This is a genomic window from Pseudomonas sp. GV085 (genome assembly GCF_003050925.1).
Classification (GTDB): domain Bacteria; phylum Pseudomonadota; class Gammaproteobacteria; order Pseudomonadales; family Pseudomonadaceae; genus Aquipseudomonas.
Genome location: NZ_QAOV01000003.1, coordinates 1 through 230,686, shown reverse-complemented (window position 1 = coordinate 230,686; position 230,686 = coordinate 1). Strand labels below are relative to the sequence as shown.

Genomic DNA, 230,686 nt, shown 5'->3' with positions numbered 1-230,686 from the left:
CCGTGTATCAAAGAATGACCGAGTGTAGTGGTCCACCGCGTTGCTTCGCTACCTTGTCGGCACAGGGACTACACAGTCAGTTGCCTTCTCTTGCTTGAAAAGCCCTGAACGGCTCAGTGATTGGACGCCAGAACCGACAGACGGAGCAAAAACCTTGTGAATAATTACCAATCGTTCAATTTTTTCGAGTCAGCCGCTTCATCTTATTGAGCAAAATGTAACCAGCATTTGCTACACGTTCCCGGCACCGGGATAATGCGCGCCACTCGGCGCCAAACGCCACGCAGGGTGAGTCTCGGCTCTCGGCAACTCCCCCGCGTCAAGTAAGCCCGTGAGGGTGGGATGAATGTCTGTGATCAACTTCAACATCGCCCAATGGCGCGCCTGGGCCCCGGGGCTTGAAAGCGTGAGCGATTGGCAGGCCTGGAGCCGACAACCGGTCGTGCTGCCGGACAGCGATGCCGCTCCCGACGTTTCTTTTCTGCCGGCCATGCAGCGCCGCCGGCTCAGTCGCCTGGCGCGGATGGCCTTCAGTGTTGGCTGGCCATTGGCCGAAGGTCGGCAGGATCTGCCATTGGTCTTTGTTTCCCGTCACGGCGAAACGCCCCGCACCGTCGACATTCTCAGTGATCTGGCCGCCGATCAGCCGCTGTCACCGACCCGGTTCAGCTTGTCGGTGCATAACGCGATCATTGGCTTGTGGTCGATCATGCGCGGTGAAACCAGCGAAATGACCGCCCTGGCTGCCACAGGCGATGGCCTGGAACATGGCATGCTCGAAGCTGCCGCGCTGCTGGCGGAAGGCGCTGGCGCGGTACTGCTGGTGGTCACCGAAGAGCGGCCGCCCGAGGCTTACTCGACCTGGATCGACGACGTGCCGTTCCCTTATGCCGTCGGCCTGCTGATCACACCCGGTACCGACTGGCGGTTGTCCCTGAACAGCCCCTCGGATGCGTTGTCCAACCCCTGCTGGCCACACGCGCTGAATCTGTTGCGTATGCTGCTCGGCCAGCAAACCACCTGCCAACATGCCTGGAAAAATCGTGTATGGACCTGGCAACGCAACCCGTGACCGAGAAAAACCGCGACGCCTATTACTGGCGCTTGCTGGCCACCGCCGCGAGCTTTGCCCTGTTCGGGCTGGGCGGGCTGTGCCTGCGCCTGGTGATTTTCCCTGTGCTGAACTGCCTGCCGGGCGACGCCCGGACCCATCGGCTGCGGGCCCGGCAAACGGTCAGCCGCTGTTTCTGGATTTTCGTGCGTTTCATGGCCCGCACCGGCGTACTGACCTACAACATTGAAGGCGCGGAAAAACTCGGTCGTCCCGGGCAAATGATCATCGCCAATCACCCATCGCTGATCGACGTGGTGTTTTTGATCGGCCTGGTGCGTCACGCCAACTGCGTGGTCAAGCAAAGCCTCTGGGAAAACCCTTTCACCCGCGGACCGCTGCGCTGCACCGAATACATCAGCAACGACGGCAGCATGGACATGCTCGACGCGGCCGCCGACGCATTGAAAGACGGCCAGACCCTGATCATTTTCCCCGAAGGGACGCGCACCCGGCCCGGCCAGGCGCCGGCCTTTCATCGGGGAGGCGCGGCAATCGCCCTGCGGGGTGCGAAAATCCTCACCCCGGTCATTATCAAGGTCAACCCGACCACATTGACCAAGGCCGAGCCCTGGTATCGCATCCCCAAGCGGCGCGTGCACTTCAGTTTCCGGGTCGGGGCCGATATAGACCCACAGACTTTCGCCACGCAGGGGCCGGCTCCGCAAGCCTCGCGCAAGCTCAACGATTATCTACATTCTTACTTTATTAAGGAGCTCGCCGAAGATGAGCGATCTGCACCGTGATATCAAAATGCTTATCATCGACGCCCTTGGCCTGGAAGACATCAGTGCCGACGACATCGGTAATGAGCAAACCTTGTTCGGCGAAGGCCTGGGCCTGGACTCGGTGGACGCCCTGGAACTGGGCCTGGCCATCCAGAAAAAGTACGGCATCAAGATCGACGCCGATGCCAAGGACACACGTAATCACTTCAGTAACGTGGCGAGCCTTGCGGCGTTCGTCACCGCAAAACAGGCAGCTTGAGACCGGACCATGCAAACTCGTGACGACATTTTCAACACCCTGCGCGATGCCTTGGTTGAGCTTTTCGAGCTGGACCCTGAGCGTGTGAGCCTGGACTCCAACCTGTATCAGGACCTGGAAATCGACAGCATCGACGCGGTCGACCTGATTGATCACATCAAACGTCAGACCGGCAAGAAAATCGCCGCCGAAGAATTCAAATCGGTGCGAACCGTCAGTGACGTGGTCGAGGCGGTCTACCGTCTGGTTCAACCGGCCGCATGAATCGACTGATTGGCCTCGGCCTGCTGCTGGCAGGCCTTTTGTATCCCTTTGCGGTGTATTTCGGCATGGAACATTTCGCCCCGTGGCAGTTCGGCCTGCTGCTGGGCGGACTGTGGCTGGCCCGGGCGCTGACCGGCACACGACGGCCTGGCAGCCTGTGGATGGCCACGGTGGCCATTGTGTTCTGTCTGTTGCTGGCACTGTTCGACAGCCCGGCGCTGTTGCGCTGGTATCCGGTGTTGATCAGCAGCTTCATGCTGGTGCTGTTCGGATCGAGCCTGACATTCGGCCCACCGATCGTTGAACGCCTGGCCCGGGTACGCGAACCGCAATTGCCGGCCGAGGGCATTCGCTATACCCGTCAGGTAACCATCGCCTGGAGCGTTTTTTTTCTTTGCAACGGTGTGTGCGCCGCCGCCCTGACCCTCTGGGCGCCGCTGAGCTGGTGGACGCTGTACACCGGCCTGATTTCCTACGGATTGATAGGCCTGATGTTTGCCATTGAATGGCTCATACGACAAAGGGTACGAGGCCGCCCATGAATTGGATAAAACTTGAGCACCTGCTGCTCAAGGCTCAGCCGGAGCGCGCCATCACGACCGCTCCGGCACTGGACCACGCCCGGCTGAGCGAACAGGCGCTGCACCTGGCCGCCGGCCTGCAAGCCCGGGGTGTCCGGCAGATGGCCGTGCACCTGGAGGATGCCGCCGATCTGGCGATCGCGTTGCTTGGCGCCTGGCGTGCCGGGGTCAGTGTGTTGCTGCCGTCCGACCTGCAACCCCAGACCCGCCATCGCTGGTCAGGTGAAGTCGATCTGTGGTTGAGCGACCAGCCCGACGATGCGCACCTGAGCGAGTTCAGTCATCCGCCACTGGGTGCGGCGCCGCTGGACCTGGATAACTGTTGGCTGAGCCTGTGCACATCCGGCTCCAGTGGCGAACCCAAACGCATCGAAAAAAACCTGCGCCAACTGGCCAATGAAGTCGAAGCCCTGGAACAGCTGTGGGGCGCCGACCTGGGCCCGGCGTGCATCATTGGCAGCGTCGCCACCCAGCACATCTACGGTCTGCTGTTTCGGGTGCTGTGGCCGCTGTGCGCCGGGCGCCCGTTCGTACGTCGGCAGTTGGCCTTTCCAGAAGACCTGCAACGCGCCAGCCGCGAGTACCCGGCCTTCGCCTGGGTGGCCAGCCCGGCGTTGCTCAAGCGCATGGGCGACAACCTCGACTGGCCTGCCTTGAGTTCAGTGCGCCGGTTTTTTTCCTCCGGCGGTGCCTTGCCGGTCGAGGCCGCACAGAGCTTGCATGAGCGTCTGGGGCAATGGCCAACGGAGATCTTCGGCAGTTCGGAAACCGGCGGCATCGCCTGGCGTCAGGGCGCGCAACTCTGGCAGCCCTTTGCCGATGTCACGCTGACCCAGGACAGTGAGGGTGCGCTGCTGATCGCTTCGCCGTATTTGCCCAATGGCCATGTCGAACACACTGCCGATGCCGCGCGTATCTCTGTCGACGGTCGCTTCGAGTTGCTTGGGCGGCTGGACCGGATCGTCAAGCTGGAAGAAAAACGCATCTCGCTGCCGATGCTGGAACAGGCGCTGATGGCCCATGAATGGGTCGTCGAAGCGCGGCTCGGCGTCGTTCAGGAAAACCGCGCCTCCCTGGGGGCGTTGCTGGTGCTGAGCGAGGCCGGCTTGCATGTGCTGCGCAATCAGGGTCGACGCAGCCTCACCGAGCAATTGCGCGAACACCTGAGCCAACACTGCGAAGCCCTGGCCCTGCCAAGACGCTGGCGCCTGCTGCGACAACTGCCGCTGAACACTCAAGGCAAACTGCCCCAGGCCGACGTCGACGCCCTGCTGCTGACACCGCGCCCCAAAACCCCGGAGCTCCTGGAGCAAGTCGAAAGCAATGGCGAATGGAGCCTGCAACTGGCCGTGCCACCGGACCTGGCCTATTTCAGCGGTCATTTCCCCACGGCGCCGGTGTTGCCTGGCGTGGTGCAGGTGGACTGGGCGCTGAGTCTGGGCCAGCAACTGATGAACCTGCCGAAAAAATTCGCCGGCATGGAAGTCTTGAAGTTCCAGCAACTGGTGCGCCCGGGCGATGAAATCCAGCTGCACCTGCGCTTCGACCCGGTGCGCGGCAAATTGTATTTCGCCTATCGCAACGAAACCGCCACTTGCTCCAGCGGGCGGATCTTGCTGGAGGCTGCACATGCATAAGCTGGGTGAGTGCTGCGCACTCAATCGCGAGCAGGTCGAATCGTCGCACCGTCGCTCCCACACTGGATTTGTGAACGCCGCGAACCCCATGTGGGAGCGAGCCTGCTCGCGATGCAGACACCTCGGTCCCACAGAGGTGAACCAACATGCATAGCCCCTGCGCCATCGTCCCGGTGTACAACCACGAAGACGCAATCACCACGGTGGTCGATGCCCTGATCGCCAGCCAACTGCCGTGCATTCTGGTGGACGATGCCAGCAGTCCGCGCTGCGCCCGGGTGCTGGACCGCCTGGCCCAGCGCGAAATGGTTTACCTGATTCGCCTCGCCGAAAACCAGGGTAAGGGTGGCGCGGTCATGACCGGTTTGCGCGAAGCTTCGCGCCTGGGTTTCAGCCATGCCTTGCAGGTGGATGCCGATGGCCAGCACGATTTGCAGGACGTCCAACGCTTCATTGAACAATCCCGCCGTCACCCACAGGCGGTGATTTGCGGCTATCCGCAATATGACGCCAGCGTGCCGAAAGGCCGTTTGTATGCGCGCTACCTGACTCACGTCATGGTCTGGATCAACACCTTGTCGTTGCAGATTCGCGACTCCATGTGCGGTTTCCGGGTTTACCCGTTGCCACCGGTCCTGGCGTTGATCGAGTCAGCGAAAATCGGCAAGCGCATGGACTTCGACTCGGACATTCTGGTGCGCCTGGCCTGGCGCAATCAGCCGATGCAATGGCTGCAAACCAAAGTCCATTACCCGCTGGACGGCGTTTCGCATTTTCGGATGTTCCACGACAACGTGCTGATTTCCAGCATGCACACACGGCTGTTCTTCGGCATGTTGCTGCGCTCGCCCATGATCCTCTGGCAACGGTGGCGGGCATGAGCGCAGACAAACAACACTGGGCCGACCGCGAGGAGCGCGGCAGTTTCTGGCTGATGAAGCTCACCGCGTTCGGCGCCAAAGTGCTGGGGCGTCGAATACTGAGCCCGGTGTTGTACGGCATCGTCCTGTACTTTTTCCTGTTCGGTCGCAGCGCCCGACACAGTGCCTGGCAATACCAGCAACGCCTGACCGACTGGAGCGGTCGCAGCGAGCTGCGCCCGAGCCACTGGCGGGTATTCGGCCAATTCATGGCCTTCGCCGACTCCATGCTCGACAAACTCGACGTATGGAACGGCAAGCTGAGCATCGAACAAATCGAAATCATCGACCCGGCGCTGCTGCGTGACCAGCTGCGCGGTGCCCGCGGGCAAATGCTGGTGGGCGCACACCTGGGCAATCTGGAAGTCTGCCGCGCACTGGCGGAAATCGGCGAGAAGGTCACGATGAACGTGCTGGTGCACACCAAGCACGCCGAACAGTTCAACCGTTTGCTGGGCGAAGCCGGGGCGACCAATTTGCGCCTGATCCAGGTCAGCGAACTGGACCCCGGGATCATGCTGCAACTGAGCGAGCGCCTGGAGCGTGGCGAGTGGCTGGCGATTGCCGGCGACCGTGTGCCGTTGCATGGTGGGCGCAGCGTGACCGTGGACTTCCTCGGTCATCAGGCCAGGTTCCCCCAAGGCCCGTGGCTGCTGGCCGGTCTGCTGAAATGCCCGATCAACCTGCTGCTGTGCCTGAAAAAGCCCGACGGCGATTATCGACTGACCATTGAGCCCTTCGCTGACGCAATCACCTGGAAGCGCAGCGACCGCGAGCAGGTCATTCATCAGTGGGCCTCCCGCTACGCCGAACGCCTGGGTCACTATTGCCTCGAAGCCCCCCAACAATGGTTCAACTTTTACCCTTTCTGGAAGACCGATGACGACGCCAACGCTTGAGCCGGTAACCTTCGGCGAACGCCCTTTGCGCATTGAAGACGTGCTGGCCCTGGCCAACCGCAAGGTGCCAACGCAGTTGCAAAGTGATCCCGCCTACCGCGAGCGCATCGCCAAGGGCGCGCGTTTTCTCGACTCTCTGCTGGACAAGGAAGGCGTGATCTACGGCGTGACCACCGGTTATGGCGACTCCTGCGTGGTCGCGGTGCCGCTGCATCACGTCGAGGCGCTGCCCCGTCATCTGTTCACTTTCCACGGCTGCGGGCTGGGCAAACTGCTCGACGCCCAGGCCACCCGCGCGGTACTGGCGGCGCGTTTGCAGTCGTTGTGCCATGGTGTTTCCGGGGTGCGCGTGGAGCTGCTGGAGCGCCTGCAGGCGTTCCTTGAGCACGACATCCTGCCGCTGATTCCGGAAGAAGGTTCGGTGGGCGCCAGTGGTGACCTGACGCCGCTTTCGTACGTTGCCGCCACACTGTCCGGCGAACGCGAGGTGATGTTCCGCGGCGAGCGCCGGGAGGCTGCCGATGTGCACCGCGAACTCGGCTGGCAGCCACTGGTGTTGCGCCCGAAAGAAGCCCTGGCATTGATGAACGGCACTGCGGTGATGACTGGTCTGGCCTGCCTGGCTTACGCCCGGGCCGATTACCTGCTGCATCTGGCCACACGCATCACCGCGCTGAACGTGGTCGCCCTGCAAGGCAACCCGGAGCACTTCGACGAGCGCCTGTTCGCCGCCAAGCCACACCCGGGGCAGATGCAAGTCGCTGCGTGGTTGCGCAAGGATCTGGCCATTGATGCGCCGACCGCACCGCTGCATCGCCTGCAAGACCGCTATTCCCTGCGCTGTTCGCCTCATGTGCTGGGCGTGCTGGCCGACAGCCTGAACTGGCTGCGCTCGTTCATCGAGATCGAGCTCAATAGCGCCAACGACAACCCGATCATCGACGCCGAGGCCGAGCGCGTGCTGCACGGCGGGCACTTCTACGGCGGCCACATCGCGTTCGCCATGGACAGCCTGAAGAACCTCGTGGCCAACGTCGCCGACCTTCTGGATCGGCAGCTCGCGCTGCTGGTGGACGAGCGCTACAACCATGGTTTGCCGAGCAACCTGTCCGGCGCCACGGCTGACCGCGCCATGCTCAACCACGGTTTCAAGGCGGTGCAGATCGGCACCAGTGCCTGGACCGCCGAAGCGCTGAAGAACACCATGCCGGCCAGCGTCTTCTCGCGCTCCACCGAGTGCCACAACCAGGACAAGGTGAGCATGGGCACCATCGCCGCCCGCGATGCCATCCGCGTGCTGGAGCTCACCGAACAGGTGGCCGCCGCCACCTTGCTGGCGGCCAATCAGGGCGTCTGGCTGCGCGGTCAGGCCGAAGATGCACGCCCCCTGCCACCCGCTTTGGCCGTCATGCATGAAGCCTTGGCCAAGGATTTCCCGCCGGTCATCGAAGACCGCGCGCTGGAAGGCGAACTGCGCCTGTGCCTGCAACGCATTGCCGAACAACACTGGAGGCTGCATGCGTAGCAAGGGATTTCTCTACACCGACACGGAAATCGTCGTACCGTTCTTTGACGTCGACAGCATGCACGTGGTCTGGCACGGCCATTACGTCAAATACCTGGAAGTCGCCCGCTGTGCGCTGCTGGACAGGATCGGCCACAACTACACGGCGATGAACGAATCAGGCTATGCGTGGCCGGTGATCGACCTGCAATTGCGCTACGTGCGCGGTGCGGTGTTCGGCCAGACACTCAACGTGCGCGCCAACCTGGTGGAGTGGGAGAACCGCTTGAAGATCAACTACCTGATCAGCGACCTGCAAACCGGCGAACGCTTGACCCGGGCCCTGTCGATACAGGTCGCCGTCGACCTCGCCAGCCGCGAGATGCAACTGGCCTCGCCGAAGGTGCTCACCGACGCCGTAGAGAGAGCCCTGCGATGACTTTCTGCCATCCACGTTCCCCTGTGGGAGCGGGCTTGCTCGCGATGGTTGTTAACGATGACACTGGGCACCTGACACCCCGCGGCGCCCTCAGGATTTTCGCGAGCAAGCTCGCTCCTACAGTGTTCTGCGTGCTACTGGGTATTCCTGGACTGGCCCATGCCTTCGATCTGCAACAGCTCAGCGATCAGCTGGCCAGGCCCGAGGTGATCCACGGCAGTTTCACCCAGGAAAAACACCTGCGCGCCCTGTCCCAGCCGCTGGTCAGCAAGGGCACGTTCGTCCTGGCAAAAAACCACGGCTTGTTGTGGTTGTTGAAAACGCCACTGCAACAGGACTATCGCATCACCGCCAAAGGCATTGCCCGGCGTGACGGCATTGTCTGGCAAATGCTGCCGGGCAAAAGCGCCGGTGCCGAGCAGAACCGATTATTCCTGGCCGTGCTGCAAGGTGACAGCAGCGGCCTGCAACGGGATTTCGAATTGTCCCTGAGCGGCGATGCGCAGAACTGGAAGCTCACGCTGCTGCCACGTTCAATGCTGCTCAAGCAGGTGTTCAATCAGATCAACATAACCGGCGCAGAACTGGTGCACAGCATCGAACTGCTCGAAACCCAGGGCGACAGCACGTTGTTGCGCATGCAGGACAGCACCGGCACCCAACCCTTGAGCGATGCGGAGCAACATGACTTTGCCGAGTGAACGGTGGTTGCCACGGCTGTTTGTGATCCTGCTGCTGGCCGTACTGGCGCTCGCCGGTTGGCAATGGCGTGACGCCGCGCCGCTGTCGGCCAACCTGATGGAACTGGTACCCGGCACGGCGCCCGATGCTCTGGAACTGCGCGCAGAACAACGCATGCAGGAACCGCTGAACCGCGAAATGCTGGTGCTGGTCGGCCACACAGATCGCCAGCAGGCCGTCGCCATGGCGCAGACCCTCGGCGAGCAATGGCAGGCCAGCGGACTGTTCGAAAAGGTCCAATGGACCCTGCAAGCCGACTTGCCGGCGCTGCGCACGCAGTTACTGCAAGGTCGCCTGGCGATGCTCCAGGCGGCGGACCGACAACTGCTGATCGAGCACCCCGGCACCTTTATCCAGCAACGGGTGCAGGCCTTGTTCGACCCGTTCAACGGTTACAGCCTGGTGCCGAGCCAGGACGACTGGCTGGGCCTGACCGGGCGCATCCAGAACAGCCAGCCGCAACGCGGTTCGGTGCAACTGGACATCGGCAGCGGTGCACTGGTCGCCGATGCCGATGGCAAGAGCTGGGTGCTGCTGCGCGCGCGCACCACCGGCAACGCCTTCGACATGAACCTGCCGCTGCAAGTGGCCGACCTGCTCGAGCACAGTCGCGAAGTAGCCGCCCGGCACGACGTGCAACTGCTCGCCGCCAGCGGCTTGTTGTACGCAGCCAACGGGCAACAGCAGGCTGCCCGGGAGATGACCTGGGTCGGCGGCGGTGCCACCGTCGGGATTTTGCTGTTGCTGTTGTTGGCCTTCCGGCGCTGGCGCGTCTTGCTGGCGTTCGTGCCGGTGGTGGTCGGCATGCTCTTCGGTGCGGTGGCCTGCGTGGCGTTGTTCGGCCATATGCACGTGATGACCCTGGTGCTGGGTTCGAGCCTGATCGGCGTTGCCATCGATTACCCGCTGCATTACCTGTCCAAGAGCTGGAGCCTGAAGCCCTGGCACAGCTGGCCTGCCCTGCGCATGACCTTGCCCGGATTGACCCTGAGCCTGATCACCAGCGGTATCGGTTATCTGGCCCTGGCCTGGACCCCCTTCCCGGCGCTGACCCAGATTGCCGCCTTCTCTGCCGCCGGTTTGCTCGGCGCCTATTTGTCCGCCGTGTGCCTGCTGCCGGCATTGCTCAAGGGCGTAGACCTGCGCCCGGCGCAGTGGCCATTGCGCATGTGCGAGCTTTTGCTGGACTGTCGTGAAGCGCTGCTCAAACAGGCGAAAACGCCGGTCCTGCTGGCGCTGCTGATTGCCTTTTGCGTGGGCGGCCTGTTACAGCTCGGCAGCAAAAACGACATCCGCCAATGGATCAGCGCGCCGCAACAATTGACCGACGAAGCCCGGACCATTGCCCGGATTACCGGCTATCAACCCACCAGCCAGTTCTTCCTGATACGCGCCGCCAACCAGCAGCAACTGCTCGAACGCCAGACCGCCCTGAGAGAGCGACTGGATCAATTGATTGGCCTGGAAAAGCTCCAGGGTTATCTGTCGCTCAATCAACTGGTCAGCCCGCCGAACGAACAGCAACAGGTGCGCGCAGCATTGAGCAAACTGCCGTCGTTCTGGCAACCGTTGCTCGACATCGGCATACCGGTCGAGGCGCTGCAAGCGGAGCTGACGAAGCTACAGGCGTTGCCGATCATGGACATCGACGCAGCGCTCAGCGGCCCGTTGGCAGAGCCCTACCGTCCCCTGTGGCTGGGGCCGACCGATGACGGCGTGGCGGCGATAGTCAGCCTGCAAGGCATCAACAACCCGGCCCTGCTGCGGCTCCAGGGTGAGGACTTACCCGGCGTGACACTGGTGGATCGACTGGGTGAATTGAACAACGTCTTCGCGGCCACCCAAATCAGTGCCGCGGAACTGAAACTCGCCTCCTGCGTGCTGATCGTGCTGGTGCTGATCCTGCCCTTCGGCCTCGGCGGCGCGTTGCGTATCGTGTCCCTACCCCTGCTGGCGGCGTTGTGCAGCCTGGCCAGCCTCGGCTGGCTGGGGCAGCCGTTGACCCTGTTCAGTCTGTTCGGCCTGCTGCTGGTGACGGCGATCAGCGTCGATTACGCGATCCTGATGCGAGAACAGGTCGGCGGTGCGGCCGTGAGCCTGCTAGGCACCCTGCTGGCGGCATTGACCACCTGGCTGTCGTTCGGTTTGCTGGCGGTATCGAGCACCCCGGCGGTAAGCAACTTCGGGCTGTCGGTGAGCCTGGGCCTGATCTTCAGCTTCCTGCTCGCGCCGTGGGCCGGTCGACAGGCGCATGGGGCTGCGGCCGTGGAGCGGGCAACGTGATGGTCGTGCTGTTCTGGGCGATGGCGCTGGCATTGTTCGCGGTGGCGACCGGTGTCGGCCGGCATTTCGGCCTGATTCCCATCGTCAGCCAGTTGTTGCTGGCGACTCTCGGCTTGCCGTTGTTGATGTATTTCTGGATCGAGCCCCAATGGCAGTTAAGCGGCGCGCTGCTGGTGTCACCGGGCTGGCTGAAGAACCTCTACAGCCTGAGCTTTGCCCTGTTGCTGGGCTACATCCTCAGCGATGTGATCGACCTGCAACTGGATCGCCAGAGCCTGAAAATCGCCCTGCCCAGCTTTTGCATTCCGTTTGCCTGCGGCCTGGCCACGGCGGTCTGGTTATTGCCACCGCAGCCGTGGATCAGCTCGCTGGCCGTCGGCCTGTTGTTCGCCATCACCGCGATTCCGGTGTTGTACCTGTACCTGCGGCACATCGATTACCCACCCGCCGCCACCCGGCGACTGGTGCAAACCGCAATCCTCATCGACCTCGCCTGCTGGACCCTGTTCGGCATCGCCCAGGGTAGCCTGCACCTGAGCAGCCTGTTGCTGCCCCTGGCTGGCGCCTGCCTGCCGGTGCTGCTGCGGTTGCTCGGTTTGCGCCAGGCATGGCTTTACAGCCTGAGCTTTTTCGCCCTGCTGGTCGTCGCCGAGCACTACAAGCTCAATGCGCTGATTTTCGGCATCGGCTATGTGCTGATCATGGCCGCGCTGAAAGCACCGCTGGTGCTGCCGTTGCCGGCCGTGTGGATGAGCCGCTTGCAGACGTACATCGCCATCCCGCTGATCCTCACGTTCGGCATTGTGCAGATCAACGTGCACAGCGCGATCGACAGCCTCGGCTGGACGCAGTTGGCGGCCCTGCTGCTGTTGCCGATGCTGAGCAAGCTGCTGGGTAACTGGCTCGGCCTCGGCTGGGCCGGGGCATCGTTCCAGGGCGCCAGCCGCTGGCGGGAAAGTGTGCTGCTGAACATCCGCGGCTTGAGCGAGATCGTTTTTCTCAACCTGCTGCTGCAACAGCAACTCATCAGCCCGCCGCTGTACTTTGCCCTGATGCTGATGGGCCTGATCGCTACACTGCTGCCAGCCCTGACTGGCATGCACCGAATCCCCCTGAAAACCGCTGTCCCGGCAAGGAGCCCTCATGCCAACCGTTGAAATGGAATGCCGCCAGGTCGTGATCATCGGCGCCGGCCCTTCCGGTGCAATCGCCGCCGCGTTGCTCAAGCGCAAGGGACACGATGTGCTGGTGATCGAGCGTCAGAATTTTCCGCGGTTTTCCATCGGTGAGAGCCTGCTGGCCCATTGCCTGGACTTCGTCGAGGAAGCGGGCATGCTCGACGCCGTCAACGCGGCCGGATTTCAGGTGAAAACCGGTGCCGCGTTTGCCTGGGGCGAGCGCTACAGCGCGTTCGACTTCGGCGAGACGTTCAGCCACGGCAAATCGACGACTTTTCAGGTCCTGCGCGCCGATTTCGATAAGCTGCTGGCCGATCAGGCCGCGCTGCAAGGCGTGGAGATTCGCTATGGCGAAACCATCGTCAGCGTCGACATTGAGCCCGGAAAACCGCAGCTCGGCGTGCGCCGCGAGGACGGTAGCGAGTACCGCATCGAAGCCGGTTTCCTGCTCGATGCCAGTGGCTACGGCCGCGTGCTGCCGCGCTTGCTCGACCTTGAGGCACCGTCGAATTTTCCGGTGCGTCAGGCCGTGTTCACTCACGTCGAAGACCATATCGACCTTGCGTCTTTCGATCGCAGCAAGATCCTCGTGACCACTCATCCGACCCTGCGCGACGTGTGGTTCTGGACCATCCCGTTCAGCAACGGGCGCTGCTCGGTCGGCGTGGTCGCCGCCGAGGAACGTTTCGCCGGCCGCAGCGACAATCTGGACGAGTGTCTGCGCAGCTTTATCGCCGAGACGCCAAGCCTGGCCAGCGTGTTGCAAAATGCGCAGTGGGACACCGAGGCGCGGACCATCGGCGGTTACTCGGCCAACGTCAAAACCCTGCACGGCCCGGGCTTCGCGCTACTGGGCAATGCCGCGGAATTCCTCGACCCGGTGTTTTCCTCCGGCGTGACCATCGCCATGCGTTCGGCGAGCATGGCCGCCGGGGTGTTGCACCGTCAGCTGCTAGGCGAAGTCGTCGACTGGCAAACCGAGTTCGCCGAACCGCTCAAGCGCGGCGTCGACACGTTCCGTTGCTACGTCGAAGGCTGGTACGCCGGGACCTTCCAGGACGTGATTTTCCACGAGGGCAGCTCGCCGGAAATCCGCAGGATGATCAGCTCCATTCTTGCCGGGTACGCCTGGGACCGACGCAACCCGTTCGTCAGCGAAGCCAGGCGCCGGTTGAAGGTGATATCGGAGTTCTGTGCAAGGGATGCGTCATGAACTACTTGAGCGACAAATACGTCGAAGAAACCCGTTTCGGGTTGTGGTTCCTGCGCAGCCAGATCTGGCAACACTATGTGCTGCGCGAGGCGATCAACGATTTGCGCGGCTTGTTCAGCGACACCCCTCCTGCCGATCCGGTATTGCTGGATGCCGGTTGTGGCCAGGGTAAGTCATTCCCGCTGCTGCGCCAGGCCTTCGCGCCCGCTCGTCTGATTGGCGTCGATGCTGATCCCCACAGCCTGGACCAGAGCCGCGAAGAAGCGGCCCGCCAGGGCATGGCAGTGGAGTTGATCGGTGGCGACTGCGCCAGCCTCGACCTGCCGGACGCCAGTATCGACCTGCTGTTCTGTCACCAGACCTTCCATCATCTGGTGGAGCAGGAACAGGCGCTGGCCGAGTTCTATCGCGTGCTCAAACCCGGCGGTTATCTGCTGTTCGCAGAATCCACCGAGGCTTACATTGATACCTGGGTGATCCGCTGGTTGTTCCGCCACCCGATGCACGTGCAGAAAAGCGCGGCGCAGTACCTGCAAATGATTCGCCAGCAGGGCTTCGAATTTACCGAGAAAAACGTGTCTTATCCGTACCTGTGGTGGAGTCGCGCCAAGGATTTCGGCCTGCTCGAACTATTGGGTGTGTGCAAGCCAAAACCCTTTGGCCAACGGGAAGAAACCCTGGTCAATGTGGTGGCGCGCAAACCTTTTGAAGGAACTGTGTGATGTTGATTGCCAGTCGCTCGAAGCACCAAACCTGTGGGATGACCGATGCTCTGCGATTTCTGCTACTTGCTGCAACCCTGCTGCTGAGCGCCTGCGCCGGCCGGGCGCCGCTGCCCGTGCACAATCCGGATCTGCCGTTGCCGCTGCAATTGCACATCCAGCGTGGGCAGGCCGACGAACGCCAGGACTGGGTGCTGGTGATCCAGCGCGAAGAATCAGGTATTCGCTGGTCGATGATGGACTTGCTGGGCATTCCCCAGGCCCGCCAGAAACTGATCGACAAAACCTGGGAGTCCGATGGTTTTTTGCCGCCCAATCCGCAAGCCCGGGAACTGTTCGCGGCGCTGCTGTTTGCGCTGACGCCGCAAGATGAACTGGCGGCCAACTATCCCGGCGCCTGGCAGTACGGCAGACAACGGTCCCTGCCCGACCGCTGGGACATCCGCTACGCACAACCGCAGAATTTTCAATTGAAGCTTGCGCATGGTCCGGCCTATCAAGTCACGCCCCTGAGCGGTGAAACGCCATGACGGCTTACCTCAATGCCCTCGGATTGGTCTGCGCGCTGGGCCGTGACAAGCAGGAAGTTGCCCGCAACCTGTTTGCCGGCGACTGCGGCGGCATGCGCGAACAAACCGGGTGGGTGCCGCAACGCACGCTGCCGGTCGGTGCGGTCCAGGGCAAACTGGCAACCCTTCCAGCCGGGATGTCGCGCCATCACAGTCGCAACAATCAGTTGTTGCTGGAGGCCACGCTGCAAATCCGCCCGGACATCGACAGCGCAATCCAGACCTACGGCCGCGACCGCATCGGTGTCGTGCTGGGCACCAGCACCTCGGGTATCGACGAGGCGAGCCAGAGCCTGGCGCATTACCTGCGTGAAAAGCAGTTCCCTGCCGAGTACGACTATCAGCAACAGGAGCTCGGGGCGCCGGCGAACTTCCTCGCCGAATGGCTGCAATTGAGCGGGCCGGCCTATGTCATTTCCACGGCTTGCACCTCCAGCGCCCGAGCCTTGATGAGCGCCCAGCGCCTGTTGGACCTGGGCATTTGCGACGCGGTGCTGTGTGGCGGTGTCGACACCTTGTGCAAGCTGACCCTCAACGGTTTCTCGGCGCTGGAAGCGGTCTCGGAACAACGCTGCAATCCGTTTTCGGTGAACCGCAATGGCATCAACATTGGCGAAGCGGCGGTGCTGTTCCTGATGACCAGACGTGCAGGTGACGGCCAACCAATTGCCTTGCTCGGCAGCGGCGCCAGTTCCGATGCGCATCACATATCCGCCCCGGAGCCGACCGGTCGTGGCGCCCTGCAAGCGATGCGCAAAGCCTTGGGCCGCGCCAACCTGCAACCGGAGCAGATCGCGTATCTGAACCTGCACGGCACCGCCACCCAGCACAACGACGCCATGGAGAGCCAGGCCGTGGCGACGCTGTTCCCGGCCGGCGTGCCCAGTTCGTCGAGCAAACCCATGACCGGCCACACCCTCGGTGCCGCCGGGGCGCTGGAAGCGGCGTTCTGCTGGTTGAGCCTGAGCCCGGACAATCGCGAGCATGCCTTGCCACCGCACGTCTGGGACGGGCAGCCCGATCCCGAATTGCCACCGCTGCACTGGGTGACCCCGGCCACTCGCCTGACGTCCATTGCACCTCGCTACCTGATGAGCAATTCCTTTGCCTTCGGTGGCAACAACGTCAGCCTGATTATCGGAGACGCCCCATGATTGACTGGCCGCTCGCCGAATTGCTGCCCCACGCTGGCGACATGATCCTTATCGACCGGATCCTGGCGTTCGATGAAGAGCAGATTCACACGTGCCTGACCGTCAAGCCCGATGGCCTGTTCAATCTCCCCGACGGCAGCCTGCCGGCCTGGGTCGGCATCGAACTGATGGCCCAGAGCGTGGCCGCCTTCGCCGGTTGCCATGCGCGCCAGCGCGGTGATGCGGTGGAGTTGGGTTTCCTGCTCGGCAGCCGCAAATTCGAATGCAACGTCGAAAGTTTTCCGGCCGGTACCGAGTTGACCATCCACGGTATTCGCTCCCTGGAAGACGATAACGGCATGGGCGTGTTCGAATGTCACATCAACGCCCCCGGCATTCACGTCAGCGCCCGTCTGAATGTGTATCGCCCACCCCAGGCCGCTCAATATCTCCATGAACCCGAAGGAGTCCAGTCATGACTGAATCCGTACTGGTCACCGGTTCCAGCCGTGGCATCGGCCGTGCCATCGCCTTGCGTCTGGCCCAGGCCGGGCACGACATCGTGTTGCATTGCCGCAGCGGCCTGGCCGACGCTGAAGCCGTCAAGGGTGAAGTCGAGGCCTTGGGCCGTCGTGCGCGCATCCTGCAGTTCGACGTGGCCGACCGCGCCCGTTGCAAGGAAATTCTCGAAGCCGACGTGGAAACCCACGGCGCCTATTATGGCGTGGTGCTCAATGCCGGCCTGACCCGTGACGGTGCCTTTCCGGCCCTGAGCGAGGAGGATTGGGATGTGGTGATGCGCACCAATCTCGACGGTTTCTACAACGTGCTGCACCCGGTGATGATGCCGATGATTCGTCGTCGCGCCGCCGGGCGGATTGTCTGCATCACCTCGGTATCCGGCCTGATCGGCAACCGTGGCCAGGTCAACTACAGCGCCTCCAAGGCCGGGTTGATCGGCGCGGCCAAGGCATTGGCGATCGAACTGGGCAAGCGCAAAATCACCGTCAACTGTGTCGCCCCCGGCCTGATCGACACAGCCATGCTCGACGAAAACGTGCCGGTGGAAGAACTGATGAAAATGATCCCCGCACAACGCATGGGCACCCCTGAAGAGGTGGCCGGCGCAGTGAACTTCCTGATGTCGGCGGAAGCCTCGTACATTACCCGGCAGGTTCTGGCCGTCAACGGAGGCCTGTGCTGATGAAGCGCGTCGTCGTCACCGGCATGGCCGGCATTACCTCATTGGGCAGCGACTGGGGCACCATCTCCGGTAACTTCGCGGCCAACCGCAGCGGCATCCGCCGGATGGACGAGTGGGATCGTTTTACCGAACTCAACACGCGCCTGGCTGGCCCCATCGATGACTTCAAAGTGCCGAGCCACTGGACCCGCAAGCAACTGCGCAGCATGGGCCGGGTATCACGGCTGGCCGTCGGCGCGTCGGAACTGGCACTGGCCGACGCCGGATTATTGGGTGACGAATCGATCAAGGACGGGCGCATGGGCGTCGCCTGCGGCTCCTCGACCGGCAGCACCGACGAGATCAAGGCGTTCGGCAACATGCTGCTCAACTCGGTGGCCGAAGGCCTGAACGCCAATTCCTACGTGCGCATGATGCCGCACACCACCGCGGCGAACATCAGCATCTTCTTCGGCCTCACTGGCCGCCTGATCCCGACATCCAGCGCCTGCACCAGCGGCAGCCAGGGCATCGGCTATGCCTACGAGGCCATCAAGTTCGGGCGCCTGCCGCTGATGCTCGCCGGCGGCGCCGAAGAGCTGTGCCCGACCGAAGCAATGGTCTTCGACGCGCTTTACGCCACCAGCCTGAAAAACGACACCCCACAACGCAGCCCGCGCCCTTACGACTCCGCACGCGACGGCCTGGTGATCGGCGAAGGGGGCGGCATGCTGGTGCTCGAAGAACTGGAACACGCCCTGGCCCGTGGCGCCCACATCCATGCCGAGATCGTCGGTTTCGGCAGCAACGCCGACGGCCAGCACACCACCCGCCCGGAACAGATCACCATGCGCCGGGCCATGGAACTGGCCCTGGAAGACGCCGGGCTGAAACCGTCGGACATCGGCTACGTCAATGGCCACGGCACCGCCACCGAACAGGGCGACATCGCCGAAACCCTGGCCACCAGCAGCCTGTTCGGCGAACACATGCCGATCAGCTCGCAGAAGAGCTTCCTCGGCCACACCCTCGGTGCCTGCGGTGCGCTGGAATCATGGTTCAGCATTGAAATGATGAACCGCGACCTCTACGTGCACACCTTCAACCTCGACGAAGTCGACCCGCATTGCGGCAAGCTCGACTACCTGCGCGGCGAGTTTCGGCAGATGAACAACCAGTATGTGATGAACAATAATTTTGCGTTTGGCGGGGTGAATACTTCGCTGATTTTCAAGCGCTGGTCGTAAGGCCAAAAACGACAAAGGGCGCCTTTCGGCGCCCCTTCACAGACAGGTCGGCTTGTCATCGCCCTTCACCTGCCTGGCTCTGCGATGGCTGGTTGCCCAGGATCCTCAGAGTCTCACAAGCCCCTTTCGGGAACGCCGTCAGTATTGTCCAAAATCATTCTGCGAACAACAGCTGGCAACTGGCCTGCCTCAATCAAACTTGCTGCGATTACAGGCCCAAGGCCTTGCGCACCGCGACTTTGATCGCAAAAAACTCGTCTGTTTCAAGTTGTGAAATGACGTAAGTGCGCTTCCCTCGACGATCTCGGCTCTTGATCCGGTCGAGCCTGGAAAGACTGACGGTGGCAACCATATCGCATTTAGCCCAACACGTCGGACTTGCTACCTGCAGATGATTCGGCAGCTCCAGATGATGTTCAAGCATATGATCTGGAGCGGTTGTACTAAGCGGCACAACCGTCACCAACAAGTTGTTGGTTCTGTGTTTGCGAATCACGACAACAGGTCTGACCTTGATCATTTCGGGAACTTCGTAACCCCTGAAATCACAAATCAGTACGCTGCCTTCCTTGGGTTGATATAGAAGTGGCATCCATGGCACTCATCTAAAGAAATCGATTCTGCTCAATATCGGGTGAATCACGAAACCGGATCCGTTACGTGAAGTGTCCCAACGCTCCCTGGGTGATTCAGGGTGGATCGAGGTTATCCAACACCCGATTCACCGCCAGCTCCCCCAACATGATCGATTGCTGAATCCCCAGCAGTGTGTGGCTCTGCGCTCCGTTCAGATTCCTCGCGAAATCGCTCGCCATGACATTGGCTGATGCCAGTGACACGCAGGCGTATTCCAACAGGGTGTGGTTGTCGATTTCGGGGGCGATGAAGAAGATATTGCTGGCTTGGTGTGGAGTGTCCGGATCGGTATCCGGTGGGTTTGGTGTATGCGTCATGATTCAGCGTCCTGACAGTGGGGGCCACACCGAATCGCTACTGATCAAAGGGGTGGCAGCTGTACGCAGGTTAGTAGACCGGACGAAGCGAAACCGGTGCGCCCGAAGACGCCCTGCGCACAGCTACCGTCAAGGGCAGGTATGGACATACCTGCCTATCAGGAGCGCAAATGCGCTTTACTTCGATACGGGCTACTAAACCCGATCACTGACAATCAGTGACCCGATCAAGCTACCGGCGGCCCTCAAAGCGCACAAGCCGGCGGATTCTGGGGTAGTTGCAGGCAACGTCGCAAGGCGCTGTAGCCTGTTCTGGATAGTTCAGAAATGTCCCACGGGCAGCGGCGAAAACTCTGACCTGTAGGAGCGAGCCTGCTCGCGATGGTCGCCAACGATGGCGCGTGCTTCCTGGGTGAACGTGGCGTTTTTTAGTCCATCGCGAGCAGGCTCGCTCCTACAGGGAATATTGTGTTCATACCGTCACTGCTTCAGCGGTTCAACTCTGCGCGTCAGCAGTTCAACAAACGCCTTGGCCATCGCCGACTTCTGGTCCTTACGCTGCACCAACCACACCGCCGATACCGCCGCCGGATCGAGCAGCGGGCGGTAGACCACACCATCAATACGCATCCGCTGATAAGACGCCGGCAGCACCGACACACCGAGCCCTGCCGCTACCAGCCCGATGATGGTCATCGCCTCTCCGGCCTCCTGGGCGAAGTGTGGGCTGAAGCCGGAGTCCCGGGCCAGGCTGAGCAACTGCGCATACAGGCCACTGCCGTAGCTACGCGGAAAAAACACAAAGGGCTCAAGCGCCATGGCTGACAGAAACAAGCCCTCCTCGCTGCCCTCTACCAGCGGATGCTTGGAACTGAGCACCGCGACCAGCGGCTCGCGCATCAATTCGACCACGCTGAGGCAGTCCGGCAGCCCGAGCGGGCGCATGATGCCGACTTCAATCGACTCGTCCACCAGCGCATCAGCCACCTGGGTGCTGCTCATCTCCCGCAGGTTCAGATGCACCGCCGGGAAGCGCTGGCGGAAAGAGAAAATTGCCTGGGGAATGGTCGAGTTGAAGGGGGCCGACGAGGTGAAGCCGATTTTCAGCTCGCCCAACTCGCCCAGTTGCGCCCGTCGCGCGACATCCGCCGCTTTGTCGACCTGCGCCAGCACCAACCGTGCCTCTTGCAGAAACAGCCGACCGGCCTCGCTCAGCTCGACCCGACGATTGGTACGCTCGAACAGTCGTGCGCCGACTTCCTGTTCCAGCGCCTGAATTTGCTGGCTCAGCGGTGGCTGGGAAATACCCAGCACCTGTGCGGCGCGGCCGAAGTGCAGTTCTTCGGCGACGGCGATGAAGTAGCGCAGGTGACGCAATTCCATGGAAAACTCCATTAGGTCGTAAAAGCTATCAAACAGGTCGAACAATATATTGGATTGAATCATTAGCCAGCTATATGCTTTTTTCATTGCCTGACCGGCCGCGTCCTCCGAGGTCCAACGTGAAAACTGCTGTCGCCCCACTCGCCCATGAAGTTCCTCCCGCAGCAGCGGACGCTATCGCCGCTGAGCGGGCGGAAATCTACATCGAAAAAGGCACGCCAGCGTTCATGCGCACGGTGCTGGCATTGTTCTGCGGCGGCTTCGCGACGTTCGCCCTGCTCTACTGCGTGCAGCCGATGATGCCACTGCTGTCCGACGAATATTCCATCAACGCGGCGCAGAGCAGCCTGATCCTGTCGATCGCCACCGGCATGCTCGCCATCGGCCTGCTGATTACCGGCCCGATCTCCGACCGGGTCGGCCGCAAACAGGTAATGGTGGCGGCACTGTTCGCCGCCGCGCTGTGCACCATGGCCAGTGCGATGATGCCGAGCTGGCACGGTGTGCTGCTGATGCGTGCGCTGATTGGATTGTCGTTGAGCGGTCTGGCTGCTGTTGCGATGACTTACTTGAGCGAAGAGATCCACCCACAGCACATCGGCCTCGCCATGGGCTTGTACATCGCTGGCAACGCGATTGGCGGGATGAGCGGACGCTTGATCACCGGGGTATTGATCGACTTCGTCAGCTGGCACACGGCGATGCTGGTGATCGGTGGCCTGGCGCTGATTGCCGCGGCGGTGTTCTGGAAAATCCTCCCGGAATCGCGCAACTTCCGCGCCCGCTCGCTGCATCCGCGCAGCTTGCTCGACGGTTTCACCATGCACTTTCGCGACGCCGGCCTGCCGCTGCTGTTTCTTGAAGCCTTTGTGTTGATGGGCGCGTTCGTCACGCTGTTCAACTACATCGGCTATCGCCTGCTGGCCGCGCCGTACCACATGGAACAGACCTTTGTCGGGTTGTTGTCGGTGGTGTACCTGTCGGGCATCTACAGCTCAGCGAAAATCGGCTCGCTGGCCGACAAACTCGGCCGCCGCAAAATGCTCTGGAGCACCATCGCGCTGATGATCGCTGGTCTCGCCCTGACGATGTTCACGCCCTTGCCGCTGGTGATCATTGGCATGCTGATCTTTACCTTCGGCTTCTTTGGCGCCCACTCGGTGGCCAGCAGCTGGATCGGCCGCCGCGCCACCAGGGCCAAGGGGCAGGCATCGTCGCTGTACCTGTTCAGCTATTACGCCGGTGGGAGCATCGCCGGAACGGCAGGCGGCGTGTTCTGGCACCTAGGCGGCTGGAGCGGGATCGGGTTGTTCATCGGCACGCTGCTGGTGATTGCGCTGTTTGTGGCGTTGAAACTGGCGAAGTTGCCGCCATTGGACGACCACCCCCTGTAGGAGCGAGCTTGCTCGCGATGGACGCAAGAGTGCCGTGTTTAGCCAGTAAATACGCGTTATCGTTAACGACCATCGCGAGCAAGCTCGCTCCTACAGAAGATTACCGAGATACAAAAACGCCCGGCATATGCCGGGCGTTTTTTATTGGGTGCCGATCACACGTGATATTGCGCCGACAATTCATGCACAGCACGCAGGAATGCACCGGCGTGCTCCGGGTCGACTTCCGGCGTGATGCCATGGCCGAGGTTGAACACGTGGCCGCTGCCCTTGCCGTAGCTGGCCAGAATACGCCCGACTTCTGCGCGGATGGCTTCCGGTTTGGCGTAGAGCACGGTCGGGTCCATGTTGCCTTGCAGGGCAACCTTGTCGCCGACACGGGCGCGGGCGTTGCCAATATCGCAGGTCCAGTCCAGGCCCAGCGCATCTGCGCCAGCCTCGGCAATGCTTTCCAGCCACAGGCCACCGTTCTTGGTGAACAGGATGACCGGCACCTTGCGGCCTTCGTGCTCACGGATCAGGCCGCTGACGATTTTGCGCATGTAGGCCAGGGAGAATTCCTGGTACGCCGCCGCCGACAGGTTGCCGCCCCAGGTGTCGAAGATCTGCACGGCCTGTGCGCCGGCCATGATCTGGCCATTGAGGTAGCTGGTGACCGACTGCGCGAGTTTATCGAGCAGCAGGTGCATGGCTTGCGGGTTGTCGTAGAGCATGGCCTTGGTCTTGCGGAAGTCTTTCGACGAGCCGCCTTCGACCATGTAGGTCGCCAGGGTCCACGGGCTGCCGGAGAAACCGATCAACGGCACACGGCCGTTCAGTTCGCGGCGGATGGTGCTGACCGCGTCCATCACGTAGCCCAGGTCTTTCTGCGGGTCAGGAATCGGCAGGGCTTCGATGTCGGCCAGGGTGCTGATGACTTTCTTGAAGCGCGGACCTTCACCGGTTTCGAAGTACAAGCCCTGCCCCATGGCATCGGGGATGGTCAGGATGTCGGAGAAGAGGATCGCCGCATCCAGCTGTGGATAACGGTCGAGCGGCTGCATCGTGACTTCGCAAGCGAACGCCGGGTTCATGCACAGGCTCATGAAGTCGCCGGCTTTGCCACGGCTGGCGCGGTATTCAGGCAGGTAGCGACCGGCCTGACGCATCATCCACACAGGGGTGACGTCTACGGGTTGCTTGAGCAGGGCGCGCAGGAAACGGTCGTTCTTCAGGGCAGTCATGTCGGCATCCGGAAAAAAAGTGAGGGCATTTTCTCAGAGCCGGGCGCAAAAGGCACGGCAAGAGCGGAGGCTTTTGTCTTTCGGGTCAATTTGTCGCAATGAAATACAGAGTTTAGCAACACCGCGAAACAACTGTGGGAGCGGGCTTGCTCGCGAAGAGGCCGGCACAACCAACATTGAAGTTGGCTGACAGACCGCTTTCGCGAGCAGGCTCGCTCCCACAGGGTTACTGCATTTCAAGTCTGGATCGAGGCTCAGACGCCCAGGTAATCCAGGATCCCTTCCGCGGCATTACGGCCTTCGAAGATCGCCGTCACCACCAGGTCGGAACCGCGCACCATGTCGCCACCAGCAAAGATTTTCGGATTGCTGGTCTGATGCTTGTACTGACCTTGCTCAGGCGCCACTACACGGCCCTGGCTGTCGGTCTGGATCTCGAACTGCTCGAACCACGGCGCCGGGCTTGGACGGAAACCGAAGGCGATGACCACGGCGTCGGCCGGGATGATCTCTTCGGAGCCCGGGATCGGCTCGGGGCTGCGACGGCCACGGGCGTCCGGTTCGCCGAGACGGGTCTCGACCACCTTCACACCTTCGACCTTGTCTTCACCAACGATGGCGATCGGCTGGCGGTTGTAGAGGAATTTCACGCCTTCTTCCTTGGCGTTCTTCACCTCTTTGCGCGAGCCCGGCATGTTCGCTTCGTCACGACGATAGGCGCAGGTCACCGACTTGGCGCCCTGGCGGATCGACGTACGGTTGCAGTCCATCGCCGTGTCGCCACCACCGAGTACCACGACCTTCTTGCCTTTCATGTCGACGAAATCTTCCGGCGACTTTTCAAAGCCCAGGTTGCGGTTGACGTTGGCGATCAGGAAGTCGAGCGCGTCGTACACGCCTGGCAGGTCTTCCCCGGCAAAGCCGCCCTTCATGTAGGTGTAGGTGCCCATGCCCATGAAGACCGCATCGTATTCTTCGAGCAGTTGCTCCATGGTCACGTCCGTGCCTACCTCGGTGTTGAGGCGGAACTCGATACCCATGCCGGTGAAGACTTCGCGACGATTGCTCAACACGGTCTTTTCCAGCTTGAACTCGGGGATGCCGAAGGTCAGCAGACCGCCGATTTCCGGGTTCTTGTCGAACACCACCGGGGTCACGCCGCCGCGCACCAGTACGTCGGCACAGCCCAGGCCTGCAGGCCCGGCACCGATGATCGCAACACGCTTGCCGGTCGGCTTGACCTTGGACATGTCCGGGCGCCAACCCATGGCGAATGCGGTGTCGGTGATGTACTTCTCCACCGAACCGATGGTCACCGCGCCGAAGCCGTCGTTGAGGGTGCAGGCACCCTCGCACAGACGATCCTGCGGGCACACCCGGCCGCAGACTTCCGGCAGGGTGTTGGTCTGGTGCGACAGTTCGGCGGCCTGGAGGATGTTGCCCTCGGCCACCAGTTTCAGCCAGTTGGGAATGAAGTTGTGCACCGGGCACTTCCATTCGCAATACGGGTTACCGCAACCCAGGCAGCGGTGGGCCTGGTCGGCCGACTGCTGGGGTTTGAAGGGTTCGTAGATTTCCACGAACTCTTTCTTGCGTTGACGCAACAGTTTCTTCTTCGGATCCTTGCGCCCGACCTCGATGAACTGGAAGTCATTATTCAGACGTTCAGCCATTTTAAAACCTCATCAAACTCTTCAGGCGCATATCACTGCGGGTTGGCACGGGTGCTGGAAAGCAACGATTTCAGGTTGGCAGCCTTGGGCTTGACCAGCCAGAAACGGCGCAAGTAGTCATCGAGGTTTTCGGCGAGTTCACGCCCCCACTCGCTGTCGGTTTCCTCGACGTACTCGTTCAGCACGTTTTGCAGGTGGCTGCGATAGGCTTCCATCGCCTCGCCGCTGATCCGCTGAATTTCCACCAGTTCGTGGTTGACCCGGTCAACGAAGCTGTTGTCCTGGTCGAGCACGTAGGCGAAACCGCCGGTCATGCCAGAGCCGAAGTTGTAACCGGTCTTGCCCAATACGCAGACGAAACCACCAGTCATGTACTCGCAGCAGTGATCGCCAGTGCCTTCCACCACAGTGTGGGCACCAGAGTTACGCACGGCAAAACGCTCGCCCGCGGTGCCGGCGGCGAACAGCTTGCCGCCAGTGGCGCCATACAGGCAGGTGTTGCCGATGATGGCACTGTCCTGAGTGCGGTAGACGCTGCCTTTGGGCGGTACGATCACCAGCTTGCCGCCGGTCATGCCCTTGCCGACGTAGTCGTTGGCGTCGCCTTCCAGGTACATGTTCAGGCCGCCAGCGTTCCACACGCCGAAACTCTGCCCGGCCGTGCCTTTGAAGCGGAACGTGATAGGCGAATTGGCCATGCCCTGGTTGCCATGCTTGCGCGCGATTTCACCGGAGATCCGTGCACCGATGGAACGGTCGCAGTTGCAGATGTCCAGGGCGAACTCGGCGCCGCTCAGGTCGTTGATGGCCGAGGTGGCCATAGTGACCATTTTCTCAGCCAGCAAGCCCTTGTCGAACGGCGGGTTGCGCTCCACGCCACAGAACTGCGGCTTGTCTGCCGGCACGTGGTCGCTGCCCAGCAACGGGGTGAGGTCCAGGTGGTGCTGCTTGGCGGTCTGACCTTCGAGGACTTCCAGCAGATCGGTACGGCCGATCAGCTCTTCGAGGGAGCGCACGCCCAGCTTGGCCAGCCACTCACGGGTTTCTTCGGCGACATAGGTGAAGAAATTCACCACCATGTCGACGGTACCGATGTAGTGATCCTTGCGCAGCTTCTCGTTCTGAGTCGCGACGCCGGTGGCGCAGTTGTTCAGGTGGCAGATGCGCAGGTATTTGCAGCCCAGGGCGATCATTGGCGCGGTGCCGAAGCCGAAGCTTTCAGCGCCGAGGATCGCCGCCTTGATCACGTCGAGGCCGGTTTTCAGGCCGCCGTCGGTCTGTACCCGGACTTTGCCGCGCAGGTCGTTGCCACGCAGGGTCTGGTGGGTTTCGGCCAAGCCGAGTTCCCACGGAGCGCCCGCGTATTTGATCGAGGTCAGCGGCGATGCACCGGTACCGCCGTCGTAGCCGGAGATGGTGATCAAGTCCGCGTAGGCCTTGGCCACACCGGCGGCGATGGTGCCGACGCCAGCTTCTGCCACCAGCTTCACCGAGACCAGTGCCTTCGGGTTGACTTGTTTCAGGTCGAAAATCAGCTGCGACAAGTCTTCGATCGAATAGATGTCGTGGTGCGGCGGTGGCGAAATCAGGGTTACGCCCGGCACTGCGTAACGCAGCTTGGCGATCAGACCGTTGACCTTGCCGCCTGGCAACTGACCACCTTCGCCTGGCTTGGCGCCTTGGGCGACCTTGATCTGCAGCACTTCGGCGTTGACCAGGTATTCCGGGGTCACACCGAAACGGCCAGTGGCAACCTGCTTGATTTTCGAGCTCTTGATGGTGCCGTAGCGCGCAGGGTCTTCGCCGCCTTCGCCAGAGTTGGAACGCGCACCGAGGCGGTTCATGGCTTCGGCCAGGGCTTCGTGAGCTTCCGGCGACAGGGCGCCCAGCGAGATGCCGGCGGAGTCGAAGCGCTTGAGCACCGATTCCAGCGGCTCGATTTCACTCATATCCAATGGAGTGTCGAGGGTTTTGACTTTCAGCAGGTCGCGGATCATCGACACCGGGCGGTTGTCCACCAGCGACGTGTATTCCTTGAACTTGCTGTAGTCGCCCTGCTGCACAGCGGCCTGCAGGGTGTTGACCACGTCCGGGTTGTAGGCGTGATATTCGCCACCGTGGACGAACTTCAGCAAACCGCCTTGCTGGATCGGCTTGCGCGGGCTCCAGGCTTCGGTGGCCAGGGCTTTCTGCTCGGCTTCGATGTCGACGAAACGCGCGCCCTTGATGCGGCTCGGCACGCCACGGAAGCTCAGGTTGCAGACTTCCTCGGACAGGCCGATGGCCTCGAACAACTGCGCACCGCGGTACGAAGTGATGGTCGAGATGCCCATCTTCGACAGGATCTTGAGCAGGCCTTTGGTGATGCCTTTACGGTAGTTCTTGAACACCTCATAGAGGTCACCCAGCACTTCGCCGGTACGGATCAGGTCGCCGAGCACTTCGTAGGCCAGGAACGGATAAACGGCAGAGGCGCCGAAACCGATCAACACGGCGAAGTGATGCGGATCGCGGGCGGTGGCGGTTTCCACCAGGATGTTGGAGTCGCAACGCAGGCCCTTTTCGGTCAGGCGGTGGTGCACCGCGCCGGTAGCCAGGGACGCGTGGATCGGCAACTTGCCCGGGGCAATGTGACGGTCACTCAGAACGACCTGGGTACGACCGGAGCGCACGGCTTCTTCAGCCTGATCGGCAACATTGCGGATCGCAGCTTCCAGGCCGACGCTTTCGTCGTAGTTGAGGTCGATGATCGCGCGCTCGAAGCCCGGACGATCGAGGTTCATCAGCGAGCGCCACTTGGCCGGGGAAATGACCGGCGAGCTGAGGATCACGCGCGAAGCGTGTTCCGGCGACTCCTGGAAAATGTTGCGCTCGGCACCGAGGCAGATTTCCAGCGACATGACGATGGCCTCACGCAGCGGGTCGATCGGCGGGTTGGTGACCTGCGCGAACTGCTGGCGGAAATAGTCGTACGGCGTGCGCACGCGCTGGGACAGCACGGCCATCGGCGTATCGTCGCCCATCGAGCCCACGGCTTCGTAGCCCTGTTCGCCGAGCGGACGCAGCACCTGGTCGCGCTCTTCGAACGTGACCTGGTACATCTTCATGTATTGCTTGAGCTGATCGACGTCGTAGAACGCCGAACCGTGGTCGTTGTCTTCCATGGTCGCCTGGATGCGCAGGGCATTCTTGCGCAGCCATTGCTTGTACGGATGACGGGACTTCAAACGGTTGTCGATCGCATCGGTGTCGAGGATCTGACCGGTTTCGGTGTCCACGGCAAAGATCTGGCCCGGACCCACACGGCCCTTGGCGATCACGTCTTCAGGCTGGTAGTTCCAGACACCGATTTCCGAGGCCAGGGTGATGAAGCCGTTCTTGGTGGTGACCCAACGCGCCGGACGCAGACCGTTACGGTCGAGCAGGCACACCGCGTAACGACCGTCGGTCATTACCACGCCGGCCGGGCCGTCCCACGGTTCCATGTGCATCGAGTTGTATTCGTAGAACGCACGCAGATCCGGGTCCATGGTCTCGACGTTCTGCCACGCAGGCGGAATGATCATCCGCACGCCACGGAACAGGTCGATGCCACCGGTGACCATCAGCTCGAGCATGTTGTCCATGCTCGAGGAGTCGGAACCGACGCGGTTGACCAGCGGGCCGAGTTCTTCCAGGTCCATCAGATCGTTGGTGAACTTGGTGCGACGGGCCACGGCCCAGTTGCGGTTGCCGGTGATGGTGTTGATCTCGCCGTTGTGCGCCAGGAAGCGGAACGGTTGGGCCAGCGGCCATTTCGGCAGGGTGTTGGTGGAGAAGCGCTGGTGGAACACGCAGATCGAGGTTTGCAGGCGCTTGTCGCTGAGGTCTGGATAGAAGGCGGTCAAGTCCGCCGGCATCATCAGGCCTTTGTAAATGATGGTCTTGTGCGAAAAGCTGCAGACGTAGTGGTCGGTGTCAGCGGCGTTGGCCACGGACGAGCGACGACGGGAGGTGAACAGCTTGACGGCCATGTCCTGATCGCTCAAGCCTTCACCGCCGATGAACACTTGCTCGATCTGCGGCAGGCGCTCAAGCGCCAGGCGGCCGAGGACGCTGGTGTCGATCGGCACTTTGCGCCAGCCGACCAACTGCAAGCCGGCGGCCAGGATCTCACGGTTCATGTTCTCGCGAGCGGCTTGGGCTTTGACCGGGTCCTGGTTGAAGAAAACCATGCCCACGGCGTATTGCTTGGGCATTTCGACGCCGAAGGTTTCCTGGGCGATGGCTCGCAGGAACACGTCCGGCTTTTGAATCAGCAGACCGCAACCGTCACCGGTCTTGCCGTCGGCATTAATCCCACCGCGGTGGGTCATGCAGGTCAGGGCCTCGATGGCCGTTTGCAAAAGGGTATGACTGGGCTCGCCCTGCATATGAGCAATCAGGCCGAAACCGCAGTTATCCTTGAATTCATCTGGTTGGTACAGACCTGCTTTCATAGACACTTTCTCACCAGGCTGCCTCTGATCGAGGCAAATTTCTTTTCAATTCAACCACTTGCCATCCGCGCCGAACGCACGCCAGCTTTGCGGGGCAAAAGGGAGGTCATTGTACACACCGACACTTGGCCTCACAAATTTGACGACGAAATGTCGCAAATCTATGTCGCATTTGTGAAAGGTTTAAAGCGATCTGCTGTGCTAGTCAAAACTTTTTTTAATTTTGACCGCTACGACTCAAAAGCTACTATGACGCAGACACCACAAGGCACGCAGCCCGGAAGGCGGCGCGCACTTGTAGAAATTTTGAGGTGCTTGGAGAGGCGGCCTGGGTAAGGCCGCCGAATCTTCAGCGAGTTGTTGCCAGTTCCTGTTGGACGCTGGCGACAGTGCGAGGCCAAGGTTTACCAGCCTGAACCTTCGCTGGCAAGGCCTTGATGGCGGAAACAGCTGCATCACGATTGGCAAAGTTGCCGTAGGTGATCACGTAGAGCGGCTTGCCGTTGAGGACTTTCTTGAAGTAACGGTACTCGCCGCCCTGCTCCTTGACGAAGCTTTGCGCGCTCGCTTCGGAGCTGGTGCCGAGGATCTGTACCACGTAGTTGCCCGGTGCTTGCCCTGCGTACCAGGTGCCGCCAGCCGCCTTGGCCGCCGGAGCCGGAGCCGGTTTCTCGGCAGGCTTGGCTGCAGCAGCAACGACTGGCTTGGCCGGTGCTGGAGCAGGTTTGGCCACTGGAGCAGGCGCTGGCTTGGCACTGGCGACCTGAGTCGGCGCAGGCGTCGGCTTGGCGGCTGGCGTCGGCGCAGGGCCGGCAGGAACGCCCACAGGCGGTGCGGTTGTGGTCACCGTCGGCGGTGTGGCGCTGGAACCTTCGACCGGCACGCCGTCGTCGCCCTCGGTAATGCCACCCGCGGCTTCAGCCAGCGGACCGCGCATGACCGGCTGCGAGTTGCCGACCAACGGCAATGGCATCGGCTGCGTGTTGCCAGCGAATTCGACGGCCGGAGCACCACCATTCGCTGTTGGCTGACCCTGGCCAAGCGGCAGTTGCGCCTGTTCGTTGGCCGGTGCACCCGTGGTCGGTGCCTTGTTGCGACCCGGCATCAACCAGGCGGCAGCTACCGCGACCACGACCACGGCGGAAATCGCCAATACGTGTTTCTTCGGCATATTGAACCCCATTTTTGGACGCTTGACCGCTGAGCGGCTGGCGATCATGGCTTCGATCATTGCATCGCGGGCGACCTGATTGATGCTGCCAGGCCAGCCTTCGGAGCTTTCGTGAATATCAGAGATCTGATCTGCGGTGAAAAGTTCGATACCGCGACCAGCGCCTTCAAGCCGCTGCTCCAGATATTCGCGGGTTTCTTCCTCGGTGTAGGGTTGCAGCTCGATGACATGGAAACGTTCTTCCTCGAGATGCAAAGCCTCAAGCTGAGCAATCAGCGAGGTTTCACCGAACAGGAACACATGCGGGCGGCCCTCAGGCGCGCCGGCAGCGAGGATCATTAGCGCTTCAAGGGCGGACTCGTCCAGTTGTTCGGCGTCATCGACCAGCAGATAGACTTCCTGCCCGGTCAGTGCAAGCTGCACCACCTGGGCCAGAATAGCGTCCGCATCAGCCCGGGCAACGTTCAGCGCCTGGGCCACCTGACGCAACACTCCGGCCGCATCGCCGGCGCCACGGGCGGACACCACCAGACTTTGTACCGATTGCTTGTTGGTGCTGGCGACCAGGGCCTGACGCAACAGGGTCTTGCCACTGCCCTCGGGGCCGGTGACCACCAGCAGCAACTGGCTATAACGCGCCAGGTGATGCAGTTGTCCCAGCACGGGTTTGCGCTGGGCCGGGAAAAATTTGAAGCCAGGCACCCGAGGAGCAAAAGGGTCATGACTCAACTGGTAATGGCCGAGGAAAGCCTCGTCGGCATGCAAACTAGTCATTGTGTTCTTATTAACCTTTAAGCTGGGCCAGGGCGCGGTAGTCTGCCCCCAGCGTGGCCTGTAGAACCTCTTTCGGATAATCGTCGGTCACCACCGCTTCACCCATGTGGCGCAGCAGCACCAGGCGCAAACGACCGTCGATCACTTTTTTATCAATGGACATGTGTTCGAGGAAATCGGCTTCTGTCATCTCTTCCGGCGGTACGACCGGCAGCCCCGCACGCTGGAACAGGCGAATGCCGCGATCGCGCTCTTGCTCGCTGATCCAGCCCAGTCGCGCAGACATTTCCAGCGCCATTACGGTGCCAGCAGCCACTGCTTCACCATGAAGCCATACACCATAGCCCATGTGGGTTTCGATGGCGTGGCCAAAAGTGTGGCCCAGGTTCAACGTGGCACGAACACCGGTCTCTTTCTCATCGGCACCGACCACCGCTGCCTTGGCCGCGCAGGAGCGTTCGATGGCATAAGTCAGGGCTTGTTGATCCAGATTGCGCAGACGGTCGACGTTGTCTTCGAGCCAGGTCAGGAACGGCTCATCACAGATCAGCCCGTACTTGATGACTTCGGCCAATCCGGCGGACAGCTCGCGCGCCGGCAGGGTATTGAGGCTGGCGGTATCGATCAGCACCACGTTCGGCTGATAGAAGGCGCCGACCATGTTCTTGCCCAGCGGATGGTTGATCCCGGTCTTGCCACCCACCGAGGAGTCGACCTGAGACAGCAGCGTGGTCGGAACCTGGATGAAATCGACGCCGCGCTGGTAGCAGGCGGCGGCAAAGCCGGCCATGTCACCGATCACACCGCCACCGAGGGCGATCACTGTCGTGCGGCGGTCATGCCGGGCAGTCAGCAGGCCGTCGAAAATAAGTTGCAGGGTTTCCCAGGTCTTGAAGGCTTCGCCGTCGGGCAGCACCACGGAAATCACCGAGAACTGCGCCAGGCTGCGGGTCAGACGCTCGAGATAGAGCGGCGCAACAGTCTCGTTGGTAATGATCGCTACTTGCCGTCCGCGAATGTGCGGGGCCAGCAGCTCAGGCTGATCCAACAAACCTTCGCCAATATGAATCGGGTAGCTGCGCTCGCCTAGATCGACCTTGAGTGTCTGCATGTGTCCCCACAGTGAAGATGAATCAGGCATCCTGCCCTGAGTTTACGAATATCCACGGCCTCTGCTGGTGTGACGCCGTTCGGTGGCCATCCGCCACAACCTTGAGCGGTCATGGCGCGACGTCGAGGATAGCGCATTTCGCGCGGCGCTTTAACGGGGTGGCAACTGCTGCAAGCGCTCTAGAATGTCGAGTACGACCATTCGTGGCGGGCGCTCATCGGTTTCGACCACCAGGTCGGCAATTTCCCGATAAAGCGGATCGCGGATCGCCAGCAGATCCCGAAGGGTCTTGGCCGGATCGGCAGTACGCAATAATGGCCGATTGCGGTCGCGGGCCGTACGGCCGACCTGCTGCTCGACCGACGCATGCAGATAAACCACCCGCCCACCGGCATGCAGTGCCCGGCGATTGGCTTCGCGCATGACCGCGCCCCCGCCTGTCGCCAGCACCACACCGTCGTAATCGCACAGCTCGGCAATCATTGCCTGCTCGCGATCACGAAAGCCCGGTTCGCCTTCTTTATCGAAGATCCAAGGGATATTGGCGCCCGTGCGCAATTCAATTTCCTTATCGGAATCTTTGAATGGCAGGCGCAGCTCTTTGGCCAGCAACCGGCCGATGGTGCTTTTTCCAGCACCCATCGGTCCAACAAGAATCAAATTTCGCACAGAATCAATGACTCACAGCAATCGCCTGGTTATTCATGATACGCGGAGTGAGGAATACCAACAGCTCGGATTTTTTCTCCGAAACCACATCACGCCGGAAAAGGCGGCCAAGATACGGCACATCGCCAAGAAATGGCACCTTATCTACGACCTTGCTCTGAGTATTTGAGAAAACACCGCCAATGACGATGGTCTCGCCATCGTTGACCAGGACCTTGGCGTTGACTTCGTTTTTCTTGATGGGCGGCACATCCTGGACCTTGTTCAGGAAGTCCGGTTCGTCCTTGGTCACCTTGACCTCCATGATGATCCGGTTGTCGGGCGTGATCTGCGGCGTCACCTCCAGCGACAGCGACGCCTCCTTGAACGACACCGAAGTCGCGCCACTGGAACTGGCTTCCTGATAGGGAATCTCGGTGCCTTTGAGGATTTTTGCGGTTTCCTTGTCGGACGTGACCACCTTGGGTTGCGAGACGATTTCCCCGTTGCCGGTTTTCTCCATGGCTGTCAGTTCCAGGTCCAGCAAGACGTTATCGGTGATGAACGCTATGCCGATGCCCGAGGTGTTATTGACCGTGCCCATGTCGACGAACGGTGAATTGGTGCCGGTACTGCCGGGCGTGCCAATGGTCGACGACCCGTTGAGTCCGTTGCTGACACCGGAGGTGTTCCAGTTGCCCTTGTTCTGTATCGAACCGCCCCAGCGCACCCCGAGGCTTTTGTCATAGTCGACGTTGGCTTCGACAATGCGCGCCTCGATCATGACCTGACGCACAGGGATATCCAGCTGCGTAACAATCCTGCGCAGCTCATCAAGCCGGTCCTGGGTCTGGTAGGCAATGATATTGTTGGTGCGCTCATCGACGGTGATCGACCCCCGTTCGGCGGGTTTCGCTTCAGCACTGGTCACCGACTGGAAGAGCTTGGCGATGTCCGCCGCCTTGGCGTAGTTGACCTGCAACAGCTCCCGACGCAATGGCGCCAGATCGGCAATCTGCTTCTGTGATTCCAGCTCCTGGCGCTCACGAGCAGCAATTTCATCGGCCGGCGCAACAAGCAGAACATTGCCGACCTTGCGCTTATCCAGCCCCTTGGTTTTCAGCACCAGATCCAGCGCCTGATCCCACGGCACGTTCTGCAAGCGCAAAGTGATGCCACCCTGCACCGTGTCGCTGGCCACCAGATTGAGGTTGGTGAAATCGGCGATCAGTTGCAGTACCGAACGTACATCGATGTCCTGGAAATTCAGCGAAAGCTTCTCGCCGCTGTAGGCCTGTTGCCCGGCATTGCGCTTTTGCAGGTCGTCGACCGTCGCCGGGCGAACGCTGACCGTGAGCTTGCTGTCAGTCTGATAGGTCGAGTAATCGAACCTGCCACCGGGCTCAATGCTGATGGTCGCTCGATCGCCGCTGGCGCTGGCATTGACGAACTGCACTGGCGTGGCGAAATCCTTCACATCCAGACGCACGCGCAACGGCTCAGGCAATCGGGTTTTGGCGAAGCCTACGATGATCTTGCCCTCGCGCTCTTGTATGTCGGGCGCCATCGATGGATCCGACAAGTCGATCACCACGTTGCCTTCACCCTGGGTTCCCCGCTGGAAATCCACACCGCGGATGGCCTTGCCTGCCGGCGCAGCGGCTCGTGCCGGAGCCGGCATTGCTGCTGTAGCCGCCGGCCTGGATGTCGACGGTTTGACACCCTGCCCGACTACTACCAGCAAATTGTTGCCTTCAATTCGCGATTCGTACGGCGCTGGCTGAGTCAGATTGATGATCAATCGCGTACGGTCCCGGGCTTCCACCACCGTAGCACTACGGGCATTTCCACTGCCGAGATCGCGAGTCTTGCTGGCCAGCTGACTGGCGACACCCGGCAAATCCAGGGCAATCCGGGCCGGCGACTCCGTCGTATAGCCGTGGGGCACCGGGGGTGGCGCATCGAACGACAACTTCAACTCGACACGGTCTCCCGGCAGCGCAGCGACATCCAGCGCCTTGAGATTGGCCGCTTGTACCATCGGCGACAACAACGCTATCCATAGCGAAAGGCCGAAGGTGGAGAAAATCCTGTTCATTATTGGAGTTCCACTATGAGTGCTCTTTCAAAGGAATGGTCCGGGGACGCTCCAGCCACGCGCCCTGACCATCAGGGACAATTTCAACCACTTCGACTTGCGAGCCACTGATCGCAACGATCCGTCCGTCGTTGCGCCCCAGGTAATCGCCGACTTTCAACCGATGGACCCCACCCGCCCCGCGCAGCAAGGCATAGGAGCCCTTTGCATTGGAAAGGGTGCCGACCATTTCAAACTGCTCGATGTTGAAACCTTCGAGGTATTGCTTGACCCGACCAGGGTCGGGCTTGACGTTAGGTGAACCCCGCCGCCGGGCCGCCAGATCAGTGCTGATCTGCGGTGAAAACGGGCTACGCAGATTCGCCGCGTTGTAAGTGAATGTCGGGTAAGACCGGAATACCGGCGTTGGTTCAATCCTGCCCGGCCCACGCAGGCGCATTTCGTTCATGTATGCATCCAGATCGTCGTAGTCATCGCCGGCACCACAACCGGACAGAGCAGACAGCACCACCACTACCGAAAAACACTGCGCCGGTCTCATTGATGCCGTCCCTTGTCGTTGTAGCGGTAGGTCTTGGCGAGGATGCTCAAGCGCAGTTTCGGACCACCCTGGGGGCTGACGGGGGCAAGGTCGAAATCGTGCAAGGTGACGATTCGCGGCAACCCGGCCACACCACTGACGAAGGTGGCCAGGTCGTGGTAATCCCCAGTGACCGTGATCTGGATCGGCAGTTCGATGTAGAACGGCCGGGCGACCTCCGGCAGCAGCTTGATCTCTTCGAACTCCAGGCCACTGCCCAGACCAGTACGAGTGATGTCTTCCAGCAAGCCGGGCACTTCGGTGTCGCCGGGCAATTGTCGCAGCAGTACGACGAAGGCGTTCTCCATCTCCTTCAGTTGCCGGGTGTAGAGATCCAGATTCGCCGCCTTGCGGGTTTTGTCGGCGAACTGCTCCTTGAGTGTCGACTCCTCCTCACGCTTGAGATCGAGCTGGCTCTCAAGGTCGCGAGTGGAAAAGTTGTAGCCCAGGGCCAGCACCAGAAGCATGAGCAACCCGGCCACCAGAATCTTGATCGGCGGCGGCCAGGAACCCATGTTGCTGGTATCCAGCTCATTGATGTCGATCTTGCGCAGCCCTTCGAACCATTCGGATGGACTCATTTGCCCTCCTCCGGCGTTGCGGGCTGAGTCTGACGAACGGTCAACTGGAAGACGTTGGCCTGCTCCACCTGGCCGGCAGCTGTGGCCTTGACTTCGGTCAGGTTCGGCGCATCGAACCAGTCTGATGCCTCGAGGTTGCGCATCAAGTCTGAAACACGATTGTTCGATTGCGCAGCGCCGGTGATGGACAAGGTCTTTGCGGTCATTTTCACTTCGGTGAAATACACGCCGTCGGGCAGTGCTCGCGCCAACTGGTCAAATATTCGCCCGCTGATTTGGCGATTGCCTTGCAGGTCCTGGATGATGCGCATGCGCTCGACCAGTTGCTGACGGCGCGCCTTGAGATCATCGATCTGTTTGATCCGTTCATCGACCACGGCGACTTGCTTGCCGATGTAGTCGTTACGGGCGACTTGCCGGTCGATGGCACCGCTGATGGCCTGGTTCGCGACCAGCACCGCGCCCATCGTGCCCACCATCACGGCCACCAGGATCAGCAGCAAGCGCTTGCGACGGGCTTCACGCCGCTCCTCGCGCCAGGGTAAAAGATTGATCCGTGCCATCAGTCGAAGCTCCTGAGGGCCAGACCACAGGCGATCATCAACGCCGGGGCATCACTCGCCAGAGCAGCACCATTGACCTTGCTGCCCAGCGTCATTTCGAAAAAAGGATTCGCAACCTGGGTCGGCGTGCCCAATTGCCGCTCGATCAATCGGTCCAGCCCCGGGATCGACGCGGTACCGCCGGCCAACAGGACATGGTCGACGGCGCTGTACTGGCCTGAGGCGAAGAAGAACTGCAACGAGCGCGACACCTGCTGCACCAGCGCCTCTCGAAATGGCTGCAAGACCTCACTGGCATAGTCATCCGGCAGGCCGCCCTTCTTTTGCGCCAGCCCCGCCTGCTCCAGCGTCAGGCCATAGCGACGCTGGATTGCCTCGGTCAATTGCCGACCGCCGAACAATTGTTCTCGGGTGTAGATAATCCGCCCGCTGTGCAGCACGCTCAGTGTGGTCATGGTGGCACCGATATCCACCACTGCGACCGTCAAACGCTCCCCGGAAACCGCAAGCCGACTGGCCAGCAACGCAAATGAGCGCTCCAGCGCGTAGGCCTCGACATCGACCACGCGGGCGGTCAGCCCCGCCAGGGCCAGGGCTGCCTCGCGAACTTCGACGTTTTCCTTGCGGCAAGCGGCGAGCAGCACGTTGACGCGCTCGGAGTTGCGCTCAGAGGCGCCCTGAACTTCAAAGTCGATCGCGACTTCATCCAGGGGATATGGAATGTATTGATCAGCCTCAATCTTCAGCTGGCTTTCCATCTCGTCCTCGGAAAGACCGGCCTCCATCTCGATGGTCTTGGTGATCACCGCAGAACCCGCCATGGCCACGGCCACGTTCTTGAGGCCGGTTCTGGCCTTGGTCAGCGCGCGAGCGAGGGCCAACCCCACGCCTTCGAGCTCGGCGATATTCTTTTCGATCACCGCGCCGACCGGCAACGGCTCGACCGCATAGGCCTCGACCCGGAAGCGCTCGCCCTGACGGCTCAACTCCAGAAGCTTCACCGAGGTGGAGCTGATATCGATTCCCAGCAGCGTATTGGATTTTTTGTTGAAGAGTCCTGGCACTACCAATTCCCTATGACTTTCCGTGAGTTACGGACTCTGCAATGTCAATTGCGTTCAATCCACCCGTCTTGACAGCAGCGCCAAGCACGCTCCCGAGCAGAAAAATGCTTATAATGCCCAGCGCTTTTTTTCCGCATTTGCTCAATGCGCGGGTCGTTCTCATTTAGCCTGAACCCTGTTGCCCAATTCATTTTTTGCCCTGGATATCCAAAAGCCTTGATTCGTCTGCTGAAGTTTTTCGGTTGGTCCATCGTCGCGGTTTTCTGCGGACTCCTTCTGGGTCTGAGCGGGGCGTACCTCTACCTTAGTCCCGGGCTGCCGTCCGTGGAGGCACTGAGAAGCATCCAGTTGCAGATCCCTTTGCGGGTCTACAGCAGCGATAACAAGTTGATCGCAGAATTCGGCGAAATGCGCCGTACACCGATCCGTTTCGCCGACATTCCCCCCAATTTCATCAATGCGTTACTAAGTGCTGAAGACGACAATTTCGCCAACCACTACGGCGTCGATCCGAGCAGCCTGATGCGTGCCGCGACCCAGTTGGTCAAAAGCGGACACATCCAGTCCGGCGGCAGCACGATCACCATGCAGGTGGCGAAGAACTTCTTCCTGAGCAGCGAACGCAGCTTCTCGCGCAAGACCACCGAGATCCTGCTGGCCCTGCAGATCGAACGACAGTTGACCAAGGACGAGATCCTCGAGCTGTACGTCAACAAAATCTATCTGGGTAACCGTGCGTACGGCATCGAAGCGGCAGCGCAGGTCTATTACGGCAAATCGATCCGTGATGTCAGCCTGGCGCAGATGGCGATGATTGCCGGTCTGCCCAAGGCACCGTCGCGCTTCAACCCGCTGGCCAACCCGGCGCGCAGCAAAGAGCGTCGCGACTGGATCCTGGGGCGTATGTACAAGCTCGGGAAAATCAGCGAGGCCGACTACACCGCTGCGATCAACGAGCCGCTGAACGCCAGCTATCACGTGCCGACCCCGGAAGTGAACGCCCCGTACATCGCCGAAATGGCCCGTGCCGAAATGGTTGGGCGTTATGGCAGCGACGCGTATACCGAAGGCTTCCGCGTCACCACCACGGTGCCGAGCAACCTCCAGGAACTGGCCAACACCGCGGTCCACGAAGGTCTGATGACCTACGATCAGCGCCATGGCTATCGCGGACCCGAGTCGCGGCTGCCGGGCAAGACTCGCGAAGCCTGGGCCACCGAGCTGACCAAACAACGCACCATCAGCGGCCTGGAACCGGCCATCGTGACCCTGGTCGACAAGAACGGCCTGCAAGTGCTGACCCGCACCGGCCAGGAACACGTGAGCTGGGACACCATGAAATGGGCCCGCCCGTTCCTCAATACCAACAGCATGGGCGCCAATCCGAAGCAGCCTTCGGACGTGGCTCAAGTGGGCGATCTGATTCGCGTGCAGCGTCAGCCGGACAATTCGCTGAAATTCAGCCAGATCCCGCAGGCCCAGGGCGCGCTGGTGTCCCTGGACCCGCAGAACGGCGCCATTCGTTCGCTGGTCGGCGGTTTCGCCTTCGAACAGAGCAACTACAATCGCGCACTGCAAGCCAAGCGCCAGCCGGGTTCGAGCTTCAAACCGTTCGTCTACGCCGCCGCACTGGATAGCGGCTACACCGCCTCCAGCCTGGTGAACGACGCACCGATCGTGTTCGTCGACGAGTACCTGGACAAGGTCTGGCGTCCGAAGAACGACACCAATACCTTCCTCGGCCCGATTCGCCTGCGTGAAGCGCTGTACAAGTCGCGCAACCTGGTATCGATCCGCTTGCTGCAGGCGATGGGAGTAGGCAAGACCATCGACTACATCACTCGCTTCGGCTTCAACAAACAGGACCTGCCACCCAACCTGTCCCTGGCGCTGGGCACCGCGACCCTGACGCCTATGGAAATCGCCACCGGCTGGAGCGCCTTCGCCAACGGCGGCTACAAGATCACCCCTTACATCATCGACAAGATCGAAAGCCGCAACGGCGACACACTGTTCGTCGCCAACCCACCAAGCGTGCCTCTGGGCGGCGCAGCCAGCGATGGCATTGCCGCGCCAACCGCCCCTCAAGCCTTCACAGTCAACGCAACGGTGGGCGAAACCCCAGGTACTACGTCGACGCCACAAGCACCCGCCGTGGCTGAACGCATCATTGACGGGCGCACCACGTACATCCTCAACAGCATGCTTGAGGACGTGATCAAGCTCGGCACCGGTCGCCGCGCACTGGCCCTGGGCCGCCCGGACATTGCCGGCAAGACCGGTACGACCAACGAATCCAAGGACGCCTGGTTCTCCGGTTACAACGCCGATTACGTGACGACCGTGTGGACCGGTTTCGATCAACCGGAAAGCCTGGGCCGCAAGGAATTCGGCGGCACCGTCGCGCTGCCGATCTGGATGAACTACATGGGCCCCGCGCTCAAAGGCAAACCGCCGCATACGCAGCCGGAACCGGAAGGCATCCTCAGCCTGCGAGTCGATCCGGTCAGTGGCCGCGCAGCCACCCCGGGCACGCCAGGGGCCTATTTCGAGCTGTTCAAGGCCGAAGATACGCCGCCGTCGATCAACGAGATCAGCAATGGCATGGCACCGGGCAGCCCGCTGCCGGCGGATGAAGCGGCGCCGATCGATTTGTTCTGATCGCCGCAATACTGAAAAGCCCCGTCTTCGAAAGAAGTGCGGGGCTTTTTATTGCGCATCGATTTTTATGTTGCCTGACACGGCCTCTTCGCTGGCAAGCCAGCTCCTACAGGTACACGCAGTTCTTGTAGGAGCTGGCTTGCCAGCGAAGAGGCACCCACAGGCGACGCAAAACTGTCAGGCACAAAAAAACCCCGACTCTCACAAGCCGGGGCTTTTCGTTGAAGCGCTACAACGGCTTAGCCGTTGAACACATCATCCACGCTTTTCAGCGGGTAGTTCTTCGGATACGGCAGGGTTGCCACACCGGTCTCGATGGCGGCTTTGGCCACAGCATCGGAGATCAGGGTGATCAGGCGGGCATCCATTGGCTTCGGAATGATGTACTCACGACCGAATTCCAGCTTGATGCCGCCGTAGGCGTCGCACACTTCCTGAGGCACCGGCAGCTTGGCCAGTTCGCGCAGGGCGTTGGCCGCAGCCACTTTCATTTCTTCGTTGATGCGCTTGGCGCGAACGTCCAGGGCACCACGGAAGATGAACGGGAAGCCCAGTACGTTGTTAACCTGGTTCGGGTAGTCGGAACGACCGGTGGCCATGATCACGTCGTTACGGGTGGCGTGTGCCAGTTCCGGGGCGATTTCCGGATCAGGGTTGGAGCAGGCGAACACGATCGGGTTAGGCGCCATCGACAGCAGGCCTTCAGCGCTCAGCAGGTTCGGACCGGACAGGCCTACGAACACGTCAGCGCCTTGCAGGGCGTCAGCCAGGGTGCGCTTGTCGGTCGCGTGAGCGAACACAGCCTTGTACTGGTTCAGGTCGTCACGGCCGGAGTGGATCACGCCGGTACGGTCGACCATGTAGATGTTTTCGATGTTGGCGCCCATGCTCACCAGCAACTTCATGCAGGAGATGGCGGCAGCGCCGGCACCCAGGCAGACGATCTTGGCTTCCGGCAGGGTTTTGCCAGCGATTTCCAGGGCGTTGATCATGCCGGCGGCGGTCACGATAGCGGTGCCGTGCTGGTCATCGTGGAATACCGGGATATCGCACTGCTCGATCAGAGCACGTTCGATTTCAAAGCACTCTGGTGCCTTGATGTCTTCCAGATTGATGCCACCGAAGGTAATGGAGATACGCTTGACGGTGTCGATGAAGGCTTGCGGGCTTTCGGAGTCGACTTCGATGTCGAAAACGTCGATGCCGGCGAAGCGCTTGAACAGTACGCCTTTACCTTCCATCACTGGCTTGGAAGCCAATGGACCGAGGTTACCCAGGCCGAGAATCGCGGTGCCATCGGAAATAACTGCAACCAGGTTGCCTTTGCCGGTGTACTTGTAGGCGAGCTCAGGATCGCGGGCGATCTCGCGTACTGGTTCGGCTACGCCCGGGCTGTAGGCCAGCGACAGGTCGCGAGCGGTAGCAGTGGCCTTGGTGAGCTCGACACTCAGCTTCCCTGGACGAGGATTGGCGTGATATTCGAGAGCGGCAGTTTTCAGATCAGACATTTTGGCATTCCGCTTTTTACTGTTGGACAGACTGGTCAGCGAGGATACGCCCCTCGCAAAGTCCCCACAAGACTGACCGGTCACCCCTGTCAAGCGCCCGGCCCTACGACTTTGGGCCAAGAGCCACGGCACACAAGGGCCGGACTGTTCACAATTGACAGAAAAAATGTCTACAATTTTTTATCACTGCGCCGCTTGCAGCATCGCGGGATCGGTCAAGGGCAACATCCAGCGCGCCTGACCATCCTTGATACCGCCTTTGCGCGAGCGATCCAGCACCCAGCCGCGCGCCTCGACCTGCTTGCCCTTGAGGCTTTCCAGCGAGTTCACATCGAAACGCGTCAGCAGATTGGGCGCAACGCGTAATACAACCGAATCCTGCAACTCGATCCAAACGCCGCCGCGATTACGCTGCACTTTGCTCACACGACCGCTGAGCACAGCAAAGCCGGAAGCGCTGATCTGCTCCGCTTTCAGTACAGGTGACTGGCGCCACAACCCGAGCCCGGCCTGACGCGCACTGCGCTCGGCCGCTTGCTGACAGGCGACCAGATCGACATTCGGCGCCACGGCCACCAGAAAACCCAGGCCTTCGGCGAGCATCTGCGCTTCGAGGTTGGCGCCATTGGCACCGTAGACATGGGCCAGGGTGCGGCCGTAATGGTCCTCGCTTTCTTCGCCAGGCACCAACCCAACCCGCCCGTCACTCGCCGCCACCAGGGCTTCGAGGCGTTTGCGCGCGGCCACGGCGAATGGTTCATCGGAACGACCCTTCTTGCCCAGCTCCGGCGTGTTCAAGCCGATCATGCGCACGCTGCGGCCATCGCTCAGGCGCAGGGTGTCGCCGTCCACTACCCGCTGCACCGCGACGGACGTCAAGCCGCTGGGTGCCGGGCAAAACGCCTGGGCGCCAGACAGCCAAATCGCGGACACAAAAAAGGCGCCCGCAAGGGACGCCTTTTTTAACAGCAAGGAAAAGCCCATAAGGCTCTTTAACCTTACTCTGCAGCAGCTGGAGCTTTCTTGCCGAAAGCACCGAAACGGTCGGCGAAGCGCTGAACGCGGCCGCCAGTGTCCAGAGTCTTCTGCTTACCGGTGTAGAACGGGTGGCATTCGTTGCAAACGTCGATCGCCAGGGCTTTGCCGAAGGTCGAACGGGTTTCGAACTTGTTGCCGCAGCTGCAGGTAACAGCAACTGCCGGGTATTCTGGATGGATATCAGCTTTCATGGTGTCTTCCTCAGGCTAGCGTGCCGCCACCCAACACTATTGTTGAATACCGCACGTAATTAGGCCGCGGATTCTACCAGACAATCCTGATCACGCAAGCTGTCCCTGAAACCAGTCGTCTGCTAGGCTCCCGGCCCAATACGCGATCCCCTGTAGGAGTGAGCCTGCTCGCGATAGCGGTCTGCCAGTCGCCGCAATGTTGAATGCAAGACCGCTATCGCGAGCAGGCTCACTCCTACAGGTTATATGTCATGCCCACTATTGTTTGTTGATCGAGATCCCCCCGCGTGCCCAACGCCATTCTGCGCCTCGCCCTGCCTTCGCCGCTGCGCCGCCTGTTCGACTACCGCGCTCCGGCCGGCGTCCTGCGCGCCCAGTTGCACCCTGGCATGCGCCTGCGGGTACCGTTCGGCCGGCGCGAGATGATCGGGATTCTGGTGGAGGTCACCGATACCAGCGAAGTGCCGGCCGAGAAACTCAAGCCGGCCCTGGCCCTGCTCGACGCTACGCCACCACTGCCGCCTGCGCTGTTCAAGCTGTGCCTGTGGACCTCCCAGTATTATCAGCACAGCCTTGGCGACACACTGAGCTGGGCGCTGCCGGTTTTGCTGCGCCAGGGTGAACTGGCCGAAGCGCGCCAGGAGCGCTTCTGGTCCGCCGCGCCTGGCGCCAGCTTTGATGATCCGCGCATCGCCCGCGCCCCGCGCCAGCGCGAAGCCCTGGCCACGCTGGCCCAGCACCCCCACGGCGTCGCCCATCAGTTGCTGAGCAAACTGATGCTGAGCAAGGACAGTCTGGATTTGCTGCTGGCCAAGGAGCTGGTGCAGGTCGAGATCCGCCGCCACGCCCCGGGCGTACGCCACGAACACTGGCTGGCGCAACCGGAACTGCCGCTGAACCCCGAGCAACGCGCCGCCTATGAGGCGATTCGCGCCGGCTTCGACAGTTATCACGCGTTCCTGCTGGCCGGCGTCACCGGCAGCGGCAAGACCGAAGTCTATTTACAGTTGATCCGCGAAACTCTGGAGGCTGGCAAGCAAGCACTGGTGCTAATCCCGGAAATCAACCTCGGCCCACAGACCCTGGCGCGCTTTGAACAGCGGTTCAATGCCCGCATCGCGTTGATCCATTCGGCGGTCAATGACCGCGAACGCCTCGAGGCCTGGCTGGCCGCCCGGGACGGTGAGGCCGACATTATTATTGGCACCCGTTCGGCCCTGTTCACACCGATGAAGAACCCCGGCCTGATCATCATCGACGAAGAACACGACGGTTCCTATAAACAGCAGGAAGGCTTGCGCTATCACGCCCGCGATCTGGCGCTGGTGCGGGCGCGACAGGAAAACATCCCGATCGTCCTCGGCTCCGCCACCCCGTCGCTGGAAAGCCTGCACAACGCCTACACCGGCCGCTACGGGCTGCTGCGCTTGAACGAGCGCGCCGGCGGTGCCAAACAGCCGCGCTTCCTGCGCCTGGACGTCAAAAGCCGTCCGCTGGACAGCGGCATTTCCGGGCCGATGCAACAGGCCATTGGACAGACCCTGGCTGCCGGGCAGCAGGTACTGGTGTTCCTCAACCGCCGCGGCTTCGCCCCGACCCTGTTGTGCCATGACTGTGGTTGGATGTCCGAGTGCCAGCGTTGCGATGCGCGGATGACCGTGCACCAGCGTCACGGTGAATTGCGCTGCCACCATTGCGGCTACGCCGAGCGCGTGCCGCGCCAGTGCCCCAAGTGCAACAAGGTCGATCTGCGCCCCGTGGGCGCCGGCACCGAACGGGCCGAGGAGCGCCTGGCGATTCTGTTCCCGGACTATCCGGTGCTGCGGGTCGACCGCGACAGCACATCGCGCAAGGATGCGATGAACCAATTGTTCGCAACCATTCAAAAAGGTCAGCCGTGCATTTTGATCGGCACGCAGATGCTTGCCAAAGGTCACCACTTTCCACGGGTGACGCTGGTGTCGATCCTCGACGCCGACGGCGGCCTGTTCTCCGGCGACTTCCGCGCCAGCGAGCGCATGGCTCAGCTGATCGTGCAGGTCGCGGGCCGCGCAGGCCGCGCCGAAGAGCCGGGGAAAGTGATTATCCAGACGCACCTGGCCGACCATCCGTTGCTGGTGCAATTGACCGAGCAAGGCTATTTCGCCTTTGCCGAACAGGCCTTGAGCGAACGCCGTGCGGCCGGTTTGCCGCCGTTTGCGCACCTGGCGCTACTGCGGGCCGAGGCGCACAAACCGGGTCAGGCCGAAGGCTTCCTGGATGAGGCGTGCAGCGAGGCAGAACGCTTGCTGGCCGAGCAGAATCTGACGGGAATCGAGCTATTGGGACCGGTCCCGGCACCGATGGAGCGCCGGGCCGGGCGCTATCGTGCGCAGTTGTTGTTGCAGGCTACGGCGCGGGCACCGCTGCATCGGTTGCTGGCCAATTGGTTGCTGGTGCTGGAGCAGATGCCGAGCGGACGGGCGGTGCGCTGGTCTTTGGATGTAGATCCCGTAGATTTGTATTGACTGGAAGATTGCCTTCGCTGGCAAGCCAGCTCCTACAGTAGTCACGTCGGGTCTTTGTAGGAGTTGGCTTGCCAGCGAAGACCGCCAAATTGTCACCACACATCCACATCCTGCCTGCTAAGGTTGGCAAGCCCGTCTTCGCAACGGATAATGCCCAGTTTTTCCACCAGCGCATGATGCGCCGCCGCGCCTGCGGTCGAAAGAGAAGACCATGAAAGACACCATTCGCCAGCTGATCCAACAAGCCATCACCCAACTCGTCAACGAAGGTGTGTTGCCTGAAGGCCTGTCGCCGGCGATCCAGGTGGAAAACTCCCGCGACAAGAAGAACGGCGACTTCGCCAGCAACATCGCCATGATGCTGGCCAAGCCGGCCGGCATGAAGCCCCGCGATCTGGCGGAAAAAATCATCGCTGCGCTGCCGGCCGACGAAAACGTCGCCAAGACCGAAATCGCAGGTCCCGGCTTCCTGAACTTCTTCCAGAACACCGACGCCCTGGCGACCCGCCTGGACGCCGCCCTGGCCGACGCCCACATCGGCGTGCGCAAGGCTGGCCCGGTACAGCGCACCGTGGTCGATCTGTCGGCACCGAACCTGGCCAAAGAGATGCACGTCGGCCACTTGCGTTCGACCATCATCGGCGACGGCGTGGCCCGGGTACTCGAATTCCTCGGCGACACCGTGATCCGTCAGAACCACGTCGGCGACTGGGGCACCCAGTTCGGCATGCTGATGGCTTATCTGCAGGAAAACCCGTACACCCGCGACGAACTGTCGGACCTGGAAAACTTCTACCGCGCCGCCAAGCAACGCTTCGACGAATCCGCAGAGTTCGCCGACCGCGCCCGTGGCCTGGTGGTCAAGCTGCAGGCCGGCGACGCCGATTGCCTGGCACTGTGGACCAAGTTCAAGGACATCTCGCTGTCCCACTGCCAGAAGATCTACGAACTGCTCAACGTCAAACTGACCATGGCCGACGTGATGGGCGAAAGCGCCTACAACGACGACCTGATCAACGTGGTCAACGACTTGAAGGCGGCGGGCATGCTGGTCGAGAGCAACGGCGCCCAGTGCGTGTTCCTCGACGAATTCAAGAATGCCGATGGCGACCCGCTGCCGGTGATCATCGTCAAGGCTGACGGCGGCTACCTCTACGCCACCACCGACCTGGCGGCCGTGCGTTACCGCAGCGGCAAGCTCAAGGCCGATCGTGCGCTGTACTTCGTCGACCAGCGTCAGGCCCTGCACTTTCAGCAAGTGTTCGCCGTGGCGCGCAAGGCCGGCTTCGTGACCCATCCGATGGAAATGGAACACATGGGCTTCGGCACCATGAACGGCGCTGACGGCCGCCCGTTCAAGACCCGCGATGGCGGCACCGTGAAGCTGATCGACCTGCTGACCGAAGCCCAGGAACGCGCCTACACCCTGGTCAAGGACAAGAACCCGGAGCTTGCCGAAGCCGAACTGCGCAACATCGCCAAGGTCGTGGGCATTGGCGCGGTGAAATACGCCGACCTGTCCAAGCACCGCACCAGTGACTACAGCTTCAACTTCGACCTGATGCTCAATTTCGAAGGCAACACCGCGCCGTACCTGCTGTACGCCTACACCCGCGTGGCCGGCGTGTTCCGCAAACTCGGCAAGGACTTCAGCGAAGTCGACGGCCAGATCGTTCTGGAAGCGGCGCACGAACACGAGCTGGCGGCGAAGCTCGCGCAGTTCGGTGAAATCCTGAACAACGTGTCCGAAAAAGGCACCCCGCACATCCTTTGCACTTACCTGTACGACGTCGCGGGCCTGTTCTCCAGCTTCTACGAGAACTGCCCGATCCTCGCCGCCGATACCCCGGCACAAATGCAGAGCCGTCTGCGCCTCGCCGCACTGACCGGACGCACTCTCAAGCAAGGCCTGGAACTCTTGGGCCTGGAAACTCTGGAGCGTATGTAAGTTGGCTGCCAAGAAAAAACCTGCACCCAAGCGTGGCGCCAGCCGTTACCAAGCTCCTGCAAAGCAACCGATCCCGGGCTGGCTGTGGATGGCCATCGGCCTGACGGTCGGCGCCTTCATCGTATTTCTGATGAAGCTGGAGCCGGGCAAGGGCAGCGACACGGTCAAGCGCGAAAAGGTCGAACAACAGCAACAGCAGAAAGCCAGCAAGATCGCCGAGGCCAACAAGACCCCGCCGAGCCCGACGCAACCGGTGAAGCCAAAGTACGACTTCTACACCTTGCTTCCGGAATCGGAAGTCATCGTGCCGCCGGATGCCGTGCCGGAAAAAACCCTGCCGACGCCACAAGTGCCGGTCATCCCGACCACGCCGGTCACCCCGGCCGAAGCGGCGAAGATCGATACGGCTCGCGCCCAGGCAGCCCTGGCCGGGATCACGCCGCCACCCGCACCTGCGGTCAAGGCGGCGCCGGTGACGAAGTTTTTCCTGCAGGCTGGCTCGTTCCGCAAAGAGACTGATGCGGACAAGGTTCGGGCGCAGATCATCCTGCTGGGTCAGGCTGTAGCGGTTGAATCGGGCACGGTGAAGGATGAAACCTGGTATCGGGTGCTGGTCGGTCCGTTCAGTAACCGGGAACAACTGACCACGGCGCAGAAACAATTGGCCGGTGCGGGTTTCAGCAATCTGTTGTTACAACAACGCCAGAGCCGCTGATCCCGTCAGAACCACCGCGTCATCGTTCTTCGCTGGCAAGCCAGCTCCTACAGAATATTCGACAAACCCTGTAGGAGCTGGCTTGCCAGCGAATGCGCCTGAAAGGGCACTATATCCAGAACTCGATTCACACCATTCGTCCCTCGTCTCGCCCCGCAGTTGAAATCCACTCCAGCACCCCCATATGAATGGGCATAAGGCATTTTCGCCTCGCTGCGTGGAGACTCTTCCCTTGACCACCATCGTTTCAGTTCGCCGCCATGGCAAAGTCGTCATGGGCGGTGACGGCCAGGTTTCCCTTGGCAATACCGTGATGAAAGGCAACGCGAAAAAAGTTCGCCGCCTGTACCACGGCCAGGTCATCGCCGGTTTTGCCGGTGCCACCGCTGACGCCTTTACCCTCTTCGAACGCTTCGAAGGCCAACTTGAGAAACATCAGGGCCACCTGGTGCGCGCCGCCGTCGAACTTGCCAAAGAATGGCGCACCGACCGCTCCCTGAGCCGCCTCGAAGCCATGCTCGCCGTCGCCAACAAAGACGCCTCCCTGATCATCACCGGCAACGGCGACGTGGTCGAACCTGAGGAAGGCCTGATTGCCATGGGTTCCGGCGGCGGTTACGCCCAGGCCGCGGCCAGTGCGCTGCTGAAAAAGACTGATCTGTCGGCCCGGGAAATCGTCGAAACCGCCCTCGGCATCGCCGCCGACATCTGCGTATTCACCAATCACACTCAGACCATTGAGGAGCAGGACTGCGCCGAGTAAGCCCGTGCAGCCACCGCACCACGGCCCATTCTTGCTTGAGGTCCACCGAATATCATGCCCATGACTCCCCGTGAAATCGTCCACGAACTCAACCGCCACATCATCGGCCAGGATGATGCCAAGCGCGCCGTCGCCATTGCCCTGCGTAACCGCTGGCGCCGCATGCAGCTGCCTGAAGAGCTGCGCGTTGAAGTCACGCCAAAGAACATCCTGATGATCGGCCCGACCGGTGTCGGTAAAACCGAGATCGCCCGTCGCCTGGCAAAACTGGCCAACGCACCGTTCATCAAGGTCGAAGCGACCAAGTTCACCGAAGTCGGCTATGTCGGCCGCGACGTCGAATCGATCATTCGTGACCTGGCCGATGCCGCGATCAAGCTGCTGCGCGAGCAGGAAATCGTCAAGGTTCGCCACCGCGCCGAAGACGCTGCAGAAGAGCGCATCCTCGACGCACTGCTGCCACCGGCACGCATGGGCTTCAGTAGTGACGATGCCCCGACTGCCGACTCCAACACCCGTCAGTTGTTCCGCAAGCGCCTGCGCGAAGGTCAGCTGGACGACAAGGAGATCGAAATCGAAGTCGCCGAAATGGCTGGCGTCGATATCTCCGCGCCACCGGGCATGGAAGAGATGACCAACCAGCTGCAAAGCCTGTTCGCCAACATGGGCAAGGGCAAGCACAAGAGCCGCAAGCTCAAGGTCAAGGAAGCGCTCAAGCTGGTGCGCGATGAAGAGGCCAGCCGTCTGGTCAACGATGAAGAGTTGAAGGCCAAGGCGCTGGAAGCGGTCGAGCAGCACGGCATCGTGTTCATCGACGAAATCGACAAGGTCGCCAAGCGTGGCAATTCCGGTGGCATCGATGTGTCCCGCGAAGGCGTACAGCGCGACTTGCTGCCGCTGATCGAAGGCTGCACCGTCAATACCAAACTGGGCATGGTCAAGACCGACCACATCCTGTTCATTGCTTCCGGTGCGTTCCACCTGAGCAAGCCGAGCGACCTGGTACCAGAACTGCAAGGTCGTCTGCCGATTCGTGTTGAACTCAAGGCACTGAGCCCGGAAGACTTCGAACGCATCCTCAGCGAACCGCACGCCTCGCTCACCGAGCAATATTGCGCCCTGCTGAAAACCGAAGGCCTGGGCATCGAGTTCCTGCCGAGCGGCATCAAGCGCATCGCGGAGATCGCCTGGCAGGTCAACGAGAAAACCGAAAACATCGGTGCCCGTCGCCTGCACACCCTGCTCGAGCGCCTGCTCGAAGAGGTGTCGTTCAGCGCCGGCGACCTGGCCAGCGCCCATGACGACAAGGTGATCCAGATCGACGCCGACTACGTCAACAGCCACCTGGGCGAATTGGCGCAGAACGAAGACCTGTCTCGTTATATCCTGTAAGCCATACTTGTAGGAGCGAGCCTGCTCGCGATGGTCGGTCAGTTGCATTGATGTCGACTGACACACCATCGCGAGCAGGCTCGCTCCTACAGGGTTCCATCCACAACGGAACGGCGCTCATGACCCAACTCCCCACCGACATCAAGCTGCACAAAGCCTCGAAAACCCTGACGCTCAAATACGCGTCCGGCGAGGAATACACCCTGTCCGCGGAGTTCCTGCGCGTGCACTCTCCTTCCGCCGAGGTCCAGGGCCACGGCAAACCCATCCTGCAATTTGGCAAGATCAACGTAGGCCTGACCAAGGTAGAACCGGCCGGTCAGTACGCACTGAAACTGACCTTCGATGACGGTCACGACAGTGGCTTGTTCACCTGGGAATATCTGTACGAGCTGGGGCGACGTTATGACGCACTCTGGGATGATTATCTGGCCGAGCTCAAAGCCGCCGGAAAAACTCGCGACCCGAACGAATCCGTCGTCAAGCTGATGCTCTAATCCGAGCCTCTCGCTCTTTAGAGGGCATTTTCTAATTTCATCTGTTTGAATGCTCCGCTTCAGGGCCACCGACTGGCCTGCTTGCGAAAAAAATTAAACTCGGGTAACCAATGGAACTGGCAAGTTCCCTGCAGTGCTCTCTGCATTAAAAAAGCAGCGGTGCAGTATTAACGGTCACCCCGAGCAGTAGTACCTGGCATTGGCTGTGTGACTGCACAGCAGGACCCGGTACTCGTCTCAGGACAATGGAGCGTCGTAGATGAGTAAACAGAATAACGATGACTTGAAGTATCAGGCCTCGGAAAACACCTTGGGCCTGAATCCTGTCGTTGGGCTGCGTGGAAAGGATCTACTGGCATCTGCTCGCATGGTACTCAGGCAGGCCATCAGGCAACCCGTGCACAGTGCGAAGCATGTTGCGCATTTCGGCCTTGAACTCAAGAACGTACTGTTCGGCAAATCCGAGCTGCAACCGACCAGCGATGACCGTCGCTTCGCGGATCCGGCCTGGAGCCAGAACCCGCTCTACAAACGTTATCTGCAAACCTACCTGGCGTGGCGCAAGGAACTCCACGCCTGGATCGACGACAGTAACCTGCCAGCCAAGGATGTCAGTCGCGGGCACTTCGTGATCAACCTCATGACCGAAGCTTTCGCGCCGACCAACACAGCGGCCAACCCCGCGGCGGTCAAGCGTTTCTTCGAAACCGGCGGTAAAAGCCTGCTCGATGGTCTCTCGCACCTGGCCAAGGACCTTGTGCACAACGGCGGTATGCCGAGCCAGGTCAACATGGGCGCCTTCGAGGTCGGCAAGACCCTCGGCGTGACCGAGGGTGCGGTGGTCTTTCGCAACGACGTGCTGGAGCTGATCCAGTACAAGCCGATCACCGAGCAGGTGCATGAACGCCCACTGCTGGTGGTACCGCCGCAGATCAACAAGTTCTACGTCTTCGACCTGAGCCCGGACAAGAGCCTGGCGCGGTTCTGCCTGCGCAACAACGTGCAAACCTTCATCGTCAGCTGGCGCAACCCGACCAAGGAGCAGCGCGAGTGGGGTCTGTCGACCTACATCGAAGCGCTCAAGGAAGCGGTCGATGTGGTCACCGCCATTACCGGCAGCAAAGACGTGAACATGCTCGGCGCCTGCTCCGGCGGCATCACCTGCACCGCGCTGCTGGGCCACTACGCGGCAATCGGCGAGAGCAAGGTCAATGCCCTGACCCTGCTGGTCAGCGTGCTCGACACCACTCTGGACAGCGACGTGGCCCTGTTCGTCGACGAGCAAACCCTTGAAGCCGCCAAGCGTCACTCCTACCAGGCCGGCGTCCTCGAAGGCCGCGACATGGCGAAAGTCTTCGCCTGGATGCGCCCCAACGACCTGATCTGGAACTACTGGGTCAACAACTACCTGTTGGGCAATGAACCGCCGGTGTTCGACATTCTGTTCTGGAACAACGACACCACCCGATTACCCGCCGCGTTCCACGGCGACCTGATCGAGATGTTCAAAAGTAACCCGTTGACCCGGGCCGATGCACTGGAAGTGTGCGGCACGCCGATCGACCTGAAGAAAGTCACCGCCGACATCTTCTCGCTGGCCGGCACCAACGACCACATCACCCCGTGGCGTTCCTGCTACAAATCGGCGCAACTGTTCGGCGGCAACGTTGAATTCGTGCTGTCCAGCAGCGGGCACATCCAGAGCATTCTGAACCCGCCGGGCAATCCGAAATCGCGTTACATGACCAGCACCGAAATGCCCGCCAATGCCGATGAATGGCAGGAAGAGTCAACCAAGCATGCCGACTCCTGGTGGCTGCACTGGCAGGCATGGCAGGCACAACGTTCAGGCAACCTGAAAAAAGCTCCGCTGAAATTGGGCAACAAGGCCTATCCAGCGGGTGAGGCGGCGCCAGGCACCTATGTGCATGAGCGGTAACTGACACACCTCGCCCCTTGTAGGAGCGAGCTCGCTCGCGATGAACGTCAACGATAACGCGTGCTGTCTGGATAAATGCGTTGCCTTTGCGTTTTTCGCGAGCAATCGAGCGTCGACCGGCTGCCCCTACAGGAGGGACAGGGAAGAATTCGAGAAAGCGACCCACAGGGCCTGAAGCATGCCGCAACCCTTCATATTCCGTACCGTCGACCTGGATGGCCAGACGCTCCGCACGGCGGTACGCCCCGGCAAGCCTCACTTGACGCCCCTGCTGATTTTCAACGGCATCGGCGCCAACCTGGAGCTGGTGTTCCCGTTCATCGCGGCGCTGGATCCGGACCTGGAAGTCATCGCCTTCGACGTACCCGGTGTCGGTGGTTCGTCGACGCCGAACCGGCCGTATCGTTTTCCGAGCCTGGCGAAACTCACGGCGCGGATGCTCGACTATCTCGACTACGGGCAGGTCAACGTCATCGGTGTGTCCTGGGGTGGCGCCCTGGCCCAACAGTTCGCTTACGACTACCCGGAGCGCTGCAAGAAACTCGTGCTGGCGGCGACGGCGGCGGGAGCGGTGATGGTGCCGGGCAAGCCGAAAGTGCTGTGGATGATGGCCAGCCCGCGACGTTACATCCAGCCATCCCACGTGATCCGCATCGCGCCGATGATCTACGGCGGCTCTTTCCGTCGCGACCCGACGCTGGCCGCGAGCCATGCGGCCAAGGTGCGTTCAGCGGGCAAGCTCGGTTACTACTGGCAGCTGTTCGCCGGCCTCGGCTGGACCAGCATTCACTGGTTGCACAAGATCCGTCAGCCGACCCTGGTACTGGCCGGCGACGATGACCCACTGATCCCGTTGGTCAACATGCGCTTGCTGGCCTGGCGCATTCCCAACGCCCAGCTGCACATCATCGATGACGGGCATTTGTTCCTGATTACCCGAGCCGAAGCGGTGGCCCCGATCATCATGAAATTCCTGGAAGAGGAGCGCCAGCGTGCGGTGATGCATCCGCGTCCGGCGCCATTGGGCGGCTAAAGCGCTGCATCAGCGGTCGGCAGGACGCCGCGCCGCGCAACAACCCGTTACAGCGTCTATGGTGTTCTGGTTCGGTGAATTTGTTTTTTGGCTTGAAGACGAAGGAGTGTTGACTCATGCGCGAGAAACCAGCGAGGGATTCCCTACCGACTCCCGCCGCGTTCATCAATGCACAGAGTGCGATTACCGGACTGCGCGGCCGGGATCTGTTGTCGACCCTGCGCAGTGTGGCCGCCCATGGCTTGCGCAATCCGGTGCACAGCGCCCGACATGCCCTCAAGCTCGGTGGTCAGCTTGGCCGCGTGCTGCTGGGTGAAACCCTGCACCCGACCAACCCGCAGGACGCTCGCTTCGCCGACCCGGCGTGGAGCCTCAACCCGTTTTATCGCCGCAGCCTGCAGGCCTATTTAAGTTGGCAGAAGCAGGTCAAAAGCTGGATCGACGAGAGCAACATGAGCCCGGACGACCGTGCCCGCGCCCACTTCGCTTTCGCCTTGCTCAACGACGCCGTATCGCCCTCCAACACCCTGCTCAATCCACTGGCGGTCAAGGAACTTTTCAATTCCGGCGGTAACAGCCTGGTGCGTGGCATCAGCCATTTGGTGGACGATCTGCTGCACAACGATGGCCTGCCCCGACAAGTCACCAAGCAAGCGTTCGAGGTCGGCAAGACGGTCGCCACCACCACCGGTGCCGTGGTGTTTCGCAACGAACTGCTGGAGTTGATCCAGTACAAGCCGATGAGCGAAAAGCAGTATTCCAAGCCCTTGCTGGTGGTACCGCCGCAAATCAACAAGTACTACATTTTCGACCTCAGCCCCCACAACAGCTTCGTCCAGTTCGCCCTCAAAAACGGCCTGCAAACCTTCATCATCAGCTGGCGCAATCCGGATGTGCGTCACCGCGAATGGGGGCTCTCGACCTACGTGGAAGCCGTGGAAGAGGCCATGAATGTCTGCCGGGCGATCACCGGCGCACGCGAGGTCAACCTGATGGGCGCCTGCGCCGGCGGGCTGACCATTGCCGCATTGCAAGGCCACTTGCAGGCCAAACGGCAGCTGCGCAGGGTGTCCAGCGCGACCTATCTGGTGAGCCTGCTCGACAGCCAACTGGACGGCCCCGTTTCGCTGTTCGCCGACGAACAGACTCTGGAGGCAGCCAAGCGCCGCTCCTATCAGAAAGGTGTGCTGGATGGCCGCGACATGGCCAAGGTCTTCGCCTGGATGCGCCCCAATGATTTGATCTGGAGCTACTTCGTCAACAACTACCTGTTGGGCAAGGAGCCACCGGCGTTCGACATACTCTACTGGAACAACGACAACACGCGTTTGCCGGCCGCCCTGCACGGCGACCTGCTGGACTTCTTCAAGCACAACCCGCTGACCCACCCGGGCGGGCTGGAAGTGTGTGGCACGCCGATCGATTTGCAGAAGGTCACCGTCGACAGCTTCAGCGTCGCCGGCATCAACGATCACATCACACCGTGGGATGCGGTGTATCGCTCTACGCTGCTGCTCGGTGGTGAGCGCCGCTTCGTGCTGTCCAACAGCGGTCATGTGCAGAGCATCCTCAACCCGCCGAACAACCCGAAAGCCAACTACGTCGAGAACGGCAAACTGAGCAGCGACCCACGAGCCTGGTACTACGACGCCAAGCGTGTCGATGGCAGTTGGTGGACCCAATGGCTGGGCTGGATTCAGGAACGCTCCGGCGCGCAGAAGGAAACCCACATGGCGCTTGGCAACCAGAACTACCCACCGATGGAGGCAGCACCCGGTACTTACGTGCGCGTGCGCTGACGTTGAACGCGCCGCGGCCTCTGCCGGCCGTGGCAAGACCCGATCATTAAGAAGACTGGATGAAAACCCGCGACCGGATCCTCGAATGTGCCCTGCAGTTGTTCAATCAAAAGGGCGAACCGAATGTCTCCACCATGGAAGTTGCCAATGAAATGGGCATCAGCCCGGGCAACCTCTATTACCACTTCCACGGCAAGGAACCGCTGATTCTCGGGCTGTTCGAGCGCTTTCAGGGCGAACTGGCGCCCTTGCTCGATCCACCGGCCGATGTCGAACTGGCACCCGAAGATTACTGGCTGTTCCTGCACCTGATCGTCGAGCGCCTGTCCCACTACCGGTTCCTGTTCCAGGATCTGTCGAACCTCGCCGGACGCCTGCCGAAACTGGCCAAAGGCATTCGCAATCTGCTCAATGCACTCAAGCGCACACTGGCATCGCTGCTGGCACGATTACAGGCGCAAGGGCTGTTGGTCAGCGATACCCAGGCATTGGGGCAACTGGTGGAGCAGATCACCCTGACCCTGCTGTTCTCACTGGATTACCAGCGGATTCTCGATCGCGAAGGCGAGGTGCGGCTGGTGGTTTACCAGATCATGATGCTGGTGGCGCCACACTTGCTGCCGTCGATGAAGGCTGCGACCGAACAGATGGCGATGGAGTATCTGAAAGACCATGAATAACCCTGACCGCAACTAACCCTGTAGGAGCGAGCTTGCTCGCGATGGTATTGCAGGCGCCGAGTAGCGTCGGCTGTACCTTTTTCGCGAGCAAGCTCGCTCCTACAGTGGGTCTGTGGTGCTCTCAAATTCCGCACAAACAAAAACGCCCGACCTTCACAGGCCGGGCGTTTTCTTGAGCCCTGAAAATCAGGACTGACTGGTTGGCGTCGATGGAGTTGGCGCGGCAGTCGGGGTGACAGCAGGGGTTGGCGCGGCAGCGGAGTTCGATGCGCTGACCGGAGCTGCCGGGGTCGCCGGTTTGGCAGCCGCCACTGCTGGTTTTGGCGCGGCGGCTTTTGGAGCTGCCGGCTTTTTCACTGCAGGTTTTTTCGCCGCAGCGGGTTTGGCTGCTGGCTTGGCAGCAGCTGGTTTTGCCGCAGCCGTTTTAGCGGCTGGCTTGGTTGCTGGCTTCGCCGCTGCAGGTTTTGCAGCAGCGGTTTTAGCAGCAGGCTTGGCCGCCGCTTTTGCCAGTGGCTTGGCAGCAGTTTTGGCTGCTGGCTTGGCGGCGGCAGTCTTGGCAGCAGGTTTGGCCGCCGCGGTTTTCGCCGCAACAGGCGCAACCTTGGCACCGGTCAGTTTTTCGATTTGCTTGGTCAGTGTTTCGACCTTGCTGTGCAGTGCCTTGACTTCGTTGCGGCTCGGCACGCCCAGACGCGAAATGGCGCTGTTCAGACGCTTGTCAAAAGCGCCTTCCAGCTCATCCCACTTGCCCAGTGCGCGATCTTTCACGCCGCTGATGCGCGACTTGGCCGAGGAAGCCGAGTCCTTGGCGGCGTCGACAGTCTTGCCAACAGCGCTCTTGGTGAGCTTCTCGGCTTTCTCGCCGTCCTTAACCAATGTATCGAAGAGCTTGCTGCCGTCAGTGTCGATCTTCGAGTACACGCCTAAACCAGCCAGCCAGATTTTTCGGGAATATTCTTCAACCTTCCCGATCCACGAGCTGCCTTCTTTTTCGGTTTTCTTTTTAACAGCCATCCCGTTCTCCTTAAGATTTACGCGCGACACGTTCGAGCAATGCCGTCAGCTCATCGAGCTTAGCAGAGAGTGTCTCAACGTCATGTTTAGACGGAATGCCGATACGATTCAAGGCACTTGCGACACGCGTGTCGAACGCCTTCTCGACCTTGTCGAGTTGAACTTCGACACGGCCTTTGAAAGTGCTGACTTCACTCTTGGCTTCATCAATTTCGGCATTGGCCGCTTCCAGTTTCTCGGCAACTACCTTTTTGCCTTTCTTTTCAACAACCTGACCGGCCTTGATCAGTTCTTGAAAGTACTCGCTGCCCTCTTGGCCGATCTTGGCGTAGGCACCCAGGCCTGCCAGCCAGATCTTGCGGGCATAGGATTTGACGTCGCTCGGCGTGCCGGTCGACGGATCGATTTTTTTCTTCAATATAACTTTGGCCATGGTGCACCTCACGCGCAGAAGGTTTGAGGAACCGCCCGGACAAGTGTCGGGCACTGGCACAAAGTAGGGAGAAAAATTAGAAACGGCACCCTAACAAATGACATAAACCGTCGGGCGCGCCACATAAAAAATGTAGGAGTGAGCCTGCTCGCGATTGCGGTTAACCAGTCAACATTGATGTTGGCTGACATTCCGTCATCGCGAGCAGGCTCACTCCTACAAGGGATGTGATTTCAATCGGGAATCAGACCAGGACCTTATCCAGCGCCTTTTCGATTTCCGCTTTGATCATGCCGCTCATGGCCGACATCATCAGGCCCAGTTCCACTTCGACGCGAATCGAATCCTCGGCGACATGCACCGCGCCCTTCACACCCGAGCGTTTGAGGTTCAGGGTGTCGCCGGACCACTGCGGCTCCAGGCCATACTGATCGGAAAGTTTCTGCGCCAGCTTGTCGGCCTTCTCGCGAGCCGCTTCCTTACCCAGGCCATGGGCACGTTCAACACTAATACGGGCCATCGAATGACTCCTGCTTTATGAATGCTTTCCCGAGGCATCTTGACCCCTGCTGCGTCAAAACGTCCCGATGGTTACCCATCTTACCTTCAGCCTTGCCAAGACAAAGCATGCCTTGGGGATTAGAATGTCGCGCATTCTCTTTTGGTGACAGCGATATGACTGATCAGCGCAAAGGCAGCGATGCCGAACCCACCACTCACTTCGGCTTCAAAAACGTTCCGGAAAGCCAGAAAGCGGAAAAAGTCGCTGAGGTCTTCCATTCGGTAGCCGCCAAGTACGACCTGATGAACGACCTTCTGTCGGGCGGCATGCACCGTCTGTGGAAGCGTTTCGCGATCGAGCTGTCGGGCGTGCGCACCGGCAACCGCGTGCTGGATATCGCCGGCGGTACCGGCGACCTGACCCGCAAGTTCTCGCATCTGGTAGGCCCGACCGGCCAGGTCGTGTTGGCCGACATCAACGAATCCATGCTCAAGGTCGGTCGTGACCGCCTGCTGGACCTCGGTGTGTCCGGCAACGTTGAATTCGTCCAGGCCGATGCGGAAAAACTGCCGTTCCCGGACAACCATTTCGACTGCGTGACCATCGCCTTCGGCCTGCGCAACGTGACCCACAAGGAAGATGCGCTGCGCTCGATGCTGCGCGTGCTCAAGCCTGGCGGCCGCTTGTTGGTGCTGGAGTTCTCCAAGCCGACCAACGCGCTGATGTCCAAGGCCTACGACGCCTACTCGTTCGCCTTCATGCCGCTGATGGGCAAGCTGATCACCAACGACTCGGAAAGCTATCGCTACCTGGCCGAATCGATCCGCATGCACCCGAATCAGGAAACCCTGAAGTCGATGATGGTCGAGGCCGGTTTCGACCGCGTGACCTATCACAACATGACCGCAGGCATCGTCGCCCTGCACCGTGGCATCAAGCCCTGATGCTGCTCGCCGGCCTGCTCGCCAGCGTTGAACTCGGCCTGAACCGGGTGCTGCGTCTCGACAGCACGGCGCTGCCGCGGCTGGCGCATTTGACCGGCAAAGTGATTGCCGTCGATTGCCGCAGCCCGGCGCTGCAACTGTTCATCCTGCCCAGCGACGATGGCCTGATGCTCGCTTCCCAGTGGGAAACCGGCGCCGACTGCACCTTGCGTGCACCGGCTTCGAGCCTGCTGAAACTGGCCATGAGCAAGGACAAGACTTCTGTTCTGCACACCCCTGAAGTCGAACTCGACGGCGACAGCGGCGTGCTGCTGGAACTGGCGGCGATCCTCCAGGACCTGGAGCTGGACTGGGAGTACGAACTCGCACGCGTGCTGGGCCCTGTGGCCACGCAACTGGTCGGCGGTCACCTGCGCAGCCGCGCCCGCTGGTATCAGCAAGGCTTTGCCAGCCTGGGCCAGAACCTGGGCGAGTACCTGGCCGAAGAGTCGCGCACCCTGGTCGGTCAGCGCGAAGCCGAAGCCCGATTCAGTGAACTGGACCAGATCAAGCTTGATCTGGAACGTCTCGAGGCGCGTTTCGAGCGCCTTTCCCGATCCCTCGACCCAAGCGATAACGCATGAAGCTGCTTGCCGTCCGCCGTTTGTTGCGCATCCAGCGCGTCGTGATCCGCTACCGCCTCGATGACCTGCTGTTCGCCCTGCCACTGCCCTGGTTCCTGCGGGCGCTGCGTTATGTCCTGCCGTGGCGCTGGTTCCCGCGCAAGACCCTGGACCTGAGCCGTGGCGCGCGCTTGCGCCTGGCGTTGCAGGACCTGGGGCCGATTTTCATCAAGTTCGGACAGATCCTGTCCACCCGCCGCGACCTGTTGCCCGAAGACATCGCCGACGAACTGATGAAGCTGCAGGACCGCGTTCCGCCGTTCGACTCGCAAGTGTCGGTGAAGCTGATCGAAGAACAACTCGGCAAGAAAATCAGCGAAGTGTTCAGCCGTTTCGATGTCGAACCGCTGGCCTCGGCCTCAGTGGCGCAGGTGCATGCCGCGCAACTGAAAACCGGTGAAGAAGTCGTGGTCAAGGTGATCCGCCCTGGTCTCAAACCGGTGATCGCCCAGGACCTGGCATGGCTGTTCATCCTCGCTCGCGCCGCCGAAAAACTCTCGGCCGATGCGCGCCTGCTGCACCCGGTGGACGTGGTCAGCGATTACGAAAAAACCATCTACGACGAACTCGATCTGCTGCGCGAAGCAGCCAACGCCAGCCAGTTGAAGCGCAATTTCGACGGCTCGCCGCTGCTGTACGTACCGCAAGTCCATTGGGACTGGTGTCGGCCGAAAGTGCTGGTAATGGAACGCATCTACGGCATTCAGGTTACCGATCTGGCGACCCTGGCCGACCAGCGTACCGACATGAAAATGCTCGCCGAACGCGGCGTGGAGATTTTCTTCACCCAGGTGTTCCGCGACAGCTTCTTCCACGCCGACATGCACCCGGGCAATATTTTCGTCAGCACCGTGAATCCGTGGAGCCCGCAGTACATCGCCATCGACTGCGGCATCGTCGGCAGCCTGACCCCGGAAGACCAGGATTACCTGGCGCGCAACCTGTTCGCCTTCTTCAAGCGCGATTACCGTCGCGTGGCGCAGTTGCACATCGATTCGGGCTGGGTGCCGGCGGAAACCAAACTCAACGAATTCGAAGCCGCGATCCGCACGGTGTGCGAGCCGATCTTCGAAAAACCGCTGAAGGATATTTCCTTCGGCCAGGTGCTGATGCGCCTGTTCCAGACCGCGCGACGCTTCAACATGGAAGTGCAGCCGCAGCTCGTGCTGCTGCAGAAGACCCTGCTGAACATCGAAGGCCTCGGCCGCCAGCTGTACCCGGACCTCGACCTGTGGAACACCGCGCAGCCATTCCTCGAACGCTGGATGCGCGAGCGGGTCAGCCCCAAAGCCCTGCTCGGCAACGTGCATAGCCAGTTCGAACAGATCCCGCACCTGGCCAACATGGCCCGCGACCTGCTCGAACGCATGTCCCAACCCCACGCCTACGACCCGCCGCCAGCGTGGCATCGACGCCGCGATGACTGGTTCCTGCGCCTGCTCGGCACGGCCCACCTGGCCGGAGGCGCAATCCTTGCCGCTGGCGGCCCGCTGAACCAGTTGGCTTACTGGCCGGCCGGCATCATGATGGCGGTCGGCTTGTATCTGGTCGTGCGCCGATAGCCAGTTGTGTGAACGACTGGCACACTGTTTCAACGCCTGAGCTCGACTATTGAAGGGTCGAGCCCGCTGTCGGAGTCGAAGATGAAAAACTGGCTGGACGAGATCAAGTGGGACGCCGACGGCCTGGTGCCGGCGATTGCCCAGGATCACAAGACCGGGCGCGTCCTGATGATGGCCTGGATGAACCGCGAAGCACTGGAACTGACCGCTGCCGAGAACCGCGCCATTTACTGGTCACGTTCCCGTGGCAAGCTGTGGCGCAAGGGCGAAGAGTCCGGCCATGTGCAAACCCTGCACGAGATGCGCCTGGACTGCGACGCCGACGTCATCATCCTGATGGTCGAGCAGATCGGCGGCATCGCCTGCCATACCGGCCGCCAGAGCTGCTTCTACCGCGTCTTTGAAAACGGCGACTGGACAACGGTCGACCCGGTGCTCAAAGATCCGCACGCCATCTACTGCGCAGGGCACACACATGAGTGACACACTGACCCGTCTGGCCGAAGTACTGGAAGAGCGCAAAGGCGCCGCCGCCGACAGCTCGTATGTCGCCAGCCTGTACCACAAGGGCTTGAACAAGATTCTGGAAAAAGTCGGCGAAGAGTCGATCGAAACCATCATTGCCGCCAAGGATGCCGCCATCAGCGGCGACTGCAGCGATGTGATCTACGAAACCGCCGATCTGTGGTTCCACAGCATGGTCATGCTCGCCCAATTGGGGCAGCATCCACAGGCTGTACTCGATGAACTGGACCGTCGTTTCGGTCTCTCCGGACACGCCGAGAAAGCCTCGCGCCCGTCCGCCTGAATAACGATTAGAGAGGAGCAGCAGCATGGGCATTTTTGACTGGAAACACTGGATCGTCATCCTGGTTGTCGTGGTACTGGTGTTCGGCACCAAGAAACTGAAAAACCTCGGCACTGACGTCGGCGAATCGATCAAGGGCTTCAAGAAAGCCATGAACGACGACGAAAAACCGGCTGACCCGAATGCGAACCCGGCCCAACCGGTGCCACCGGTACAGCCACAGGCCTCGGTGAACCAGCCGCACACCATCGACGTGCAGGCACAGAAAGTCGAAGAGCCGATCCGCAAAGACGTGTGAGCACTGACTAATGTTTGGTATCAGCTTCTCTGAACTGCTGCTCGTCGGCCTCGTCGCCCTGCTGGTGCTGGGCCCCGAGCGCTTGCCGGGCGCTGCGCGCACCGCTGGCCTGTGGGTCGGGCGTCTGAAGCGCAGCTTCAACGCGATCAAACAGGAAGTTGAACGTGAAATCGGTGCCGACGAGATTCGTCGGCAACTGCACAACGAGCACATCCTGTCGCTTGAGCAGGAGGCGCGGAAAATCTTCACGCCGACCCAGCAGGAGCCGACGCCGGTGGAGCATGTGGGAGAGCAGACGATTCATGCGCCTGCCGCTGCTGTCGACCCGACACCTGCTCCCGTTGTAGCGCCTGTCGAACCTGCACCTGTTGTTGCAGCAACTCCGGTTGAACCCGTTACACCTGCGGCTGCGCCCGTTGCGCCGGCCCCTCATGACCCAACACTGCCGCCGCGAGCCCCATGAGCGACCTTCCCGAAAACGACCAGCACATGCCGCTGGTTTCGCACCTCACCGAGTTGCGTACCCGACTGCTGCGCTGCGTAGCGGCGATTTTCATCATCTTCGCCGGTCTGTTCGCCTTCACCCAGCAGATCTACACCTTCGTCTCCACACCGCTGCGCCAGTACCTGCCGGTCGGCGCGACGATGATTGCCACCGATGTGTCGTCGCCGTTCCTGACGCCACTGAAACTGACGATGATGGTCTCGCTGTTCCTGGCCATCCCGGTGATCCTGCATCAGATCTGGGGTTTCATCGCCCCCGGCCTGTACAAGCATGAAAAACGCATTGCCGTGCCCTTGCTGGTCTCCAGCATCTTTTTGTTCTACACCGGCATGGCCTTCGCCTACTTCCTGGTGTTCCCGCTGATCTTCAAGTTCTTCGCCTCCGCCACTCCGGCCGGCGTGGAAATGATGACCGACATCACCAGCTACCTCGATTTCGTCATGACGCTGTTCTTCGCTTTTGGCGTGGCGTTCGAAATCCCGGTGGCCGTAGTGCTGCTGGTGTGGATCGGCGTAGTCGACGTCAAATACCTGAAGAAAATCCGCCCGTACGTAATCATCGGCTGCTTCGTGGTCGGCATGATCCTGACGCCGCCGGACATCTTCTCGCAGACCCTGCTGGCCGTGCCGATGTGGTTGCTGTTCGAGATCGGCATCCTGTTTGGCAGCCTGATCAGCAAACGTGGCGAACATCCGGACGACCAACCGGCTGACGACCACAACGACCAGCCGCCAGCGACTCAACCGTGAACCTGCTGCTGCTCGAAGAAGCCGATTTCATTGCGGCCGACCAGGTGATCCTGCGTGATCGCCGGTTGACGCACATGCAGGAAGTCCACCGCTGTGAAGTGGGCGACAGCATGCGCGTCGGACGGATCGGCGGGCTGATGGGTTCGGCCGAAGTGCTGCGCCTGGACGCCGACGAAGCCCAATTGCGCGTCACCCTTGACCAGCCGCCACCGGCCAAGCTGCCATTGACCCTGGTATTGGCCCTGCCACGGCCCAAGATGCTGCGCAGGGTGTTCCAGACCGTGGCGGCCATGGGTGTACCACGGATCGTGCTGGTCAACAGCTATCGCGTCGAGAAGAGCTTCTGGCAGACTCCGTTCCTGGAGCCCGAGGCGATTCGCGAGCAGTTGATCCTCGGCCTCGAACAGGCACGGGACAGCGTGCTGCCGGAAGTCGTCATCGAGAAGCGCTTCAAACCCTTCGTCGAAGACCGTTTGCCGGCGATCACCGACGGTACCCTCGGCCTGGTGGGGCATCCGGGCAATTACCCGCCCTGCCCTCGCGCACTCAGCGAACCGGTGACCCTGGCCATCGGCCCCGAAGGTGGCTGGATTCCCTACGAGATCGACCTGCTGGGCAAGTCCGGCCTGCAACCGGTGCAACTGGGCGAGCGCATTCTGCGGGTCGAAACCGCCGTGACCGCCCTGCTGGCCCGACTTTTCTAGATCCAGGCCACATTCCCTGTAGGAGCGAGCCTGCTCGCGATGGCGGTGTACCAGCCACATCAATGTCGGCTGATCCGCCGCCATCGCGAGCAGGCTCGCTCCTACACGTCATCATTCGCCCATCCATCGGGCGACGCCTACAGAACCGCGCCCTCCTGCCGATACATCCCCATAAAACCAAATTGCGGTCCGGGGGAGTTTCAGCATGTACCAATGGCTAGCCGAGAATCTGGGAAACGTCAGCGTCAAACGCAAGCTGGGGATCGGCTTCGGCCTGGTGCTGTTACTGACCCTGCTGATCACCTTCACCGGCTGGAGCGGCCTGAGCGGCGTGACCAGCCGTGGCGATAAACTGGGGTTCATCGCCAGTCTCAACGACCTGACCAAGGACCTGCGCATCGCTCGCCTGGATTACGAGATGCGTCGCGGCGAACAAGGTCCCGGTGCCGTCAACGATCTGTTGGGCAAACTCGAAAGCGGCCTGCAGACCGCCCGCGGCCTGATCGAGCAACCGGCTGATACGGCCATGGTCGATCAACAACTGGCCGCTGTCGCCGAATACCGCCGTGCCTTCAGCGACATGACCCAGGCCGGCGCCCAGCGTGAAGACGCCCGCAGCAAACTCGGCGCCACCGCCGACAACGCCGTGGCCCGCGTCGCCGAAGTGGAAAAATCCATGCTGCAAGGTGATAGCGTGACCGCCTTCAATAGCGTGATCGACCTGAGCAAACTGATCCAGCAGGCGCGTTTCCAGGTACGTGGCTACACCTACAGCGGCAAGAGCGAGGCCGAACAACCGGCCCTCGACGCGATCGACAACGCCCTGAAGAACCTCGAGAGCCTGCCGGCCAAACTGCCTGAAGAACACATCGCCAACCTGCAACAGGCGACGGATTCGCTGAAGGCCTACCGCGCTGCTGTCAGCCAGTTCCGCGACTCCCAGGTGGCTAGCGCCAAGGCCCTGGTACGCATGTCTGCCCAAGGCGACATCCTGTCGGGCATGAGCCAGAAACTCACCGTCTCGCAAACCGTCGTGCGTGACACCGACGCCGCCCATGCCAAGAACATGCTGACCCTCGCCACTGTGCTGGCCATCGCTTTCGGCCTGCTGGCCGCTTGGGCGATCACCCGGCAAATCATCATTCCGTTGAACCAGACCCTGGCCGTCGCCGAGCGCGTCGCCAGTGGCGACCTGACCCACAACCTGACGTCGCAGCGCCGCGACGAACTCGGCCAGTTGCAGCGTGCCATGCAGAGCATGACCCAGGGTCTACGCGAACTGATCGGCGGCATCAGCGATGGCGTCACGCAGATTGCCAGTGCCGCCGAAGAGTTGTCCGCCGTCACCGAGCAGACCAGCGCCGGGGTCAACAGCCAGAAGGTCGAGACCGATCAGGTTGCCACTGCCATGAACGAAATGGCCGCCACCGTGCAGGAAGTCGCGCGTAACGCCGAAGAGGCCTCCGAAGCCGCCGTCGCCGCCGACCAGCAGGCCCGCGAGGGCGACAAAGTGGTGGGTGAAGCCATCGCCCAGATCGAACGCCTGGCCAAGGAAGTCGGCCACTCCACCGCTGCCATGGGCGAACTCCAGCGCGAAAGCGACAAGATCGGCAGCGTGCTGGACGTGATCAAATCCGTGGCCCAGCAAACCAACCTGCTGGCGCTCAATGCGGCGATTGAAGCCGCTCGCGCCGGTGAAGCCGGGCGTGGTTTTGCCGTGGTGGCAGACGAAGTCCGCAGCCTGGCCCAGCGCACCCAGAAGTCCACCGAAGAGATCGAAGAGCTGATCGTCGGCCTGCAAAGCGGCACGCAGCAAGTGGCGACCATTATGGACAACAGCCGCAACCTGACCGACAGCAGTGTCGAACTGACCCGCCGCGCCGGCGGCTCACTGGAAAGCATCACCCGCACCGTCTCGGCGATTCAGGCGATGAACCAGCAGATCGCCGCTGCCGCCGAACAGCAAAGCGCCGTGGCTGAAGAGATCAACCGCAGCGTGCTGAACGTGCGGGATGTGTCGGATCAGACCTCGGCAGCCAGTGAGGAGACCGCAGCCTCCAGCGTTGAGCTGGCGCGGCTGGGGACGCATTTGCAGATGCTGGTGGGCAGATTCAAGATTTGAGGTGATGCGCATGCCTCGGCCTACTAAAGACCGAGGTGATGCCTTCGCGGGCAGGCCCGCTCCCACACTGACCTGCTCGAGCATAATATCTGTGCCAGGCACTACCCCCTGTGGGAGCGAGCCTGCTCGCGATGGGAGCGACTCGGTATAACTTTTGAAGCCATAAAAAAACCCGCTTTCGCGGGTTTTTTCATTATGCCACCTGAGGCTGCACACTCATCGGCTTGAGCGGCAGCAACGGCGCGTGGGGGTCGGCCTTGACCGACTTGCGCCATGCATCCAGCCACTCGGCATGGCCTTCGCTCCAGACCTGCTCATGCAGGCGGGCCAAGGCCACCGGATCACTCAGCAGTTGCACACGCTCGTTGTTGGTCAGGCCTTCAGGTCCGACTTTCATCGCGTGGCGCACCCGCTCGATCCGCAGCCATTCGATCGGCTCGGCCTGATTGTGCCGCGAGGTCGCCAACGAGCACGCCAGGGCGTTCTGCTGTGGATCGACCACCGAACGGACGAAGCCGTCGTTCAGCGCGTGCCAGCGGTTTTCGTGGGTGTACTGGTCGGTGGCCAGCAACGCCTGCGGCGGATTGTATTCCTCAGGGATCAGGAACAGGCTCTCGTCACGGGACTTGAGGCCCAGGCCAACGCGGCTGGAGATCACCGACACCGGGATCGACAGCATCAACGAACCGACGATCGGCACCAGCCACCACAGGAAGCTCGGGTTCAGCCAGATCACCAGCATGGCCCAGAAGAAGCCCAGCAGGGTTTGCGGGCCGTGGCGCTTGACCGCTTCGCTCCACGGTGTGGAGTCGTCGTCACGTTGCGGCGAGTTCCAGGTCGCGGCCCAGCCAAGGAACGCAGCGAGGACAAAACGGGTGTGGAAGATCATCCGCACCGGCGCCAGCAGCATGGAGAACAGCATCTCCAGCAGCATCGACAGGGTCACCTTGAACTTGCCGCCGAACTCTTTCGCACCCTTGGCCCAGATCAGGATGATGCTCAACAGTTTCGGCAGGAACAGCAGCACGATGGTGGTCGAGAACAGCGCAATCGCCTTGTCCGGGTGCCATTGTGGCCACAACGGGTAGAGCTGGCGCGGTTCGAGGAAGTACTGCGGCTCCATCAGCGTGTTGACCGCCAGCAGCGCGGTCGACAACACCAGGAAGAAGAACCACAACGGCGCCGACAGGTAGGACATCACACCGGTCAGGAACACCGCGCGGTGCACCGGGTGCATGCCCTTGACCAGGAACAGGCGGAAGTTCATCAGGTTGCCGTGGCACCAGCGACGGTCGCGCTTGAGTTCGTCCAGCAAGTTCGGCGGCAGTTCTTCGTAGCTGCCCGGCAGATCGTAGGCAATCCACACGCCCCAACCGGCACGGCGCATCAGCGCGGCTTCAACGAAGTCGTGGGACAGGATCGCGCCGGAGAACGCGCCTTTACCCGGCAACGGCGCCAGGGCGCAGTGATCGATGAACGGCTTCATGCGGATGATCGCGTTGTGGCCCCAGTAGTGCGACTCGCCCAGTTGCCAGAAGTGCAGGCCGGCGGTGAACAACGGGCCATACACACGAGTGGCGAACTGCTGCATGCGCGCATACAGGGTGTCCATGCCCGACGCACGTGGCGCGGTCTGGATGATCCCGGCGTCCGGCGTGGCTTCCATCAGGCGCACCAGACTGGTCAGGCACTCGCCGCTCATCACGGAGTCGGCATCGAGTACGACCATGTACTTGTAGTCACCGCCCCAACGACGGCAGAAGTCATCGAGGTTGCCGCTTTTACGTTTTACGCGACGACGACGACGGCGATAGAAGATCTTGCCGAAGCCCCCGGCTTCGCGGCAGACATCCAGCCAGGCCTGTTGCTCGGCGACACAGATATCGGCGTCATTACTGTCGCTGAGGACGAAGAAGTCGAAGCGGTCCAGGTCACCCGTGGCCGCGACAGACTCGAAAGTCGCGCGCAGACCGGCGAATACCCGTGGCACGTCTTCGTTGCAGATCGGCATCACCAGGGCGGTGCGCGCATCCTTTGGAATCGGCTCATTGCCGGCACTTTTACCGGAGATACGGTATTTATCATGACCGGTGAGCAGTTCGAGGAAGCCCATCAGTGCGGTCCAGAAACCGGCCGAGACCCAGCAGAACAGAATCCCGAACAGGATCAGAATGCTGGTCTGCAAGGCATACGGCAGCACTTGCGTGGCGGTTTGCAGCAGCGGTTGGTGCAGCACTTCGTCGAGGTCGACGAACGACCAGCCCTGGTACGGCATGATGCCTTTCATGTACCAGCCGGCGACGATGGTCTGACCGAGCATCAGCAGCAACAGAATGTAGCGACGGATCGAACCCACGGTGCGCCAGCGCGCAGCAGGCAACACCCGCTCGTCCTTCGGCGGCTTCGGCGGATTGGTACGACCGGTCATCCGGCGCCAGCCACGCACCAGAATGTTGGTGCGCCACGGCTCCGGCACGACCTTGGTCCGCCGGATCGGCGGGGTCGCCTTGAGGCAGACCCGGCCGTTGGCGTCGAGTGCCAGCATTTCCGCGTCTTGCAGCTCCTCGGCGGTGCTCAGGGTCAGGCGTTTGCCGACCGAAGCCTGAGCGGCTTCGGTCGGGGCGTCGAACGTCGATGACGACAGGCGTTCGTGCAATTCGCTGAAAGACTGGCAGCCCGCGAGTTCCGCGCGCTGCTGGTCGGTCATCGGCAGATGCGCCAGATACTCGGAAAGAGTTTCTGGCCGTACTTGAGAGTTACTCATCGGCAGGCAACTGATAGCTCCAGGTTTCGGTCAGGACTTCTTCAGTCGGCGCCGATTCCGGTGTGGCTGGGGCCGCGTCGGCAGCGGCAGGCTGCTTGGCGTCTTGATTGGCCTTGTCCTTGGCATCTGCAGCAGGCTTCGCTTCGGCCTGCTTGGCCTCCACTTGCTTGGCTTCCTTGTCTGCTTTCTCCTGTTGCTTGGCGGCAACCTTGTCGGCCTTGGCAACCGACGAGTTCGACGACGGAATCGAAGTCTTGGCCAGGTCCGCAGGCACTATGTTCTGCACCAGCGCGGCACGCATCTCGGTGGACTTGCCCGGATCCTTGATCTTCATCCGCAGGGTCAGGCGCCAGCCCTTGGTTTCAGGGTTGAAACGCACGCTGTTTTCCACCAGTTCGGCATTGTCGCCGACGCTGACCTGGCTGCGAACCTCCGCATCGGCAGGCAATGCCGCCAGGGACGGGCCTTCGAAGTCCACCAGGTAGGCAACGCTGCCGTCCGGCTGACGAATCAGGTTGGACTGTTTGACGTCACCGGTGGAACGCAGGGTCTGTTTGACCCAGGCGCTGTCCGGCGCATGAATCGTCTCTTCGTCCATGGTCCAGTGCATACGATAAGCGACATCAAGCGGCTGGCCAGGTTCCGGCAATTTTTCCGGGTTCCAGAAGGCAACGATGTTGTCGTTGGTTTCGTCGGCGGTCGGAATCTCGACCAGGTCGACAGTGCCCTTGCCCCAGTCACCCTTCGGCTCGATCCAGGCGCTTGGGCGCTTGTCGTAGCGATCGTCGAGGTCTTCATAGTGGCTGAAGTCGCGGCCACGTTGCAGCAGACCGAATCCGCGCGGGTTTTCCACGCTGAAGTTGCTCACGGCCAGGTGTTTCGGGTTGTTCAGCGGACGCCAGATCCACTCGCCGTTGCCGGCATGGATCGCCAGACCGCTGGAGTCGTGCAGTTCGCGACGGTAGTTCAGTACCTTCGACGGCTGGTTGGCGCCGAACAGGTACATGCTGGTCAACGGGGCGATACCCAGCTTGCCGACCTTGTCACGCAGGAACATCTTCGCCTTGACGTCGACGATGGTATCGCTGCCCGGACGCAGGATCAGGCGATAGGCACCGGTAGCACGCGGAGAGTCGAGCAGGGCGAAGATCACCAGATGCTTGTCGCCTGGCTTGGGCTGCTGAACCCAGAATTCGCGGAAACGCGGGAACTCTTCTCCGGACGGCAACGCGGTATCAAGCGCCATGCCGCGAGCGGACAAGCCATAGACGTGACCCTTGCCGACGACGCGGAAGTAGCTCGCGCCGAGCATGGTCATGATTTCGTCTTGCTTGTCAGCCTTGTTGATCGGGTACAGCACACGGAAACCGGCATAACCCAGTTGTTCGGTGGCCTTGGGATCGAACTGCAAGTCGCCGAAGTCGAAGCGACTCGGGTCGTATTTGATCTCTTCGACGGTGTTCGCGGTGATTTCGTTGATTTTCACCGGCGTATCGAAATGCATGCCCTGGTGATAGAAGGACAGCTTGAACGGCGTCTTCTGATCAGCCCATTCGGCTTTTTCCGTCAGAAAACGAATTTTCTGATAGTCCGCGAATTTCATGTCGCGGAATTCGTTCGGCAGGTTACTGCGCGGCGCTTCGTATTTCTGCGCGGCCAGCTCTTTTGCCTTGACCGATACATCATCCAGACTGAATGCCCAAAGCTGGCCGGCGCTGAGCAGGCAGAGCAGTGCAGAGCCCGCTACCAGGGCGCTGCGTAACCGTTTGGCAGACAATTTTGGTGCATTACAGGGACTAACAATCACGAGCAACCCTCGCCGAAAACAGATCAAAAAACCAACGGCCAGTTAAAGGGTCTGCTCGGAGTACGGTATGAAAAAACCGCCCTTGCAAACCACTCTTGCCAAGTTGGCGAGCATTGTTCCGACTCCGCTGGGGCGAAATGATTCCCCAATCGGATCCGGACAATTCTCTACCTAAGTCAAAATGGACCAACGAACGCTGATCCCCGTAGCGCGCGATTATCTAGTAGGCCGCGTTACAACGCATCAGGGGTAACAAAGTATTTATCGCGAAAAAGTCCTGTTTTCAGTCGAATTGAGCGTAAAAACTTGTTTCAAACGCTTTCAGGTCTGTAACAGGAAGGTTACCGGGCCGTCATTGACCAGGTGCACCTGCATATCCGCGCCGAATCTACCTGATGCCACAGTGCCATGCACCTGTTTCGCTTTGCTTAATAAATAGTCGAATAGCTCCTCGCCCAGCGCCGGAGGGGCCGCGGTCGAGAAACTCGGACGCAGCCCGTTTTTAGTATCGGCAGCCAGAGTGAACTGAGAGACCAGCAGCAGCCCGCCACCCACATCCGCCAGGGACAGATTCATCTTGCCCTCAGCGTCACTGAACACCCGATAGTTAAGCAGCTTATTGAGAAGTTTGTCGGCGCTGGCCCGCGTGTCGTCGGGCTCGACGGCTACCAGGACCAGCAATCCCTGATCGACGGCACCTACGACTTCGCCCGCGACCTCGACCCGCGCGCCGCGCACCCGTTGCAACAGGCCCTTCATGCTTCTTCAGGCGGCAGGTCAAGCAGTCGCCGGGCCATCAGATTGGCGGCGCGCACCAGCGCGTCGGTGATGCCCGGTTCGGAAGCGGCATGGCCGGCATCGCGGATGACCTGCAGTTCGCTGTTCGGCCAGGCTTGATGCAGTTCCCAGGCGTTATCCAGCGGGCAGATCACGTCATAGCGGCCATGGATGATCACGCCGGGCAAATGGGCGATCCTGTCCATGTTGCGGATCAACTGGTTCGGCTCCAGGAAGGCGTGGTTGCTGAAGTAGTGGCATTCGATGCGGGCAATCGACAATGCACGTTGTGGCTCGGAGAAACGATCGACCACCAGCGGGTTGGGACGCAGGGTCGCGGTGCGGCCCTCCCAGGTGGACCAGGCCTTGGCCGCGTGCATCTGGGCAATCTGGTCGTTACCGACCAGACGCTTGTGGAACGCGGTAAGCAAGTCACCCCGCTCGTCCAGAGGGATCGGCGCGATGTAGTCCTGCCAGTAATCGGGGAACAGGCGGCTCGCGCCGGACTGGTAGAACCATTCGATTTCCTGCGGACGGCAGAGAAAGATCCCGCGCAGGATCAGACCGTGTACACGCTCAGGATGGGTTTGTGCGTAGGCCAGCGCCAGGGTCGAACCCCATGAGCCGCCAAACAGCACCCATTTGTCGATGCCCAGGTGCTGGCGAATTCGCTCAAGGTCGGCGACCAGATCCCAGGTGGTGTTGTTTTCCAGGCTGGCGTGGGGGGTGGAGCGACCGCAACCGCGCTGATCGAACGTGACAATGCGATAGAGATTGGGATCGAAGAAGCAACGACTCTGGGCATCACATCCGGCACCGGGACCACCATGGATGAACACCACGGGCAAACCTTCCGGTGAACCGCTTTCGTCGACGTACAGGGTGTGGGTCGCATCGACGGCCAGATCGTGCCGGGCGTAGGGTTTGATCTGTGGGTACAAAGTCTGCATTGCGCACTCCGTAAGGGGTCAAGGTCATCCCTGGGGGGACTTCTATTATTCTGCCGTCCGGCATCATAAACCCGAATTACGTCAATGAGCATGCCCGTGCGAAGTCAGAGTTTCGCCGCCAGATATCCGAACAAGGTTTCGTACAGCGAATCGACCTCGGCCACCTGCCCGCGGGCCCGCAAACAGCCATGAACCAAACCCTCGCCGACATATAGCGTGGCAGCCACGCCCGCAGCCTTCAGTCGCTCGGCATACAGCACGCCGTCATCGCGCAACGGGTCGAATTGCGCCACGGCGATCCATGCCGGTGGCAGTCCGCTGAAATCCGTGGCGAGCAATGGCATGGCGTAGGCGTTCGGATGGCGGGTGCCTTGCAGGTAAAGCGCGTGATAGCAATCGACGTCACTGCTGCTGAGTAACGGCGCGTCGATGCACTCACTGCGCGACGGCAGGCGGTGATCGCCGCCCAACCCCGGATAGATCAGAACCTGCGCACACGGCAGCGGCTCGCCGGCATCGCGCAGCGCCAGGCACAACGCCGCCGCGAGGTTGCCACCGGCACTGTCGCCGGCCACCAGCATGCGCGCAGGATCGAGTTGAAATGGCCTGGTGCGCAGTGCTCGCCAGACCTTCAGGCAATCATCGAACGCAGCAGGAAACGGATGCTCCGGCGCCCGGCGGTAATCGACGGCGATCACCAGCACACCAAGCGTCGATGCCAATTCGGCGCAGATGAAATCGTGGGAATCCAGGTCCCCCACCACCCAGCCACCGCCATGCAGGTAAACGATGCACGACGCACCACTGGCCGGTGGTTGATAGGAACGAACAGCAACACCGGCCAACTCGAATTCAACCACTTGCAACCCGGCGGGGCGTGCCGGGGTAAACGCCCGGCACATCTCGCTGTAGGCCTGGCGCAACCCGGTGATACTGCTGTCGGTGCTGTTGAAACTGACGGTTTTCTCGACGAAAGCCGTCATTTGCTCGGAAAGCGGGTAAGGAGCCATGAGCCTGGTGCCCGTTCAGAGGAATGTATGGCCCCTGTAGGAGCGAGCTTGCTCCGGGCGGCGTTCCGACGATGATAGTCAACGATAACGCGGGAAGCCTGATACCCCACGGCGTTCTCGGGTTTATCGCGAGCAAGCTCGCTCCTACAGGGTTTTGGTGTCAGTTTTTCAGGCTGGCCTGAACCGTCGCCACGCCATCCTTGCCATCGAAACTGTTGACACCCGCCAGCCAGCGCTGCAAGTCTTCTGGATGGTCACGCAGCCATTTTTTCGCGACATCCTGAGCTGTCTGGCGCTCCATGATCGGCACCATCAACTGGCTTTCCTGAGCAGCGCTGAACGTGAGGTTTTCCAGCAGGCGATTGACGTTCGGGCAACGCTGGGCGTAATCCGGCGCGGTTACGGTGGAAACGGTCGCAGCACCTTCATTCGGCCCGTACACGTCTTCACTGCCGGTCAGATAGTCGATCTTCATGTTGATGTTCATCGGGTGCGGGGTCCAGCCGACGAACACCACGAATTCCTTGCGATTCACCGCCCGCTGCACGGCCGCGAGCATCCCGGCCTCACCGGACTCGATCAGTTTGAAATCCTTCAGGCCGAAGTGATTGGTCTCGATCATGGTCTTGATCGTGGTGTTCGCGCCGCTGCCCGGCTCGATGCCGTAGATCTTGCCGCCGAGCTGATCCTTGAATCTGGCGATGTCGGCGAAGGTTTTCAGTCCGGCCGCTGCCACATAGTCCGGGACCGCGAGGGTGGCCTGGGCATCGGCCAGGCTCGGTTTGTCCATGACCTTGACCTGATTGGCAGCCACGAACGGTGCGATGTTTTTATCCATCGCCGGTTTCCAGTAACCGAGGAAGATGTCCAGGCGCTTGTCGCGGATGCCGGCGAAGATGATTTGCTGCACGGCGCTGGTTTGCCTGCTTTCGTAGCCAAGACCGTTGAGCAGCACATCCGCCATGCCACTGGTGGCGATCACATCGGTCCAGTTGACCACGCCCATGCGCACGGTTTTGCAGGAAGCATCGTCCGCGGCCATGGCGCCGGCGCTCAACAGAGCGGTGCCGCAGAAGATTGAGAGACAGCGGGTGAACAGACCTTTGAGGCTTGTCATAGAGAGCATTCTCGTGCGGCAGCGGATTATTGTCGGGGCGGTGTCTTTGTGCACCGTGGCCAGAACATTACGCAGCAGACGAGCGGTAGAAGCGACCTGTGGCGACCGTGTTTTGCACGGTGGCGACTTGTAGGAGCGAGCTTGCTCGCGATGGAGGACAACGATGACGCGGACTGCCTGAATGCACACGTTGACCTGACGTTTTTCGCGAGCAAGCTCGCTCCTACAGAGACCGCACCAAACCTTAATGCCCGTAGTGTTTTTCACCCCAGGCCAGCAACCCTTGCAGCAACTCCTTGAGCACCACCCGCGTCGGCTCCGCCAGGTCCGGGCGATAACGGAACGGCTCGAACTCTTCCATGTACGTGCACTGCCCCAGCTCCAGCTGCACGGCGTGGATGTTCTCGACCGGGTTGCCGTAATGGCGGGTGATGTGGCCACCCTTGAAGCGTCCGTTCAACACGTGGGTGTAGTTTTCGTGACGCGCGCAGATCGCTTCCAGTTGGGTCGCAAGCTGTGGATCGCAACTGGCGCCATTGAAGGTACCAAGGTTGAAGTCCGGCAGTTTGCCGTCGAACAGGTGCGGGATGATCGAGCGGATCGAATGCGCATCGAACAGCAGCGCATAGCCGAACTCGGCTTTCAGTCGCGCCAGTTCCTGCTGCAAGGTGCTGTGGTATGGCGTCCAGATTTGCTCAAGATAGGTTGCGCGCTCTTGTTTCGAAGGCTCCAGCCCTTCGCGGAACAACGGCACGCCGTCGAACAGCGTGGCCGGGTACAGGCCGGTGGTCGCGCCCACGTACAGTGGCTTGTCGTCAGATGGCCGGTTCAGGTCGATGACGAACCGCGAGTACTCGGCGGCCAGGGTGCTGGCACCCAGCTCCTCGGCGAAATCGTACAGCTGCGGGATGTGCCAGTCGGTGTCCGGCAAACTCTTGGCTTGCGGGATCAACCCGGCCTCGACTGCTGGAGTCAAGCGCACACCAGCGTGGGGCATGCTGATCAGCAGCGGTACGCGGCCTTGTTTGAAGTTCAGAACCTTATCCACAACAGATCTCCTACAGACTTGATTCGACGCCGTGGCGCACGACGCGTTTTTCCAGGTCGCCGCCCAGCCAGTAACACAGGTCGGCCGGGCGATCGATTTGCCAGGCGACGAAGTCCGCAACCTTGCCGGCCTCCAGCGAACCATGGGTGGCGGCCATGCCCAGTGCGGTGGCAGCGTGAATCGTCGCACCGGCCAGGGCTTCTTCCGGGGTCATGCGAAAACAGGTGCAAGCCATGTTCAGCATCAGGCGCAACGACAGTCCCGGCGAGGTGCCCGGATTGAGGTCGCTGGCGATTGCGATTTTCACGCCGTGCTTGCGCAGGGCGTCCATCGGCGGCAATTGGGTTTCACGCAGGAAGTAAAAGGCGCCAGGCAACAGCACCGCGACCGTACCGGACTTGGCCATGGCGATGGCATCGTCCTCGGTCATGAACTCCAGGTGATCGGCGGACAATGCGTGGTAACGCGCCGCCAGGCTCGAACCGTGCAGCGACGACAACTGCTCGGCGTGCAGCTTCACTGGTAGGCCCAGTGCCTGGGCGGTGATAAATACACGCTCGACCTGCGCCGGGGAGAACGCCAGGTATTCACAGAAGGCATCCACCGCGTCGACCAGCCCTTCAGCGGCCAGGGCCGGCAGCATTTCGGCGCAGATGTGATCAATGTAGTCATCGGCGCGATCGACGTATTCCGGCGGCAGGGCGTGAGCGGCCAGGCAGGTGCTGCGCACGCTGACCGGTAGTTCGGCACCGAGGCGACGGGCCACACGCAGCATCTTGCGCTCGTTGGCCAGGTCCAGGCCGTAGCCGGACTTGATTTCGATGCTGGTGACGCCATCACGCATCAGGCTTTTCAGACGTTTGCTGGCGCTGGCGAACAATTCATCTTCGCTGGCGGCGCGGGTGGCGCGCACGGTGCTGGCGATGCCGCCACCGCTGGCGGCGATTTGCGCGTAGCTGACGCCTTGCAGGCGCTGCTCGAATTCGCCGCTGCGGTTACCGCCGAACACCGTATGGGTATGGCAGTCGATCAGGCCCGGTGTGACCCAGGCTCCGTTCAAATCATTGACGGCCGGATACTCGCCCGCCGGCAATTCACCGCGCGGGCCGATCCACTCAATGTGCGCTCCTGACGTCACGATGGCCGCGTCCTCGATGATCGAGTAGACGCCTTGTGCCATGGTTGCGACGTGACAGTGTTGCCAGAGAGTTTTCATCCTTGGCCTCCATTAGGTTATCGATGAGAAAAAACAGGGTCCTGTGTCACCAGGGCTGCCTGGCCCGCCGCCGGTTTTACCCACGTCAGGTAAGCCAGCACCAGCAATACGATCCAGACCACGCCGACGATCAGCGCTGCCTGGGTGTCCGGGAAATAGCCCAGCACGCCGAAAATGAACAGCATGAAGGCAATCGCCGCCGCCGGCGCATAGGGCCAGAGCGGTACCGGGAATTTCAGTTGTGCAACCTGCTCGGCGCTCATGGACCGGCGCATGGCCACTTGGGTCACCAGAATCATCAGCCAGACCCACACCGTGGCAAAGGTCGCGATGGAAGCGATCAACAGGAACACGTTTTCCGGGATCAGATAGTTCAGCAACACGCCCAGCAACAGCGCGGCACTCATCACCACCACGGTCATCCATGGCACGCCATTGCGCGACAGGCGGGCGAAGCCCTTGGGCGCATGGCCTTGTTGGGCCAGACCGAACATCATGCGGCCAGCGCCGAAGATGTCACTGTTGATCGCCGAAATCGCCGCCGTGATCACCACGATATTGAGAATGGTGGCCGCCGAGCTGATCCCCAGCTTGTCGAAAATCTGCACGAACGGGCTGCCCTGGCTGCCGATCTGCTGCCATGGAAAGATCGACATCAGCACCAGCATCGTCAGCACGTAGAACAGCAGGATCCGCAACGGTACGGCATTGATCGCCCGGGGCAGCACGTGCTGCGGGTCCTTGGCTTCACCAGCCGTTACGCCGATGATTTCAATACCGCCAAACGCAAACATCACCACTGCGAACGAAGCAATCAGACCGCCCATGCCATTGGGCATGAAGCCGCCGTGGTTCCAGAGGTTGCTGATGTCGGTCGCCTGGCCGGGGGCCGAGCTGATGCCGAACCACATGATGCCGAAACCGCCCAGGATCATCGCGACGATGGCCGCGACCTTGAGCAGCGACAGCCAGAACTCCATTTCACCGAAGACTTTGACGTTGCACAGATTCAAGCCGCCGACGATGGAAACGACACCCAGCACCCAGATCCAGCGGGAAACCTCCGGGAACCAGAAGCCCATGTAAATACCGAACGCGGTGACATCGGCCATGCCGACGATGACCATTTCGAATGCGTAGGTCCAACCGAGGATGAAGCCCGCCATCGGCCCCAGGTAGGTGCTGGCGTACTGGCCGAAAGAGCCGGCCACCGGGTTGTGCACCGCCATCTCACCGAGGGCGCGCATGACCATGAACACCGCCGCGCCACCAATCAGGTAAGCGAGCAGTACCGCAGGCCCGGCCATTTGAATGGCCGAGGCAGATCCATAAAACAGCCCGGTGCCGATCGCCGACCCCAGCGCCATGAAGCGAATATGTCGGGCAGAGAGCCCGCGTTTCAAACCTTTTTCTGCCTGTTGCATTTCTCGTCCCTAATTATTGTTATTCGACGCTAAATCGAATCGCGAGCGAGCTCGCTCCCACATAGGATTGCACGAATCCTGTGGGAGCGAGCCTGCTCGCGAAGGGGCCATTACAGGCTAGGCAAAAGCTTGGTCGTGATCAGCTCGTTCAGGCAACGCGAAGCCAACAACTCAGACGCCGCATTGATGTCCGGCGCGAAGAAGCGGTCTTTCTCATAGAAAGGCACTTCGTTACGCAGAATGGCACGGGCCTTTTCCAGTTTTGGCGAAGTCTTCAGACCGTTGCGCAAATCCAGACCCTGAGCCGCCGCCAGCCATTCCACGGCGAGAATCCCGCGGGTGTTCTCGGCCATTTCCCACAGGCGCTTGCCAGCCGCCGGCGCCATCGATACGTGGTCTTCCTGGTTGGCGGAAGTCGGCAGGCTGTCCACCGAATGCGGATGGGACAGCGCCTTGTTCTCGCTGGCCAGTGCCGCCGCAGTCACCTGGGCAATCATGAAACCGGAGTTCACGCCACCGTTGGCCACCAGGAACGGCGGCAATTGCGACATGTGCTTGTCCATCATCAGCGAGATACGGCGTTCGCTCAGGGAACCGATTTCAGCGATGGCCAGTGCCATGTTGTCAGCGGCCATGGCCACTGGCTCGGCGTGGAAGTTACCACCGGAGATCACATCGCCTTCAGCGGCGAACACCAACGGGTTGTCCGATACGGCGTTGGCTTCGATGGCCAGCACTTCGGCGGCCTGACGGAACTGGGTCAGGCAGGCACCCATGACTTGCGGCTGGCAACGCAGGGAGTATGGATCCTGGACCTTTTCGCAGTTTTCATGGGAGTCGGAGACTTCGCTGCGCTCGCCCAGCAGGTCGCGGTACGCGGCGGCGGCATCGATCTGGCCTTTCTGGCCACGGGCAGCGTGGATGCGTGCGTCGAACGGCGAGCGCGAACCCAGAACCGCCTCAACGGTCAGGCCGCCCAGCGCCAAGGCACCGGCGAACAGGTCTTCACCTTCGAACAGGCCACGCAGGGCAAACGCGGTGGAGACTTGAGTGCCGTTGAGCAGCGCCAAGCCTTCTTTCGCGGCCAGGGTCAGCGGGGCAAGACCTGCGACTTTCAGCGCTTCGGTGGCTTCCATCCACTCGCCTTTGTAGCGCGCCTTGCCTTCGCCCAGCAGCACCAGCGACATGTGGGCCAAAGGCGCCAGGTCACCGGAGGCACCGACCGAACCTTTCAATGGAATGTGCGGGTAAACCTCGGCGTTGATCAGGGCGATCAGCGCATCGATCACCACACGACGGATGCCGGAGAAACCACGGCTCAGGCTGTTGACCTTGAGCACCATGATCAGGCGTACCAGCTCGTCGCTGATCGGCTGACCGACACCGGCGGCGTGAGACAGCACCAGCGAGCGCTGCAGGTTTTCCAGGTCTTCGCTGGCAATGCGGGTCGAGGCCAGCAGGCCGAAACCGGTGTTGATGCCGTAAGCGGTGCGGTTCTCGGCGAGGATCTGCTCCACGCAGGCAACGCTGGCTTCAATCTGGGCCGAGGCGCTGTGGTCGAGGGTCAGTTTCACCGGCTGCTGATAGACGTCACGCAGTTGGGCGAGGCTCAGTTGGCCGGGAATCAGGTTTAGCGCAGTCATTTTGTGCTCCTTTTGAGAGTTGTTGTTAACTCACCAGACGCTCCGGAGATGTCCGTTGTCCGTCGCGTCTGCCTTTTAGGGAGCCGCGCCTTGGCACGCTGGTGTTGTGGAAGTCAGTTCAGTTCTGGAAAAGCGTTGTGCAGCAAAATCGGGTCTTTCAACACCGCAGCAGCGGCGGCAATGTCCGGTGCCAACCAGCGATCCTGGTCGTAGGGGGCAACATGCTCGCGCAGCAGGCGCCAGGCAGCATCGGTGCCCGTGCCGAAGCGTTGTTCTTTGAGGAACTCGAACGCCTGGGCCGCCAACAGGTACTCGATGGCGAGGATCTGCGTGCAGTTTTCCAGTGCACGATGCAGCTTCAGCGCGGCGTTGGTGCCCAGGCTCAGGTGATCTTCCTGCAGGCCCGACGTCACGTAGTTATCCAACACTGCCGGTTGCGCCAGTTGACGGTTTTCCGCGCACAGCGAAGCGGCGACGTATTGCACGATCATCATCCCGGAGTTCACACCTGGGTTGGCCACCAGGAACGCCGGCAGGCCGCTGACGTGCGGGTTGATCAAACGGTCCAGGCGACGCTCGGCGATGGAGCCGATTTCCGCCATGGCAATCGCCAGCAGGTCCGCCGCCATTGCCACGGACTGGCCATGGGGGTTGGCCTGAGACACCACGCGGTAATTATCCGCAGTGCCCAGCACCAGCGGGTTGTCGGTGGCGCCGTTGAGTTCGGTTTCGATCTGTTTGGTCGCATGCACCAGTTGATCGCGTGCGGCGCCGTGCACTTGCGGAATCGAGCGGATGCTCAGAGCGTCCTGGGTACGAATGCCTTTGCTCTGGGCGATCACTTCGCTGCCGTCGAGCAAGGCTCGCAGGTTGATCCCGACCTGTTGCATGCCCGGGTGCGGCTTGAGCGCGATGATCTCGGCGTCGAAGGCGTCGATTTGCCCGCGTTGGGCTTCAAAGCTCATGGCGCCGATCACGTCGGCCCATTCCAGCAGGCGCGTAGCATCGGCAATCGCCAGGCAGCTCAGGCCAGTCATGCACGGTGTGCCGTTGACCAGGCACAAACCGTCCTTGGCGCCGAGCTTGACTGGTTGCAGGCCTTCTTCAGCCAGCGCTTGCTGCGCGCTAACGACCTGACCGCGATAGCTGACATTGCCGACGCCCAGCAGCGCGATGCCGATGTGGGCCATGTGGGTCAGGTAACCCACGGAACCCTGGGACGGCACTTGCGGGGTGATGCCACGGTTGAGCAACGCCAGCAACGCTTCGACGACCTGACGGTGCAGGCCGGATTTGCCGTGGCTGTAGTTGACGACGGCGGCGCACATGATCGAGCGGGTCTGCTCGTTAGTCAGCGCTGCACCCACGCCGCAAGCGTGGCTGAGCAAGGTGTTGCGCGACAACTGGCTGAGTTGTTCGTCCTGCAGCGAGACGTTGCACAGCGCGCCCAGGCCGGTGTTGATGCCATAAGCACGTTCACCGCTGGCGACGATGCGCTGGACGATGGCCTGCGCGTTTTCGATGCGCGCCCAGATCGGTGCCGACAGCTCAAGCTGTGCGCCATCGCGGGCCACGGCGACCACGTCCTGCCAACTGACCTGAGCTTCGGTGATAACGATTTTTTCAGCCTGGGACATCTTCAACCTCATCCAAATATTGATGCAGCTTCACCGCCGCCTTCGCGAGCAGGCTCGCTCCCACATTGGAATGCATTTCCCTGTGGGAGCGAGCCTGCACGCGAAGAGGCCAGCTCACTCACTGCAAATCTTTTTAAACCACCGCCGCCCGACGCTGCACAAAGCGGTCGACGTACTCATCCGCCGGCGAGTGCAGGATCTCTCTCGGCGTGCCGACCTGGATCAGGCGGCCATCCTTGAGGATCGCGATGCGGTTGCCGATGCGCACGGCCTCGTCGAGGTCGTGGGTGATGAAGACGATGGTCTTGTGCAGGGTCTTTTGCAGTTCCAGCAACTGGTCCTGCATCTCCGCGCGGATCAACGGGTCGAGGGCGCTGAAGGCTTCGTCCATCAGAATGATGTCGGTGTCCGCCGCCAGAGCACGGGCCAGGCCCACACGCTGACGCATGCCGCCGGAAAGCTGATGCGGGTATTTGTTTTCGTAGCCCTTGAGGCCCACGGTGTTGATCCAGTGCAGCGCACGCTCGGCGCACATGGCTTTGCTTTCGCCACGGATTTTCAGGCCGTAGGCGACGTTGTCCAGCACGCTCTTGTGCGGCAACAGGCCGAAGCTCTGGAACACCATGCTGATCTTGCGCCGACGAAATTCGCGCAGGGCTTCCATGTCGTATTGCAGGATGTCCACGCCGTCCACCAGGATCGCGCCGCTGGTCGGGTCGATCAGGCGGTTGAAGTGGCGCACCAGGGTCGACTTGCCGGAACCCGACAGGCCCATGATCACGAAGATCTCGCCGCTGCCGATGCTCAGCGACAGGTCGTTTACACCCACCACGCAGCCGGTTTCGGCCAGCACCTGATCCTTGGTCTTGCCCTGGCCGACCATGGCCAGCGCGTCCTTGGAACGGTTGCCGAAAATCTTGAAGACGTTTTTGACTTCGATCTTGCTCACGGTTGCGTTGTTCATTTGCTCACCTCATGCCGTGCGCGACCGTACGCCTGAGTAATGCGGTCGATCACCACAGCCAGAATCACGATCGCCAGACCAGCCTCAAGGCCACGTCCGACGTTGAGGGTCTGAATCCCCACCAGCACGTCTTCACCCAGACCACGGGCACCGATCATCGAGGCGATCACCACCATCGACAGGGCCATCATGGTGGTCTGGTTGATCCCGGCCATGATGCTCGGCAGGGCCAGCGGCAGTTGCACGCCGAACAGTTGCTGCCAACGGTTGGCACCGAAGGCGTTGATCGCTTCCATCACTTCGCCGTCGACCTGGCGAATGCCCAGATCGGTCAGGCGGATCAGCGGCGGCGCGGCGTAGATCACCGTAGCGAAAATCGCCGGGACCTTGCCCAGGCCGAACAGCATCAGCACCGGAATCAGGTACACGAAGCTCGGCATGGTCTGCATGATGTCCAGCAACGGCATCAGCACCGAACGCAGGCGGTTGCTGCGCGCCGAGAGAATGCCCAGCGGGATGCCGATCAACACCGAAATGATCGTCGCCACCATCATCAGCGCCAGGGTCTGCATCAGCTTGTCCCAGAGGCCGACCGCACCCACCAGGAACAGCAAGCCGACGATGACGGCGGTGGTCACGACTTTACGGGTCGCGTGCCAGGCCACACCGGCCACGATCGCCAGCATCAGCCACCAGGGCGCTGCACGCAGCAGGCTTTCAAGATTGACGATGGCCCACAACAGGGTGTCGGAGATGTGCCGGAACACGTCGCCGTAGTTGGTGACCAGCGAATCGACCCAACCGTTGACCCAGTCGGCGATGGAAAAGGTAAAGCTTTCGGGAAACATAAGAGACTCTCAATCAAGGGGTTGCGATCAAGCATCCGACTGCCGTCGCCGGCAGTCGGAGAAGCCCGACCTACAAGGCCGCGTCGATTTTCTTGGCTGCGTCTTCGCTCACCCATGCGTGCCAGACTTCAGGATGTTCCTTCAGGAAGATCTTGGCCAGTTTTGGTGACTCGATCCGCTCTTTGGTCATGCGCCCCAGGTTCTGGTTCAGCAGGTCGATCGGCACGTTGACCTTTTCCAGCACGGCCACCAGTTCCGGTGCTTCGTCATGGAAAGTCTTGGACAGGCCGACCTTGATATCCACGGTCTTGTTCACGCCTGGTTTCTCTTCGAGTTTGACCACGTCAACCTGGCCCATCAGCGGCGTTGGCGACCAGTAGTAGAACAGGATCGGCTCGCCACGCTTGTAGCTCGACAGCACGGCGGCATCCAGCGCCGGGCCGGTGCCTGGGCGGAAGTTGGTGTAGGTGCTTTCCAGGCCGTAGCTTTTCAGCATTTCGCTATTGTCCAGCTCACAGGTCCAGCCAGCCGGGCAGTTGTAGAAACGGCCCTTGGACGGCTCTTCGGCGTCCTTGAAGATCGCCGAGTATTTGCCCAGGTCAGCAATGTTTTTCAGGTCCGGCGCCTTGGCTTCCAGTTTGCGCTTGGCATCGCCTTCGATCACGTAGCGCGGCACGTACCAGCCTTCAATTGCACCAACAACCGGTGCGCCGACACCGACGACTTTGCCGGCCTTCTCGGCCTTGTTCCAGACTTCGCTGCGGCCGACCCACTCTTCGGCGAACACTTGAATATCGTTGCTGCTCAGGGCGTTTTCCATGGTGATGGAGTTACCCGGAAGGCTGTCGGTCTTGCAGTCGTAGCCTTTCTCCAGCACGACTTGCAGCACGTCGGTCAGGAGCATGGCGCTTTCCCAGTTCAGGCCGGCAAATTTCACCGGTTTACCCGACTCGCACCAACCCGCCGCCTGAGTGGCGCCGGCGCTGGCCAGCAGGCCCATGGAAAGCAATGCGGTCAGCAGGGTCTTGTTCGATTTCATTGTTGTGACGCTCCTAATCATGAGTTGGCTTACGGCAGTCAAGAGGCATCCAGCCCTGTCCACATCCAATCAGGCCTGCGCCGCAGCGCGACCGGCTCCGCTTTTTTCAGGTTGTACAACGCTGTCCTGCTCGACCGGCAGAATCAGTTGATCGGGCACTGCACCGTGCCATTTTTTCGCACATGCGTAATACACGGCGGCGGGCAGCACCAGGCCGATGATCCAGGAAATATCCACGCCACCCAGGGCGCTCACCAACGGACCGGTGTAGAACTTGGTAGCAATGAACGGCAGTTGCACCAGCACACCGAACACATAAACGCTGATCCCGAGTGGGTTCCAGCGGCCGTAGCGACCGTTCGGATCGGCCAGCGCCGGCACGTCATAACGCTCGCGGGTGATGCAGTAGTAGTCCACCAGGTTGATCGCGCTCCAGGGCGTGAAGAACGCCAGCAAGAACAGGATGAAGGACTTGAACGCACCGAGGAACGAGTGCTGACCGAGCAACGCCATCAGGGTCGCAGCACCGACGATGACCAGCACGAAGGCCAGACGCTGCAAGCGCGTTACCTTCAGGTCACCCCGGAAACCGCTGATGATGGTCGCAATGCACATGAAGCTGCCGTAGGAGTTCAGCGTGGAGATGGTGACCTTGCCAAAGGCGATGCTGAAGTACAGCAGCGCAGCGGTGGCACCGGTACCGCCCAGACCAACGATGTAGGCCACTTCGTGGCCGGCGTATTGCCCGTTGGCCGAAGCGGCAGCGAACACGCCGAGGACCATCGCCACCTGTGCACCAATGACCGAACCTGCGCCTGCGGCAAAAAAAGTTTTCACCGAGGAAATCTTGCTCGGCAGGTAGCGAGAATAGTCAGCCACATAAGGGCCGAAGGCGATCTGCCAGGACGCTGCGAGCGACACCGCGAACAAGAAGCTGCTCCAGCTGAAGTGGCGGATTTGCAACAGTGCGCCAACATCAACCTGGCTCATCAGACGGCTGAACAGATAAACAAAGGCAATCACGCCAATGACACTGGCAACACGGCCGATCCAATGGATCACCCGATAACCGAGCACCGTGACCAGCACGATGACACTGGCGAAAAGAAGGATACCGACGGTGTCGCTGACGCCAAACAACTGGCCCAGCGCCTGGCCGGAAAGTACGGTGCCCGTTGCAGTGAAGCCCAGGTACATCAGACACACCAGCACGATTGGGATAGCTGCGCCATAGACGCCGAACTGCACCCGGCTGGAGATCATCTGCGGCAGGCCAAGCTTGGGGCCTTGCGCGGCATGCAGCGCCATCACGCCACCGCCGAGCAATTGACCGATCAACAGACCGATCAACGACCAGAACACATCACCGCCCAGCACCACGGCCAGGGCCCCGGTGACAATCGCGGTGATTTGCAGGTTGGCACCCATCCACAGGGTGAACTGACTCAACAGACGACCGTGTCTTTCCGCTTCCGGGATGTAGTCGATCGAGCGCTTCTCGATCAACGGTTTGTTGCCTGCACGTTCGCTGTTAACAGCCATGGGTCAACCTCTGTGGATTGTTGGTCGGTGTTGGTTGTATCTGTGTAGAAGCTATGTAGGTGCTGTGTAGAAACTGCGTAGGAGCTGCGTAGGAGCTGTCGAGTGAAACGAGGCTGCGATCTTTTGATCTTCGGCGTCAGTAACAACGCAAAAGATCGCAGCCTTCGGCAGCTCCTACAGGTTTGCATTGGGCCAAGGCCCGCTTTCTTTATTTGCCGGTAATCATCGGCAGGTTCAGCCCTTGTTCCTTGGCGCAGTCGATGGCGATCTGGTAACCGGCATCGGCGTGACGCATGACACCGGTGGCCGGGTCGTTGTGCAGCACGCGAGCGATACGCTCGGCCGCTTCGTCAGTACCGTCGCAGACAATCACCATGCCCGAGTGCTGGGAGAAGCCCATGCCTACACCGCCGCCGTGGTGCAGGGACACCCAGGTCGCGCCGCTCGCGGTATTGAGCAGGGCGTTGAGCAGTGGCCAGTCAGACACGGCGTCGGAACCGTCCTGCATGGATTCGGTTTCGCGGTTCGGGCTCGATACCGAACCGGAGTCCAGGTGGTCGCGACCGATCACGATCGGCGCGGACAACTCGCCGCTGCGTACCATTTCGTTGAACGCCAGACCCAGCTTGGCGCGCAGGCCCAGGCCAACCCAGCAGATACGTGCCGGCAGACCCTGGAAGCTGATGCGCTCGCGGGCCATGTCCAGCCAGTTGTGCAGGTGGGCGTCGTCCGGGATCAGCTCTTTGACCTTGGCGTCGGTCTTGTAGATGTCTTCGGCGTTGCCCGACAGCGCAGCCCAACGGAACGGGCCGATACCGCGGCAAAACAGCGGACGGATGTAGGCCGGTACGAAGCCAGGGAAGTCGAATGCGTTTTCCACGCCTTCTTCTTGCGCCATCTGGCGGATGTTGTTGCCGTAGTCGAAGGTCGGTACGCCCATTTTCTGGAAGTCCAGCATCGCCTTGACGTGCACGGCCATCGATTGCTTGGCGGCTTTGATCACAGCGGCCGGCTCGGTCTTGGCGCGAGCGCGGTACTGGTCCCAGGTCCAGCCGGCAGGCAGGTAGCCGTTGAGCGGGTCGTGGGCGCTGGTCTGGTCGGTGACCATGTCCGGGCGCACACCGCGCTTGACCAGTTCCGGCAGGATTTCAGCCGCGTTGCCCAGCAGCGCGATGGAAATCGCCTTGCCTTCGGCGGTGTATCTGGCGATGCGGGCCAGCGCGTCGTCGAGATCGGTTGCTTGCTCGTCGACATAGCGGCTTTTCAGACGGAAATCGATGCTGACCTGCTGGCACTCGATGTTCAGCGAGCAAGCACCGGCCAGGGTCGCGGCCAGAGGCTGAGCGCCACCCATGCCGCCCAGGCCTGCGGTCAGTACCCAACGACCTTTCAGGTCATCGTTATAGTGCTGGCGACCGGCTTCGACGAAGGTTTCGTAGGTGCCCTGGACGATGCCCTGGCTGCCGATGTAGATCCAGCTGCCGGCGGTCATCTGGCCGTACATGGCCAGGCCTTTGGCGTCCAGTTCGTTGAAGTGTTCCCAGCTCGCCCAGTGTGGCACCAGGTTGGAGTTGGCGATCAGTACGCGCGGGGCGTTGCTGTGGGTCTTGAACACGCCGACCGGCTTGCCGGATTGCACCAGCAGGGTCTCGTCGTCGTTCAGGTTGGTCAGGCTTTCAACGATCTTGTCGTAGCATTCCCAGTTACGTGCAGCGCGACCGATACCACCGTAAACCACCAGTTCTTTAGGGTTCTCGGCGACTTCCGGGTCGAGGTTGTTCATCAACATGCGCAGTGGAGCTTCAGTCAGCCAGCTTTTGGCGGTCAGCTTGTTACCGCGTGCGGCACGGATTTCAACGTCACGAAACTTTGTAGGTTTAATGTCAGTCACGAAAAAGACTCCTCAGCAATCAATCCAAACCAACCCAGGCAGTGGGCGAGCAAGCCAATGGGCATCAGTGCACACCGGCGAATCAGTGGACGATGGTTGAGTCCTCGTGACTCATACACATACGTCTTTACTTGTACATACAAGCATATGCAATCAAGCGGCCAACTTATTGGAGGAGCATTCAAGAAAAATTCTGAAACGGCTGGAGAGCGCCTGGAACAAGGGTTCTGGCGTAGATGAAATTTTTTCGGGGGGATTTTTGTGGCGTGGGGGTTTGTTACTTGAGCGTGGTTTTGCGCCACGCTGGGGCGTTCGGTAACAAGTTGGTGCGCGATGGGAAACGTAATTTTTTTTTTTGGGGGGGGGAACGACATCGCGAGCAAGCCCACCCCCTGTAGGAGCAGCCGGTCGACGCTCGATTGCTCGCGATGGTCGTGAACGATAACGCGTAAAACCAGATGCCTTGCGGCGCCTATGGGTTTTTCGCGAGCAATCGAGCGTCGACCGGCTGCTCCTACAGGAGATCAGCGCGTTGTCAGTTCGATCACGCAGCAGGCTCCGTTGCTGGAGATTTCCAGCAACCCAGTGTTACCTTCGAGTTGCAGACAATCATGCCGGCCAAGTTGCGAAGCGTTGCTATCGACCACCACGTCCAGCGCATCGCTGATGCTAAACACCAACACCGTGCCCGCCGAGCTGAAGAACCGCTGCTCGCCGCTCAACCACTGCAACCGCGCACCGTAACGCTGCGGCGCATAAATCAGGTTGAAATCGCGAATCGGCCCACCCAGCAACATGCAGGAAACCTTGCTCTCGCCGCTGAAAGCAAACGGGTCCAGCGGTAACAGTGGCCGCGTAACCTGACCATCCACCGTCAGGCTCATACCATCGCCCTGCAAAACGGTGATCACTCGCTCGTAACCGGCGAAAGTGGAAAACCCGCCCGATTCGCCAATGTCGGCAATCGACAGGCGCCAGCCAAAGCCATCCAGGCCGGTCCCGGCATCGCGGGTGATTTCTTCGGTGCTGCCGCCGCCGTTTTTCCACGGCATGCGCGGATAATCCTTGGCGCGTAAAAGTTTTGCACTGCTCATTTATGGAACCGACCTTCCAGACGATGACGGGAACCGGGATGGATCAAGCGAGCAGCAGTCACTGGCTGACGACCGGACCAGGTGCGGCGGCGAATCAGCAGGCACGGCTCGCCCTTTTCAATCTGCAGCAATTTGCATTCGGACGGCTCGGCCAGGATCGCCTCGACCACATGCTCGCCTTCGGTCAGCGGCGCGACCTGGTTCAGATAGGCGTAGGGCGTTTGCAGGGTGAAGTCCTGTTTGAGGTAGTCCGGCGCCACCAGCGCATTGACGAAACGGTCTTCGATTTGCACCGGAATATCGTTTTCGAAATGCACGATCAGCGAATGGAACACCTTCTGCCCTTCGCGCATGTCCAGGGCCAGGGCGCGCTCGGAGCCGGCGGCTTCTTCTTCAAGGGTGATGACCTTGCAGGTGTGGCGATGACCGCGGGAGGCAATTTCATCGGCGATGTTGTGCACTTCGAACAGTGCGGACTGGCTTTTCGGCTCGGCGACGAACGTACCGACACCTTGCATGCGCACCAGCAGACCGTCGGCGGTCATCTCGCGCAGGGCGCGGTTGATGGTCATGCGGCTGAAGCCCAACTGGCTGACCAGTTCGCTTTCCGACGGCACACGATAGTGCGGCGGCCAGTTTCCACTGTCGATTTGCTGGGTGATCATTTGTTTGACGCGGGCGTACAAGGGCGCCGGACTGTCGCCCATGTTCGCGGCCAACGGAGAGACTGAAGGCGGAGTCGGCACGGTTATTCCTTGGTCGTTTAGTGAATATCGCTAGCTTGCCGGAGTTTACCGGGCAGGCAAACGTCTGTATATGTATATACAAATAACACACGATGGGGTGATGAACCATGTCCGCCTTCTTTGCCGAACGCGCGCTGCTGCCTAGTGGATGGGCCAACAATGTACGTCTTGAGGTCAGCGCCGACGGCGTTTTGACCCATATCCAGGCCGATTCCCATGCAGATGGCGCCGAGCGGTTGAGCGGTCCGCTGCTGCCTGGCATGCCGAACCTGCACTCCCACGCCTTCCAGCGGGCCATGGCCGGGCTGGCGGAAGTGGCGGGCAATCCGAATGACAGTTTCTGGACCTGGCGCGATCTGATGTATCGCCTCGTCGGAAAAATCAGCCCGGAACAACTCGGCGTCATCGCCCGCCAGTTGTATATCGAAATGCTCAAGGCCGGTTACACCTCGGTGGCAGAATTTCACTACGTGCATCACGACCTCAATGGTCAGCCTTACGCGGATCCGGCCGAACTGGTTCTGCGCATCAGCCAGGCAGCCAGTTCCGCGGGTATCGGCTTGACCCTGCTGCCGGTGCTCTACAGCCACTCAGGCTTCGGTGGCCAAGCGCCGAACGACGGTCAACGTCGCTTCATCAACAGCACTGAAAACTACCTCAAGCTGCAATCGCGCCTGCAACCGGTGCTGGCGCAGCAACCGGCGCAAGCCCTAGGCCTGTGTTTCCACTCGCTGCGCGCGGTCACGCCGCAGCAGATCAGTGAAGTGCTGGCAGCCAGCGACAAGCAATGCCCGGTGCACATCCACATCGCCGAGCAGCAGAAAGAAGTCGACGACTGCCTGACCTGGAGCGGTCGTCGTCCGCTGCAATGGCTGTACGAAAACATCGACGTCGATCAGCGCTGGTGCCTGGTCCACGCGACCCACGCCAACCCGGAAGAAGTCACGTCGATGGCCAAGAGTCGTGCCATCGCCGGCCTGTGCCTGACCACCGAAGCCAACCTGGGCGACGGGATTTTCCCGGCGGTGGATTTCCTCGCCCAGGGCGGGCGCATGGGCATCGGTTCCGACAGTCATGTGTCATTGAGCGTGGTAGAAGAATTGCGCTGGCTGGAATACGGCCAGCGTCTGCGCGACCAGCGGCGTAATCGTTTGTATGGCGCGGATCAGCCAATGGTCGGCCGCACGTTGTTCGATGCCGCGCTGGATGGCGGTGCTCAGGCGCTGGGCCAGCCGATTGGCGCACTGGAAGTCGGCAAACGCGCCGACTGGCTGGTGCTCGACGGCAACGATCCGTATCTGGCGACAGCCAATGGCGACGGGATTCTCAATCGGTGGCTGTTTGCCGGTGGCGATCGCCAGGTGCGGGATGTGCTGGTGAATGGCCAGTGGGTGGTGCGTGACGGGCGGCATGCGGACGAGGAAGAAAGCAGCCGCGCCTTCACTCAAGTCCTGCGCGATCTTCTGAACTAACGCAAAAACCCTGTAGGAGCGAGCCTGCTCGCGATGGTGTGTCAGTCGACACGTAGTGTCTGATACTCCATCGCGAGCAGGCTCGCTCCTACAGGGCCATGCGTTGTTAGTTCGAGGTTTCGGCCATCTGCTCTTCCGACGCCCGCCAGATCAGTCGCGTGGTGTCGTAACCCTGCTGACGCGCCTTGCTCAGCAGCTCCTCACGCACCACACCATTCACGTTCGGCGTGCGCGACAACAGCCACAAATACTTCCGGCTTGGATCACCGACAATGGCGGTCTTGTAGTCATCGCTGACGTACAGCACCCAGTATTCGCCCTTCGCCGTACCCGGGATCAGCCTGGAGAACCAGGTATCGAACTCGATCCACAGCTTGTCGCCCTTGCCGGGCTCCTGTGGATAAGCCGTGCCTTTGACCTCTTCCCATTGCCACTGCGCCGTCAGGCAGCGGTTCAGCACCGCCACGTTACCGTCAGGCTTGAGCGTGTAATGGGCTTCGGATTGCGCACAGTCGCGCTGGAAGTACATCGGCATGCGCGCCAACTCGTACCAGGTGCCCTGGTAGCGCTTGAGATTGACGCTTTTGACAGTCTTGGGGGCCAATGGGTCCTGGCCAGACGTGGCACAGCCGGCCAATAGCAGACCGGCAAAAAGGATGATCAATAACCGTTTCATTATTTTTCTCCCGCGGGCAAACGCCCCGGTTTACTTCAGGCCTTGGCCGGAAAACATCAGCACTTTGTCACCGGCGAACTGCACGCTGATAAAGCTGTTCTTGTCGCCCCAGGTGCAACTGGACATGCCGAGCGCGCCTGAACAGTCGGCGGGCTTGCCCAACAGGGTCTCCACATCGGCCTTGGCCATGCCAGCCGAGAGCTTAGAGTAGTTTTCCTGATTGACTTTGCTGCAGGCAGCCAGCAACACGCAAAACGAAAGCAGGGCGATGGAACGCAGCGACATGGTGAAACTCCGGGGGGCGTAGGGGATTGGCATGGCTGCCAAGCTGAAGCTTAGAAGAGAAAACCCCTGTGAGGTTCCGTACCCGGCAGGCTATTTATCGGGCCACTCGTCTACCTTTTGCCGAAAATCAGTCACTTTCCTTGTTTACCGTGCATTTCGTCATTTTTCACAGAATCCACCTAATCTTTGGCGCCGCTCAGTCGACATAAATTCAACGCAAAGCCACGTCGGTGGCATTTGCTCCCCCATTTTGTAGAACAGCCCCTCTGCGGTAGCTCAACCATGACCAGAAACATGAAGTTCAGCCACAAGATATTGCTGGCTGCCGCCCTCGTGGTGGCCGTCGCATTCGCTTGTTTCATCCTGTTCAACGACTATCGCCAGCGCGAAACCTTGCGCAATAGTACCGAAGCCTCGATGCAGGAACTCGGCAGCCTGACCACCAGCAACATCCAGACCTGGCTGGAAAGCCGAATGCAATTGCTGCAGTCGATGGCCCAGCAGATCACCGCCGATGGCAATGCTCCCGCTGGCCTGAAACGGATCATCGACCTGCCCGCCTACACCGGCAACTTCCAGCTGAGTTACTTCGGTGGCTCCGACGGCGTGATGTTCTCGGTCCCGGCAGGCAACCGCGCGGCGGACTACGACCCACGCGCCCGTGGCTGGTACAAGGCGGCCAATAGCGCACAACAGACCATCGTCACCGAACCGTACATTGCCGCGTCTTCCGGCAAACTGGTGATCACCGTGGCCACCCCGGTGCAGCACCAGGGCCAGATGATCGGTGTCGCCGGCGCCGACATCGACCTGTCCAGCGTCAGCGCGATCATCAACTCGCTGAACTTCGGCGGTCACGGTCATGCGTTCATCGTCGGTGCCGACGGCAAGATCCTGATTCACCCGGACAGCAAGCTGGTGCTCAAGAACCTGGCCGAGGCCTATCCGAGCGACACGCCCAAAGTCAGCCCGGGCATGAAAGAAGTCGAGATCGACGGCAAGCGTCAGTTCATCTCCTTCACCCACGTCAACGGCGTGCCATCGGCGAACTGGTACGTGGCACTGGTGCTCGACCAGGAAACGGCGTTCTCGATGCTCAGCGAGTTCCGTACCTCGGCGATCATCGCCATGGTGATTGCCATAGTGATCATCATTGCGCTGCTGGGCATGCTGATCAGCCTGCTGATGCAGCCGCTGCTGACCATGGGCCGCGCCATGCACGATATCGCCGAAGGCGAAGGTGACCTGACCAAACGCCTGACCATTCACGGCCACGACGAATTCGGCGCGCTGGGGCTGTCGTTCAACCGCTTCGTCGAGCGCATTCACACCTCGATCATCGAAGTGTCCTCGGCCACCGGCCAGGTCAACGAGGTGGCGTTGCGTGTAGTGGCCGCGTCGAATTCGTCGATGTTCAACTCCGACCAGCAAGCCTCGCGCACCAGCAGCGTGGCCGCGGCGATCAACCAGCTCGGTGCCGCCGCCCAGGAAATCGCCCAGAACGCCGCCCTGGCCTCGCAACATTCCAGCGATGCCCGCAGCCTGGCCGAAGACGGCCAGCAGGTGGTGGATAAAACCATCGCGGCGATGCAGCAGTTGTCGGCCAAGATCAGCGATTCGTGCGGCAACATCGAAACCCTCAACAGCAACACGGTCAACATCGGACAGATTCTGGAAGTGATCACCAGCATCTCCCAGCAGACCAACTTGCTGGCACTGAACGCAGCCATTGAAGCAGCACGTGCCGGTGAGGCCGGGCGTGGTTTCGCGGTGGTAGCCGATGAGGTGCGCAACCTCGCTCACCGCACCCAGGACTCGGCGCAGCAAGTGCAGACGATGATCGAAGAACTGCAGGTCGGCGCCCGGGCAGCGGTGGGCATCATGACCGACAGCCAGCGCCAGAGCGAAAGCAGCGTCGGCATCGCCAACCAGGCGGGCGAGCGCCTGGACAGCGTCACCCAGCGCATCGGTGAGATCGATGGCATGAACCAGTCGGTCGCCACTGCCACTGAAGAACAGACGGCTGTGGTGGAGTCGATCAACGTCGACATCACCGAGATCAACATGCTGAACCAGGAAGGTGTCGAGAACCTGCAGTCGACCTTGCGTGCGTGTGCCGATCTTGAGCAGCAGGCGGCGCGGTTGAAGCAGTTGGTCGGAAGCTTCCGGATCTAAGGCGCTGTTGAAGGCCCCTTCGCGAGCAGGCTCGCTCCTACATTGGATCTCCAGTGCGACAAAGATCCCTGTGGGAGCGAGCCTGCTCGCGATGGCGGCATCAGCTACAACAAAAAATCAGAACCGAGAGCCCGGTTTCGACAGAAACTCGAGTTCCTTAGCTGTACTCTCCCTTCCCAACACCGCATTGCGATGGGGAAACCGCCCAAACTGCGCAATCACCCTCTGATGCCGCTCGGCATAGTCCAGGTAATCGCTGAACAGCGCCCGATCGATTTCCGGTTGCTGCGCCACCAGCTCGATGTAGCGCGAGACACCTTCGTTCTGCACCGCGAGGTCTTCGCTATGCTCGAACACCAGGTAGATGAACACCCGCTGAATCGGCTGCAACTGCCGGTCGTAATCCGCGGCAATGCCTTGGGCTACCAGCTTCTGCGCCCGGAGATCGCCTGCAAAGGCTTTGGGAATATCGCGAAAGATCATTCGCGGGATTTGATCGAGCAACAGCACCAGGGCCAGCCAACCTTCGGGATGTTGCATCCACTCGGTCAATCCGCCGGCCAGTGCCTGCTCGGTCCAGTCCCCGAAACGCTCGCGCGCTTCGAGGTCCTGGCTGTCGCGCTTGCCGAACCACAACTTGCGCTTCTGCGCCGCCACTTCCCTCGCTGATTCGGAGCTTCCGAACCACCAGTCAAGCAACGGCTGCCAGGGCGCGGTCATGGTTTATTCCTTGTGGTAAGCCGTGACGCGCGCAACTTCTTCTTTCGAACCCAAGAACACCGCAACACGCTGGTGCAGGCCTTCCGGCTGGATGTCGAGGATGCGCTGGTGGCCGTCGGTGGACGCACCGCCCGCCTGTTCCACCAGGAACGACATCGGGTTGGCTTCGTACATCAGGCGCAGTTTGCCCGGCTTCGACGGCTCGCGGCTGTCGCGTGGGTACATGAACAAACCGCCGCGGGTCAGGATGCGGTGCACGTCGGCCACCATCGCGGCGACCCAGCGCATGTTGTAGTTCTTTTTCAGCGGACCGGTCTCACCTGCCAGCAATTCGCCAACGTAGCGCTGTACCGGAGCTTCCCAGTGACGCTGGTTGGACGCGTTGATGGCGAATTCCTGGGTGGTTTCAGGAATGGTGATGTCTTCGTGGGTCAGCACGAAGCTGCCCATTTCACGGTCCAGGGTGAAACCCTTCACGCCGTGGCCCAGGGTCAGGATCAGCATGGTCTGTGGACCGTAGATCGCGTAACCGGCGGCTACTTGCTGGGTGCCTGGCTGCAGGAAGGCCTTTTCATTCAAAGGTTCGTTCTGGCTCAGGTATTCGTTCGGGCAACGCAGTACCGAGAAGATGGTTCCGACCGGCGCGTTGATGTCGATGTTCGACGAACCGTCCAGCGGGTCGAATACCAGCAGGTACGCACCTTTGGGGTATTTGCCCGGGATCTGGTAGGCATTGTCCATTTCTTCGGACGCCATACCGGCCAGGTGACCGCCCCATTCGTTGGCTTCGAGCAGGATTTCGTTGGAGATCACGTCGAGCTTCTTCTGCACTTCGCCCTGGACGTTTTCAGTGCCCATGCTGCCCAGAACGCCACCCAGGGCGCCTTTGGACACGGCGTGACTGATCTCCTTACAGGCACGCGCCACCACTTCGATCAGGAAGCGCAGATCGGCAGGAGTGTTGTTGCTGCGGGTCTGCTCAATCAAATAGCGACTCAAGGTAACGCGGGACATGGAAGGCTCCGGAGGAATGGGGGGGGCTAAAAACCCGCGCAGTTTAGCGCGAGTCGGGGCGCATTTCCTCCTATCAGACGTGATCGGCCGAAGAGAGTTCATGCGCGGGGATGAGCGTAGTTGGAAATGGGCTGGATGTGAGCTCGGGTTAAAGAGGCAAATTCGGTATTTTTGTTGCATGAACTAACGCTTTCGCGAGCAGGCTCGCTCCCACAGGGGAATCTCTGCCAGACTCAAAAGCTGTGCCTGGCAAAGACCAAATGTGGGAGCGAGCCTGCTCGCGATTGGGTGCGCAGCACCCACTTTCAGGATTTGGCAGTAGGCTTGCGCAACAAACTGAACGCCATCGCCGCCAGGAACAAGACACTGAGCAACAACACCGCCCACAAGCCGAACTTCTTCCACTGGGTGTCCGTCGTCGCCAGCGTTTTTTCTGTCGATGCATTCGAGACCACCGCCCCGACATCCACCATGGCCCGGCCCAGGGTCGCCAGCTTCGCCGGGCTGTAATCCGGAATCAGCGTCGACAGCGGCAAGTTCGCCGCCTTCGCCGTCGCATTCCCCACGACCAACGTGTAAGGCCCCGGCCCGCGCGCCAGGAACACCAGTTGCGTGGCGCGCACGGCAAACTTCAGCGTCGGCGCCTGATCACCCAGGCCACCGCCGCGTTCGTCTACGGTCAGTTTCAATTGCTGGACGATTTGCCCTGACAACGGCAATTGGTTTTGCACCACGTCCTCACCGTTCTGGGTCAGGCGATAGAGCAAACCGCTGCCCAACGGCTGCCATGGCAGGCTGCTGTCGCGCCGACCGGCCAGGCTCACCGGCGCCAGGCTGCCGGGCTGGCTCAGCTCGACCTGCACTCGCTCGACATTCAGCCCCATCGGCAACTGCCAGGTGTACTCACCCGCCTTCGTGCTGCTGCCGGCCAACGCCTGGGACCAGACCAACGACAGCGGCAGGCTGCGGGTACTGGCGCTTTGCAGTTGCGCCGAAGTCAGCGTCGGTGCCGAATGCGGTGTAATCCACAGCAAACGCAGGTAGCGCGCCGACTGGCCCGGCAGGTTGACTTCATGCTGCTCGACCCGCTCGTCGGCAAAGGTCAGGCGCGCCACCTGCCCTTCGCCCCAGAACTGCCAATGCTGTAAATCGTCGCTGGCTTCGAGGGTGAAACGCTGGAAGCCGTCGCGCTCGCTGGTCCAGTCGAGAATCAATTGCTGCAACGGCGCCTTGATCGCGGAAGCGTCGAGCAACCAGCCGCGCAACTCCTCCTCACCCGCCTCCAGCTGACTGGAGGGCTGCACCTCGACCAAGGTGCCGTTGGCGCTCGATTGCACCCGTACGCTCGGCGCGGTTTCAGTGGCGTCCACCGAGTTGTACAGCGCAAACCTTTTCACCTCGTTCAAGGTGCGCGTTTCACTGCTCTGCGCCGACTGCCGGGCCAGGGCATAAGCCTGAACATCACCGACGGCGTTGAACACCCGCAGATCGCTCAGGTCGGCCTGGCGTGCATTCAGTTGTACGTTCAGGGGCAGTTCAAGGCGGTACCAAGGGCCTTCGCCCGATACCGACAAGGGCACTTGGGTGGTGAAATCCGCCGGTTTTTCCTGGGCAACCGCCGACAACACCACACCCATGGCAACAGCGCCCAGCCACCCCAGATTCAGCTTCTGACTCAAGATGACACTCCTTCGGATTCCGCGAGCGGTTTCCCGGTATCCGGCACAGCGTCGACGCGCTTGGGCGGCAGCGGGGCGAAATAGCCCACCACCAGCAGCAACACGCCGACTCCGATAAACGACACGATCCGCGCCAGCCCGCCGCGATTGCTCAATTCGACAAAGAACAGCTTGGCCACGACCACGCCGATCAAGGCGGCACCGATCAGCCAGACTTCGCGGCGGCGACGCAAATGGCCGCCGATCATCAGGCTCAGGGCCATCAGGGTCCAGACGATGGACAGGCCGGCTTGCACCCGCATCGACTCCAGCAACAGATCCAGCTCGAACGGCACCCCGCTCCAATGGTGCGCCGTGCGCATCACCAATGCAGTAAAGAACACGAACAGCGAGGCGCCGGTGACCCCTTGCGTGGCGATGGCGACGTAATCCTCGCGGACCGCCAGTTGTGTCATGGCACTGCGGGACCAGACATAGACGCCGAACAGCGCGAACAACAGGCCGAGCTCCAGCGGGTTGATCAATGGCACGTAGGGCAGTGGCTCGGCGTTGCCGTCACTGGCGACATTCGCCAGCCAGAACCAGCCGAGCATCAGCAACGCCAGTGGTGCGGCGGCGTATACACGGTATTCCCTCGAATATGTCGACACCGGCCAAGGCCACACGCGAGGTGCCGCCATCGACACCAGATACAGACTTGGCAGAATCGCCCAGCCCAACCAGCGCCACGCGTTGTATTGCTCGGACAACACCAGCAAGCCGTAACGCAGTTGCAGAGCCAGCACCCCCATCAACAGCCAACAGCCGAGCACATGGGCGACGCTCAGCACGCGCGCCGGCAGCATGGGCGCCAGACGCCGCAGGGACATGAAATGCACGACGAACACGGCGGCCCACGCCAGCCAGCCGAAGTTGGCCGCCGGGTGATAACGCGAGTGCCAGGCCGCGAGCAGTACCAGTGCCGCCGCGGGAATCAACACCGTGCCGAGTATTCCCAGTGACGGCCATTTCAGGCGCAGCGCCAACACCGTCCACAGCGCCACACTCACGGCAGCGATGCCCAACAACAAAGTCGCCTGCATCGGCAACGGCGCAAAATGCACCACTTCGATGACCCAGGCCAACGCCCACCAGCCTGCGCCCCACACCAGCAGTGCCTGGGACAATCGCAACAGACTCAGCCCTTCGAACGCTCCGAGCGAACGACCAATCTGCAAACGCCAAGCCCCGACCATCGCGGCCAGTCCCAGCACCAGCGGCGCCCAGAACCCGCCATGGGCCAAGGGGATCCCCCCTTCACTGAACTGCGGCCCCGTCGCCAGGAACAGCGTGCCACCCAACAGTTGCACCGCGAGCGCGGTGAACACGAACGTGCGCGATGGCAGGCGCAGGCCAACCAACAACGTCAGCGCCCCGGCCAAGGCCCAACTGATCACCGTGCCGTGACTGAAGAAAAACAGCGGTGCCAGCAAATAGAGAAACGCCAGCCCGATGCAAGCCAGGACTGGCAGGCCTATCAGCTCCCAAGGCCTGATCTGCTCCGGCAAGGCTTTGCGTAACTGGTAGAAGCTGAACAACAACGCGACACCCAACAACAGCGCGCCTAATGGCACACCGTCGAGCAGGCTGCTCTCGCTGCTGTGCAACTCGCTGAGAAACGCCAGCGCCGACCCCAGTTGCAGGAGCAAGGCAAAGGCCCGGGCCAGGGGCCTTTGCTGACGCAGACCGAGCCAGAAGATCCCCGCGCCTTCCACCGCCCACGCCGCCGTCGTCCAGCGCGCATCGAGCCCCAGCGGAATCGCCAGACTGGCGAAGATCACCCCCAAGGCCAGGCAGGTTTCCCCCAGCAACAGCGTGCGCCCGGCCATCAGCCAACGGGCGAGCCCCATGTAAATCATGCCCAGCGTCAAGGAACTGAACGCCGCAGCGAATTCCAGATGCTGCACCAGTGCGAACTGCAAGCCGAAACCCACCAGCGGCGGGCCGAACAGCAGCGTGCCGTCGACGTAGTCACCCTTGCGCGCCGACCACTGCAGCAGCGCCTCGCGACTGTTCTCTGCCGGTGCATCGCTCATCGCCATCAACTTGCGCCGGGCGTACAACAGACCAATAGTCAGGTACATCAGGAAAAACACCATCAGGAACGGCTCGGTGCTCCACAGCAACTCCGGCGAGTAGGAGCGCAGGCCCCAGGCGAAACCGATGCCGAAGGTGCCGGTGAACCCGATGACATTCAACAGCCGCCAGGCCTTGAACCAGGCAATGGCGAGGATGCCGGCGTTGAGCAGGGCAAAGTAACTGAACAGCGCGACGTGGCTGCCGGCGCCGGTGGAGGCCAGGATGGGCGCGGCGAAGCCACCCAGTGCGGCAGCGGCGGCCAGCCCCAGGGAGTCCTGGGTAATGGCGAGAATCGCCGAACAGATCGTCACCGCCACCAGCAGGCCAAACGCCGCCGAGGGATCGAGTAACGGATGCAGGCGCATCGCGGCAAACACTGTCAGGTACAACACGGCGATCCCGGTGCCCTGCAGGATCAACGCGTAACTGTTGTTGCGTGCTCGCAACCACCAACCCAATCCGAGCAACCCCAGGGCTGCCGCCGCAACGCCTGCGTAGCGCAACTCAAGCGGCACCACCACGCCTTCGGTGGCGTAGCGCAGCAAAAAGGCCAGGCCGAGGAACAGCAGCACCACGCCGACCCGCAAGACGGTATTGCCACCGAACAACCAGGCACGGGCGCGGCTGATGGCGCGGTCGATGAGGTTCGGGCCATGCGGGGGGATAGTCGATTGAGCTTCGCGAGCAGTCGGCTCGGGTTTCCAGGCATCGGCGATTTCGCTGGCCGCTGCGGGGATTGGCTCGAACTCGGGCGGCAGTTCCCAGATCAATTCCGGGGCTGTAGCAGGTGTTTCATCAAGGAGGGCTTCAGGCGATACCAGCGGTTCACGGGTTTGCGGCGCCTTGACGCCTGATGCTTCAAGCACTGCCAGCCGTTGCTCGACTGCTTGCAGCGCAACCTGTGCCTGTTCCAGCAAGCGCTGCTGCTCGGCTGCCCGAGCGTCCATGCGAGCCATGCGAACGGCCTGGCCGACACCCAATCCGAGTAACGCGCCCAGCAGTGCATCACTGAATGACTCGTCGAGTATCCAGCCGAGCACCAGCCCGATCAGCATGAAAATCCATTGCATGGTCGATATCCCTAAGCTCAATCCCGAAAGATTAGCGTAACCAGCGCCCAAAAGATCGCAGCCTTCGGCAGCTCCTACGCGATCCTGTAGGAGCTGCCGAAGGCTCGGGCCGCGTTCGGACGATCTTTTCCGGCGCGCCAGTATATCCACCAGCCTGAAGACTTACTCCAGCGCCTTCCAGATCTCCGTGGCGTACTCGCGAATGGTCCGGTCCGACGAGAACCAGCCCATCCGCGCCGTGTTCAACACCGCCGAACGCCACCACTGGTTCGAATCGTGCCAATGGTCTTCGACGCGCATCTGTGCGTTCCAGTACGAGTCGAAGTCGGCGCAGACCAGGAAGCGGTCATAATCTACCAACGAGTCGATCAGGTTGGTGTAACGGGACGGATCATCCGGCGAGAACACGCCGCTGCGAATCGCTTGCAGCACATCGTTGAGACGATGGGAGGCGGCGATATCCGGTGCCGCATTGAACTCATGGTTCTGTTTGCGCGCCTCGACCTGCTGTGCGCTGAGACCAAAGATAAACATGTGCTCGGTGCCGATGCGCTCGCTCATTTCCACGTTGGCCCCGTCCAGGGTACCGATGGTCAGCGCGCCGTTCAGGCCGAATTTCATGTTGCTGGTGCCTGACGCTTCGAAACCGGCGGTGGAGATCTGCTCGGACAAATCCGCCGCGGGAATGATGCTCTCCGCCAGGCTGACGTTGTAGTTGGGCAGGAACACCACTTTGAGCAAACCGCGCACGGTCGGGTCGTTGTTCACCACCCTGGCGATGTCGTTGGTCAGTTTGATGATCAGCTTGGCCTGGTGATAACTCGCGGCGGCCTTGCCGGCGAAGATTTTTACCCGTGGCACCCAGTCGATTTCCGGTTCCGCGCGAATCGCCTGGTACAACGCCACGGTGTGCATCAGGTTGAGCAACTGGCGTTTGTATTCGTGGATTCGCTTGACCTGCACGTCGAACATCGCCGCCGGGTTGACCGCGACGCCCAGCCGCTCATGAATCAGGTACGCCAGGGCTTTCTTGCTGTGCAGGCGTTGCTCGGCAAATGCCTTGCGGAATGCATTTTTCTCGGCGAACGGCTCGAGGGCGAGCAAACGCGTTTCCGGGTTATCCAGCACTTCAGGCCCGAGGGTATCGACCAGCATCGAGGTCAGCTCGGGGTTGGCCTGGTATAGCCAGCGGCGGAAGGTAATGCCGTTGGTCTTGTTGTTGATTCGCTCCGGGTACAGCTTGTGCAGTTCAGAGAACACCGTTTGGCGCATCAGTTGCGTGTGCAACCCGGACACACCGTTGATGCTGTGGGAGCCGAGAAACGCCAGGTTGCCCATGCGCACCCGACGACCGTTGTCTTCCTCGATCAGCGACACCGCACGCAGCACGTCGAAATCATGGATGCCCTTGGCTCGCAGGGAGTCGATGTGCTGGGCGTTGATCAGGTAAATGATCTGCATGTGCCGTGGCAACATGCGTTCCATCAGGCCGACCGGCCAGGTTTCCAGCGCCTCGGGCAGCAATGTGTGGTTGGTGTAGGAGAGCGTATCGACGGTGACCTGCCACGCTGCATCCCACGCCACGTCATACACGTCGACCAGTTGCCGCATAAGCTCGGCCACGGCAATCGAGGGGTGAGTGTCGTTGAGCTGGATCGATGCGTGATCGCCCAGGGTCAGCACCGAGGTGTGCATGTTGCGATGGCGGCGCAGCAAGTCCTGCAGGGACGCCGCGACGAAGAAGTATTCCTGGCGCAGGCGCAACTCCTGGCCGGCTTCGGTGCTGTCCGCCGGGTACAGCACCCGGGAGATACTTTCGGCCCGGGCCACTTCGGCCACGGCGCCCAGGTGGTCGCCGGCGTTGAAACGCTCCAGGTGCAGTTCTTCCATGGCCCGGGCGCGCCACAGGCGCAGCGTGTTGACGCTCGCCCCGCGCCAGCCGACCACCGGCGTGTCGTAGGCAATGGCCCGCACGGTTTCCGCCGGGTGCCAGACTTGCCTGGACTTGCCGTTTTCATCGGTCACGGTCTCGACACTGCCGCCAAAGCCGATCGGGTACACCACCTCCGGCCGCTCGAACTCCCACGGGTTGCCGAAATCCAGCCAGTGTTCGGTCTGCTCTTGCTGCCAGCCATCGACAATCGCCTGGCGGAACAACCCGTGCTCATAGCGGATGCCGTAGCCATGACCGGCGATGCCGAGGGTCGACATACTTTCCAGGAAACACGCCGCCAGACGCCCGAGGCCGCCGTTGCCCAGGGCCGCATCGGGCTCCAGCAAACGGATGCGCTCAAGGTCGACACCCAGTTCGGTCAGAGCTTCGCGGGCCACATCGAGCAGGCCGAGGTTGCTCAGGCTGTCGAACAGCAGCCGACCGATGAGAAACTCCAGGGAGAGGTAATAAACGCGCTTCTGACCTTTGCGGTAGATCTGCCGCGTATGGTCCATCCAGTGCTCGACCATGTGGTCTCGGGCGGCCAGGGCAATGGCTTCGAACCAGTCATGGTCGAAGGCGTGATCCGGGTCTTTACCCACTGCATAAGTGAGTTTGGTCAAGACGGCGTCGCGGAATGCGGCCACCTCTGCTTCGCGAACAAGTGGTTCTTGAGTCATCGATAGGACCTCGAGCGAGCTTGAAGTTGTCTGAGCCTAGACGGTCTGACAGGCGGTAGAGGCTCTGGTTCGGCAGTTTTTCCAGTTAGTGCGAATCGGCTCGGCAATACATTGTCGTGTACCTGATTCAATGCAGGGGCCGTGCCGGATTAACGGCTTATTGGCCGGCAGTGAAAAAATCTGGCGAAAGGTTGTTCAAAAATCCACCAGTCCCGGTATTATCGCGCGCCCTGATGCACACGCTGGTAACAAACGATGATGAAGCCGAACCTGATCGCTGCCGCAGAGATCGACCGCCTCGATACCTGGGCCAAGTACTCTGCCCCGATGTGCGGCTCGTGCATGTCCAGCTGCTGCACCCTGCCCGTCGAAGTCAAGATCAAGGATCTGATCCGCATCGGCGTGGTCGATGAGTTCGAGCTGGGCGATCCGCCGAAGAACATCGCCAAACGCCTGCAAAAGGAAGGTTTGGTCGAGCGCTTCAACCAGAAGTCGGGAATCTTCACCCTCCAACGCATGAGCAACAATGATTGCCTGTATCTGGATCGTAAGAGCCGTCTGTGCACTATTTATGAAAAGCGCCCGGATACCTGCCGCAACCACCCGAAAATCGGCCCGCGGCCGGGGTATTGTGCGTACAAGCCCAAGGAAGTGGAGCGCGAGCGGAGTTCGCGGAGTATCGAGCGGTTCTGATGTTTCCTGGAGTTTTCGGCGGCTGATCGGCCGCCATCGCGAGCAGGCTCGCTCCTACATTGGAATGCGTTTCCCTGTAGGAGCGAGCCTGCTCGCGAAGGGGCCCGCACAAACACCGCACAAATCGCAGACAAACAAAAACGCCCCCGGCCTTGCGGTCGGGGGCGTTTTTTTGTCAGCTAACTAAATGACTTAGTTACCGGACTTCTTGGCAGCGCGGGTACGCTCGCTTTCGCCCAGGATCTTCTTGCGAAGACGGATGGACTTAGGCGTGACTTCACACAGCTCGTCTTCTTGTACGAATTCCAGAGCTTGCTCCAGAGTGAAGCGTACAGGCGGAACCAGAGCGATGGTTTCGTCTTTACCCGAAGCACGCATGTTGTCGAGCTTCTTGCCTTTGGTTGGGTTAACACCCAGGTCGTTGTCGCGGCTGTTCAGACCAACGATTTGACCTTCATAGATGTCCTGGCCGTGTTCGATGAACAGCTTGCCACGCGACTGCAGGGTTTCCAGCGAGTAGGTCAGTGCCTTACCGGTAGCAACCGATACCAGCACGCCGTTCTGACGGCCGGACATGTCACCGGACTTCATGGTGTCGTAACGGTCGAAGATCGAGGTCAGGATGCCTGCACCGGAGGTCAGGGTCAGGAACTCGTTACGGAAACCGATCAGACCACGGGCCGGGATGTTGTACTCAAGGCGCACACGGCCCTTGCCATCCGGAACCATGTTGGTCAGGTCGCCTTTACGGATACCGATCTGTTCCATGATCGCGCCCTGGGATTCTTCCGGCAGGTCGATGGTCACGTTTTCGTACGGTTCGTGCTTGACGCCATCAACCATACGGATGATCACTTCCGGACGACCAACACCCATTTCGAAGCCTTCGCGACGCATGGTTTCGATCAGTACCGAGAGGTGCAGCTCACCACGGCCGGAGACTTTGAACTTGTCGGCGGTGTCGCCTTCTTCAACGCGCAGAGCAACGTTGAACAGCAGTTCCTTGTCCAGACGTTCCTTGATGTTACGGCTGGTCACGAACTTGCCTTCTTTACCGCAGAAAGGCGAGTCGTTTACCTGGAAGGTCATGGAAACGGTTGGTTCGTCAACGGTCAGCGGCTTCATCGCTTCGACGTTCAGTGGGTCGCACAGGGTGTCGGAGATGAACAGCTGGTCGAAGCCACTGATGCAGACGATGTCGCCAGCCAAAGCTTCTTCAACGTCAATGCGGTGCAGGCCGTGGTGACCCATCAGCTTCAGGATACGACCGTTGCGCTTCTTGCCGTCAGCGTCGATAGCCACAACCGGGGTGTTCGGCTTGACGCGACCACGGGCGATACGGCCAACGCCGATCACACCCAGGAAGCTGTTGTAGTCCAGTGCGGAGATCTGCATCTGGAACGGACCGTCACGGTCGACTTTCGGCGCTGGTACGTTGTCGACGATCGACTGGTACAGCGGGGTCATGTCTTCAGCCATTTCGGTGTGGTCCAGACCGGCAATACCGTTCAGGGCCGAGGCGTAGACGACTTTGAAGTCCAGCTGTTCTTCGGTGGCACCCAGGTTGTCGAACAAGTCGAAGATCTGGTCCAGAACCCAGTCCGGACGCGCGCCTGGACGGTCAACCTTGTTGATCACCACGATTGGACGCAGGCCGGCTTCGAAAGCCTTCTTGGTCACGAAACGGGTTTGCGGCATAGGGCCGTCTTGAGCGTCAACCAGCAGCAGAACGGAGTCGACCATCGACATTACGCGTTCAACTTCGCCGCCGAAGTCGGCGTGGCCCGGGGTGTCCACGATGTTGATGTGGTAGCCGTTCCAGTTGATGGCGGTGTTTTTCGCCAGAATGGTAATACCGCGCTCTTTTTCCTGGTCGTTGGAGTCCATCACGCGCTCGTCGTTGAGCTCGTTGCGCTCCAGGGTGCCGGATTGACGCAGGAGTTTGTCTACCAGGGTGGTCTTACCATGGTCAACGTGGGCAATGATGGCGATGTTGCGTAGATTTTCGATCACTTGTGTATCTCGATCAGAGGATTCGGTGTGCTGACAAGTCTTGGCAGCGATTAACAGTAGCGTCCGTGAAAGCCGTTACAGCTTGACGGTGGCATCGGGGGGCCGGTGACGCAGGCCACAGGCAAACAGCCCCGGGCACTTAGCTCGGTCGATAAACGCGCACATTGGCATGCCCCTCACTGAGCAAATGGTGGGCATGCAGGCGACTCATCACGCCTTTGTCGCAATACAGCAGGTACTGGCGAGTAGGGTCCAGTTCCTTGAAACGAGCGTTCACTGCATAAAACGGCATCGTTTGTACCTCGATGCCAGCGAGCTCCAGCGGGTCGTCTTCAGCGGCATCCGGGTGGCGGATGTCGATGACGATCTGACCGGCCAGCGCTTCGCTGACTTCTTCAATCTGCAAGTCCTGGCCCAATTCGTCGATCACGCGATCGATCGGCACCAGCTTGGCGTTTTCGAGCGCACGCTCGAGTACCGCCATATCGAATTCTTTCTCTTCATGCTCGACGCGATAGCGCTTGGCCGCGGTCTTCGGATTGACCGAGATGACGCCGCAGTATTCCGGCATGTGCCGGGCGAAATCAGCGGTGCCGATTTCGTTGGCCAGGTCGATGATGTCCTGCTTGTGGCTGGCGATCAGCGGACGCAAGACCAGCTTGTCGGTCACACAGTCGATCACGCTCAGGTTCGGCAACGTCTGGCTCGACACCTGGGAGATCGCCTCACCGGTGACCAGTGCGTCGATGTGCAGTCGATCGGCAATTTGGGACGCAGCGCGCAACATCATACGCTTCAATACTACGCCCATATGACTGTTATCGACTTTGCCGAGAATTTCGCCCAAAACTTCTTCGAACGGCACACTGACAAATAACACGCGTTGCGAGCTGCCGTACTTCTTCCAGATGAAATGCGCGACTTCCATGACGCCCAGTTCGTGGGCACGTCCGCCCAGATTGAAGAAGCAGAAGTGCGCCATCAGCCCACGGCGCATGATCTGGTAGGCCGCCACGGTGGAATCGAAGCCGCCGGACATCAGCACCAGCGTCTGCTCCAGGGCGCCCAGCGGATAACCGCCGATGCCGTTGTGCTGGCTGTGGATCACGAACAACCGTTGGTCGCGAACTTCGATGCGGACTTCGATTTCAGGCTTTTTCAGGTCGATCCCGGCGGCGCCGCACTCGCGACGCAGCTTGCTGCCGACGTATTTTTCGACGTCCATCGAGCTGAACGGGTGCTTGCCCGCACGCTTGCAGCGCACCGAGAAAATCTTCCCGGCCAGCGCATCGCCGTAGTGCTGCCTGCACTTTTCGGTGATGTCGTCGAAGTCGCCCAGCGGGTACTCGTCGACCTGCAGAAAGTGCGCGATGCCCGGCATGCAGGTCAGGCGCTCACCCATCTCTTTCAAGGCTTTCGGGTCGGTGACGCGGGTTTCCAGCTCGAGATTGTCCCACACGCCGTTCACCACCACGGCCGGGTCCAGATCGCGGAGCACGGCGCGGATGTTTTTGGCCAACTGGCGGATAAATTTCGTCCGGACAGGTCGACTCTTGATGGTGATCTCGGGGAAGACTTTTACGATTAATTTCATGGAAACAGCGCGCGCAGGGCCTGCCGAAAAAGGGGGGCGCGGATTATAGCGGAAATTGCTCAAGGTTTAACCAGTTAATGTGCAGAAGGTTTGGCGCGCACCAAAACAGGTCATTTATTGGATTTGACGCCACATTACAGGGCGATATTTTCTGCTTTAAAGCGTAAAACAACCTCACAAGCGTGAATTTGGGGCAAAAAACCCATGCTGGGGCACTGGCATGCAATTTGCTCCCTTGTGAGGCAGGTTGCCTTGGCAGAGTATTCGCGCCGGCATCACCCACATTATAAGGGCATCCATTACTAGCCCGAAGCCACCCGGAGGACACTATGTCGAAGTCGGTTCAACTCATCAAAGATCATGACGTCAAGTGGATTGATCTGCGCTTCACGGACACCAAAGGCACTCAGCACCACGTGACCATGCCGGCTCGCGATGCGCTGGATGACGACTTCTTCGAAGTCGGCAAAATGTTCGACGGTTCCTCCATCGCTGGCTGGAAAGGCATCGAAGCTTCCGACATGATCCTGATGCCGGACGACTCCACCGCTGTTCTGGATCCGTTCACCGAAGAACCGACCCTGATCCTCGTCTGCGACATCATCGAGCCTTCGAGCATGCAAGGCTACGATCGCGACCCACGTGCGATCGCCAAGCGCGCCGAAGAGCACCTGAAAGCCACCGCTATCGGTGACACCGTATACGCCGGTCCAGAGCCAGAGTTCTTCATCTTCGACCAGGTGAAGTTCAAGTCCGACATTTCCGGCTCCATGTTCAAGATCTACTCTGAACAAGGTTCGTGGATGTCCGACCAGGACATCGAAGGCGGCAACAAAGGCCACCGTCCAGGCGTCAAAGGCGGCTACTTCCCGGTTCCGCCGTTCGACCACGACCACGAAATCCGTACCTCCATGTGCAACGCACTGGAAGAAATGGGCCTGACCGTCGAAGTTCACCACCACGAAGTGGCGACTGCCGGCCAGAACGAAATCGGCGTCAAGTTCAACACCCTGGTGAAGAAAGCCGACGAAACCCAAACTCTGAAATACGTTGTGCACAACGTAGCCGATGCCTACGGCCGTACCGCTACCTTCATGCCTAAGCCGCTGTACGGCGACAACGGCTCGGGTATGCACGTACACATGTCCATCTGGAAAGATGGCAAGAACACCTTCGCAGGTGAAGGCTATGCCGGCCTGTCCGACACCGCCCTGTACTTCATCGGCGGTATCATCAAGCACGGTAAGGCCCTGAACGGCTTCACCAACCCGGCGACCAACTCCTACAAGCGTCTGGTTCCAGGCTTCGAAGCTCCTGTGATGCTGGCCTACTCGGCTCGCAACCGTTCCGCTTCGATCCGCATTCCTTACGTGTCGAGCCCGAAAGCCCGCCGTATCGAAGCACGCTTCCCGGATCCGGCTGCCAACCCGTACCTGTGCTTCGCCGCACTGCTGATGGCTGGCCTGGACGGCATCCAGAACAAGATCCACCCTGGCGACGCTGCTGACAAAAACCTGTACGACCTGCCGCCTGAAGAGGCCAAAGAGATCCCACAAGTTTGCGGCAGCCTGAAAGAAGCCCTGGAAGAACTGGACAAAGGTCGTGCGTTCCTGACCAAAGGCGGCGTTTTCAGCGACGACTTCATCGACGCTTACATCGCCCTGAAAAGCGAAGAAGAAATCAAGGTACGTACCTTCGTACACCCACTGGAATACGAGCTGTACTACAGCTGCTGATCCGGTAGCGCCTGCGCAAGCGGCGTGACAAAAGAGAGGCCTCCTTCGGGAGGCCTTTTTTATGTGCACGATTCGATGGCTGATCTGTTTCCACAGGGGATTGAGGCGTCCGCCAGATCTCCGTGAATCATGCGCAAATGTTTAGCGACTTGGGCCAACCACCAACCCTGACCTATGCTGCAACCCTACGTTTTCGTTTCCGGTTGTTTTTATGGGTCGCGGTTTTCTCTTCATCCTGCTGCTGATCGTTCTGCCCGCCACGGCGCAGATCTACAAGTACACGGACGCCAACGGCGCCACCGCGTACAGCAATCAACCGCCTGACGGCGTCAGCGCCCATCCGGTCGACCTGCCGCCTCTCAACAGCGTCGAGCGCCAGCCTCCCGGCGAAGCCGCACCGACTGCTGAAACCGCTCGCAATGAACCGCCCCACAAGGCCTATGAAGTACTGGAGCTGTCCGGCCTGCCCACCACCGAAGCCCTGCGCGCCAACAACGGCACGTTCACCATAACGGTGCTGATCAAGCCGCGCCTGCAAGCCCCCCACCTGTTGCGGCTACTGCTGGACGATCAGCCCTACGGCCAGCCAGGCAATGTGCCGAGCCTGCAGCTGGTGAACATCGATCGCGGCGAACACCGCCTTGCCGTACAAGTGATCGATGGCGGAAACGTTGTGCAGCAGAGCCCTGCGGTGACATTCACCGTACAGCGGGTGCACAAGCCTTGAAGGCGTGGCTACTGATCACCTGCCTGATCGCCCTGCCCGCCTCGGCAGAGGTCTTCATGTATGTCGACGCTCAGGGCAATCGGGTTTTCACCGACCATCCCAAACCCGGCGACGCCAGGCGCGTACCGCTGGCACCGAGCAATCGAATAGCGGCCAACCCCGCCCGCGCAGCGCCGTTGATTGCCCGGAGCAGCCCTGAAGTACAAGCGCTGTTCCACTATGAAGTACTGCGCATCCTGATCCCGGAACCCGACGCCACCATCCGCAGCAACACCGGCGAAGTCATCGTCAGCGCCACCAACGAACCGGCCCTGCACCCCGGTCACCGCTACCGGTTGCTGCTCGACGGCCAGCCCATCGCCGAACCCGGCCTGAGTCCGGTGTTCCCGCTGAGCAACCTCGATCGCGGCAGCCATACCCTGTCCGTGGAAATCCTCGACGAACAGGGACGCATCGTAGAACGCAGCGCCAGCCAGCCTTTCCACATGCAACGCATGTCTCTCACCCAGAAGCGCAGGATCAAACCCTGCACTCTCGAAGACTACGGCCAGCGGCCGGAATGCCCGCTCAGCGACAAACCCGGCGAAGAAAAAAATCCTTTCCTGAGACTTTTCTAACCTCGTTCAGGTTTGCGCACTATATTGGTGCAATTGCTTGCACCGTACTCACATTCCAACCCATTTTGGTTCGAAAGTACCCGCGAAAGCTGGCAAAGCGCCACGCAAACGAGCGTCAAACGCCTGTTTCAGGCGCTGAACGCTTCTTTTCGGAGCCTTGGTTTGGTTTTTGCATTTTGCCCGTACCAGCGCTTTTTTTCTTGCGCATGCTCTGCCCTAAAAGAGGTCCCGATGACCATTAGCGACGCACTCCACCGCTTGCTACTCGACAACCTCACCACTGCCACCATCCTGCTCGACGCCGAACTGCGCCTCGAGTACATGAACCCGGCGGCGGAGATGCTGCTGGCCATCAGCGGTCAACGCAGCCATGGGCAGTTCATCAGTGAGTTGTTTACCGAGTCGACCGAAGCGCTGAATTCGTTGCGCCAGGCCGTCGAACAAGCGCACCCGTTCACCAAACGCGAAGCCATGCTCACCGCCCTCACCGGCCAGACCCTGACTGTCGACTACGCGGTAACGCCGATCCTGAGCAACGGCGACACGATGCTGCTGCTCGAAGTCCACCCGCGTGACCGCTTGCTGCGGATCACCAAGGAAGAAGCACAGCTTTCCAAGCAAGAAACCAGCAAGATGCTGGTCCGCGGCCTGGCCCATGAAATCAAGAACCCGCTGGGCGGGATTCGCGGCGCGGCACAATTGCTGGCCCGGGAACTGCCGGAAGAAAGCCTGCGCGACTACACCAACGTCATCATCGAAGAAGCCGACCGCCTGCGTAACCTGGTGGACCGCATGCTCGGCTCCAACAAGTTGCCGTCGCTGGCCATGTGCAATGTCCACGAAGTGCTTGAGCGTGTCTGCCATCTGGTGGAGGCCGAAAGCCAGGGCTGCATCACCTTGGTGCGCGACTACGACCCAAGCATCCCCGACGTCCTGATCGACCGCGAGCAAATGATTCAGGCCGTGCTGAACATCGTGCGCAACGCCATGCAGGCCATCAGCAGCCAGAACGAACTGCGCCTGGGCCGCATCAGCCTGCGCACCCGCGCCATGCGCCAATTCACCATCGGCCACGTGCGTCATCGCCTGGTGACCAAGATCGAGATCATCGACAACGGTCCGGGCATCCCTGCAGAACTTCAGGAAACCATTTTCTTTCCCATGGTCAGCGGACGTCCGGACGGTACCGGACTGGGCCTGGCCATTACCCAGAACATCATCAGCCAGCACCAGGGCTTGATCGAATGTGACAGCCACCCCGGCCACACCACCTTCTCGATCTTTCTGCCACTGGAACAAGGAGCCACATCGACATGAGCCGTAGTGAAACCGTGTGGATCGTCGATGACGACCGTTCTATCCGTTGGGTCCTGGAAAAAGCCCTGCAGCAGGAAGGCATGACCACGCAAAGCTTCGACAGCGCCGATGGTGTGATGAGCCGCCTGGCTCGCCAGCAGCCGGACGTGATCATTTCCGATATCCGCATGCCCGGCGCCAGCGGCCTGGAGCTTCTGGCGCGGATTCGCGAGCAGCATCCACGACTGCCGGTCATCATCATGACCGCTCACTCCGACCTGGACAGCGCTGTCGCGTCCTATCAGGGCGGCGCTTTCGAGTACCTGCCCAAGCCGTTCGACGTCGACGAGGCGGTTTCCCTCGTCAAGCGCGCCAACCAGCACGCCCAGGAACAACAAGGCCTGGAAGTCGCCCCGACCCTGACCCGCACCCCGGAAATCATCGGCGAAGCGCCGGCGATGCAGGAAGTGTTTCGCGCCATCGGGCGCTTGAGCCACTCCAACATCACCGTACTGATCAACGGCGAATCGGGTACCGGTAAAGAGCTGGTGGCCCACGCCCTGCACCGTCACAGCCCGCGGGCAGCGTCGCCGTTCATCGCGCTGAACATGGCGGCGATCCCCAAAGACCTCATGGAATCCGAACTGTTCGGCCACGAGAAAGGCGCGTTCACCGGCGCGGCCAACCTGCGGCGCGGGCGCTTCGAACAGGCTGACGGCGGCACGCTGTTCCTCGATGAAATCGGCGACATGCCGGCCGACACCCAGACCCGGTTGCTTCGCGTACTGGCTGATGGCGAGTTTTACCGCGTCGGCGGTCATGTGCCGGTGAAGGTCGATGTGCGCATCATCGCTGCGACTCACCAGAATCTGGAAACCCTGGTGCATGCCGGAAAATTCCGTGAGGACCTGTTCCATCGCCTCAACGTGATCCGCATCCACATCCCGCGCCTGTCGGACCGTCGCGAAGACATCCCGACCCTGGCCAAGCACTTCCTCAGCCGCGCAGCCCAGGAGCTGGCCGTCGAGCCAAAGCTGCTGAAAAGCGAAACCGAGGAATACCTGAAGAACCTGCCGTGGCCCGGCAACGTGCGGCAGCTGGAGAACACCTGCCGCTGGATCACGGTGATGGCTTCAGGTCGCGAAGTGCATATCGGTGACCTGCCGCCGGAGCTGCTGAGCCTGCCGCAGGATTCGGCGCCCGTGACCAACTGGGAGCAGGCCCTGCGCCAGTGGGCCGACCAGGCGCTGGCCCGCGGCCAGTCGAGCCTGCTCGACAGCGCCGTGCCGGCCTTCGAGCGGATCATGATCGAGACCGCGCTCAAACACACAGCCGGCCGCCGTCGCGATGCCGCCGTGTTGCTGGGCTGGGGGCGCAACACCTTGACCCGCAAGATCAAGGAACTGGGGATGAAGGTGGATGGTGGGGATGATGATGAGGGGGATGAGGGCTAAACAGCCTTTGTTTCTTCGCTGACCGTTAGGCCCAATCGCGAGCAGGCTCGCTCCTACAGTGGATTTTCGGTGTTTTCACTATCGTGTAGACACCATCGAACCCTGTAGGAGCGAGCCTGCTCGCGATGCTTTTGGGGTTATCTGTGCACCGCCGCAATGCACCGTGAACCGCAATCGCGCACAAAAACAGCGTCGAAACCCTACCTGCGTTCGCAATCGAACCCCTATCGAAAAAACACGAAAGCCCCGGATTACGGGGCTTTCGGCGTTTTTAGGCGTTTTTTTGTTTCGCACTGTTAAAACCTGGCACGCCCCCTGCATTAACCCTATCAAGTGAACCAGTTCACCTACCCGGTTTCGGGGACCTTGGTACAGGCAGGCCGGGGATTCCCCTCTTTACACCGGGCTCACACCGCATCCGCGACGAGCCCAGCCGTTTGGGGCCCTTGATACAGGCAGGTCAGGGGTTCCTTCTTTACACCAGGCTCACACCGCATTCGCGACGAGCCTCCCGTTTTGGGGACCTTGGTACAGGCAGGCCGGGGATTCCCCTCTTTTATTGCTCCCGGAGATGGATCTCCAGCCGCCAGCGGTCATCGACCTCGCTACCGGCCCACTCGCCCTGCAGGGGGCGGGCCGCCACCAGTGTCAGCAACAGCCCCCCATCGCTCAAACGTACCCGCCAGTTCACGTCCTTGCCGCCGAGCTTGAGCTGGCCTTTCTGCGCCTTGCCCTCGGCGCCAAACAGCAGCGCGACACTGCCATCAACCATCTCGCCGTGGGTCTTGGGCTCGTTGTTGAACCACACCACCAGCCCGTCGCTCGTCACCTCAACCTGCTGCAACTGGCTGGGGTCTGGCGTGGTCAGGCGACCGATCATCATCCCGACCATTACCCCGACAATCGCCAGCGAGCCCATCACCCGCAGGAATAGTTTCGAACGCTCGCCTTCTGGCGGCGTAGAATGCGCGTCATCTTTACCTTCGGAGCCGTGCATGTTTCACGTCATCCTTTTCCAACCAGAAATTCCGCCGAATACCGGCAACGTTATCAGGCTGTGCGCCAACAGTGGCTGCCACCTGCATTTGATCGAACCGCTGGGCTTCGAGATGGACGACAAGCGCCTGCGCCGGGCCGGCCTCGATTACCACGAGTATGCCACCCTGCAACGCCACGCGGACCTTGCCAGCTGCCTGGAAAGCCTCGGCCATCCACGACTGTTCGCCTTCACCACCAAGGGTTCGCGGCCGTTCCACGATGCCAGCTTCGCCCCGGGCGATGCGTTCCTGTTCGGCCCGGAAAGCCGAGGCTTGCCCGCTGAGGTGCTGGATGCCCTGCCCGGCGAGCAACGCCTGCGCCTGCCGATGCGCGAGGGCTGCCGCAGCCTGAATCTGTCCAATACCGTGGCGGTGGCCGTTTACGAAGCCTGGCGTCAGAACGACTTCAAATAACACCACGACCCAATGTAGGAGCTGCCGCAGGTTTCGTTTGGCCCATGAAAAAAGCGCCGTCAAAGGCGCTTTTTCATGGGCCAAACGAAGCTTTTTTATTGAACGGTCGGAGCGTCGCCCGAATCCTGCATGCGTTGCCGCTCTTGAGCGTACAGCGCATCGAAGTTTACCGGAGCCAGCATCAGCGCCGGGAACGAACCACGGGTCACCAGGCTGTCCAGCGCTTCGCGAGCGTACGGGAACAGGATGTTCGGGCAGAACGCACCCAGGGTGTGGCTCATCGAAGCGGCGTCCAGGTTCTTGATCAGGAAGATCCCGGCCTGCTGCACTTCAGCGATAAACGCCACTTCTTCGCTGTTTTTCACCGTGACCGACAGGGTCAGCACGACTTCGTGGAAGTCACCTTCCAGAGACGTTTGTTTAGTCTGCAGATCCAGAGCGACGCTCGGCTCCCACTGCTGGCGGAAGATCGCCGGGCTTTTCGGAGCTTCGAAGGACAGGTCACGCACATAAATGCGCTGCAAGGAGAATTGCGGTGCAGTTTCTTCTTCGGTCGCAGCAGTGTTCTGTTGGTCAGTCATCGCAGATCCTTCTTGATCCAGGGTTCTTTTAGGTTTGCTTGTTTGGGGTATTACCGTCAGGCCCTGAGCAGCGCGTCGAGCTTGCCGGCACGCTCCAGGGCGAACAAATCATCACAACCGCCCACGTGGGTGCTGCCGATCCAGATTTGCGGCACGGACGTACGCCCGGCCTTCTGGGCCATCGCAGCGCGCACCTGCGGCTTGCCATCGACCTTGATCTCTTCGAAGGCCACGCCTTTGTTCTCGAGCAGGTACTTGGCTCGCGAGCAGAAAGGGCAGTAATCGCTGGAATAGACGACGACGCTACTCATATCACTTCACCAGCGGCAGATTGTCGGCTTTCCAGCTGGAGATACCGCCGGACAGCTTGGCGGCGGTGAAGCCGGATTTCATCAGTTCGCGGGCGTGGGTGCCGGCGGTCTGGCCCATGGCGTCGACCAGGATGATGGTCTTGGCCTTGTGCTTTTCCAGTTCGCCAACGCGGGCGGCCAGTTTGTCCTGGGGAATGTTCAGCGCGCCGACAATGTGACCGGCGGCGAAATCCTTGGTTGGACGAATGTCGATCACCACGCCTGCGTCCTTGTTGACCAGCCCGGTCAGTTCGCCGGTGCTCAGGCTACGGCCGCCGCCCTGCATTTGATAGGCAATCAGCAACGCCAGCAGTACGACGAAGATACCGACGAGAATGTAGTGGTTAGTGGCGAATTCAATCAGGTGAGCAACCATCGAAGGAGGTTCCAGGGCGTTAAAATGTCGGCCAGTATACACAGCCACTATGGTGGGCCAAACCCCGTCCGGCGGTGACGTGGCAGGAACTTCGCTTTAAACTGCGACTCCTTTTTCCATTACCCCTTTTACCTCAGCCACGAGTGGATTCCATGACTACCACGCCTAAACCTTTGGTCCTGATCATTCTCGACGGCTTCGGTCACAGTGAGAGCCCTGAATCCAACGCCATCTTCGCCGCGAAGAAGCCCGTACTGGACCGCCTGTGGGCCACAGTGCCGAACGGCCTGATCTCCGGCAGCGGCATGGACGTCGGCCTGCCGGATGGCCAGATGGGCAACTCCGAAGTCGGCCACATGAACCTCGGCGCCGGCCGCGTGGTGTATCAGGACTTCACGCGCGTCACCAAATCGATCCGCGACGGCGAGTTCTTCGAGAACCCGACCATCTGCGCCGCCGTGGACAAAGCCGTCGCCGCTGGCAAAGCCGTGCATTTCATGGGCCTGTTGTCCGATGGCGGCGTGCATAGCCACCAGGATCACCTGGTCGCCATGGCCGAACTGGCCTTCAAGCGCGGTGCGCAAAACATCTACCTGCACGCCTTCCTCGACGGCCGCGATACTCCGCCAAAAAGCGCGCAGTCGTCGATCGAACTGCTCGACGCGACTTTCCAGGCCTTGGGCAAAGGCCGGATCGCCAGCATCATCGGTCGCTATTACGCCATGGACCGCGACAACCGTTGGGACCGCGTGTCTCAGGCCTACAACCTGATTGTCGATGGTCAGGGCGAATTCAACGCCGCCACCGCTCAGGAAGGCCTGCAAGCAGCCTACGAGCGTGGCGAGAGCGACGAATTCGTCAAAGCTACCTCCATTGGCGAGCCGGTAAAAGTCGAAGACGGTGATGCCGTGGTGTTCATGAACTTTCGCGCCGACCGCGCCCGCGAACTGACACGCGTGTTCGTCGAAGACAACTTCAGTGAGTTCGAGCGTGCCCGCCAGCCGAAACTGGCCGGTTTCGTCATGCTGACCCAATACGCCGCCAGCATCCCTGCACCGTCGGCTTTTGCTGCCGGCAGCCTGGAAAATGTGCTGGGCGACTATCTGGCGAAAAACGGCAAGACCCAGCTGCGCATCGCTGAAACCGAAAAATATGCCCACGTGACCTTCTTCTTCTCCGGCGGCCGCGAAGAACCGTTCCCGGGCGAAGAACGCATCCTGATTCCGTCGCCGAAAGTCGCCACCTATGACTTGCAACCGGAAATGAGCGCACCGGAAGTCACCGACCGCATCGTCGATGCCATCGAAAACCAGCGTTACGACGTGATCGTGGTCAACTACGCCAACGGCGACATGGTCGGCCACAGCGGCGTGTTCGAAGCGGCGGTCAAGGCCGTTGAATGCCTGGACCTGTGCGTGGGTCGCATCGTCGATGCACTGGAAAAGGTCGGTGGCGAAGCGCTGATCACGGCTGACCACGGTAACGTCGAGCAAATGTCCGATGAGACCACTGGCCAGGCGCACACTGCGCATACCACCGAGCCGGTGCCATTCATCTATGTCGGCAAGCGCGACCTGAAGGTCCGCGAAGGCGGCGTGCTGGCGGACGTGGCGCCGACCATGCTGAAGTTGCTGGGCCTTGAGCAACCGGCGGAAATGACCGGGACTTCGATTCTGGTCTGATTAGATCTTCCGAACGCCACAAAACCCTGTGGGGAGCCTGCTCGCGATAGCAATCTGACAGTCAATATCGATATTGAATGTTAGGACGCCATCGCGAGCAGTCGAGCGTCGACCGGCTGCTCCTACAGTGGGTTTTCGGTGTTTTTCGGCCCAGTTATCACACAGTCAGAAATGGGCATTTTTTTTGCCGCCCATGGCGGGCATACTAGGCTGTCCCTTTCCCTGGTGCCGCCCGCCCCTATGCTTCGCGTCCTGATAGCCCTAGCCTTGACATGCCTGCTCCAACCGGCCTTTGCTGACGAGCGCGCAGACACCCAACAACAGTTGGACGCCACGCGTCAGGATATTGCCGAGCTGAAGAAACTGCTGGGCAAGCTGCAGGAAGAGAAGTCCGGTGTGCAGAAAGAGCTCAAGGGCACCGAAACCGAAATGGGCAAGCTCGAGAAGCAGGTCGAAGCCCTGCAAAAAGAGCTGAAGAAAAGCGAAGCCGAGCTACAGCGCCTCGATGCAGAGAAAAAAAAACTCCAGAGCGCGCGCACTGAGCAGCAACGACTGATCGCCATGCAGGCCCGGGCGGCCTACCAGAACGGTCGTCAGGAATACCTCAAGCTGCTGCTCAACCAGCAAAATCCTGAAAAATTCGCTCGCACCCTCACCTATTACGACTACCTGAGCCAGGCTCGCCTGGAGCAGCTGAAAAGTTTCAACGAAACCCTGCGCCAACTGTCAAACGTCGAGAAAGACATCGCCATGCAACAGGCGCAATTGCTGGTGCAGCAAAGCAGCCTCGATACCCAGCGTGACGAACTCGAGAAAGTTCGCCAGGAGCGCCAGAAAGTCCTGGCCAAACTCAATGACGACGTAAAGGCTCGCGATCAGAAACTGGCTGCTCGCGAGCAGGATCAGGCAGACCTGTCTAAAGTCCTTAAAACCATTGAAGAAACCCTGGCCCGCCAGGCCCGTGAGGCAGAAGAAGCGCGGCAAAAAGCGCTGATTGCCCAGCAGGAAGCCGAAAAAAAGCGTTTACGTGAGGCCCAGGCGCAGGCAGATGCCAGCGACGATGCCCCACGCAAACCGGTCAGATCGACACCAGGCGCACTGGTTTCCAGTTCCGGCGAGACCTTTGGCGGCCCGTTTGCGTCAACCCGCGGCAAACTTCCCTGGCCTGTCGACGGTCGACTGCTGGCGCGTTTCGGTGAAAGCCGTGGCGACGATGCCCGGACCAAGTGGGACGGCGTGATGATCGGCGCGTCTGCCGGCAGTGCAGTGCGTGCCGTACACGGTGGTCGCGTGGTGTTCGCCGACTGGTTGCGTGGCGCCGGGTTGCTGGTGATTCTCGACCACGGCAATGGTTATCTGAGTCTGTACGGTCACAACCAGACGCTGCTCAAGTCTGCGGGTGACGTTGTAAAAGCCGGTGAGCCTATTTCCACTGTCGGTAACAGTGGCGGGCAGGACACACCAGCGCTGTATTTCGCAATTCGTCAGCTGGGTCACCCGAGTGACCCCGCGCAATGGTGCCACGCGCAAGGATAGGCGTTGAGTTACCTACATTAGGAGTTCGTTCGACATGCTGTATTTGTCCCGCCTTACCTCGCTGGCCCTGACGATCGCCCTGGTGATCGGCGCGCCTCTGGCGTTTGCCGCTCAACCAGCCCCGGCGGTTGCGCCTGCAGGCACTGCTGCGACCACCAAGGCGCCACTGCCGCTGGATGAGTTGCGCACCTTTGCCGAGGTGATGGACCGGATCAAAGCCGCTTATGTCGAACCAGTGGACGACAAGACTCTGCTGGAAAACGCCATCAAGGGCATGCTCGGCAACCTCGATCCGCATTCGGCCTACCTCGGCCCTGAAGACTTCGCCGAGTTGCAGGAAAGCACCAGCGGGGAATTCGGTGGCCTGGGTATCGAAGTCGGTGCCGAAGACGGCTTCATCAAGGTGGTTTCGCCCATCGATGACACCCCGGCCTCCAAGGCCGGCATCCAGGCCGGCGACTTCATCGTCAAGATCAACGGCCAACCCACCCGTGGCCAGAGCATGACCGAAGCCGTCGACAAGATGCGCGGCAAGATCGGCCAGAAAATCACCCTGACCCTGGTGCGCGACGGCGGGGCACCGTTCGACGTGACCCTGACTCGCGCCGTCATTCAGGTGAAGAGCGTGAAGAGCCAGTTGCTGGAGTCGGGCTACGGCTATATCCGCATCACCCAGTTCCAGGTCAAGACCGGCGAAGAGGTTTCCAAGGCCCTGGCCAAGCTGCGCAAGGACAACGGCAAGAAGCTCAAGGGCATCATTCTCGACCTGCGCAACAACCCGGGCGGGGTGTTGCAATCGGCGGTCGAAGTGGTCGACCACTTCATTACCAAGGGCCTGATCGTTTACACCAAGGGCCGTATTGCCAACTCCGAGCTGCGCTTCTCTGCCACCGGCAAGGACGAAAGCGAAGCCGTGCCAATGGTCGTGCTGATCAACGGCGGCAGCGCTTCGGCTTCGGAAATTGTCGCCGGCGCCCTGCAGGACCAGAAACGCGCCGTGCTGATGGGCACCACCAGTTTCGGCAAGGGCTCGGTACAGACGGTTCTGCCGCTCAACAACGAGCGCGCATTGAAGATCACCACGGCGCTGTATTACACGCCGAACGGCCGCTCCATCCAGGCCCAGGGCATCGTCCCGGACATCGAAGTGCGCAAGGCCAAGATCACCAGCGAGCAGGACAGCGACTACTTCAAGGAAGCGGACCTGCAGGGTCACCTGGGCAACGGCAACGGCGGCGCAGACAAACCGACCGGTTCCAGCGGCAAAGCCAAGCCGATGCCACAGGACGATGATTACCAATTGGCCCAGGCCCTGAGCCTGCTCAAAGGGCTGAGCATCACGTCCGGCCGTTGAGATGCTTCTGCGGTTGCTGATCGGGCTGTTGTGTTGTCTGGCGGGTATTGCTCACGCAGAACCCGCCGGATCGACGCCCCACAAAGCCTACCTGAGTCTGATCATCGATGACCTGGGGCAGAACCTGCCCCGGGATCGCCGCGTGCTGGCCCTGCCCGGCCCTGTGACCACGGCAATCATGCCGGACACGCCCCACGCCACCGAGTTCGCCCGCGAAGCCCGTCGCGCCGGCAAGATCGTCATTCTGCACATGCCTATGGATCCGGCCACCGGACCGTTCGCCTGGCATCCCGAGCTGCCCGTCGAGGAGCTGGAAAAACGCCTGAACGCCGCGTTCAAAATGGTCCCGTACGCCAGCGGCATCAACAACCACATGGGCAGCCGCATGACCGCACAACCAGCGGCTATGGCCTGGCTGATGGCGGATTTGCAACGACGACACAAGTTCTTCGTCGACAGCCGCACCAGTGCCGGGACTGTGGCCGCTGCCCAAGCACAGAAGATCGGTCTGGCGAGCGTTTCGCGGGATGTGTTTCTCGATGATGAACGTACTGAAGCAGCAATCCTGACCCAGTTGCAGACCGCGATCAGCCTCGCGCACAAGCAGGGTTCGGCGGTGATGATCGGGCATCCGTATCCCCAGACCCTGGCGGTGCTGGAACGCGAATTACCCAAGCTCAAGGCTCAGGGGATCGAGTGGATTGATATCCGGCAGATGATCAGTGTGCGCAGCAACCGGGCGACGGCGGCGCATGGCAAGGATGGGGTGTATCGCTAATCCGTGGGCACTACCAAACAACTGTGGGAGCGAGCCTGCTCGCGATGGGGTCATGACAGTCACCGCAAATGTCGACTGTAAAACCGCTTTCGCGAGCAGGCTCGCTCCCACATTGATTTGTGCAGGACTCTACAGATACTGCGCCATGATCTCGTCCACCCGCCCTTCCTTGCGCATCTGGTCCAGTGCCGCCTGGAGCTTGGCCACCGTTTCGTCCGGCACATTCTTGTTCAGCGCCAGGTACAGTTCGGCACTGTTGAAACGCAGTACGGTTTTCAACCCGTTAACCCCTTCCTGGCGCGCCAGATAGCGCCCGGCCGGGTCACCGGTGGCCCACAGGTCGATCTGGCCGTTGACCAGTTTTCTCGCGTTGTCCTGATCACGCAGCACAACGATCGGGTTGAGGCCTTGCTTGGCCAGCGTCTCGGCAATGGCGTCGCCCTTGTAGGCGCCGATCTTGTACTTGCGCGCGTCATTCAAGGTTTCGAGGGTGATCTTGCTGTCAGCCTTGGCCAGCATGATCCAGTCATCCGGGCCAATCGGACCTACCCATTTGAATAGCTTTTCGCGATCCGGCAACCGCGCCATGACGAATACGCCGTAACCGGGTTTTTCCAGGGTGAGTTTGTAGATTCGCTCCCAAGGGAAACGCAGCGTCAGGCTGTAGGTAATGTCGGCGCGCTTGAAGATCTCGCGGACGATATCGGTGGCGATGCCATTGATGTTCTCGTCCTGAGCGAAGTTCTTGCCGTTCTTCGCCATGTTGTATGGCGGGAAGTTTTCCGTCAGCAACACCAGGCCGGTATCGGAACGATCTGCAGCGTGTGCCCCGTTAATGAGCAACAGAGAAGCACTGGCGAGAACGAGAAGAAAGCGTTTAAGCATATCTGGCTACCGAAATCCATGGCGTACCCAAGAGTGCCTTGGGCCCGCCATGATGTCCACTAGCCTGTATGTTTAGCGCATCACTATTCCGCGATGGGCCATATAGGCCTTGGCTTCCTGCACGGTGTATTCGCCGAAGTGGAAAATACTTGCCGCCAATACCGCACTGGCGTGGCCTTCGATAATGCCGTCGGCCAGGTGCTGCAGGTTGCCGACACCGCCGGAGGCAATCACCGGAATGCCCAGCGCATCGCTGATGGCGCGGGTGACGCCCAGGTCGAAGCCGTTTTTCATGCCGTCCTGGTCCATGCTGGTCAGCAGGATTTCGCCGGCACCCAGGCCTTCCATTTTCTTCGCCCACTCAACGGCATCGAGACCGGTTGGCTTGCGACCGCCGTGGGTGAAGATTTCCCAGCGCGGGGTTTCGCCCGGCCCGGAAACCTTCTTCGCGTCGATGGCCACCACAATGCATTGCGAACCGAAATGCTGCGCGGCCTCGCCGACGAATTCCGGGTTGAACACCGCGGCGGTGTTGATCGAAACCTTGTCCGCGCCGGCATTGAGCAGGTTGCGGATGTCCTGCACGGTGCGTACGCCGCCGCCCACGGTCAGTGGGATGAACACCTGGCTGGCCATGCGTTCGACGGTGTGCAGCGTGGTGTCGCGGCCGTCGACGCTGGCGGTGATGTCGAGAAAGGTAATCTCGTCGGCACCTTGCTCGTCGTAGCGACGAGCAATTTCCACCGGGTCACCGGCGTCGCGGATGTTTTCGAACTTCACACCCTTGACCACCCGGCCGTTGTCCACGTCCAGGCAAGGGATGATGCGTTTGGCCAGGGCCATGGTCGTTTCCTCAGCCTTTGTACGAATCGCAGAAAGCTTGCGCTTCGGCGACGTCGAGGGTGCCTTCGTAGATCGCACGGCCGGTGATCGCGCCGATGATGCCTGGCGCCTTGGCGTCGAGCAGGGTCTTGATGTCACCCAGGTTGTGGATGCCGCCGGAAGCGATCACCGGGATCTTTGTTGCAGCAGCCAGCGCGGCGGTAAACGGTACGTTGCAACCCTGCATCATGCCGTCTTTGGCGATGTCGGTATAAACGATGGCGGACACGCCGTCGGCTTCGAACTGCTTGGCCAGGTCGATCACCTGAATGGTGCTGATCTCAGCCCAGCCATCGGTGGCGACGAAACCGTCCTTGGCGTCCAGGCCAACGATTACCTTTCCCGGGAACGCGCGGCAGGCTTCAGCGACGAAGGCCGGATCTTTCACGGCCTTGGTGCCGATGATCACGTAGCTCACGCCCGCTTTCACGTAGTGCTCGATGGTTTCCAGGGAGCGGATACCGCCGCCGATCTGGATCGGCAGGTTCGGGTAGCGCTTGGCGATGGCAGTGACCACTTCACCGTTGACTGGCTGGCCTTCGAACGCACCGTTCAGGTCGACCAGATGCAGACGACGGCAACCGCCCTCCACCCACTTGGCAGCCATGCTCACCGGGTCATCGGAGAACACCGTGGAATCTTCCATACGGCCCTGGCGCAGACGAACACAGGCACCGTCTTTAAGATCGATAGCGGGAATAATCAGCATCTGGCAAACCTTCAAATTTGAATGATCAGCTTGGCTCGGAAATCAGTTTTTCTCGAGCGCCCACAGGTCACTTTCGATGCTTTCGAACCTCTCTTTGAGGTGCGCCTGCACATCGAAAATCGCCCTGTTGTAATAGTGCGGAGCAATTTCACGGGTAAACAGCTCAAGAATCTCCGCCGCCTCGAACGAGCCGAGGTCGAGTTCGAAGCGGTCCTCCATGAAACGCTTGATCTTGCGATTGGCCTCGCTCTCCTGCTCGGGAGTGAGGGTCAGAATCGGCGGCTTGGACTTCTTGGTTGCCATTTACCAGCGACCGTCCCACGCAGCGAAGTTCTGCAGCAACTGCAGGCCATGGGTATGGCTTTTCTCCGGGTGGAACTGCACGGCGAAACGCGAGCCTTCGGCCAGCGCCGCGGCGAAATCGACACCGTAGTGACCGCCCCCCACCACCTGCCGCGCGTTGGCGGCAGCGATGTAGTAGCTGTGCACGAAGTAGAACCGCGCCATGTCCGGAATGTCGTGCCACAGCGGGTGACTGACCTTCTGCTTCACTTCGTTCCAGCCCATGTGCGGGACTTTCAGGTGTTCGCCGTCTTCGACCAGATCCTTGCCGAAGAACTTCACCGCACCCGGGAACAGGCCGATGCAGTCGACTCCGTCGTTCTCTTCGCTGGTGTCGAGCAAGGCTTGCATGCCCACGCAGATGCCGAGGAACGGACGGTCCTGGCTGACTTCACGTACCAGCGAATCGAAGCCGAGGCGACGGATCTCCGCCATGCAATCGCGAATCGCGCCGACGCCAGGGAAAACCACCCGGTCGGCTTCGCGAATCACGTTCGCATCGCTGGTGATCAGCACCTTGCCGGCACCGACGTGCTCGAGGGCCTTGGCCACCGAGTGCAGGTTGCCCATGCCGTAATCGATAACCGCGACTGTCTGCATTACAGGACGCCCTTGGTCGATGGCATTTGCCCGGCCATGCGGTCATCGAGCTCCACGGCCATGCGCAGGGCGCGGCCGAAAGCCTTGAACACGGTTTCGATCTGGTGGTGGGTGTTGGTGCCACGCAGGTTATCGATGTGCAGGCTGACCAATGCATGGTTGACAAAGCCCTGGAAGAATTCCTGGAACAGGTCAACGTCGAAGCCGCCCACGGTGGCGCGGGTGTACGGCACGTGCATCTGCAGGCCTGGGCGACCGGAGAAGTCGATCACCACGCGCGACAGCGCTTCATCGAGCGGCACGTAGGCGTGGCCGTAGCGACGGATGCCTTTCTTGTCGCCGATGGCTTTGGCAAACGCCTGGCCGAGGGTGATACCGACGTCTTCCACCGTGTGGTGGTCATCGATATGCAGGTCGCCCTTGCTGACAATATCCAGGTCGATCAGCCCGTGACGGGCGATCTGGTCCAGCATGTGCTCAAGAAAAGGAACACCGATATCGAATCGGGCCTTTCCGGTGCCATCGAGGTTGATCGAGGCTTTGATCTGGGTTTCCAGAGTGTCGCGCTCGACAGACGCCTTACGTTCGGCCATCACCAGCTCCGCAAAATCATTGGGCGAAAAAGGCAGTCATTATAGGGGCGCGGGCGCCAAACAGAAACACGCGAGGTGATATCCCTGACGGAGTGAATTCGGGGGTGTTGGCGATAGACATGTCCATACAAGCCATTTCAGACACCCCAAAACAACTGTAGGAGCGAGCCTGCTCGCGATGAGGCCCTCACATTCAACATCATTGTCGACTGTCAGACCGCTATCGCGAGCAGGCTCGCTCCTACAAGGGTGATGCGTTTACTTAGTGAAACAACACCGCGGTCTTTTGCAAGGTCACCCAAACACCCCACGCCAGCGGAATGCCCACCACCAGCCACGCCGCAACCGCCAGCGGCTTGGTGCCCGGCGCGGCTTTCCACTCCAGCGACGTGCTGCTGTCAGCGCCTTTGTCGTGACCCAATGCCTGTTCGGCGGCCAGTTCGGCGTCGGTCATGAAGTACTTGTCGGCCACCGGACGCACCAGCAGGTTGCACAGGAAACCCAGCACCAGCAGGCCGGCGAGGATGTACAGGGTGATGTCGTACGCCGCTGCGCGCTCGACGCCGATGCTCAGCTGATACTCACGCAGATAGTTCACCAGCACTGGACCGAGCACGCCGGCAGCCGCCCACGCCGTCAGCAGGCGACCATGGATCGCACCGACCATTTGCGTACCGAACAGGTCCGCCAGATACGCCGGAACAGTCGCGAAACCACCGCCATACATCGACAGGATGATGCAGAACGCCGCCACGAACAGCGCGACGTTGCCCAGGTGGCCGAGGTTAGGGATCAGTGCATACAGCGCGAAGCCCAGGGCGAAGAACACGAAGTAAGTGTTTTTGCGGCCCAGGTAATCCGAGAACGAAGCCCAGAAGAAACGCCCGCCGATGTTGAACAGACTGAGCAAACCGGTGAAACCGGCAGCGATGGCAGCAATCGAAGCCAGTTGCGAAGCGTCGAGTTGGCCGAACGCCAGGTCATTGCCCAGCAACTTGCCACCGAACACTTCCTGCAACAGCGGCGACGCCATGCCGAGGATGCCGATACCGGCCGATACGTTCAGGCACAGCACCAGCCACACCAGACGGAACTGCGGCGTCTTCCAGGCCACATTCACGTGAACATTACGATGAGTGATCATTGCGTTCGAGGCTTTTTTCGCCGGGGCGGTCCAGCCTTCAGGCTTCCAGCCGGTTGGCGGGACTCGGTAGGACAATGCGCCACCGATCATGAACACGAAGTAGATCGCGGCCATCACCAGGAAGCTCTGCCACACGCCGACGCTGGTTGGCGAAGCGAAATGCCCCATCAACGCCGCCGCCAGCGGAGCACCGACCATTGCGCCGCCGCCAAAGCCCATGATCGCCATGCCGGTCGCCATGCCGCGCTTGTCCGGGAACCACTTGATCAGGGTCGACACCGGCGAAATGTAGCCCAGGCCCAGGCCGATACCGCCAATGACCCCGGAGCCGATCCACATCAGCCAGATCTGGTGGGTATACACCCCCAGCGCCGAGATCAGCAGACCACCACACCAGCACAGCGCCGATACAACACCGGCCTTGCGCGGCCCGGCATGCTCCAGCCAGCCACCCCAGATGGCGGCCGAGCAACCCAGGAAGATGAAGAACAGGGTGTAGATCCAGCCGAGCATCGAGATCGGCCAGTCACACTGGGACGAAAAGACTTGCGCGATAAAACTCATGTCTGGCGCGCAGGCCACTGGAGCGGTGATGCCCAGTGCCTTGGACAGCGGCAACCAGAACACCGAAAAGCCGTAGGCCATGCCGATGCAAAGGTGGATGGCCAACGCGGCCGGTGGCACCAGCCAGCGGTTGAAACCGGGCTTGGCGATGATCCGCTCCTTGGACAGGAACGCAGGCTGGTCGGCGCTGTAGCCGTCCGCCGTTATGCTCGTGGTCATTGTGTATCCCCCAATTATCAGTAGGGTTCGCCAGCCACGGTTCACTCCCGGCCTTGACGCACGCAGGCATGACCGTTTTTTTGGTGGAGCGCCTTGTTGTGCGACAACAGGTCGCAGAAGGACGGACGAACGGGCAAAGGTTACCATCTGCAAGTGACAGAAAAACCAAACTGACATCACCTTTTGTACGTCATCCGATCTCCATCGCTTCATGACCTCACAGGAATCACCATGCCGATCATTGTCGAGCCGCTGAACCAAGCCACTGCCCAGGATCGGCAGGATCTGCACAAGATCTACCACGACGCCCCAGACTGGCTGTTCGCGCCGTTTTCCGGGGAAGCGCAGTTGATCGAAGACTGTTTGCGCGATGGCACACTGATCGCCGGACGCTTCAATGATCGCCTGCTGGGCGCGGCCCGCTTGCAAAGGCACCAAGATGCCTGGCACTTGTCCCAAATATGTGTGCGCAAAATTACCCGTCGCCGCGGGGTTGCCGAGCGACTGGTCGCCGAAGCCCGGAAAATGGCCGAGCAATCGGGTATGACGCTGCGCTTGCTGGCGCCTGCCGGGCATCTGGAGGCGCAAGCACTGGCGGCCAAGTTGAAACTGCCGCTGGATGTACTGCCGACGTGATCGCTGACCGGCCGTCTGTTCGGGGGCGCTATACTCTTCGGCTAAATTTTGAATTCGACTAATTACAAGGACTCGCCCATGAAAGCGTTCGGCAAAATCCTGGGTCTGGTACTTCTCGGGCTGTTGCTGATCATTGTGGCGCTGGGCTTTGCCCTGACCCACCTCTTCGATCCCAACGACTACAAAGACGAGATTCGCCAGATAGCCCGCGACAAGGCCCACATCGAGCTGACGCTCAATGGCGATATCGGCTGGAGCCTGTTCCCGTGGCTGGGCCTGGAGCTGCACGACGCCAGCGTCGCGACCATGGTCAAACCGACCGAACCGTACGCCGACTTGCAGATGCTCGGCCTGTCGGTGCGCGTACTGCCGCTGCTACGCCGCGAAGTGCAGATGAGCGACGTGCGCGTCGAAGGCCTGAACCTGCGCCTGAACCGCGACAAGGACGGTCACGGCAACTGGCAAGACATCGGCAAGCTGCCGGCACCGACCAAAACCGACGCGACCAGCACCCCGCCGGCCGCTGGCGAACCTGCGCCTGAAGCCAACGTCGCGGCGGAAAAACCGCCGCAACCGATTCGCCTGGACATCGACAGCCTGACCGTGAACAACGCACGGGTTGAATACACCGATGAACGAACCGGCAAGAGCTTCAGCGCCGAAAGCATTCAGTTGAGCACCGGTGCGGTTCATGACTCCGTCAACATCCCGCTCAAGCTCACGGCTTTCCTGTCAGCCAACCAGCCGGCATTGCGAGTGCGTACCGAGCTCAACGGTGAGGTGCGCATAGCACGTGCACTGCAGCGCTATCAGCTCGAAGACATGAGGTTGTCCGGCGAAGTGACCGGCGACCCATTGCAAGGCAAGACCATGACGTTCGCCGCCCAGGGCCAGCTGGTGCTGGACAAGGCCGCCAACATCGCCGAATGGACTGGTATCAAGATCTCCGCCAACCAACTGCGGGCACTGGGTGAACTGAAGGTCAACGACCTCGACAAGACCCCACAGGTCAGCGGTGGCATCTCGATTGCCCAGTTCGACCTGGCGAAATTCGTCGACAGCGTCGGCCAGAAACTCCCGGCCATGGCCGAAGGCAGCCTGAGCAAAGTCGAGCTGGTCAGCCGATTGGCAGCGACACCGACCAGCCTGTCGCTTGACGATCTCAACCTGAAAGTCGACGACAGCACCTTCAGCGGCCATATCGCCGTCGAAGACTTCGCAAAGCAATCGTTGCGCGCAGCACTCAAGGCCGACACCTTCAACGTCGACCGTTACCTGCCGCCGAAATCCGCCGAGGCCAATAGCGCGACACAAGTGCGTCAGGCCGAAGTCGCCAGCACCGAAGCCGATGCCATGGCCGGCGCCGGCAGTACTCCGTTGCCACCTGCGCCGACCAAGGACGCGTGGAGCAGCGAGCGCCTGTTGCCAGTGGAACGCTTGAGCAAGCTCGACGTGGACGCCGACCTGAGCTTCGGCCAGTTGACCCTGCAAAAACTGCCGATCCATAACGCTGCGCTCAAGGCCACCGGCCAGGGCGGCCTGCTGACACTGGCCAACCTGCGCGGCGACCTGTACGAGGGCAGCTTCGAAACCAACGGCACGCTCGATGTACGCCAGCCGGTGCCGGCGCTGAACCTGCAGACGAAGATCAGCCGGGTACCGGCAGAAAAAATCCTCGAAAGCCAGGGCAAGAATCCGCCGGTCAAAGGCCTGGTCACGCTCAACAGCAGCCTGACCGGTAGCGGCAACAGCCAGAAAGCACTGATCGAAACCCTCAACGGCAACGCCAGTTTCGTCATCAACAATGGCGTGCTGCTCAACGCCAACCTTGAGCAACAGCTGTGCAAAGGCATCGCCACGCTCAACCGCAAAACCCTCAACGGTGAGCCGCGCGGCAAGGACACACCGTTCCAGGAGCTCAAGGGCAACCTGACCTTGCGTAACGGCGTGGCCAGCAACCCGGACCTGAAGGTGCGCATCCCCGGCATGACCGTCAACGGTGACGGTGACATCGATCTGCGAGTGCTGGGCATGGACTACCGCGTCGGCATCATCGTCGAAGGCGATACCAGCGCCATGCCGGACCCGGCCTGTCAGGTCGGCGACAAGTTTGTCGGCATCGAGTGGCCACTGCGCTGCCGCGGCCCGCTGGAGCTGGGCGCCAAGGCTTGCCGTTTGGATAACGACCGCATGAGCCAGGTCGCGTCCAAACTGGCTGGCGACAGGATCAGCGAAAAAATCGACGAGAAATGGGGCGACAAGGTCAACCCGAAACTGAAAGACGCGCTCAAGGAGCTGTTCAAGCGATGAGAGCCGAGCAGTTTTCAACGGCGGTGCTCGACTGGTTCGACCGCCACGGCCGTCACGATTTGCCCTGGCAGCAGGACATCAACCCGTATCGGGTATGGGTCTCGGAAATCATGTTGCAGCAGACCCAGGTCAGCACCGTGCTGAACTACTTCGACCGCTTCATGGCTTCGTTGCCAACGGTCGAAGCCCTGGCGGCGGCACCGGAAGACGAAGTGCTGCACCTGTGGACGGGCCTGGGTTACTACACCCGCGCGCGCAATTTGCAGAAGACCGCGAAAATCGTCGTCGAGCAGTACGGCGGCGAATTTCCCCGAGACGTGGAAAAACTCACTGATCTGCCGGGGATCGGCCTGTCCACCGCTGGCGCCATTGCCAGCATCAGCATGGGCCTGCGTGCGCCGATCCTCGACGGCAACGTCAAACGGGTGCTGGCGCGATTTACCGCACAAGAGGGCTACCCCGGCGAGCCGAAGGTGGCCAAACAGCTCTGGGCCAACGCTGAGCGCTTTACACCGCAGGCCCGCGTCAACGCCTACACCCAGGCGATGATGGACTTGGGCGCGACGCTCTGCACCCGCAGCAAACCGAGCTGCCTGCTGTGCCCGCTGGAAAAGGGCTGTGAGGCGCACATGCTCGGCCTGGAAACCCGCTACCCGATACCCAAGCCGCGCAAGGCCATCCCGCAGAAACGCACACTGATGCCGATGCTCGCCAACGGCGAGGGCGCGATCCTGCTTTACCGTCGCCCCTCCACGGGCCTGTGGGGCGGCTTGTGGAGCCTGCCGGAACTCGACGACCTCGACGACCTGCCGCATCTGGCATCGCAGCACTCGCTGGAGCTGGGCACCCAACAGGCATTACCGAGCCTGGTGCACACCTTCAGCCATTTTCAGTTATCCATCGAACCCTGGCTGGTTCAGGTCCAGGAGTCCGGCCATCACGTGGCCGAGGCTGACTGGCTCTGGTATAACCTCGCCACCCCGCCGCGCCTGGGCCTTGCCGCCCCGGTCAAAACCTTGCTCGAACGCGCGGCCGCCGTATTGAACGCAGGAGAGTCGTCATGACCCGCACCATCATGTGCCGCAAGTACAAAGAAGAATTACCAGGCCTGGAGCGCGCTCCCTTCCCGGGCGCCAAAGGCCAGGACATTTTTGACCACGTCTCGGCCAAGGCCTGGGCCGACTGGCAAAAACACCAGACCCTGCTGATCAACGAAAAACGCCTGAACATGATGAACGCCGAAGACCGCAAATATCTCCAGGGCGAGATGGACAAGTACTTCTCCGGCGAGGATTACGCCAAGGCCGAAGGCTACGTGCCGCCGTCGGAATAACCCCGATTTATCGGGGGTCGGAACGTAAGCGACGGTAATAATTAAAATTTTTTTGAAAACTTGCTTGACGACCCCCTGAAAAACCCGTTTAATGCGCCCCGTTGCCCAGATAGCTCAGTCGGTAGAGCAGGGGATTGAAAATCCCCGTGTCGGCGGTTCGATTCCGTCTCTGGGCACCAAATACCGAAAACCCTGAATCGCAAGATTCAGGGTTTTTTTATGCCTGCGATTTGTCCAGGCACTACTCGAGGCACCATCGAAGCGCCAATTCCCACCTCCTCTCGCCCCGCCAGCAAGTGCCCGTAATGGTTGCCGGGGCTGAGTCCACAAAAAATTTCAGATATTGGAAATCGGCCCTTTCTGGCAGTCTCTTGGTTTGTCGGAATACTCCGTATGCTTTAACGGAATTGGATGACATACGCTGATCATCGGTTTGCACAGAATGGGCATTTTTGGCCTGTCGAAAATTTCGTCTCCTATCGTTATTTCAGAAGACCCGTTGAGGCTGCAGGGCTGACGTTTGCCAAACGCCCTGACTGTTGAGTGGCCAGTCACACGGATGACTTGCCAATAATTGTAAAAGAGGGATTGGGATGTCTTGGGATGTAATTAGCCTATTGGCGCTCGTGGCGTTCTGCGCCGGTTTTTTTGATGCCATTGCAGGTGGGGGCGGGCTGATAACATTGCCTGCACTTTTTCTGGCTGGGATGGACCCCATCAGTGCGATTGCCACGAACAAGTTCCAGGCCGCTTCGGCAACTGTTTCGGCAACTGTAACCTTTGCTCGCAAAGGAATGATCGAGTGGCGCGAAGGCCGTTTCCTGGTTATCTGCGGATTTATTGGCGGCGCCAGTGGTGCCTTGCTGGTCAGCTCTATTGATAAACGCTATCTGGAAGTTTGCGTACCTATCATGCTGATCCTGGTAGCCATCTATTTTGCGCTCTCTCCAAAGCTGGCCAATGAAGATCGACGCAAGAGAATCGGCATTCTGCTTTTTTCGTTTAGCGTTGCGCCGATTCTTGGCTTCTACGACGGTATATTTGGCCCCGGTGTGGGCTCTTTCTTTATCGTCGGATTCGTACTGCTCTGCGGCCTGGGCATGATGCGGGCCATGAGTTTTACCAAACTTGCCAACGCCTCATGCAATCTCGGTTCTCTGTCGGTCTTTATCACCAAAGGTGTGATTATCTGGCCGGTAGCCATTGCCATGGCTTTGGCAGCCTTCGTCGGCGCTCAATTGGGTGCACGGGCCGCTGTTCGGGTCGGACCACGGCTGATCAAACCTATGTTGATCGTGGTCTGCTGCGCCTTGGCCATCAAGCTGCTGAGCGTAGAAACCAACCCTTTACGCGTTGCACTCATCCAGACACTGGCTTCGTTATGATCACCACTCGGTGATGACCGGCGCTTCCTTTTGCCTGGGATCTGACGATGCACCCACTCCACGTCGCCAGACTCTCAATCGTTACATCCTTTGGATTTCCAGTCGGAGGGAGGGGGCCCTGGATTGATTTGGCCTGAGTACGAAACGTACTACGCCACTTGCTCCTCAACCCTCACCCGGATTCAGACCCGTCCCGCCGCAGAAGCCGGTATTTCCTGCCTGTTTCTCGGTAACTCCCGGCATCTTCGAAGGGTGCTCATTTGTCATGCTCTTTCGCTGTTCAACCTGCTGCGGAAGACCTCATGACGGCCCTCACACCCAACGACACTCACGACCCACATCTGGCATCACTGCTTGGCAACCTTGGCAAATTGATCCATCAGGCACGTCAGAAGGTGCTTCGGGCGGTCGATACCGTTCAAGTGCAGACCTGTTGGCAGATCGGGCGACATATTGTCGAGTTCGAGCAGGAAGGGGCTCGGCGGGCGAGATATGGAAAGCGCTTGCTGGCCACTTTGGCGAAAGTGCTCAGTGCCGACTTCGGCAAAGGCTTTGACGAACGCAATCTGCGTTACATGCGGGATTTTTATCAAACTTTTCCAATTTGGAACGCAGTGCGTTCCGAATTGAGCTGGACCCACTACCGCCACCTGCTTCGGGTCGACAACGACAGCGCCCGCCTCTGGTACATGAACGAATCAGTCACCCAAAACTGGTCAAGCCGCGCCCTGGAACGGCAGATCAATACCTTGTATTACGAACGCCTGCTGGCGAGCCGCGATCGCGGCAGCGTCAAGCAGGAGGCCGCCACCCACATTCAAAACATGAAGGCCAGCCCTCGTGATTTCATCCGTGATCCGGTGGCACTGGAGTTTCTTGGTTTACCCAGTGCCGGCATGCTTCAGGAAAGCGAGATCGAACAAGCACTGATCGAACAACTGCTCGGCTTCTTGCTGGAGCTGGGAAAGGGCTTCGCGTTCATTGCCCGCCAGCAACGCATCGGTACCGACAGCAAAGACTTCTACATCGATCTGGTGTTCTACAACTACCTGCTCAAGTGCTTCGTCATCGTCGATATCAAGCGCGGTGAACTGACCCATCAGGATGTGGGGCAGATGGACATGTACGTGCGCATGTACGACGACCTCATACGCAGCGCGCAAGACAGCCCCACCGTCGGCATCATGCTCTGTGCGCAAAAGGATGAATCCGTGGTGCGTTACTCAGTGCAGGACGCAAACGAGCAACTGCTCGCCAGCAAGTACAAGCTTGTCTTGCCGAGTGAAGAAGAACTGCGTAACGAGCTGGATCGGCAACGGGCGGCACTTGAAGAACGACTGCTCGATCAACCACTGCGTTGAGGTGAATGGATTGTTCATCGGCGGCATCAAGACTATCGTTGGCAGCTACCCGCAAAGGTCTGACGCCGATGAATTTGCAGGACACGCCTCCACTGGCCCCCATTTCCATCGAGTTGCCGCTGCCGGATACCACCCCCGGCAAACCGTTCAAGGAAACCGCCTCGGACGGTTTCATCCTCGGTGGCTTCACCTGGCGACACCCTTCTCGGGACGCCACTCGTCCGGTCGTGATCATCAATGCCGCCACTTCGGTCCGTTGCCGCCACTACTCGCGCTTCGCCGACTACCTGTTCGCCCACGGTTTCGATGTCATCGCCTATGACTACCGCGGCATCGGCGAGTCGCGGCCGGCATCGCTCAAGGGGTTTCAAGCCTCGTGGACCGATTGGGGAGCGCTGGATTTCGAGGCGATGCTCAAGCGCGCACAGCGCGAGTTCCCAAGGCAGCCTATCGATGTGGTCGGCCACAGCTTTGGCGGCTGTGCAGCGGGCCTGGGGGCGTCGGGGCACCTGATCCGGCGCCTGGTGACGGTCGGGGCGCAATTCGCCTACTGGCGCGACTATGCGCCGGCCCATCGCTGGCGCATGTTCGGTAAGTGGCATGTGCTGATGCCATTGGTAACGATGATCTACGGCTACTTTCCGGGCAAACGCCTCGGATGGCTGGAAGACACACCCGCCGGCGTGGTCCGTGACTGGAGCTTCTCCACCGCCCGTTTCGAGAAACGCTCCAGCGGCCGCGCGATCAGCAAAACCACCGGACAGCTACCCTTTGCCGGCGTCACCGCGCAAACCCTGGCCATCAGCATCAGCGACGATCCCTACGGCACGATCCCGGCCATCGAACGCCTGCTCAGCTACTTCACCGGCAGCACAAACTCCCACTTGCGTATCCACCCTGAAGACATCGGCGAAGAAGAAGTCGGACATTTCGCCTTTTTTCGCAGCGCATACCAAGCCACACTATGGCCCATTGCATTGACCTGGCTGCAAAACGGCGAACTGACCCCCGATACCCCCGGGCGGCGAGTACCGCGCAGCTAAGTCAATTGCCCTTTCAACGAATACGGAACGATGCCCATGGCCTCCGCCAACAAGCAGCAAAAACGCGCCACCCGCGCCAAGGCCAAGGCCAAGCAGAACCGCACCCAACGGGCTGCCGCGCCGGTGGAACTGGACCCGAACGATGATCGCATCGACTTCGAATCGGTGGACCTGACCGACATGTTCAAAGAGATGATCGACGCACAAAAGATCAGCCAGCAGGCCATGTGCGCGGCCTTTCTGGAACATCCGCTTATCGCACTGGTACTGGAGCAGGAAGGTGAGGAAACAGCGACAGACTTCATCCTCGCTGCTCTGATCGAATATCGCCAATGGTCCGCTGAAACCGACGAGGCTGGCGCCCTGGCGTGGATCGAATCACCGGCCTTCCAGGCTGACTACGTGGCGGCGTCCGACGCCATTGCCGCGCAAACCCAACAGAAACCGAACTGAGTTCCCATGGCCTCCCTGAACAAGCAACAGAAACGCGCCAAGCGCGCAAAAGCCAAAGCCAAGCAAATCAATATCCACGGCCGCAAACCCGCCGCGCTGGACGATGACCTTGGCCACCTCGCCGAGCCGATCCCGGAATACACCCTGGCGATGTTCAGCAAAATGCGCGACGCGGAAGCCATCAGCCGCAACGAAATGCTCTCGGTGCTGCTGACGAACCTGGCCTTTATCATCATCGACCATCCAGAACTGCTGGACATGGAAAACGCAGACGACGAAGGCATGGCCGCCACCCACCTGGCCGCCGACATGCTGATCGACTACCGCATGTGGGCCGACGGCATGGACCGCGACACCGCCCAGGCATGGCTGAGCGAGCCGCAGTTCATTACTGACTTCAGCGCTGCGCTGGATGTCTACCGCGAGTCGCTGGAAGCACCGGAAGAAAAAGCCGAGTAAGGGTTACGACTCAAACAAAAACGGCCGCTCGTCATCACTGACAGCGGCCGTTTTGCATTACGCGGTATGGATCAATTCAGCACTACCGCGCCACGTTTTTCCAGCTTGCGACGGCGAGCCACCAGCAAGCCGGCCGCTACTACCAGGGCACTGAGCAAGCCGGTCGCGAGAATTTCCACGCGATGGGCGTCCTGGAACAACATGATGGTCAGGGCCGCGACGATGAATACGATCACCGCGTAGGTCAGGCCAGGGAACAGCCACATGCTGAAGGCGATTTTCTCCCCGCGCGCTATACGCTGCTTACGCATGCGCAGTTGCGAAATCGCGATCACCAGGTACACCAGCAGTGCGATGGCGCCGGAGCTGGCCAGCAGGAACTCGAACACGGCAGCCGGGGCCACGTAGTTGGCGAACGTTGCCAGGAACGCTGCGCCAGTGGACAACATCACTGCCCAGTAAGGCGTGCCACTTTTGTTGGTGCGCGTGGACATCGCCGGCGCATCGCCGCGCTTGCCCAGGGAAAACATCATGCGCGACGACGTGTAGAGTGCCGAGTTCAGGCAACTGGTCACAGCAACCAATACCACAATGTCGACGATGATCTTGGCGTTCGGGATGCCCATGCGCTCAAGCACGGTCTGGTAGGAACCGAGGCTGGCCAGAATCGGGTCGTTCCATGGCACCAGCGCCACAACGATGAAGATCGACACGAGGTAGAACAAGCCGATCCGCCAGATCACCGAGTTGGTGGCCTTGGAGATTTGCTTGCCTGGATCTTTCGATTCCGCGGCCGCGATGGTCACGATCTCGGTGCCCATGAAGGAGAACATGGTGGTCAGGATCGCACCCAGCACTGCGCCCATGCCGTTTGGCAGGAAGCCTTGGGTGTCGAACAGGTGCGAAACGCCGCTGACCTGGCTGCCCGGCAGGAAGCCGAAGATCGCCATGAGGCCCAGAACGATGAAGCCGATGATGGCCAACACTTTGATCAGGGCGAACCAGAACTCGAATTCACCGTAGTTCTTCACACTGAACAGGTTGGTCACGGTCAACAGCATCGTGATGACCAGGGCGAAGGCCCAGATGTCCACACCCGGGAACCAGGCATGCAGGATGGTCGCGGCGGCGTTGGCCTCCAGCGGGATGACGAGCACCCAGAACCACCAGTACAACCAGCCGATGGTGAAACCGGCCCAGTGACCGATCGCGCGGTCGGCGTAAGTCGAAAACGAGCCGGTGTCCGGAGAGGCAACGGCCATTTCGCCGAGCATGCGCATCACCAGCACCACCAACATACCGGCGGCGGCGTAAGCCAACAGAACAGCCGGACCTGCAGCAGCGATGGCGTGACCCGAGCCAACGAACAAGCCGGCGCCGATAACCCCGGCAATCGACAGCATGGTCACATGGCGCGGTTTGAGCCCCTGTTCGAGGCCATTAGAGCTTTGGGTACTGCTCATTAAAACTACCTTTGTAAGGAGAAGCGAATGCGTGCATCCCGTTCGGCGATCCTTCTCGTAAAAAGAAGCCAACAGGGCGTTCTGTATTCTGCACGCAATAATTGCGCCAAAATATTTCAAATCCTTCTAACCCGGTGATTCCAACCAGATCGGACGGTCATCGCAACCCATTGAATTTAATGGCACTTTGCCAGAGCGTTACCCTGCGACCCACATTGTGTGGCGAATCAGTGCACCGGAAACACACCTGAAAATGGCTCTGCGCACATTAAAAGTGCGCAAGCAGTGCATTTGGCCGGATAGCGCTTCCAACACCCTGTCAAAGCTGGCAACATCGCGCCTTTTTTTGCAGCAGCCCCCGCGCTTTTTATCGACAGGCAAGGTTCAAACGGCTGTTCGGTTGTTGATGGGGCGACAGTCTGCTGCGCCGATGCGACAACCTGCCACACGCCAGCCGTTTACCGTCCGTAGCGCTGTTGGCTGCCATTGAAACGCTATGCTAGGTTGGCCGCCTCGTCAGGAAAGCCGCCAACAGCAGGAGCGCAACATATATGAGGAACGCACATGGCTGAGGCCACGCCCGCGCTTGAAATCCGCAACTTGCACAAACGCTACGGTTCGCTGGAGGTGCTCAAAGGCATCTCGCTGACCGCCCGCGACGGCGATGTGATCTCGATCCTGGGTTCCTCCGGCTCCGGCAAGTCCACGTTCCTGCGATGCATCAACCTGCTAGAGAACCCGCACCAGGGCCAGATCCTGGTCGCCGGCGAAGAACTCAAGCTCAAGGCCGCGAAGAACGGCGAACTGGTGGCCGCCGACGGCAAGCAGATCAACCGCCTGCGCAGCGAAATCGGTTTTGTGTTTCAAAACTTTAACCTGTGGCCGCACATGAGCGTGCTCGACAACATCATCGAAGCCCCGCGCCGCGTGCTCGGCCAGAGCAAGGCCGAAGCCATCGAAGTGGCCGAAGCCCTGCTGGCCAAGGTTGGCATCGCCGACAAGCGCCATGCCTATCCCGCGCAACTGTCCGGTGGCCAGCAACAACGGGCGGCCATCGCCCGCACCCTGGCCATGCAGCCCAAGGTCATCCTGTTCGACGAGCCCACCTCGGCGCTTGACCCGGAAATGGTCCAGGAAGTACTTAATGTCATCCGCGCGCTGGCCGAAGAAGGCCGCACCATGCTGCTCGTGACCCACGAAATGGGCTTCGCACGTCAAGTCTCCAGTGAAGTGGTGTTCCTCCACCAGGGCCTGGTAGAAGAGCAAGGATCGCCACAGCAGGTGTTTGAAAACCCGCTTTCGGCGCGCTGCAAACAATTCATGTCCAGCAACCGCTAACGGAGCTACCCACATGCAGAACTACAAAAAGGTCTTCCTGGCTGCCGCCGCCACCCTGGCGTTCAGCGCCGGTGCCATGGCCGAAACCCTGAAGATGGGCATCGAAGCGGCTTACCCGCCGTTCAACAATAAAGATGCCAGTGGCAATGTCGTCGGCTTCGACAAAGAAATCGGCGACGCCCTGTGCGCCAAGATGAAAGTCGAGTGCACCGTTGTGACCTCCGACTGGGACGGCATCATCCCGGCCCTGAACGCCAAGAAGTTCGACTTCCTGATTTCCTCGATGTCGATCACCGACGAGCGCAAGGGCGCGGTGGACTTCACCGACCCGTACTACTCCAACAAGCTGCAGTTCGTCGCCAAGAAAGACATCGACTTCAAAACTGACAAGGACTCCTTGAAAGGCAAAGTGATCGGCGCCCAGCGTTCGACCCTGGCAGGCACCTTCATGGAAGACAACATGCCGGGCGTTGAAGTCAAACTCTACGACACCCAGGAAAACGCCTATCTCGACCTGACTTCCGGCCGCCTGGACGCCATCCTGGCCGACAAGTACGTCAACTACGAGTGGCTGAAAAGCGACGCTGGCCGTGCCTACGAGTTCAAGGGCGACCCGGTGGAAGAAAGCGACAAGATCGGTATCGCAGTTCGTAAAAACGACCCGATCCGCGCGAAGCTGAACGCCGCGCTGAAAGAAATCGTCGCTGACGGCACCTACAAGAAAATCAACGACAAGTACTTCCCGTTCAGCATCTATTGATTCTGACCTGCCTGACCGGCGCCTGATGGCGCCGGTTTTCGGCCTTGCCTGCCGCGATTTGAAAAGAAATCCATGATTATCGACCTCTACGGATTCGGCCCGGCGCTCGCCGCTGGCGCGCTGATGACTGTGAAACTGGCACTCTCGGCCCTGTGCCTGGGGCTGGTACTCGGTCTGCTCGGCGCCTTGGCCAAGACTTCCCCGTACAAGCCGCTGCAATGGCTTGGCGGCACTTATTCGACCCTGGTTCGCGGCATCCCTGAATTGCTCTGGGTGCTGTTGATCTACTTCGGCACGGTCAACCTGATGCGTGCCCTGGGCGAGTTCTTCGGCAATCCCGACCTCGAACTCAACGCTTTCGCTGCCGGCGTGATTGCGCTGGGCCTGTGCTTCGGCGCCTACGCCACGGAAGTGTTTCGCGGCGCGATCCTCGCCATCCCCAAAGGCCATCGCGAAGCCGGCGTGGCCTTGGGCCTGTCGAAATGGCGCATCTTCACCAGGTTGATCATGCCGCAGATGTGGCGCATCGCCCTGCCGGGCCTTGGCAACCTGTTCATGATCCTGATGAAAGACACCGCGCTGGTGTCGGTGATCGGCCTGGAAGAAATCATGCGTCATGCGCAAATCGGCGTGACCGTCTCCAAACAGCCGTTCACCTTCTTTATGGTGGCCGCGTTCATGTACCTGGGCCTGACGGTTCTGGCGATGACCGGCATGCACTTCCTGGAAAAACGCGCCGCTCGCGGCTTCGCGAGGAGCACCCAATGAACTGGGAAGTCATCATCAAGTGGCTGCCGAGACTGGCCCAGGGCGCGACCCTGACCCTGGAACTGGTGGCCATCGCCGTGATCGCTGGTTTGCTGCTGGCCATTCCACTGGGCATCGCCCGCTCGTCGCGCTTGTGGTGGGTGCGGGCATTTCCCTACGGCTACATCTTCTTTTTCCGTGGTACGCCGTTGCTGGTTCAGCTGTTTTTGGTCTACTACGGCCTGGCGCAGTTCGACGCGGTTCGAAACAGCTCGATGTGGCCGTACCTGCGCGATCCGTTCTGGTGCGCCACGGCGACCATGACCCTGCACACTGCGGCCTACATCGCCGAGATCCTGCGCGGCGCCATCCAGGCCATTCCACCGGGCGAGATCGAAGCGGCGCGGGCGCTGGGCATGTCCAAACCCAAAGCACTGCTCTACATCATCCTGCCGCGTGCCGCGCGCATCGGCCTGCCGGCCTACAGCAACGAAGTGATCCTGATGCTCAAGGCCAGCGCCCTGGCCAGCACCGTGACCTTGCTGGAACTGACTGGCATGGCCCGCACCATCATTGCCCGGACCTACCTGCCAGTGGAAATCTTCTTCGCCGCCGGCATGTTCTACCTGGTAATGGCCTATGTGCTGGTGCGCGGCTTCAAGCTGCTGGAGCGCTGGCTGCGCGTCGATGCCTGCCAAGGGCGTTGATACCGGCGTGTTGACGGGCGAGGCCCTGCTCGCCCGTTTCACCGCGCTGGATGCTTTTCTGACAGCGCATCAGGGTCTGTGGAAACCTCGCCCGTTCACTCATCTGCAGCTACCCTGGGAAGCGTCCTACCCGGAGCTGGCCGCATGGCTACGTGAGCGAACGCTGGAAGACGCGGAAAACGCTCACAACCAACCTGCCCTTCTAGATGCACCGGAACCCTTTGCTTGCCTGGCAACGATGTCCGTTGCCTTGAGTGCCGTGGATGAATTGCCTGCACGCACACTCGAAGCGGCCGGCCATCGGTTGAACGTCGATGTGCCGGGGCGCAAATGGCAACAGATCGAAGCCTTCGCCAGTCGATTGCAGTTTTCCGAGGCACCGCGGCACTGGCTGGACTGGTGCTCGGGCAAGGGACATCTGGGGCGCCGCCTGCTGCAAGCGGGGCAACAACTGACATGCCTGGAATACGACCCGGCACTGGTCACCAGCGGCCAGGCACTCAGCCAACGTCATCACCTGCACGCACTGCATATCGAACAGGATGTGCTCGTGGCAGACGCCGCTTCTTTACTGAGTGCATATCACACGCCCGTCGCGCTTCACGCCTGCGGTGATTTGCATGTGCGACTGATTCAACTCGCCAGCGCAACAGGCTGCAAACAAATCGCCATTGCGCCGTGCTGCTACAACCGGATCGGTCTTGCCCAATACTCGCCGATTTCCTCGGCCGCCAAAGGCTCCGGCTTACAGCTTTCCCTCGACGACCTCGCGTTGCCCATGAGCGAAACCGTTACCGCCGGTGCCCGCGTGCGACGTCAACGCGACGCCTCCATGGCCCGGCGCCTGGGCTTCGACCTGCTGCAACGGCAACTGCGCGGCATGGACGAGTACCTGCCAACCCCCTCCCTGCCCAGCGCCTGGCTGGACAAACCCTTCGCCGATTACTGCCATCACCTGGCGGCACTCAAAGAGTTTTCCACAATCGGCGCGCAAGATTGGTCAGCCCTCGAGGCCGCCGGATGGCAGCGTCTGGCCGAAGTGCGCAACCTTGAACTACTACGCGGACTTTTCCGACGCCCGCTGGAACTTTGGCTGGTCCTTGACCGGGCACTTTTCCTCGCCGAACAGGGTTACAGCGTCCGCGTCGGCACCTTTTGCGACGCCCCGCTCACGCCGCGTAATTTCCTGCTCCTGGCCGAACGCGCTTAAACCCATCCGCCCTGTGGATAACTCTGTTGATGGAATTATCACGGATCCAATATCCACGCCTGTTTCAGGGCAAAATCAACACTGTTCATTTTTTGTACACCAGCACAAAAAATCGAAAAAACAGGCATTTACGAACAAATGAGAACGGATCCACAAATTCGACCTAAACCCAGTGCGCTGCCGATGGCATTGTGCATAAGCATTTAATGAAAACGACATAAATGCCTAATCCCGGACCGCTGACAGGGGAAATTGCACCGCTGCACTTCTCTTGATATACACAAACGCCAGGGCGCCAGCATGCGCGGCCACGAACAAGAACATTCCTCCGACAGGATGCGCCAGTGACTTTCATTTCTTATGCACAGAATTTCGAAGACATACGCCTGTGGCGCGCCCTCAAGACTGTCGAAAACGGCTTCTACATCGATGTGGGGGCGAACCACCCCACCCATGACTCGGTCACCAAGGCGTTCTACGACCACGGCTGGACCGGCATCAACGTCGAACCGATGCCCAACTACTACGAAGCCCTGTGCCAGCAACGCCCCAAAGACACCAACCTGCAGTGCGCGGCCGGGGAAAGCGCTGACGACCTGACCTTCTACGGCATCGCCGGCACCGGCCTCTCGACCCTCGACCCGGCCATGGCCAAAATGCACAAAGACGCTGGCATGGACGTGCGCAGCCAAACGATCAAGTCCCGCACCCTGACCTCCATCTGCGAAGAACACGCCCGGGACCGCGCCATTCACTTCCTCAAAATCGACGTCGAAGGCCACGAAGAAACCGTCCTGCGCGGCATGGACTTCAGCCAATGGCGACCATGGGTAATCCTCATCGAAACCCCGTGGGAGCGCGACCAGACCTGGGAAAGCCTCGTCACCGACGCCGGCTACCAATCCATCCTGTTCGACGGCATCAACACCTACTACCTCGCCGAAGAACACCTGAACCTCAAACCCGCCTTCGACATCCCGCCATGCAACCTGGACGAATTCCAGTTCTGCAAAGGCCACAACTTCAGCCACCCCATCGGCGACGCCGAACACCAACTCGCCGCCGCCCTGCAACGCGCCGAACAGGCCGAAGCACAGCTGCGCGCAATGCAAAACAGTCGAACCTGGCAAGCCATTCAGAAACTCAAGAAAACCCTGCTGCGCGCCTGACCTGAAGCCCGAACAAAAATAGTCAGAATTCAGGGGTTTACAGAAGCCAACCAATCGCTATAATCGTCGCCCTGACACGCCGGTATAGCTCAGATGGTAGAGCAACTGACTTGTAATCAGTAGGTCCCGGGTTCGATTCCTGGTGCCGGCACCACATTAGGCTCCATTGCATTCCACCGAATACTCTGGAAGCCCCGAAAACCCGCCCTTTGGCGGTTTTTTTCGTTCCAGGACCCTCCGTCGGGATCCAACAAAATCCCCCTTCCCCGAGGGTATGTTAGGGGTACTGCGATTTCCCGGTCAGGAGCGCGTACCCCTATGCCACGTCTAGCGATCCCCCTCAGCGACCTGCAATGCCGCACGGCCAAAACCCGCGAACACGCCTACAAACTGTTCGACGGCGGCGGCATGTACCTTTTCGTCAAACCCAATGGCGTGAAGACCTGGCGCTTGAAATACACCAAGCCCAGTGGCAAGGAAGGTACGCTCATCATCGGCAATTACCCCATCGTTACCCTTTCCGTCGCACGACGTAAGCGCGATGAAGCCAAGGCGTTGTTGCTCGACAACCTCGACCCAATGGAAGAAAAGAAGAAGGCCAAGATCGTAGCCCAGCGGGCGGCACTGCTTTTCGAAACCGTTGCTCTGGAGTGGCACGCCGACATGTCCCGTCGCTGGACCGAAGGCCACGCAAAAACCGTAATGAGCCGACTGCGCACCCACGTCTTCCCGCTGATCGGCCAACGCCCCATCGCCGAACTCGATACCCACGACCTGCTAGAGATCACCCAGCGCATCAAGGAACGCGGCACCATGGATGTGGCGTTAAGGGTACAGAACTACTTATCCACCATCATGCGCGGGGCCAAAAGGGCTCGGCAGATCACCATGAATCCTGCACTGGATCTGGCAGGCTCGATTCACGCGCCGCGCACAATCCATCGCCCGGCCCTCTCCCTCAACCGTCTACCCGAGCTTCTACACCGTATCGACAACTACAACGGCCGCGAGCTGACGCGCCTCGCCGTCCTGTTGACGCTGCATGTATTTGTCCGCTCCAGCGAACTGCGCTTCGCGCGATGGAGTGAGTTCGACTTCCAACGCGCCATGTGGGAAATCCCCGATACCCGCGCACCGATTGAAGGGGTACGCAACTCCACACGCGGGACCAAAATGAACGGCGACATTCAAATGGTTCCGCTCTCGCCGCAGGTCATCGAAATACTGGAGCGCCTGCGCAGCCTCAGTCGTTTTTCAGAGTTAGTGCTACCGGGAGACCACAAGTACTGGAAGCCCATGTCCGAGAACACGGTGAACACCATGCTCCGCAACGTCGGCTATGACACCAGCAAGGACGTGTGCGGCCACGGCTTCAGGACCATGGCCTGTAGCGCCCTGCTGGAGTCCGGGTTATGGACCGACGCAGCCATCGAACGGCAAATGAGTCACAAGGAACGCAACCGCGTGCGCGCCGCTTATATCCACAAGGCCGAATTCCTCGAACAGCGTCGGCTGATCATGGCGTGGTGGAGCAACTACATCGACGCCAACCGCCATGGGCATGTGACGCCCCACGAATTCGCTCACCCGGTCGGCGACAACATTACAGCCCTACAAAATAGCCGTGGCGCATCCAAACGTGGGTAAGCCAAAGAGATCACCGCAGTCCGCCCTTCCACGCGGGTCCATCCAAGCGGGGCTGCAAAGCCGCCCTGCTTGGATGGACCTCATTTAAAAAATCTAAAGCCCACGCAAACTGTCTGTGGAAAACCACTGATTTCCACTGGTGGATAATTTCATCCACAGCCGCAGAACTCCCGGAAATTCGAGCCTTGACCCGAATTATCCACAGGCGTAGAAAAGATCTGGCAAAGCGCTGTCGTTGACAGCGACCCAGGTAGCCAGGACCTTTAAGGCTACGCCACACCGTGGTGGTTCTCCCCAAGTGCGTTTAGCGTCCGGCAGCACGCACGGTCACTACCCATGTGATGGATGCCACTTCTACTCATGGCCCTCGTGCGCCAGATGCCCCTTTACTTCGCTGCCCTGCAGCAACCTATCCGCTTGGCCATTTCATTGCGCCAACCTGCGCCCGTCTCTTTCTTCCGGAAAGAGACGGGCGCTACTACCACTGCTGCAGCCCAACTCGTACAAGGCTTTGCGGCATTCCCCCTCGTGACAATCGGCGTGACAAACACCGAAGTTACCAGCAACAGCGATGCCGATGATGGTGCCGCAGCCCACGGAATGGACTGCACCTGACTGACAGTCAGGTATGCCCCGGTCGTCGCCTCACTGCCTTCACCCGACTCAGGATCTCGCGGCGCTGGTCTCGTCAGCCAGTGCAGCCTCCACCCGCCCACTTCTGCGGAAGTGCTCAGGAGGCCAGATTATGAGATGCCTAAGCTCCCGGTCGTAAAGAGCCGCCAGTCCCGCGTTAGTGGACAACCCTCACAGGTCGCAGGGGCCTTGATCCCTGATAACACTCAGCATTCTTGGCGGGATGACGTGGGGAAGGTTTCGAAGGTTTGGCTTCGAGAGGAATATGGTCATGGGATTAGTAGCTAGACGAGATGGGCGCAATTTTGGCTATGGCCGGCAACTGAGCTTTGCAGGACCGCAGGCACTGAAAGACCTGTTTGGCGGCGGGCATTACGGCACGGTCAAGGCGCACAGTGATCGGTGGCAAGCGTTTGTACGCTGGTGTCGGTCGGAGGAAGGGCCGGGGTTTAACGATGCGCGGCAAATTAATTGGCAGACCTTGCTGGACTACGCCGGACATCTGCGTCAGCAAGTTGACCAAGGTGAGCTCGCCATCGCCACCGCGCTAAACCGGTTGTCCAGCGTCAACCGGACCATGGCCGCGCTTCGCGGTGATCAGTATGTGAAAGTGCCGAGTCCGAGCAAGGCGCTGGGAATGCGGCGCACCAGCGTTCGTTGCTCGGTGCCACAAGGCCAAGACCGCGAACACGTGAAGCGGATCGTAGAGGTACTTTGCAAACATCAGCAGCCGCGCACCGCGGCCATCGCTAAGTTAACGCGAGCCACTGGCATGCGTCTGCGCGAAGCGATTCTGGCCGACCTACCGCGACTCAAGCGTGAAGCCGAACACTACGACAAGATCAACATCCAGGACGGCACCAAAGGCGGCCGATCCGGTGCGTCAGCACCTCGCTGGATTACGGTAGATGACCATATTCGAGAAGCTCTGAGGTTTGCCGAACAGGTTTCGCCCGATGGTGGCCGCAACCTGCTGGCACCGAACGAAAGCTACCTCGATTTCTTGCAGGGGATCGTCCGCCCCGCCCGAGATATCCTCCATACGCACAACTTCAAAGGCTTCCACGAACTGCGCGCGGCTTATGCGTGCGAACGCTATGAGCAAATCACCCGCCATCCCGCCCCCATCAACGGAGGCCATTGCTATCAACTCGACCGACGCCTAGATCAGGATGCCCGAGTACAAATCAGCTATGAGCTGGGGCATGGCCGTATCGACGTGGTGTCGGCTTACATTGGTGGTCGAGCATGAGCAAGCCATTCGATATGGAGCTGTTCCTGTCAGGCGTCCTGACCGGGTCGCATACCACCCGCCAACGCCACCTACGTCAGGCGAAGGCTATCCAAACAGCAATCGCTGAGCGCTGGCAACGCGACAATCCATGGACTTGGCAAAGAAAACACCTGGCGTGGTTTTTGAATCACCACCTAAACCAGCACGCTGAATCGACGCGGTATTACTATTTGCTGACCATGCAATTACTCACTCATCGCTTAGGAAAACCCTTTCAGTTCAACCGCTAAACGAATGTCAGAAGACGGCCGAGGCTGTGTAAAAACGTTTTAGCGCAGGATTGAGGTTCAGAACCAGAACGGAAATCGCGTTCCTACGCAAATTTCAGGTCTGCTGATTAACCAAGGACTGCCAGATTTTACGTAGCGACGCAGACTTTAAAACGGTGCCTGCTTATTTACACAGCCTGGGCCAGAAGCGGACGTCCAGGAACGACTGCTTCCGGTCGATTCTGTTGAAAAAGTCGGCCATGGTTTGCGCAGCAGAAAAGTATGCGTCCGAGATTTAAATCTTTGCTTTCGGCAGAGGCTTCCGGACGCAGACTTTACGTAGCAGCGTGCAAAAAAGGCGATTTAACCAGTGAATGACCAGACTGTTTGGGCGAACCGACTTTTCAACAGAATCGGCCAAAAGCGGTCATCGAGTGACTACAAAAGCAGAGGCGATCCAGCATGGCCGGGGATGTCTACCGGAGCGGGGGTAGTCACTTCTTTCATGACGGACTGCAAAGAATCATGTACGGCGTATGGAGATGCCCTTGACGACAATACTCACCCATTGCGCCCACAACTGCTCCATTCCGTTTTGACTTATAGGAGTTGCATCCGCCCGCCAAGACAAGCTCAGGATGCCATTTGCAGCTGCCCATAACGAGGTGGCAGCCAGGCATGGGTCTATCGTGGGGTCAATGGTGCCGTCAGCTATGCCATCGCGTAAGGCTGCTTCCATCTTGCTGTTCTGGTGCCTTATCAAATCGCTCATTCGCGCGACCGCTTCAGGCTCATTGGGGGGATCTGCGAGCAGGCGGAACTCATTTGGCCGCTCACAAGCGAAGCGAAAATAACCCTGTGCAACGATCCAAAGTCGCTCCATGGGCGTCCCGGCAGCCGCATAAGCTGCGTCCATGTAAACCTTGTTTTCCTCAAAGGCCCGTTCAGCAACAGCCATAAGCAAAGCTGATCGCCCGCCAATCCTGTTGTAGATGGTCTGCACCGCAATATCTGCCCGTTCAGCTACGGCCTCGAGAGTAAAAGCGGCCGCTCCGCCCTCCAAAAGCAAGGCTTCGGCATTCTGGATTATCGCTAGCCGCGTGGCTTCAGCCTTGCGCTGGGTGCGAGTGGGAGCGGGAGTAGAGGGCGTGGAATTTGTCATGGCGCGAGTATACACGACGATTGGTTGTTGTATGTTCATCCAAAAGTGGAATAGCATCAAAAAAATAACAAAGGTACCCGCCATGTTCCAACGTCTCGATGTCTCTTTTCCATCCGGCGACGCAAGGTGCGCCGCTTGGCTGTACCTGCCAGAACAACCTAAGCCACATCCCGTCATCGTGATGGCTCACGGCCTGGGTGGCGTACGAGAAATGCGCCTAGAAGCGTTTGCCGAGCGCTTCTGTGAGGCCGGATACGCATGCCTGGTGTTCGACTACCGCAACTTTGGTGCAAGCCAAGGCGAACCTAGGCAACTGCTGGACATCAAGCGTCAGCAGGAGGATTGGCGATCAGCCGTTGCCTATGCTCGAACCCATGACGATTTGGATGCCGCAAAGGTAGTCCTATGGGGCACTTCGTTTAGCGGCGGGCACGTGATCTACACCGCAGCGGCTGATGCAAAGATCGCAGCTGTGATGGCCCAGTGCCCTTTTACTGATGGGTTGGCGTCATTACTAAAGGTCGACCTGTTCACTTCGCTCAAATTGACCGCATGGGGTGTCGCCGACGTGGCTTGCTCTCTAATTGGTGCCGGGCCTGTAACCGCCAAATTAGCTGGGCCAAAGTGGTCTGCGGCGCTTATGACCGCACCGGATGCGGAGTCTGGGTATCTTGGATTGGTACCCGCTAAATACCCTTTCAAGAATTACGTAGCGGCTCGATTTGCGCTGGCTATCGGGCTCTATAGGCCGGGGAAAAAGACCCCGAAGCTTCTTTGCCCAATTTTATTTTGCATCTGCGAAACAGATAGCGTCGCACCTACAGGCCCCACATTGCGCCATGCCAAAAGGGCTCCTGACGCTGAAATTCATATGTGCAAGGAAGGACATTTCGACATCTATGTCGGGGAGGCCTTCGAGCATGTCATCCAGAAGCAAATTTCCTTTCTAAAGCGTCGCGTCTCACGCGGAGCCGCACGCTTCCACGCTGCATGACTTAGCGCCATCGCTGTCTGCCCAACAATAACAATATCGAGATATGAACATGTTTCATTTGCAGGATAAGGTCGTATTAATTACTGGCGCGGGCGGAGGCATTGGTGCCGCAACCGCTCGAGCAATGCATGCCGTCGGCGCGAAGGTTGTACTGCTGGACGTAACAGAAAACGCTATCCAAGAGCTTGCAACGGAGCTTGGCCCACGAACTCTAGCGATATTCGCGAGCGTCACCTCCCGCGAAGATTTGGATCGAGCGGTTGCGAGGGCTGTAGAGACCTTTGGTGGAATCGACGTCGTGTTCGCTAATGCGGGTATCGCCTGTGATCCGCCCACGACCATCAGAAATATGGACGAGGCGACATTCGAACGAGTCGTTGAGGTCGACCTATTGGGTGTTTGGCGGACGGTGCGTGCGTGTCTGCCCCAGATTTGCGCCCGCAATGGTCATGTCCTAGTCACGTCATCCGTATATGCGTTCGTCAATGGGGTGGTGAATGCGCCCTACGCCATGTCCAAAGCTGGTGTAGAGATGTTCGGCCGCTCTCTTCGGGCTGAACTTGCAGGGACAGGTGCTACTGCAGGTGTTCTTTACCCAGGTTGGGTATCGACAGCGATCGCCAAGAGCGCTTTTGGGGGGAATGCAGAAGCCACTGAGCTTGTGAAGCTGGCGTACCCAAGTGTGTTGAGAGCGCCTATTCAGCCAGCGAGAATCGCGGAGGCAGTCGTCAAGGGGGTTCAGACTCGTTCTGCCCGAATTAACTGTCCGCGCCGGTGGATCCCCATTTCTATTCTTCGAGGGATCTTTAATCTGCTCACGGATTTGACTTTGGACCGTGATAAAAGAATTCATGCGCTGATTCGCAAGATGGAAAAATAACTGCCCTGTGCAGATAAACTGATTTATTACTCTCAGTGCCAAGCTCAGAGGGCAGTCAGCAAGTTTGCTCCGCTTAAGCGGCTTACACATGGACATTAAGATGAACAATAAACCTACTATATTCATCACAGGCGCGGGCAAAGGAATTGGTGCCGAAACGGCCTTGTTTTTTGCTAAGCAGGGATACCGAGTCGCAGCGACAGACATCAGTGAGACAGACCTTGTCATGCTGAAAAAGAAACTTGGTGGAAGTCATTTCTATCGTCGTCTAGATGTTACTCAATCTGATGAGTTTGCCGCCGTGTTAAGTGAGTTTGCGTCCGAGAGCGGCGGTGCCATTGATGTGCTGTTCAACAACGCAGGCATAGCCTTCATCGATGATTTTGAGAAAGTGACTCTTGAGAAACACCTCTCGGTCACCGATGTCAATGCTAAGGGGATACAGATTGGTGCCTTCCATGCGCTCCCGTACCTTAAGGAAAGCGCGGAGCCGGCGATGATTAACATGTGTTCCCTCAGTTCTGAATATGGCGTACCAAGCGAGGCATCATATTCAGCCAGCAAGTTTTGGGTAAAAGGATTTACTGAGGCCTTAAACATCGAGTGGGATCGATACGGGATTTATGTATGTGACGTGATGCCAAATTTTGTGGCTACGCCAATGATGGATGCGGCACATGGAAATATCGTCGACTCGGTAGGTATTCATCTAAAAGCCAGCGATGTTACTGCAACAGTATGGAAAGCCGTGCAGAACCGAAGGGGCGTTCATTGGGAAGTTGATACCTGGCGTCCTCGACTGATGCGTGCCGTGACTAAATTTCTGCCACAGCGCACGCGCAGAGCCATTATTAAGAATCTGTCGGGCTATTAGTTAAATACCTTCTAGTCTCCATCAACTTGGTATCCGTTACGGAGAAGGGGTCATCATATATAGCTTCTAGCCACCGAACAATCTAACTCTGGCAATAATAGTAGTAGGAGAACTGGATCAACGAACAGTTCTCCGGTGAGGCGCCCTTGCCTGCAATAAGTAAAGTGTTGCCGATCGGTAATAGAAACCTTGGAGCGGATTCAAGCCCCTTCTTATCTTCTGCCCGACCAATTACGCCCTTCTGGGCTACACGAGGAATGATCATGATCATCACCCTTCATGAACTTGAGGAGCTCAGCACTAAGGCAGAGAAAAAGCCTTTTGATGTCGGATTCGAGTCGGGACTTTCCGGCCGAACACTCTTCGACTGCCCTTATGGCCATGTCACGGATGAAGCCTACCGGCAGCGCCATGAGTGGCTAGAGGGATTTCTCACGGCTTTGGCGCATAACGGAACTTCAGGCGCGTTCTGATCGCCCGTGATCGGAGCTAGTTGCCGGCGTAGCTCCGCGCGCTCACCGCGCTATTTGTCATTACCTCGCAAGGCAGCATCTGCAGCAGAGCACGCCGGCGAATCGGGCTACAAGGTGCCTTCTACAGGGACCTTTTCACAACATCGATGAACGCCAACCGGCACTGCCAAGTGCACCGGAAGGTGAAGCTTTGCCTGCGCACCAATCAATAAAAACAATACGAGGTGGGAAATGAAACTGAGCAACCGTGCAATCATGTATCTCTCAGTCGTGGGAGAAGTGTCTGCCTGGACTAAATTCGCAGGTGTCGTGGCAATACTCAGCGCTTCCACAAGCGTCCTAGCCAATGGCATTGCCTTAAATGAACAAAGTGCAAGCAGTGCGGGTACTGCTTATGCGGGGAGATCGTCTTCTGCGCTGGACGCCAGCACTATCTTTGGAAATCCTGCAGGTTTGACCAAATTGAAACGTACCGAGATTTCCGGCGGAGCCGCGGTCGTCTCGGTGAGCGATGACATCAGTGACGCGCAGAGCAGTGCCCCGGGAACGAACAAAGGGGACTCGGTCCCTTTGGGGGTTGTGCCCTTTGCCTACATGTCGACGCCGCTTGACGATCGTTTTTCGATGGGTCTGGGCCTGTATGCTCCGAGTGGTCTGATCAATGATTACGAGAGCAGTTTTCAAGGCCGTTACCATGGTTCCTATAGCACGACCAAGGAGATCACCCTGCAGCCCACCATTGCCTGGCGGATCAATGATTACGTGTCCATTGGTGGCGGACCGACCATAAACCGCTTCAATGCAAAGCTTCAGAACTACCTGGCCACCGGCGCCCTGAACAACGGCGAAGACACGCTGGTCACCATCAAAGGCGATGACACCGCACTTGGCTACAACGTCGGCATCTTGATTGACTTTACCGAGGCCACCAGCTGGGGGATCAACTATCACTCGAAGGTGGACTATGAACTTGAAGGGCATACTGAGGTTTCCGGCTCCCCGAGCTTTATTTCGCTGGATGGAAAGTATGACAACAAGATAGATCTCACGATGCCCGAATCCGTGGATACGTCCATCACCCATCATTTCAACAGTCGCTGGACGGGTTACCTGGGAGCTACCTGGAAACGCTGGAGTCGGATCCAGAAGGTTGAGGCCCTCAACAGCGGTCTTTCCCCCCTGGGCCAGGCAGCTGGCCTGGGAAGTGTGACCGAAGAAATGAACTGGCGTGACACCTGGTCTGGTGCTCTGGGTGCCTCTTATCAATTGAACCAGCAATGGCTACTGCGCGCAGGCTACGCCTATGACCCGTCGCCCATCAGGAACGCCGATCGCAGCGTGCGCGTTCCGGTCGGGAATCGCCAAGCCGTGACCTTGGGCGGTGCTTATTCGCCGAATCCCGATCTGACGATCGACTTTGCTTACGGTTATCTCTGGGATTCCAAAGTCTCGGTAAAGCAATCGAACAACTCAGGTCTTCAACCGGAATACAGTGCCAACTACGACAACAGTGCGAATGGGGTTTCGGTTCAGGCCACTTATCGGTACTAACCGCCCTGATGACGCAACGCCCATTCCTGAACCTGTAAGGTGGTTCGTCACAGGGATCGTTGTTGACAGGCAGCAATTGGCCGTCTGCTGTCTGTCACCACGGCAGTTTTTGGCGGATTCCTGCCTATTCTCTACGGAGGGGATAATCGACAACGTTCGAGTTCAGGAGGCTTACCATTCCGTATGTGGCTCTGAATTACTTGCAGACTGACAACGTGCTGACCTCTAAAAAATCCCGAGTTCGATTCCACCGAACGCCATAACTAGCTGATTTATTTATAGTTACTAGTTGGGGTACGCCGAATTTTCCAGCGAATTCCAGATCCGCAGAAAACCTGGCCTCGCAGCAAGCTACCGTTCGTCTGGTGCCGCACCATACAAAACAAAGCCCCTGCAAAAATGCAGGGGCTTTGTTGTTTCCGGGGTTTAAAAAACCGCTTTCAGTGCCCCGCGCTCTGACCACCATCCACATGCAGGATTTCGCCGGTAACGAACTTGGCGCCGTCCAGATACACCACTGCTTGTGCAATATCATCGATCTCGCCCATGTGCCCGACCGGGTGCAGATTGCCCAGTGCTGCGTGGGTTTCTTCGCCGTGCATCGGGGTCTTGATGATGCCCGGGCTGACGGCGTTCACCCGAATCCCGCGCTTGGCGTATTCGATGGCCAGGGATTTGGTTGCTGCGTTGAGGCCGCCCTTGGTCAGCGATGCCAGTACCGATGGCACGCCGTCGATGGCGTGGTCCACCAGGCTGGTGGTGATGTTGACGACGTGGCCACTGCCCTGCTTTTCCATCTCGGCGACGGCGAGTTGGGTGATGTAGAAGAAGCCATTGAGGTTCACCGACAGCACATTGGCGTAGTCTTCTGCGGTGTACGCGGTGAACGGTTTGGCGATGAAGATCCCGGCGTTGTTGACCAGGGTGTCGATGCGACCGAAACGGGAAATCGCTTCACGGATGACGCGTTGGGCGGTTTCCGGCTCGCCGATGTCACCGGCCACGGTGTGAATGTCCGGATCGGTGGACGGCTTGATCGAGCGCGATGTGGCGACGATCCGGTAACCGAGTTCACGAAAGGCCTGGACCATTCCGTCGCCGAGACCTTGGGACGCGCCGGTGATTACGATGACTTTTTTTGAAATGCTCATGATGAATACCTCTGACAATAAAGAATGGGTTAGAAAATCTGCAATCAGGCTTCGGCCGGTGCCTTGGCCATTTGTCTCAACATCTGTTCGTAGTACTCGACCGATTGCGAGCCGGACACCAGGTGTCGACCGTTCAGCACCATGGCAGGGACCGAATTGATGCCGTGCTGCCGGTAGTACGCTTCAAGCTCTCGCACCTCATCGGCGAACGCGCCGGACGCCAGCACCTCTTGTGCACTTGCCCCATCCAGCCCCGCTTCAGTCGCCAGACACACCAGCGCCTGGTGATCGCTCGGGTTATGGCCTTCGCTGAAATAGCCCCGTAGCAGTACCTTCTTCAACTCGACTTGCCGGCCTTCCTGCAATGCCCACAGCAACAAACGGTGCGCATCGAAGGTGTTGTAGAAGTGCGTGCGCTTCTCCAGATCGAACTTGAAGCCGATGGCCTCGCCGCGTGCGATTTGCATAGCCTTGCCGGCGGCGATGTCGTCGGCTGTTCTCCCGTACTTGCGCATCAGGTGCTCGACCGCTTGCTCACCTTCGGCCGGCATGTTCGGGTTCAACTCGAACGGCTTGTAGGTCAGCTCGACCGAGACTTCCCCGGCCACGTTCTCGATCGCCTGCTCCAGCGCCGTCGCCCCCAGTGCGCACCAGGGGCACACCACATCGGAGATGAAATCGATGGTGACGGAGGACGTCATGACTTCCCCTCTGCCTCAGCCAGTTGCTTGCGGTACTGGGTGGTGGTGATGCCGGCGTAACCCCAGTTATCGGTATCGACTTCCTCGATCACGATGTGGGTCAGGTCAGGGCGTTTATTGAGGACGCGTTCCAGTGTTTCAGTGATTTCGGCAATCACCTGAGCTTTCTGCTCAGTGGTAACGCCATCGCGGGTGATGCGTACGGTTACGAAAGGCATGAGGGAAACTCCAGTGACCTTCCCGTCGGGATGATGGGAGAGGCGTTGGAGGTGAATGTAGGGGGTTGGCGGGAGGGGATAAAGGTGGGGGCGGGAACTTCATTCGTTACGTGGTGTAATTAGTGCTGTAGAACTCCCGGCTCGCCTGAAGGCGTCCCGCACACAGCCGCCATGGCAATGCACTGCGAGGACATAAATGTCCGCAGTACACCGCGTTATCGTTCATCGCTGGCAAGCCAGCTCCTACAGGGGATTGTGGTGGTGCTTCAGCCGGTGAGTTTCGGCAAGCGTTGCCGGGCGATGTCGAGCATGTCGTTGCCGTCCTGGGTCAGCAGGTACAGGGCGCTGACGATCTTGGGGATGTCGCTCGCTTCGGCATGATTGAAACACGTGCAATAAAGGGTTTCGAGCAGGTCGCTGGCGGCGCGGATGCGTTGTCGAGCGGCATCGAGGATCTCGATGGGGTCGGCCTCGGTATCGATGACCAGCACCGGGGTTTCGCTGTAGCGGGTCTTGAGTGGGTGGTAGCGGGCTGTCAGTGAGTCGGGGGTTTTCATTGAGTGGGTCCTGTGCGAAATCGGCAAGTGTTCCCGGCAGGCCGAGACACTGTTTTCAGCCGCGCTGGAAACTATAGGAGGGTATGGCGTTGGGGGACAAGACGGCTGAGATCGACAGGCGTTGTAAGGATTTTGTCATTTTTTAAGGAAAGGGACTACACGTCGGTGGTGGGTTTTCAACGTGAAATGGCGAGGGGTAAAAACGCTTACGGCGTTTTCAGCCGCTTCGCAGTAAATCTCGGTAGAGGGGGCCTCGGACTATGTCGGGTATTTCGAGTTTTGCGGTGGGAGTGTTGGCCTCTTCGCGAGCAGGCTCACTCCCACATTTGATCTTCAGCGTCGCGACGCCGCATCAAGGTCGAGCAATCCTCGGCCGTAGGCTTCACTGTTGGCGTAGAGACCGGTCCGGTTTGCGGTTTCAAGCAAGTGGTTGCGCACTTGCTGTGCACTCATTTCGGGGTACAGGCTCTGGACTGCCGCCATCGCGCCACTGACCAATGCGGCGGCGGGGGACGTACCGGCAGTCTGGACGTATTTGCCGTCCTTGCCAGTGGTCAGCAATCCCTGGTCTGCGCCTGAGTCACCACCAGGAACGGCGATGCACCAGGCCGCTGCGACACCACAATAATTGGATTTGCCATTGATGGCACTGCCATCGTTTTTCAATGCAACCACGGCGATCCAGCCCTTTTCCAACTCAGGGATGGCAAGGGGTAAACCCGGCTCTGCAAGAGGCTCTCGTTTGAGTTCATTACCGGTCGGAAACACGAATACCGCGCCTTGCTGAACCAGGTTTCGCGCGCTCGTCAGCGACTCGGGCATGACCTGTTTGTAACGTGCTTCGGTGATTTCCGTTGCTGGAATGGCATTGGCCCACGAGTTGTTGAATATGCGCGCACCGAGATCGAACCCGGCTTGCCAGGAGCGGGAAATTTCACTGTCGAAAAAGAAGGGTTCGTTGTCGTCACCGAAACGGTAGGGGATCAGTTGAGCGTTGAACGCAACGCCGTGCATACCCTGGTCGTCTTTGTTGGCGGCCAGAATGCCGGCCATTTGAGTGCCGTGGCCAACGCGATCATGGGTGCCGGGACGATTCTCGACATAGTCAAAGCCGGGGTCGCGGACCCGGCCTTGAAATTCTGGCAGTTCGGCGTTCAGGCCCGAGTCAATCAATGCGACGGGGACGCCTTGGCCGGTGCCGCCACGTGCGTACAGGTGTGATGCCTGGATGACCGCCAACCCCTTTTGGGCCTGATACTCAGCTGTTTCGAATATGTCTGGTTTGATTCCGGGCTTTTCGGGCGTGGTCAGACATCCACTGAGCAGCAGCGGCACTGGCAGCAACAGAGCAAATGGAAAAACAGTTCGTTGAAACATGGTCGGTCCTTCGGCAGGGGCCGCGCACATCAGGCCTCCTGTTGTCATGAAGACTTCGCGCAGCGTTACGGGTGTAGGGGGTGAACCATACCTGTGGGGGGAGACGGGGCGTCAGGTGGCAAAGTGCTCTGTGTGTTTCAATCTGTGGCGCCAGCAGGGCTGCGTTGAGGCTGTATCATCCCGTATCGTTTATGCCCCAACCTTTTCTCGATTCGCTGCGATCGCCGACTAGTCTTTTGGCTCTGCAGTGGTCAACGGAGTGACAGCTTATGCACAACACCCTGGAACAGGTTTTCGGTTATCCACAATTTCGACCCGGTCAGGAGGCGGCCGTCAGTGCCGTGCTGGACGGGCGTTCGGCGGCAGCGATTTTCCCCACCGGTTCCGGCAAATCCCTTTGCTACCAATTGCCAGCGCTGTTGCTGCCGCACCTGACGCTGGTGGTCTCGCCGTTGCTGGCGTTGATGCAGGATCAGCTGGCGTTCCTGCAACGCCACGGTATCTCGGCGGGCAGTATCGATTCGGCCCAGAGCCGCGACGACGCCAGCGACGTCATGGCCCGGGCCAAATCCGGCGAGCTGAAGATTTTGATGATCTCCGTGGAGCGCCTGAAGAACGAGCGCTTCCGGCACTTTCTGCAGCAGGTGCCGATCTCGCTACTGGTGGTGGACGAGGCGCATTGCATTTCCGAATGGGGTCATAACTTTCGCCCGGACTACCTCAAGCTTCCCGACTATCAACGCCAGTTCAACATCCCGCAGGTGCTGCTGCTGACCGCAACGGCGACGCCAAAGGTCATCGCCGACATGCAGGCGAAATTCGCCATCGCCGCCGCCGATGTGGTGACCACCGGTTTCTATCGCTCGAACCTGAATTTGCTGGTGGAGCCTGTTCGCGGAGCGGACAAGCGCAGGCGCCTGGTCGAATGGATGAGCCAGCGTCCGGACCAGCCGGGCATCGTCTATGTCACTTTGCAGAAAACCGCCGAGCACATAGCTGAACACCTGAACCGCAACGGCATTCAGGCCGAGGCTTATCACGCCGGTTTGCCCCATGAGCAACGGGAAGCGATCCAGCGTCGCTTCATGGGCGGGCAGTCCAATTGCATCGTCGCCACCATTGCCTTTGGCATGGGTATCGACAAGAGTGACATCCGCAACGTGGTGCATTTCGACCTGCCAAAATCCATCGAAAACTACAGCCAGGAAATCGGCCGCGCCGGGCGTGACGGGCAGCCGTCGGACTGCCTGGTGTTGGCCAACCGCGACAGCCTCAACGTGCTGGAGAATTTCGTCTACGGCGACACGCCCGAGCTGGATGGCATCCGTTGCGTGCTTGACGAAATGCATGTCGCAGCACCCGAAGGCCAGTGGGAGTTTCTGCTGGGACCGTTGGCCGATCAGAGCAATATTCGTCAGTTGCCGCTCAAGACCTTGCTGGTGCAACTCGAATTGCGCGGGTTGATCGCCCCGCGCTACGCGTACTACGCCGAGTACCGTTTCAAGTATTTGCTGGAGCCCGAGGCGCTATTGGCGCGTTTCGAAGGCGAGCGCAGGGATTTTGTCGCTGCGATCATCCAGACTTCCAGCCGCGCCAGGACCTGGGCCACGGTGAATTTCGAGGCGTTGTACGAGCAGCACAAGGCCGAGCGCAGTCGGGTGGTCAAGGCGCTGGATTACTTCCAGGAAAAGGGCTGGGTGGAGCTCGAAAGCAAGCAGATGACCGAAGTCTACAGCGTGCTGCAAAGCGGGTTCGACAACGTCGCGTTGAGCGAGGAGCTGCACGGCTATTTCACTCGGCATGAGCACACCGAAGTCGCGCGGATTCACGCGATGCTGGATCTGTTCGCCACCGACCGATGCCTGGGTTATCGCCTGGCCGAGTATTTCGGTGACCACAATGCACCGCAGAAATGCGGGCATTGTTCGGTGTGTCACGGGCAAGTGGCGCGGTTGCCCGCACCACCGGAGTTGCCGGCGCTTGTGGATAAAAATTTCGAGGCGCTGTGTGGCGATTTTATCCACAGGCACGAGCAGCACACGGGCAACGTGCCCTCGGCTGAACGCGTGACACGGTTTCTGTGCGGGATCAGCGTGCCATTGTTCACCAAGCTCAAGGCGCGGTCGATTCCCGGGTTTGCGGCGCTGGAAGATTATCCGTATGCCGGGGTGCGGGAGTGGGCCGAGCAACATCTGGCAGGCTGAAACACGGTCAATGTGGGAGCGACGGTGCGGCGATCCGACCTGCTCGCGATGACGCCGGCACATTCAACAGTGATGGCAACTGACACACCGCCTTCGCGAGCAGGCTCGCTCCCACAGGGATCGGCGGTGCCTTCGAGGCGACATCCATCCGCTGAATGTTGCTCATCACAGGAATAAATTTCAAAAAATCGCGGTGTCTGACTATGGTGATGGCTGTCTTCGGATCGCCAACAAGAGAACAAAACATGAGCCAGACACCGTTGAATATTCAGCGCGCCGCCGTCATCGGCGCGGGCACCATGGGCCGTGGCATTGTCATGTGCCTGGCCAACGCCGGAGTGGCCGTGCAGTGGCTCGACAATAACCCGCAGATGCTGGAGCAGGCGCTGGTCACCGTGGCGGACACCTATGCCCACAACGTGCGCCAGGGCCGCATTGACCAGAGCGAAGCCGACGCCCGTGTGGCGCGCGTTACGGCGGCGGTTGGTTATACGGCCATCCGCGATGTCGACCTGGTCATCGAAGCGGTGTACGAAAACCTTGAGCTCAAGCAGAAAATTTTCCGCGAGCTCGATGGCCTGCTCAAACCTGAAGCGATTCTGGCGAGCAATACTTCGGCGCTGGACATCGACGCCATTGCTGCGGTTACGGGTCGCCCGCAGCAGGTCCTGGGCCTGCACTTTTTCAGTCCGGCGCACATCATGAAGCTGCTGGAAATCGTCCGTGGCGCGCAGACTGCACCGGCAGTTCTCGACGCAGCACTGGCGCTCGGCCAGCGCATGGGCAAGGTCAGTGTGGTGGCGGGTAATTGCGACGGCTTCATTGGCAACCGCATGCTCAATACCTACGTGCTCGAAGCGCGAAAAATGCTGCTGGAAGGCGCTTATCCCTACCAGGTGGACGCAGCGCTGCAAGGGTTCGGTTTCGCCATGGGGCCGTTCCGCATGTTCGACGTGGTGGGTGTCGACCTGCAGTGGCGCGCCCGGCAACTGTCCGGTGTCGGGCAGGACGCTCCAGAGGTTCAGGTGGATAACCGACTGTGCGAAATGGGGCGCTTTGGCCAGAAGAGTGGCAATGGCTATTACCACTATGAGCCGGGCAGTCGCCAGGCCGAACACGATCCACAGGTGGATGCGCTGGTGCTGGAAGTCAGCGAAGGGTTGGGGTTCCATCGCCGCGAAATCGGCCCGGAAGAAATTCTGGAGCGCTGCTTGCTGGCACTGGTCAATGAAGGTGCGAAGATCCTTCAGGAGGGCATTGCCGGGTCGGCTCACGACATCGATCTGGTCTACCTCAATGGTTACGGATTCCCGGCGGACAAGGGCGGGCCGATGGCCTGGGCGGATCAGCAGGGACTGGCGGACATTCACCGGCGCTTGATGGACCTTGAGACGCGTCAGGGCGATCACTGGCAACCGGCGCGGGTGATTGGTGAGCTGGCGGCGGCTGGCAAGGGCTTTGCTGACAAGTGATTGATGTTGCGCCTGTGAGGGCGCCTTCGCGAGCAGGCTCGCTCCCACATTGGATATCGGTCATACACAAAATCTGTGTTCACCGAAGATCAAATAATGTGGGAGCGAGCCTGCTCGCGAAGAACGATAACGCGGTTTCACCTTAGACTGCAGGACTCACTCCAGGAACTGACACTGATGTCCAACCCGGCAATCCAACGCACCGACTACCCGCACTTCCAACCCATCACCACCCGCTGGCACGACAATGACGCCTACGGTCACGTCAACAACGTTACCTATTACAGCTTCTTCGATACGGCGGTGAACACCTACCTGATCGAAGTCGGCGGCCTGGATATCCATGACGGTGAGGTGGTGGGGTTCGTGGTGAGCTCGGCCTGTGATTACTTTGCTTCCATTGCCTTCCCGGACCGCATCGAGATCGGTCTGCGGGTGGGCAAGCTGGGCAACAGTTCGGTGCAATACGAACTGGCGGTGTTCAAGCAAGGGGAAGACGAAGCCTGCGCGGCAGGGCGCTTCGTGCATGTGTTTGTCGATCGTGCGTCGAATCAACCCGTGGCGATTCCGGCAGGGTTGCGCGGGGCGCTGGAGTGTCTGGTGGTTCAGTAAGGCTAAAAAAAAACGCAGCCCTTGGGCTGCGATTCTTGATGTACTCACCAGCGAGGCGCTCGAGGCCTTAGTCGCGGTAATACCTGTGGTGGTGCTTGCGATGGCCATAGGCATGGCCGCGGCCCGGATGGTCGTCACGGTAGTAGCGACGATCGTCATGGTCGCGATACGAACGATGACCGCCGTCTTCATCATCGTAATCTTTGCCCATGTGGTTACCCAGTGCGCCACCGGCACCGCCGCCTGCTGCAGCGCCGATCAGACTGCCGGTCGTGCCGCCCATGCTGCGGCCGACCACGTTACCGCCTGCTGCGCCCAACGCACCGCCAAGGGCTGCTTCGCCACGGCTGTGTTTGTTTGCGCCGACGGCGCTACCACCCGCGCCACCCAGGGCTGCGCCGATGGTGGAACCTGTACTGCCGCCTAACGACTGACCGACGACCGAGCCTAGAACCCCGCCCAATGCGCCGCCTACACCGGCTTCGGTGGTGCCGCCAGCAGACGCGATACCGCTGACCAGGCCAAGGGACAACAAGAGAATGGAGGAGAACTTCATGGAGGAACCTCAAGGGGATGACGGCGCGATCCTGAGGCTCTGGAATGGGCGTGACAATCGAAATCCGACGAATAACACGACCTGTATACAATATTGCAAGTTACTGTTTTTCGGGCGGAACTTAACGTTTTTTTGCCGGTCTTTTACTACTTGGCAAAGGCCGTTTTCGTGAGAGAACGGCCTTTTTTGTGGGCGAAAGGAAAGTGCAGGGTCCGGAGTTTTTGGTGATTGGTCTGGCCCCATCGCGAGCAGGCTCGCTCCCACAGGGATTTCAGTCGAACGCAGATTGTGTGAACAACAGAAAAAAACTGTGGGAGCGAGCCTGCTCGCGATGGGGCCAGTCAAGACAACACATTACGCAGACCTGGCCATGATCAACCCGGTCTCACTCGCCGCTTCCAACCGGATCGCCACAAACTTCGATGTTGGCGTATGGCTGCCATCGCCGATGCTTTCCAGCGGCACCAACGGGTTCACTTCCGGATAGTAGGCCGCCGCTTGCCCGGCCGGGATATCAAACGCCAGCAGCGTGAAGCCTTTTACCCGACGTTCAACACCATCGTCCCAGAGTGAAACGATGTCCGCCTTCTGCCCCGGCTTGAAGCCCAGGCGGATGATGTCGGCTTCGTTGACGAACAACACATCGCGCTGTCCCTTCACGCCGCGATAACGGTCGTTGAGACCATAGATCGTGGTGTTGTACTGATCGTGGGAACGCATCGATTGCATGATCAGATCCGGCAGCACTCCGGTGGCGCGGGTGCGTTCGTGCACCAGATCCTCGGGCAGGATGTTTGGCTTGAAATTGGCCCGGCCCGACGCAGTGTTCCACTTGCGCGCACCGGCACTGCTGCCCAGGTAGAAACCGCCCGGATTCCTGACCTTCTCGTTGAAGTCCTTGAAGCCTGGAATGGTCTCGGCAATCAGGTCACGGATGCGACGGTAATCGGCCGCCAGCCAGTTCCAGTCCACCGGGTGGCTGCCCAGGGTCGCGGCGGCGATGCCGGCCAGGATCGCTGGTTCCGAACGCATCTGGTTCGACAGCGGCTGCAATTGACCATTGGAGGCGTGGACCATGCTGAACGAATCTTCCACCGTCACCGCTTGCGGGCCTTCGGCCTGGATATCGATGTCGGTGCGGCCCAGACACGGCAGGATCAGCGCGTCCTTGCCGTGGATCAAATGGCTGCGGTTGAGCTTGGTGCTGATCTGCACGGTCAGGTCGCAGTTCTGCAGGGCCTGGAACGTGCGTGGGCTGTCCGGCGTCGCTTGGGCGAAATTGCCGCCCAGACCGATAAAGACTTTCGCCCGGCCTTCAGCCATCGCATGAATCGCCTCGACCACGTTGTGGCCGTTGTGGCGCGGCACCTTGAACTTGAAGCGACGCTCCAAGGCATCGAGGAAGGCCACTGGCGGACACTCGTTGATGCCCATGGTGCGGTCGCCCTGCACGTTGCTGTGACCGCGCACCGGACATAGACCGGCACCGGGCCGGCCGACGTTGCCGCGCAGCAGCATCAGGTTGGCGATTTCCTGGATGGTCGCCACCGAATGCCGGTGCTGGGTGATGCCCATGGCCCAGCACATGATGACGTTCTTGCCCTTGGCGTACAGGCGCGCCACTTGTTCGATCTCTATCAGCGTCAGGCCCGACTGCTCGACGATTTGCTCCCACGGGGTGTCGTCGATGACCGCCAGGTACTCCAGCACATTGACGCAGTGTTCATTGAGGAAGTCGTGGTCGAACACTGCCGGGGCGCCGGTTTTCTGCGCATCGCGCTCCCACAGCAGGAGGAATTTCGCCATACCGCGCATGATCGCCATGTCGCCGCCCAGAGCCGGGCGGAAGAATGCGGTGTTGGTTGGCTTGTCGCCGTTGGTGAGCATTTCGATCGCATGCTGCGGGTGCTGAAAACGTTCCAGGCCACGCTCCTTGAGCGGGTTGATGCACACCACCTGAGCGCCGCGCTTCACCGCTTCGCGCAACGGCTCGAGCATCCGCGGGTGGTTGGTGCCAGGGTTCTGGCCCCAGACGAAAATCGCGTCGGCGTGTTCGAAGTCGTCGAAGGTCACAGTGCCTTTGCCGACACCGACGCTTTGCGACATCGCGACACCGCTGGCCTCGTGACACATGTTCGAGCAATCAGGGAAGTTGTTGGTGCCATAGGCGCGCACGAACAGCTGATAGAGAAAAGCCGCTTCGTTGCTGGCCCGACCCGAGGTGTAGAACTCGGCCTGATCCGGGCTCGACAAGCCGTTCAGGTGTTTGGCGATCAGCGCGAACGCGTCGTCCCAGCTGATCGGCTTGTAGCGGTCGGTTTCGGCGTCGTAGCTCATCGGCTCGGTCAGGCGCCCCTGATATTCGAGCCAGTAGTCGCTTTGCTCCAGCAGCGCGGTGACGCTGTGTTTGGCGAAGAACTTTGCGTCGACCCGGCGTTTTGTCGCCTCCCAGTTCACCGCTTTGGCACCGTTCTCGCAGAACATCACCATGCCGCCTTCCTTGGAATCACCCCAGGCACAACCGGGGCAGTCGAAGCCGCCGTTCTTGTTGGTCTTGAGCATCATGCGCAGGTTTTTCAGCGCGTTGTCACTGGTCAACCAGGCCTGGGCGACGCTGATCAGTGCGCCCCAACCACCGGCCGGGCCTTTGTAGGGCTTGTAGCGAGGGACAGGTGTCTGGTCGGCTTGACGGTGTTGACTCACGCTTGTTTCTCCAACGTTGGGCTGTAGACCCGCGGTGCATTCTTCTGTGGCAGATGGATGAGGTTGAGGTTGTGGCGACGGGCCCATTGCACGGCAAGGCCCGTGGGCGACGACAGGCTGACCAGGGTCTGGATGCCGGCGCGCAAGACTTTCTGGATCAATTCGAGGCTGCAGCGGCTGGTGACGATCGCCAGCCCGCCAGCGGTCGGGATCTTTTGACGGATCAATCCGCCGATCAGTTTGTCGAGGGCGTTGTGCCGACCGATGTCTTCGCGACCCAGCAGCAACTCGCCCTGATCATTCATGAACACCGCGGCATGTACCGCACCACTGTGCTGGCCAAGGGGCTGGAACGCGCCGATGCGCTGGCGCAGGCCGTCGAGCCATTCGGCAGGCGGCAAGGGTGCGCCAGGCAACACCTGAAGCTCGGGCAGTGCCTGCTCCACTGCTTCCACACCGCACAGCCCGCAACCGCTGGTGCCGGCCAGTTGCCGACGCTGCTGCTTGAGGTTCCAGAAGGCGCGGTTGGCGATGGTCACTTGCGCGTATTGCGCCGAGCCAGAGCCGGTCAGTTGCAGGTCATAAATATCAGTGGCGTCCTCGATGATCCCGCTGCCCAGGCTGAAACCGACAATGAAGTCTTCGAGGTCCGTGGGTGTCACCAGCATGACGGCCTGGCTGATGCCGTTGTAGGCAATCGCCAACGCGACTTCCTCGGCCAGCGCGGTGCTGGTCGATTCCGTGTCTGCAAGGTTGCTGTAACTGTATGTCTGGCTGGCGGCGGGCGCGGGCGTTTCGAGGGCAGGCGCCGCGCAGACTGGGCGCTTGGTGTTCATGGCATCACCGACGGTTTGATCAGCTTTAAGACTAGGCGTGACAACTTGTCACGTCTAATCGTTAGTACTGATGTACCGATAGATACTGTCGATCAAGCACTGGGCAACGATTGTCGATAAATCGCGAAACAGGCCTCCGCCAAGGCCGAGCGTGGCGCGCTGCGACGCATGATCAGCCCCAGCCGGCCCACGGTCTGGGCGTTTTCGATCGGTTGCAGGCGCAGATGATCGGTCAGCTCTTCCAGACCTCCGTCCAACGGCATCACGGCGCAGCACAAACCACCGTGCACAGTTTGTAAAAGTTGATGCACGGCATCCGTTTGCAACAGCGGCTGTGGGGTGAGGCCGCGGCTGTGGAAGTTGTGGTCGATGGATTGGCGAAAATGCATGCCGCTGGAGAGCATGCCCAGTGGCAGTTCGATCAATGATTCCCAGCTCAGCGGCGCCTCGCCAAAGCTGAAAAAGCGTTGGTCGTAGAGCAGCCCCATGCGGGTTTCGCTGAAGGCCAGGGAGTCGAAGTGTTCGGTGTCCAGGCGCTCCAGGTAGGAAACACCGAGGTCCAGGCGATTGTTCGCCAGTTGTTCGAGTATTTGCTCCGAACTCAGCGCTGAAAGCTCGAAGCGCAGGTTCGGATGCTCGGCATGCAGGCGTTGCAACAGCGGCAGCGGATCGAAACTCGACAGCGGCACCACGCCCAGACGCAACGTACCGACCAGATTGCCGCGACAGGCGGCCGCCTCGGCGTACAAGCCGTCGTACGCCGCCAGCACCGTGCGTGCCCACGCCAGCACTCGCTCGCCCGGCGCCGTAAAACCTTCGAAGCGCTGACCGCGATTGACCAGCGGCAGGTCGAGTTCTTCTTCGAGGTTGCGCAGGCGCATCGACAGTGTCGGTTGAGTAATGTGGCAGCGCGCGGCGGCCTGACCGAAATGGCGGGTTTCGTCGAGCGCGATGAGGAATTTCAGCTGCTTGATGTCCATCTTCGCTCCTGGGCGCGGGAAGGGGCCGATTCTATAGCAAGCGGGGTCATTGGTCGGGCCGGATTCCCGAGTAATGCGAGGCCCGTAGGTCAATCAAAGCCCCGCAATCAAATCCCGATAATCCCCCACCGCCGCAAACTCCGCCGTATCCTTCGGCCCCTTGCGGCTGTCCGGCTCACGCACGGCCAGCAAATGCGCCACGCCAAAGTCCCGTGCACTGCGCAGGATTGGCAAGGTGTCGTCGATGAACAGGCTGCGCGCCGGATCGAAATCGATGTCGGCTTGCAACGCATCCCAGAACTGCGGGTTTTCCTTGGGGAAGCCGTAGTCATGGGAGCTGATCAAGCGCTCGAAGTACGGCGCCAGCTCGACTTTTTCCAGCTTCAACGACAGCGCATCCCGATGGGCATTGGTGATCAGCACCACGCGCTTGCCGGCCCGTTTGATCGCCGCCAGAAAGGTGTCGGCATCCGGGCGCAGGGCGATCAGGTGCGCGGTTTCCAGTTTCAGGTCGCGCACCGACAGCTTCAGTTCGGCGCTCCAGAAATCCAGGCAGTACCACTGCAACTGGCCGGCATTGCGCTCGAACAACGGCTGCAATTCCATCTCGGCCATGGCCCGGCTGACCCCGTGCAGTTCGGCGTAACGCTGGGGCAGGTGCTCCATCCAGAAGTGGTTGTCGAAATGCAGGTCCAGCAGCGTGCCGTCCATGTCCAGCAGAACGGTATCGATGTCGGACCAGGGTAATGAAGGCATGGCAACGTCTCGGGCAGTAGAAAGATTTCTGGCGTAAACAATCGGGAAAGCCGCGTTATAGTAGCGCGTTCACGCCAAGGAGCTTTGCATGCGCCAGAAACCCACCATACTCGCCCGCGAAATTGTCGCCACCAGTCGATTATTCTGCGTGGAAGAGCTGAAGTTGCGCTTTTCCAACGGCGTGGAACGCACCTATGAACGCCTGGTCGGCAAGGGTGCCGGGTACGGCGCGGTGATGATCGTGGCGATGCTCGATGCCGAGCATGCGGTACTGGTCGAGGAGTATTGCGGCGGTACCGATGAATATGAAATGTCGTTGCCCAAGGGTTTGATCGAGCCGGGTGAAGACGTGCTGGCGGCGGCCGAGCGTGAGCTCAAGGAAGAGGCCGGTTTCGGTGCGCGGCAACTGGAGCACCTGACCGAGCTGTCGCTGTCCCCGGGTTACATGAGCCAGAAGATTCAGGTGGTGCTGGCCACCGACCTCTACGAAGAGCGTCTGGAAGGCGACGAGCCCGAGCCGATGCGGGTGGACAAGATCAATCTGCGTGAACTCTCGGCGCTGGCGCAAAACCCGCAATTTACTGAAGGCCGAGCCTTGGCGGCGCTGTACCTGGCCCGAGACCTGTTGACTCAGCGCGGAGCGTTCCAGCCATGAACTTCCCGCATCCGTTGATGGCACCGGTCATCGAGTTGGCCTTGCAGGCCGGTGAGGCGATCCTGCCGTTCTGGCGCACGGGCACGGCCGTCACGGCGAAGGCTGATGATTCGCCGGTGACCGCTGCTGACCTGGCCGCACACCATCTGATTCTGGCCGGGCTGACGAAACTGGACCCGAGCATTGCGGTGCTCTCCGAAGAGGACGCCAACATCCCTCAAAGCGTGCGGGCCGGATGGCAGCGCTGGTGGCTGGTTGATCCGCTGGATGGCACCAAGGAGTTCATCAGCGGCAGCGAAGAGTTCACCGTCAACATCGCCCTGATCGAAAACGGTCGGGTGGTGTTCGGCGTGGTGTCGATGCCGACCAACGGGCGTTTTTATGTCGGTGGCGCCGGCCTAGGTGCCTGGCGCGGCGATAAAGGTGGCACGCCGGTGGCGATCAAGGTGCGTGATGCATTAGCGCCAGGCGAGTCGTTCACCGTGGTGGCCAGCCGTCGACATTCGAGCCCGGAGCAGGAGCGTTTGCTGGCCGGGTTGAGCGCCAGTCTTGGCGAGCTGCAACTGGCCAATATCGGCAGCTCGCTGAAGTTTTGCCTGCTGGCCGAAGGGGCGGCGGATTGCTATCCGCGTCTGGCACCGACTTCGCAGTGGGACACGGCGGCAGCGCAAGGCGTGCTGGAAGGCGCGGGTGGTGAGGTGCTGGAGTTGAGCGGTGAGCCGTTCAGCTATCCGGCGCGGGAGTCGCTGTTGAACCCATTCTTTCTGGCGTTGCCGGCGAAAGCGGCCTGGCGGGAGAAGCTGCTGGAACTGGCCCGCTCCTGAGGCTGCCTCCGACTTTGTGGTGAGGGGGCAAGCCCCCTCACCACAGATTTTTGTGCCTGATCCGACTCAGCGGTGCAGCACGTACTGCCCGATAAACCTCACCGCATCCTCATCACGGCCTTCATTGACGACCCGCGTATGCAGCGTCAATCGCGCTCGGCTGTATCGTTGGAAGGTGGTCAGGAATTTCTTCCAGATCACCGGATCCGGCGCCTGGCAAATGGCGTTGGCATCGCCCGTCACTGGCAGCGGATAGCTGATCTGCCCTTCCTGAATCACGATGTGCCCGTCGGTAATGCCTTCTTCCTTGAGGCGCAAATGCAGCCAGCCCCAACCGGCCAGCACCGCGCCGCAATACAGGCTGCCGCCGAACATGGTGCTCTTGTGATTGACGTTGGCTTCCAGCGGCAAGTGCAGGCGCAGTTGCTGGTCATGCCAGTCGAGCACTTTGAGGCCCATGTCCCGGGTGAGGGGAATGTCGTGATGGAGGACTGATTCCAGTTGTCGACTGTCGCGGCTCATTCAGGGGCCTCTTGCTTGAAGTGGATGATTGGACGGTAGCTCAGTCGAGGTCGTCAGGATGGGCCGAGGCGCCACTGTCGGCAAAACTCAGACCATGTTTACGCAGTTTGTCGTGCAGGGTCTTGCGCGGAATGCCGAGGGCTTCGGCGACGCTGCGCACGGAGCTGTGCGAGCGTGCCAGTTCGGCGGCGATGAGGGTTTTTTCGAAGTTCTCCACTTGCTCGCTCAAACCGCCGCTGACGACTTCGACCCTGTTGCCAGCACCGCCTTGCGGCGTGTTGTTGTCGAGGGCCAGTTCCAGCCCGAGGGCAAAACGCTCGGCCGCATTTTGCAGCTCGCGCACGTTGCCTGGCCAGGTGTGGCGCAGCAGCAAGGCACGTTGTCCCGGTTGCAGCTCATGGGGCGGCAAGCCGTGGCGGGCACTGGCTTCATCGGCGAAATGCTGGAACAGCATCAGCGCATCTTCGCCCCGTTCGCGCAATGGTGGAATCCGCAATGGCGCGACATTCAGGCGGTAATACAAGTCGGCACGGAAACGTCCTTGATCTGCCGCCTGGCGCAGGTCTTCCTTGGTGGCGGCGATGATGCGGATGTCCAGCGGGATCAGTTGATTGCCGCCCAGGCGTTCGACTACCCGTTCTTGCAGCAAGCGCAGCAATTTGACCTGTACGTCCAGGCTCATGCTTTCGATTTCATCGAGGAACAGCGTGCCGCCATTGGCGAATTCGAACTTGCCGATGCGACGCTTTTGCGCGCCAGTGAAGGCGCCGGGCTCGTGGCCGAACAGCTCGCTTTCGACCACTGATTCGGCCAGGGCACCGGCGTTGATCGCCACGAACGGACCGTTGCGACGGCTTGATAAATCGTGCAGCGCCCGGGCCACGACTTCTTTGCCAGCGCCGGTTTCGCCGAGGATCAGTACATCGGCCTTGGTCGCCGCCAGGGCACCGATCTGCTCGCGCAGGCGCAGCATCGAAGGTGAGTGGCCAACCAGGCGGGCGCTCAGCTCATTGCGGTCGCTCAAGGCCAACCGCAGGCTGCGGTTGTCCAGCACCAGCCGACGCAGGGCCAGCGCTCGGCGCACACTGTCGAGCAGGGCGTCGCTGGCGAAGGGCTTTTCCAGAAAGTCATACGCCCCGGCACGCATGGCCTGCACGGCCAGCGGCACATCGCCGTGGCCGGTGATCAACAGCACCGGTAGCTCAGGGTCCTGGGCGTGCAGTTCGGTCAGCAGTTCGAGACCGTCCATGCCGGGCATACGGATATCACTGACCACCACACCCGGCCAGTCGCGCTCCAGTTGCGCGGCCAGGCCCTTGGCTTCGGCCAGCGGCAGGATTTTCAGGCCCGCCAGATCCAGCGTCTGGCTCAGGGCCTGGCGCAAGTGGGGATCGTCGTCGATCAACACGACCTGAATGCGGTTGTCGATGGTCATGCACTTCGGTCCTCGGACGGTTGCAGGCTCACGCCCGGTGCGCCTGCGCGCAGCTTCAGGGTAATCAGGGCGCCGCCCTCCTTGTGATTGGCGAACGACAGTTCACCGCCGAAGGCGCGCATCAGGGTTTCGCAAATCGCCAGCCCCAGACCGAGGCCCTGGGTTCGGGTCTTGGTGGTGTAGAACGGCTCGCTGGCGCGCCCAAGGGCTTCCATGCAAAAGCCGGGGCCGTTGTCGCGAATGTACAGGTTGACGCCATCGGCCGTGGATTGGGCACTTAGCCAGAGTTTACGTGGCGGACCTTTTTCCGTCAGGGCATCCAGGGCGTTGGCCAGCAGATTGCCAAGCACCTGGCGCAGGCGGGTTTCCCCGGCCTCGACCCACAGGGTGGCGGCGGGCAAGTCACGGATCAGCTCGACTTCCATGCTGCGTCGACGCTTGGCCAACAAGGCCAGGGCATCGTCCAGCGCCGGTTGCAGGGCGACGCTTTCCGGGGCATGCCGGTCGCGTCGGGCAAAGGCGCGCAAGTGGGCGATGATCGAGGCCATGCGACCGGTCAATTCGCTGATCAGCTTGAGGTTGCCGCGGGCATCGTCGGTGCGCTGGTGATCGAGCAGCACTTCGGCGTTTTCCGCGTAGCTGCGAATCGCTGCCAGCGGCTGATTGAGTTCGTGGCTGATGCTCGCCGACATGGTGCCCAGTGCCGACAATTTGCCGGCCTGCACCAGATCATCCTGGGCGCGTACCAGCTCCTGCTGAGCCTGTTCGCGCTCCAGCACTTCCTGTTTCAGGCGCCGGTTCAGGCCTTCGAGATCGCTGGTGCGCTCGGCGACCCGACCTTCCAGCTCGCGCCGGGCCTTGGCTTCGAAAGCAATGCGTTCGAGGTAATGGCGGCGGCGCTGCATCATCAGGCCGAGCAGCAACATCAACACCAGCAACGTTGCACCACCGATGGCCACCACCGTGCGCACCGGGCGGTCGATCAAGGTGCGCGGGGCCAGGATGCTGACGTCCCAGCCGGTTTCGGCGATCTGCTGGGTCTGGGTCAGCCAGGCATTGGGATTGAGTTTCAGCGGTTTTGGCTCGCGGGTTGGATAGGGTTGAATCGCGGTGATGGCTTTGCCTTCTTCCTCGTTCAACGGGCGGGTCGAGCGGAATCGCCACTCCGGTCGCGAGGTGAGAATGACCACGCCGTTGCGGTCGGTCAGCAGCAGTTGTTCCGGGGTTTTTCCCCAGAGGCTTTCGGTGTGGTCGAGGTCGACCTTGACCACCAGCACGCCGACGATTTTTTCGCCATCACGCACGCCGGCGGCGAAGAAGTAGCCGCGCTTGGCGGAGGTGGTGCCCAGGCCGAAAAAGCGCCCGAGCCGCCCGGCCATGGCTTCGCTGAAATACGGACGGAAGGAAAAATTGCGCCCGACGAAACTGTCGTGCTTGTCCCAGTTGGAGGCGGCCAGGGTCTTGCCGTTGGCGTCCATCAGGTACATGACTTCGGCGCCGGTCTGGGTGGCGATGTTTTTCAGCAGGCGGTTGGCGTTGCCTTGGGTGACGCCATCGTCCGGTGCGCCAAGAACGGCACGCAAGGCCGGCAGGTCGCCGAGGATCTGCGGCAGCACTTCATAGCGATGCAGGGTACCCAGCAGGTTGGCGACGTAGAGGTCGAGGGTCTGACGATTCTGACTGGCCAGCTCGCTGCGGTAGTAACGCTCGGCGAGATGCTGCAGCGGCCACAGCAACGGCGCCAGGCACAGTGCCAGCAGGGCCAGGCTGCGCCAACGGGGTCTGGGAGGGAGAGTCGGTTTCATGAGCAGCATGCGCCTGTGGGTACAGGCGCATTATGCCTAGGCTTGCCCGCCTTGGGTCAGGTGCATCTTGATAGGCGAGCTTCAGCCGGCCTTTCAGGCAAAAACGTCGGCGTCCTTGAAAAATACGCCGGCCTGATCTTTCGCCGACAGCTGCGGCGTGCCCTGCAGTTGCCAGTCGATGGCCAGGTCCGGGTCGTTCCAGCGAATGCTGCGCTCGGCGGAGGGCGTGTAGTAGTCGGTGGTTTTGTAAAGGAACTCGGCAAACTCGCTCAATACGACGAACCCGTGGGCGAAACCTTCCGGGACCCAGAGCTGACGATGATTGTCGGCAGACAGGCGCACAGCAACCCACTTACCGAAGTGCGGTGAGCTGCGACGGATGTCTACGGCCACGTCCAGCACTTCACCGACCGTGACGCGAACCAGTTTTCCCTGGGTATTTTCCAGTTGGTAGTGCAGACCGCGCAGCACGCCCTTCTGCGAACGGGAGTGATTGTCTTGAACGAATTCAGTGTCCAGTCCGGTGGCCTCTTTGAAGGCCCGGGCGTTGAAACTCTCATAGAAGAAACCACGTTCGTCGCCAAAGACCTTGGGTTCAAGGATCAGAACACCGGGCAGGTCGGTGGTCACTACATTCATGGTGGCTCTCCAGCAGTGTGCGTTGAATGGCCGCCATTCTTGCGCAAAGCGCCGACCGGGGCGAGTGCTCAAGTAAAAATCTACCGGCCTGTTCCAGCCCCTGCAAATGACCATTACCGGTTCCAGGGGGTTGCGTATCGCCCGAACCAGTGGCGATATAGGCGCCTAATAAAATTTCAGGGGTCGTTGTATGCCGCTCGCCACGTTGATTCATCGCGCCAGTTTGCCCAGCCCGCAGGTGTCTGCGGAGCAAGCGCTAGAGGTGCTGGAAGAACATTACGGGTTCAGCGGCAGGTTGCAGGCCCTTGGCAGCCAGCAAGACCTGAACTACCGCGTCGACAGCGAGCGGGGACGTTTCGTCCTGAAAATCTGCCGTGGCGACTACTCGGTACTGGAGCTTCAGGCACAACATGCCGGGCTCAGGCACTTGGGCGAGTACCCCGACGTGCATGTGCCGCGTGTTATCCCGGCGAAAAACGGTGCAGACCTGCTGTCGCTGGACGTGGGTGGCCAGGCCGTGCACGTTCGCCTGCTCGACTACATCGAAGGCCAGCCACTGACGAGCCTCGGTCATTTCAATCCGACGGTGGTGTCTGGCTTCGGTCGTCTGTGCGGTGAAATGGACCTGGCCCTGGCGGATTTCGACCATCCGGGTCTGGTGCGAACCCTGCAATGGGACGCCCGCCATGCTCACGCCCTGATCGCGCATTTGCTGCCGGTGATCAAGGATGAGGCCCAACGCAAACTGATCGTCGAAGCGTCCGCGCAAGCCGAACGTCATTTGCAGCCACTGCAAGACAGACTGCCGGTGCAGGCCATTCACATGGACATCACCGATGACAACGTGGTGTGGCAGCGCGATGCGCAGCGCCATTGGCAGCTGCAAGGCGTGATCGATTTCGGTGACCTGGTGCGCACCTGGCGCATTACCGATCTGTCGGTGACCTGCGCCGCGCTGCTGCATCATGGCGAGGGCGATCCGTTCTGTATTTTGCCGGCGGTACAGGCCTATCACGCGGTCAATCCATTGCAACACGAAGAACTGCTGGCGCTGTGGCCGCTGATCGTCGCCCGCGCGGCGGTGTTGGTGCTCAGCGGCGAACAGCAGGTCAGCATCGATCCGGGCAATGCCTACAGCCGCGACAACCTGGTCCATGAATGGGAGATCTTCCGTGTGGCCACGTCAGTGCCGTTGGCGTTGATGGAAGCGGCAATCCTCACGGCCGTCGGCCAGAACCTGCCCAGCATCGGCAGCGAAGGCTTCGCGCCGCTGTTGCCGAGCCTGGTGGGGCGTGAGTTCGCGCTGATCGACCTGGGCGTGCTCAGTCCGCATTTCGAGGCCGGGAACTGGGAGCAGGAAGGCGTCGATCAGCGCCTGCTGGATGAAGCCGCTGCGGCACATGGCCTGGCGGCCAGTCGCTACGGACAATACCGCCTGTCCCACACCCGCCCGGACAGCGCCACTGAACCTGACACTTGCCCGTTGCACGTCGAATTGCGCGTGCTCCAGGGCACAGCGGTCGAAGCACCGTTTGCCGGGGTGGTGCATCACCCGTCGGCGGGTGTGCTGCAACTGGACGGCCCGCAATTGAGTGTGCGGCTTTGGGGCGTCACGCCGTCGCTGCATAGCGGCGCGGCACTGGTCAAAGGCCAGGTACTGGGCTCGGTCAACGGGCCATTGATCGTACAACTTTGCCGTGGCGCGTCGATCAATGCGCCGTTGTTCTGTGCACCTTCGCGCGAAGCGGCGTGGCAAGCGTTGTGTCCATCGCCGGCAGCGTTGCTGGGGCTGGCCTGTGACGCCGAAGCCGAGCTCGACGGACCGACCTTGCTGGCCCGGCGCGACGCCAGTTTCGCCCGTACGCAAAAACATTATTACGTCGACCCGCCGCGCATCGAGCGCGGCTGGCGCAACCATCTGATTGACATGCAGGGTCGTTCTTACCTCGACATGCTCAACAACGTGGCGGTGCTGGGCCACGGCCATCCACGCATGGCCGCCGTCGCCAGCCGCCAGTGGTCGTTGCTCAACACCAACTCGCGCTTCAACTACGCGGCCGTGGCCGAGTTCTCCGAACGTTTGCTGAAGCTGTCCCCTGACGGTATGGACCGCGTGTTCCTGGTCAACAGCGGCAGCGAGGCCAACGACCTGGCGATTCGCCTGGCGTGGGCCTACAGCGGCGGCCGCGACATGCTCAGCGTGCTGGAGGCCTATCACGGCTGGACGGTCGGGGCCGACTCGGTGTCGACCTCGATCGCCGACAACCCCAAGGCCTTGAGCAGTCGCCCGGACTGGGTGCACCCGGTGACCGCGCCAAACACCTATCGCGGTGAATTCCGTGGCCCCGACAGCGCGCCGGATTATGTGCGCAGCGTCGAACACAACCTGGCGAAAATCGCCGAGCAGAATCGCCAACTGGCCGGTTTCATTTGCGAGCCAGTGTATGGCAATGCCGGCGGTATCTCGCTGCCACCGGGCTACCTGAAACAGGTTTATGCAATGGTGCGCGCCCAGGGCGGCGTGTGCATCGCCGACGAAGTACAGGTCGGCTACGGGCGCATGGGCGAGTTCTTCTGGGGCTTCGAAGAGCAGGGTGTGGTGCCGGACATCATCACCATGGCCAAGGGCATGGGCAATGGACAGCCACTGGGCGCGGTCATCACCCGCCGGGAAATCGCCGAGGCGCTGGAGGCCGAGGGTTACTTCTTCTCGTCCGCCGGCGGCAGCCCGGTCAGTTGTCAGGTCGGCATGGCCGTGCTGGATGTGATGGAAGAAGAAAAACTCTGGGAGAACGCCCAGGTCGTTGGCGGGCACTTCAAGAGGCGCCTCGAAGCGTTGATCGATATTCATCCGTTAGTGGGCGCGGTGCATGGTTCCGGTTTCTACCTGGGCGTCGAACTGATCCGCAACCGCGAAACCCTGGAGCCGGCCACCGAAGAAACCACTGCACTGTGCGATCGCTTGCGTGAGCTGGGGATTTTCATGCAGCCGACCGGTGATTACCTGAACATTCTCAAGATCAAGCCGCCGATGGTCACTTCGCGCCAGAGCGTGGATTTCTTCGTGGACATGCTGTCGAAGGTGCTCGCAGAAGGGCTGTAAACACGCCCTTTGTGGGAGCGAGCCTGCTCGCGATAGCGGTCTTCCAGTCAAAAAAATGGTGACTGATATGGCCTCATCGCGAGCAGGCTCACTCCTACAGGGCCGCGTTGTGGTAGTTCGATTGATATCGGCTTTTTATCGATTGTTTTTGTAACGCTGGATGTAAGACGCTTTAAAAGCCGATATTTATCGGATATAAAGTGGCCAGTCCACGGCGTGTACCAATGCGCTTCCATTTCTGTCAGGCATCAATGCCACTCCGGAGTCCTGAGCCATGACCACGTTGAACAGCACCCCTCGCGCCGACGGCTTCTACATGCCAGCCGAATGGGCACCCCAAACCCAGACCTGGATGATCTGGCCCGAGCGCCCGGACAACTGGCGCCTGGGTGGCAAACCGGCACAATCCGCGCATGTGGCAGTGGCCAAGGCCATCGCCCGTTTCGAACCGGTGACCGTGGCGGTTTCCGCCGGCCAGTACGAAAACGCCCGTGCCCGTCTGGACGTGCCGAATATTCGTGTGGTGGAAATGTCCAGCGACGACGCCTGGGTCCGCGACTCCGGTCCGACCTTCGTCATCAATGACAGTGGCGAAGTCCGTGGCGTGAACTGGGACTTCAACGCCTGGGGCGGCTTTGACGGCGGCCTGTATTCGCCGTGGAACCGCGACTCGCAGGTTGGTGGCAAGATTCTCGAGATCGAGCGCAGCCCGCGCTACCGCACCGAAGGCTTCGTGCTGGAAGGCGGCTCGATTCACGTCGACGGCGAAGGCACCCTGATCACCACCGAAGAATGCCTGCTCAACCGCAATCGCAACCCGCACATGAATCGCGCTGAAATCGAAGCGGTCCTGAGTGCGAACCTGGCTGTGGATAAAATCATCTGGCTACCGGATGGCTTGTTCAACGACGAAACCGACGGCCATGTGGATAACTTCTGCTGCTACGTGCGTCCGGGTGAAGTGCTGTTGGCCTGGACCGATGATCCACAGGACCCTAACTACCCGCGCTGCCAGGCGGCGATGAACGTGCTGCAAAGCAGCACCGATGCCAAGGGTCGCCCGTTCACGGTGCACAAAATGCCGATCCCGGGTCCGCTGTTTGCGACCGAGCAAGAGTGCGCCGGTGTCGATCCGGTCAATGGTACGCAGGAGCGTAACCCGACTGTTCGTCTGGCCGGTTCCTACGTGAACTTCCTGATCGTCAACGGCGGCATCATCGCGCCGAGCTTTGACGACCCGCAGGATGGCCCGGCGAAAGAGATCTTGCAGAACCTGTTCCCACAGCATGAAGTGGTGATGGTGCCTGGTCGCGAACTGTTACTGGGTGGCGGTAATATTCACTGCCTTACCCAGCAACAACCCGCACCACACAAGGAGTGAGTGCGGTCGTAACAGCTTGAGTTGATTGCGAAATTCCTCAAGCTGTCGATCAGCCACCAATGTTGCACGGAGCCCGCGGCCCTACAGGCCTGCGGGCTTTTTTGTATCCGCTTGGCCACACTTCAGAGACCTTGGCACAGCTCTTGTATCTCTGCTGTTGTACTCGGGGTGGGGAGGACTTCGATGTTCTGTCATAAACCTTGGATAAGTTAGCCGCTCACAAACCGGGAGAGAGCGCTGAAATGAACGCCGAAGTGAACATAGTGAGCGACAAGGCGTTGCATCCCCTGGCAGTAAATAGCGAATCGCTCCAGATCCTGGCGCACTGGTTCAAGTCCAATGGAATGCGTCAGATCAGCGAAACTGATCCGCGCCGGACAATGATCGAGCGTTACCCAGCTGGTTTATTCAGCGAGGCGGAACTGGATGCGTTGTGGGATGTAATGGAAGGATAAGAAGAACAACGGATTGAACAAAAAAAAGCGCTGCCGGGATGGCAGCGCTTTTTTTTGCGCGTGTTTTGTATGAACGACTGTAGGAGCTGGCTTGCCAGCGAAGGCCATCGGTCATGCACCATCAATGTTGAATGTGCAAACCTCTTCGCTGGCAAGCCAGCTCCTGCAAGTTTTGTGGTGTTCAGGTGACGGTCCCCCAGGCTACGCGGCGCCCGGCTCGTTCCTGCGGGAGCATTCGACCGATTCCTGAAACAGACTGAAAGCCGTTCCAGTGTTTTTCAGACATGAACTCAGGACTAATCTGCCGGCATCGATTTTTTGCCGGAGCCTTGCCATGATCCTCCACTACATCTACGACCCCTTGTGCGGTTGGTGCTACGGCGCCAAACCGCTGGTGCAGGCCGCCCAGGCTGTGCTGCCCGTGATTGCCCACGGCGGCGGCATGATGACGGGGGCCAATCGGCAAAAGGTTTCGCCACAACTGCGCAATTACGTGATGCCCCACGACCGGCGCATTGCCGAATACAGCGGGCAGCCGTTCGGTGAAGCCTATTTCGAAGGTTTGCTGCGTGATCACAGCGCCGTGTTCGACTCGGCGCCACCCATCGCTGCGGTGCTGGCGGCCGAGCAAATGACCGGACGCGGGCTGGAGTTGTTGGGGCGTTTGCAAAGTGCTCACTACGCGGAGGGGCGTCGCATCGCCGACGAATCGGTACTGTTTGAACTGGCCCATGGCATGGGGCTGGACCGTCAGGCCTTCGAAAGCGCCTTCAGGGCGGCCGACACCGATGGACATATCAGGAAGAGCCGGGCTTTGTTGGCCAAGGTCGGCGGGCAAGGCTTTCCGACCCTGGCGCTTGAGCACAATGACCAATTCACCCTGATCGATATCGGGCCATGGCTGGGCAAACCCCAGGCATTTGCGCAGTGGCTGAGTCAGTCGCTGCCCGATCAGGACTCATCCAATTCCGTAGCAGTCTGTGGTCTCGAAGGCTGCGCTGATTGAATATTCCTGCCGCGTAAAGCAATTTTTTAGACGTTTTTTGCCTATTTAAAGACGATTCATGAAATTGACACATCGTTGAGGGCGCAGCTACGATTCGACCCAACGCCTGTGGCCGACCGCCACGACTCAAAAACAATAAAAGGCCCGCCGCGAGAAATCGTGGGTGGGCCTTTTTGTTTTCGCATTGAAATAAGAGCGCGATAGCGCCGTTTCGGCCGTTCGACACAGCGCGTATCAACCGTATTAAGGAAAAAAACAAAATGTTGAACAAGCGAATCAGCCTGATCGCTCTGGGGATGTTGAGTGCTACACAAGCCATGGCGAACGACCAGGCCGAATCCAAGGGTTTTGTTGAAGACAGCAGCCTCAAAGTGCTGCTGCGCAATGCTTACATGAACCGTGACTTCAAAGACGGCAACCCGGATAAATCCGAGTGGGGCCAGGCGGTCATCGGCACGTTCTCGTCCGGCTTCACCCAAGGCACCGTGGGTGTGGGTGTGGACGCTTTCGGGCTGTACGCACTGAACCTGGAACGCAGCGAAGACCGTAGCGGCGCGCAAGGCATCGACTTCTTCAAAAAGGGCGACAGCGGCCAGCCGGCTGACGACCTGTCCAAGGGCGGCGCAGCGATCAAGTTCCGCCTGTCCGGCACCACCCTGACCTACGGCGACCAGATGCCGACCCTGCCGGTGCTGAGCTACGACAACTCGCGCCTGCTGCCGGAAAGCTACACCGGCACCTTGATCACCTCCAAAGAGATCAAAGGCCTGCAACTGGACGCCGGGCGCTTCACCGCCGAATCGCGTAAAAGCGCTGAAGGCCGTGACAGCGGTGGCTTGAAGTCGATCAACGTATTGGGCGGTAGTTACCAGTTCACCGAGCAATTCAAGGCCGCGCTATATGCTTCCGACGTCGAAGACGTGCTGAAAAAACAATACGTGAACGCCAACTACGTGTTCCCGATCGACAAGGATCAGTCCCTGACCCTGGACTTCAACGGCTACCGCACCAAGCTGGAAGATTCCTACGTTCGCGAAAATGGTATCACCGGCGACGACAACAAAATCTGGAGCCTGGCGGCCACCTTCATCACCGGCCCGCACTCGTTCACCCTCGCGCATCAGCGCAGCACCGGCGACAGCAACCTGGGCTACGCCTACGGCGGCTACCAGAAAGACCAGGGTCGCGTCGGCGACGGTGGCAACACCATCTTCCTGGCTAACTCCTACTGGTCCGACTTCAACGCCGAAGACGAACGCAGCTGGCAGGTGGGCTACGGCCTGGACTTCAGCACCTTCGGTGTACCGGGCCTGAGCTACAACGTGGCCTACGTGCGCGGCGACAACATCACCACGTCCACCAGCGAAGGCGGCACCGAGCGCGAGATCTTCAACCAGATCAAATACGTCGTCCAAAGCGGACCGGCCAAAGACCTCAGCGTGAAACTGCGCAGCTCGGTCCTGCGCGTGTCGCAGAAGTCGAGCGAGTACAACGTCAGCGGCAACGAAGTGCGTGTGTTCGTGGATTACCCGATCGATATCTTTTGATGATCGGTTGCGGTGTCGAGGCCTGATGCAAGGCTGAGAATGAAGAAGCCCCGGTTGGTTCGGGGCTTTTTTGTGGCTCATTGTCCCGTCCTGAAACAGGTTTACACCTGTTTCAGGACGGGACAGCACACCAAAGTGGAATTATTCTGGCCGTTTAAATATAAAGCAGCTGGAATAATGGCAGCTAGCAGGTCTTCCTAAAGGAAATCAGCGTCACGAGAATGGTGTCTTTTTCAATGCCCCAATCGCCGCTCATTTTTTCCATTAAGTGCTATTATTCTGGCAGTTATAGCGCCTTAATGAAGGAATATTGGCATATGGCCAAGAAGACAGCTCCACTCTTGCCCGCCGCTTCCAGACTACTTTCCGAGTTCGGCGAGCGACTGAAACTCGCTCGCCTACGCCGCAAACTCACAGCTAAACAAGTCGCTGAGAGGTCGGGCATGTCACTGACAACCTTGCGCTCTCTGGAATCAGGTGGCTCAGGGGTGACCATCGGCGCCTACCTGTCTGTCATGCAAGTCCTGGGTCTGGAAAAAGACTTGAACAAACTCGCGGCAACCGATGAGGTGGGGCGGCAACTGCAGGACGCACAACTCAAACCCAAGGCAACCTCAGTCAAAGACTCGAACCCACGAGTACGCCGAATAAGCGCAGTAAAAAAAGCCTCCCCAATACCTGAAAAAGATACTGGAGTGATTGAAAGTACCACCCACACAGAAGAGCTATCCGCTGATTTCCCCTTCAACACCCACTCACTTTCCAGTCTGTTGACCAAGAAAAAAGCCAAGCCAGGGACAGGTGAAAAATGACGCAGATTGCGGTGTATGCCGATTGGGAATCCTTGAATGGGCCCAGACGTCTCGGTTTCTTGCATGCCCGAAAGACCCGCTCCACGGACGTCTTCGAGTTTGAATACGACGCCGCTGCGTTAGCTGACCCCGAGTTGAACTTCACACCCCTGGACCCTCGAATCGGGCTCTATGAGGGTCGTCAGTTCCCGGGGCAACATCAAAGCCGATTTGGCGTGTTCGCTGATTCAAGCCCTGATCGGTGGGGTCAACTGTTGATGAAGCGGCGACTGGAGCGCGACATCCGCGAAGGCTTGGCTGCCAAAGGCAGCAAGCTCCACGAGTCGGATTTCCTGTTAGGCGTACATGATCTCTATCGGGTTGGCGCGATCCGCTACAAGCTCAATGACCAAGGCAACTTTCTCGATGATCGCGATGGCGTGGCCGCCCCACCCTTCATTGAGTTGCGGGCGTTGGAACAAGCAAGCCGAGCTCTGGAAAACGATCCGGACAACACCTCACTCGATGGCCGCGAGTGGCTGAGAATGCTGATCGCACCTGGAGGCTCACTGGGTGGCGCCCGCCCCAAGGCCAGCGTTGCAGACGAGCACGGTCACTTGTGGATAGCCAAGTTCCCCAGCACCCGCGACGACTATGACATTGGCGCTTGGGAACTGGTGGTGAATGCCTTGGCCAGTCATTGTGGCCTGCGAGTCGCGACCGGTATCGCCCGACGCTATGCCAGTGATCATCACTGCTTCATGGTCAAGCGATTCGATCGTACTGAACGGGGTGGCCGACTGCATTTTGCCTCAGGCATGACCATGACTGATCGCGTTGACGGTGACGATGCCTCCGTCGGCGCAAGCTACCTTGAGTTAGCCGAAGTGCTCATGGAACATGGCTCGCAAACCAACGCTGACCTTCGAGAGTTGTGGTCTCGGATTGTTTTCAACATCCTGGTCTCCAACACCGACGACCACCTGCGCAACCATGGTTTTATCCTTGATCCGGATCGTGGATGGCGATTGTCTGCCGCCTATGACATGAACCCGGTGGCCCACGCCGACGGCTTGAAGCTCAACATCACCGATACCGATAACGCACTGGATCTGGAGCTGGCCCGGGAAGTGGCAGAGTATTTTCGGGTCGGTCGTGCGGATGCAGAAAACATCATCGACAGCTTCAAGGAAGTTGTCAGCCAATGGCCAACACTAGCGGGGGCTTTGGGGCTATCGAAACGTGAGCAGGATAATATGGCGCCTGCATTTCGATTAGCGGAGCCTACGCAATGAACCTCGCCCCCAACCTCCCTGACGACCACTTGATGCAGCAACTCATGCAACTGCTGCATGAAGAACTCGGCTTCCCCGAACGCAAAGCCATCAGCCTCGGCACCTCGATCAATTTCGACCTGGGCTGCAACGGTGCCGATGCTCAACACCTGATCGAAACCCTGGAAAACCACTTTGCCATCGATTTCGTGGATTTCGACAGCTATCGCTATTTCCAGCCCGACGGCTTTGACGTGAATCTAAAGCGAAAAGCCAAGGGTCGCGGCGAGAAGGTGCCATTGACCATCGGCATGCTCTACCGGGCCGTTCAGGCTCAGCGCTGGGACACGCAGGAGTTGGAAGGCCTGTAACGACGCGCACGAAAAAGCCGCCCCGAAGGGCGGCTTTTTCATTGCATCAAACCAACGCTTACAGCTTTGGACCAGCAGCCTTGATCGCGTCGCTCACTTCGAACTTCTTGAAGTTCTCGATGAACAGGCCGGCCAGTGCTTTGGCGGCTTCGTCGTAGGCGGCTACGTCGGCCCAAGTGTTGCGCGGGTTCAGCAGGCCAGTCTCAACGCCCGGTACGGCCACTGGCACGTCGAGGTTGATGGTGTCCAGGTGCTCGGTCTCGGTACCGATCAGCGCGCCGCTCTGGATCGCTGCGATCACGGCGCGGGTGGTCGGGATGTTGAAGCGCTTGCCGACGCCGTAGCCACCGCCGGTCCAGCCGGTGTTGACCAGGTAGACCTTGGAGCCGAAGCCGCGAATGCGCTTGATCAGCAGCTCAGCGTATTCGCCGGCCGGACGCGGGAAGAACGGTGCGCCGAAGCAGGTGGAGAAAGTCGACTTGATGCCGCTGCCCGAACCCATTTCGGTCGAACCGACCAGCGCGGTATAACCGGACAGGAAGTGGTAAGCGGCTTGTTCTTCGTTGAGGATCGACACTGGCGGCAGCACGCCGGTCAGGTCGCAAGTCAGGAAGATCACAGCGTTCGGCTCACCACCGAGGTTCTTCTCGGAACGCTTGGCAACGTGCTCCAGCGGGTAGGCGGCACGGCTGTTCTGGGTCAGGCTGACATCGGCGTAGTCGGCGTGCTTGGCGTCATCGATGACGACGTTTTCCAGGACTGCGCCGTGCTTGATGGCTTTCCAGATAACCGGCTCGTTCTTCTCGGACAGGTCGATGCACTTGGCATAGCAACCGCCTTCGATGTTGAACACCACGCCTTCGCCCCAACCGTGCTCGTCGTCACCGATCAGGTAACGGCTTTCGTCGGCCGACAGGGTGGTTTTACCAGTGCCGGACAGACCGAAGAACAGGGTCACGTCGCCCTCTTCGCCGATGTTGGCGGCGCAGTGCATTGGCAGTACGTCGGCAGCCGGCAGCAGGAAGTTCTGCACCGAGAACATGGCTTTCTTCATTTCACCGGCGTAACGCATGCCGGCGATCAGCACTTTCTTCTGTGCGAAGTTGAGGATCACGCAGCCGTCGGAGTTGGTGCCGTCACGCTCTGGCACGCATTCGAAGTTGGCAACGTTGAGCACCTGCCACTCGTCACGACCCGCCGGGTTGTACTGGGCCGGGTTGATGAACAGGCAACGGCCGAACAGGTTCTGCCAGGCGGTCTGGGTAGTCATCTTCACGGCCAGGTAGTGCTCGGAAGCCGCACCTACGTGCACGTGGGAAACGAAATGCTCTTGCGCGTTGTTGAACGCCTCAACGCGAGCCCACAGGGCGTCGAACTTGTCGGCCGGGAACTTGCGGTTGATCGGGCCCCAGGCGATGGCTGCCTGGGTGCTTGGCTCTTCAACGATGAAACGATCGACTGGCGAACGGCCGGTACGGTGACCGGTACGAACAACCAGTGCGCCGGTATCGGCAAGCTCGCCTTCACCACGGTTGAGGGCTTCTTTAACCAGATCATCAACACTCAGATCGGTGTACACGGCGTTATTGGCTTGCGTCATGAGGTTCCCCGTCGGCCAGTGGCCGAGTGCTCCAAACGTTTTTGTAGTAGAAAGTCGTGCACTACTACCGCGAAAAAAGTGGGCCGGATTATGCCAGAAAAGCCCAAAAAGAGTAGGCCCCTCCTGTCGTAACGGCATTAATCCGGCGGCAGCCAGTGAATTCACCTGAGCTGAATCGTTTTAGTGACGAGTATCTGACGGCGTCTCGATGCCCGCACCGGCGAATAATTGAGTCACGTCGGCGGCATCGAACAGGTAGCGCTGGTTACAGAACTGGCAATCGATTTCAATGTTGCCACCGTGCTCGACGACCAATTGCTGCGCGTCTTCCATACCCAGACTGACCAGCGCATTGGCTGAACGTTCGCGCGAGCAGCTGCAGCGGAAGCGCAACTTCTGCACATCGAACAGACGCACCTGCTCTTCGTGGTAGAGGCGATGTAACACGGTTTCGTTGTCCAGGCCCAGCAGCTCATCGGCGGTCAGGGTGGTGGCCAATGCGGTGAGGTGCTGCCAGCTGGCAGCGCGTTCCTCTTCGTCTTTAAGGCGGTCGGCGGGCAGTTGCTGCAGCAACAGGCCACGGGCGCGACGGCCATCGGCGCAGAGCTTGATACGCGTGCCAATCTGCTGCGACATGACGAAGTAGTTGGTAAAGCAGTCGGACAACGTTTCGCCATCCAGATCGACGACGCCCTGATAGCGTCGGCCCTGTTTCGGGTCGACGGTCAATGTCAGCGAACCATCCGGCATCAGATCGGCCAGGGTAGCGTCGGGGGCAACGCGGTCCGCTTCGTAACGGGCCAGGCCACGGATATCGCGCTCGCTGGAGCACTCGATCATCAGCAGCGGGATCGGGCCTTCGGAGCGGGCCTGCAGGATCAACAAGCCATCGAACTTCAACGTGCCGACCAGCAACGATGCAGCCGCCATCAGCTCGCCGAGCAGTTGCGCGACCGGCTGCGGGTAGGCGTGTTTGGCCAGGACTTCGGCGTAGCTGAGCTCCAAGGAGACCAGCTCGCCACGGGTGTCGCTGTCATCGAAGATGAAGCGTTGGGTGAAGTCGTTATCCGGTAGGTCGGTCATAAGTCTGGGTATCTGAAGTGGTGACAAAAGTGATTACAGAATTCGAGGTTACGCCTTGGCCATAGCGTCTTGCTGTCTGGTTATGGCCTACAGGCCGGCGACTGTGTGCGCTTTACGACGAATGGCACTGCCAATGGCTCGTGCAGGGCAGGCGAACTACCCCATATGGCTACGCGCAAGCACAATTACAAGTCGTTGCCTGTTTGAGTGATCGACGGACCCGGTCAATCATTCGTTGCTGCTGCCACGAAACTTGAACAGATCCCGCCGCTGTTTCTTGCTCGGTTTGCCGTCGGTGCTCACGCCCAGAGCGCCCGCTTTGCGCTCGGCGGCGGCGTTTTCGCGCTTGGCGATGCTGGCTTCGGTTTCGGCGTACAGCATCTGTGCTTCCGGCGCGCCACGGCGCACGATCGACAGCGCCTGGACCACCACCGTGCGCTCGTCGAAACCAGTACGAATCACGAATTCATCGCCGATACGTGGTTCCTTGCCGGGCTTGCAGCGCTCACCCCGGCAATGCACCTTGCCGCTTTCAATCGCTGCTTTGGCCAAGGCCCGGGTTTTGTAAAATCGTGCAGCCCACAACCATTTATCGAGGCGGACTTTGTCGTCCTCTTCGTTTTTTTGTGCCATGGAATTTCCTCATTCTGAAATATTGGTGAACTGTACTACCGTTTCTGTCGTACCAAGAATTTCACCGGCCCGAGCTACAATGCTGACATTCCATAACCTCCTTGCGGGGCTGGAAATCCGGGCCGTAGATATCTGTCGCCTTTTAACCATTATTCTGCGTGAATACCGCGAATTCGGCCGCCTGCGGCCACCGCGGTTTCTACCGGTTGAGCAATTTTGAAGACATTTGACCATTTGACCGTTGTCGGTCTGCGCGAGTGGGTGGCGCTCCCTGATTTGGGAGTCGCCGGCCTTCGGGCAAAAATCGACACCGGTGCCAGCACCTCAAGCCTCCACGCTACCGAAATCGAGCCGTTCGAGCGCGACGGCGAGCAGTGGGTGCGTTTCACGGCACACCTGGGCACGGTAGTCCAGTTGCGTCACCGTCGCTGCGAAGCACCGCTGGTGACAAGGAAAACCATTAAAAGCTCAAACGGTCACGCGCAGGTGCGATACGTGATCAGCACCACCCTGGCCCTTGGTGATCGGGTCTGGCGGGTCGAGTTCACGCTCGCCTGCCGCAAGTCCATGCGTTATCGCCTGTTGCTCGGCTCCAAAGCCCTGATCCACGGCCAGTTGGTGGTCAATCCGGGCATCAAGTATGTACAAGACAAGCCGGTGTTCCCGGTATCTACCTCCTCCACAGGTGTTGCATGAAGATCGCTGTGCTGTCGCGGAACCCGCGTCTGTATTCCACCCGTCGTCTGGTCGAAGCCGGTACCGAGCGTGGCCATGAAATGGTGGTGGTCGACACCTTGCGCGCCTACATGAACATCGCCAGCCACAAGCCGCAGATCCACTATCGCGGCAAACCGTTGGAGGGTTTCGATGCGGTGATTCCACGGATCGGTGCGTCCGTGACCTTTTATGGCTGCGCAGTGCTGCGCCAGTTCGAAATGATGGGGGTATTTCCACTCAACGAATCGGTGGCCATTGCCCGTTCACGGGACAAGCTGCGTTCGCTGCAATTGCTGTCCCGTCGCGGGATCGGTTTGCCGGTGACCGGCTTTGCCCACTCCCCCGACGACATTCCCGACCTGATCGAAATGGTCAACGGCGCGCCGTTGGTGATCAAGGTGCTGGAAGGTACCCAGGGCATCGGCGTGGTGCTGTGCGAAACCGCCACGGCCGCGGAATCGGTGATCGAGGCATTCATGGGCCTCAAGCAGAACATCATGGTTCAGGAGTACATCAAGGAGGCTGGCGGAGCGGATATTCGCTGCTTCGTCGTCGGTGACAAGGTGATTGCGGCGATGAAGCGCCAGGCCAAACCCGGCGAGTTTCGCTCCAACCTGCATCGCGGTGGCAGCGCGAGCCTGATCAAGATCACCCCGGAAGAACGCATGACGGCGTTGCGTGCGGCGAAGGTCATGGGGCTGGCGGTGGCGGGAGTGGATATCCTGCGCTCCAATCACGGGCCGCTGGTGATGGAAGTGAACTCGTCGCCGGGGCTTGAAGGGATCGAGACCACCACCGGGAAGAATGTCGCGGGGATCATCATTGAGCATCTGGAGAAGAATGGTGGGCCGAATATGACGCGGACCAAAGGTAAGGGTTGAGCCTGAAAAGATCGCAGCCTCGCTTCGCTCGACAGCTCCTACAGAAAAATGCGATCCCCCGTAGGAGCTGTCGAGCGAAGCGAGGCTGCGATCTTTTCAGCCGTTAAACGGCATCCCGCGGCAGCAGCAACCCCAACGGCAACCGCACCCGCGCTTCCAGCCCACCGCCCGAGCGGTTACGCAGCTCAACGTTGCCGCCATGCATCGAAGCAATCCGCTTCACGATTGCCAACCCCAACCCGGTGCCCTTGCCACCCCGAGCACGATCCCCCCGGGTGAACGGGTTGAAAATCGCCTCCAGCTCTGACGGATCGATCCCCGCGCCACGGTCCATGACACTCAGGACCACATACGGCGCACTGGTATCCCCGGACACATATGCCGCCACTTCCACCCCGCTGCCGGCGTGATGCAGAGCATTACCGATCAGGTTGTTCAGCAGCCGCTTCATCGATACACGACGCAGCGGGAACGGCTGGATCGGCTCCAGGCGCAAATGCACTTTCTCTTCGTTCTGGTTGTACGGCGCGGCGACTTCACGAACCAGATCGCTCAGGTCCACTTCTTCCACCGACTCATCACGTCCGTCACGAATGAACGCCAGGAACTGGTCAAGAATCGCGTCCATGTCTTCGATGTCACGGATCATGTCGTCCGTCAGGTCACTGTGGTCGCCCATCAGCTCCAGGGACAGGCGCAAGCGGGTCAACGGCGTACGCAAGTCGTGGGACACCCCGGCCAGCATCAACTCGCGTTCGCGACCGGCCTGCTCGACGTCTTCGGCCATCTGGTTGAAGGCGCGGTAAACCTCGGTCATCTCACTCGGCGTATCGCTGATCGGCAGGCGCACGCTACGGCCCTGGCCGAGTTGCCGCGCGGCATACACCAGACGCTTCAAAGGTTGATTGAGCTGGCTGACGAAGATCCAGGCCGAAGCGGTGGACAGCAGGCCAATAGCGAGGAACCAGCCGAGCACGTTCCAGATTTTCTGGCCGCGCAACGGATGGGGATACAGCGGCACTTTCAGCCAGCCTTCACCCAGGCTCGGGGCACGAACCCACAGTGCCGGGGGAGAATGCATGCGTAGTCGCACTTCGGTGTCTGGCCCCAGCTCGGTCTGCATCTGTCGCTGGTAAATCTCACTGTATGGCCAATGTTGCTCGCCTTCAGGGACACCGGCGCCCACTACCCGAATCAGGGGTGCACTATCGGCAATCTTTGCGCGGTTCTCTTCATCGGCCGCCCAGTAGGCACGCAGCACCAGGGCGACACCGTGGCTGTATTGGCGGTCCACCAGCACGTCCTCGTTCATCAGCAGATAAACCAGGGTCAGCGCCTTGGAGAAGAGAACGACGATGAGCACCAGCCAAAGGGTGCGAGAGAAGAAGCTCTGGGGAAACCAAACGGGGGTTTTCATGTTTAGCCGTTAAACACTTGCAGGAGCGAGCAATGCTCGCATATTGCGGATCGCGAGTCTGCGGACAGGATCGTTTGATCCGTTGTCCGCACGACCCGCTCCTACAAATCGCCAATCACTTGGTGGCGGTACCATCCGGAACAAACACATAACCCACGCCCCAGACGGTCTGGATGTAACGCGGTTTGGAGGGATCGGGTTCGATCATCCGGCGCAGACGGGAAATCTGCACATCGATGGAACGCTCCAGGGCATCCCACTCGCGGCCACGGGCCAGGTTCATCAATTTGTCGCGTGTCAGCGGTTGACGCGCATTCATCACCAGGGCCTTGAGCACCGCGAATTCACCGGTGGTTAGCATGTGCACTTCTTCGCCGCGCTTGAGCTCGCGGGTGGCCAGGGACAACTCGTAGTCACCGAAGGTCACGCTTTCGTCTTCGCTGCCCGGGGCACCCGGCACCGGAGCCGACTGGCGACGCAATACCGCCTTGACGCGAGCCATCAGCTCATCGGGGTTGAACGGCTTGGCCAGGTAATCGTCGGCGCCCAGTTCCAGGCCCTTGATCCGGCTCAGCTCGTCGCCCTTGGCGGTGAGCATGATGATCGGAATCTGGTTGTTCGCGTTGCGCAGACGGCGGCAGGCGGTCAGGCCGTCTTCGCCGGGCAACATCAGGTCGAGGACGACCAGGTTGAACACTTCGCGCGCCAGCAGGCGATCCATTTGCTCGGTGTTCGGTACGGCGCGGGCGCGGTAGCCCTTGCTGACGAAAAAACGCTCCAGCAGGCTGCTCAGCCCCGGATCGTCGTCAACGATAAGAATTTTTTCGCCTTCAGCAGTTTGTGCAGTGCTGCTCATTGGATGCTCCCTTTGATCTCGGCGCGCATTATGGCGTAGCTGCCGTTATACGCACCGTGTGCATTGTTAGCAGATTTTTCCTATACCGCCAGAAAACCGGCCATTGCACCGGCAACCCGCGATGCCCCCCGAATGCCGTAACGCTGGTTATAATGCCCGGCCTTTTGTGTCAGGCAACATCAGACAGGTACTACAGACGGACGCGATTTATTTTTATCGCGTCAGCAGTAATTGTTCGATTTCACGGGTCAACGCAATGCCTGTTGACCCAGGCAGCGGCGCTGGCCAGGCCGCTCAACCAGACTCGCGAAGGCCCTATTTCCGCGCCTGCGAGCCTGCTTTCACAATTTGTCAGGTGGTTTTATGGACAGCATCAACAGCCGCATCGCCGAGGAACTCGGTGTACGCCCACAACAGGTCGAAGCGGCCGTCGCGCTACTCGATGAAGGCTCTACCGTTCCCTTCATCGCCCGTTACCGGAAAGAAGTGACCGGCAGCCTCGACGATACGCAATTGCGTCATCTGGAAGAGCGCCTGCGCTACCTGCGAGAACTCGACGAACGGCGTATCAGCATCCTCGCCAGCATCCAGGAACAGGGCAAGCTGACCCCTGCACTTGAACGCGACATCAAGCTCGCCGACACCAAGACCCGCCTCGAAGACTTGTACCTGCCGTACAAGCAAAAGCGTCGCACCAAGGGCCAGATCGCCCTGGAAGCCGGCCTCGGCGACTTGGCCGACGGCCTGTTCAACGATCCGTCCCTGAGCCCGGAAACCGAAGCCGCACGCTTCATCGACGCGGAAAAAGGCGTGGCCGATGTGAAGGCAGCCCTTGAAGGCGCCAAGTACATCCTGATGGAGCGCTTCGCCGAAGATGCCAGCCTGCTGGAAAAGCTGCGCAATTACCTCAAGCAGGAAGCCACCCTCAGTGCCCGCGTGATTGCCGGCAAGGAAGAGGAAGGCGCCAAGTTCCGCGATTACTTCGAACACGACGAACCGCTCAAAAGCATGCCGTCGCACCGCGCGCTGGCGATTTTCCGTGGCCGCAACGAAGGCATCCTCAGCTCCGCGCTGAAAGTCGGCGACGAACTGCCGGGCACCATGCATCCATGTGAAGGCATGATCGGCCAGCAATTCGGCATCCAGAACCAGAACCGCGCCGCCGACAAATGGCTGGGCGAAGTGGTGCGCTGGACCTGGAAGGTCAAGCTCTACACCCATCTGGAAACCGACCTGCTGGGTGAGCTGCGCGATGGCGCGGAAACCGAAGCGATCAACGTCTTTGCCCATAACCTGCACGACCTGCTGCTGTCGGCCCCGGCCGGCCCGCGCGCCACCCTGGGCCTCGACCCGGGCCTGCGCACCGGTTGCAAGGTCGCCGTGGTCGACGCCACCGGCAAGCTGCTGGATCACGCCACGGTTTACCCGCACGTGCCGCACAACAAGTGGGACCAGACCCTCGCCGTGCTCGCCGCCTTGTGCGCCAAGCACTCGGTGGACCTGATCGCCATCGGCAACGGCACCGCCAGCCGCGAAACCGACAAGCTGGCCGCTGAACTGATCAAGAAATACCCGGCCATGAAAATGACCAAGGTCATGGTTTCCGAGGCCGGTGCATCGGTTTACTCGGCGTCGGAACTGGCTTCCAAGGAATTCCCTGACCTCGACGTGTCGATCCGTGGCGCCGTGTCGATTGCCCGTCGCCTGCAAGACCCGCTGGCCGAGCTGGTGAAGATCGATCCGAAATCCATCGGCGTCGGCCAGTACCAGCACGACGTGTCGCAGCTGAAACTGGCCCGTGGCCTGGACGCGGTGGTCGAGGACTGCGTGAACGCCGTCGGCGTGGACGTGAACACCGCTTCCGTGGCGCTGCTGGCACGGATCTCCGGCCTCAACGCGACCCTGGCGCAGAACATCGTCAGCCACCGCGACGAGCACGGCGCGTTCAAAACCCGCGCTGCGCTGAAGAAAGTCGCCCGCCTGGGTGAAAAAACCTTCGAACAGGCCGCCGGATTCCTGCGCGTGATGAATGGCGACAATCCCCTGGACGCCTCCGCAGTGCACCCGGAAGCCTATCCGCTCGTGCAGCGTATCGCCGCCGAGACTGATCGCGATATTCGTTCGCTGATTGGCGACAGTGGTTTCCTCAAGCGCCTGGACCCGAAAAAATTCACCGACGAAACCTTCGGTTTGCCAACTGTCACCGACATCCTTCAGGAACTGGATAAGCCAGGCCGCGACCCGCGCCCCGAGTTCAAGACCGCCGAGTTCCAGGAAGGCGTCGAAGACCTCAAGGACCTGCAACTGGGCATGATCCTCGAAGGCGTGGTGACCAACGTGACCAACTTCGGTGCTTTCGTCGATATCGGCGTGCATCAGGACGGTTTGGTGCATATCTCCGCACTTTCGGAGAAATTCATCAAGGATCCGCGCGAAGCGGTGAAGGCCGGTGACGTGGTGAAAGTGAAGGTCATGGAAGTCGACATCCCGCGCAAACGCGTGGGCCTGTCGATGCGCATGAGCGACACCCCGGGCGAGAAAATCGACGGCGCTCGCGGCGCGCGTCCGGGATCGGCGCCACGCCAGTCCCAGAACACCGCACCGCGCAAGGAAACCACGGCGGCAGCACCGGGCAACAACGCCATGGCTTCGCTGTTCGCCAATGCCAAGCAGTTGAAGAAACGCTGATGGACATTCCCGCCGGGCTGACCGAAAGCGCGTTTTTCAAGCTGCTGGGCTGTCGTTTGCACAGCCTGGAAACCGGGGTGGCGCAAGTCGCCCTGGCGCTGGAACCCGAACTGCGCAATCGCGGCGGCAAGCTGCACGGCGGGGCCTTGTTCAGCCTGGTGGACATTGCCATGGGGCTGGCCTGTTCCAGCACCCACGGCTTTGACCAGCAGAGCGCGACCATCGAGTGCAAAATCAACTACATCCGCGCCGTCGCCGACGGTGAGGTGATGTGCACGGCGCGGGTGATCCACCCGGGTCGTCGCACATTGGTAGTCGAGGCCGATGTGATGCAGGGCGACAAGCTGGTCGCAAAAGCACAAGGCACGTTCGCTGTCCTGTAGATGGATGTCATCGATTTGAGTTAATTTCGGCGCAATGACCTGTCGGAGCGAGCTTGCTCGCGATGAACGTCAGGGCGCCGTTTTCACTCAGGCACCCCTCGTCATCGTTAACCTCCATCGCGAGCAATCGAGCGTCGACCGGCTGCCCCTACAAAACAAGGCGAAAACGCCAGTTTTAACTTCACCCTTGTAGACCGTCTTGCCCACCCCCATATTGGGGCGACTGACGCGTGAAGGAATCCAACTTGAGCGAACTTCTCAACCGCCGCCTGGCTCTGCTCGGCGAGCGCGCTAACCTCTCTCTGCTCGAACAGTGCCTTCACGGCATCGAACGTGAATGCCTGCGCGTGACCGACGAAGGTCGCCTGGCGCAAACGCCGCACCCGGAAAGCCTGGGTTCCGCGCTGACCAATGAACAGATCACCACCGACTACTCCGAGTCGCTGCTGGAGTTCATCACTCCGGCCCTGCCCGACCCGGCGGACACGTTGGCGAGCCTGGACAGCATTCACCGCTTTGCCTACAGCAAGCTCGGCAACGAGTACCTGTGGAGCCCATCGATGCCGTGCCCGTTGCCGGCCGAGGAAGACATCCCGATCGCCTGGTACGGCACGTCCAATATCGGGCAGCTCAAGTATGTGTACCGCAAGGGCCTGGCCCTGCGTTATGGCAAGACCATGCAGTGCATTGCCGGCATCCACTACAACTTTTCCCTGCCGGAAAAACTCTGGCCGCTGCTCAGGCAGGCCGAGGGTTTTGTCGGCACTGACCGCGACTTTCAGTCATCGTCCTACATCGCCCTGATCCGCAACTTCCGCCGCTACAGCTGGCTGCTGATGTACCTGTTCGGGGCATCGCCAGCACTGGACGCCGGCTTCCTGCGCGGTCGTTCGCATCAGCTGGAGCAACTGGACCCGCAGACTTTGTACTTGCCTTACGCCACCAGCCTGCGCATGAGCGACCTGGGTTATCAGAGCAGCGCCCAGGCCGGCCTGACGCCGTGCTACAACGATCTGAACAGCTACACCGACAGCCTGCGCAAAGCGGTGGCCACGCCGTATGCACCCTATGTCGAAGTCGGCACCCACCAGGATGGCGAGTGGGTACAGCTCAACACCAACATCCTGCAGATCGAAAACGAGTACTACTCCAACATCCGCCCGAAACGCGTGACCTACACCGGTGAACGCCCGATCCAGGCACTGATGGCCCGGGGTATCCAGTACATTGAAGTGCGCTGCCTGGACATCAACCCGTTCCTGCCGATGGGCATCGACCTCACCGAGTCGCGTTTCCTCGATGCGTTCCTGCTGTACTGCGCGCTCAATGACAGCCCGTTGCTGACCAACACCAGTTGCGGCAACGCGACCTCGAACTTCCTCAGCGTGGTCAAGGAAGGTCGTCGTCCGGGCCTGCAACTGCAGCGGGATGGCCAGCCGGTTGACCTCAAGGAGTGGGCCGGCGAGTTGCTGGAGAAAATTGCTCCGCTGGCGGCGATGCTCGACCAGAGCCATGGCGGCGATGCCCACAGCAAGGCGCTGGACGCCCAGATGGCCAAGGTCCTGGACCCGTCCCTGACGCCGTCGGCCCAGGTATTGGCGGCGATGGCCGAACACAATGAAAGCTTCGCCCAGTTCTCCCTGCGCCAGAGCCAGGCCCATGCCGAGTTCTTCCGCAGCGAGCCGTTGCCGGCTGAGGAACAGGCGAAATTTGAAGAGCGAGCGCGTTCGTCGCTGGCTCAGCAGGCTGAGCTGGAGCAGAACGAAGTCGGTGATTTCGATGTGTTTGTCGGGGCGTACCAGGCGAGCATTCTGGCGATCAGCAACTAACCTTCGAAGGTCCTGCGGACCTTATCGCGAGCAGGCTCGCTCCTACAGAGGACCCTCGGTGTGGTCACAATTGTGAAATCACCATAGAACCCTGTAGGAGCGAGCCTGCTCGCGATGACCGCGTAGCGGTCGCTCCTCAATTCCTCACTTCATAAGCTAATTCGAAAAAGTTATTTATTTTCGAATTCTTAGATCATTTAGTCTCTTTCTCACGCCGACATTCGGTCGCCTGACAAGGAGCTTTCTGATGAAACTGACTTCCCCTCTTCGCTTGCTGGCGGCCGTTTCCTTGGCTACCGCAAGTTTTTTTGCCCAGGCGGCCGACTTCACCGTCGCCTACCAGACCACCGTTGACCCGGCGAAAGTCGCCCAGGCCGACGGCACCTACGAAAAAGCCACCAAGGCCGATATCAGCTGGCGCAAATTCGACAACGGGGCCGATATCATCGCTGCCATCGCCTCCGGCGACGTGCAGATCGGCTACCTCGGCTCCAGCCCTCTGACCGCCGCCATCACTCGCAAAGTCCCCGTAGAAACCTTCCTCATCGCCACCCAGATCGGCGCCGCCGAAGCCTTGGTCGCCCGCGACGGTTCGGGGATCAAGACCCCGCAAGACCTGATCGGCAAGAAAATCGCCGTGCCATTTGTGTCCACCGGCCACTACAGCCTGCTCGCTGCGCTGAAGCACTGGAACATCGACCCGTCGAAAGTCACCGTTCTCAACCTCGCCCCACCCGCGATCATCGCCGCCTGGAAACGTGGTGACATCGACGCCACTTACGTGTGGGACCCAGCCCTCGGTGTCGCCAAGGAAAACGGCAAGGTACTGATCACCTCCGGCGAGCTGGCCAAGTTCGGCGCACCGACCTTCGATGCCTGGATCGTGCGCAAGGATTTCGCCGAGAAGCACCCGGAAATCGTCACCGCGTTCGCCAAAGTGACCCTGGACGCCTACGCCGATTACCGCAAAGACCCGCAAGCCTGGCTCGCCAACCAGGGCAACGTCGACAAATTGGTGAAGCTCTCCGGCGCCAAGGCCAGCGACATTCCGTTGCTGCTGCAAGGCAACGTCTACCCGCTGGCGGCTGACCAGGTCATCACCCTCGGCGCACCGACTACCAAAGCCATCACCGACACCGCGGCGTTCCTCAAGGAACAAGGCAAGGTCGAGGCGGTGCTGCCGGACTACGCGCCCTACGTCAGCGCCAAGTTCATCACCAACTGATCGGGAGTCAATGCGATGGCCTTGCTACAGCTGGAGCGCATCAGCGCACAGTACCCCGGCACCCCGGAACCGGTGTTGGCGGATATTTCCCTGAGCCTGGGACCCCGGCAATTGCTGGTCGCCCTTGGCCCGTCCGGCAGTGGCAAGACTTCGCTGTTGAACCTGATTGCCGGTTTCGTCGAGCCCAGCGCCGGGCGCATCACCCTCGACGGCGTGCCCGTCAAAGGCCCGAGTGCCGAGCGCGGCGTGGTGTTCCAGGACGACGCGTTGCTGCCGTGGCAGGATGTGTTGGCCAACGTTGGCTTCGGCTTGGAACTGGCCGGCGTCGCTCGGGACAAACGCGAAGCCCGCGCCCGGGAAATGCTCGCCCTGGTCGACCTTTCCGGTTTTGAACAGCGCCGCATCTGGCAGCTTTCCGGTGGCCAGAAGCAACGTGTCGGCCTGGCCCGCGCACTCGCCGCCGACCCGCGCGTATTGCTGATGGACGAACCTTTCGGCGCCCTCGACGCCTTCACCCGCGAGCAGATGCAGGAGCTGTTGCTGCAAGTCTGGCAACGCACCGCCAAACCGGTGTTCCTGATTACCCACGACATCGAAGAAGCCGTGTTCCTCGCCACCGACCTGATTCTGCTGGCACCCAACCCAGGGCAAATCGTCGAGCGCCTGAGCCTCGATTTCGGTCAGCGTTATGCCGCCGGTGAGTCGGCCCGCTCGATCAAGTCCGACCCGCGTTTTATCGAAACCCGCGAACACGTACTCGCCAAAGTGTTCTCCCAACGCAGTGCCGCCCAGCGGCAGGAGCGCGCATGAGCAGCTACGAAATTCCCGTCGCGGCGGTTAAATCGGCTTCTACCTTGACGCCGGTGCGCCGCAATTTGAGCACGCGCTGGATCAGTGTGCTGACGCTGGTCACTCTCGTTGCTGTTTGGTGGGCCGTGACGGCGACCGGCTTGATCGAACCGCTGTTCCTGCCACCGCCCTCCGCCGTGTTGCAAAAAGGCTGGCAGCTGGCGACTTCGGGCTACATGGATTCAACACTGTGGCAGCACCTCGGCGCGAGTCTGGGCCGCATCGGCCTGGGCCTCGGCTTTGCGATTCTCACCGCCGTGCCGGTGGGAGTCGCCATCGGCGCCAACCGTATCGCCCGTGGTGTGCTCGACCCGCTGATCGAGTTCTACCGGCCGATTCCGCCGCTGGCTTATCTGCCACTGATCGTGATCTGGTGCGGCATCGGCGAATTGTCGAAAGTGCTGCTGATCTACCTGGCGATCTTCGCCCCGATTGCCATCGCCACCGCCACCGGCGTGCGCACGGTCGACCCGGCCAAATTGCGTGCCGCGCAGTCGCTGGGGGCGACCCGCGCGCAGTTGATTCGCCACGTCATTTTGCCCAGTGCCTTGCCGGATATCCTGACCGGTGTGCGCATTGGCCTCGGAGTGGGTTGGTCGACGCTGGTCGCCGCGGAATTGATCGCCGCCACCAGCGGTCTGGGCTTCATGGTGCAATCGGCTGCGCAGTTTTTGGTCACCGATGTGGTGGTGCTGGGGATTCTGGTGATCGCGCTGATCGCCTTCGCCATGGAATTGGGCCTGCGTGCCCTGCAACGCAAACTGGTGCCGTGGCATGGCCAGGCCCACTGAATATTGAACAACCCTGTAGGAGCGAGCCTGCTCGCGATAGCGGTACATCAGTCAAAGACATATTGCCTGACACACTGCAATCGCGAGCAGGCTCACTCCTACAAAAAGCATGGACTCCGGATTGAAGAGAACCACCATGAGCCACCTGACCATCGTCCCCTTAAGCCCTGCCCTCGGTGCGCAAATCAGCGGCGTCGACATCAGCCAGCCGCTGAATCTGGAGCAGCGCGATGCCATTGAGCAGGCGCTGCTCAATCATCAAGTCCTGTTCTTCCGCGACCAGCCAATCACGCCACAGCAGCAGGCGCGATTCGCCGCGAATTTCGGCGACCTGCACATTCACCCGATCTACCCCAACGTGCCGGAACAGCCGCAGGTGCTGATCCTCGACACCGCCGTCACCGACGTGCGCGATAACGCGATCTGGCACACCGACGTGACCTTCCTGCCGACGCCGGCCATGGGCGCGGTACTCAGTGCCAAGCTGTTGCCGGAGTTTGGCGGCGACACGTTGTGGGCCAGCGGGATTGCCGCGTATGAAGCCCTGTCGGCGCCGCTGAAAACCTTGCTCGAAGGCCTGACCGCCACTCATGACTTCACCCGTTCGTTCCCGTTGGAGCGCTATGGCAACACGCCCGAGGCGCTGGCCCAGTGGGAAGAAGCACGACGCAAGAATCCGCCGCTGTCGCACCCGGTGATCCGCACGCACCCGGTGAGTGGGCGCCGCTCGCTGTTCGTCAACGAAGGTTTCACTTCGAAGATCAACGAGCTGTCGGAAACCGAGAGCGAGGCGATTCTGAAGTTCCTGTTCGCCCATTCAACGCGACCGGAATTCACCATTCGCTGGCGCTGGCAGCAGGATGACATTGCGTTCTGGGATAACCGCGTGACTCAGCATTACGCGGTGGATGATTACCGGCCGGCGCGGCGGGTGATGCAGCGGGCGACGGTGTTGGGGGATGTGCCATTTTAAGATCTTTTGCTTTTCAGGGTTACTCCGCCGTCGAAGGCTTCTCCCAAAGATTGACCTCACCCTCCCGGGCAAACCGGTCAATCTCCGCCAGTTCCTCTGCACTGAAGCTCAGGTTCTTCAACGCCCCGACGTTCTCGACGATCTGCTCCGGCCGGCTCGCACCAATCAATGCCGAAGTCACCCGCGGATCGCGCAACGTCCAGGCCAGCGCCAGCTGCGCCAGGCTCTGGCCACGACGTTTGGCGATTTCGTTGAGTGCTCGCACCTGGGCAATGTTGGCCTCGGACAAATGCGATGCCTGCAATGAACCACCGCCCGGACGGTTGACCCGCGCATCCGCCGGCACGCCGTTGAGGTATTTATCGGTCAACAAACCCTGGGCCAGCGGCGTGAAGGCAATCACACCGGTACCGAGTTCGTCAGTAGTGTCGAGCAGGTCTTTTTCCACCCAGCGATTGAGCAGGTTGTAGGCCGGCTGGTGGATCAGCAGCGGCACTTTCCACTCTTTGAGCAACGCCGCCATTTCGCGAGTCTTCACCCCAGAGTACGAAGAGATGCCGATGTACAACGCCTTGCCCTGTTGCACCGCTGTCGCGAGTGCGCTGGCGGTTTCTTCCAGCGGTGTATCCTGATCGAAACGGTGGGAGTAAAAGATGTCGACGTAGTCCACGCCCAGGCGTTGCAGGCTCTGGTCGAGGCTGGCCAGCACGTACTTGCGTGAACCACCGCCCTGACCGTAAGGGCCGGGCCACATGTCCCAGCCGGCCTTGCTGGAAATGATCAATTCGTCGCGGTACTGCTTGAAATCTTCGCGCAGTAAACGGCCGAAGTTGATCTCGGCGCTGCCGTACGGCGGGCCATAGTTGTTGGCCAGGTCGAAATGGTTGATGCCCAGGTCGAACGCCGTGCGCAACAACGTGCGCTGGGTATCGATCGGCGTGCTGTCGCCGAAGTTGTGCCACAGGCCCAACGACAGCGCCGGCAGCACCAGCCCGCTGCGGCCCACGCGGCGGTAAGGGATGGAGTCGTAGCGGTTTTCGGCAGCGGTGTAAGTCATCGAATCCTCTCTTATCGGTCTTGAATCTGGTATCGACTGCTTCGCAAGTCGCCCAGCATACGCCCGGACAAACGCCAGAAAACCCCGGATTCGACTAATGGCTGAAACGTTTCACATATTTTCATCTTCGCCGTCAGAACCATCGCCAAGATCGCAGCCTTCGGCAGCTCCTACATTGACCGCGTGCACTTTTCACCTTCACGTGGCCCCCGTAAACACCTCTCCCAACCAATCCACAAATACCCGAACCCGTGGCGACATGTGTCGATTGTGTGGATAAAGCACCGATACCGGCATTGACGGCGGCGGTGTCTCGGTGAGGATTTCCTGCACCAGCCCTTGGGCGATCTGCGTTTCCATCCGGTAATGCGGGCACTGGATCAAGCCCAGTCCGGCAATCGCCGAGGCGGCGTAGACTTCGGCGCCGAACACCGAAACGGCGCCATCGATGGTCACTTCCCTGAGTTCGCCGTCCACCATGAATTCGAACGGGAACAACTTGGCGGTGGTACGCGAAACGTAGTTCACCGCACGGTGCCGGCTCAGGTCGGCGAGGCTTTTCGGTTCGCCGTATTTGCGCAGATAGGCGGGGCTGGCGCAGGTGATCTGACGCAGGTTGGCGACACGTTTGCCGATCAGCGTGGAGTCGCCCAATGTTCCCGCCCGCAACACGCAATCGATACCTTCGCTGATCAGGTCGACCTGGCGGTCAGCCTCGCTGATGGACAGCTCGATGTCGGGATAACGCGCCATGAATTGCGGCAAAGCCGGGATCACGAAGTGCTTGGCCAATGTCCCGTGCAAGTCCACCCGCAGCCGCCCCTTCGGTGCCACACCACGAAACGCCAATTCCGCTTCTTCCAGCTCTGCCAGCAGTTGCACGCAACGCAGGTAGTACGCCTCGCCATCCAGCGTCGGGCGCACTTTACGCGTGCTGCGTTCCAGCAAACGCGTACCCAGCCAGGCCTCGAATTGATTCAAGGTGTGGGTCAGTGTCGCGCGTGGCAGGTTCAGGTCATCGGCCGCCTGCGTGAAGCTGCTGCGCTCGTAGATCCGCACAAAAACCTTCATCGCTTTGACTTGGTCCACAGCTCACTCCAGGCACTCGATTGTTGGTGATTATTGAACAGTCAAGGCAACTCTCGTGCATTTATCGCCCTGAGTAAACATGTGAAATTGGCTTCACCCCAGACAAACACCTTCACTCAAAGGAATCATCGCCATGACTGCTCAAACTCCGAAAGTTGCCATCGTGACCGGCGCCTCCCGCGGCATCGGCGCGGTTATCGCCAAACAACTGGCCAGCGAAGGTTTCGCCGTTGCCATCAACTACGCCAGCAGCGCCACCGAAGCCTCGAAACTGGTGGTAGAGCTGCGTCAGGCCGGCCACCAGGCCATGGCGATCAAGGCCGACGTGGCCAATGCCGACGACGTGCGCCGGATGTTCGACGAGACGGAAACCCAACTGGGCAAGGTCGATGTTTTGGTGAACAACGCCGGCATCCTCAAAGTGCTGCCGCTGGCGCAACACAGCGATGAACTGTTCGAGCAGAACTTCAACATCCACGCTCGCGGTACCTTCAATACCCTGCGTGAAGCGGCGACCCGCCTGAACAGCGGTGGCCGGATCATCAACTTCTCCAGCAGCACCGTCGGCATGAACCTGCCGGGCTACGCGGTGTACATCGCCAGCAAAGCGGCAGTGGAATCCCTGACTCAGGTATTCGCCAAGGAAATGCGCGGGCGCAACATCACCGTCAATGCGGTGGCCCCCGGCCCGGTGGCGACTGAGCTGTTTTTGCACGGCAAGAGTGAGGAGCAGATTCAGAATTTCGCGAAGATGGCGCCGCTGGAGCGTCTGGGGCAGCCGGAGGACATTTCCCGTGTTGTGTCGTTTCTGGCGGGGCCGGATTCGGCGTGGGTCAACGGGCAGACTTTGCGGGTCAATGGCGGGTTGGTTTAACTATGCTCAGACAAACACCGCAGTGCCCCCAATCGCGAGCAAGCTCGCTCCCACATTGATCTTGGTTGCTCACAAAATTTGTGCTCAAAGGAGATCCCCCTGTGGGAGCGAGCTTGCTCGCGATGGCTGCCTCCAAAGCAATACACATCTGAAGGGCGGGACAGTTCATGCACACCACCATCATCATCACCTTCGGCCTGATCCTCCTGGCGCTGATGCTCTACATCGGCGAGAACATCGGCTTCACCCACCAGACGATGGCCTACAGTTTTATCGTGCTATGGCTGGCGCTGACGCTGATCAACGGCGCAGTCGGCATCGTGCATGCCGGCCAGCCATTGAGCACCGAACTGGTGATCGGTAGCGCCGTGTTCGGTGTCCCGGTGGCGGCGCTGGTGTTGTTCATGGTGTTGACCACCGAGACATGAAGACCCTGATCAACGCACCAGATGCAGAAACTGCATGTGCCTTTCGTACTGGTCGAGGATATCGTTGATGATCTGCTCCTTGGTGTAGCCCACCAGGTCGTAATCCTGGCTGCCCTCGCTCAAATGCACTTCGGCCCGGTGGTAGCGGCGATTGTTGAGTTGCTTGGAACCCATGCCGCCACGGGCAAACGACGGCGTGAAGTAACCGCGCATCTGCACCTGGTAAACGAACGAATGTTGATCGCCGTGGCCGATCTCCAGGCTGACGCTGTCAGTCGCCGGATCGGGATGCGTCACCACATGCAAGCCCTTCTCCCGGAACACGGCAGACACTTCTTCAATCGCCGGGCGCACCATCGTATCGAGAAAGCGATAAACCTCGTCCCGCGAAGGGAAATGCACCGCCTGACTCAAACGTTGCCTCCAACCGCCCCGCCGTGAACCGGACACCGGTGCCAGTGAATGCATCTGCGCAATCTGCTTCTGCGATTCCAGATAAAACGCCTTGTGCAGCCCCCACATCATCAACAGCAGAATCAACGAGAACGGCAGCGAGGTCAGGACCACCGCCGACTTCAACGCATCGATGCTGCCCGAGAACAGCAATGCACTGGTCACCAGCGCAGTCATTGCGCCCCAGAACACTCGCAACCATTTCGGCCCGTCTTCATCGGGGTTGCCGCCCTTGGCGGACAGTGTCGACAGCACTACGGTGCCGGAGTCGGCGGAGGTGACAAAAAACACGAAGCTGATGAACACCGTGACCGCGATGACGGTTTTGCTCCACGGGTAGGTTTCCAGCAGCAGGTACAGCGTCATCGACGGATTATCGATGGCCGACATGCCGAGCGCGCTCATGCCGTGGTTGAGCACTTGGTCGATGGCGCTGTTACCGAAAATCGACATCCACGCCAGGGTGAAACCGAGCGGAATCAGCAGCACGCCGAAGACGAATTCACGGATCGTCCGGCCACGGGAAATCCGTGCGATGAACAGGCCCACAAACGGCGACCATGCGATCCACCAGGCCCAGTAGAACACCGTCCAGCCGCCCAGCCAGTCGCTGGGTTTGTCGTAGGCGTACAGGTCGAAACTCTTCATCGGCAAGGCGCCGAGATAGTCGCCGAGGTTCTGGATCAGCGTGTTGAGCAAGTGCTGCGTGGGGCCGGCGAACAACACGAACAGCAACAGCGCACAGGCCAGCAGCATGTTGATGTCGGACATGACCCGCACGCCCTTGTCGACGCCGGATACGGCCACGATGATCGCTGCGCCCATCATCAAGGTGATCAGGCCGACCTGAATCCATTGGGTATGGGCGATGCCAAACAGGTAATCCAGGCCCGAGTTGAGGTGCAACACGCCGAAGCCCATGTCGGCGCCGAGGCCGAACACCGTGGCGATGATGCCGAAGCCGTCCACCGCGTAACCGATCGGGCCATTGATGCGCTTGCCGATCAGCGGATACAGCGCCGAACGCAGGGCCAGTGGCAGGTTATGCCGGTAGGCAAAGTAAGCCAGCGCCATGCCGACAAAGGCGAACACGCCCCAGCCATGCAGGCCCCAGTGCAGAAACAGAATCTGCATCGCCTGGCGCGCCGCATCTGCCGTACCAGCCTCGCCTTGGGGCGGTTGCAGCATATGGGTCAGCGGCTCGGACACACAGAAGAAAAACAGAGTGATGCTGATCCCGGCGGCGAACAGCATGCCGGCCCAGGATAGATAGCTGAATTCGGGTTCGTCGTGGTCGGCACCGAGCTTGATCTTGCCGTAGCCGGACAAGGCGGTGACCACCACGAAGACCAGATACAGGGTCATCGCCAGCATGTAATACCAGCCGACTGTGTTGGCCGCCCAGTTTTGCGCCGCCAGCAACCAGGCACCGGCCTGCTCGGGCATGGCGATGACAACGACACCAAACAACAGAATGAAACTCGCCGAGAACCAGAACACCGGCGGATTCATGCGGATCAGACCGCTTGGAGGGATGGACGATGCACTCATGTACGGTGCACCTCGAGGGGGAAAAACGTGGCTGTAGAAATCGGACTCAGCAAAGGCAAGCCTCCTGTTGTGAGCGGGCAGCGAACCGCCGGTTTAACTTGAATGAACGTTCAAGTTAAACATAGATAGGGGGCTAAGGACTAATCGCAGGGCTCGGCGGTAGCTTTCCTACACTCGCTTAAGGAAGGGGATGAGGCGGGATTTGGGGGATGGGCAAGCACACTGTTCGACTTGAGGTCTTTCGCTGGCAAGCCAGCTCCTACAGGTATGGCGTCGACCTTGTAGGAGCTGGCTTGCCAGCGAAAGCGGCGTATTGCCCAGCGATAATTTCGGGACCTTACTTCTGCGCCCCATCATCATGCTGCAGATTCGCCTGGGTCAGGTTGCTGCCCGCCGGCACGCTGCGGGTCAGCCAGACGTTACCGCCAATGGTCGAGCCCTGACCGATGGTGATCCGCCCGAGAATCGTCGCCCCGGCATAAATCACCACGTCATCCTCGACAATCGGATGCCGTGGCTGGCCTTTCTGCAACTGACCATCTTCGTCCGCCGGGAAGCGCTTGGCGCCCAAAGTCACCGCCTGATAAATCCGCACGCGTTCGCCGATGATCGCGGTTTCGCCGATCACCACGCCGGTCCCGTGGTCGATGAAGAAACTGCGGCCGATCTGCGCGCCGGGGTGAATGTCGATGCCGGTGGCCGAGTGGGCGATTTCCGCACTGATCCGCGCCAGCAACGGCAGCCCGGCGCGGTACAAATGGTGGGCCAGGCGATGATGAATCACCGCCAGAATTCCCGGATAGCACAACAGCACTTCATCGACACTGCGCGCCGCCGGGTCACCATGATAGGCAGCCAGTACGTCGGTGTCCAACAGGCTGCGCAACCCTGGCAGAGCGAGGGCGAAGTCCTGAATGATCTGGATGGTCCGGGCTTCGACTTCGGTATCGGCCTGGGCACTGTGGCGCGCGGCGTAGCGCAATTCGAGTCGCGCCTGGGCCAACAGCGCATTTAGCGCCACATCCAGCGTATGACCGACGTAGAAGTCTTCGCTTTCTTCGCGCAGGTCAACCGGCCCCAGGCGCATCGGGAACAGCGCCCCGCACAGGGCTTCGAGAATCTCTGCCATGGCCGCCCGGGAGGGCAGTTCGCGACCGCCCTGCTCGCCGCTGGCCCGGCCGTTTTGTGCACGCCACTGTTCGCGTGCCGTGCGCAGCTGACTGACGATGGTCTGCAATTGCCAATGGCTGGAACGCTCACTCACGGTAAAAACTCCTCACGGGCGACCGGACTGTCTGGTCGCACTGACGGCGATTACTTTACGGCAAGGGTCGCGAGGCAAATTAAGAACCAATAGTGCTGTGCTCAGTTCGATTGGCTATAAGCGATTGACGGTTGCCCAGGCTTTTGGCCGTGCCTATAGTCCTGAAATCCTCCACGGCCAGTACGGACCCATGATCAAACAACAACTCGCCCGCTTTAACCGCCTCGACCTGCTCGGTCAACCCACCGCCCTGGAAAAACTCGAACGCCTGTCGACCTGGCTGGGCCGCGACGTGTACGTCAAGCGCGATGACCTGACGCCGCTGGCGATGGGCGGCAACAAGCTGCGCAAACTCGAGTACCTGGCCGCCGATGCCTTGGCCCAGGGCGCCGACACCTTGATCACCGCCGGCGCGTTGCAATCGAACCACGTGCGCCAGACCGCCGCCATTGCCGCCAAATTGGGTCTGGGCTGCGTAGCCCTTCTGGAAAACCCTCTGGGCACTGACGACAGCAATTACACCGGCAACGGCAACCGGCTGCTGCTCGACCTGTTCGATGCCAAGGTCGAACTGGTGGAAAACCTCGACAACGCCGACGAACAACTGCAAGCCCTGGCTGGCCGACTGCGCAGCAACGGCAAGAAGCCGTACCTGGTACCGATCGGTGGCTCCAATGCCTTGGGCGCCCTGGGTTACGTGCGCGCCGGGCTGGAACTGGCCGAGCAGATCAAGGACACCGGCCTGAAGTTCGCCGCCGTGGTCCTGGCCTCGGGCAGCGCCGGCACTCACAGCGGCCTGGCACTGGCCTTGAGTGAAGTACTGCCGGATCTCCCAGTGATCGGCGTGACGGTTTCGCGCAGCGATGAAGATCAGCGGCCAAAGGTTCAAGGCCTGGCCGAACGCACTGCCGAGCTGCTGGGCGTGAACCTGCCGGACGCTTTCAAAGTCGAGTTGTGGGATGAGTATTTCGCCCCGCGTTATGGCGAGCCGAATGCCGGAACACTGGCGGCGGTGAAGCTGCTGGCGGGTCAGGAAGGCTTGCTGCTGGACCCGGTCTACACCGGCAAGGCCATGGCGGGCTTGCTGGACGGGATCGGGCGTCAGCGTTTCGACGAAGGCCCGATTATCTTCCTGCACACCGGTGGGGCGCCGGCGTTGTTTGCCTACAAAAATTTTCTGTAGGTAATTCAGAAGATCAAAAGATCGCAGCCTGCGGCAGCTCCTACAGGGATCGCCATGTACCTGTAGGAGCTGCCGCAGGCTGCGATCTTTTCCTTTGGCACCACATATTCAATTAATGAATAATAAATAGAATATTTATTATTTTCTTATCTAACTGTGTCGTCTTATAGTCACGCCGCAGGCGAATTTGTAACGAGACGCATACGCTGCTTTAGTGCAGGATATTGCAGTCTTCAAAATCCCGAATTTGCCAACTTTCCTAAAGCGTCTTCCATAAGAAAACACAGGGGCTTGTCATGAATTTTTCCGCACTACGTCGCAATCTGCTGGTGGGCTCGCTGGGCCTGGCACTGAGCGCCGGCCTGATTGGCCAAGCGGTTGCCGGTGAGCAACTGCAACAAATCAAGGACAAAGGCGTGATCAACGTCGGCCTGGAAGGCACCTACCCACCGTTCAGTTTCGTCGACGCCGACGGCAAACTGGCCGGCTTCGAAGTCGAGTTCTCCGAAGCCCTGGCCAAAGAGCTGGGCGTGAAAGTCAAACTGCAACCAACCAAATGGGAAGGCATCCTCGCCGCCCTGGAATCCAAGCGTCTGGACGCAGTGATCAACCAGGTGACCATCACCGAAGAACGCAAGAAGAAGTACGACTTCTCCGAGCCCTACACCGTTTCCGGGATTCAGGCACTGGTGCTGACGAAGAAGGCCGCCGAGCTGAACATCAAGTCCGCCGCCGACCTGTCTGGCAAGAAAGTCGGCGTAGGCCTGGGCACCAACTACGAAGAGTGGGTCAAAGCCAATGTGCCGACCGCTGACATCCGCACCTACGAAGATGATCCGACCAAGTTCCAGGACCTGCGTGTCGGCCGTATCGACGCCATTCTGATCGACCGCCTGGCCGCGCTGGAATATGCCAAGAAGGCCAAGGACACCACCGCCGCCGGCGATGCGTTCTCCCGTCAGGAAGCCGGCATTGCCCTGCGCAAAGGCGAGCCTGAACTGCTGGCCGCGGTGAACAAGGCCATCGATAAGCTGCGTGCCGACGGTACGCTGAAAAAGCTGTCGGAAAAATACTTCAGCGCTGACGTCACTCAATAATGGGAGACGCTTTCCAACTCGCACTGGACTCCGTGCCCTTTCTGCTCAAGGGCGCGTACTACACGGTGATCCTCAGCCTGGGCGGGATGTTCTTCGGCCTGGTGATGGGGTTCGGCCTGGCGCTGATGCGCCTGTCGCGCTTCAAACTGGTGAGCTGGATCGCCCGCATGTACGTGTCGTTCTTTCGCGGCACGCCGTTGCTGGTGCAACTGTTCGTGATCTATTACGGCTTGCCGCAATTGGGTCTGGAACTCGATCCGCTGCCGGCGGCCCTGATCGGCTTCTCGCTGAACATGGCCGCCTACGCCTGTGAAATCCTGCGTGCCGCGATCAGCTCCATCGAGCGCGGCCAATGGGAAGCGGCTGCCAGTATCGGCATGACCCGTGCGCAGACCCTGCGCCGGGCCATCCTGCCGCAGGCGATGCGCACCGCATTGCCGCCGCTGGGCAACAGCTTCATTTCGCTGGTCAAGGACACCGCGCTGGCCGCTACCATCCAGGTGCCCGAACTGTTCCGCCAGGCGCAGCTGATCACCGCCCGTACCTTCGAAATCTTCACCATGTATCTTGCCGCCGCACTGATCTACTGGGTTTTGGCTACGGTGCTGTCGCACCTGCAGAACCAGTTGGAAGCGCGGGTCAATCGGCACGACCAGGAGTCCTGACCCGATGATTGTCGTGGAAAAACTGACAAAGCAGTTCAAGGGTCAAGTCGTGCTCAACGGCATCGATCTTGAGGTCAAGGAAGGCGAGGTGGTTGCGATCATCGGCCCAAGCGGTTCGGGCAAGACCACCTTCCTGCGCTGCCTGAATTTTCTGGAAGAACCCACCAGCGGCCGGATCAAGGTCGGCGATATCGAAGTCGATACCAGCCGCCCCCTGAACCAGCAGCAGAGCCTGGTGCGGCGTTTGCGCCAGCACGTAGGTTTCGTGTTCCAGAACTTCAACCTGTTCCCCCATCGCACGGCGCTGGAAAATGTCATCGAAGGCCCGATCGTGGTCAAGAAGACCCCGCACGCCGACGCTGTGGCACTGGGTAAAAAACTCTTGGCCAAGGTCGGCCTGGCGGGCAAGGAGGACGCTTACCCGCGTCGCCTCTCCGGAGGCCAGCAACAACGCGTGGCGATTGCCCGGGCGTTGGCAATGGAGCCGGAAGTGATCCTGTTCGATGAGCCGACTTCGGCCCTCGACCCGGAGCTGGTGGGCGAGGTATTGGCGACGATCCGCGGCCTGGCCGAAGAGAAGCGCACCATGGTGATCGTCACCCACGAAATGGGCTTTGCCCGGGACGTGGCCAACCGTGTGGTGTTTTTCGACAAGGGCGTGATCGTCGAACAAGGCGAAGCAAAGGCGTTGTTTGCCAATCCGAAAGAAGAGCGAACCAAGCAATTCCTGAGCAAGTTCCTGAATAACGCCCACAACTAACAACCCTGCGCAACAACGGTAAACTTCCATGGATGGAAGTGACCACCCCTCGAAATACACCTCATCAATACCAAACTAAACTCATCTATTGAACATGCAAATCCTGTACGCGTGCACGGTACAAATACATGCATCACAACAATTAAACAGTGCCAAATCGATCAGATCCTCTATCGCAGGACCGAGCCGATGGTTTTCACCAATCTGCCCATATCCCCCCGATTTCAGCAGACAAATTCGACGCACAGACATGGTTTAATTACTTGGGGTCGTAGGAACTTTCTGAATAACATCACACTTCACTCATTACTAACAAAACTTATTGACACCTGATCTTCCTGACTCTTATCTAGTCTCCACCCAGCGACACTCATCACGCTTAACTCATTATTTCAACTCGAAGTAATGAATGGTTTTTTGTTCGATTTTCAGTTTTTGCTATTCCAGAAACGGACTTCGTTGCAAGACTTCAAGGAGACTTCATGAACAGCACCTCAAACAAATCCGGGCTTGCGGCCCCGACCCTGGCGCAATCCAACAAGACCGGTATCAACGTCACTTGCGCGGCGCACCTGCTGATCGATGTGGCACCCTACCCCGCCATGGACGCAGGTGACCTGATCGAACTGTTCTGGGACAACTGCTACGTGGCCTCCCGCGTGCTGACGGCCTGCGATGTCGGCCAACCGGTGCAACTGCGGGTGCCTGAAAGTTTTGTCGCCAATGGTACTTCGCGCATTCACTACCGGGTCATGCAAGTTGGCCGGGGCCCGGCGGTATCGGCCAGCCGCAACGTGCAGATCAAACTCGACTGCCCCGGCGGCCAACCCTCCGCACTGTGCGGCGATGAAAACCAGTGCCTGGCACCGGTGGGCATTCCCGAGGCGATTCGCCGTCAGGGAGTCAATCCGAGTCAGGTCAAACGCGGTGTTCCCTTGACCATCGAGCCGTACCTGAACATGGCCGTCGACGACGAAATCACCCTGCGCTGGGGCGACTTGCGCATGGATCTGCCACGGCTCAAGTCCGCTGATGTGGGCCAGCCGATCCAGGTCTGGATACCGCCGGCCATCATCCTCGAAGCCGGTGAAGACCTGCGGCTGGAAGTGACGTACTGCATTCTCGACCGGGTGGGCAACAACTCTCGCTGGGCGCCGGCTCGCACGCTGAAGATCGGTTGTGCCAGTCCTTATCTGAAAGTCCTCCCGAAAAAAGTGCTCAAGGCTGCCGAATCCCGCAAGCAATGAGTCCTGGCTTGAAATCAAAGGATCGCAGCCTGCGGCAGCTCCTACGCGCATCGTCGTCAACCTGTAGGAGCTGCCGCAGGCTGCGATCTTTTGACCTTCTATGCATATTCCTAAAAGTTAGTTCATAAAATATTTATACACGTTTAGGGTATATACACCGGACCACCGGACATCCTTGTTTTCATGCGCGGCCACAAGCGGCGCTTCCATAAGATGTGAGGTAGGTATGGTCCGGAACACAATCACCCCAGTGCAGATCGCCAGGGCATTGCGTGCAGCCAAGGAGCGGCACTGATGTCCAGTCTGGCAGATGCAATCGTCCAGAGTGACCTGGACATCGCCCCCCCGTTGTTGCCCGCAAAAGTCTTGAGCAACGATGCTCAAGCCATCAGAGCGGCCCACGAACTGGCGCAAGTCGCCCGTCTGCAAGCAGCCAAACGTGACCGGCAGCGCAAGCTCCCATGGTCTGAAATCGAACAGTTCACCCGCAGCGGCCTGGGCAGCATTTCCATCCCCCGCGAGTACGGTGGCCCGCAAGTTTCGTTCGTCACCCTGGCCGAGGTTTTCGCGATCATTTCCGCGGCAGACCCGGCGCTTGGGCAGATCCCGCAAAACCAGTTCGGCATTCTCAACCTGGTGCTCGGCAGTGCCACCGAAGCACAGAAAAGACAACTGTTCAAAAGCGTCCTGGATGGCTGGCGCATCGGCAATGCCGGGCCGGAACGCGGCACCAAAAACACCCTGGAGCTGAAGGCGCGCATTACCGCTGACGGCGTCCTCAATGGCCAGAAGTTCTATTCCACCGGTGCACTGTTCGCCCACTGGGTCGCGGTCAAAGCGTTGAACGACGATGGCAAACAAGTGTTGGCGTTCGTCCGACGCGGCACACCGGGATTGCGCATCGTCGATGACTGGTCCGGCTTTGGTCAGCGCACCACCGCCAGCGGCACGATTTTGCTCAACAACGTGCAGGCCGATCCTGAGTTGGTGGTGGATAACTGGCGGATCAACGACACGCCGAACATCCAGGGTGCCGTCTCGCAATTGATTCAAGCGGCCATCGACGCCGGTATCGCCCGAGGCGCCATCGACGACGCCATCGACTTCGTGAAAACCCGCGCCCGACCATGGATCGACGCCAAGGTCGAGCGGGCCAGCGATGACCTGTACGTGATCGCCGATATCGGCAGGTTGAAAATCGAACTGCACGCCGCCGAAGCGCTGCTGCGCAAGGCCGGGCAAGTGCTCGATGACGTCAGCGCCGCACCCTTCACCGCCGAGTCCGCCGCCCGCGCCTCGATCGCCGTGGCCGAAGCCAAAGTGCTGACCACCGAGATTTCGTTGCTGGCCAGCGAAAAGCTGCTCGAGCTGGCCGGCAGCCGCGCCACCCTCGCCGAATTCAATCTCGACCGCCACTGGCGCAACGCCCGGGTGCACACCCTGCACGATCCGGTGCGGTGGAAGTATCACGCGGTCGGCGCCTATCGCCTCAACGGCACGCTGCCTAATCGCCATTCCTGGATCTGACGACCAGAACACTTTTTACCAGAGCTCTGGAGAAACACATGACAAGTTCTCACCACGTCGCGGTCATCACCAGCGATGAACAAGCCCTGATCGTCGCCAGCGACCTTGCCGAAGACTTCAAGCGCGACAGCGCCACACGCGACCGCGAACGCCGCTTGCCACACCCGGAACTGGAAGTGTTTTCCCGCTCGGGCCTGTGGGGCATCAGCGTGCCGAAGGAATACGGCGGCGCCGGTGTTTCCAACGTCACCCTGGCCAAGGTCATCGCCTTGATCGCCCGGGCCGACGGCTCCCTGGGGCAGATCCCGCAGAACCATTTCTATGCCCTCGAAGTACTGCGGGTGAACGGTAGCCACGAGCAGAAAAAACGCCTGTACGCCGAAGTCTTGGCCGGCCAGCGCTTCGGCAATGCGTTGGCCGAACTGGGCACCAAAACCGCACACGATCGCATCACCAGCCTGACTCGCGACGCCAGCGGCTATCGCATCGATGGCCGCAAGTTCTACGCCACCGGCGCGATCTACGCCCAGCGCATTCCCACTTCGGTGGTGGATGAAAACGGCGTGCAGCAACTGGCGTTCGTCCCGCGCAACAGCAAGGGCCTGAGCGTGATCGACGACTGGAGCGGCTTCGGCCAGCGCACCACCGGCAGCGGTTCGGTGGTGTTCGAAGATGTCTACGTCGCTGCCGAAGATGTCATCCCCTTTCAAAGCGCTTTCGAGCGTCCGACCCCGGTCGGCCCGCTGGCGCAGATTCTCCATGCTGCCATCGACACCGGCATCGCCCGCGCCGCGTATGAAGATGCGCTGCACTTCGTGCGCAGCAAAACCCGGCCGTGGATCGACGCCACCCACGAAAAAGCCACGGACGATCCACTGACCCTCAAGAGCTTCGGCCACCTGAGCATTCGCCTGCACGCCGCCGAGGCGCTGCTGGAGCGTGCCGGTGAATACCTCGACCAGGCCCAGGCCGACACCCATGCCGAGACCGTCGCGGCCGCGTCGATTGCCGTCGCCGAAGCCCGCGCCCTCAGCACCGAAATCTCTCTGGCCGCCGGCAGCACGCTGTTCGAACTGGCCGGCAGCCAGGCGACCTTGATCGAATACGGCCTCGACCGCCACTGGCGCAACGCCCGGGTGCACACGCTGCACGACCCGGTGCGCTGGAAGTACCACGCCGTCGGCAATTACTACCTCAACGATGAAAACCCGCCATTGCGGGGGACCATTTGATGACCGCCGCGAAAAAGAAAATCCTGCTCAACGCGTTCAACATGAACTGCATCGGGCACATCAACCACGGTTTGTGGACGCACCCGCGCGACACATCAACCCGCTACAACACCCTCGAATACTGGACCGAACTGGCGCAGTTGCTGGAGCGCGGGCTATTCGACGGCCTGTTCATCGCCGACATCGTCGGGGTCTACGACGTCTACCAGAACTCGGTGGCCGTGCCGTTGAAAGAGTCGATCCAGTTGCCGGTCAACGATCCGCTGCTGCTGGTTTCAGCGATGGCGGCGGTGACGAAAAACCTCGGTTTCGGCCTGACCGCCAACCTCACCTACGAAGCGCCGTACCTGTTCGCCCGCCGCCTGTCGACGCTGGATCACCTGAGCCGCGGGCGTGTCGGCTGGAACATCGTCACCGGCTATCTCGATAGCGCCGCCAAGGCCATGGGCCTGAGCGAACAGGTCGAACATGACCGCCGCTATGACCAGGCCGACGAATACCTGGAGGTGCTCTACAAACTCCTGGAAGGCAGTTGGGAAAACGGTGCGGTGCTCAACGACCCACGGCAACGGATCTATGCGCAGCCGGACAAAGTGCACAAGGTCGAGCACAAGGGCGAGTTCTATCAGGTCGAGGGTTATCACCTGTGCGAACCCTCGCCGCAGCGCACGCCGGTACTGTTCCAGGCGGGCAGCTCGGATCGCGGCCTGCTGTTCGCCGGGCGACATGCCGAGTGCGTGTTCATCAGCGGCCAGACCAAGGCATCGACCAAGGCCCAGGTGGACAAGGTACGCGCCGCGGCCGCCTCCGCCGGGCGCAATCCAGAGGACATCAAGGTGTTCATGGGCCTGAACGTGATCGTTGACGCCACCGAAGAACTGGCCTGGGCCAAGCACGCCGAGTACCTGAGCTACGCCAGCGCAGAGGCCGGTGTTGCGCACTTCTCGGCGTCCACCGGGATCGATTTTTCTCAGTATGAAATCGACGAGCCGATCCAGTACGTGAAGAGCAACGCGATCCAGTCCGCCACCAAACACCTGCAAAACAACGACTGGACCCGACGCAAACTGCTGGAGCAACACGCCCTCGGCGGTCGCTACATCACCGTAGTCGGCTCACCGCAGCAAGTGGCTGATGAGCTGGAATCCTGGATCGCCGAAACCGGGCTGGATGGCTTCAACCTGACCCGCATCGTCACGCCGGAAAGCTATGAGGATTTCATTGAGCTGGTGATTCCCGAGTTGCAACGGCGGGGCTCGTACAAGACCGCGTACGACAGCGGCACCTTGCGCGAAAAGCTGTTTCAGCGGGAGGCGCATTTGCCTGAGCAACATACCGGTTCGGCTTACCGCCGCTAAAAAGCTTCGCGAGCAGGCTCGCTCCCACAGGGGTTTTGTGAACACCCAAGATCCACTGTGGGAGCGAGCCTGCTCGCGAAGAGGCCCGACCAAACACCACAAATTCTATGCACTGACTGGATTACCTATCATGAAAAAGCACTACCTCTCCCACCCAGTCAAAGCACTGGCCCTGGCCCTCGGCCTGTTCAGCTCGGTGACTTTCGCCGCCGACGCGCCGCTGAAAATCGGCACCACCGCCGCCTTCGCCATTCCCCTTGAAGCCGCCGTCGAAGAAGCCGGCAAACAAGGCCTGAAAGTCGAGCTGGTGGAGTTCAGCGACTGGATCGCGCCGAACGTCAGCCTCGCCGCCGGTGACATCGACGTGAACTACTTCCAGCACATCCCGTTCCTGGAAAACGCCAAGGCCGCCTCGGGTTTCGACCTGGTGCCATTCGCGCCGGGGATCATCAACAACGTCGGCCTCTACTCGAAGAAATACAAAAGTTTCGACGAACTGCCCCAAGGCGCCAGCGTGGCCATCGCCAACGATCCGATCAACAGCGGTCGTGGCTTGCAGCTGCTGGCCAAGGCCGGCCTGATCACCCTCAAGCCCGGCGTTGGCTACAAGGCCACCGAAGAAGACATCGTCGCCAACCCGAAGCACATCAAGATCCTCCAGGTCGAAGCCGTGCAATTGGTACGTGCCTATGACGATGCCGATCTGGTGCAGGGCTACCCGGCCTATATTCGCTTGTCGAAAACCTTCGATGCCGGCTCCGCGCTGCTGTTCGACGGCCTCGATCATAAGGAGTACGTGATTCAGTTCGTGATCCAGCCCAAGAGCAAAACCGACCCGCGCCTGATCAAGTTCGTCGACATCTACCAGCACTCACCCGCAGTGCGCGCCGCGTTGGATAAAGCTCACGGCAAGCTCTACCAAGCCGGCTGGGAAAGCTGAACATGAGCGCCGCCATTCAACGGCGACTGGAGATTCCAGAGCCTCAAAGTGCTGAACAAACCGAGCTGCATCCCGAGCTCAATCGCGCTCATGTGTGCTTCATCAATCTGGGTAAAACCTACAACGGCCAGCAAGGCCCGGTGGCTGCGTTGCACGGCATCGACCTGGCAATCCAGCGTGGCGAAGTGTTCGGCATCATCGGCCGCAGCGGCGCCGGCAAGTCGTCGCTGATCCGCACCATCAACCGCCTGGAACAACCGAGCAGCGGTCGGGTGCTGATCGATCAGGTGGACATCGGCGGGTTCGACGAAGACCGCCTGGTGGCGCTGCGTCGGCGCATCGGCATGATCTTCCAGCACTTCAACCTGATGTCGGCAAAGACCGTTTGGCAGAACGTCGAGCTGCCGCTGAAAGTCGCCGGTGTTCCCAAGGAACAACGCGAACAGAAGGTACGCGAACTGCTGGAACTGGTCGGCTTGCAGGCCAAACACAAGGCTTACCCGGCGCAATTGTCCGGCGGGCAGAAACAGCGCGTGGGCATCGCCCGGGCGCTGGTGCATGACCCGGAAATTCTGCTGTGTGATGAGGCCACCTCGGCGCTGGACCCGGAGACCACGCAATCGATCCTCGGCCTGCTGCGCGAGATCAATCAGCGTCTGGGCCTGACCATTGTGCTGATCACCCACGAGATGGCGGTGATCCGTGAGATCTGTGATCGGGTCGTGGTGCTGGAACACGGGCGCATCGTCGAGCAGGGACCGGTCTGGGAAGTGTTCGGCAATCCGCAGCATGAGGTCAGCAAGACGTTGCTCGCGCCATTGCAACATGCATTGCCCAAAGAGCTGCAAAGCCGTTTGCAGCCGCAACCAAATTCCTCGGACGCCGCCGTAGTCCTGCGCTTGCAGTTCACCGGCAGCCAACGTGACGAACCGGACCTGGCCGCGCTGTTCAGCGCCCTCGGTGGCCGCGTGCGGCTGTTGCAGGGTGGCGTGGAACGGATTCAGGGGCATGCCCTCGGGCAACTGCTGCTGGCGGTGACAGACTCACCCCTCGCTGCCGAAGAGTTGCGTCAGCGCGCCAGCCCATGGGCGCAACAGGTGGAGGTATTGGGCTATGTGGTTTGATCGCTTGCTGCAGGGTTTCATCGACACGTTCTTGATGGTCGGCGTGTCGTCATTGATCGCGCTGTTGGCGGGCATTCCGCTGGCGGTCATTCTCGTCACCAGCTCCAGGGGCGGCATCTACGAAGCGCCAGCGTTGAACCGTGCTTTGGGTGCATTCGTGAATTTATTCCGCTCAGTCCCTTTTTTGATTCTGATGGTGGCGCTGATTCCGTTCACCCGATTGATCGTCGGTACCACCTATGGCGTATGGGCGGCCGTGGTGCCGCTGACCATTGCCGCCACGCCGTTCTTTGCGCGTATTGCCGAGGTCAGTCTGCGCGAGGTCGACCACGGCTTGATCGAAGCGGCACAAGCCATGGGCTGCCGACGCTGGCACATCGTCTGGCACGTTTTGCTGCCGGAAGCGCTGCCCGGGATTGTCGGGGGGTTCACCATTACCCTGGTGACGATGATCAACTCATCAGCCATGGCCGGGGCGATTGGCGCCGGTGGACTGGGGGACATTGCGTATCGGTATGGGTATCAGCGGTTTGATAGCCAGATCATGCTGACGGTGATTGTGCTGCTGGTGGCGTTGGTGGCGGTGATTCAACTCGGTGGGGATCGGTTGGCGCGGGGGTTGAACAAGCGCTAGCCCTGTAGGAGCGAGCCTGCTCGCGATGGAGGTCAACGATAACGCGGGAAACCAGATTCCCCGTGGCGCCCTCAGGTTTTTCGCGAGCAAGCTCGCTCCTACACGAGTGGCGATCTTGATGATATTTCGTACAGGAAAATCAGCGATTTTGCAGGCCTGTTCCCTTTCTTTTGCAGGACATTTCCTAGATCATTTCGCTCGCTTGCGCCTGCCGAATTCCGTGGCTAGTCTCGGTCCGTCACTGCTCATCAGTGATCGGGTTTAGTCGCCCGGATTTTACCAGGCGTACAGCGCCACCTCATGTCAGGTGTTTTTTATTACCTGAAAGTTATGGTGGCTGTGCGCAGGGCACCCTTGGGTGCGCCGGGTTTCCTGGTGACCGGTCGACTAACCTGCGTGCAGCCGCCACCCCTGTTCGTTTAGTCGCGATATCGGTTGGCTCCAATTAATATCAGGAGTTTTACCAATGAAGAAATCCGTTCCCGATCCACCTCCCGAAAATCCCTCCACCGAAACCGGCACTGAAGACCCTCTCAGGGATCGATCAGCGCTTTACCGAGCCATCGATTTCTATCTCACCGGCAAGCAACCCGCACCACCCGATGAAATGCGCTTCTACAACGTCAGCAAGGACGTGAGCTTTGAAGACACCCAGCTCTATGTCGCCGACCTGCTGCGCTGCGCTTCGGTCACCGCGTATCAGTGTGGCGATCAACTCGAGGGCGCCGACCGGGCGATGGTGTACTCGATCTGGCATTTGCTGGAGATTGCCAAGGCGATGGTGGATCACTCCATTGAGTGTTTGGGGATGAAAAAGGATTGAGTCATTTGCTGTCTGTGCCACCGTCATCGCGAGCAGGCTCGCTCCTACAGTTGATCCTCGCCGCTCATTAAATTTGTGCACGGCACGATGTAGGAGCGAGCCTGCTCGCGATGGGCTGCGCAGCAGCCCCCGGCGCCATGGCGTATATTCGGTAAATCTAAATTGCCTGCGCAGCCGACCATGAAGCAAACACCCGACGACCTCGAACAGATCACCACCACGACCCTCGGCCATTACAACGCGGTCGCCGAGGACTTTCGTGAAGGCACGCGCGACCACGACGTCAGCCAGAACATCGATGCCCTGCTGCGGCATATTCAGGGCGAGGCGCCTTTCGACATTCTCGATTTTGGCTGCGGGCCGGGTCGTGATCTGCAGACGTTCACCCGCATGGGCCACAAGGCGGTCGGCCTCGACGGTTCGGAAAAACTCGCGCAGATGGCCCGTGAGGACAGCGGGTGCGAGGTGTGGCAGCAGGATTTCCTGAAGCTTGATCTACCGGCCGAGCGTTTCGACGGGATATTTGCCAATGCGGTGCTGTTTCATGTTCCTCGTCAGGAATTGCCTCGGGTGTTGAAGCAACTGCGCGCGGCGCTGAAACCGGGTGGGGTGTTGTTCAGTTCCAATCCCCGTGGCGAGAATCAGGAAGGCTGGAACGGGGCGCGTTATGGGTCGTATCACGACCTGGCGGCCTGGCAGCAATTGTTGATCGAGGCGGGGTTTGTGGAGCTGGAGCATTACTACCGGCCGGCCGGGCTGCCGCGGGAGCAGCAGCCTTGGTTGGCGAGTGTCTGGCGTAAAGCTGTGTAGCCCATTCGGACGCCATCGCGAGCAGGCTCGCTCCTACAGTTGATCGCGGTCAACCTGTAGGAGCGAGCCTGCTCGCGATGAGCGCGAAGCGCTCGCCTTACCGCACCTCCTTCTTCGGTTCGCGAATCTTGTACCAGGCCACATACAGCGCCGGCAAAAACAGCAGCGTCAGCAAGGTGGCGATGACGATCCCGCCGATCATTGCGTAGGCCATCGGCCCCCAGAACACTTCCCGGGCAATCGGGATCATCCCCATGCTCGCTGCCGCCGCGGTCAACAGGATCGGCCGACGTCGATGCTCGGTGGCCTGCACCACCGCATCCCACGGCGCGTAGCCCTTCAGCTCGTATTCCTCGATCTGGGTCACCAGGATCACCGAGTTACGGATGATGATACCGATCAGCGCCAGAATCCCGAGGATCGCCACGAAGCCCATGGGCGTGCCCGTCGGCACTAGCGCGATCACCACGCCGATCAGCCCCAGCGGCGCGACGCTGGCCACCAGGAACAGCTTCTGCACGCTGTGCAACTGGATCATCAGGAAGGTCGCCATCAAGAACAGCATCAGCGGCACGACCTTGGCAATCGGTCCCTGGGCCTTGCCGCTTTCCTCCACCGTACCACCGGTGGCGACCTTGTAGCCCGCGGGTAATTTGGCTGCGAAAGCATCGATGGATGGCTTGAGGATTTTCACCAGGTCGGTCGGCTGGATCTCGTCGCGTATTGCCGCCTTGATGGTGATGGTCGGCAAGCGATCCCTACGCCATACCAACGGCTGCTCCAGTTCGTAACGCACCGTGGCAAATGCCAGCAGTGGAATCGACGTGCCGCCAGGCGTGACGATCTGCAGGTTCTGCAGGGTTTCCGGCGTACCGCGCTCGGAATCCACCGCGCGACCGACCACGTTGATCAGGTAAATGTCGTCATCGACCTGGGTCACCGTCTGGCCGCTGACGATGCCATTCATCAGGTTGGCCACATCCTCGGAAGACAACCCCAACTGCCGCGCCTTGTCCTGGGCGATGTCGATGCGCAGGACTTTGCCCGGCTCGTTCCAGTCGTAGATGATCTCGCCAACGTGCGGGTTCTTGTCCAGCTCGGTGGCCAGGTCGATGGCATGCCGACGCACCTGATCGACGTCTTTGCCGCTGACCCGGTACTGGATCGGACGCCCTACCGGCGGGCCCATTTCCAGTGCCTGGACATAACTGCCGATGCCGACGAAGTCATTGCGCAAACGCTCACGAAGCTTCTGCATCATGGCCTCGCGGGTATGGCCTTTGCTGACGATCACCAACTGTGCGTAGAACGGGTTTTGCAGTTGCTGGTCCAGTGGCAGGTAGAAGCGGATGGCACCCTGACCGACGTAGGTGCTCCAGCGCACGATGTCCGGGTCGTCCTTGAGCGTAGCTTCGAGACGATCGACCGCCCGACGGGTTTCGTCGAGCGAGGCGTTTTGCGGAAGGTTCAGGTCCACCAGGATTTCCGGACGATCCGAAGACGGGAAGAACTGATTCTGCACAAAACGCATGCTGAACACCGCCAGTACAAAGCACAGCACGGTGATGCCAATGGCCCACCAGCGATTGCGCATGCACCACAGCAGCCCGCCGTTGAACGCCTTGCCGATGCGCCCGGGTTCGCCTTCGTGGGGTTTCACGTTGGTGCTGAGGATGTGCACGCCGATCACCGGCGCAAACAGCACCGCCACCACCCACGACACCAGCATCGCACAGGCAATCACCGCAAACAGGGTGTAGGTGTATTCACCGGCAGAACTGGCGTTCAAGCCGATCGGCACGAAGCCCGCCACGGTCACCAGCGTTCCGGTGAGCATCGGGAACGCCGTGGAGGTGTAGGCGAAGGTCGCCGCCTGCTCCTTGGTCTCGCCCAATTCCAGACGGGTGACCATCATTTCCACGGTGATCATCGCATCGTCCACCAGCAGGCCGAGGGCGATGATCAGTGCCCCGAGGGAAATCCGCTGCATGGTGATGCCGCTGTACTCCATGAACACGAACACCATCGCCAGCACCAACGGGATCGAGCACGCCACCACCAGCCCGGCGCGCACACCGAGGCTGACGAAGCTGACCAGCAGCACGATCACCACCGCTTCAAACAACGCGCTGGTAAAGCCGCCGACGGCTTCCTCCACCACTACGGCCTGGTCGGAGACGTTGTAGATGCCGACACCGACCGGCAGGTCGGCGGTCAACTCGTCGATACGGGTGTGCAAAGCCTTGCCGAATGCCTGGACGTTGCCACCCTTCTGCATGGCGATCGCCAGGCCGATGGCCTGCTTGCCGTTGTAGCGGAATTCCGGCGAGGCCGGATCGACGTAGCCACGGCTGATTTCGGCAATGTCGGCCAGACGATAGTAGCGGTCGTTGAGCTTGAGGTTGACCTCGGCCAGGTCTTTCTCCGAAGCGAACTTCCCTGAGGTCCGCACCGATATCCGCTCCGGCCCGGCCTCGATGACACCCGCCGGGGTCACGGCGTTCTGGGTTTGCAGGCTCTGCACCACCTGACGCTCATCAATGCCCAGCGCTGCGAGTTTGCGTGTGGAGAAGTTCAGGTACAGCACTTCGTCCTGCTGGCCGACCATTTCGATCTTGCCCAGCCCCGGCACACCGCGAATTTCCATGCGCGCCTGTTCCACGTAGTCGCGCAACTGACGCAGCGTCAGGCCGTCGGCGGTGAAGGCGTAGATCGAGCCGAAGACGTCACCGAACTCATCGTTGAACGACGGCCCCTGTATGCCTTGCGGGAACTGGTATTTGATGTCGTTGATCTTCTTGCGCACCTGGTACCAGATTTCCGGAATGTCCTTGGCACTGGTGGTGTCGCGCAGGTACACGTACACCGTCGATTCACCGGGGCGCGTGTAGCTTTTCACGTAGTCGAGGGAGTCGAGCTCTTCGAGCTTTTTCTCGATCCGGTCAGTGATCTGCTTGAGGGTTTCCTCCTGGGTCGCCCCCGGCCATTTGCTCTGGATCACCATGGTTTTGATGGTGAACGAAGGGTCTTCTTCGCGTCCCAGGTTGAAGTACGAGAACACACCCATCAGCAACGCAACGAACATCAGATACCAGATGAACGACTGATGCTTGAGAGCCCATTCCGAGAGGTTGAAAGGCCCTTTCATTGACTGTCCTCGTCGATTTTCACTTGTTGCCCCGGCTTGAGACTGTTCACACCGGCACTGACCACTCGCTCGCCGTTCTTCACGCCGTCGGCCAGCACCACAGTGCTGTCGGTGCGGCTGATCACGGTGACGTCACGGGGGGAGACGGTTTTACTCTGTGCATCGATCACCCAGATGCGTGGCTTGCCATCGACCTCCTGCAGCGCGGTGACAGGCAACTCGATGCGCGGCTTGATCGCCGAGCTCAGGGTGACGCTGATGGCCGTACCCAAGCGAAAGCCTGGTGGCGTTTCGGCCAGGGTCAGGCGGGCGCGACGGGTGCGTGTGGCGCTTTGGGCCTGAGGTTCGATTTCACGGATGATGGCGGTGGTGTTGATGCTCGGATCGAGTTGCGCCGCGACCAGGAACACCACATCGCTGGGCAGTTGATCGACCAGGGTATCGGGCAGGTCGATCACCGCTTCCTTGATGTCCGGTTGCGCCAGGGTCACCACTTGCTGACCGGCCGTGACCACTTGCCCGGCCTCGGCGCTCCACGCGGTGACTACGGCTTTATGGTCGGCGCGCAGCTCGGTGTAGCCCAGTTGGTCCTTGCTCTGGTTGACGGCTGCCCGGGCCTGATCGAGGGAGGCCTGGGTGGTTTTCAGGTCCGTGTTGGCCTCGTCGAGCTGCGCTTGCGCGCCGACCCCGCGGTCAAACAAGGCTTGCTGACGCTGGGCAGTGGCCTTGGCGTTGATCAGTTGCGCCTGGATTTTCGCCAGATCGCCCTGGGCCGAGCGCAATTGGTTCTGCTGATCCGAAGGATCAAGGGTGGCGAGTAATGTGCCCTTCTCGACCTCGGCGCCGACATCGACGTTACGACTGGCGATTCGCCCGCCCACGCGGAACCCGGTATTGCTTTCATAGCGTGCCTGGATACTGCCGGCGAAGCGACCCAGGTCCTCTTCGCTCAAGGCCTGGACCTTGATCGACAGCACCGGCCGTACTGGCGCCGGCGGCGGTTCGTTTTTGGAACAGGCGCTCAGCACCAGCCCGATGGACAACGCCCATAAAGGCTTCATGGCTTTGCTCCCCACGTGAGGTCCTTGTAAGTGTTTTCGGCAATCTCGACTTCCATGTCCGGGTGCAACAGTTGCCCGCCCGCGATGATGACTTTGTCCCCGTCCTTCAACCCGTCGCTGATGATGACCTTGCCCGTCAGGTAGCGGCTGACCGTCACCGAATGCAATTGCGCCTTGCCCTTGTCGTCGACAATCCAGACAGCAGGATTGCTGATGTTTTTGGTCAGCGCCGACCACGGCAACTCGATGACCGGTTTGCCCGATCCCCTGGCAGTGGCACTCACCACCGAACCCAACTGCATGCCGTCGGGCAGTTTGTCGAGGCCGACCTTGACCTGCACGGTTCCGGATTGCGCCGACACCGACGGGGTGATTTCGCGTACGGTGCCGGTGGTTTTGATCGCAGGGTTGTCGAGCAAGCTGAGGACAATGGTGTGATCTCGCGGCTTCTCGGCCAGCAGCGATTCATAGACATTGAACACCGCATCGCGGTCGCCGTCCCGGGCCAGGCTGAAGATCGGCATCGTCGCCTGCACCACCTGGCCGACTTCCGCCTGACGCTCGGTAATGATCCCCGGCGCATCGGCAATCAACGCCGTATAGCTCAACTGATCCCGGGCATTGGCCAGCTGCGCCTGGGCTGCACTCAGAGCGCTCTGGCTGCTGTGCAAGGCGGCCTCAGCAGAGTCGTATTCGCTCTGGCTGGTGTAGCCCTTGGGCAAGAGTTTTTGCTGACGTACGAACGCCTGCGCGCTCTGCTTCACCCGCGCCTGTTCGGCGACCACTTGTGCCTGGGCCGAGTCGACATTGGTCTGCAGATCCTTGGGATCGAGCCGGGCGAGCACTTGCTTGGCGGTCACACGATCACCGACGTCAACCGAGCGCTGGATGATCTTGCCACCGACGCGGAAAGACAGCTCCGTCTGTACCCGCGCCTGGATATCACCGGTGAGGGTGACCGAGGCCGCGTAATCCGCTGGCTTGACGACTTGTACGAACACCCGTGGCAGGTATTCCTGCACGGGCTTTTTCTCCTCGCAAGCCGTTAGCAGGGTGACGACACTCAAGGCCATGACTACTTTCAATCCCGGAACCGCCATGCAAACTCCTTGGCCTTTTTTATGGACAACTCGACAGAGAGCTTAGAACAGGATTTCAACCACGCACGCTCCCTTTATGAAGAAACAATTCATAACGTTTTCCCCCAAAAACACGTGTCATAGACGCCTGCACGTACCTGAAAATGAGCCCGCTCGATCTCGCCTCAGGAATCCATATGCTCAAGACCCTCGCGGTGGCCAATTACCGCTCGATCAACAAATTGGTGATCCCGCTGGGCCGGCTGAATCTGATCACCGGCCCTAATGGCAGCGGTAAATCCAACCTTTACCGTGCGCTGCGCCTGCTGGCGGAAACCGCTCAGGGCGGCGTGGTCAATGCGTTGGCCCGTGAAGGCGGGCTGAATTCGACCTTCTGGGCGGGCCCGGAAACCATCACCCGGCGTATGCAAAACGGTGAAGTGCCGATTGAAGCCAGCGTTCGACGGGGCGTCAAACGCCTGCGCCTGGGATTCGCCGGTGACGATTTCAGCTACTCGATTGCCCTCGGGCTGCCCGAGCAGAGCCAGTCAACGTTCTCCCTCGACCCGGAGATCAAAAAGGAATGCATCTGGTCCGGACCGTTCTACCGCCCCGCCAGCCTGCTGGTGGATCGCGACGGACCGATGATCCGCGCCCGCGTCGGTCGCGGTTGGGAAGTGTTGGCCCAGCACACGCCGATTTTCGACAGCCTGTTCGACCAGGTCGGCAGTTTTCGCACCTCGCCGGAAGTCTTGCAGATGCGCGAGTTCATCCGCCGCTGGCGCTTTTACGATCACTTTCGCAGCGACGCCGACGCCCCGGTGCGCCAGCCGCAACTGGGCACCCGCACGCCGGTGCTGCACCCCGACGGACGCGACTTGGCGGCGGCCTTGCAAACGATCATCGAAATCGGCGATCCCGAGGCATTGCGAGCCGCGATCAGCGACGCGTTTCCCGGCGCCAGGCTGGCCATCGAACCGCTGTCGGGCGGGCGCTTCGCCATCGAGTTTCATCAGGAGGGGTTGTTGCGGCCGTTGTCGGCGGCGGAGTTGTCGGACGGGACGTTGCGCTATTTGCTGCTGGTCGCCGCACTGCTGACACCACGGCCGCCGACACTGATGGTGTTGAACGAGCCGGAAACCAGCCTGCATCCGGATCTGCTGCCGGCGCTGGCGCGCTTGATCATCCGCGCCTGCGGGCAGTGCCAGGTGTGGGTGGTGTCCCATGCCCGGCGCTTGATTTCGGCATTGCAGCAAGACCCCGACTGCAACTGCATCGTGCTGGAAAAAAATCTTGGCCAGACCGCAATTGTCGGCCAGCGCATGCTGGATGAACCGGCATGGTATTGGCCGGATTGAACGGCGCTTGATTTGCCGGGACGATGGAGGACGTCTATTTTCCCTTGCGCCGTAGGAAGGATCTTTTTTTCGAAACACAGCTCCAGGGACGCACCCATTTTGGCCAGACTTGCGGCCAAACCTCACAAGGACGAGAACATGACAGACGCACCAACGCCGCAACGGCTGGATCCGCAGGACATTCTGAAATTATTGATGGCGTTGCGCAGGGCGTTGAAGGCCAGGCCGGCCTGAGCAATCCATCGCCCATAAAAAAACGCCGACGCTAAATCAGCCGTCGGCGTTTGAAACCTTAAAGGGGTTCGCTTCGCGAATCAGAACGCCGGCAGTACCGCGCCGCTGTACTTCTTCTCGATGAATGCTTTCACTTGCGGGCTGGTCAGGGCCTTGGCCAGTTTCTGGATGGCAACGCTGTCCTTGTTGTCCGGACGGGCCACCAGGTAGTTCACGTAAGGCGAATCAGCACCTTCAATGATCAGCGCGTCTTTCGCCGGGTTCAGGCCCGCTTCCAGTGCGTAGTTGGTGTTGATCATGTCCAGGTCGACCTGATCCAGCACACGCGGCAACATGGCCGACTCAAGCTCCTTGAACTTGAAGTTGTGCGGGTTCTTGGCGATGTCTTTCGGCGTCGACACGGCGTTATTCGGGTCTTTCAACTCGATCAGGCCAGCCTTCTGCAGCAGGATCAGGGCTCGGCCGCTATTGCTGCCTTCGTTCGGGATGGCGATGGTCGCGCCATCTTTGAGCTCAGCCAGGGTTTTGACTTTCTTCGAGTAGCCGCCGAAAGGTTCAACGTGCACGCCAATCACGGTTTCCAGGTGAGTGCCTTTACCTTCGTTGAAGCTCTTCAGGTACGGCAGGGTCTGGAAGTAGTTGGCGTCCAGACGCTTCTGGTCGACCTGCACGTTCGGCTGAACATAGTCGGTGAAGACTTTGATTTCCAGGTCCACGCCTTCTTTGGCCAGGGTTGGCTTGATCAGCTCGAGAATCTCGGCGTGTGGGACCGGGGTCGCGGCAACCACCAGTTTCTCGCCAGCCTGGGCCAGGCCCGCGGTCAGGGCAGCCGCCAGTGCGGTGAACAACAGAACCTTTTTCATGCAGTGTCCTTATCGAAAATCACAGTCGCTTGTGGCGACGGCTTGAATATGAGGGTGCCAGTGAAGTGCTATCGCTGGCGTGAAGCGGACAATACCGGGATTTTTTATTCCCGAACAATAACCTTTATTCACTTTCATATTCCATTTTGTTCACGTAGGAGCTGCCGCAGGCTGCGATCTTTTGATTTTGATAGCATTGAGGCCGCCGAGATCAAAAGATCGCAGCCTGCGGCAGCTCCTACAAAAGCCCGGTCGTAAGCAGCAATTGCTTCAGTGCCTGACGCTCCTCAGGCGTACCGCTGGAAAAGACACGCTTTATTTGCTGCTCAATTTGCCCCAAAGAAACCAACGCCTCGGGCAAATTCAAATGCTCCGGCAAAATCTCGTCGCCGGTGCTCACCAGCAGCGCAAAGTGAATGACGTTCTCCAGCTCCCGGGTATTGCCCGGCCAACTGTGGCGTTCCAGCACAAGCTGCGCCGCTTCGCTGATCAGCGGCACTGGCAGGTCCAGGCGTTGGCTGTAGATGCCGAGGAAGTACTCCGCCAGCGAGAGGATATCCCCCACCCTCTCACGCAACGCCGGCAGTTCGAGCGGGCCTTCGCTGAGGTAGTGATAGAGCCGTTCATGGAATTTTCCGGCGGCAACCGCCTGGGCCAGATCGATGCTGGTGGCCGCCACCAGTCGCACATCCACCGGGCTCGGCTGCTGGGCACCGACGCGGGTGACTTCGTGGTTTTCCAGCGCGGCGAGCAATTTGATCTGGATCGGCAGCGGCAGGTCGCCGATTTCGTCCAGATACAACGTCCCGCCGTTGGCCGAACCGAACCACCCGGCACGACTGCTCGCCGAACCGCTGTAACTGCCCGCCGCATAGCCAAATAACTCGGCGTCGGCGTAGGTCGGGCTGATGGCGCCGCAGTTGACCGACACGAACAACCCGCCGCGATCACTGGCGCGATGGATATGCCGCGCCAGCAATTCCTTGCCGGTGCCGGTTTCGCCACGGATCAGCACTGACACTGAACGCGCGGCCAGTTGCTCCAGGTCTTCACGCAATTGCCGCGAACGCGGATCGACAAACACCAGCGCCTTGGCGCGGATGCTCAGGGGACTTTTTTCGGCATCGGGAAAGGTCAGCAGCGGCTGACCGAAGGTTTCAAAGCTCATGGCAGACTCCCGCCCAAAACCGCCGGGAGACGGGGGCGTTAAATAAGGAAAGTGTTCAAGCGCGGCGCAGGGCGTGGTGTTCCATGCGGTTTTGCAGGCGATAGAGATAGGCAAAACCCTGCTCCCAACGCTGGTGACCGGACTTCACATTGATATGTCCCGCCCCCGCCAGAATCCCCGCCTCGGCGCCCCAATGGCGCGCCAGTTCCAGGGCACGCGGTGCGCTGACGGCGCTGTCGTTGTCGGAGCTGACGACCTGGCTGGGGAATGGCAGCAGGTCCGTCGGAATCGGCGCGAAGTTACGCAAGGCCGGCGCGCAGGCCGGGCGCTCGACATCCGCCGGCGCGACGAGCAAGGCACCGCGCACTTGACGCAAAAACTGCACGGGGGCGCTCGCGGCCCAATGGGCGACGGTGATGCAACCCAGGCTGTGGGCGATCAGGATGACCGGCGTGCTGTCGGCAGCAATCGCCTCGGCCAGCGCCGCGACCCAGTCTTCGCGACGTGGCGTCAGCCAGTCGGCCTGCTCCACCCGCGCACTGTTCGGCAGGCTGTTCTGCCAGTGGCTTTGCCAATGATCTTCCGGCGATCCTTGCCAGCCCGGCACAATCAGGTAGCGAATTGATTCGTTGCGCATGGGGAGCTCTCCTGCTGCGTGTCTGTTCCCGGTCGATTATAGGGACGCGAGATATATTCGTTAAGGAATAAGAAGCTATTTATTAAGATCCATATCGAATATTAAACAACCCCCCTGTAGGAGCTGCCGAAGGCTGCGATCTTTTGATTTTTAAAAACAAGATCAAAAGATCGCAGCCTTCGGCAGCTCTTATCAAACAAAAAATAACCCATTGTTTTTGCTCTAAAAATTATCCAGCCATCACCAACTGCATGCCCAGCTTGCGCGCCTTGTGTTCCAAG

The 230,686-nt window shown here is 60.3% G+C and carries 206 protein-coding genes, 2 tRNA genes and 2 pseudogenes; 120 read left to right on the top strand and 90 right to left on the bottom strand.

Annotated features, from left to right (window positions below):
* The first annotated feature begins 346 nt into the window (after positions 1 to 346).
* The 20 genes from C8K63_RS08265 to C8K63_RS08170 all read left to right on the top strand — a co-directional run bounded on the left by C8K63_RS08265 (position 347) and on the right by C8K63_RS08170 (position 18,611).
* Complete coding sequence (locus tag C8K63_RS08265) at positions 347 to 1,072, top strand: beta-ketoacyl synthase chain length factor (RefSeq protein WP_108216273.1); 726 nt, start codon at positions 347 to 349, stop codon at positions 1,070 to 1,072.
* Positions 1,048 to 1,857: a 1-acyl-sn-glycerol-3-phosphate acyltransferase gene (locus C8K63_RS08260; RefSeq protein ID WP_108216272.1), complete on the top strand. Its 810-nt coding sequence runs from the start codon at positions 1,048 to 1,050 to the stop codon at positions 1,855 to 1,857. The genes C8K63_RS08265 and C8K63_RS08260 overlap by 25 nt, the downstream gene beginning before the upstream one ends.
* Positions 1,838 to 2,098, top strand: coding sequence for a phosphopantetheine-binding protein (locus C8K63_RS08255; protein WP_108216271.1), 261 nt, complete (start codon positions 1,838 to 1,840; stop codon positions 2,096 to 2,098). Before C8K63_RS08260 ends, C8K63_RS08255 begins: the two co-directional genes overlap by 20 nt.
* Before the next feature lie 9 nt (positions 2,099 to 2,107).
* On the top strand, positions 2,108 to 2,362 hold the full coding sequence (locus C8K63_RS08250; RefSeq protein WP_008025124.1) for an acyl carrier protein: 255 nt from the start codon (positions 2,108 to 2,110) through the stop codon (positions 2,360 to 2,362).
* Positions 2,359 to 2,904 carry a hypothetical protein gene (locus tag C8K63_RS08245; protein ID WP_108216270.1) on the top strand — a complete coding sequence of 182 codons (546 nt, stop codon included), beginning with the start codon at positions 2,359 to 2,361 and terminating at the stop codon, positions 2,902 to 2,904. Before C8K63_RS08250 ends, C8K63_RS08245 begins: the two co-directional genes overlap by 4 nt.
* Entirely contained in the window at positions 2,901 to 4,580 is a 1,680-nt protein-coding gene (locus C8K63_RS08240) for an acyl-CoA synthetase family protein (protein ID WP_108216269.1), read from the top strand. Before C8K63_RS08245 ends, C8K63_RS08240 begins: the two co-directional genes overlap by 4 nt.
* Before the next feature lie 146 nt (positions 4,581 to 4,726).
* Positions 4,727 to 5,461, top strand: a complete 735-nt coding sequence (locus C8K63_RS08235; RefSeq protein WP_108216268.1) for a glycosyltransferase family 2 protein — start codon at positions 4,727 to 4,729, stop codon at positions 5,459 to 5,461.
* Complete coding sequence (locus tag C8K63_RS08230) at positions 5,458 to 6,399, top strand: glycosyl transferase (protein WP_108216267.1); 942 nt, start codon at positions 5,458 to 5,460, stop codon at positions 6,397 to 6,399. Before C8K63_RS08235 ends, C8K63_RS08230 begins: the two co-directional genes overlap by 4 nt.
* Positions 6,380 to 7,924: a histidine ammonia-lyase gene (gene hutH / locus C8K63_RS08225; RefSeq protein WP_108216266.1), complete on the top strand. Its 1,545-nt coding sequence runs from the start codon at positions 6,380 to 6,382 to the stop codon at positions 7,922 to 7,924. The genes C8K63_RS08230 and hutH (C8K63_RS08225) overlap by 20 nt, the downstream gene beginning before the upstream one ends.
* Positions 7,917 to 8,342: a thioesterase family protein gene (locus C8K63_RS08220; protein ID WP_108216265.1), complete on the top strand. Its 426-nt coding sequence runs from the start codon at positions 7,917 to 7,919 to the stop codon at positions 8,340 to 8,342. The genes hutH (C8K63_RS08225) and C8K63_RS08220 overlap by 8 nt, the downstream gene beginning before the upstream one ends.
* Positions 8,339 to 9,043, top strand: a complete 705-nt coding sequence (locus tag C8K63_RS08215; RefSeq protein WP_108216264.1) for an outer membrane lipoprotein carrier protein LolA — start codon at positions 8,339 to 8,341, stop codon at positions 9,041 to 9,043. The genes C8K63_RS08220 and C8K63_RS08215 overlap by 4 nt, the downstream gene beginning before the upstream one ends.
* Complete coding sequence (locus C8K63_RS08210; protein ID WP_108216263.1) at positions 9,027 to 11,366, top strand: MMPL family transporter; 2,340 nt, start codon at positions 9,027 to 9,029, stop codon at positions 11,364 to 11,366. The genes C8K63_RS08215 and C8K63_RS08210 overlap by 17 nt, the downstream gene beginning before the upstream one ends.
* Entirely contained in the window at positions 11,366 to 12,523 is a 1,158-nt protein-coding gene (locus C8K63_RS08205; RefSeq protein WP_108216262.1) for a sodium:proton antiporter, read from the top strand. The genes C8K63_RS08210 and C8K63_RS08205 overlap by 1 nt, the downstream gene beginning before the upstream one ends.
* The gene (locus C8K63_RS08200; protein WP_108216261.1) at positions 12,510 to 13,757 is read left to right on the top strand and encodes an NAD(P)/FAD-dependent oxidoreductase; all 1,248 of its coding nucleotides are present in this window, start codon (positions 12,510 to 12,512) and stop codon (positions 13,755 to 13,757) included. The genes C8K63_RS08205 and C8K63_RS08200 overlap by 14 nt, the downstream gene beginning before the upstream one ends.
* A complete protein-coding gene (locus C8K63_RS08195) occupies positions 13,754 to 14,479 on the top strand; it encodes a class I SAM-dependent methyltransferase (RefSeq protein ID WP_108216260.1) in 726 nt (241 codons plus the stop codon). Before C8K63_RS08200 ends, C8K63_RS08195 begins: the two co-directional genes overlap by 4 nt.
* On the top strand, positions 14,479 to 15,009 hold the full coding sequence (locus C8K63_RS08190) for a hypothetical protein (RefSeq protein ID WP_108216259.1): 531 nt from the start codon (positions 14,479 to 14,481) through the stop codon (positions 15,007 to 15,009). Before C8K63_RS08195 ends, C8K63_RS08190 begins: the two co-directional genes overlap by 1 nt.
* On the top strand, positions 15,006 to 16,202 hold the full coding sequence (locus C8K63_RS08185; RefSeq protein ID WP_108216258.1) for a beta-ketoacyl-[acyl-carrier-protein] synthase family protein: 1,197 nt from the start codon (positions 15,006 to 15,008) through the stop codon (positions 16,200 to 16,202). The genes C8K63_RS08190 and C8K63_RS08185 overlap by 4 nt, the downstream gene beginning before the upstream one ends.
* Positions 16,199 to 16,660, top strand: coding sequence for a hotdog family protein (locus C8K63_RS08180; protein WP_108216257.1), 462 nt, complete (start codon positions 16,199 to 16,201; stop codon positions 16,658 to 16,660). Before C8K63_RS08185 ends, C8K63_RS08180 begins: the two co-directional genes overlap by 4 nt.
* Entirely contained in the window at positions 16,657 to 17,385 is a 729-nt protein-coding gene (gene fabG / locus C8K63_RS08175) for a 3-oxoacyl-ACP reductase FabG (protein ID WP_108216256.1), read from the top strand. Before C8K63_RS08180 ends, fabG begins: the two co-directional genes overlap by 4 nt.
* A complete protein-coding gene (locus C8K63_RS08170; RefSeq protein WP_108216255.1) occupies positions 17,385 to 18,611 on the top strand; it encodes a beta-ketoacyl-ACP synthase in 1,227 nt (408 codons plus the stop codon). Before fabG ends, C8K63_RS08170 begins: the two co-directional genes overlap by 1 nt.
* A 208-nt stretch (positions 18,612 to 18,819) precedes the next feature.
* Here the strand turns inward: C8K63_RS08170 and C8K63_RS08165 are convergent, their stop codons facing one another.
* From C8K63_RS08165 to C8K63_RS08155, 3 genes are all read right to left on the bottom strand, one after another.
* Entirely contained in the window at positions 18,820 to 19,203 is a 384-nt protein-coding gene (locus C8K63_RS08165; RefSeq protein ID WP_108216254.1) for a type II toxin-antitoxin system PemK/MazF family toxin, read from the bottom strand.
* A 97-nt stretch (positions 19,204 to 19,300) separates the two neighbouring features.
* The gene (locus C8K63_RS08160) at positions 19,301 to 19,564 is read right to left on the bottom strand and encodes a DUF6124 family protein (RefSeq protein ID WP_108216253.1); all 264 of its coding nucleotides are present in this window, start codon (positions 19,562 to 19,564) and stop codon (positions 19,301 to 19,303) included.
* Between the two features lie 480 nt (positions 19,565 to 20,044).
* Complete coding sequence (locus C8K63_RS08155) at positions 20,045 to 20,947, bottom strand: LysR family transcriptional regulator (protein WP_108216485.1); 903 nt, start codon at positions 20,945 to 20,947, stop codon at positions 20,045 to 20,047.
* Positions 20,948 to 21,066: 119 nt separating this feature from the next.
* On the opposite strand from C8K63_RS08155, the gene C8K63_RS08150 reads away from it, so the two are divergent.
* On the top strand, positions 21,067 to 22,341 hold the full coding sequence (locus C8K63_RS08150) for an MFS transporter (RefSeq protein WP_108216252.1): 1,275 nt from the start codon (positions 21,067 to 21,069) through the stop codon (positions 22,339 to 22,341).
* Positions 22,342 to 22,496: 155 nt separating this feature from the next.
* On the opposite strand, the gene hemE is transcribed toward C8K63_RS08150, so the two are convergent.
* The 11 genes from hemE to C8K63_RS08080 form a co-directional block, all read right to left on the bottom strand.
* On the bottom strand, positions 22,497 to 23,564 hold the full coding sequence (hemE, locus tag C8K63_RS08140; protein WP_108216251.1) for a uroporphyrinogen decarboxylase: 1,068 nt from the start codon (positions 23,562 to 23,564) through the stop codon (positions 22,497 to 22,499).
* Between the two features lie 254 nt (positions 23,565 to 23,818).
* Complete coding sequence (locus C8K63_RS08130; RefSeq protein WP_108216250.1) at positions 23,819 to 25,237, bottom strand: FAD-dependent oxidoreductase; 1,419 nt, start codon at positions 25,235 to 25,237, stop codon at positions 23,819 to 23,821.
* Positions 25,238 to 25,269: 32 nt separating this feature from the next.
* On the bottom strand, positions 25,270 to 29,715 hold the full coding sequence (gene gltB, locus C8K63_RS08125; protein ID WP_108216249.1) for a glutamate synthase large subunit: 4,446 nt from the start codon (positions 29,713 to 29,715) through the stop codon (positions 25,270 to 25,272).
* A gap of 349 nt (positions 29,716 to 30,064) precedes the next feature.
* A complete protein-coding gene (locus C8K63_RS08115) occupies positions 30,065 to 31,660 on the bottom strand; it encodes an AAA family ATPase (protein ID WP_108216248.1) in 1,596 nt (531 codons plus the stop codon).
* A 10-nt stretch (positions 31,661 to 31,670) separates the two neighbouring features.
* Positions 31,671 to 32,771 (bottom strand): 3-dehydroquinate synthase, encoded by a 1,101-nt coding sequence (aroB, locus tag C8K63_RS08110; protein WP_108216247.1) that lies wholly within the window; start codon positions 32,769 to 32,771, stop codon positions 31,671 to 31,673.
* A gap of 150 nt (positions 32,772 to 32,921) precedes the next feature.
* Entirely contained in the window at positions 32,922 to 33,440 is a 519-nt protein-coding gene (aroK, locus tag C8K63_RS08105; protein ID WP_015093141.1) for a shikimate kinase AroK, read from the bottom strand.
* A gap of 4 nt (positions 33,441 to 33,444) precedes the next feature.
* A complete protein-coding gene (pilQ, locus tag C8K63_RS08100) occupies positions 33,445 to 35,517 on the bottom strand; it encodes a type IV pilus secretin PilQ (RefSeq protein WP_108216246.1) in 2,073 nt (690 codons plus the stop codon).
* A 13-nt stretch (positions 35,518 to 35,530) separates the two neighbouring features.
* Positions 35,531 to 36,058, bottom strand: a complete 528-nt coding sequence (locus C8K63_RS08095; RefSeq protein ID WP_108216245.1) for a pilus assembly protein PilP — start codon at positions 36,056 to 36,058, stop codon at positions 35,531 to 35,533.
* The gene (locus C8K63_RS08090; RefSeq protein ID WP_108216244.1) at positions 36,055 to 36,678 is read right to left on the bottom strand and encodes a type 4a pilus biogenesis protein PilO; all 624 of its coding nucleotides are present in this window, start codon (positions 36,676 to 36,678) and stop codon (positions 36,055 to 36,057) included. Before C8K63_RS08090 ends, C8K63_RS08095 begins: the two co-directional genes overlap by 4 nt.
* Entirely contained in the window at positions 36,675 to 37,241 is a 567-nt protein-coding gene (locus C8K63_RS08085) for a PilN domain-containing protein (RefSeq protein WP_108216243.1), read from the bottom strand. Before C8K63_RS08085 ends, C8K63_RS08090 begins: the two co-directional genes overlap by 4 nt.
* Entirely contained in the window at positions 37,241 to 38,305 is a 1,065-nt protein-coding gene (locus C8K63_RS08080) for a pilus assembly protein PilM (RefSeq protein ID WP_108216242.1), read from the bottom strand. Before C8K63_RS08080 ends, C8K63_RS08085 begins: the two co-directional genes overlap by 1 nt.
* A 219-nt stretch (positions 38,306 to 38,524) precedes the next feature.
* Between C8K63_RS08080 and C8K63_RS08075 the strand changes: the two genes are divergently transcribed.
* The gene (locus C8K63_RS08075; RefSeq protein ID WP_371920745.1) at positions 38,525 to 40,966 is read left to right on the top strand and encodes a penicillin-binding protein 1A; all 2,442 of its coding nucleotides are present in this window, start codon (positions 38,525 to 38,527) and stop codon (positions 40,964 to 40,966) included.
* 239 nt (positions 40,967 to 41,205) lie between these two features.
* On the opposite strand, the gene C8K63_RS08070 is transcribed toward C8K63_RS08075, so the two are convergent.
* The 3 genes from C8K63_RS08070 to rpmE form a co-directional block, all read right to left on the bottom strand.
* On the bottom strand, positions 41,206 to 42,474 hold the full coding sequence (locus tag C8K63_RS08070; RefSeq protein WP_095942355.1) for a malic enzyme-like NAD(P)-binding protein: 1,269 nt from the start codon (positions 42,472 to 42,474) through the stop codon (positions 41,206 to 41,208).
* A 183-nt stretch (positions 42,475 to 42,657) separates the two neighbouring features.
* Positions 42,658 to 43,458 (bottom strand): thermonuclease family protein, encoded by an 801-nt coding sequence (locus C8K63_RS08065; protein WP_108216240.1) that lies wholly within the window; start codon positions 43,456 to 43,458, stop codon positions 42,658 to 42,660.
* A gap of 14 nt (positions 43,459 to 43,472) precedes the next feature.
* Positions 43,473 to 43,703, bottom strand: coding sequence for a 50S ribosomal protein L31 (gene rpmE / locus C8K63_RS08060; protein ID WP_053153366.1), 231 nt, complete (start codon positions 43,701 to 43,703; stop codon positions 43,473 to 43,475).
* A 287-nt stretch (positions 43,704 to 43,990) separates the two neighbouring features.
* Here rpmE and C8K63_RS08055 point away from each other — a divergent pair, with 287 nt between their 5' ends.
* From C8K63_RS08055 to C8K63_RS08010, 10 genes are all read left to right on the top strand, one after another.
* The gene (locus C8K63_RS08055; protein ID WP_108216239.1) at positions 43,991 to 46,210 is read left to right on the top strand and encodes a primosomal protein N'; all 2,220 of its coding nucleotides are present in this window, start codon (positions 43,991 to 43,993) and stop codon (positions 46,208 to 46,210) included.
* A 211-nt stretch (positions 46,211 to 46,421) separates the two neighbouring features.
* Positions 46,422 to 48,158, top strand: a complete 1,737-nt coding sequence (gene argS, locus C8K63_RS08050; RefSeq protein ID WP_108216238.1) for an arginine--tRNA ligase — start codon at positions 46,422 to 46,424, stop codon at positions 48,156 to 48,158.
* Position 48,159: 1 nt separating this feature from the next.
* On the top strand, positions 48,160 to 48,873 hold the full coding sequence (locus C8K63_RS08045; RefSeq protein ID WP_108216237.1) for an SPOR domain-containing protein: 714 nt from the start codon (positions 48,160 to 48,162) through the stop codon (positions 48,871 to 48,873).
* Between the two features lie 232 nt (positions 48,874 to 49,105).
* Complete coding sequence (hslV, locus tag C8K63_RS08040) at positions 49,106 to 49,636, top strand: ATP-dependent protease subunit HslV (protein WP_046031180.1); 531 nt, start codon at positions 49,106 to 49,108, stop codon at positions 49,634 to 49,636.
* Between the two features lie 54 nt (positions 49,637 to 49,690).
* Positions 49,691 to 51,028 (top strand): HslU--HslV peptidase ATPase subunit, encoded by a 1,338-nt coding sequence (gene hslU, locus C8K63_RS08035; protein ID WP_108216236.1) that lies wholly within the window; start codon positions 49,691 to 49,693, stop codon positions 51,026 to 51,028.
* 119 nt (positions 51,029 to 51,147) lie between these two features.
* On the top strand, positions 51,148 to 51,525 hold the full coding sequence (locus C8K63_RS08030; protein ID WP_108216235.1) for a gamma-butyrobetaine hydroxylase-like domain-containing protein: 378 nt from the start codon (positions 51,148 to 51,150) through the stop codon (positions 51,523 to 51,525).
* 259 nt (positions 51,526 to 51,784) lie between these two features.
* The gene (gene phaC / locus C8K63_RS08025; RefSeq protein WP_108216234.1) at positions 51,785 to 53,464 is read left to right on the top strand and encodes a class II poly(R)-hydroxyalkanoic acid synthase; all 1,680 of its coding nucleotides are present in this window, start codon (positions 51,785 to 51,787) and stop codon (positions 53,462 to 53,464) included.
* 178 nt (positions 53,465 to 53,642) lie between these two features.
* The gene (phaZ, locus tag C8K63_RS08020; protein ID WP_108216233.1) at positions 53,643 to 54,497 is read left to right on the top strand and encodes a poly(3-hydroxyalkanoate) depolymerase; all 855 of its coding nucleotides are present in this window, start codon (positions 53,643 to 53,645) and stop codon (positions 54,495 to 54,497) included.
* Between the two features lie 116 nt (positions 54,498 to 54,613).
* On the top strand, positions 54,614 to 56,296 hold the full coding sequence (phaC, locus tag C8K63_RS08015) for a class II poly(R)-hydroxyalkanoic acid synthase (RefSeq protein WP_108216232.1): 1,683 nt from the start codon (positions 54,614 to 54,616) through the stop codon (positions 56,294 to 56,296).
* Positions 56,297 to 56,355: 59 nt separating this feature from the next.
* Complete coding sequence (locus C8K63_RS08010; protein WP_108216231.1) at positions 56,356 to 56,976, top strand: TetR/AcrR family transcriptional regulator; 621 nt, start codon at positions 56,356 to 56,358, stop codon at positions 56,974 to 56,976.
* 186 nt (positions 56,977 to 57,162) lie between these two features.
* On the opposite strand, the gene C8K63_RS08005 is transcribed toward C8K63_RS08010, so the two are convergent.
* The 3 genes from C8K63_RS08005 to C8K63_RS07995 form a co-directional block, all read right to left on the bottom strand.
* A complete protein-coding gene (locus C8K63_RS08005) occupies positions 57,163 to 57,990 on the bottom strand; it encodes a phasin family protein (protein ID WP_108216230.1) in 828 nt (275 codons plus the stop codon).
* 10 nt (positions 57,991 to 58,000) lie between these two features.
* A complete protein-coding gene (locus C8K63_RS08000) occupies positions 58,001 to 58,423 on the bottom strand; it encodes a phasin family protein (RefSeq protein ID WP_108216229.1) in 423 nt (140 codons plus the stop codon).
* Between the two features lie 244 nt (positions 58,424 to 58,667).
* Positions 58,668 to 58,943, bottom strand: a complete 276-nt coding sequence (locus C8K63_RS07995; protein WP_108216228.1) for a polyhydroxyalkanoic acid system family protein — start codon at positions 58,941 to 58,943, stop codon at positions 58,668 to 58,670.
* A 155-nt stretch (positions 58,944 to 59,098) separates the two neighbouring features.
* On the opposite strand from C8K63_RS07995, the gene ubiE reads away from it, so the two are divergent.
* The 11 genes and pseudogenes from ubiE to C8K63_RS31210 all read left to right on the top strand — a co-directional run bounded on the left by ubiE (position 59,099) and on the right by C8K63_RS31210 (position 67,279).
* Positions 59,099 to 59,869 carry a bifunctional demethylmenaquinone methyltransferase/2-methoxy-6-polyprenyl-1,4-benzoquinol methylase UbiE gene (ubiE, locus tag C8K63_RS07990; protein WP_008005057.1) on the top strand — a complete coding sequence of 257 codons (771 nt, stop codon included), beginning with the start codon at positions 59,099 to 59,101 and terminating at the stop codon, positions 59,867 to 59,869.
* Positions 59,869 to 60,492 carry an SCP2 domain-containing protein gene (locus tag C8K63_RS07985; RefSeq protein ID WP_108216227.1) on the top strand — a complete coding sequence of 208 codons (624 nt, stop codon included), beginning with the start codon at positions 59,869 to 59,871 and terminating at the stop codon, positions 60,490 to 60,492. The genes ubiE and C8K63_RS07985 overlap by 1 nt, the downstream gene beginning before the upstream one ends.
* On the top strand, positions 60,489 to 62,093 hold the full coding sequence (gene ubiB / locus C8K63_RS07980) for a ubiquinone biosynthesis regulatory protein kinase UbiB (protein WP_108216226.1): 1,605 nt from the start codon (positions 60,489 to 60,491) through the stop codon (positions 62,091 to 62,093). The genes C8K63_RS07985 and ubiB overlap by 4 nt, the downstream gene beginning before the upstream one ends.
* 81 nt (positions 62,094 to 62,174) lie before the next feature.
* Entirely contained in the window at positions 62,175 to 62,576 is a 402-nt protein-coding gene (gene hisI / locus C8K63_RS07975; RefSeq protein WP_108216225.1) for a phosphoribosyl-AMP cyclohydrolase, read from the top strand.
* Positions 62,569 to 62,901, top strand: a complete 333-nt coding sequence (locus C8K63_RS07970) for a phosphoribosyl-ATP diphosphatase (RefSeq protein WP_108216224.1) — start codon at positions 62,569 to 62,571, stop codon at positions 62,899 to 62,901. Before hisI ends, C8K63_RS07970 begins: the two co-directional genes overlap by 8 nt.
* A gap of 25 nt (positions 62,902 to 62,926) precedes the next feature.
* On the top strand, positions 62,927 to 63,199 hold the full coding sequence (locus C8K63_RS07965; RefSeq protein ID WP_108216223.1) for a twin-arginine translocase TatA/TatE family subunit: 273 nt from the start codon (positions 62,927 to 62,929) through the stop codon (positions 63,197 to 63,199).
* Positions 63,200 to 63,209: 10 nt separating this feature from the next.
* A complete protein-coding gene (gene tatB, locus C8K63_RS07960) occupies positions 63,210 to 63,662 on the top strand; it encodes a Sec-independent protein translocase protein TatB (RefSeq protein WP_108216222.1) in 453 nt (150 codons plus the stop codon).
* Positions 63,659 to 64,453: a twin-arginine translocase subunit TatC gene (gene tatC / locus C8K63_RS07955; RefSeq protein WP_108216221.1), complete on the top strand. Its 795-nt coding sequence runs from the start codon at positions 63,659 to 63,661 to the stop codon at positions 64,451 to 64,453. The genes tatB and tatC overlap by 4 nt, the downstream gene beginning before the upstream one ends.
* The gene (locus tag C8K63_RS07950) at positions 64,450 to 65,157 is read left to right on the top strand and encodes a 16S rRNA (uracil(1498)-N(3))-methyltransferase (RefSeq protein WP_108216220.1); all 708 of its coding nucleotides are present in this window, start codon (positions 64,450 to 64,452) and stop codon (positions 65,155 to 65,157) included. The genes tatC and C8K63_RS07950 overlap by 4 nt, the downstream gene beginning before the upstream one ends.
* Before the next feature lie 205 nt (positions 65,158 to 65,362).
* Positions 65,363 to 66,424, top strand: a pseudogene (locus C8K63_RS31215) (methyl-accepting chemotaxis protein); the annotation flags it as partial.
* A complete protein-coding gene (locus C8K63_RS31210) occupies positions 66,407 to 67,279 on the top strand; it encodes a methyl-accepting chemotaxis protein (RefSeq protein ID WP_371920744.1) in 873 nt (290 codons plus the stop codon). The pseudogene C8K63_RS31215 and the gene C8K63_RS31210, both read left to right, overlap by 18 nt.
* A gap of 193 nt (positions 67,280 to 67,472) precedes the next feature.
* On the opposite strand, the gene mdoH is transcribed toward C8K63_RS31210, so the two are convergent.
* The 18 genes from mdoH to hutC all read right to left on the bottom strand — a co-directional run bounded on the left by mdoH (position 67,473) and on the right by hutC (position 90,757).
* A complete protein-coding gene (mdoH, locus tag C8K63_RS07940; protein ID WP_108216218.1) occupies positions 67,473 to 70,043 on the bottom strand; it encodes a glucans biosynthesis glucosyltransferase MdoH in 2,571 nt (856 codons plus the stop codon).
* Complete coding sequence (locus C8K63_RS07935) at positions 70,036 to 71,850, bottom strand: glucan biosynthesis protein G (RefSeq protein WP_108216217.1); 1,815 nt, start codon at positions 71,848 to 71,850, stop codon at positions 70,036 to 70,038. The genes mdoH and C8K63_RS07935 overlap by 8 nt, the downstream gene beginning before the upstream one ends.
* A gap of 321 nt (positions 71,851 to 72,171) precedes the next feature.
* Positions 72,172 to 72,609: a D-aminoacyl-tRNA deacylase gene (gene dtd, locus C8K63_RS07930; RefSeq protein ID WP_007989269.1), complete on the bottom strand. Its 438-nt coding sequence runs from the start codon at positions 72,607 to 72,609 to the stop codon at positions 72,172 to 72,174.
* Entirely contained in the window at positions 72,606 to 73,577 is a 972-nt protein-coding gene (gene pip, locus C8K63_RS07925) for a prolyl aminopeptidase (RefSeq protein WP_108216216.1), read from the bottom strand. Before pip ends, dtd begins: the two co-directional genes overlap by 4 nt.
* Before the next feature lie 104 nt (positions 73,578 to 73,681).
* Positions 73,682 to 74,587, bottom strand: coding sequence for an alpha/beta hydrolase (locus C8K63_RS07920; RefSeq protein WP_108216215.1), 906 nt, complete (start codon positions 74,585 to 74,587; stop codon positions 73,682 to 73,684).
* Between the two features lie 160 nt (positions 74,588 to 74,747).
* On the bottom strand, positions 74,748 to 75,704 hold the full coding sequence (locus tag C8K63_RS07915; protein ID WP_108216214.1) for a choline ABC transporter substrate-binding protein: 957 nt from the start codon (positions 75,702 to 75,704) through the stop codon (positions 74,748 to 74,750).
* 244 nt (positions 75,705 to 75,948) lie between these two features.
* The gene (gene hutG, locus C8K63_RS07910; RefSeq protein ID WP_108216213.1) at positions 75,949 to 76,752 is read right to left on the bottom strand and encodes an N-formylglutamate deformylase; all 804 of its coding nucleotides are present in this window, start codon (positions 76,750 to 76,752) and stop codon (positions 75,949 to 75,951) included.
* 10 nt (positions 76,753 to 76,762) lie between these two features.
* Entirely contained in the window at positions 76,763 to 77,968 is a 1,206-nt protein-coding gene (gene hutI, locus C8K63_RS07905) for an imidazolonepropionase (protein WP_108216212.1), read from the bottom strand.
* Positions 77,969 to 77,985: 17 nt separating this feature from the next.
* On the bottom strand, positions 77,986 to 79,392 hold the full coding sequence (locus C8K63_RS07900; protein ID WP_108216211.1) for an amino acid permease: 1,407 nt from the start codon (positions 79,390 to 79,392) through the stop codon (positions 77,986 to 77,988).
* 110 nt (positions 79,393 to 79,502) lie between these two features.
* Positions 79,503 to 81,035, bottom strand: coding sequence for a histidine ammonia-lyase (gene hutH / locus C8K63_RS07895; protein WP_108216210.1), 1,533 nt, complete (start codon positions 81,033 to 81,035; stop codon positions 79,503 to 79,505).
* A gap of 113 nt (positions 81,036 to 81,148) precedes the next feature.
* On the bottom strand, positions 81,149 to 82,672 hold the full coding sequence (gene hutH / locus C8K63_RS07890; RefSeq protein ID WP_108216209.1) for a histidine ammonia-lyase: 1,524 nt from the start codon (positions 82,670 to 82,672) through the stop codon (positions 81,149 to 81,151).
* 133 nt (positions 82,673 to 82,805) lie between these two features.
* Complete coding sequence (locus C8K63_RS07885; protein WP_015093103.1) at positions 82,806 to 83,636, bottom strand: glycine betaine/L-proline ABC transporter ATP-binding protein; 831 nt, start codon at positions 83,634 to 83,636, stop codon at positions 82,806 to 82,808.
* Positions 83,633 to 84,484: a proline/glycine betaine ABC transporter permease gene (locus C8K63_RS07880; RefSeq protein ID WP_103396924.1), complete on the bottom strand. Its 852-nt coding sequence runs from the start codon at positions 84,482 to 84,484 to the stop codon at positions 83,633 to 83,635. The genes C8K63_RS07885 and C8K63_RS07880 overlap by 4 nt, the downstream gene beginning before the upstream one ends.
* Positions 84,485 to 84,554: 70 nt before the next feature.
* Positions 84,555 to 85,523, bottom strand: coding sequence for an ABC transporter substrate-binding protein (locus C8K63_RS07875; protein ID WP_108216208.1), 969 nt, complete (start codon positions 85,521 to 85,523; stop codon positions 84,555 to 84,557).
* 69 nt (positions 85,524 to 85,592) lie between these two features.
* Complete coding sequence (locus tag C8K63_RS07870) at positions 85,593 to 87,065, bottom strand: cytosine permease (RefSeq protein WP_108216207.1); 1,473 nt, start codon at positions 87,063 to 87,065, stop codon at positions 85,593 to 85,595.
* A 208-nt stretch (positions 87,066 to 87,273) separates the two neighbouring features.
* Entirely contained in the window at positions 87,274 to 88,956 is a 1,683-nt protein-coding gene (gene hutU, locus C8K63_RS07865) for a urocanate hydratase (protein ID WP_108216206.1), read from the bottom strand.
* A 524-nt stretch (positions 88,957 to 89,480) separates the two neighbouring features.
* Positions 89,481 to 90,050: a HutD family protein gene (locus C8K63_RS07860; RefSeq protein ID WP_108216205.1), complete on the bottom strand. Its 570-nt coding sequence runs from the start codon at positions 90,048 to 90,050 to the stop codon at positions 89,481 to 89,483.
* Positions 90,047 to 90,757 (bottom strand): histidine utilization repressor, encoded by a 711-nt coding sequence (gene hutC, locus C8K63_RS07855; protein WP_162135916.1) that lies wholly within the window; start codon positions 90,755 to 90,757, stop codon positions 90,047 to 90,049. Before hutC ends, C8K63_RS07860 begins: the two co-directional genes overlap by 4 nt.
* A gap of 146 nt (positions 90,758 to 90,903) precedes the next feature.
* On the opposite strand from hutC, the gene C8K63_RS07850 reads away from it, so the two are divergent.
* Positions 90,904 to 92,268 (top strand): formimidoylglutamate deiminase, encoded by a 1,365-nt coding sequence (locus C8K63_RS07850; protein ID WP_108216203.1) that lies wholly within the window; start codon positions 90,904 to 90,906, stop codon positions 92,266 to 92,268.
* Between the two features lie 106 nt (positions 92,269 to 92,374).
* On the opposite strand, the gene C8K63_RS07845 is transcribed toward C8K63_RS07850, so the two are convergent.
* Together C8K63_RS07845 and C8K63_RS07840 are read right to left on the bottom strand one after the other, a co-directional pair.
* Complete coding sequence (locus C8K63_RS07845; RefSeq protein ID WP_108216202.1) at positions 92,375 to 92,944, bottom strand: lipocalin family protein; 570 nt, start codon at positions 92,942 to 92,944, stop codon at positions 92,375 to 92,377.
* 30 nt (positions 92,945 to 92,974) lie between these two features.
* A complete protein-coding gene (locus tag C8K63_RS07840) occupies positions 92,975 to 93,229 on the bottom strand; it encodes a hypothetical protein (RefSeq protein ID WP_007975531.1) in 255 nt (84 codons plus the stop codon).
* 282 nt (positions 93,230 to 93,511) lie between these two features.
* Here C8K63_RS07840 and C8K63_RS31205 point away from each other — a divergent pair.
* A pseudogene (locus C8K63_RS31205) lies at positions 93,512 to 94,546 on the top strand (cache domain-containing protein); the annotation flags it as partial.
* A gap of 93 nt (positions 94,547 to 94,639) precedes the next feature.
* Positions 94,640 to 95,404, top strand: coding sequence for a methyl-accepting chemotaxis protein (locus C8K63_RS31200; RefSeq protein WP_371920743.1), 765 nt, complete (start codon positions 94,640 to 94,642; stop codon positions 95,402 to 95,404).
* A gap of 117 nt (positions 95,405 to 95,521) precedes the next feature.
* Here the strand turns inward: C8K63_RS31200 and C8K63_RS07830 are convergent, their stop codons facing one another.
* The 5 genes from C8K63_RS07830 to C8K63_RS07810 form a co-directional block, all read right to left on the bottom strand.
* On the bottom strand, positions 95,522 to 96,124 hold the full coding sequence (locus C8K63_RS07830) for a DUF924 family protein (RefSeq protein ID WP_108216200.1): 603 nt from the start codon (positions 96,122 to 96,124) through the stop codon (positions 95,522 to 95,524).
* Positions 96,125 to 96,127: 3 nt separating this feature from the next.
* Positions 96,128 to 97,138 (bottom strand): class 1 fructose-bisphosphatase, encoded by a 1,011-nt coding sequence (locus C8K63_RS07825; protein ID WP_108216199.1) that lies wholly within the window; start codon positions 97,136 to 97,138, stop codon positions 96,128 to 96,130.
* A gap of 305 nt (positions 97,139 to 97,443) precedes the next feature.
* Entirely contained in the window at positions 97,444 to 98,817 is a 1,374-nt protein-coding gene (locus tag C8K63_RS07820) for a DUF3999 domain-containing protein (RefSeq protein WP_108216198.1), read from the bottom strand.
* A complete protein-coding gene (locus tag C8K63_RS07815; protein ID WP_108216197.1) occupies positions 98,814 to 102,005 on the bottom strand; it encodes a DUF2339 domain-containing protein in 3,192 nt (1,063 codons plus the stop codon). The genes C8K63_RS07820 and C8K63_RS07815 overlap by 4 nt, the downstream gene beginning before the upstream one ends.
* Before the next feature lie 162 nt (positions 102,006 to 102,167).
* Positions 102,168 to 104,618 carry a glycogen/starch/alpha-glucan phosphorylase gene (locus tag C8K63_RS07810; protein ID WP_108216196.1) on the bottom strand — a complete coding sequence of 817 codons (2,451 nt, stop codon included), beginning with the start codon at positions 104,616 to 104,618 and terminating at the stop codon, positions 102,168 to 102,170.
* A 255-nt stretch (positions 104,619 to 104,873) separates the two neighbouring features.
* Between C8K63_RS07810 and C8K63_RS07805 the strand changes: the two genes are divergently transcribed.
* Positions 104,874 to 105,311 (top strand): YkgJ family cysteine cluster protein, encoded by a 438-nt coding sequence (locus C8K63_RS07805; protein WP_108216195.1) that lies wholly within the window; start codon positions 104,874 to 104,876, stop codon positions 105,309 to 105,311.
* A 192-nt stretch (positions 105,312 to 105,503) separates the two neighbouring features.
* Here the strand turns inward: C8K63_RS07805 and typA are convergent, their stop codons facing one another.
* Positions 105,504 to 107,324, bottom strand: a complete 1,821-nt coding sequence (typA, locus tag C8K63_RS07800; protein ID WP_046041316.1) for a translational GTPase TypA — start codon at positions 107,322 to 107,324, stop codon at positions 105,504 to 105,506.
* A 139-nt stretch (positions 107,325 to 107,463) separates the two neighbouring features.
* Positions 107,464 to 108,918, bottom strand: coding sequence for a tRNA uracil 4-sulfurtransferase ThiI (thiI, locus tag C8K63_RS07795; protein WP_108216194.1), 1,455 nt, complete (start codon positions 108,916 to 108,918; stop codon positions 107,464 to 107,466).
* Positions 108,919 to 109,247: 329 nt separating this feature from the next.
* Between thiI and glnA the strand changes: the two genes are divergently transcribed.
* From glnA to ntrC, 5 genes are all read left to right on the top strand, one after another.
* Complete coding sequence (gene glnA / locus C8K63_RS07785; protein ID WP_008002929.1) at positions 109,248 to 110,654, top strand: type I glutamate--ammonia ligase; 1,407 nt, start codon at positions 109,248 to 109,250, stop codon at positions 110,652 to 110,654.
* Between the two features lie 211 nt (positions 110,655 to 110,865).
* Positions 110,866 to 111,381: a DUF4124 domain-containing protein gene (locus tag C8K63_RS07780; RefSeq protein ID WP_108216192.1), complete on the top strand. Its 516-nt coding sequence runs from the start codon at positions 110,866 to 110,868 to the stop codon at positions 111,379 to 111,381.
* Entirely contained in the window at positions 111,378 to 111,998 is a 621-nt protein-coding gene (locus C8K63_RS07775; protein WP_108216191.1) for a DUF4124 domain-containing protein, read from the top strand. The genes C8K63_RS07780 and C8K63_RS07775 overlap by 4 nt, the downstream gene beginning before the upstream one ends.
* Before the next feature lie 231 nt (positions 111,999 to 112,229).
* A complete protein-coding gene (gene glnL, locus C8K63_RS07770; RefSeq protein WP_057712404.1) occupies positions 112,230 to 113,315 on the top strand; it encodes a nitrogen regulation protein NR(II) in 1,086 nt (361 codons plus the stop codon).
* A complete protein-coding gene (ntrC, locus tag C8K63_RS07765; protein ID WP_108216190.1) occupies positions 113,312 to 114,748 on the top strand; it encodes a nitrogen regulation protein NR(I) in 1,437 nt (478 codons plus the stop codon). Before glnL ends, ntrC begins: the two co-directional genes overlap by 4 nt.
* Positions 114,749 to 115,304: 556 nt before the next feature.
* Here the strand turns inward: ntrC and C8K63_RS07760 are convergent.
* Positions 115,305 to 115,745 carry a hypothetical protein gene (locus C8K63_RS07760; RefSeq protein WP_177413226.1) on the bottom strand — a complete coding sequence of 147 codons (441 nt, stop codon included), beginning with the start codon at positions 115,743 to 115,745 and terminating at the stop codon, positions 115,305 to 115,307.
* Here C8K63_RS07760 and trmL point away from each other — a divergent pair.
* On the top strand, positions 115,744 to 116,199 hold the full coding sequence (gene trmL, locus C8K63_RS07755) for a tRNA (uridine(34)/cytosine(34)/5-carboxymethylaminomethyluridine(34)-2'-O)-methyltransferase TrmL (protein WP_090452600.1): 456 nt from the start codon (positions 115,744 to 115,746) through the stop codon (positions 116,197 to 116,199). The genes C8K63_RS07760 and trmL overlap by 2 nt on opposite strands.
* 95 nt (positions 116,200 to 116,294) lie before the next feature.
* Here trmL and secB read toward each other — a convergent pair whose 3' ends face one another.
* The 3 genes from secB to C8K63_RS07740 are packed head-to-tail and all read right to left on the bottom strand — an operon-like array spanning position 116,295 to position 117,506.
* Positions 116,295 to 116,780, bottom strand: a complete 486-nt coding sequence (gene secB, locus C8K63_RS07750; RefSeq protein ID WP_108216189.1) for a protein-export chaperone SecB — start codon at positions 116,778 to 116,780, stop codon at positions 116,295 to 116,297.
* A 56-nt stretch (positions 116,781 to 116,836) separates the two neighbouring features.
* Positions 116,837 to 117,091, bottom strand: coding sequence for a glutaredoxin 3 (grxC, locus tag C8K63_RS07745; RefSeq protein ID WP_108216188.1), 255 nt, complete (start codon positions 117,089 to 117,091; stop codon positions 116,837 to 116,839).
* 1 nt (position 117,092) lies between these two features.
* Complete coding sequence (locus C8K63_RS07740; RefSeq protein WP_108216187.1) at positions 117,093 to 117,506, bottom strand: rhodanese-like domain-containing protein; 414 nt, start codon at positions 117,504 to 117,506, stop codon at positions 117,093 to 117,095.
* Between the two features lie 152 nt (positions 117,507 to 117,658).
* Between C8K63_RS07740 and gpmI the strand changes: the two genes are divergently transcribed.
* From gpmI to C8K63_RS07720, 4 genes are all read left to right on the top strand, one after another.
* Entirely contained in the window at positions 117,659 to 119,188 is a 1,530-nt protein-coding gene (gpmI, locus tag C8K63_RS07735; RefSeq protein ID WP_108216186.1) for a 2,3-bisphosphoglycerate-independent phosphoglycerate mutase, read from the top strand.
* A 240-nt stretch (positions 119,189 to 119,428) separates the two neighbouring features.
* Positions 119,429 to 120,724 (top strand): murein hydrolase activator EnvC, encoded by a 1,296-nt coding sequence (locus C8K63_RS07730; RefSeq protein WP_108216185.1) that lies wholly within the window; start codon positions 119,429 to 119,431, stop codon positions 120,722 to 120,724.
* 34 nt (positions 120,725 to 120,758) lie between these two features.
* Positions 120,759 to 122,078 carry a S41 family peptidase gene (locus C8K63_RS07725; protein WP_108216184.1) on the top strand — a complete coding sequence of 440 codons (1,320 nt, stop codon included), beginning with the start codon at positions 120,759 to 120,761 and terminating at the stop codon, positions 122,076 to 122,078.
* A gap of 1 nt (position 122,079) precedes the next feature.
* Positions 122,080 to 122,856 (top strand): divergent polysaccharide deacetylase family protein, encoded by a 777-nt coding sequence (locus C8K63_RS07720; RefSeq protein ID WP_108216183.1) that lies wholly within the window; start codon positions 122,080 to 122,082, stop codon positions 122,854 to 122,856.
* A 129-nt stretch (positions 122,857 to 122,985) separates the two neighbouring features.
* Here C8K63_RS07720 and C8K63_RS07710 read toward each other — a convergent pair whose 3' ends face one another.
* The 7 genes from C8K63_RS07710 to C8K63_RS07675 all read right to left on the bottom strand — a co-directional run bounded on the left by C8K63_RS07710 (position 122,986) and on the right by C8K63_RS07675 (position 128,794).
* A complete protein-coding gene (locus C8K63_RS07710; protein ID WP_108216181.1) occupies positions 122,986 to 123,741 on the bottom strand; it encodes an ABC transporter substrate-binding protein in 756 nt (251 codons plus the stop codon).
* 72 nt (positions 123,742 to 123,813) lie between these two features.
* Positions 123,814 to 124,584, bottom strand: a complete 771-nt coding sequence (gene hisF / locus C8K63_RS07705) for an imidazole glycerol phosphate synthase subunit HisF (RefSeq protein WP_007972752.1) — start codon at positions 124,582 to 124,584, stop codon at positions 123,814 to 123,816.
* A gap of 10 nt (positions 124,585 to 124,594) precedes the next feature.
* Complete coding sequence (hisA, locus tag C8K63_RS07700; protein ID WP_007972753.1) at positions 124,595 to 125,332, bottom strand: 1-(5-phosphoribosyl)-5-[(5-phosphoribosylamino)methylideneamino]imidazole-4-carboxamide isomerase; 738 nt, start codon at positions 125,330 to 125,332, stop codon at positions 124,595 to 124,597.
* A 42-nt stretch (positions 125,333 to 125,374) separates the two neighbouring features.
* Positions 125,375 to 125,635, bottom strand: a complete 261-nt coding sequence (locus C8K63_RS07695; protein ID WP_095942301.1) for a DUF2164 domain-containing protein — start codon at positions 125,633 to 125,635, stop codon at positions 125,375 to 125,377.
* Positions 125,636 to 126,274 carry an imidazole glycerol phosphate synthase subunit HisH gene (gene hisH / locus C8K63_RS07690; protein WP_008047713.1) on the bottom strand — a complete coding sequence of 213 codons (639 nt, stop codon included), beginning with the start codon at positions 126,272 to 126,274 and terminating at the stop codon, positions 125,636 to 125,638.
* A complete protein-coding gene (gene hisB / locus C8K63_RS07685; RefSeq protein ID WP_003218037.1) occupies positions 126,274 to 126,867 on the bottom strand; it encodes an imidazoleglycerol-phosphate dehydratase HisB in 594 nt (197 codons plus the stop codon). Before hisB ends, hisH begins: the two co-directional genes overlap by 1 nt.
* 262 nt (positions 126,868 to 127,129) lie before the next feature.
* Positions 127,130 to 128,794 (bottom strand): OFA family MFS transporter, encoded by a 1,665-nt coding sequence (locus tag C8K63_RS07675; RefSeq protein WP_108216180.1) that lies wholly within the window; start codon positions 128,792 to 128,794, stop codon positions 127,130 to 127,132.
* 231 nt (positions 128,795 to 129,025) lie between these two features.
* On the opposite strand from C8K63_RS07675, the gene C8K63_RS07670 reads away from it, so the two are divergent.
* From C8K63_RS07670 to C8K63_RS07625, 10 genes are all read left to right on the top strand, one after another.
* Positions 129,026 to 129,430 (top strand): acetyl-CoA sensor PanZ family protein, encoded by a 405-nt coding sequence (locus C8K63_RS07670; protein WP_108216179.1) that lies wholly within the window; start codon positions 129,026 to 129,028, stop codon positions 129,428 to 129,430.
* A gap of 78 nt (positions 129,431 to 129,508) precedes the next feature.
* Entirely contained in the window at positions 129,509 to 131,740 is a 2,232-nt protein-coding gene (locus tag C8K63_RS07665) for an AsmA family protein (RefSeq protein WP_108216178.1), read from the top strand.
* Positions 131,737 to 132,804, top strand: a complete 1,068-nt coding sequence (gene mutY, locus C8K63_RS07660) for an A/G-specific adenine glycosylase (RefSeq protein ID WP_108216177.1) — start codon at positions 131,737 to 131,739, stop codon at positions 132,802 to 132,804. The genes C8K63_RS07665 and mutY overlap by 4 nt, the downstream gene beginning before the upstream one ends.
* Complete coding sequence (locus C8K63_RS07655) at positions 132,801 to 133,073, top strand: oxidative damage protection protein (protein ID WP_007972770.1); 273 nt, start codon at positions 132,801 to 132,803, stop codon at positions 133,071 to 133,073. The genes mutY and C8K63_RS07655 overlap by 4 nt, the downstream gene beginning before the upstream one ends.
* 103 nt (positions 133,074 to 133,176) lie before the next feature.
* A tRNA-Phe gene (locus tag C8K63_RS07650) sits at positions 133,177 to 133,252 on the top strand.
* A 414-nt stretch (positions 133,253 to 133,666) separates the two neighbouring features.
* A complete protein-coding gene (locus tag C8K63_RS07645) occupies positions 133,667 to 134,458 on the top strand; it encodes a TSUP family transporter (RefSeq protein WP_108216176.1) in 792 nt (263 codons plus the stop codon).
* A 302-nt stretch (positions 134,459 to 134,760) separates the two neighbouring features.
* Positions 134,761 to 135,819 carry a YhcG family protein gene (locus C8K63_RS07640; RefSeq protein WP_108216175.1) on the top strand — a complete coding sequence of 353 codons (1,059 nt, stop codon included), beginning with the start codon at positions 134,761 to 134,763 and terminating at the stop codon, positions 135,817 to 135,819.
* A gap of 68 nt (positions 135,820 to 135,887) precedes the next feature.
* Complete coding sequence (locus tag C8K63_RS07635; RefSeq protein WP_108216174.1) at positions 135,888 to 136,862, top strand: alpha/beta fold hydrolase; 975 nt, start codon at positions 135,888 to 135,890, stop codon at positions 136,860 to 136,862.
* A gap of 36 nt (positions 136,863 to 136,898) precedes the next feature.
* Entirely contained in the window at positions 136,899 to 137,315 is a 417-nt protein-coding gene (locus C8K63_RS07630; RefSeq protein ID WP_056725823.1) for a hypothetical protein, read from the top strand.
* 6 nt (positions 137,316 to 137,321) lie between these two features.
* Entirely contained in the window at positions 137,322 to 137,774 is a 453-nt protein-coding gene (locus C8K63_RS07625) for a hypothetical protein (protein ID WP_108216173.1), read from the top strand.
* Positions 137,775 to 137,845: 71 nt separating this feature from the next.
* On the opposite strand, the gene gabP is transcribed toward C8K63_RS07625, so the two are convergent.
* Entirely contained in the window at positions 137,846 to 139,237 is a 1,392-nt protein-coding gene (gene gabP, locus C8K63_RS07620) for a GABA permease (RefSeq protein ID WP_108216172.1), read from the bottom strand.
* A 564-nt stretch (positions 139,238 to 139,801) separates the two neighbouring features.
* On the opposite strand from gabP, the gene C8K63_RS07615 reads away from it, so the two are divergent.
* From C8K63_RS07615 to C8K63_RS07565, 10 genes are all read left to right on the top strand, one after another.
* Positions 139,802 to 140,575, top strand: a complete 774-nt coding sequence (locus C8K63_RS07615) for an ABC transporter ATP-binding protein (protein WP_007972784.1) — start codon at positions 139,802 to 139,804, stop codon at positions 140,573 to 140,575.
* 13 nt (positions 140,576 to 140,588) lie between these two features.
* Positions 140,589 to 141,335 (top strand): ABC transporter substrate-binding protein, encoded by a 747-nt coding sequence (locus tag C8K63_RS07610; protein WP_108216171.1) that lies wholly within the window; start codon positions 140,589 to 140,591, stop codon positions 141,333 to 141,335.
* 72 nt (positions 141,336 to 141,407) lie between these two features.
* A complete protein-coding gene (locus C8K63_RS07605) occupies positions 141,408 to 142,103 on the top strand; it encodes an ABC transporter permease (RefSeq protein ID WP_108216170.1) in 696 nt (231 codons plus the stop codon).
* Positions 142,100 to 142,789, top strand: coding sequence for an ABC transporter permease (locus tag C8K63_RS07600; protein ID WP_108216169.1), 690 nt, complete (start codon positions 142,100 to 142,102; stop codon positions 142,787 to 142,789). Before C8K63_RS07605 ends, C8K63_RS07600 begins: the two co-directional genes overlap by 4 nt.
* Positions 142,770 to 143,999, top strand: a complete 1,230-nt coding sequence (locus tag C8K63_RS07595) for a methyltransferase (RefSeq protein WP_108216168.1) — start codon at positions 142,770 to 142,772, stop codon at positions 143,997 to 143,999. The genes C8K63_RS07600 and C8K63_RS07595 overlap by 20 nt, the downstream gene beginning before the upstream one ends.
* 344 nt (positions 144,000 to 144,343) lie before the next feature.
* The gene (locus C8K63_RS07590) at positions 144,344 to 145,168 is read left to right on the top strand and encodes an FkbM family methyltransferase (protein ID WP_108216167.1); all 825 of its coding nucleotides are present in this window, start codon (positions 144,344 to 144,346) and stop codon (positions 145,166 to 145,168) included.
* 78 nt (positions 145,169 to 145,246) lie between these two features.
* Positions 145,247 to 145,322: transfer RNA gene (locus C8K63_RS07585), tRNA-Thr, on the top strand.
* A 164-nt stretch (positions 145,323 to 145,486) separates the two neighbouring features.
* Positions 145,487 to 146,815 carry an integrase arm-type DNA-binding domain-containing protein gene (locus C8K63_RS07580; RefSeq protein ID WP_108216166.1) on the top strand — a complete coding sequence of 443 codons (1,329 nt, stop codon included), beginning with the start codon at positions 145,487 to 145,489 and terminating at the stop codon, positions 146,813 to 146,815.
* 904 nt (positions 146,816 to 147,719) lie between these two features.
* Complete coding sequence (locus tag C8K63_RS07570) at positions 147,720 to 148,700, top strand: integrase domain-containing protein (RefSeq protein ID WP_108216164.1); 981 nt, start codon at positions 147,720 to 147,722, stop codon at positions 148,698 to 148,700.
* Positions 148,697 to 148,972 carry a hypothetical protein gene (locus C8K63_RS07565; RefSeq protein WP_108216163.1) on the top strand — a complete coding sequence of 92 codons (276 nt, stop codon included), beginning with the start codon at positions 148,697 to 148,699 and terminating at the stop codon, positions 148,970 to 148,972. The genes C8K63_RS07570 and C8K63_RS07565 overlap by 4 nt, the downstream gene beginning before the upstream one ends.
* 502 nt (positions 148,973 to 149,474) lie before the next feature.
* Here the strand turns inward: C8K63_RS07565 and C8K63_RS07560 are convergent.
* Complete coding sequence (locus C8K63_RS07560; RefSeq protein ID WP_108216162.1) at positions 149,475 to 150,197, bottom strand: TetR/AcrR family transcriptional regulator; 723 nt, start codon at positions 150,195 to 150,197, stop codon at positions 149,475 to 149,477.
* Between C8K63_RS07560 and C8K63_RS07555 the strand changes: the two genes are divergently transcribed.
* The 5 genes from C8K63_RS07555 (at position 150,196) to C8K63_RS07535 (ending at position 154,885) form a co-directional block, all read left to right on the top strand.
* Complete coding sequence (locus C8K63_RS07555; protein WP_108216161.1) at positions 150,196 to 151,107, top strand: alpha/beta hydrolase; 912 nt, start codon at positions 150,196 to 150,198, stop codon at positions 151,105 to 151,107. The genes C8K63_RS07560 and C8K63_RS07555 overlap by 2 nt on opposite strands.
* A gap of 43 nt (positions 151,108 to 151,150) precedes the next feature.
* Entirely contained in the window at positions 151,151 to 151,987 is an 837-nt protein-coding gene (locus C8K63_RS07550; protein ID WP_230138893.1) for a short-chain dehydrogenase/reductase, read from the top strand.
* A 100-nt stretch (positions 151,988 to 152,087) separates the two neighbouring features.
* Entirely contained in the window at positions 152,088 to 152,861 is a 774-nt protein-coding gene (locus tag C8K63_RS07545) for an SDR family oxidoreductase (RefSeq protein WP_108216483.1), read from the top strand.
* A gap of 263 nt (positions 152,862 to 153,124) precedes the next feature.
* Complete coding sequence (locus C8K63_RS30320) at positions 153,125 to 153,334, top strand: hypothetical protein (protein WP_158273936.1); 210 nt, start codon at positions 153,125 to 153,127, stop codon at positions 153,332 to 153,334.
* 231 nt (positions 153,335 to 153,565) lie between these two features.
* Positions 153,566 to 154,885 (top strand): outer membrane protein transport protein, encoded by a 1,320-nt coding sequence (locus C8K63_RS07535; protein WP_108216159.1) that lies wholly within the window; start codon positions 153,566 to 153,568, stop codon positions 154,883 to 154,885.
* A gap of 440 nt (positions 154,886 to 155,325) precedes the next feature.
* Here C8K63_RS07535 and C8K63_RS07530 read toward each other — a convergent pair whose 3' ends face one another.
* The 5 genes from C8K63_RS07530 to C8K63_RS07510 all read right to left on the bottom strand — a co-directional run bounded on the left by C8K63_RS07530 (position 155,326) and on the right by C8K63_RS07510 (position 158,919).
* A complete protein-coding gene (locus C8K63_RS07530) occupies positions 155,326 to 156,036 on the bottom strand; it encodes an SDR family NAD(P)-dependent oxidoreductase (protein WP_108216158.1) in 711 nt (236 codons plus the stop codon).
* 44 nt (positions 156,037 to 156,080) lie between these two features.
* Positions 156,081 to 156,737 (bottom strand): DsbA family oxidoreductase, encoded by a 657-nt coding sequence (locus C8K63_RS07525; protein ID WP_108216157.1) that lies wholly within the window; start codon positions 156,735 to 156,737, stop codon positions 156,081 to 156,083.
* Complete coding sequence (locus C8K63_RS07520) at positions 156,734 to 156,955, bottom strand: 4-oxalocrotonate tautomerase family protein (RefSeq protein WP_007972813.1); 222 nt, start codon at positions 156,953 to 156,955, stop codon at positions 156,734 to 156,736. Before C8K63_RS07520 ends, C8K63_RS07525 begins: the two co-directional genes overlap by 4 nt.
* A 266-nt stretch (positions 156,956 to 157,221) precedes the next feature.
* A complete protein-coding gene (locus C8K63_RS07515; protein WP_108216156.1) occupies positions 157,222 to 157,512 on the bottom strand; it encodes a hypothetical protein in 291 nt (96 codons plus the stop codon).
* 333 nt (positions 157,513 to 157,845) lie between these two features.
* Positions 157,846 to 158,919: a S8 family peptidase gene (locus C8K63_RS07510; protein ID WP_256594916.1), complete on the bottom strand. Its 1,074-nt coding sequence runs from the start codon at positions 158,917 to 158,919 to the stop codon at positions 157,846 to 157,848.
* A 239-nt stretch (positions 158,920 to 159,158) separates the two neighbouring features.
* Between C8K63_RS07510 and C8K63_RS07505 the strand changes: the two genes are divergently transcribed.
* The 3 genes from C8K63_RS07505 to C8K63_RS07490 all read left to right on the top strand — a co-directional run bounded on the left by C8K63_RS07505 (position 159,159) and on the right by C8K63_RS07490 (position 163,177).
* Entirely contained in the window at positions 159,159 to 161,093 is a 1,935-nt protein-coding gene (locus C8K63_RS07505) for an ATP-dependent DNA helicase RecQ (protein ID WP_108216155.1), read from the top strand.
* Between the two features lie 245 nt (positions 161,094 to 161,338).
* Positions 161,339 to 162,565 (top strand): 3-hydroxyacyl-CoA dehydrogenase, encoded by a 1,227-nt coding sequence (locus C8K63_RS07495; protein ID WP_108216153.1) that lies wholly within the window; start codon positions 161,339 to 161,341, stop codon positions 162,563 to 162,565.
* A 177-nt stretch (positions 162,566 to 162,742) separates the two neighbouring features.
* Positions 162,743 to 163,177, top strand: a complete 435-nt coding sequence (locus C8K63_RS07490) for a thioesterase family protein (RefSeq protein WP_108216152.1) — start codon at positions 162,743 to 162,745, stop codon at positions 163,175 to 163,177.
* Positions 163,178 to 163,244: 67 nt separating this feature from the next.
* Here C8K63_RS07490 and C8K63_RS07485 read toward each other — a convergent pair whose 3' ends face one another.
* The 5 genes from C8K63_RS07485 to yrfG all read right to left on the bottom strand — a co-directional run bounded on the left by C8K63_RS07485 (position 163,245) and on the right by yrfG (position 169,008).
* Positions 163,245 to 163,733: a glycine zipper domain-containing protein gene (locus tag C8K63_RS07485; protein WP_108216151.1), complete on the bottom strand. Its 489-nt coding sequence runs from the start codon at positions 163,731 to 163,733 to the stop codon at positions 163,245 to 163,247.
* Positions 163,734 to 164,087: 354 nt separating this feature from the next.
* Positions 164,088 to 166,436 carry an FdhF/YdeP family oxidoreductase gene (locus tag C8K63_RS07480; RefSeq protein WP_108216150.1) on the bottom strand — a complete coding sequence of 783 codons (2,349 nt, stop codon included), beginning with the start codon at positions 166,434 to 166,436 and terminating at the stop codon, positions 164,088 to 164,090.
* Positions 166,433 to 167,272 carry a formate dehydrogenase accessory sulfurtransferase FdhD gene (gene fdhD / locus C8K63_RS07475; protein WP_108216149.1) on the bottom strand — a complete coding sequence of 280 codons (840 nt, stop codon included), beginning with the start codon at positions 167,270 to 167,272 and terminating at the stop codon, positions 166,433 to 166,435. Before fdhD ends, C8K63_RS07480 begins: the two co-directional genes overlap by 4 nt.
* Positions 167,273 to 167,364: 92 nt before the next feature.
* Positions 167,365 to 168,252, bottom strand: a complete 888-nt coding sequence (locus C8K63_RS07470) for a LysR family transcriptional regulator (RefSeq protein ID WP_108216148.1) — start codon at positions 168,250 to 168,252, stop codon at positions 167,365 to 167,367.
* A 93-nt stretch (positions 168,253 to 168,345) separates the two neighbouring features.
* Positions 168,346 to 169,008 carry a GMP/IMP nucleotidase gene (yrfG, locus tag C8K63_RS07465; protein ID WP_108216147.1) on the bottom strand — a complete coding sequence of 221 codons (663 nt, stop codon included), beginning with the start codon at positions 169,006 to 169,008 and terminating at the stop codon, positions 168,346 to 168,348.
* A gap of 88 nt (positions 169,009 to 169,096) precedes the next feature.
* Between yrfG and nudE the strand changes: the two genes are divergently transcribed.
* Together nudE and cysQ are read left to right on the top strand one after the other, a co-directional pair.
* Entirely contained in the window at positions 169,097 to 169,663 is a 567-nt protein-coding gene (nudE, locus tag C8K63_RS07460; protein ID WP_108216146.1) for an ADP compounds hydrolase NudE, read from the top strand.
* Entirely contained in the window at positions 169,660 to 170,487 is an 828-nt protein-coding gene (gene cysQ, locus C8K63_RS07455) for a 3'(2'),5'-bisphosphate nucleotidase CysQ (RefSeq protein WP_108216145.1), read from the top strand. The genes nudE and cysQ overlap by 4 nt, the downstream gene beginning before the upstream one ends.
* Before the next feature lie 66 nt (positions 170,488 to 170,553).
* On the opposite strand, the gene C8K63_RS07450 is transcribed toward cysQ, so the two are convergent.
* From C8K63_RS07450 to rfbC, 4 genes are all read right to left on the bottom strand, one after another.
* Complete coding sequence (locus C8K63_RS07450) at positions 170,554 to 171,009, bottom strand: YiiD C-terminal domain-containing protein (RefSeq protein ID WP_108216144.1); 456 nt, start codon at positions 171,007 to 171,009, stop codon at positions 170,554 to 170,556.
* A gap of 40 nt (positions 171,010 to 171,049) precedes the next feature.
* A complete protein-coding gene (locus tag C8K63_RS07445; RefSeq protein ID WP_108216143.1) occupies positions 171,050 to 172,444 on the bottom strand; it encodes a sigma-54 dependent transcriptional regulator in 1,395 nt (464 codons plus the stop codon).
* A complete protein-coding gene (locus tag C8K63_RS07440) occupies positions 172,441 to 174,249 on the bottom strand; it encodes an ATP-binding protein (protein WP_108216481.1) in 1,809 nt (602 codons plus the stop codon). Before C8K63_RS07440 ends, C8K63_RS07445 begins: the two co-directional genes overlap by 4 nt.
* Positions 174,250 to 174,342: 93 nt before the next feature.
* Positions 174,343 to 174,888, bottom strand: a complete 546-nt coding sequence (gene rfbC, locus C8K63_RS07435) for a dTDP-4-dehydrorhamnose 3,5-epimerase (RefSeq protein WP_108216142.1) — start codon at positions 174,886 to 174,888, stop codon at positions 174,343 to 174,345.
* A 190-nt stretch (positions 174,889 to 175,078) separates the two neighbouring features.
* Between rfbC and C8K63_RS07430 the strand changes: the two genes are divergently transcribed.
* The 8 genes from C8K63_RS07430 (at position 175,079) to C8K63_RS07395 (ending at position 184,816) form a co-directional block, all read left to right on the top strand.
* Positions 175,079 to 177,991 (top strand): aminotransferase, encoded by a 2,913-nt coding sequence (locus C8K63_RS07430; RefSeq protein ID WP_108216141.1) that lies wholly within the window; start codon positions 175,079 to 175,081, stop codon positions 177,989 to 177,991.
* A 274-nt stretch (positions 177,992 to 178,265) separates the two neighbouring features.
* Entirely contained in the window at positions 178,266 to 179,372 is a 1,107-nt protein-coding gene (aguA, locus tag C8K63_RS07425) for an agmatine deiminase (RefSeq protein WP_108216140.1), read from the top strand.
* Between the two features lie 242 nt (positions 179,373 to 179,614).
* The gene (locus C8K63_RS07420; protein WP_108216139.1) at positions 179,615 to 179,827 is read left to right on the top strand and encodes a hypothetical protein; all 213 of its coding nucleotides are present in this window, start codon (positions 179,615 to 179,617) and stop codon (positions 179,825 to 179,827) included.
* Positions 179,828 to 180,161: 334 nt separating this feature from the next.
* Positions 180,162 to 180,833 (top strand): DsbA family protein, encoded by a 672-nt coding sequence (locus tag C8K63_RS07415; protein ID WP_108216138.1) that lies wholly within the window; start codon positions 180,162 to 180,164, stop codon positions 180,831 to 180,833.
* A 260-nt stretch (positions 180,834 to 181,093) separates the two neighbouring features.
* A complete protein-coding gene (locus C8K63_RS07410; RefSeq protein WP_108216137.1) occupies positions 181,094 to 182,380 on the top strand; it encodes an OprD family porin in 1,287 nt (428 codons plus the stop codon).
* 317 nt (positions 182,381 to 182,697) lie between these two features.
* Positions 182,698 to 183,192 (top strand): helix-turn-helix domain-containing protein, encoded by a 495-nt coding sequence (locus tag C8K63_RS07405; RefSeq protein WP_108216136.1) that lies wholly within the window; start codon positions 182,698 to 182,700, stop codon positions 183,190 to 183,192.
* Positions 183,189 to 184,466 carry a type II toxin-antitoxin system HipA family toxin gene (locus tag C8K63_RS07400; RefSeq protein WP_108216135.1) on the top strand — a complete coding sequence of 426 codons (1,278 nt, stop codon included), beginning with the start codon at positions 183,189 to 183,191 and terminating at the stop codon, positions 184,464 to 184,466. Before C8K63_RS07405 ends, C8K63_RS07400 begins: the two co-directional genes overlap by 4 nt.
* The gene (locus tag C8K63_RS07395; protein ID WP_108216134.1) at positions 184,463 to 184,816 is read left to right on the top strand and encodes a DUF1493 family protein; all 354 of its coding nucleotides are present in this window, start codon (positions 184,463 to 184,465) and stop codon (positions 184,814 to 184,816) included. The genes C8K63_RS07400 and C8K63_RS07395 overlap by 4 nt, the downstream gene beginning before the upstream one ends.
* 58 nt (positions 184,817 to 184,874) lie before the next feature.
* On the opposite strand, the gene C8K63_RS07390 is transcribed toward C8K63_RS07395, so the two are convergent.
* The 3 genes from C8K63_RS07390 to C8K63_RS07380 form a co-directional block, all read right to left on the bottom strand.
* Positions 184,875 to 186,416 carry a phosphoenolpyruvate carboxykinase gene (locus C8K63_RS07390; RefSeq protein ID WP_108216133.1) on the bottom strand — a complete coding sequence of 514 codons (1,542 nt, stop codon included), beginning with the start codon at positions 186,414 to 186,416 and terminating at the stop codon, positions 184,875 to 184,877.
* Positions 186,417 to 186,596: 180 nt separating this feature from the next.
* The gene (gene hslO / locus C8K63_RS07385; protein WP_108216132.1) at positions 186,597 to 187,499 is read right to left on the bottom strand and encodes an Hsp33 family molecular chaperone HslO; all 903 of its coding nucleotides are present in this window, start codon (positions 187,497 to 187,499) and stop codon (positions 186,597 to 186,599) included.
* Between the two features lie 228 nt (positions 187,500 to 187,727).
* Positions 187,728 to 188,132 carry an RNA-binding S4 domain-containing protein gene (locus tag C8K63_RS07380; RefSeq protein ID WP_108216131.1) on the bottom strand — a complete coding sequence of 135 codons (405 nt, stop codon included), beginning with the start codon at positions 188,130 to 188,132 and terminating at the stop codon, positions 187,728 to 187,730.
* Between the two features lie 234 nt (positions 188,133 to 188,366).
* Here C8K63_RS07380 and C8K63_RS07375 point away from each other — a divergent pair, with 234 nt between their 5' ends.
* Together C8K63_RS07375 and rimK are read left to right on the top strand one after the other, a co-directional pair.
* Complete coding sequence (locus tag C8K63_RS07375) at positions 188,367 to 188,828, top strand: ATP-dependent zinc protease (RefSeq protein ID WP_177413322.1); 462 nt, start codon at positions 188,367 to 188,369, stop codon at positions 188,826 to 188,828.
* Positions 188,825 to 189,730, top strand: coding sequence for a 30S ribosomal protein S6--L-glutamate ligase (gene rimK, locus C8K63_RS07370; protein WP_007972871.1), 906 nt, complete (start codon positions 188,825 to 188,827; stop codon positions 189,728 to 189,730). Before C8K63_RS07375 ends, rimK begins: the two co-directional genes overlap by 4 nt.
* 103 nt (positions 189,731 to 189,833) lie before the next feature.
* On the opposite strand, the gene C8K63_RS07365 is transcribed toward rimK, so the two are convergent.
* Both C8K63_RS07365 and ompR read right to left on the bottom strand, forming a co-directional pair.
* Positions 189,834 to 191,147: an ATP-binding protein gene (locus C8K63_RS07365; RefSeq protein ID WP_108216129.1), complete on the bottom strand. Its 1,314-nt coding sequence runs from the start codon at positions 191,145 to 191,147 to the stop codon at positions 189,834 to 189,836.
* 115 nt (positions 191,148 to 191,262) lie between these two features.
* The gene (gene ompR, locus C8K63_RS07360) at positions 191,263 to 192,003 is read right to left on the bottom strand and encodes a two-component system response regulator OmpR (protein WP_007972873.1); all 741 of its coding nucleotides are present in this window, start codon (positions 192,001 to 192,003) and stop codon (positions 191,263 to 191,265) included.
* Between the two features lie 363 nt (positions 192,004 to 192,366).
* Here ompR and C8K63_RS07355 point away from each other — a divergent pair, with 363 nt between their 5' ends.
* The 7 genes from C8K63_RS07355 (at position 192,367) to tauD (ending at position 200,741) form a co-directional block, all read left to right on the top strand.
* Positions 192,367 to 194,691, top strand: coding sequence for a Tex family protein (locus C8K63_RS07355; protein WP_108216128.1), 2,325 nt, complete (start codon positions 192,367 to 192,369; stop codon positions 194,689 to 194,691).
* Positions 194,691 to 195,074: a PaaI family thioesterase gene (locus tag C8K63_RS07350; RefSeq protein WP_095127618.1), complete on the top strand. Its 384-nt coding sequence runs from the start codon at positions 194,691 to 194,693 to the stop codon at positions 195,072 to 195,074. The genes C8K63_RS07355 and C8K63_RS07350 overlap by 1 nt, the downstream gene beginning before the upstream one ends.
* A gap of 245 nt (positions 195,075 to 195,319) precedes the next feature.
* Complete coding sequence (gshA, locus tag C8K63_RS07345; protein WP_108216127.1) at positions 195,320 to 196,903, top strand: glutamate--cysteine ligase; 1,584 nt, start codon at positions 195,320 to 195,322, stop codon at positions 196,901 to 196,903.
* 247 nt (positions 196,904 to 197,150) lie between these two features.
* Positions 197,151 to 198,128 carry a taurine ABC transporter substrate-binding protein gene (gene tauA / locus C8K63_RS07340; protein WP_108216126.1) on the top strand — a complete coding sequence of 326 codons (978 nt, stop codon included), beginning with the start codon at positions 197,151 to 197,153 and terminating at the stop codon, positions 198,126 to 198,128.
* Positions 198,129 to 198,143: 15 nt separating this feature from the next.
* On the top strand, positions 198,144 to 198,938 hold the full coding sequence (gene tauB / locus C8K63_RS07335; RefSeq protein ID WP_108216125.1) for a taurine ABC transporter ATP-binding subunit: 795 nt from the start codon (positions 198,144 to 198,146) through the stop codon (positions 198,936 to 198,938).
* Positions 198,935 to 199,768 carry a taurine ABC transporter permease TauC gene (gene tauC / locus C8K63_RS07330; protein ID WP_108216124.1) on the top strand — a complete coding sequence of 278 codons (834 nt, stop codon included), beginning with the start codon at positions 198,935 to 198,937 and terminating at the stop codon, positions 199,766 to 199,768. The genes tauB and tauC overlap by 4 nt, the downstream gene beginning before the upstream one ends.
* 136 nt (positions 199,769 to 199,904) lie before the next feature.
* Positions 199,905 to 200,741, top strand: coding sequence for a taurine dioxygenase (gene tauD, locus C8K63_RS07325; protein ID WP_108216123.1), 837 nt, complete (start codon positions 199,905 to 199,907; stop codon positions 200,739 to 200,741).
* A 19-nt stretch (positions 200,742 to 200,760) separates the two neighbouring features.
* On the opposite strand, the gene mgrA is transcribed toward tauD, so the two are convergent.
* Positions 200,761 to 201,798 (bottom strand): L-glyceraldehyde 3-phosphate reductase, encoded by a 1,038-nt coding sequence (mgrA, locus tag C8K63_RS07320; protein WP_108216122.1) that lies wholly within the window; start codon positions 201,796 to 201,798, stop codon positions 200,761 to 200,763.
* Positions 201,799 to 201,996: 198 nt separating this feature from the next.
* Positions 201,997 to 202,887, bottom strand: a complete 891-nt coding sequence (locus tag C8K63_RS07315; protein ID WP_108216121.1) for a LysR family transcriptional regulator — start codon at positions 202,885 to 202,887, stop codon at positions 201,997 to 201,999.
* Positions 202,888 to 203,020: 133 nt separating this feature from the next.
* Between C8K63_RS07315 and C8K63_RS07310 the strand changes: the two genes are divergently transcribed.
* Positions 203,021 to 203,761, top strand: coding sequence for an SDR family oxidoreductase (locus C8K63_RS07310; RefSeq protein ID WP_108216120.1), 741 nt, complete (start codon positions 203,021 to 203,023; stop codon positions 203,759 to 203,761).
* Positions 203,762 to 203,928: 167 nt separating this feature from the next.
* Positions 203,929 to 204,189, top strand: a complete 261-nt coding sequence (locus C8K63_RS07305; protein WP_108216119.1) for a hypothetical protein — start codon at positions 203,929 to 203,931, stop codon at positions 204,187 to 204,189.
* A 9-nt stretch (positions 204,190 to 204,198) separates the two neighbouring features.
* On the opposite strand, the gene betT is transcribed toward C8K63_RS07305, so the two are convergent.
* On the bottom strand, positions 204,199 to 206,154 hold the full coding sequence (betT, locus tag C8K63_RS07300; RefSeq protein WP_178086782.1) for a choline transporter BetT: 1,956 nt from the start codon (positions 206,152 to 206,154) through the stop codon (positions 204,199 to 204,201).
* Positions 206,155 to 206,530: 376 nt separating this feature from the next.
* The gene (gene epsC, locus C8K63_RS07295) at positions 206,531 to 207,457 is read right to left on the bottom strand and encodes a serine O-acetyltransferase EpsC (protein WP_108216117.1); all 927 of its coding nucleotides are present in this window, start codon (positions 207,455 to 207,457) and stop codon (positions 206,531 to 206,533) included.
* A gap of 190 nt (positions 207,458 to 207,647) precedes the next feature.
* Between epsC and C8K63_RS07290 the strand changes: the two genes are divergently transcribed.
* From C8K63_RS07290 to C8K63_RS07225, 13 genes are all read left to right on the top strand, one after another.
* Positions 207,648 to 208,640 (top strand): D-cysteine desulfhydrase, encoded by a 993-nt coding sequence (locus C8K63_RS07290; RefSeq protein ID WP_108216116.1) that lies wholly within the window; start codon positions 207,648 to 207,650, stop codon positions 208,638 to 208,640.
* A gap of 296 nt (positions 208,641 to 208,936) precedes the next feature.
* Positions 208,937 to 209,737, top strand: coding sequence for a cystine ABC transporter substrate-binding protein (gene tcyJ / locus C8K63_RS07285; protein ID WP_108216115.1), 801 nt, complete (start codon positions 208,937 to 208,939; stop codon positions 209,735 to 209,737).
* Positions 209,737 to 210,402 carry a cystine ABC transporter permease gene (gene tcyL / locus C8K63_RS07280; RefSeq protein ID WP_108216114.1) on the top strand — a complete coding sequence of 222 codons (666 nt, stop codon included), beginning with the start codon at positions 209,737 to 209,739 and terminating at the stop codon, positions 210,400 to 210,402. The genes tcyJ and tcyL overlap by 1 nt, the downstream gene beginning before the upstream one ends.
* A gap of 4 nt (positions 210,403 to 210,406) precedes the next feature.
* Positions 210,407 to 211,162, top strand: a complete 756-nt coding sequence (tcyN, locus tag C8K63_RS07275; protein WP_108216113.1) for an L-cystine ABC transporter ATP-binding protein TcyN — start codon at positions 210,407 to 210,409, stop codon at positions 211,160 to 211,162.
* Between the two features lie 482 nt (positions 211,163 to 211,644).
* Entirely contained in the window at positions 211,645 to 212,409 is a 765-nt protein-coding gene (locus C8K63_RS07270) for a hypothetical protein (protein WP_108216112.1), read from the top strand.
* 294 nt (positions 212,410 to 212,703) lie between these two features.
* Positions 212,704 to 213,936 (top strand): SfnB family sulfur acquisition oxidoreductase, encoded by a 1,233-nt coding sequence (locus C8K63_RS07265; protein ID WP_108216111.1) that lies wholly within the window; start codon positions 212,704 to 212,706, stop codon positions 213,934 to 213,936.
* A 38-nt stretch (positions 213,937 to 213,974) separates the two neighbouring features.
* Complete coding sequence (locus C8K63_RS07260) at positions 213,975 to 215,168, top strand: SfnB family sulfur acquisition oxidoreductase (RefSeq protein WP_108216110.1); 1,194 nt, start codon at positions 213,975 to 213,977, stop codon at positions 215,166 to 215,168.
* Positions 215,168 to 216,526 (top strand): LLM class flavin-dependent oxidoreductase, encoded by a 1,359-nt coding sequence (locus C8K63_RS07255; protein ID WP_108216109.1) that lies wholly within the window; start codon positions 215,168 to 215,170, stop codon positions 216,524 to 216,526. Before C8K63_RS07260 ends, C8K63_RS07255 begins: the two co-directional genes overlap by 1 nt.
* A 130-nt stretch (positions 216,527 to 216,656) precedes the next feature.
* Entirely contained in the window at positions 216,657 to 217,466 is an 810-nt protein-coding gene (locus C8K63_RS07250; RefSeq protein ID WP_108216108.1) for a MetQ/NlpA family ABC transporter substrate-binding protein, read from the top strand.
* Positions 217,467 to 217,468: 2 nt separating this feature from the next.
* Positions 217,469 to 218,590, top strand: a complete 1,122-nt coding sequence (locus C8K63_RS07245; protein ID WP_108216107.1) for a methionine ABC transporter ATP-binding protein — start codon at positions 217,469 to 217,471, stop codon at positions 218,588 to 218,590.
* Positions 218,580 to 219,224 (top strand): methionine ABC transporter permease, encoded by a 645-nt coding sequence (locus C8K63_RS07240; protein WP_108216106.1) that lies wholly within the window; start codon positions 218,580 to 218,582, stop codon positions 219,222 to 219,224. The genes C8K63_RS07245 and C8K63_RS07240 overlap by 11 nt, the downstream gene beginning before the upstream one ends.
* Positions 219,225 to 219,690: 466 nt before the next feature.
* A complete protein-coding gene (locus tag C8K63_RS07230; RefSeq protein ID WP_108216104.1) occupies positions 219,691 to 220,047 on the top strand; it encodes a DUF6124 family protein in 357 nt (118 codons plus the stop codon).
* A gap of 180 nt (positions 220,048 to 220,227) precedes the next feature.
* Positions 220,228 to 220,857, top strand: coding sequence for a bifunctional 2-polyprenyl-6-hydroxyphenol methylase/3-demethylubiquinol 3-O-methyltransferase UbiG (locus C8K63_RS07225; RefSeq protein ID WP_108216103.1), 630 nt, complete (start codon positions 220,228 to 220,230; stop codon positions 220,855 to 220,857).
* Between the two features lie 97 nt (positions 220,858 to 220,954).
* Here the strand turns inward: C8K63_RS07225 and C8K63_RS07220 are convergent, their stop codons facing one another.
* The 3 genes from C8K63_RS07220 to C8K63_RS07210 are packed head-to-tail and all read right to left on the bottom strand — an operon-like array spanning position 220,955 to position 226,166.
* Positions 220,955 to 224,005 carry an efflux RND transporter permease subunit gene (locus C8K63_RS07220; protein WP_108216102.1) on the bottom strand — a complete coding sequence of 1,017 codons (3,051 nt, stop codon included), beginning with the start codon at positions 224,003 to 224,005 and terminating at the stop codon, positions 220,955 to 220,957.
* Positions 224,002 to 225,066: an efflux RND transporter periplasmic adaptor subunit gene (locus C8K63_RS07215; RefSeq protein WP_108216101.1), complete on the bottom strand. Its 1,065-nt coding sequence runs from the start codon at positions 225,064 to 225,066 to the stop codon at positions 224,002 to 224,004. Before C8K63_RS07215 ends, C8K63_RS07220 begins: the two co-directional genes overlap by 4 nt.
* Positions 225,063 to 226,166: an efflux RND transporter periplasmic adaptor subunit gene (locus C8K63_RS07210; RefSeq protein WP_108216100.1), complete on the bottom strand. Its 1,104-nt coding sequence runs from the start codon at positions 226,164 to 226,166 to the stop codon at positions 225,063 to 225,065. The genes C8K63_RS07215 and C8K63_RS07210 overlap by 4 nt, the downstream gene beginning before the upstream one ends.
* A 176-nt stretch (positions 226,167 to 226,342) precedes the next feature.
* Between C8K63_RS07210 and C8K63_RS07205 the strand changes: the two genes are divergently transcribed.
* On the top strand, positions 226,343 to 227,503 hold the full coding sequence (locus C8K63_RS07205; protein WP_108216099.1) for an AAA family ATPase: 1,161 nt from the start codon (positions 226,343 to 226,345) through the stop codon (positions 227,501 to 227,503).
* Positions 227,504 to 227,817: 314 nt separating this feature from the next.
* Here the strand turns inward: C8K63_RS07205 and C8K63_RS07200 are convergent, their stop codons facing one another.
* The 4 genes from C8K63_RS07200 to C8K63_RS30610 all read right to left on the bottom strand — a co-directional run.
* The gene (locus C8K63_RS07200) at positions 227,818 to 228,600 is read right to left on the bottom strand and encodes a MetQ/NlpA family ABC transporter substrate-binding protein (protein WP_108216098.1); all 783 of its coding nucleotides are present in this window, start codon (positions 228,598 to 228,600) and stop codon (positions 227,818 to 227,820) included.
* Between the two features lie 238 nt (positions 228,601 to 228,838).
* Complete coding sequence (locus C8K63_RS07195; RefSeq protein ID WP_108216097.1) at positions 228,839 to 229,768, bottom strand: sigma 54-interacting transcriptional regulator; 930 nt, start codon at positions 229,766 to 229,768, stop codon at positions 228,839 to 228,841.
* A 55-nt stretch (positions 229,769 to 229,823) separates the two neighbouring features.
* A complete protein-coding gene (locus C8K63_RS07190) occupies positions 229,824 to 230,405 on the bottom strand; it encodes an alpha/beta hydrolase (RefSeq protein ID WP_108216096.1) in 582 nt (193 codons plus the stop codon).
* 101 nt (positions 230,406 to 230,506) lie between these two features.
* Positions 230,507 to 230,686, bottom strand: a 180-nt coding sequence (locus C8K63_RS30610; RefSeq protein ID WP_371920733.1) for a hypothetical protein, incomplete at its 5' end; no start/stop codon positions are given.

Excerpts from the sequence above, each read along its gene's own strand:
- C8K63_RS07420 (WP_108216139.1), top strand. The coding sequence starts at position 179,615 with ATGAACGCCGAAGTGAACATAGTGAGCGACAAGGCGTTGCATCCCCTG.
- C8K63_RS07880 (WP_103396924.1), bottom strand. The coding sequence starts at position 84,484 with ATGTTTCCCGAAAGCTTTACCTTTTCCATCGCCGACTGGGTCAACGGT.
- C8K63_RS07255 (WP_108216109.1), top strand. The coding sequence starts at position 215,168 with ATGACCGCCGCGAAAAAGAAAATCCTGCTCAACGCGTTCAACATGAAC.
- C8K63_RS07205 (WP_108216099.1), top strand. The coding sequence starts at position 226,343 with ATGCTCAAGACCCTCGCGGTGGCCAATTACCGCTCGATCAACAAATTG.
- C8K63_RS07655 (WP_007972770.1), top strand. The coding sequence starts at position 132,801 with ATGACCCGCACCATCATGTGCCGCAAGTACAAAGAAGAATTACCAGGC.
- tcyL (WP_108216114.1), top strand. The coding sequence starts at position 209,737 with ATGGGAGACGCTTTCCAACTCGCACTGGACTCCGTGCCCTTTCTGCTC.
- hslU (WP_108216236.1), top strand. The coding sequence starts at position 49,691 with ATGCCCATGACTCCCCGTGAAATCGTCCACGAACTCAACCGCCACATC.
- C8K63_RS07710 (WP_108216181.1), bottom strand. The coding sequence starts at position 123,741 with ATGCTTAAACGCTTTCTTCTCGTTCTCGCCAGTGCTTCTCTGTTGCTC.
- C8K63_RS07430 (WP_108216141.1), top strand. The coding sequence starts at position 175,079 with ATGCCGCTCGCCACGTTGATTCATCGCGCCAGTTTGCCCAGCCCGCAG.
- C8K63_RS07840 (WP_007975531.1), bottom strand. The coding sequence starts at position 93,229 with ATGTCGCTGCGTTCCATCGCCCTGCTTTCGTTTTGCGTGTTGCTGGCT.
- C8K63_RS31210 (WP_371920744.1), top strand. The coding sequence starts at position 66,407 with ATGCAGAGCATGACCCAGGGTCTACGCGAACTGATCGGCGGCATCAGC.
- hemE (WP_108216251.1), bottom strand. The coding sequence starts at position 23,564 with ATGACTGCCCTGAAGAACGACCGTTTCCTGCGCGCCCTGCTCAAGCAA.
- C8K63_RS07580 (WP_108216166.1), top strand. The coding sequence starts at position 145,487 with ATGCCACGTCTAGCGATCCCCCTCAGCGACCTGCAATGCCGCACGGCC.
- C8K63_RS07635 (WP_108216174.1), top strand. The coding sequence starts at position 135,888 with ATGAATTTGCAGGACACGCCTCCACTGGCCCCCATTTCCATCGAGTTG.
- ntrC (WP_108216190.1), top strand. The coding sequence starts at position 113,312 with ATGAGCCGTAGTGAAACCGTGTGGATCGTCGATGACGACCGTTCTATC.
- C8K63_RS07510 (WP_256594916.1), bottom strand. The coding sequence starts at position 158,919 with ATGTGCGCGGCCCCTGCCGAAGGACCGACCATGTTTCAACGAACTGTT.
- tcyN (WP_108216113.1), top strand. The coding sequence starts at position 210,407 with ATGATTGTCGTGGAAAAACTGACAAAGCAGTTCAAGGGTCAAGTCGTG.
- glnA (WP_008002929.1), top strand. The coding sequence starts at position 109,248 with ATGTCGAAGTCGGTTCAACTCATCAAAGATCATGACGTCAAGTGGATT.
- hutH (WP_108216266.1), top strand. The coding sequence starts at position 6,380 with ATGACGACGCCAACGCTTGAGCCGGTAACCTTCGGCGAACGCCCTTTG.
- C8K63_RS07730 (WP_108216185.1), top strand. The coding sequence starts at position 119,429 with ATGCTTCGCGTCCTGATAGCCCTAGCCTTGACATGCCTGCTCCAACCG.
- C8K63_RS07350 (WP_095127618.1), top strand. The coding sequence starts at position 194,691 with ATGGACATTCCCGCCGGGCTGACCGAAAGCGCGTTTTTCAAGCTGCTG.
- C8K63_RS08260 (WP_108216272.1), top strand. The coding sequence starts at position 1,048 with ATGGACCTGGCAACGCAACCCGTGACCGAGAAAAACCGCGACGCCTAT.
- phaC (WP_108216234.1), top strand. The coding sequence starts at position 51,785 with ATGAGTAAACAGAATAACGATGACTTGAAGTATCAGGCCTCGGAAAAC.
- ubiB (WP_108216226.1), top strand. The coding sequence starts at position 60,489 with ATGAAGCTGCTTGCCGTCCGCCGTTTGTTGCGCATCCAGCGCGTCGTG.
- C8K63_RS07515 (WP_108216156.1), bottom strand. The coding sequence starts at position 157,512 with ATGAAAACCCCCGACTCACTGACAGCCCGCTACCACCCACTCAAGACC.
- tauB (WP_108216125.1), top strand. The coding sequence starts at position 198,144 with ATGGCCTTGCTACAGCTGGAGCGCATCAGCGCACAGTACCCCGGCACC.
- C8K63_RS07780 (WP_108216192.1), top strand. The coding sequence starts at position 110,866 with ATGGGTCGCGGTTTTCTCTTCATCCTGCTGCTGATCGTTCTGCCCGCC.
- phaZ (WP_108216233.1), top strand. The coding sequence starts at position 53,643 with ATGCCGCAACCCTTCATATTCCGTACCGTCGACCTGGATGGCCAGACG.
- C8K63_RS07400 (WP_108216135.1), top strand. The coding sequence starts at position 183,189 with ATGACGCAGATTGCGGTGTATGCCGATTGGGAATCCTTGAATGGGCCC.
- betT (WP_178086782.1), bottom strand. The coding sequence starts at position 206,154 with ATGAATCCGCCGGTGTTCTGGTTCTCGGCGAGTTTCATTCTGTTGTTT.
- C8K63_RS07670 (WP_108216179.1), top strand. The coding sequence starts at position 129,026 with ATGCCGATCATTGTCGAGCCGCTGAACCAAGCCACTGCCCAGGATCGG.
- C8K63_RS08210 (WP_108216263.1), top strand. The coding sequence starts at position 9,027 with ATGACTTTGCCGAGTGAACGGTGGTTGCCACGGCTGTTTGTGATCCTG.
- tcyJ (WP_108216115.1), top strand. The coding sequence starts at position 208,937 with ATGAATTTTTCCGCACTACGTCGCAATCTGCTGGTGGGCTCGCTGGGC.
- C8K63_RS07870 (WP_108216207.1), bottom strand. The coding sequence starts at position 87,065 with ATGGCTGTTAACAGCGAACGTGCAGGCAACAAACCGTTGATCGAGAAG.
- C8K63_RS07815 (WP_108216197.1), bottom strand. The coding sequence starts at position 102,005 with ATGCAATGGATTTTCATGCTGATCGGGCTGGTGCTCGGCTGGATACTC.
- C8K63_RS08185 (WP_108216258.1), top strand. The coding sequence starts at position 15,006 with ATGACGGCTTACCTCAATGCCCTCGGATTGGTCTGCGCGCTGGGCCGT.
- C8K63_RS07490 (WP_108216152.1), top strand. The coding sequence starts at position 162,743 with ATGTCCAACCCGGCAATCCAACGCACCGACTACCCGCACTTCCAACCC.
- hutI (WP_108216212.1), bottom strand. The coding sequence starts at position 77,968 with ATGAAAACTCTCTGGCAACACTGTCACGTCGCAACCATGGCACAAGGC.
- C8K63_RS08245 (WP_108216270.1), top strand. The coding sequence starts at position 2,359 with ATGAATCGACTGATTGGCCTCGGCCTGCTGCTGGCAGGCCTTTTGTAT.
- C8K63_RS07485 (WP_108216151.1), bottom strand. The coding sequence starts at position 163,733 with ATGAAGTTCTCCTCCATTCTCTTGTTGTCCCTTGGCCTGGTCAGCGGT.
- C8K63_RS07610 (WP_108216171.1), top strand. The coding sequence starts at position 140,589 with ATGCAGAACTACAAAAAGGTCTTCCTGGCTGCCGCCGCCACCCTGGCG.
- rfbC (WP_108216142.1), bottom strand. The coding sequence starts at position 174,888 with ATGAATGTAGTGACCACCGACCTGCCCGGTGTTCTGATCCTTGAACCC.
- C8K63_RS07550 (WP_230138893.1), top strand. The coding sequence starts at position 151,151 with ATGAACATGTTTCATTTGCAGGATAAGGTCGTATTAATTACTGGCGCG.
- C8K63_RS31200 (WP_371920743.1), top strand. The coding sequence starts at position 94,640 with ATGTTCAACTCCGACCAGCAAGCCTCGCGCACCAGCAGCGTGGCCGCG.
- C8K63_RS07805 (WP_108216195.1), top strand. The coding sequence starts at position 104,874 with ATGATGAAGCCGAACCTGATCGCTGCCGCAGAGATCGACCGCCTCGAT.
- C8K63_RS08030 (WP_108216235.1), top strand. The coding sequence starts at position 51,148 with ATGACCCAACTCCCCACCGACATCAAGCTGCACAAAGCCTCGAAAACC.
- C8K63_RS07525 (WP_108216157.1), bottom strand. The coding sequence starts at position 156,737 with ATGACGTCCTCCGTCACCATCGATTTCATCTCCGATGTGGTGTGCCCC.
- C8K63_RS07760 (WP_177413226.1), bottom strand. The coding sequence starts at position 115,745 with ATGCACGGCTCCGAAGGTAAAGATGACGCGCATTCTACGCCGCCAGAA.
- C8K63_RS07860 (WP_108216205.1), bottom strand. The coding sequence starts at position 90,050 with ATGAGCAGTGCAAAACTTTTACGCGCCAAGGATTATCCGCGCATGCCG.
- C8K63_RS07445 (WP_108216143.1), bottom strand. The coding sequence starts at position 172,444 with ATGACCATCGACAACCGCATTCAGGTCGTGTTGATCGACGACGATCCC.
- gltB (WP_108216249.1), bottom strand. The coding sequence starts at position 29,715 with ATGAAAGCAGGTCTGTACCAACCAGATGAATTCAAGGATAACTGCGGT.
- C8K63_RS07630 (WP_056725823.1), top strand. The coding sequence starts at position 136,899 with ATGGCCTCCGCCAACAAGCAGCAAAAACGCGCCACCCGCGCCAAGGCC.
- C8K63_RS08180 (WP_108216257.1), top strand. The coding sequence starts at position 16,199 with ATGATTGACTGGCCGCTCGCCGAATTGCTGCCCCACGCTGGCGACATG.
- thiI (WP_108216194.1), bottom strand. The coding sequence starts at position 108,918 with ATGAAATTAATCGTAAAAGTCTTCCCCGAGATCACCATCAAGAGTCGA.
- aroB (WP_108216247.1), bottom strand. The coding sequence starts at position 32,771 with ATGCAGACACTCAAGGTCGATCTAGGCGAGCGCAGCTACCCGATTCAT.
- C8K63_RS07595 (WP_108216168.1), top strand. The coding sequence starts at position 142,770 with ATGCCTGCCAAGGGCGTTGATACCGGCGTGTTGACGGGCGAGGCCCTG.
- glnL (WP_057712404.1), top strand. The coding sequence starts at position 112,230 with ATGACCATTAGCGACGCACTCCACCGCTTGCTACTCGACAACCTCACC.
- C8K63_RS07505 (WP_108216155.1), top strand. The coding sequence starts at position 159,159 with ATGCACAACACCCTGGAACAGGTTTTCGGTTATCCACAATTTCGACCC.
- C8K63_RS07470 (WP_108216148.1), bottom strand. The coding sequence starts at position 168,252 with ATGGACATCAAGCAGCTGAAATTCCTCATCGCGCTCGACGAAACCCGC.
- mgrA (WP_108216122.1), bottom strand. The coding sequence starts at position 201,798 with ATGACTTACACCGCTGCCGAAAACCGCTACGACTCCATCCCTTACCGC.
- dtd (WP_007989269.1), bottom strand. The coding sequence starts at position 72,609 with ATGAAGGGCCTGTTGCAACGGGTGCGCGGCGCGCGGGTCGAGGTCGCG.
- grxC (WP_108216188.1), bottom strand. The coding sequence starts at position 117,091 with ATGAGTAGCGTCGTCGTCTATTCCAGCGATTACTGCCCTTTCTGCTCG.
- rpmE (WP_053153366.1), bottom strand. The coding sequence starts at position 43,703 with ATGAAAGCTGATATCCATCCAGAATACCCGGCAGTTGCTGTTACCTGC.
- nudE (WP_108216146.1), top strand. The coding sequence starts at position 169,097 with ATGCGCCAGAAACCCACCATACTCGCCCGCGAAATTGTCGCCACCAGT.
- C8K63_RS07665 (WP_108216178.1), top strand. The coding sequence starts at position 129,509 with ATGAAAGCGTTCGGCAAAATCCTGGGTCTGGTACTTCTCGGGCTGTTG.
- C8K63_RS07570 (WP_108216164.1), top strand. The coding sequence starts at position 147,720 with ATGGGATTAGTAGCTAGACGAGATGGGCGCAATTTTGGCTATGGCCGG.
- C8K63_RS08240 (WP_108216269.1), top strand. The coding sequence starts at position 2,901 with ATGAATTGGATAAAACTTGAGCACCTGCTGCTCAAGGCTCAGCCGGAG.
- C8K63_RS07260 (WP_108216110.1), top strand. The coding sequence starts at position 213,975 with ATGACAAGTTCTCACCACGTCGCGGTCATCACCAGCGATGAACAAGCC.
- C8K63_RS07915 (WP_108216214.1), bottom strand. The coding sequence starts at position 75,704 with ATGACAAGCCTCAAAGGTCTGTTCACCCGCTGTCTCTCAATCTTCTGC.
- hutH (WP_108216210.1), bottom strand. The coding sequence starts at position 81,035 with ATGACTGCGCTAAACCTGATTCCCGGCCAACTGAGCCTCGCCCAACTG.
- C8K63_RS08010 (WP_108216231.1), top strand. The coding sequence starts at position 56,356 with ATGAAAACCCGCGACCGGATCCTCGAATGTGCCCTGCAGTTGTTCAAT.
- C8K63_RS07520 (WP_007972813.1), bottom strand. The coding sequence starts at position 156,955 with ATGCCTTTCGTAACCGTACGCATCACCCGCGATGGCGTTACCACTGAG.
- C8K63_RS07310 (WP_108216120.1), top strand. The coding sequence starts at position 203,021 with ATGACTGCTCAAACTCCGAAAGTTGCCATCGTGACCGGCGCCTCCCGC.
- C8K63_RS07225 (WP_108216103.1), top strand. The coding sequence starts at position 220,228 with ATGAAGCAAACACCCGACGACCTCGAACAGATCACCACCACGACCCTC.
- C8K63_RS07615 (WP_007972784.1), top strand. The coding sequence starts at position 139,802 with ATGGCTGAGGCCACGCCCGCGCTTGAAATCCGCAACTTGCACAAACGC.
- C8K63_RS07365 (WP_108216129.1), bottom strand. The coding sequence starts at position 191,147 with ATGAAAACCCCCGTTTGGTTTCCCCAGAGCTTCTTCTCTCGCACCCTT.
- C8K63_RS07600 (WP_108216169.1), top strand. The coding sequence starts at position 142,100 with ATGAACTGGGAAGTCATCATCAAGTGGCTGCCGAGACTGGCCCAGGGC.
- C8K63_RS07410 (WP_108216137.1), top strand. The coding sequence starts at position 181,094 with ATGTTGAACAAGCGAATCAGCCTGATCGCTCTGGGGATGTTGAGTGCT.
- gpmI (WP_108216186.1), top strand. The coding sequence starts at position 117,659 with ATGACTACCACGCCTAAACCTTTGGTCCTGATCATTCTCGACGGCTTC.
- C8K63_RS08250 (WP_008025124.1), top strand. The coding sequence starts at position 2,108 with ATGCAAACTCGTGACGACATTTTCAACACCCTGCGCGATGCCTTGGTT.
- C8K63_RS07725 (WP_108216184.1), top strand. The coding sequence starts at position 120,759 with ATGCTGTATTTGTCCCGCCTTACCTCGCTGGCCCTGACGATCGCCCTG.
- C8K63_RS07995 (WP_108216228.1), bottom strand. The coding sequence starts at position 58,943 with ATGGCCCGTATTAGTGTTGAACGTGCCCATGGCCTGGGTAAGGAAGCG.
- tauC (WP_108216124.1), top strand. The coding sequence starts at position 198,935 with ATGAGCAGCTACGAAATTCCCGTCGCGGCGGTTAAATCGGCTTCTACC.
- C8K63_RS07395 (WP_108216134.1), top strand. The coding sequence starts at position 184,463 with ATGAACCTCGCCCCCAACCTCCCTGACGACCACTTGATGCAGCAACTC.
- C8K63_RS08190 (WP_108216259.1), top strand. The coding sequence starts at position 14,479 with ATGTTGATTGCCAGTCGCTCGAAGCACCAAACCTGTGGGATGACCGAT.
- C8K63_RS08215 (WP_108216264.1), top strand. The coding sequence starts at position 8,339 with ATGACTTTCTGCCATCCACGTTCCCCTGTGGGAGCGGGCTTGCTCGCG.
- C8K63_RS08005 (WP_108216230.1), bottom strand. The coding sequence starts at position 57,990 with ATGGCTGTTAAAAAGAAAACCGAAAAAGAAGGCAGCTCGTGGATCGGG.
- C8K63_RS07200 (WP_108216098.1), bottom strand. The coding sequence starts at position 228,600 with ATGAAAAAGGTTCTGTTGTTCACCGCACTGGCGGCTGCCCTGACCGCG.
- C8K63_RS07230 (WP_108216104.1), top strand. The coding sequence starts at position 219,691 with ATGAAGAAATCCGTTCCCGATCCACCTCCCGAAAATCCCTCCACCGAA.
- hisA (WP_007972753.1), bottom strand. The coding sequence starts at position 125,332 with ATGCTGATTATTCCCGCTATCGATCTTAAAGACGGTGCCTGTGTTCGT.
- fdhD (WP_108216149.1), bottom strand. The coding sequence starts at position 167,272 with ATGAACACCAAGCGCCCAGTCTGCGCGGCGCCTGCCCTCGAAACGCCC.
- tauA (WP_108216126.1), top strand. The coding sequence starts at position 197,151 with ATGAAACTGACTTCCCCTCTTCGCTTGCTGGCGGCCGTTTCCTTGGCT.
- fabG (WP_108216256.1), top strand. The coding sequence starts at position 16,657 with ATGACTGAATCCGTACTGGTCACCGGTTCCAGCCGTGGCATCGGCCGT.
- cysQ (WP_108216145.1), top strand. The coding sequence starts at position 169,660 with ATGAACTTCCCGCATCCGTTGATGGCACCGGTCATCGAGTTGGCCTTG.
- C8K63_RS07290 (WP_108216116.1), top strand. The coding sequence starts at position 207,648 with ATGATCAAACAACAACTCGCCCGCTTTAACCGCCTCGACCTGCTCGGT.
- C8K63_RS07355 (WP_108216128.1), top strand. The coding sequence starts at position 192,367 with ATGGACAGCATCAACAGCCGCATCGCCGAGGAACTCGGTGTACGCCCA.
- C8K63_RS07830 (WP_108216200.1), bottom strand. The coding sequence starts at position 96,124 with ATGACCGCGCCCTGGCAGCCGTTGCTTGACTGGTGGTTCGGAAGCTCC.
- C8K63_RS07240 (WP_108216106.1), top strand. The coding sequence starts at position 218,580 with ATGTGGTTTGATCGCTTGCTGCAGGGTTTCATCGACACGTTCTTGATG.
- pip (WP_108216216.1), bottom strand. The coding sequence starts at position 73,577 with ATGCAGACTTTGTACCCACAGATCAAACCCTACGCCCGGCACGATCTG.
- C8K63_RS07440 (WP_108216481.1), bottom strand. The coding sequence starts at position 174,249 with ATGAAACCGACTCTCCCTCCCAGACCCCGTTGGCGCAGCCTGGCCCTG.
- C8K63_RS07565 (WP_108216163.1), top strand. The coding sequence starts at position 148,697 with ATGAGCAAGCCATTCGATATGGAGCTGTTCCTGTCAGGCGTCCTGACC.
- C8K63_RS07720 (WP_108216183.1), top strand. The coding sequence starts at position 122,080 with ATGCTTCTGCGGTTGCTGATCGGGCTGTTGTGTTGTCTGGCGGGTATT.
- C8K63_RS08170 (WP_108216255.1), top strand. The coding sequence starts at position 17,385 with ATGAAGCGCGTCGTCGTCACCGGCATGGCCGGCATTACCTCATTGGGC.
- C8K63_RS07560 (WP_108216162.1), bottom strand. The coding sequence starts at position 150,197 with ATGGCGGGTACCTTTGTTATTTTTTTGATGCTATTCCACTTTTGGATG.
- C8K63_RS07875 (WP_108216208.1), bottom strand. The coding sequence starts at position 85,523 with ATGAAATCGAACAAGACCCTGCTGACCGCATTGCTTTCCATGGGCCTG.
- gabP (WP_108216172.1), bottom strand. The coding sequence starts at position 139,237 with ATGAGCAGTACCCAAAGCTCTAATGGCCTCGAACAGGGGCTCAAACCG.
- C8K63_RS07920 (WP_108216215.1), bottom strand. The coding sequence starts at position 74,587 with ATGGCTCCTTACCCGCTTTCCGAGCAAATGACGGCTTTCGTCGAGAAA.
- C8K63_RS07495 (WP_108216153.1), top strand. The coding sequence starts at position 161,339 with ATGAGCCAGACACCGTTGAATATTCAGCGCGCCGCCGTCATCGGCGCG.
- C8K63_RS08255 (WP_108216271.1), top strand. The coding sequence starts at position 1,838 with ATGAGCGATCTGCACCGTGATATCAAAATGCTTATCATCGACGCCCTT.
- pilQ (WP_108216246.1), bottom strand. The coding sequence starts at position 35,517 with ATGAACAGGATTTTCTCCACCTTCGGCCTTTCGCTATGGATAGCGTTG.
- hutC (WP_162135916.1), bottom strand. The coding sequence starts at position 90,757 with ATGGGCGACAGTCCGGCGCCCTTGTACGCCCGCGTCAAACAAATGATC.
- C8K63_RS08235 (WP_108216268.1), top strand. The coding sequence starts at position 4,727 with ATGCATAGCCCCTGCGCCATCGTCCCGGTGTACAACCACGAAGACGCA.
- secB (WP_108216189.1), bottom strand. The coding sequence starts at position 116,780 with ATGACTGACCAACAGAACACTGCTGCGACCGAAGAAGAAACTGCACCG.
- C8K63_RS08070 (WP_095942355.1), bottom strand. The coding sequence starts at position 42,474 with ATGTCTGATCTGAAAACTGCCGCTCTCGAATATCACGCCAATCCTCGT.
- C8K63_RS08000 (WP_108216229.1), bottom strand. The coding sequence starts at position 58,423 with ATGGCCAAAGTTATATTGAAGAAAAAAATCGATCCGTCGACCGGCACG.
- mutY (WP_108216177.1), top strand. The coding sequence starts at position 131,737 with ATGAGAGCCGAGCAGTTTTCAACGGCGGTGCTCGACTGGTTCGACCGC.
- C8K63_RS07215 (WP_108216101.1), bottom strand. The coding sequence starts at position 225,066 with ATGAAGCCTTTATGGGCGTTGTCCATCGGGCTGGTGCTGAGCGCCTGT.
- C8K63_RS08195 (WP_108216260.1), top strand. The coding sequence starts at position 13,754 with ATGAACTACTTGAGCGACAAATACGTCGAAGAAACCCGTTTCGGGTTG.
- trmL (WP_090452600.1), top strand. The coding sequence starts at position 115,744 with ATGTTTCACGTCATCCTTTTCCAACCAGAAATTCCGCCGAATACCGGC.
- C8K63_RS07545 (WP_108216483.1), top strand. The coding sequence starts at position 152,088 with ATGAACAATAAACCTACTATATTCATCACAGGCGCGGGCAAAGGAATT.
- C8K63_RS07245 (WP_108216107.1), top strand. The coding sequence starts at position 217,469 with ATGAGCGCCGCCATTCAACGGCGACTGGAGATTCCAGAGCCTCAAAGT.
- mdoH (WP_108216218.1), bottom strand. The coding sequence starts at position 70,043 with ATGAGTAACTCTCAAGTACGGCCAGAAACTCTTTCCGAGTATCTGGCG.
- C8K63_RS08200 (WP_108216261.1), top strand. The coding sequence starts at position 12,510 with ATGCCAACCGTTGAAATGGAATGCCGCCAGGTCGTGATCATCGGCGCC.
- C8K63_RS07850 (WP_108216203.1), top strand. The coding sequence starts at position 90,904 with ATGTCCGCCTTCTTTGCCGAACGCGCGCTGCTGCCTAGTGGATGGGCC.
- C8K63_RS08065 (WP_108216240.1), bottom strand. The coding sequence starts at position 43,458 with ATGGGCTTTTCCTTGCTGTTAAAAAAGGCGTCCCTTGCGGGCGCCTTT.
- C8K63_RS07250 (WP_108216108.1), top strand. The coding sequence starts at position 216,657 with ATGAAAAAGCACTACCTCTCCCACCCAGTCAAAGCACTGGCCCTGGCC.
- C8K63_RS07970 (WP_108216224.1), top strand. The coding sequence starts at position 62,569 with ATGAGTGACACACTGACCCGTCTGGCCGAAGTACTGGAAGAGCGCAAA.
- C8K63_RS08230 (WP_108216267.1), top strand. The coding sequence starts at position 5,458 with ATGAGCGCAGACAAACAACACTGGGCCGACCGCGAGGAGCGCGGCAGT.
- tatC (WP_108216221.1), top strand. The coding sequence starts at position 63,659 with ATGAGCGACCTTCCCGAAAACGACCAGCACATGCCGCTGGTTTCGCAC.
- C8K63_RS08090 (WP_108216244.1), bottom strand. The coding sequence starts at position 36,678 with ATGAGTCCATCCGAATGGTTCGAAGGGCTGCGCAAGATCGACATCAAT.
- C8K63_RS07305 (WP_108216119.1), top strand. The coding sequence starts at position 203,929 with ATGCACACCACCATCATCATCACCTTCGGCCTGATCCTCCTGGCGCTG.
- C8K63_RS07535 (WP_108216159.1), top strand. The coding sequence starts at position 153,566 with ATGAAACTGAGCAACCGTGCAATCATGTATCTCTCAGTCGTGGGAGAA.
- hutH (WP_108216209.1), bottom strand. The coding sequence starts at position 82,672 with ATGTCCCAGGCTGAAAAAATCGTTATCACCGAAGCTCAGGTCAGTTGG.
- C8K63_RS07885 (WP_015093103.1), bottom strand. The coding sequence starts at position 83,636 with ATGAACAACGCAACCGTGAGCAAGATCGAAGTCAAAAACGTCTTCAAG.
- hslO (WP_108216132.1), bottom strand. The coding sequence starts at position 187,499 with ATGACCGACCTACCGGATAACGACTTCACCCAACGCTTCATCTTCGAT.
- C8K63_RS08265 (WP_108216273.1), top strand. The coding sequence starts at position 347 with ATGTCTGTGATCAACTTCAACATCGCCCAATGGCGCGCCTGGGCCCCG.
- C8K63_RS08115 (WP_108216248.1), bottom strand. The coding sequence starts at position 31,660 with ATGACTAGTTTGCATGCCGACGAGGCTTTCCTCGGCCATTACCAGTTG.
- C8K63_RS08155 (WP_108216485.1), bottom strand. The coding sequence starts at position 20,947 with ATGGAATTGCGTCACCTGCGCTACTTCATCGCCGTCGCCGAAGAACTG.
- C8K63_RS07195 (WP_108216097.1), bottom strand. The coding sequence starts at position 229,768 with ATGAGCTTTGAAACCTTCGGTCAGCCGCTGCTGACCTTTCCCGATGCC.
- C8K63_RS07640 (WP_108216175.1), top strand. The coding sequence starts at position 134,761 with ATGACGGCCCTCACACCCAACGACACTCACGACCCACATCTGGCATCA.
- yrfG (WP_108216147.1), bottom strand. The coding sequence starts at position 169,008 with ATGCCTTCATTACCCTGGTCCGACATCGATACCGTTCTGCTGGACATG.
- C8K63_RS07530 (WP_108216158.1), bottom strand. The coding sequence starts at position 156,036 with ATGAGCATTTCAAAAAAAGTCATCGTAATCACCGGCGCGTCCCAAGGT.
- hisH (WP_008047713.1), bottom strand. The coding sequence starts at position 126,274 with ATGCAGACAGTCGCGGTTATCGATTACGGCATGGGCAACCTGCACTCG.
- aguA (WP_108216140.1), top strand. The coding sequence starts at position 178,266 with ATGACCACGTTGAACAGCACCCCTCGCGCCGACGGCTTCTACATGCCA.
- ubiE (WP_008005057.1), top strand. The coding sequence starts at position 59,099 with ATGACTGATCAGCGCAAAGGCAGCGATGCCGAACCCACCACTCACTTC.
- C8K63_RS07555 (WP_108216161.1), top strand. The coding sequence starts at position 150,196 with ATGTTCCAACGTCTCGATGTCTCTTTTCCATCCGGCGACGCAAGGTGC.
- C8K63_RS07625 (WP_108216173.1), top strand. The coding sequence starts at position 137,322 with ATGGCCTCCCTGAACAAGCAACAGAAACGCGCCAAGCGCGCAAAAGCC.
- C8K63_RS07380 (WP_108216131.1), bottom strand. The coding sequence starts at position 188,132 with ATGGCACAAAAAAACGAAGAGGACGACAAAGTCCGCCTCGATAAATGG.
- tauD (WP_108216123.1), top strand. The coding sequence starts at position 199,905 with ATGAGCCACCTGACCATCGTCCCCTTAAGCCCTGCCCTCGGTGCGCAA.
- C8K63_RS07220 (WP_108216102.1), bottom strand. The coding sequence starts at position 224,005 with ATGAAAGGGCCTTTCAACCTCTCGGAATGGGCTCTCAAGCATCAGTCG.
- C8K63_RS07985 (WP_108216227.1), top strand. The coding sequence starts at position 59,869 with ATGCTGCTCGCCGGCCTGCTCGCCAGCGTTGAACTCGGCCTGAACCGG.
- C8K63_RS07675 (WP_108216180.1), bottom strand. The coding sequence starts at position 128,794 with ATGACCACGAGCATAACGGCGGACGGCTACAGCGCCGACCAGCCTGCG.
- C8K63_RS08095 (WP_108216245.1), bottom strand. The coding sequence starts at position 36,058 with ATGAGACCGGCGCAGTGTTTTTCGGTAGTGGTGGTGCTGTCTGCTCTG.
- ompR (WP_007972873.1), bottom strand. The coding sequence starts at position 192,003 with ATGAGCAGCACTGCACAAACTGCTGAAGGCGAAAAAATTCTTATCGTT.
- C8K63_RS07265 (WP_108216111.1), top strand. The coding sequence starts at position 212,704 with ATGTCCAGTCTGGCAGATGCAATCGTCCAGAGTGACCTGGACATCGCC.
- argS (WP_108216238.1), top strand. The coding sequence starts at position 46,422 with ATGAAAGACACCATTCGCCAGCTGATCCAACAAGCCATCACCCAACTC.
- C8K63_RS07190 (WP_108216096.1), bottom strand. The coding sequence starts at position 230,405 with ATGCGCAACGAATCAATTCGCTACCTGATTGTGCCGGGCTGGCAAGGA.
- C8K63_RS07845 (WP_108216202.1), bottom strand. The coding sequence starts at position 92,944 with ATGAAACGGTTATTGATCATCCTTTTTGCCGGTCTGCTATTGGCCGGC.
- hisI (WP_108216225.1), top strand. The coding sequence starts at position 62,175 with ATGAAAAACTGGCTGGACGAGATCAAGTGGGACGCCGACGGCCTGGTG.
- C8K63_RS07390 (WP_108216133.1), bottom strand. The coding sequence starts at position 186,416 with ATGACGCAAGCCAATAACGCCGTGTACACCGATCTGAGTGTTGATGAT.
- C8K63_RS07405 (WP_108216136.1), top strand. The coding sequence starts at position 182,698 with ATGGCCAAGAAGACAGCTCCACTCTTGCCCGCCGCTTCCAGACTACTT.
- C8K63_RS08165 (WP_108216254.1), bottom strand. The coding sequence starts at position 19,203 with ATGCCACTTCTATATCAACCCAAGGAAGGCAGCGTACTGATTTGTGAT.
- C8K63_RS07450 (WP_108216144.1), bottom strand. The coding sequence starts at position 171,009 with ATGAGCCGCGACAGTCGACAACTGGAATCAGTCCTCCATCACGACATT.
- hisB (WP_003218037.1), bottom strand. The coding sequence starts at position 126,867 with ATGGCCGAACGTAAGGCGTCTGTCGAGCGCGACACTCTGGAAACCCAG.
- C8K63_RS07740 (WP_108216187.1), bottom strand. The coding sequence starts at position 117,506 with ATGGTTGCTCACCTGATTGAATTCGCCACTAACCACTACATTCTCGTC.
- C8K63_RS07415 (WP_108216138.1), top strand. The coding sequence starts at position 180,162 with ATGATCCTCCACTACATCTACGACCCCTTGTGCGGTTGGTGCTACGGC.
- phaC (WP_108216232.1), top strand. The coding sequence starts at position 54,614 with ATGCGCGAGAAACCAGCGAGGGATTCCCTACCGACTCCCGCCGCGTTC.
- C8K63_RS07900 (WP_108216211.1), bottom strand. The coding sequence starts at position 79,392 with ATGCAACAGGCAGAAAAAGGTTTGAAACGCGGGCTCTCTGCCCGACAT.
- C8K63_RS07270 (WP_108216112.1), top strand. The coding sequence starts at position 211,645 with ATGAACAGCACCTCAAACAAATCCGGGCTTGCGGCCCCGACCCTGGCG.
- C8K63_RS07210 (WP_108216100.1), bottom strand. The coding sequence starts at position 226,166 with ATGGCGGTTCCGGGATTGAAAGTAGTCATGGCCTTGAGTGTCGTCACC.
- C8K63_RS08130 (WP_108216250.1), bottom strand. The coding sequence starts at position 25,237 with ATGGCTGAACGTCTGAATAATGACTTCCAGTTCATCGAGGTCGGGCGC.
- tatB (WP_108216222.1), top strand. The coding sequence starts at position 63,210 with ATGTTTGGTATCAGCTTCTCTGAACTGCTGCTCGTCGGCCTCGTCGCC.
- C8K63_RS07810 (WP_108216196.1), bottom strand. The coding sequence starts at position 104,618 with ATGACTCAAGAACCACTTGTTCGCGAAGCAGAGGTGGCCGCATTCCGC.
- C8K63_RS08160 (WP_108216253.1), bottom strand. The coding sequence starts at position 19,564 with ATGACGCATACACCAAACCCACCGGATACCGATCCGGACACTCCACAC.
- rimK (WP_007972871.1), top strand. The coding sequence starts at position 188,825 with ATGAAGATCGCTGTGCTGTCGCGGAACCCGCGTCTGTATTCCACCCGT.
- C8K63_RS07695 (WP_095942301.1), bottom strand. The coding sequence starts at position 125,635 with ATGGCAACCAAGAAGTCCAAGCCGCCGATTCTGACCCTCACTCCCGAG.
- C8K63_RS07825 (WP_108216199.1), bottom strand. The coding sequence starts at position 97,138 with ATGTCCCGCGTTACCTTGAGTCGCTATTTGATTGAGCAGACCCGCAGC.
- C8K63_RS08205 (WP_108216262.1), top strand. The coding sequence starts at position 11,366 with ATGGTCGTGCTGTTCTGGGCGATGGCGCTGGCATTGTTCGCGGTGGCG.
- C8K63_RS07645 (WP_108216176.1), top strand. The coding sequence starts at position 133,667 with ATGTCTTGGGATGTAATTAGCCTATTGGCGCTCGTGGCGTTCTGCGCC.
- hisF (WP_007972752.1), bottom strand. The coding sequence starts at position 124,584 with ATGGCCCTGGCCAAACGCATCATCCCTTGCCTGGACGTGGACAACGGC.
- C8K63_RS07965 (WP_108216223.1), top strand. The coding sequence starts at position 62,927 with ATGGGCATTTTTGACTGGAAACACTGGATCGTCATCCTGGTTGTCGTG.
- C8K63_RS30320 (WP_158273936.1), top strand. The coding sequence starts at position 153,125 with ATGATCATCACCCTTCATGAACTTGAGGAGCTCAGCACTAAGGCAGAG.
- C8K63_RS08085 (WP_108216243.1), bottom strand. The coding sequence starts at position 37,241 with ATGGCACGGATCAATCTTTTACCCTGGCGCGAGGAGCGGCGTGAAGCC.
- C8K63_RS07605 (WP_108216170.1), top strand. The coding sequence starts at position 141,408 with ATGATTATCGACCTCTACGGATTCGGCCCGGCGCTCGCCGCTGGCGCG.
- C8K63_RS08220 (WP_108216265.1), top strand. The coding sequence starts at position 7,917 with ATGCGTAGCAAGGGATTTCTCTACACCGACACGGAAATCGTCGTACCG.